202 protein-coding genes, 2 tRNA genes, 3 pseudogenes and 1 riboswitch (1 of these 208 running past the window's edge) are annotated in these 228,107 nt (G+C 70.2%); of the genes and pseudogenes, 123 read left to right on the forward strand and 84 right to left on the reverse strand.

Going from position 1 to position 228,107, the window contains the following annotated elements:
* The first annotated feature begins 327 nt into the window (after positions 1-327).
* The 8 genes from typA to EHO50_RS45345 all read left to right on the forward strand — a co-directional run bounded on the left by typA (position 328) and on the right by EHO50_RS45345 (position 9,201).
* Positions 328-2,235 carry a translational GTPase TypA gene (gene typA / locus EHO50_RS30390; protein WP_128434763.1) on the forward strand — a complete coding sequence of 636 codons (1,908 nt, stop codon included), beginning with the start codon at positions 328-330 and terminating at the stop codon, positions 2,233-2,235.
* A 184-nt stretch (positions 2,236-2,419) separates the two neighbouring features.
* Positions 2,420-3,454 carry an ABC transporter permease gene (locus EHO50_RS30395; RefSeq protein ID WP_128434443.1) on the forward strand — a complete coding sequence of 345 codons (1,035 nt, stop codon included), beginning with the start codon at positions 2,420-2,422 and terminating at the stop codon, positions 3,452-3,454.
* A 74-nt stretch (positions 3,455-3,528) separates the two neighbouring features.
* Positions 3,529-5,337, forward strand: coding sequence for an ABC transporter substrate-binding protein (locus EHO50_RS30400; RefSeq protein ID WP_128434444.1), 1,809 nt, complete (start codon positions 3,529-3,531; stop codon positions 5,335-5,337).
* A 78-nt stretch (positions 5,338-5,415) separates the two neighbouring features.
* Positions 5,416-6,396: an ABC transporter permease gene (locus tag EHO50_RS30405; RefSeq protein ID WP_128434445.1), complete on the forward strand. Its 981-nt coding sequence runs from the start codon at positions 5,416-5,418 to the stop codon at positions 6,394-6,396.
* Between the two features lie 47 nt (positions 6,397-6,443).
* Positions 6,444-7,505: an ABC transporter ATP-binding protein gene (locus EHO50_RS30410; protein WP_128434446.1), complete on the forward strand. Its 1,062-nt coding sequence runs from the start codon at positions 6,444-6,446 to the stop codon at positions 7,503-7,505.
* Positions 7,506-7,585: 80 nt separating this feature from the next.
* Complete coding sequence (locus tag EHO50_RS30415) at positions 7,586-8,731, forward strand: ABC transporter ATP-binding protein (RefSeq protein ID WP_128434447.1); 1,146 nt, start codon at positions 7,586-7,588, stop codon at positions 8,729-8,731.
* A gap of 63 nt (positions 8,732-8,794) precedes the next feature.
* Positions 8,795-8,950, forward strand: coding sequence for a hypothetical protein (locus tag EHO50_RS45340; protein WP_246101594.1), 156 nt, complete (start codon positions 8,795-8,797; stop codon positions 8,948-8,950).
* A 2-nt stretch (positions 8,951-8,952) separates the two neighbouring features.
* The gene (locus EHO50_RS45345; RefSeq protein WP_246101596.1) at positions 8,953-9,201 is read left to right on the forward strand and encodes a hypothetical protein; all 249 of its coding nucleotides are present in this window, start codon (positions 8,953-8,955) and stop codon (positions 9,199-9,201) included.
* Between the two features lie 6 nt (positions 9,202-9,207).
* On the opposite strand, the gene EHO50_RS30425 is transcribed toward EHO50_RS45345, so the two are convergent.
* Positions 9,208-9,858: a class I SAM-dependent DNA methyltransferase gene (locus EHO50_RS30425; protein ID WP_128434448.1), complete on the reverse strand. Its 651-nt coding sequence runs from the start codon at positions 9,856-9,858 to the stop codon at positions 9,208-9,210.
* Positions 9,859-10,082: 224 nt separating this feature from the next.
* Between EHO50_RS30425 and EHO50_RS30430 the strand changes: the two genes are divergently transcribed.
* On the forward strand, positions 10,083-11,711 hold the full coding sequence (locus EHO50_RS30430) for an IS200/IS605 family element transposase accessory protein TnpB (protein WP_128434449.1): 1,629 nt from the start codon (positions 10,083-10,085) through the stop codon (positions 11,709-11,711).
* 112 nt (positions 11,712-11,823) lie between these two features.
* On the opposite strand, the gene EHO50_RS30435 is transcribed toward EHO50_RS30430, so the two are convergent.
* Positions 11,824-12,867, reverse strand: coding sequence for an amidohydrolase family protein (locus EHO50_RS30435; protein WP_128434450.1), 1,044 nt, complete (start codon positions 12,865-12,867; stop codon positions 11,824-11,826).
* A 39-nt stretch (positions 12,868-12,906) separates the two neighbouring features.
* Between EHO50_RS30435 and EHO50_RS30440 the strand changes: the two are divergent.
* Positions 12,907-13,182 (forward strand): annotated as a pseudogene (locus EHO50_RS30440) (PIN domain-containing protein); the annotation flags it as partial.
* A 70-nt stretch (positions 13,183-13,252) separates the two neighbouring features.
* On the opposite strand, the gene EHO50_RS30445 reads toward EHO50_RS30440, so the two are convergent.
* The 5 genes from EHO50_RS30445 to EHO50_RS30465 all read right to left on the reverse strand — a co-directional run bounded on the left by EHO50_RS30445 (position 13,253) and on the right by EHO50_RS30465 (position 19,393).
* Positions 13,253-14,299 carry an ABC transporter ATP-binding protein gene (locus tag EHO50_RS30445; protein WP_128434451.1) on the reverse strand — a complete coding sequence of 349 codons (1,047 nt, stop codon included), beginning with the start codon at positions 14,297-14,299 and terminating at the stop codon, positions 13,253-13,255.
* Positions 14,300-14,325: 26 nt separating this feature from the next.
* Positions 14,326-15,363: an ABC transporter ATP-binding protein gene (locus EHO50_RS30450; protein WP_128434452.1), complete on the reverse strand. Its 1,038-nt coding sequence runs from the start codon at positions 15,361-15,363 to the stop codon at positions 14,326-14,328.
* Between the two features lie 49 nt (positions 15,364-15,412).
* Positions 15,413-16,393, reverse strand: coding sequence for an ABC transporter permease (locus tag EHO50_RS30455; protein WP_128434453.1), 981 nt, complete (start codon positions 16,391-16,393; stop codon positions 15,413-15,415).
* A gap of 123 nt (positions 16,394-16,516) precedes the next feature.
* The gene (locus EHO50_RS30460) at positions 16,517-18,283 is read right to left on the reverse strand and encodes an ABC transporter substrate-binding protein (RefSeq protein WP_128434454.1); all 1,767 of its coding nucleotides are present in this window, start codon (positions 18,281-18,283) and stop codon (positions 16,517-16,519) included.
* A gap of 81 nt (positions 18,284-18,364) precedes the next feature.
* On the reverse strand, positions 18,365-19,393 hold the full coding sequence (locus EHO50_RS30465; protein ID WP_181449725.1) for an ABC transporter permease: 1,029 nt from the start codon (positions 19,391-19,393) through the stop codon (positions 18,365-18,367).
* Positions 19,394-19,886: 493 nt separating this feature from the next.
* Here EHO50_RS30465 and EHO50_RS30470 point away from each other — a divergent pair, with 493 nt between their 5' ends.
* The 6 genes from EHO50_RS30470 to EHO50_RS30495 all read left to right on the forward strand — a co-directional run bounded on the left by EHO50_RS30470 (position 19,887) and on the right by EHO50_RS30495 (position 26,331).
* Positions 19,887-21,524 carry a peptide ABC transporter substrate-binding protein gene (locus tag EHO50_RS30470; RefSeq protein WP_128434455.1) on the forward strand — a complete coding sequence of 546 codons (1,638 nt, stop codon included), beginning with the start codon at positions 19,887-19,889 and terminating at the stop codon, positions 21,522-21,524.
* A gap of 6 nt (positions 21,525-21,530) precedes the next feature.
* Positions 21,531-22,454 carry an ABC transporter permease gene (locus EHO50_RS30475; RefSeq protein WP_128434456.1) on the forward strand — a complete coding sequence of 308 codons (924 nt, stop codon included), beginning with the start codon at positions 21,531-21,533 and terminating at the stop codon, positions 22,452-22,454.
* Positions 22,447-23,442: an ABC transporter permease gene (locus EHO50_RS30480; RefSeq protein WP_128434457.1), complete on the forward strand. Its 996-nt coding sequence runs from the start codon at positions 22,447-22,449 to the stop codon at positions 23,440-23,442. Before EHO50_RS30475 ends, EHO50_RS30480 begins: the two co-directional genes overlap by 8 nt.
* A 375-nt stretch (positions 23,443-23,817) precedes the next feature.
* A complete protein-coding gene (locus EHO50_RS30485) occupies positions 23,818-24,792 on the forward strand; it encodes an ABC transporter ATP-binding protein (protein ID WP_128434458.1) in 975 nt (324 codons plus the stop codon).
* On the forward strand, positions 24,785-25,798 hold the full coding sequence (locus EHO50_RS30490; RefSeq protein ID WP_128434459.1) for an ABC transporter ATP-binding protein: 1,014 nt from the start codon (positions 24,785-24,787) through the stop codon (positions 25,796-25,798). Before EHO50_RS30485 ends, EHO50_RS30490 begins: the two co-directional genes overlap by 8 nt.
* 224 nt (positions 25,799-26,022) lie before the next feature.
* Positions 26,023-26,331: a hypothetical protein gene (locus tag EHO50_RS30495; protein WP_128434460.1), complete on the forward strand. Its 309-nt coding sequence runs from the start codon at positions 26,023-26,025 to the stop codon at positions 26,329-26,331.
* Positions 26,332-26,358: 27 nt separating this feature from the next.
* Here the strand turns inward: EHO50_RS30495 and EHO50_RS30500 are convergent, their stop codons facing one another.
* A complete protein-coding gene (locus EHO50_RS30500; protein ID WP_128434461.1) occupies positions 26,359-28,479 on the reverse strand; it encodes a S9 family peptidase in 2,121 nt (706 codons plus the stop codon).
* Between the two features lie 176 nt (positions 28,480-28,655).
* On the opposite strand from EHO50_RS30500, the gene EHO50_RS30505 reads away from it, so the two are divergent.
* The 8 genes from EHO50_RS30505 (at position 28,656) to EHO50_RS30545 (ending at position 36,500) form a co-directional block, all read left to right on the forward strand.
* Complete coding sequence (locus EHO50_RS30505) at positions 28,656-28,850, forward strand: hypothetical protein (protein WP_019755516.1); 195 nt, start codon at positions 28,656-28,658, stop codon at positions 28,848-28,850.
* A gap of 63 nt (positions 28,851-28,913) precedes the next feature.
* The gene (gene mshB, locus EHO50_RS30510) at positions 28,914-29,777 is read left to right on the forward strand and encodes an N-acetyl-1-D-myo-inositol-2-amino-2-deoxy-alpha-D-glucopyranoside deacetylase (RefSeq protein WP_128434462.1); all 864 of its coding nucleotides are present in this window, start codon (positions 28,914-28,916) and stop codon (positions 29,775-29,777) included.
* On the forward strand, positions 29,774-30,175 hold the full coding sequence (locus tag EHO50_RS30515) for a DUF6113 family protein (protein ID WP_128434463.1): 402 nt from the start codon (positions 29,774-29,776) through the stop codon (positions 30,173-30,175). Before mshB ends, EHO50_RS30515 begins: the two co-directional genes overlap by 4 nt.
* 195 nt (positions 30,176-30,370) lie before the next feature.
* Positions 30,371-32,887, forward strand: a complete 2,517-nt coding sequence (locus tag EHO50_RS30525; RefSeq protein ID WP_181449726.1) for a hypothetical protein — start codon at positions 30,371-30,373, stop codon at positions 32,885-32,887.
* A gap of 127 nt (positions 32,888-33,014) precedes the next feature.
* Positions 33,015-33,950: an ABC transporter ATP-binding protein gene (locus EHO50_RS30530; protein ID WP_128434465.1), complete on the forward strand. Its 936-nt coding sequence runs from the start codon at positions 33,015-33,017 to the stop codon at positions 33,948-33,950.
* Positions 33,944-34,702: an ABC transporter permease gene (locus EHO50_RS30535; protein ID WP_128434466.1), complete on the forward strand. Its 759-nt coding sequence runs from the start codon at positions 33,944-33,946 to the stop codon at positions 34,700-34,702. The genes EHO50_RS30530 and EHO50_RS30535 overlap by 7 nt, the downstream gene beginning before the upstream one ends.
* A complete protein-coding gene (locus EHO50_RS30540; RefSeq protein WP_128434467.1) occupies positions 34,699-35,889 on the forward strand; it encodes a sensor histidine kinase in 1,191 nt (396 codons plus the stop codon). Before EHO50_RS30535 ends, EHO50_RS30540 begins: the two co-directional genes overlap by 4 nt.
* On the forward strand, positions 35,886-36,500 hold the full coding sequence (locus EHO50_RS30545) for a response regulator transcription factor (protein ID WP_128434468.1): 615 nt from the start codon (positions 35,886-35,888) through the stop codon (positions 36,498-36,500). The genes EHO50_RS30540 and EHO50_RS30545 overlap by 4 nt, the downstream gene beginning before the upstream one ends.
* Before the next feature lie 91 nt (positions 36,501-36,591).
* On the opposite strand, the gene EHO50_RS30550 is transcribed toward EHO50_RS30545, so the two are convergent.
* The gene (locus EHO50_RS30550; protein ID WP_128434469.1) at positions 36,592-37,443 is read right to left on the reverse strand and encodes a transglutaminase family protein; all 852 of its coding nucleotides are present in this window, start codon (positions 37,441-37,443) and stop codon (positions 36,592-36,594) included.
* A gap of 39 nt (positions 37,444-37,482) precedes the next feature.
* Entirely contained in the window at positions 37,483-38,484 is a 1,002-nt protein-coding gene (locus tag EHO50_RS30555; RefSeq protein WP_128434470.1) for a GNAT family N-acetyltransferase, read from the reverse strand.
* A 140-nt stretch (positions 38,485-38,624) separates the two neighbouring features.
* On the opposite strand from EHO50_RS30555, the gene fdxA reads away from it, so the two are divergent.
* Together fdxA and EHO50_RS30565 are read left to right on the forward strand one after the other, a co-directional pair.
* Positions 38,625-38,945, forward strand: a complete 321-nt coding sequence (gene fdxA, locus EHO50_RS30560; RefSeq protein ID WP_030929316.1) for a ferredoxin — start codon at positions 38,625-38,627, stop codon at positions 38,943-38,945.
* A gap of 155 nt (positions 38,946-39,100) precedes the next feature.
* Entirely contained in the window at positions 39,101-40,195 is a 1,095-nt protein-coding gene (locus EHO50_RS30565) for a bifunctional succinyldiaminopimelate transaminase/glutamate-prephenate aminotransferase (RefSeq protein ID WP_128434471.1), read from the forward strand.
* A gap of 135 nt (positions 40,196-40,330) precedes the next feature.
* Here EHO50_RS30565 and EHO50_RS30570 read toward each other — a convergent pair whose 3' ends face one another.
* Together EHO50_RS30570 and EHO50_RS30575 are read right to left on the reverse strand one after the other, a co-directional pair.
* Positions 40,331-40,807, reverse strand: coding sequence for an ATP-binding protein (locus EHO50_RS30570; RefSeq protein ID WP_128434472.1), 477 nt, complete (start codon positions 40,805-40,807; stop codon positions 40,331-40,333).
* 347 nt (positions 40,808-41,154) lie between these two features.
* Positions 41,155-42,159 (reverse strand): VldE C-terminal domain-containing protein, encoded by a 1,005-nt coding sequence (locus EHO50_RS30575; protein ID WP_128434473.1) that lies wholly within the window; start codon positions 42,157-42,159, stop codon positions 41,155-41,157.
* 86 nt (positions 42,160-42,245) lie between these two features.
* Here EHO50_RS30575 and dapE point away from each other — a divergent pair, with 86 nt between their 5' ends.
* Both dapE and EHO50_RS30585 read left to right on the forward strand, forming a co-directional pair.
* Positions 42,246-43,325 carry a succinyl-diaminopimelate desuccinylase gene (gene dapE, locus EHO50_RS30580; RefSeq protein ID WP_128434474.1) on the forward strand — a complete coding sequence of 360 codons (1,080 nt, stop codon included), beginning with the start codon at positions 42,246-42,248 and terminating at the stop codon, positions 43,323-43,325.
* 145 nt (positions 43,326-43,470) lie between these two features.
* On the forward strand, positions 43,471-44,229 hold the full coding sequence (locus EHO50_RS30585) for an LOG family protein (protein WP_128434475.1): 759 nt from the start codon (positions 43,471-43,473) through the stop codon (positions 44,227-44,229).
* Between the two features lie 218 nt (positions 44,230-44,447).
* On the opposite strand, the gene folP is transcribed toward EHO50_RS30585, so the two are convergent.
* A complete protein-coding gene (folP, locus tag EHO50_RS30590; RefSeq protein WP_128434476.1) occupies positions 44,448-45,308 on the reverse strand; it encodes a dihydropteroate synthase in 861 nt (286 codons plus the stop codon).
* 145 nt (positions 45,309-45,453) lie between these two features.
* On the opposite strand from folP, the gene EHO50_RS30595 reads away from it, so the two are divergent.
* Together EHO50_RS30595 and EHO50_RS30600 are read left to right on the forward strand one after the other, a co-directional pair.
* Positions 45,454-45,801 carry a DivIVA domain-containing protein gene (locus EHO50_RS30595; protein ID WP_128434765.1) on the forward strand — a complete coding sequence of 116 codons (348 nt, stop codon included), beginning with the start codon at positions 45,454-45,456 and terminating at the stop codon, positions 45,799-45,801.
* Positions 45,801-46,409, forward strand: coding sequence for a DNA-3-methyladenine glycosylase I (locus EHO50_RS30600; protein ID WP_128434477.1), 609 nt, complete (start codon positions 45,801-45,803; stop codon positions 46,407-46,409). Before EHO50_RS30595 ends, EHO50_RS30600 begins: the two co-directional genes overlap by 1 nt.
* Before the next feature lie 87 nt (positions 46,410-46,496).
* Here the strand turns inward: EHO50_RS30600 and chcB are convergent, their stop codons facing one another.
* A complete protein-coding gene (chcB, locus tag EHO50_RS30605) occupies positions 46,497-47,300 on the reverse strand; it encodes a 2-cyclohexenylcarbonyl CoA isomerase (protein WP_128434478.1) in 804 nt (267 codons plus the stop codon).
* 65 nt (positions 47,301-47,365) lie between these two features.
* Here chcB and EHO50_RS44205 point away from each other — a divergent pair, with 65 nt between their 5' ends.
* Positions 47,366-47,530, forward strand: coding sequence for a hypothetical protein (locus EHO50_RS44205; protein WP_164904983.1), 165 nt, complete (start codon positions 47,366-47,368; stop codon positions 47,528-47,530).
* Between the two features lie 146 nt (positions 47,531-47,676).
* Complete coding sequence (locus EHO50_RS30610) at positions 47,677-47,844, forward strand: DUF3117 domain-containing protein (protein ID WP_003966491.1); 168 nt, start codon at positions 47,677-47,679, stop codon at positions 47,842-47,844.
* A 99-nt stretch (positions 47,845-47,943) separates the two neighbouring features.
* Here EHO50_RS30610 and EHO50_RS30615 read toward each other — a convergent pair whose 3' ends face one another.
* Positions 47,944-48,642 (reverse strand): O-methyltransferase, encoded by a 699-nt coding sequence (locus EHO50_RS30615; RefSeq protein ID WP_342787013.1) that lies wholly within the window; start codon positions 48,640-48,642, stop codon positions 47,944-47,946.
* A gap of 235 nt (positions 48,643-48,877) precedes the next feature.
* Here EHO50_RS30615 and sigE point away from each other — a divergent pair, with 235 nt between their 5' ends.
* The 5 genes from sigE (at position 48,878) to EHO50_RS30640 (ending at position 54,651) form a co-directional block, all read left to right on the forward strand.
* A complete protein-coding gene (gene sigE / locus EHO50_RS30620; protein ID WP_128434766.1) occupies positions 48,878-49,576 on the forward strand; it encodes an RNA polymerase sigma factor SigE in 699 nt (232 codons plus the stop codon).
* Positions 49,573-50,544: an anti-sigma factor family protein gene (locus EHO50_RS30625; protein ID WP_128434480.1), complete on the forward strand. Its 972-nt coding sequence runs from the start codon at positions 49,573-49,575 to the stop codon at positions 50,542-50,544. The genes sigE and EHO50_RS30625 overlap by 4 nt, the downstream gene beginning before the upstream one ends.
* A 363-nt stretch (positions 50,545-50,907) precedes the next feature.
* On the forward strand, positions 50,908-53,079 hold the full coding sequence (locus EHO50_RS30630; protein WP_181449727.1) for a S1C family serine protease: 2,172 nt from the start codon (positions 50,908-50,910) through the stop codon (positions 53,077-53,079).
* A 216-nt stretch (positions 53,080-53,295) separates the two neighbouring features.
* Positions 53,296-53,754, forward strand: coding sequence for a sec-independent translocase (locus EHO50_RS30635; RefSeq protein WP_128434481.1), 459 nt, complete (start codon positions 53,296-53,298; stop codon positions 53,752-53,754).
* Between the two features lie 228 nt (positions 53,755-53,982).
* Complete coding sequence (locus tag EHO50_RS30640) at positions 53,983-54,651, forward strand: hypothetical protein (protein WP_246101599.1); 669 nt, start codon at positions 53,983-53,985, stop codon at positions 54,649-54,651.
* 64 nt (positions 54,652-54,715) lie between these two features.
* Here EHO50_RS30640 and EHO50_RS30645 read toward each other — a convergent pair whose 3' ends face one another.
* From EHO50_RS30645 to EHO50_RS30655, 3 genes are read right to left on the reverse strand one after another with little or no spacing between them, the layout of a single operon-like run.
* A complete protein-coding gene (locus tag EHO50_RS30645; protein WP_128434483.1) occupies positions 54,716-55,849 on the reverse strand; it encodes an Mrp/NBP35 family ATP-binding protein in 1,134 nt (377 codons plus the stop codon).
* A gap of 43 nt (positions 55,850-55,892) precedes the next feature.
* Positions 55,893-56,489 carry a DUF1003 domain-containing protein gene (locus EHO50_RS30650; RefSeq protein ID WP_128434484.1) on the reverse strand — a complete coding sequence of 199 codons (597 nt, stop codon included), beginning with the start codon at positions 56,487-56,489 and terminating at the stop codon, positions 55,893-55,895.
* A complete protein-coding gene (locus EHO50_RS30655) occupies positions 56,479-57,774 on the reverse strand; it encodes a magnesium transporter MgtE N-terminal domain-containing protein (protein ID WP_128434485.1) in 1,296 nt (431 codons plus the stop codon). The genes EHO50_RS30650 and EHO50_RS30655 overlap by 11 nt, the downstream gene beginning before the upstream one ends.
* Positions 57,775-58,017: 243 nt before the next feature.
* On the opposite strand from EHO50_RS30655, the gene EHO50_RS30660 reads away from it, so the two are divergent.
* Complete coding sequence (locus EHO50_RS30660) at positions 58,018-58,773, forward strand: hypothetical protein (protein ID WP_128434486.1); 756 nt, start codon at positions 58,018-58,020, stop codon at positions 58,771-58,773.
* Between the two features lie 19 nt (positions 58,774-58,792).
* Here the strand turns inward: EHO50_RS30660 and EHO50_RS30665 are convergent, their stop codons facing one another.
* Together EHO50_RS30665 and EHO50_RS30670 are read right to left on the reverse strand one after the other, a co-directional pair.
* Positions 58,793-59,317: a hypothetical protein gene (locus tag EHO50_RS30665; RefSeq protein WP_128434487.1), complete on the reverse strand. Its 525-nt coding sequence runs from the start codon at positions 59,315-59,317 to the stop codon at positions 58,793-58,795.
* A gap of 32 nt (positions 59,318-59,349) precedes the next feature.
* Entirely contained in the window at positions 59,350-60,465 is a 1,116-nt protein-coding gene (locus EHO50_RS30670) for a magnesium and cobalt transport protein CorA (protein ID WP_128434488.1), read from the reverse strand.
* A 507-nt stretch (positions 60,466-60,972) separates the two neighbouring features.
* Between EHO50_RS30670 and EHO50_RS30675 the strand changes: the two genes are divergently transcribed.
* The gene (locus EHO50_RS30675; protein WP_128434489.1) at positions 60,973-61,557 is read left to right on the forward strand and encodes a suppressor of fused domain protein; all 585 of its coding nucleotides are present in this window, start codon (positions 60,973-60,975) and stop codon (positions 61,555-61,557) included.
* 41 nt (positions 61,558-61,598) lie between these two features.
* Here the strand turns inward: EHO50_RS30675 and EHO50_RS30680 are convergent, their stop codons facing one another.
* Entirely contained in the window at positions 61,599-62,807 is a 1,209-nt protein-coding gene (locus EHO50_RS30680; protein ID WP_128434490.1) for an MFS transporter, read from the reverse strand.
* Positions 62,808-62,930: 123 nt separating this feature from the next.
* Between EHO50_RS30680 and EHO50_RS30685 the strand changes: the two genes are divergently transcribed.
* The 3 genes from EHO50_RS30685 (at position 62,931) to EHO50_RS30695 (ending at position 65,412) form a co-directional block, all read left to right on the forward strand.
* Positions 62,931-63,572, forward strand: coding sequence for a DUF6758 family protein (locus EHO50_RS30685; protein ID WP_128434491.1), 642 nt, complete (start codon positions 62,931-62,933; stop codon positions 63,570-63,572).
* Positions 63,573-63,835: 263 nt separating this feature from the next.
* Positions 63,836-64,693 (forward strand): PHP domain-containing protein, encoded by an 858-nt coding sequence (locus EHO50_RS30690; protein WP_128434492.1) that lies wholly within the window; start codon positions 63,836-63,838, stop codon positions 64,691-64,693.
* Positions 64,694-64,806: 113 nt separating this feature from the next.
* Positions 64,807-65,412: a MarC family protein gene (locus EHO50_RS30695; protein ID WP_128434493.1), complete on the forward strand. Its 606-nt coding sequence runs from the start codon at positions 64,807-64,809 to the stop codon at positions 65,410-65,412.
* Positions 65,413-65,493: 81 nt separating this feature from the next.
* Here the strand turns inward: EHO50_RS30695 and EHO50_RS30700 are convergent, their stop codons facing one another.
* A complete protein-coding gene (locus tag EHO50_RS30700) occupies positions 65,494-65,646 on the reverse strand; it encodes a hypothetical protein (protein ID WP_093906763.1) in 153 nt (50 codons plus the stop codon).
* Positions 65,647-65,867: 221 nt separating this feature from the next.
* On the opposite strand from EHO50_RS30700, the gene EHO50_RS30705 reads away from it, so the two are divergent.
* Complete coding sequence (locus EHO50_RS30705) at positions 65,868-66,761, forward strand: NYN domain-containing protein (RefSeq protein ID WP_128434494.1); 894 nt, start codon at positions 65,868-65,870, stop codon at positions 66,759-66,761.
* A 52-nt stretch (positions 66,762-66,813) separates the two neighbouring features.
* Here the strand turns inward: EHO50_RS30705 and EHO50_RS30710 are convergent, their stop codons facing one another.
* Together EHO50_RS30710 and EHO50_RS30715 are read right to left on the reverse strand one after the other, a co-directional pair.
* Entirely contained in the window at positions 66,814-67,704 is an 891-nt protein-coding gene (locus tag EHO50_RS30710) for an alpha/beta fold hydrolase (protein WP_128434495.1), read from the reverse strand.
* Between the two features lie 591 nt (positions 67,705-68,295).
* On the reverse strand, positions 68,296-71,067 hold the full coding sequence (locus EHO50_RS30715; RefSeq protein WP_164904984.1) for a DEAD/DEAH box helicase: 2,772 nt from the start codon (positions 71,065-71,067) through the stop codon (positions 68,296-68,298).
* Positions 71,068-71,375: 308 nt separating this feature from the next.
* On the opposite strand from EHO50_RS30715, the gene EHO50_RS30725 reads away from it, so the two are divergent.
* Positions 71,376-72,131 carry a ferritin-like fold-containing protein gene (locus EHO50_RS30725; RefSeq protein WP_373921934.1) on the forward strand — a complete coding sequence of 252 codons (756 nt, stop codon included), beginning with the start codon at positions 71,376-71,378 and terminating at the stop codon, positions 72,129-72,131.
* 389 nt (positions 72,132-72,520) lie between these two features.
* Here EHO50_RS30725 and EHO50_RS30730 read toward each other — a convergent pair whose 3' ends face one another.
* From EHO50_RS30730 to EHO50_RS30745, 4 genes are all read right to left on the reverse strand, one after another.
* The gene (locus EHO50_RS30730; RefSeq protein WP_128434499.1) at positions 72,521-72,790 is read right to left on the reverse strand and encodes a hypothetical protein; all 270 of its coding nucleotides are present in this window, start codon (positions 72,788-72,790) and stop codon (positions 72,521-72,523) included.
* A 186-nt stretch (positions 72,791-72,976) separates the two neighbouring features.
* Complete coding sequence (locus EHO50_RS30735) at positions 72,977-73,204, reverse strand: DUF3107 domain-containing protein (protein ID WP_003998121.1); 228 nt, start codon at positions 73,202-73,204, stop codon at positions 72,977-72,979.
* Positions 73,205-73,355: 151 nt separating this feature from the next.
* Positions 73,356-73,997, reverse strand: a complete 642-nt coding sequence (locus tag EHO50_RS30740) for a TetR/AcrR family transcriptional regulator (protein ID WP_128434500.1) — start codon at positions 73,995-73,997, stop codon at positions 73,356-73,358.
* A 272-nt stretch (positions 73,998-74,269) separates the two neighbouring features.
* Positions 74,270-74,494, reverse strand: coding sequence for a hypothetical protein (locus EHO50_RS30745; RefSeq protein ID WP_128434501.1), 225 nt, complete (start codon positions 74,492-74,494; stop codon positions 74,270-74,272).
* 270 nt (positions 74,495-74,764) lie between these two features.
* Here EHO50_RS30745 and EHO50_RS30750 point away from each other — a divergent pair, with 270 nt between their 5' ends.
* From EHO50_RS30750 to moeZ, 12 genes are all read left to right on the forward strand, one after another.
* Positions 74,765-75,877, forward strand: a complete 1,113-nt coding sequence (locus tag EHO50_RS30750) for an alpha/beta fold hydrolase (RefSeq protein ID WP_128434502.1) — start codon at positions 74,765-74,767, stop codon at positions 75,875-75,877.
* Positions 75,878-75,885: 8 nt separating this feature from the next.
* Positions 75,886-77,592 carry a DUF3152 domain-containing protein gene (locus EHO50_RS30755; protein WP_164904985.1) on the forward strand — a complete coding sequence of 569 codons (1,707 nt, stop codon included), beginning with the start codon at positions 75,886-75,888 and terminating at the stop codon, positions 77,590-77,592.
* 56 nt (positions 77,593-77,648) lie between these two features.
* Positions 77,649-77,741, forward strand: coding sequence for an Ms4533A family Cys-rich leader peptide (locus tag EHO50_RS45890; protein ID WP_323377644.1), 93 nt, complete (start codon positions 77,649-77,651; stop codon positions 77,739-77,741).
* A 239-nt stretch (positions 77,742-77,980) separates the two neighbouring features.
* A complete protein-coding gene (locus EHO50_RS30760) occupies positions 77,981-79,699 on the forward strand; it encodes an ABC transporter substrate-binding protein (RefSeq protein ID WP_128434503.1) in 1,719 nt (572 codons plus the stop codon).
* Between the two features lie 4 nt (positions 79,700-79,703).
* The gene (locus EHO50_RS30765) at positions 79,704-80,690 is read left to right on the forward strand and encodes an ABC transporter permease (protein WP_128434504.1); all 987 of its coding nucleotides are present in this window, start codon (positions 79,704-79,706) and stop codon (positions 80,688-80,690) included.
* Positions 80,691-80,715: 25 nt separating this feature from the next.
* Positions 80,716-81,714 (forward strand): ABC transporter permease, encoded by a 999-nt coding sequence (locus tag EHO50_RS30770; RefSeq protein ID WP_128434505.1) that lies wholly within the window; start codon positions 80,716-80,718, stop codon positions 81,712-81,714.
* Complete coding sequence (locus EHO50_RS30775) at positions 81,711-83,312, forward strand: dipeptide ABC transporter ATP-binding protein (RefSeq protein ID WP_128434506.1); 1,602 nt, start codon at positions 81,711-81,713, stop codon at positions 83,310-83,312. Before EHO50_RS30770 ends, EHO50_RS30775 begins: the two co-directional genes overlap by 4 nt.
* A 265-nt stretch (positions 83,313-83,577) precedes the next feature.
* A complete protein-coding gene (locus tag EHO50_RS30780) occupies positions 83,578-85,296 on the forward strand; it encodes a DUF3492 domain-containing protein (RefSeq protein ID WP_128434507.1) in 1,719 nt (572 codons plus the stop codon).
* Positions 85,293-86,615, forward strand: coding sequence for a hypothetical protein (locus EHO50_RS30785; RefSeq protein ID WP_128434508.1), 1,323 nt, complete (start codon positions 85,293-85,295; stop codon positions 86,613-86,615). Before EHO50_RS30780 ends, EHO50_RS30785 begins: the two co-directional genes overlap by 4 nt.
* 332 nt (positions 86,616-86,947) lie before the next feature.
* Positions 86,948-87,934, forward strand: coding sequence for an NAD-dependent epimerase/dehydratase family protein (locus tag EHO50_RS30790; protein ID WP_128434509.1), 987 nt, complete (start codon positions 86,948-86,950; stop codon positions 87,932-87,934).
* Positions 87,922-88,749 carry a spherulation-specific family 4 protein gene (locus EHO50_RS30795; protein ID WP_128434510.1) on the forward strand — a complete coding sequence of 276 codons (828 nt, stop codon included), beginning with the start codon at positions 87,922-87,924 and terminating at the stop codon, positions 88,747-88,749. The genes EHO50_RS30790 and EHO50_RS30795 overlap by 13 nt, the downstream gene beginning before the upstream one ends.
* Positions 88,750-88,812: 63 nt before the next feature.
* On the forward strand, positions 88,813-89,991 hold the full coding sequence (gene moeZ / locus EHO50_RS30800) for an adenylyltransferase/sulfurtransferase MoeZ (protein ID WP_128434511.1): 1,179 nt from the start codon (positions 88,813-88,815) through the stop codon (positions 89,989-89,991).
* An 83-nt stretch (positions 89,992-90,074) separates the two neighbouring features.
* Here moeZ and EHO50_RS30805 read toward each other — a convergent pair whose 3' ends face one another.
* The 3 genes from EHO50_RS30805 to EHO50_RS30815 all read right to left on the reverse strand — a co-directional run bounded on the left by EHO50_RS30805 (position 90,075) and on the right by EHO50_RS30815 (position 96,303).
* Positions 90,075-91,619 (reverse strand): alpha/beta hydrolase, encoded by a 1,545-nt coding sequence (locus EHO50_RS30805; protein WP_128434512.1) that lies wholly within the window; start codon positions 91,617-91,619, stop codon positions 90,075-90,077.
* 135 nt (positions 91,620-91,754) lie between these two features.
* Positions 91,755-93,302 (reverse strand): alpha/beta hydrolase, encoded by a 1,548-nt coding sequence (locus EHO50_RS30810; RefSeq protein ID WP_128434513.1) that lies wholly within the window; start codon positions 93,300-93,302, stop codon positions 91,755-91,757.
* A gap of 205 nt (positions 93,303-93,507) precedes the next feature.
* Positions 93,508-96,303, reverse strand: a complete 2,796-nt coding sequence (locus tag EHO50_RS30815) for a lysylphosphatidylglycerol synthase domain-containing protein (RefSeq protein ID WP_128434514.1) — start codon at positions 96,301-96,303, stop codon at positions 93,508-93,510.
* A gap of 186 nt (positions 96,304-96,489) precedes the next feature.
* On the opposite strand from EHO50_RS30815, the gene EHO50_RS30820 reads away from it, so the two are divergent.
* From EHO50_RS30820 to nudC, 5 genes are all read left to right on the forward strand, one after another.
* On the forward strand, positions 96,490-96,897 hold the full coding sequence (locus EHO50_RS30820; RefSeq protein ID WP_246101600.1) for an MGMT family protein: 408 nt from the start codon (positions 96,490-96,492) through the stop codon (positions 96,895-96,897).
* A 311-nt stretch (positions 96,898-97,208) separates the two neighbouring features.
* On the forward strand, positions 97,209-100,643 hold the full coding sequence (locus EHO50_RS30825; protein WP_128434516.1) for an ATP-dependent helicase: 3,435 nt from the start codon (positions 97,209-97,211) through the stop codon (positions 100,641-100,643).
* Positions 100,644-100,757: 114 nt separating this feature from the next.
* On the forward strand, positions 100,758-104,309 hold the full coding sequence (locus EHO50_RS30830; RefSeq protein ID WP_128434517.1) for an ATP-dependent helicase: 3,552 nt from the start codon (positions 100,758-100,760) through the stop codon (positions 104,307-104,309).
* Between the two features lie 10 nt (positions 104,310-104,319).
* On the forward strand, positions 104,320-105,732 hold the full coding sequence (locus EHO50_RS30835; protein WP_128434518.1) for a dipeptidase: 1,413 nt from the start codon (positions 104,320-104,322) through the stop codon (positions 105,730-105,732).
* A gap of 156 nt (positions 105,733-105,888) precedes the next feature.
* The gene (gene nudC, locus EHO50_RS30840; RefSeq protein ID WP_164904986.1) at positions 105,889-106,830 is read left to right on the forward strand and encodes an NAD(+) diphosphatase; all 942 of its coding nucleotides are present in this window, start codon (positions 105,889-105,891) and stop codon (positions 106,828-106,830) included.
* A gap of 98 nt (positions 106,831-106,928) precedes the next feature.
* Here the strand turns inward: nudC and EHO50_RS30845 are convergent, their stop codons facing one another.
* Complete coding sequence (locus EHO50_RS30845) at positions 106,929-107,171, reverse strand: mycoredoxin (RefSeq protein WP_128434519.1); 243 nt, start codon at positions 107,169-107,171, stop codon at positions 106,929-106,931.
* A gap of 86 nt (positions 107,172-107,257) precedes the next feature.
* Here EHO50_RS30845 and EHO50_RS30850 point away from each other — a divergent pair, with 86 nt between their 5' ends.
* The 5 genes from EHO50_RS30850 (at position 107,258) to EHO50_RS30870 (ending at position 111,256) form a co-directional block, all read left to right on the forward strand.
* The gene (locus tag EHO50_RS30850) at positions 107,258-109,555 is read left to right on the forward strand and encodes a UvrD-helicase domain-containing protein (RefSeq protein WP_128434520.1); all 2,298 of its coding nucleotides are present in this window, start codon (positions 107,258-107,260) and stop codon (positions 109,553-109,555) included.
* 165 nt (positions 109,556-109,720) lie between these two features.
* Positions 109,721-110,044 (forward strand): hypothetical protein, encoded by a 324-nt coding sequence (locus EHO50_RS30855; protein WP_164904987.1) that lies wholly within the window; start codon positions 109,721-109,723, stop codon positions 110,042-110,044.
* A 174-nt stretch (positions 110,045-110,218) separates the two neighbouring features.
* A complete protein-coding gene (locus EHO50_RS30860) occupies positions 110,219-110,587 on the forward strand; it encodes a WhiB family transcriptional regulator (RefSeq protein ID WP_031479359.1) in 369 nt (122 codons plus the stop codon).
* Positions 110,584-110,907 carry a hypothetical protein gene (locus EHO50_RS30865; RefSeq protein ID WP_128434522.1) on the forward strand — a complete coding sequence of 108 codons (324 nt, stop codon included), beginning with the start codon at positions 110,584-110,586 and terminating at the stop codon, positions 110,905-110,907. Before EHO50_RS30860 ends, EHO50_RS30865 begins: the two co-directional genes overlap by 4 nt.
* Before the next feature lie 139 nt (positions 110,908-111,046).
* The gene (locus EHO50_RS30870; protein WP_128434523.1) at positions 111,047-111,256 is read left to right on the forward strand and encodes a hypothetical protein; all 210 of its coding nucleotides are present in this window, start codon (positions 111,047-111,049) and stop codon (positions 111,254-111,256) included.
* Positions 111,257-111,277: 21 nt separating this feature from the next.
* Here the strand turns inward: EHO50_RS30870 and EHO50_RS30875 are convergent, their stop codons facing one another.
* Positions 111,278-112,648: an ABC1 kinase family protein gene (locus tag EHO50_RS30875; protein WP_128434524.1), complete on the reverse strand. Its 1,371-nt coding sequence runs from the start codon at positions 112,646-112,648 to the stop codon at positions 111,278-111,280.
* Complete coding sequence (locus EHO50_RS30880) at positions 112,641-113,849, reverse strand: TOMM precursor leader peptide-binding protein (protein ID WP_128434525.1); 1,209 nt, start codon at positions 113,847-113,849, stop codon at positions 112,641-112,643. The genes EHO50_RS30875 and EHO50_RS30880 overlap by 8 nt, the downstream gene beginning before the upstream one ends.
* 332 nt (positions 113,850-114,181) lie before the next feature.
* Here EHO50_RS30880 and EHO50_RS30885 point away from each other — a divergent pair, with 332 nt between their 5' ends.
* From EHO50_RS30885 to EHO50_RS30900, 4 genes are all read left to right on the forward strand, one after another.
* Complete coding sequence (locus tag EHO50_RS30885) at positions 114,182-114,778, forward strand: M48 metallopeptidase family protein (protein WP_128434526.1); 597 nt, start codon at positions 114,182-114,184, stop codon at positions 114,776-114,778.
* A 154-nt stretch (positions 114,779-114,932) separates the two neighbouring features.
* On the forward strand, positions 114,933-116,690 hold the full coding sequence (locus tag EHO50_RS30890; protein WP_128434527.1) for a TerD family protein: 1,758 nt from the start codon (positions 114,933-114,935) through the stop codon (positions 116,688-116,690).
* A gap of 13 nt (positions 116,691-116,703) precedes the next feature.
* Positions 116,704-117,384, forward strand: a complete 681-nt coding sequence (locus EHO50_RS30895; protein ID WP_048582125.1) for an AIM24 family protein — start codon at positions 116,704-116,706, stop codon at positions 117,382-117,384.
* Positions 117,385-117,401: 17 nt separating this feature from the next.
* Positions 117,402-118,157: an AIM24 family protein gene (locus tag EHO50_RS30900; RefSeq protein WP_128434528.1), complete on the forward strand. Its 756-nt coding sequence runs from the start codon at positions 117,402-117,404 to the stop codon at positions 118,155-118,157.
* A gap of 63 nt (positions 118,158-118,220) precedes the next feature.
* On the opposite strand, the gene EHO50_RS30905 is transcribed toward EHO50_RS30900, so the two are convergent.
* Both EHO50_RS30905 and EHO50_RS30910 read right to left on the reverse strand, forming a co-directional pair.
* Positions 118,221-118,742: an NUDIX hydrolase gene (locus tag EHO50_RS30905; RefSeq protein ID WP_128434529.1), complete on the reverse strand. Its 522-nt coding sequence runs from the start codon at positions 118,740-118,742 to the stop codon at positions 118,221-118,223.
* Positions 118,739-120,193: a zinc-dependent metalloprotease gene (locus EHO50_RS30910; RefSeq protein ID WP_128434530.1), complete on the reverse strand. Its 1,455-nt coding sequence runs from the start codon at positions 120,191-120,193 to the stop codon at positions 118,739-118,741. Before EHO50_RS30910 ends, EHO50_RS30905 begins: the two co-directional genes overlap by 4 nt.
* Before the next feature lie 192 nt (positions 120,194-120,385).
* Between EHO50_RS30910 and EHO50_RS30915 the strand changes: the two genes are divergently transcribed.
* The 3 genes from EHO50_RS30915 to EHO50_RS30925 all read left to right on the forward strand — a co-directional run bounded on the left by EHO50_RS30915 (position 120,386) and on the right by EHO50_RS30925 (position 124,027).
* Positions 120,386-121,504, forward strand: coding sequence for an SDR family oxidoreductase (locus tag EHO50_RS30915; RefSeq protein ID WP_128434531.1), 1,119 nt, complete (start codon positions 120,386-120,388; stop codon positions 121,502-121,504).
* Between the two features lie 546 nt (positions 121,505-122,050).
* The gene (locus tag EHO50_RS30920; protein ID WP_128434532.1) at positions 122,051-122,512 is read left to right on the forward strand and encodes a molybdenum cofactor biosynthesis protein MoaE; all 462 of its coding nucleotides are present in this window, start codon (positions 122,051-122,053) and stop codon (positions 122,510-122,512) included.
* 417 nt (positions 122,513-122,929) lie between these two features.
* Complete coding sequence (locus tag EHO50_RS30925) at positions 122,930-124,027, forward strand: YlbL family protein (RefSeq protein ID WP_128434533.1); 1,098 nt, start codon at positions 122,930-122,932, stop codon at positions 124,025-124,027.
* A 91-nt stretch (positions 124,028-124,118) separates the two neighbouring features.
* Here the strand turns inward: EHO50_RS30925 and EHO50_RS30930 are convergent, their stop codons facing one another.
* The gene (locus EHO50_RS30930) at positions 124,119-124,661 is read right to left on the reverse strand and encodes a PPA1309 family protein (protein WP_164904988.1); all 543 of its coding nucleotides are present in this window, start codon (positions 124,659-124,661) and stop codon (positions 124,119-124,121) included.
* Positions 124,662-124,825: 164 nt separating this feature from the next.
* Between EHO50_RS30930 and EHO50_RS30935 the strand changes: the two genes are divergently transcribed.
* The 4 genes from EHO50_RS30935 (at position 124,826) to EHO50_RS30950 (ending at position 130,227) form a co-directional block, all read left to right on the forward strand.
* Positions 124,826-127,798 (forward strand): UPF0182 family membrane protein, encoded by a 2,973-nt coding sequence (locus EHO50_RS30935; RefSeq protein ID WP_128434769.1) that lies wholly within the window; start codon positions 124,826-124,828, stop codon positions 127,796-127,798.
* A gap of 57 nt (positions 127,799-127,855) precedes the next feature.
* A tRNA-Met gene (locus tag EHO50_RS30940) sits at positions 127,856-127,929 on the forward strand.
* 228 nt (positions 127,930-128,157) lie between these two features.
* Complete coding sequence (locus EHO50_RS30945; RefSeq protein ID WP_128434535.1) at positions 128,158-130,077, forward strand: tetratricopeptide repeat protein; 1,920 nt, start codon at positions 128,158-128,160, stop codon at positions 130,075-130,077.
* Positions 130,078-130,153: 76 nt separating this feature from the next.
* Positions 130,154-130,227: transfer RNA gene (locus tag EHO50_RS30950), tRNA-Met, on the forward strand.
* Between the two features lie 72 nt (positions 130,228-130,299).
* Here the strand turns inward: EHO50_RS30950 and EHO50_RS30955 are convergent.
* The 6 genes from EHO50_RS30955 to hisN all read right to left on the reverse strand — a co-directional run bounded on the left by EHO50_RS30955 (position 130,300) and on the right by hisN (position 135,219).
* Positions 130,300-131,448, reverse strand: a complete 1,149-nt coding sequence (locus tag EHO50_RS30955) for an ABC transporter substrate-binding protein (RefSeq protein ID WP_128434536.1) — start codon at positions 131,446-131,448, stop codon at positions 130,300-130,302.
* On the reverse strand, positions 131,445-132,308 hold the full coding sequence (locus tag EHO50_RS30960) for an ABC transporter permease (RefSeq protein WP_128434537.1): 864 nt from the start codon (positions 132,306-132,308) through the stop codon (positions 131,445-131,447). The genes EHO50_RS30955 and EHO50_RS30960 overlap by 4 nt, the downstream gene beginning before the upstream one ends.
* On the reverse strand, positions 132,305-133,081 hold the full coding sequence (locus tag EHO50_RS30965) for an ABC transporter ATP-binding protein (protein ID WP_128434538.1): 777 nt from the start codon (positions 133,079-133,081) through the stop codon (positions 132,305-132,307). Before EHO50_RS30965 ends, EHO50_RS30960 begins: the two co-directional genes overlap by 4 nt.
* Positions 133,082-133,241: 160 nt before the next feature.
* On the reverse strand, positions 133,242-133,658 hold the full coding sequence (locus EHO50_RS30970) for a Fur family transcriptional regulator (RefSeq protein ID WP_062700520.1): 417 nt from the start codon (positions 133,656-133,658) through the stop codon (positions 133,242-133,244).
* Positions 133,659-133,871: 213 nt separating this feature from the next.
* A complete protein-coding gene (locus EHO50_RS30975) occupies positions 133,872-134,264 on the reverse strand; it encodes a CBS domain-containing protein (protein ID WP_128434539.1) in 393 nt (130 codons plus the stop codon).
* 154 nt (positions 134,265-134,418) lie between these two features.
* The gene (gene hisN / locus EHO50_RS30980; protein ID WP_128434540.1) at positions 134,419-135,219 is read right to left on the reverse strand and encodes a histidinol-phosphatase; all 801 of its coding nucleotides are present in this window, start codon (positions 135,217-135,219) and stop codon (positions 134,419-134,421) included.
* Positions 135,220-136,156: 937 nt separating this feature from the next.
* Between hisN and EHO50_RS30985 the strand changes: the two genes are divergently transcribed.
* Complete coding sequence (locus tag EHO50_RS30985) at positions 136,157-136,768, forward strand: TetR/AcrR family transcriptional regulator (protein ID WP_128434541.1); 612 nt, start codon at positions 136,157-136,159, stop codon at positions 136,766-136,768.
* A 23-nt stretch (positions 136,769-136,791) separates the two neighbouring features.
* Here the strand turns inward: EHO50_RS30985 and EHO50_RS30990 are convergent, their stop codons facing one another.
* The 4 genes from EHO50_RS30990 to EHO50_RS31005 all read right to left on the reverse strand — a co-directional run bounded on the left by EHO50_RS30990 (position 136,792) and on the right by EHO50_RS31005 (position 140,506).
* The gene (locus tag EHO50_RS30990; protein WP_128434542.1) at positions 136,792-137,115 is read right to left on the reverse strand and encodes a DMT family transporter; all 324 of its coding nucleotides are present in this window, start codon (positions 137,113-137,115) and stop codon (positions 136,792-136,794) included.
* Positions 137,116-137,301: 186 nt separating this feature from the next.
* Positions 137,302-138,318, reverse strand: a complete 1,017-nt coding sequence (gene rsgA / locus EHO50_RS30995; RefSeq protein WP_128434543.1) for a ribosome small subunit-dependent GTPase A — start codon at positions 138,316-138,318, stop codon at positions 137,302-137,304.
* Positions 138,319-138,330: 12 nt separating this feature from the next.
* The gene (aroA, locus tag EHO50_RS31000; protein WP_128434544.1) at positions 138,331-139,647 is read right to left on the reverse strand and encodes a 3-phosphoshikimate 1-carboxyvinyltransferase; all 1,317 of its coding nucleotides are present in this window, start codon (positions 139,645-139,647) and stop codon (positions 138,331-138,333) included.
* 136 nt (positions 139,648-139,783) lie between these two features.
* Positions 139,784-140,506, reverse strand: coding sequence for a M50 family metallopeptidase (locus EHO50_RS31005; RefSeq protein WP_128434545.1), 723 nt, complete (start codon positions 140,504-140,506; stop codon positions 139,784-139,786).
* A gap of 50 nt (positions 140,507-140,556) precedes the next feature.
* Here EHO50_RS31005 and EHO50_RS31010 point away from each other — a divergent pair, with 50 nt between their 5' ends.
* From EHO50_RS31010 to EHO50_RS31055, 10 genes are all read left to right on the forward strand, one after another.
* Entirely contained in the window at positions 140,557-141,372 is an 816-nt protein-coding gene (locus EHO50_RS31010; RefSeq protein ID WP_128434546.1) for an SOS response-associated peptidase, read from the forward strand.
* A gap of 19 nt (positions 141,373-141,391) precedes the next feature.
* On the forward strand, positions 141,392-142,021 hold the full coding sequence (locus EHO50_RS31015) for an alpha/beta hydrolase family protein (RefSeq protein ID WP_128434770.1): 630 nt from the start codon (positions 141,392-141,394) through the stop codon (positions 142,019-142,021).
* Positions 142,022-142,278: 257 nt separating this feature from the next.
* Positions 142,279-142,974: an RNA polymerase sigma factor SigR gene (gene sigR / locus EHO50_RS31020; RefSeq protein WP_128434547.1), complete on the forward strand. Its 696-nt coding sequence runs from the start codon at positions 142,279-142,281 to the stop codon at positions 142,972-142,974.
* Positions 142,971-143,273, forward strand: a complete 303-nt coding sequence (gene rsrA, locus EHO50_RS31025) for a mycothiol system anti-sigma-R factor (protein ID WP_128434548.1) — start codon at positions 142,971-142,973, stop codon at positions 143,271-143,273. Before sigR ends, rsrA begins: the two co-directional genes overlap by 4 nt.
* A gap of 135 nt (positions 143,274-143,408) precedes the next feature.
* Positions 143,409-144,722 carry an HD-GYP domain-containing protein gene (locus tag EHO50_RS31030; RefSeq protein WP_128434549.1) on the forward strand — a complete coding sequence of 438 codons (1,314 nt, stop codon included), beginning with the start codon at positions 143,409-143,411 and terminating at the stop codon, positions 144,720-144,722.
* Positions 144,719-145,975: an HD-GYP domain-containing protein gene (locus EHO50_RS31035; RefSeq protein WP_128434550.1), complete on the forward strand. Its 1,257-nt coding sequence runs from the start codon at positions 144,719-144,721 to the stop codon at positions 145,973-145,975. Before EHO50_RS31030 ends, EHO50_RS31035 begins: the two co-directional genes overlap by 4 nt.
* 109 nt (positions 145,976-146,084) lie before the next feature.
* On the forward strand, positions 146,085-147,065 hold the full coding sequence (locus EHO50_RS31040; protein WP_128434551.1) for a tetratricopeptide repeat protein: 981 nt from the start codon (positions 146,085-146,087) through the stop codon (positions 147,063-147,065).
* A gap of 73 nt (positions 147,066-147,138) precedes the next feature.
* Positions 147,139-147,789: a peptide deformylase gene (gene def / locus EHO50_RS31045; RefSeq protein ID WP_128434552.1), complete on the forward strand. Its 651-nt coding sequence runs from the start codon at positions 147,139-147,141 to the stop codon at positions 147,787-147,789.
* A 290-nt stretch (positions 147,790-148,079) separates the two neighbouring features.
* Positions 148,080-149,165, forward strand: a complete 1,086-nt coding sequence (gene cyc1 / locus EHO50_RS31050) for an epi-isozizaene synthase (RefSeq protein WP_128434553.1) — start codon at positions 148,080-148,082, stop codon at positions 149,163-149,165.
* On the forward strand, positions 149,162-150,541 hold the full coding sequence (locus tag EHO50_RS31055; protein WP_128434554.1) for a bifunctional albaflavenone monooxygenase/terpene synthase: 1,380 nt from the start codon (positions 149,162-149,164) through the stop codon (positions 150,539-150,541). Before cyc1 ends, EHO50_RS31055 begins: the two co-directional genes overlap by 4 nt.
* 91 nt (positions 150,542-150,632) lie before the next feature.
* Here EHO50_RS31055 and EHO50_RS31060 read toward each other — a convergent pair whose 3' ends face one another.
* From EHO50_RS31060 to EHO50_RS31105, 10 genes are all read right to left on the reverse strand, one after another.
* Positions 150,633-151,646 carry a ribonucleotide-diphosphate reductase subunit beta gene (locus tag EHO50_RS31060; protein ID WP_128434555.1) on the reverse strand — a complete coding sequence of 338 codons (1,014 nt, stop codon included), beginning with the start codon at positions 151,644-151,646 and terminating at the stop codon, positions 150,633-150,635.
* Positions 151,646-154,060 (reverse strand): ribonucleoside-diphosphate reductase subunit alpha, encoded by a 2,415-nt coding sequence (locus tag EHO50_RS31065; RefSeq protein WP_128434556.1) that lies wholly within the window; start codon positions 154,058-154,060, stop codon positions 151,646-151,648. The genes EHO50_RS31060 and EHO50_RS31065 overlap by 1 nt, the downstream gene beginning before the upstream one ends.
* Positions 154,061-154,186: 126 nt before the next feature.
* Positions 154,187-154,323: riboswitch (cobalamin riboswitch) on the reverse strand.
* 52 nt (positions 154,324-154,375) lie between these two features.
* Positions 154,376-154,882: a GNAT family N-acetyltransferase gene (locus EHO50_RS31070; RefSeq protein WP_128434557.1), complete on the reverse strand. Its 507-nt coding sequence runs from the start codon at positions 154,880-154,882 to the stop codon at positions 154,376-154,378.
* A gap of 96 nt (positions 154,883-154,978) precedes the next feature.
* Positions 154,979-155,380 carry a hypothetical protein gene (locus EHO50_RS31075; RefSeq protein WP_128434558.1) on the reverse strand — a complete coding sequence of 134 codons (402 nt, stop codon included), beginning with the start codon at positions 155,378-155,380 and terminating at the stop codon, positions 154,979-154,981.
* Between the two features lie 14 nt (positions 155,381-155,394).
* Positions 155,395-155,694, reverse strand: coding sequence for a hypothetical protein (locus EHO50_RS31080; RefSeq protein WP_128434559.1), 300 nt, complete (start codon positions 155,692-155,694; stop codon positions 155,395-155,397).
* A 112-nt stretch (positions 155,695-155,806) separates the two neighbouring features.
* Positions 155,807-157,417, reverse strand: coding sequence for a monocarboxylate uptake permease MctP (gene mctP, locus EHO50_RS31085; RefSeq protein WP_164904990.1), 1,611 nt, complete (start codon positions 157,415-157,417; stop codon positions 155,807-155,809).
* Complete coding sequence (locus EHO50_RS31090; protein ID WP_128434560.1) at positions 157,414-157,677, reverse strand: DUF3311 domain-containing protein; 264 nt, start codon at positions 157,675-157,677, stop codon at positions 157,414-157,416. Before EHO50_RS31090 ends, mctP begins: the two co-directional genes overlap by 4 nt.
* A gap of 128 nt (positions 157,678-157,805) precedes the next feature.
* Entirely contained in the window at positions 157,806-158,012 is a 207-nt protein-coding gene (locus EHO50_RS31095; protein WP_128434561.1) for a YbdD/YjiX family protein, read from the reverse strand.
* Positions 157,975-160,122, reverse strand: coding sequence for a carbon starvation CstA family protein (locus tag EHO50_RS31100; protein ID WP_128434562.1), 2,148 nt, complete (start codon positions 160,120-160,122; stop codon positions 157,975-157,977). The genes EHO50_RS31095 and EHO50_RS31100 overlap by 38 nt, the downstream gene beginning before the upstream one ends.
* A 107-nt stretch (positions 160,123-160,229) precedes the next feature.
* On the reverse strand, positions 160,230-160,994 hold the full coding sequence (locus EHO50_RS31105; RefSeq protein ID WP_031479454.1) for a GntR family transcriptional regulator: 765 nt from the start codon (positions 160,992-160,994) through the stop codon (positions 160,230-160,232).
* A 306-nt stretch (positions 160,995-161,300) separates the two neighbouring features.
* On the opposite strand from EHO50_RS31105, the gene EHO50_RS31110 reads away from it, so the two are divergent.
* The 4 genes from EHO50_RS31110 (at position 161,301) to EHO50_RS31125 (ending at position 166,025) form a co-directional block, all read left to right on the forward strand.
* Positions 161,301-162,578, forward strand: a complete 1,278-nt coding sequence (locus EHO50_RS31110; RefSeq protein WP_128434563.1) for an extracellular solute-binding protein — start codon at positions 161,301-161,303, stop codon at positions 162,576-162,578.
* Between the two features lie 133 nt (positions 162,579-162,711).
* Complete coding sequence (locus tag EHO50_RS31115) at positions 162,712-163,704, forward strand: carbohydrate ABC transporter permease (RefSeq protein WP_128434564.1); 993 nt, start codon at positions 162,712-162,714, stop codon at positions 163,702-163,704.
* Positions 163,701-164,531, forward strand: a complete 831-nt coding sequence (locus EHO50_RS31120) for a carbohydrate ABC transporter permease (protein ID WP_128434565.1) — start codon at positions 163,701-163,703, stop codon at positions 164,529-164,531. The genes EHO50_RS31115 and EHO50_RS31120 overlap by 4 nt, the downstream gene beginning before the upstream one ends.
* A gap of 9 nt (positions 164,532-164,540) precedes the next feature.
* Positions 164,541-166,025, forward strand: a complete 1,485-nt coding sequence (locus EHO50_RS31125; protein WP_128434566.1) for a glycoside hydrolase family 3 protein — start codon at positions 164,541-164,543, stop codon at positions 166,023-166,025.
* Between the two features lie 147 nt (positions 166,026-166,172).
* Here EHO50_RS31125 and nagB read toward each other — a convergent pair whose 3' ends face one another.
* Positions 166,173-166,958 carry a glucosamine-6-phosphate deaminase gene (gene nagB / locus EHO50_RS31130; RefSeq protein ID WP_128434567.1) on the reverse strand — a complete coding sequence of 262 codons (786 nt, stop codon included), beginning with the start codon at positions 166,956-166,958 and terminating at the stop codon, positions 166,173-166,175.
* A 253-nt stretch (positions 166,959-167,211) separates the two neighbouring features.
* Between nagB and EHO50_RS31135 the strand changes: the two genes are divergently transcribed.
* Positions 167,212-168,300: an SIS domain-containing protein gene (locus tag EHO50_RS31135; protein WP_128434568.1), complete on the forward strand. Its 1,089-nt coding sequence runs from the start codon at positions 167,212-167,214 to the stop codon at positions 168,298-168,300.
* 48 nt (positions 168,301-168,348) lie between these two features.
* Here the strand turns inward: EHO50_RS31135 and EHO50_RS31140 are convergent, their stop codons facing one another.
* Complete coding sequence (locus EHO50_RS31140) at positions 168,349-169,101, reverse strand: SDR family oxidoreductase (protein ID WP_128434569.1); 753 nt, start codon at positions 169,099-169,101, stop codon at positions 168,349-168,351.
* Positions 169,102-169,198: 97 nt separating this feature from the next.
* On the opposite strand from EHO50_RS31140, the gene EHO50_RS31145 reads away from it, so the two are divergent.
* Positions 169,199-169,852, forward strand: a complete 654-nt coding sequence (locus EHO50_RS31145; RefSeq protein ID WP_128434570.1) for a TetR/AcrR family transcriptional regulator — start codon at positions 169,199-169,201, stop codon at positions 169,850-169,852.
* 413 nt (positions 169,853-170,265) lie between these two features.
* Complete coding sequence (locus EHO50_RS31150) at positions 170,266-171,741, forward strand: sensor histidine kinase (protein ID WP_128434571.1); 1,476 nt, start codon at positions 170,266-170,268, stop codon at positions 171,739-171,741.
* Positions 171,742-171,940: 199 nt separating this feature from the next.
* On the opposite strand, the gene EHO50_RS31155 is transcribed toward EHO50_RS31150, so the two are convergent.
* Together EHO50_RS31155 and EHO50_RS31160 are read right to left on the reverse strand one after the other, a co-directional pair.
* Positions 171,941-172,198, reverse strand: coding sequence for a WhiB family transcriptional regulator (locus EHO50_RS31155; protein WP_006142322.1), 258 nt, complete (start codon positions 172,196-172,198; stop codon positions 171,941-171,943).
* A 319-nt stretch (positions 172,199-172,517) separates the two neighbouring features.
* Positions 172,518-173,486: a diacylglycerol/lipid kinase family protein gene (locus EHO50_RS31160; RefSeq protein WP_128434572.1), complete on the reverse strand. Its 969-nt coding sequence runs from the start codon at positions 173,484-173,486 to the stop codon at positions 172,518-172,520.
* Positions 173,487-173,878: 392 nt separating this feature from the next.
* Here EHO50_RS31160 and EHO50_RS31165 point away from each other — a divergent pair, with 392 nt between their 5' ends.
* Positions 173,879-174,325, forward strand: a complete 447-nt coding sequence (locus EHO50_RS31165; RefSeq protein ID WP_128434573.1) for a hypothetical protein — start codon at positions 173,879-173,881, stop codon at positions 174,323-174,325.
* Between the two features lie 31 nt (positions 174,326-174,356).
* Here the strand turns inward: EHO50_RS31165 and EHO50_RS31170 are convergent, their stop codons facing one another.
* The 3 genes from EHO50_RS31170 to EHO50_RS31180 form a co-directional block, all read right to left on the reverse strand.
* Entirely contained in the window at positions 174,357-175,487 is a 1,131-nt protein-coding gene (locus tag EHO50_RS31170) for an RNA polymerase sigma factor SigF (protein WP_128434772.1), read from the reverse strand.
* A 17-nt stretch (positions 175,488-175,504) separates the two neighbouring features.
* Positions 175,505-175,918, reverse strand: coding sequence for an ATP-binding protein (locus EHO50_RS31175; RefSeq protein WP_004925829.1), 414 nt, complete (start codon positions 175,916-175,918; stop codon positions 175,505-175,507).
* A gap of 249 nt (positions 175,919-176,167) precedes the next feature.
* Complete coding sequence (locus EHO50_RS31180; RefSeq protein ID WP_078916258.1) at positions 176,168-176,428, reverse strand: UBP-type zinc finger domain-containing protein; 261 nt, start codon at positions 176,426-176,428, stop codon at positions 176,168-176,170.
* A 247-nt stretch (positions 176,429-176,675) separates the two neighbouring features.
* Between EHO50_RS31180 and EHO50_RS31185 the strand changes: the two genes are divergently transcribed.
* Together EHO50_RS31185 and fxsT are read left to right on the forward strand one after the other, a co-directional pair.
* Complete coding sequence (locus EHO50_RS31185; RefSeq protein ID WP_128434574.1) at positions 176,676-178,271, forward strand: Na+/H+ antiporter; 1,596 nt, start codon at positions 176,676-176,678, stop codon at positions 178,269-178,271.
* 104 nt (positions 178,272-178,375) lie between these two features.
* The gene (gene fxsT / locus EHO50_RS31190; protein WP_128434575.1) at positions 178,376-181,276 is read left to right on the forward strand and encodes an FxSxx-COOH system tetratricopeptide repeat protein; all 2,901 of its coding nucleotides are present in this window, start codon (positions 178,376-178,378) and stop codon (positions 181,274-181,276) included.
* On the opposite strand, the gene EHO50_RS31195 is transcribed toward fxsT, so the two are convergent.
* Both EHO50_RS31195 and EHO50_RS31200 read right to left on the reverse strand, forming a co-directional pair.
* The gene (locus EHO50_RS31195; RefSeq protein WP_128434576.1) at positions 181,277-182,179 is read right to left on the reverse strand and encodes a 1-aminocyclopropane-1-carboxylate deaminase/D-cysteine desulfhydrase; all 903 of its coding nucleotides are present in this window, start codon (positions 182,177-182,179) and stop codon (positions 181,277-181,279) included.
* A gap of 106 nt (positions 182,180-182,285) precedes the next feature.
* Positions 182,286-182,876 (reverse strand): N-acetylmuramoyl-L-alanine amidase, encoded by a 591-nt coding sequence (locus tag EHO50_RS31200; RefSeq protein ID WP_128434577.1) that lies wholly within the window; start codon positions 182,874-182,876, stop codon positions 182,286-182,288.
* Positions 182,877-183,192: 316 nt separating this feature from the next.
* Here EHO50_RS31200 and EHO50_RS31205 point away from each other — a divergent pair, with 316 nt between their 5' ends.
* From EHO50_RS31205 to EHO50_RS31215, 3 genes are all read left to right on the forward strand, one after another.
* Entirely contained in the window at positions 183,193-184,599 is a 1,407-nt protein-coding gene (locus EHO50_RS31205) for a family 2B encapsulin nanocompartment shell protein (protein WP_128434578.1), read from the forward strand.
* A 126-nt stretch (positions 184,600-184,725) separates the two neighbouring features.
* Positions 184,726-185,871, forward strand: a complete 1,146-nt coding sequence (locus EHO50_RS31210) for a family 2 encapsulin nanocompartment cargo protein polyprenyl transferase (protein WP_128434579.1) — start codon at positions 184,726-184,728, stop codon at positions 185,869-185,871.
* 271 nt (positions 185,872-186,142) lie between these two features.
* Positions 186,143-186,736: a GNAT family N-acetyltransferase gene (locus EHO50_RS31215; protein ID WP_128434580.1), complete on the forward strand. Its 594-nt coding sequence runs from the start codon at positions 186,143-186,145 to the stop codon at positions 186,734-186,736.
* Positions 186,737-186,849: 113 nt separating this feature from the next.
* Here EHO50_RS31215 and EHO50_RS31220 read toward each other — a convergent pair whose 3' ends face one another.
* The gene (locus EHO50_RS31220; RefSeq protein WP_128434581.1) at positions 186,850-187,440 is read right to left on the reverse strand and encodes a TetR/AcrR family transcriptional regulator; all 591 of its coding nucleotides are present in this window, start codon (positions 187,438-187,440) and stop codon (positions 186,850-186,852) included.
* 122 nt (positions 187,441-187,562) lie between these two features.
* On the opposite strand from EHO50_RS31220, the gene EHO50_RS31225 reads away from it, so the two are divergent.
* From EHO50_RS31225 to EHO50_RS31245, 5 genes are all read left to right on the forward strand, one after another.
* On the forward strand, positions 187,563-188,147 hold the full coding sequence (locus EHO50_RS31225) for a dihydrofolate reductase family protein (protein WP_128434582.1): 585 nt from the start codon (positions 187,563-187,565) through the stop codon (positions 188,145-188,147).
* Positions 188,148-188,173: 26 nt separating this feature from the next.
* Positions 188,174-188,419 (forward strand): hypothetical protein, encoded by a 246-nt coding sequence (locus EHO50_RS31230; protein ID WP_128434583.1) that lies wholly within the window; start codon positions 188,174-188,176, stop codon positions 188,417-188,419.
* A 95-nt stretch (positions 188,420-188,514) separates the two neighbouring features.
* Positions 188,515-188,928 (forward strand): YciI family protein, encoded by a 414-nt coding sequence (locus EHO50_RS31235; protein ID WP_128434584.1) that lies wholly within the window; start codon positions 188,515-188,517, stop codon positions 188,926-188,928.
* A 7-nt stretch (positions 188,929-188,935) separates the two neighbouring features.
* Complete coding sequence (locus EHO50_RS31240) at positions 188,936-190,162, forward strand: RNA polymerase sigma factor (RefSeq protein ID WP_128434585.1); 1,227 nt, start codon at positions 188,936-188,938, stop codon at positions 190,160-190,162.
* Positions 190,163-190,171: 9 nt separating this feature from the next.
* Positions 190,172-190,504, forward strand: coding sequence for a DUF952 domain-containing protein (locus EHO50_RS31245; protein ID WP_128434586.1), 333 nt, complete (start codon positions 190,172-190,174; stop codon positions 190,502-190,504).
* 222 nt (positions 190,505-190,726) lie between these two features.
* Here EHO50_RS31245 and EHO50_RS31255 read toward each other — a convergent pair whose 3' ends face one another.
* Positions 190,727-191,491 carry a VOC family protein gene (locus tag EHO50_RS31255; RefSeq protein ID WP_128434588.1) on the reverse strand — a complete coding sequence of 255 codons (765 nt, stop codon included), beginning with the start codon at positions 191,489-191,491 and terminating at the stop codon, positions 190,727-190,729.
* 179 nt (positions 191,492-191,670) lie between these two features.
* Between EHO50_RS31255 and EHO50_RS31260 the strand changes: the two genes are divergently transcribed.
* Both EHO50_RS31260 and EHO50_RS31265 read left to right on the forward strand, forming a co-directional pair.
* Entirely contained in the window at positions 191,671-192,828 is a 1,158-nt protein-coding gene (locus tag EHO50_RS31260) for an inorganic phosphate transporter (protein ID WP_128434589.1), read from the forward strand.
* Between the two features lie 48 nt (positions 192,829-192,876).
* Positions 192,877-193,110, forward strand: a complete 234-nt coding sequence (locus tag EHO50_RS31265; protein ID WP_128434590.1) for a hypothetical protein — start codon at positions 192,877-192,879, stop codon at positions 193,108-193,110.
* Between the two features lie 50 nt (positions 193,111-193,160).
* Here EHO50_RS31265 and EHO50_RS31270 read toward each other — a convergent pair whose 3' ends face one another.
* Positions 193,161-194,627: a glycosyltransferase family 39 protein gene (locus tag EHO50_RS31270; protein WP_128434591.1), complete on the reverse strand. Its 1,467-nt coding sequence runs from the start codon at positions 194,625-194,627 to the stop codon at positions 193,161-193,163.
* Positions 194,628-195,071: 444 nt separating this feature from the next.
* Here EHO50_RS31270 and ggt point away from each other — a divergent pair, with 444 nt between their 5' ends.
* Complete coding sequence (gene ggt, locus EHO50_RS31275) at positions 195,072-196,925, forward strand: gamma-glutamyltransferase (RefSeq protein WP_128434592.1); 1,854 nt, start codon at positions 195,072-195,074, stop codon at positions 196,923-196,925.
* 108 nt (positions 196,926-197,033) lie between these two features.
* Here ggt and sodN read toward each other — a convergent pair whose 3' ends face one another.
* Positions 197,034-197,429, reverse strand: a complete 396-nt coding sequence (gene sodN, locus EHO50_RS31280; protein WP_020123534.1) for a superoxide dismutase, Ni — start codon at positions 197,427-197,429, stop codon at positions 197,034-197,036.
* Between the two features lie 145 nt (positions 197,430-197,574).
* On the opposite strand from sodN, the gene sodX reads away from it, so the two are divergent.
* Positions 197,575-198,009: a nickel-type superoxide dismutase maturation protease gene (gene sodX, locus EHO50_RS31285; RefSeq protein WP_128434773.1), complete on the forward strand. Its 435-nt coding sequence runs from the start codon at positions 197,575-197,577 to the stop codon at positions 198,007-198,009.
* On the opposite strand, the gene EHO50_RS31290 is transcribed toward sodX, so the two are convergent.
* Positions 197,913-198,542, reverse strand: coding sequence for a CGNR zinc finger domain-containing protein (locus tag EHO50_RS31290; protein ID WP_128434593.1), 630 nt, complete (start codon positions 198,540-198,542; stop codon positions 197,913-197,915). The two genes, sodX and EHO50_RS31290, sit on opposite strands and share 97 nt — an antisense overlap.
* A 99-nt stretch (positions 198,543-198,641) precedes the next feature.
* On the opposite strand from EHO50_RS31290, the gene EHO50_RS31295 reads away from it, so the two are divergent.
* From EHO50_RS31295 to EHO50_RS31305, 3 genes are all read left to right on the forward strand, one after another.
* Positions 198,642-199,415 carry a class I SAM-dependent methyltransferase gene (locus EHO50_RS31295; RefSeq protein ID WP_128434594.1) on the forward strand — a complete coding sequence of 258 codons (774 nt, stop codon included), beginning with the start codon at positions 198,642-198,644 and terminating at the stop codon, positions 199,413-199,415.
* A gap of 148 nt (positions 199,416-199,563) precedes the next feature.
* Entirely contained in the window at positions 199,564-200,052 is a 489-nt protein-coding gene (locus EHO50_RS31300) for a SigE family RNA polymerase sigma factor (protein WP_128434595.1), read from the forward strand.
* A 68-nt stretch (positions 200,053-200,120) separates the two neighbouring features.
* Complete coding sequence (locus EHO50_RS31305; protein ID WP_128434596.1) at positions 200,121-200,768, forward strand: hypothetical protein; 648 nt, start codon at positions 200,121-200,123, stop codon at positions 200,766-200,768.
* A gap of 70 nt (positions 200,769-200,838) precedes the next feature.
* Here the strand turns inward: EHO50_RS31305 and EHO50_RS31310 are convergent, their stop codons facing one another.
* The 3 genes from EHO50_RS31310 to EHO50_RS31320 are packed head-to-tail and all read right to left on the reverse strand — an operon-like array spanning position 200,839 to position 203,560.
* Positions 200,839-201,600 carry an amino acid ABC transporter ATP-binding protein gene (locus tag EHO50_RS31310; RefSeq protein ID WP_128434597.1) on the reverse strand — a complete coding sequence of 254 codons (762 nt, stop codon included), beginning with the start codon at positions 201,598-201,600 and terminating at the stop codon, positions 200,839-200,841.
* Positions 201,597-202,562 (reverse strand): amino acid ABC transporter permease, encoded by a 966-nt coding sequence (locus EHO50_RS31315; protein ID WP_128434598.1) that lies wholly within the window; start codon positions 202,560-202,562, stop codon positions 201,597-201,599. The genes EHO50_RS31310 and EHO50_RS31315 overlap by 4 nt, the downstream gene beginning before the upstream one ends.
* 32 nt (positions 202,563-202,594) lie before the next feature.
* Positions 202,595-203,560: an ABC transporter substrate-binding protein gene (locus EHO50_RS31320; protein WP_128434599.1), complete on the reverse strand. Its 966-nt coding sequence runs from the start codon at positions 203,558-203,560 to the stop codon at positions 202,595-202,597.
* A 647-nt stretch (positions 203,561-204,207) separates the two neighbouring features.
* On the opposite strand from EHO50_RS31320, the gene EHO50_RS31330 reads away from it, so the two are divergent.
* The 4 genes from EHO50_RS31330 (at position 204,208) to EHO50_RS31345 (ending at position 207,748) form a co-directional block, all read left to right on the forward strand.
* A complete protein-coding gene (locus tag EHO50_RS31330) occupies positions 204,208-205,428 on the forward strand; it encodes an NAD(P)-dependent malic enzyme (RefSeq protein ID WP_128434601.1) in 1,221 nt (406 codons plus the stop codon).
* A 474-nt stretch (positions 205,429-205,902) separates the two neighbouring features.
* Entirely contained in the window at positions 205,903-206,865 is a 963-nt protein-coding gene (locus EHO50_RS31335) for a zinc-binding dehydrogenase (RefSeq protein ID WP_128434602.1), read from the forward strand.
* 110 nt (positions 206,866-206,975) lie between these two features.
* Positions 206,976-207,185, forward strand: coding sequence for a helix-turn-helix domain-containing protein (locus tag EHO50_RS31340; RefSeq protein ID WP_003997975.1), 210 nt, complete (start codon positions 206,976-206,978; stop codon positions 207,183-207,185).
* Positions 207,185-207,748 (forward strand): Clp protease N-terminal domain-containing protein, encoded by a 564-nt coding sequence (locus EHO50_RS31345; protein ID WP_128434603.1) that lies wholly within the window; start codon positions 207,185-207,187, stop codon positions 207,746-207,748. The genes EHO50_RS31340 and EHO50_RS31345 overlap by 1 nt, the downstream gene beginning before the upstream one ends.
* A 241-nt stretch (positions 207,749-207,989) precedes the next feature.
* Here the strand turns inward: EHO50_RS31345 and EHO50_RS31350 are convergent, their stop codons facing one another.
* Positions 207,990-209,039, reverse strand: coding sequence for a PadR family transcriptional regulator (locus tag EHO50_RS31350; RefSeq protein WP_128434604.1), 1,050 nt, complete (start codon positions 209,037-209,039; stop codon positions 207,990-207,992).
* A 1-nt stretch (position 209,040) separates the two neighbouring features.
* Complete coding sequence (locus tag EHO50_RS31355) at positions 209,041-210,093, reverse strand: DUF4097 family beta strand repeat-containing protein (protein ID WP_128434605.1); 1,053 nt, start codon at positions 210,091-210,093, stop codon at positions 209,041-209,043.
* Between the two features lie 170 nt (positions 210,094-210,263).
* Between EHO50_RS31355 and EHO50_RS31360 the strand changes: the two genes are divergently transcribed.
* Positions 210,264-211,109 (forward strand): hypothetical protein, encoded by an 846-nt coding sequence (locus tag EHO50_RS31360; protein ID WP_128434606.1) that lies wholly within the window; start codon positions 210,264-210,266, stop codon positions 211,107-211,109.
* Positions 211,110-211,173: 64 nt separating this feature from the next.
* Positions 211,174-211,287: pseudogene (locus tag EHO50_RS46135) on the forward strand (hypothetical protein); the annotation flags it as partial.
* 157 nt (positions 211,288-211,444) lie between these two features.
* On the opposite strand, the gene EHO50_RS31370 reads toward EHO50_RS46135, so the two are convergent.
* The 6 genes from EHO50_RS31370 to EHO50_RS31395 all read right to left on the reverse strand — a co-directional run bounded on the left by EHO50_RS31370 (position 211,445) and on the right by EHO50_RS31395 (position 218,931).
* Complete coding sequence (locus tag EHO50_RS31370; protein ID WP_003997970.1) at positions 211,445-211,627, reverse strand: DUF6104 family protein; 183 nt, start codon at positions 211,625-211,627, stop codon at positions 211,445-211,447.
* 52 nt (positions 211,628-211,679) lie between these two features.
* Entirely contained in the window at positions 211,680-212,012 is a 333-nt protein-coding gene (locus tag EHO50_RS31375; protein ID WP_220096480.1) for a CU044_2847 family protein, read from the reverse strand.
* A gap of 192 nt (positions 212,013-212,204) precedes the next feature.
* Positions 212,205-215,999, reverse strand: a complete 3,795-nt coding sequence (locus EHO50_RS31380) for a multifunctional oxoglutarate decarboxylase/oxoglutarate dehydrogenase thiamine pyrophosphate-binding subunit/dihydrolipoyllysine-residue succinyltransferase subunit (protein ID WP_128434608.1) — start codon at positions 215,997-215,999, stop codon at positions 212,205-212,207.
* 281 nt (positions 216,000-216,280) lie between these two features.
* Positions 216,281-217,387 (reverse strand): sensor histidine kinase, encoded by a 1,107-nt coding sequence (locus EHO50_RS31385; protein ID WP_128434609.1) that lies wholly within the window; start codon positions 217,385-217,387, stop codon positions 216,281-216,283.
* On the reverse strand, positions 217,384-218,121 hold the full coding sequence (locus EHO50_RS31390) for a response regulator transcription factor (RefSeq protein ID WP_062706191.1): 738 nt from the start codon (positions 218,119-218,121) through the stop codon (positions 217,384-217,386). Before EHO50_RS31390 ends, EHO50_RS31385 begins: the two co-directional genes overlap by 4 nt.
* 132 nt (positions 218,122-218,253) lie before the next feature.
* Positions 218,254-218,931 carry a spermidine synthase family protein gene (locus EHO50_RS31395; protein ID WP_128434610.1) on the reverse strand — a complete coding sequence of 226 codons (678 nt, stop codon included), beginning with the start codon at positions 218,929-218,931 and terminating at the stop codon, positions 218,254-218,256.
* A 539-nt stretch (positions 218,932-219,470) separates the two neighbouring features.
* Here EHO50_RS31395 and EHO50_RS31400 point away from each other — a divergent pair.
* A pseudogene (locus EHO50_RS31400) lies at positions 219,471-220,271 on the forward strand (rhomboid-like protein); the annotation flags it as partial.
* Positions 220,272-220,274: 3 nt separating this feature from the next.
* Here EHO50_RS31400 and EHO50_RS31405 read toward each other — a convergent pair.
* Complete coding sequence (locus EHO50_RS31405; RefSeq protein WP_128434611.1) at positions 220,275-221,069, reverse strand: GNAT family N-acetyltransferase; 795 nt, start codon at positions 221,067-221,069, stop codon at positions 220,275-220,277.
* A gap of 170 nt (positions 221,070-221,239) precedes the next feature.
* On the opposite strand from EHO50_RS31405, the gene lon reads away from it, so the two are divergent.
* The gene (gene lon, locus EHO50_RS31410; RefSeq protein WP_128434612.1) at positions 221,240-223,654 is read left to right on the forward strand and encodes an endopeptidase La; all 2,415 of its coding nucleotides are present in this window, start codon (positions 221,240-221,242) and stop codon (positions 223,652-223,654) included.
* A gap of 113 nt (positions 223,655-223,767) precedes the next feature.
* On the opposite strand, the gene EHO50_RS31415 is transcribed toward lon, so the two are convergent.
* On the reverse strand, positions 223,768-224,598 hold the full coding sequence (locus EHO50_RS31415) for a lysozyme (protein WP_128434613.1): 831 nt from the start codon (positions 224,596-224,598) through the stop codon (positions 223,768-223,770).
* Positions 224,599-224,847: 249 nt separating this feature from the next.
* On the opposite strand from EHO50_RS31415, the gene EHO50_RS31420 reads away from it, so the two are divergent.
* Both EHO50_RS31420 and EHO50_RS31425 read left to right on the forward strand, forming a co-directional pair.
* On the forward strand, positions 224,848-225,360 hold the full coding sequence (locus tag EHO50_RS31420; RefSeq protein ID WP_128434614.1) for a MarR family winged helix-turn-helix transcriptional regulator: 513 nt from the start codon (positions 224,848-224,850) through the stop codon (positions 225,358-225,360).
* Between the two features lie 169 nt (positions 225,361-225,529).
* On the forward strand, positions 225,530-228,107 hold the 5' portion of the coding sequence (locus EHO50_RS31425; protein WP_164904991.1) for a tetratricopeptide repeat protein. It continues 1,607 nt past the right edge of the window; the window shows 2,578 of its 4,185 coding nt (coding positions 1-2,578); its start codon is at positions 225,530-225,532; its stop codon lies beyond the right edge, outside the window.

Below are 228,107 nucleotides of genomic sequence, written 5' to 3' on the forward strand. Positions count from 1 at the left end.
CCCCGCTCCACAACCGCCGGAGGGGCTGAGTTTTTCAGCCCGTCCGGCGTTTGAGGACGAGGCCCCTTCAGGGCCGAAGCGGGGGTCTGGGGGCCGCAGGCCCCCAGGGACGGGACGGGTAGGGGCGGCGGGGGCGAGGAAAATCCGGCGGCAACCACGGCGAATGCCCCCCAAACCCACCCCCACCTGCACCGACGTATCCCGGCGAGCCCCACTGGGAGCGGACACGTACCATGGGGTGAGGCCGTGGCGTGTCAAGCCCGGCAGGGCCCGCGTCACACAGACAGACGCGCAGGCCTTCCTCACACTCCGGGAGAACGCCGCAATATGGCCACGCGCCACGACATCCGCAACGTCGCTATCGTCGCCCACGTCGACCACGGCAAGACCACCATCGTCGACGGCATGCTGAAGCAGGCCGGTGCCTTCGCCGCCCACCAGCTCGAAGGCGTCGACGACCGCATGATGGACTCGAACGACCTGGAGCGTGAGAAGGGCATCACGATCCTGGCCAAGAACACGGCGGTGAAGTACCACCCGAAGGACGGGGGGGACGTCATCACCATCAACATCATCGACACCCCCGGCCACGCCGACTTCGGCGGCGAGGTCGAGCGTGGTCTGTCGATGGTCGACGGCGTCGTCCTGCTCGTCGACGCCTCCGAGGGCCCGCTTCCGCAGACCCGCTTCGTGCTGCGCAAGGCGCTGCAGGCCCGGCTGCCGATCATCCTCTGCATCAACAAGACGGACCGGCCCGACGCCCGTATCGACGAGGTCGTCAACGAGACCTACGACCTCTTCCTCGACCTGGACGCCGACGAGGAGCAGATCGAGTTCCCGATCGTCTACGCGTGTGGTCGTGACGGCATCGCGTCGCTGACCAAGCCGCAGGACGGGACCGTACCGAGCGACTCGACCAGCCTCGAGCCGTTCTTCTCGACGATCCTCGAGCACATCCCGGCTCCGACGTACGACGACGCCGCCCCGCTCCAGGCGCACGTCACCAACCTCGACGCCGACAACTTCCTCGGCCGTATCGCGCTGCTCCGCGTGCACCAGGGCGAGCTGAAGAAGGGGCAGACCGTCGCGTGGATGAAGCGCGACGGATCCGTCGCCAACGTGCGCATCTCCGAGCTGATGATGACCGAGGCGCTGACGCGCAAGCCGGCCGAGAAGGCCGGTCCCGGTGACATCTGTGCCGTCGCCGGTATCCCGGACATCATGATCGGTGAGACCCTCGCCGACCCCGAGAACGCGATCCCGCTGCCGCTCATCACGGTCGACGAGCCCGCGATCTCCATGGTCATCGGCACCAACACCTCCCCGCTGGTCGGCCGTGGCGGCACCGGCAAGGGCGCCGACGCCAAGGCGGCCGTGAAGGACCGCAAGGTCACCGCCCGCCAGGTCAAGGACCGCCTCGACCGCGAGCTGATCGGTAACGTCAGCCTCCGCGTCCTGGACACCGAGCGCCCCGACGCCTGGGAGGTGCAGGGCCGCGGTGAGCTGGCGCTGGCCATCCTGGTCGAGCAGATGCGCCGCGAGGGCTTCGAGCTGACCATCGGCAAGCCGCAGGTCGTCACGAAGGACGTGGACGGCAAGGTCTACGAGCCCGTCGAGCGCATGACCATCGACGTGCCCGAGGAGCACATGGGCGCCGTCACCCAGCTGATGGGTGTGCGCAAGGGCCGTATGGACAACATGTCCAACCACGGGTCCGGCTGGGTGCGCATGGAGTTCGTCGTTCCCTCCCGCGGTCTCATCGGGTTCCGGACCGAGTTCCTGACCCAGACCCGCGGCACGGGCATCGGCCACTCCATCCACGAGGGCCACGAGCCCTGGTTCGGCACGCTCCAGACCCGCAACAACGGCTCCCTGGTAGCCGACCGCTCCGGTGCCGTCACCGCGTTCGCGATGACGAACCTCCAGGAGCGCGGCGTGCTGTTCGTCGAGCCCGGCACCGAGGTGTACGAGGGCATGATCGTCGGCGAGAACTCGCGCGCCGACGACATGGACGTCAACATCACCAAGGAGAAGAAGCTCACCAACATGCGGTCGTCCACGGCCGATGTGGCCGAGTCGATCGTTCCGCCGCGCAAGCTGTCGCTGGAGCAGTCCCTGGAGTTCTGCCGCGACGACGAGTGCGTCGAGGTCACCCCGGAGGCGGTCCGTATCCGCAAGGTGAACCTGGACGCCCGCGAGCGCGCCCGCGCCGCGAGCCGCGCCAAGCACGGCTGATCATCGGGTAGTTGAGCCCGGGTTCCCCAACATGGGGGAACCCGGGCTTTTTCACGCTTTGCCGGTCGTCAGCTGTGACTGAATCGAAATTGAAAAGACGGTAGTGGGTGGTTGGCTCATGGCAGATAGTTAGCGGCAAGCTCGGGCCAGACGTCTGTACACCCACCAGTGAAACGGACGAACTGTGACAAGTCCTATCGGCGTTGAGGGCGGAGGGACCCCGGTCGTCGCGGACGGCGAACCACAGCCACCAGCGAAGACCGAGGCGGAGCACTTAGTCGGCCGGTCACCCGGCCAACTGATGTGGATCCGCTTCAAACGCGACCGCACCGGCGTGATCTCGGCCTATGTCGTCCTGTTCTTCTTCCTGATCGGGTTATTGGCCCCGGTCATCTCCAAGCTCTACGGCAAGGACCCGTACACGGTCTACGCCGACGAACGCCCCGAACTCTTCGACAGTGCGGGCGTCCCCGTGCAGCCCAACGGCGGCATCAGCGGCGAGTTCTGGTTCGGCCTCGAACCCGGCAACGGCTACGACGTCTTCACCAAACTCCTCTACGGCATCCGCACCTCGCTGATGATCTCCGTCGCCGTCACCCTCGCGACGGTCCTCACCGGGATCCTCCTCGGCGTCACGGCCGGCTACCTCGGCGGCAAGGCCGACTACTGGATCAGCCGGGTCATCGACTTCCTCCTCGCCTTCCCGGCCCAGCTGTTCTTCATCGCCAGCATGCCGGTGGTCGTCTCACTCTTCGTCAGCCCGCGCGACGAGACACCGGTCTACGTCCGGGTCGTCGCCCTCATCCTCGTGCAGTGGTTCCTCGGCTGGATGAGTCTCGGGCGGATCCTCAGAGGCACCACACTCGCCCTGAGAGAGCGGGAGTTCATCGAGGCGGCCAAGGTCAGCGGGGCGCCGCCGGGGCGGATCATCCGCAAGGAGATCCTGCCGAACGTGGTCACGCCGATCCTCGTGCAGGGCACCTACATGCTCCCCAACTTCGTGACCGCCGAGGCCGGTCTGTCCTTCCTCGGTGTGGGCATCGTCGAACCGACGCCGGACTGGGGGCAGATGTTCGCCAAGGCGTCCACCGAGCTCGTGATGCAGAACGACATCACCTACATGTTCTTCCCCGGCATCTCGATGATCGTCTTCATCGTGGCGTTCAACCTGCTCGGGGACTCCGTCAGGGACGCCTTCGACCCCAAGACGGCGCGCTGACCCAAGCTGACCAACTGACCTACGAGGTCTGGGTTCCTTCGCACTGGTGACGACAGATGGGTGGAAACCGAGTGATGAGCAGGAGCGGACGCCACGTACACGCCGTGGTCTCGGTGCTCGCGGCCACGGCACTCGTGCTGACCGGGTGCAGCTCGGGCGGCAGCAAGGGCGGTGGCAACGACAAGGAGCAGCAGGAGAACGCCGAACGGCAGAAGGCGCTGATCAAGTTCGGTGACGCCGCCGCCTCCAAGGGCCCCGCCGCCGAGGTCCCGGGCGCCAAGCCCGGCGGCACCATCTCGGTGCCCGCCCGCGACAGTTACGCCCACCTCGACCCGGCCCAGATCTACGTGTTCAACGAGCAGCAGGTCGCCCTGCTGCTGCACCGCGGGCTCACCGGCTACAAGGCGACCGGCAACGACGGCAGCAAGCACGAGGTCGTCGGCGACCTCGCCACCGACTCCGGCACCACCACGGACGGCGGCAAGACCTGGAAGTACACGCTCAAGGACGGCATCAAGTTCCAGGACGGCTCCGCGATCACCTCCGCGGACATCCGGCACTCCGTCGAGCGGCTCTTCGCTCCCTTCATCAACCAGGGCCCGCCGTACCTCCAGCAGTGGCTGGCCGACACCCCGGGCTCCGACTACCGCAAGCTGCTGCCGGACGGCCCGTTCAAGGGCAAGCACCTGCCGGACGGCATCCTTCAGACACCGGACGCGAAAACCGTCGTCTTCAAGTTCAAGAAGCCGCACCCCGACCTGCCGTACGCGCTGGCCATGGCGGGCTACGCGGTCGTCTCCCAGAAGGGCGACACCAAGGAGAAGTACGACAAGGCCCCGGTGGCGTCCGGGCCGTACAAGATCCAGTCCTTCAAGTCCGGCAAGTCGATGGTGCTGGTGAAGAACACCAACTGGGACCCGGCGACCGACCCGATCCGCAACCAGTACGTCGACAGGTTCGACATCACCTTCAACCAGCAGTACGAGGACTCCACCAAGGCCCTCATCGCCGACAGCGGAACCGACCGAACCGCCGTCAGCTGGCAGAACTCGGTCGACGCGGGCAACCTGTCGAAGGTCCTGAACGACCCGAAGATGAAGCCCCGTACGGTCATCGGCTACCAGCCGTTCGTCGGCCAGATCAACATCAACCTCAGTCACAAGCCGATGCAGGACAAGAAGGTCCGCGAGGCCATCGCCTACGCCCTGCCGGTCTCGCCGTTCGTGCGGGCCTTCGGCGGCAGCGCCGCGATGGAGGTCGCGGGCGGCATCATCAGCCCGACCGTCAGCGGCTACGACCCCTCGTTCGACCCGTGGGGCAAGAAGAAGAACCCCGCGGGTGACCCCGCAAAGGCCAAGAAGCTCCTGGAAGAGGCCGGCAAGGTCGGCACGAAGCTGACCTTCGGCTACATCAACACCCCGGAGGGGCAGGCGTACTCCACCGCCATGGCGGCGGGCCTGGAGAAGGCCGGCTTCGACGTCCAGCGCCAGGAGATCCCGGCCGAGACGTACTTCGACCAGGTCAGCAAGCTCAACAACAACTACGACATCTTCCACACCTCCTGGGCCGCCGACTGGCCGTCCGCCTCGACCGTGATCCCGCCGCTCTACGACGGCCGGGTGATCGCCGAGGGCGCGCAGAACTATTCGCAGGTCGACGACCCCAAGATCAACAGCGAGATCGACCGCATCAGCCGGATCGCCGACCCGGCCAAGGCCGCGGCCGAGTGGGAGAAGCTCGGCGAGTACATCGTGAAGGACGTCGTCAACATCGTCCCGACCGCCTACTACAAGCAGGTCCAGATCGCCGGATCCAAGATCGGCGGCGTCGCCTACGACGACGTCATCGGCGGCATCGACCCGCGCCGCCTGTACGTCAAGTAACCCCGCCCGCCCGGCATCCGGCGCGCCCCCGACGGTGCGCGCCGGATGCCCTCCGGCCCGCTGAGAGCTGCCTCTGCCATGCTGCGCTTCCTCGTCCGCCGGTCCCTCGGCGCCGTCGTCATCCTCTTCCTGCTGAGCATCGTCGCGTTCCTGCTGTTCTTCGGGATGCCGCGTGACCCGGCGCTCCTGATGTGCGGCAAGACATGCACCCCGGCCAACCTCGAGAACCTGCACCATGTGCTCGGCCTCGACAAGCCGATCCCCGAGCAGTACTGGATCTTCCTGCACAACCTCGTCATGGGCAGCGACGAATTCGCCCAAGGACCGTGCCCCGCCCCCTGTTTCGGGTACTCGTACCACTCCAACGAACAGGTCTGGGGCACCTTGATGGACCGCCTCCCCACCACCGTCTCGCTGACCCTCGGCGGGGCCGTCTGCTTCCTTGTCATCGGCCTGGGCACCGGACTGATCGCCGCCTGGAAGCGCGGCACGGTCGTCGACAAGACCTTCACGGCCGGCGCCATGGTGATCAGCTCGATGCAGATCTACTTCCTCGGCCCGCTGGCCCTGGCGATCCTCGTCTACCAGACCCATGTCCTCGACAAGCCCGCCTACAACGACTTCACCGCCGACCCGGTGGCCTGGTTCACCGGCCTGATCCTGCCCTGGGTGGTCCTGTCCACGATCTTCGCCTCGCAGTACACCCGTATGGCGCGCTCGTCGATGATCGAGCAACTCCAGGAGGAGCACGTCCGCACCGCCCGGGCGAAGGGCATGACCCGCCGGTACGTCTTCTTCCGCTACGCCTGGCGCGGCTCGCTGATCCCCATCGTCACCATTTTCGGCATCGACCTCGGATCGCTGCTCGGCGGTGCCATCATCACGGAGTACACCTTCGGGCTTCCGGGGCTCGGCCGGCTGGCGGTGGAGTCGGTGTTCTTCAGCGATCTGCCGCTGCTGCTGGGCGTGATGCTGTTCTCCGCCACCATGATCCTGCTCTGCAACATCGTCGTCGACGCCGCGTACGCCTTCATCGACCCGCGTGTGCGGCTGGCCTAGGCCGCGCCGGGGAACTCTTCCAGAGGAACTGCCTTAGGAGCACTGACGTGACCACTGTGACCAAGGAAGCCGGCGCCCCGGTCCCGGCCGGCGCGGACGCGTTCCTCTCGGTGCGGGACCTGCACGTCAGCTTCAAGACGGAGGACGGCGTCGTACGGGCCGTGGAGGGGCTCTCCTTCGACCTGGAGCGCGGCAGGACGCTGGGGATCGTGGGCGAGTCGGGCTCGGGGAAGTCGGTGACGAACCTGACGATCCTCGGGCTGCACAACCCGATGTTCACCACCGTCGAGGGCGAGATCCTCCTGGAGGGCCAGGAGCTGACCACCGCCCGCGAGTCCGAGCTGGAGAAGCTGCGCGGCAACAAGGTCGCCATGATCTTCCAGGACCCGCTCACCGCGCTGTCGCCGTACTACACGGTGGGTCGGCAGATCGCCGAGCCGTACATGAAGCACATGCGCGCCTCGAAGAAGGCCGCCTGGGAGCGGGCGGTGGAGATGCTGGGGAAGGTCGGCATCCCCAACCCGAGGCAGCGGGCGAAGGACTACCCCCACCAGTTCTCCGGCGGTATGCGCCAGCGCGCGATGATCGCGATGGCGCTGGTCTGCGACCCCGACCTGCTGATCGCCGACGAGCCGACCACGGCCCTGGACGTGACCGTCCAGGCCCAGATCCTGGACCTGCTGAAGGACCTGCAGCGGGAGTTCGGCTCGGCGATCATCTTCATCACGCACGACCTCGGGGTGATCGCCGACATGGCCGACGACATCATGGTGATGTACGCGGGCGGCGCGGTGGAGCGCGGCACGGTGCGCGAGGTGCTGAGGGCGCCACAACACCCGTACACCTGGGGCCTGTTGAACTCGATGCCGCGCCTGGACTCGGACCCGCACGCCCCGCTGGCCCCCATCCCCGGCTCCCCGCCGTCCCTGCTCCACCCACCCTCCGGCTGCCGCTTCCACCCCCGCTGCACCTTCCAGGACCGCGTCGGCGGCGCGCGCTGTGTCACCGAGGTCCCGTTGCTCGGCCCGGACCGCTCCTCGGCCTGCCATCTGACGGCGGAACAGAAGCGGACCATCTTCGACGAAGAGATCAAGCCCCGACTGCGCTAGCGCTCCCGATCAGCCCCCGATCAGCCCCCGATCAGCTCCCGATCGGCCCCGATCAGCCCCGTCTGAGGAGGACTACGGCTATGACAGAGGACCTCGTCCTCCCCGCACCCCGCGAAGCCGCCACCGACGCCACTGACGCCCCCGGCGAACCGCTGCTGGTGGTGGAGAAGCTCGTCAAGCACTTCCCGGTCAAGGGAGGCTTCCCGATCCGGCGGACCGTCGGCCAGGTGCAGGCGGTGGACGGCATCGACCTGACCGTGCACGTCGGCGAAAGCTTCGGCCTGGTGGGGGAGTCGGGCTGCGGCAAGTCGACGACCGGACGGCTGATCACCAAGCTCCTGGAGCCGACGGGCGGCAGCATCTCGTACCGGGGCAAGGACATCACGCATGCCACGCGCAGGCAGCTGGCACCGATCCGCTCCGAGATCCAGATGATCTTCCAGGACCCGTACTCCTCACTGAACCCGCGCCAGACGGTCGGCAAGATCATCTCGGGCCCGATGGAGATCAACGGGCTGGAGCCGGAGGGCGGCCACGAGAAGCGCGTCCGTGAACTACTGGAGATCGTCGGCCTGAACCCGGAGCACTACAACCGCTTCCCGCACGAGTTCTCCGGCGGCCAGCGCCAACGCATCGGCGTGGCAAGGGCGCTGGCCCTGGAGCCGAAGCTGATCGTGGCGGACGAGCCGGTCTCGGCCCTCGACGTCTCCATCCAGGCACAGGTCGTGAACCTGCTGCAGAAGGTGCAACAGGAACTGGGCATCGCCTTCTTGTTCATCGCCCACGACCTGGCGGTGGTCCGCCACTTCTCACAGCGCGTCGCGGTCATGTACCTCGGCAAGGTGATCGAGGTCGGCGACCGCGACTCGATCTACACCCGCCCCCGGCACCCCTACACCCACGCCCTGCTGTCGGCCGTACCCGAGGTGAACGTGGGAGGCGAGGACACAGAGGACGGCGAGGACGTGCCCCAGCGGGAGCGGATCCGCCTGGCCGGTGACGTGCCCTCGCCCATCTCCCCACCCTCCGGCTGCCGCTTCCGCACCCGCTGCTGGAAGGCACAGGACAAGTGCGCGGCCGAGGAGCCGCCACTGATCCAGATCTCCGGCAACCACGCGGGCCATCTGACGGCCTGCCACTTCCCGGAGGAGCCGACGATCGAGGCGCGGGACGAGGACATCGTGCTGGATCCGGCGCTGGTGGCGCTGGAGGAGTCGGACGACTAGGTCGTCGTCTTCACGGGAGCGCGGCTGAACGGCGATGTCAGTGGGCTCCTTTACGGTGCCCGCATGAAGGATCGGCATTGGATACGCGGCCCGCTCCCGCACCATGAGGAGACCAACGTCGTCTTCTTCCGGGGCATGTCTCTGGACGCGCTCACGCAAGGACTCCTCGCCGTACGGCGCCTGCCACTCGCGTACGGCAAGGGGCCGGGTGGGGGCTGATCATGCACTCCATGCTCAGCTGGGAGAACGGCGACTACGACCTCGCTGATTACGGGCAGTTGTGCCGCACCGGCGGCGAGCTCGTCGTGTTCGTGACGGAGCCATGCGTCGCCAAGGCGCACGGCCCCGCGTTCCAGTACTACCGCGAGGGACGCCTGATCACCGGCTTCAGCTTCGAGGATCCGTCCGAGGAACGGATCGCGCGGGCGATCGCGACCTTCTTCTCCCTGCCCGAACTCGACATGCCATGAACGCGCTCACCAGGAGGCTCGGCGGGCCACCGTGATGATCTCGGGGGCGGTGGGGGTGAGCGGACCCCGCCGCCAGTCCCCGTACTGTTCGACGACGGTGAGACCGGCTTCGTGGAGGAAGGCGGACAGGGCGTCGGGGCCGTGGAAGCGGAGCGTGGTGCGGCTGACGACGGGCTCCGGCCATGTGTCGCAGGCGAATGTCTCGGCGAAGGTCACCCGGTCTCCCACGACGGGCCCCTCGACCTCGTGCCACACGCGTACGACGCGCCCGTCCGCGTCGGTGACCCGGCGCACCCGGTCCGGCGTCCACGTCTCCCAGGCCCGTGCTGCCGGATTCCGTGTCTCGAACACGAACCGCCCGCCGACGCGCAGCGCGTCGTGCACCGCCCGCAACGCCGCACGCAACTCCTCGTCGCAGACGAGAACCTGAAACGCGTGCCCGGTCATCACCGCCAGGTCGAACCGCCCGCCCCAGTCCCGGGCGAGCAGATCCCCGAGCACCCACTCGACGCCGGTCCCGTGCCGCCGGGCCTGTACGAGCATGGCGGCGGCCGGATCGAGTCCCACGAGCCGCCCGCGGTGGCCGTGCGCGCTGGCCCGCCGCAGCAACCGCCCCGTACCGCAGCCGACATCGAGCACCGACTCGGCGGACCTCACGAGCCCGAGGTAGAAGTCGTCACCCGGCCCCCAGGGGTTGTGAACAGGTAGCGATCGACGGCACTTGAGCGTGTTCTGGCACGCATGAGTGAGTCTCCGGGTAGTGGCAGGCGCATTTCCAGGGTGGGGAACGAGAGTTCTTGCATCGAATGCGTGACCTTCGCCGGTGGTCGTCGTTGGATGTGGTGACGGGTTTCTTCGATGTCGGGATCGGGGGTGAAGGGGTGGGTGGACGGCGGGAGGTTGCGGCGCCGTTTGTGGTGCACGGCCCCTCAGGGGTCGCGATCCGTGGCCGGCTCAAGGGGCTGACTGCCGGGGACGAGAGGGTGCTGTGCCTGGTCAGTGGCCACCTCGGTTCGCTCGCCTCCCGTGATCTGAAGGCACGGTGTTTGGCCGGGCTGGACCACGACAGTGAGCAGTGGGCGCAGCGTAAGCGCGCTCTCACTCAGGAGTCTTCCTCTCGCTGGGCCGGGTCGATCACGAAGGCCACCCACGATCAATGGGCGCTCGCCCGGCGCGGCCAGATCGCGCACATCCAGAGCCTGGAGGCCGGGATCGGGACGATCACGCACCGGCTGTCCCTGCCCGTGGGCGAGAAAGGCACCAAGCAGGCGCCGGGCGGTTACCGCACCCGGCAGGAGTGGTTCGCCAAGTCCCGCCGCCTGCATCTTCTCGAAGACCGACTGCAGGCGGTGAGGGCGGACCGTGAGACCGGGCGGGTACGCGTGGTCCGGGGAGGGAAGCGGCTGCTGAATACCCGCCACCACCTGAAGTCTGCCCAACTCACCGAAGAGCAGTGGCGCTCGCGGTGGGAGGCCGAACGCCGATTCCTCCAAGCGGACGGCGAGTCCGGTAAGCGGTACGGCAACGAGACCATCCGCGTCACCGGCGACGGCGAGATCTCGATCAAGCTCCCCGCGCCGCTGGCACACCTGGCGAACGCCCCGCAGGGCCGGTACGTGCTGGCGGCGAAGGTATCGTTCGCGCACCGGGGCGAGCAGTGGGCCGACCGCGTGGCAGCGAACCGGGCAGTCGCCTACCGCATCCACGAAGACACAGGCCGCGGGCGCTGGTACCTGACCGCGTCCTGGACGATCCCCCCGGTCCAGACCGTCTCCCTGGCGGCGGCCCGCGCCGGTGGCCTGATCGGCTTCGACACCAACGCCGACCACCTGGCTGCCTGGCGCCTGGACGAACACGGCAACCCCACCGGCAATCCCCGACGCTTCTTCTACGACCTGTCCGGCACCGCCGGCCACCGCGACGCGCAGGTTCGCCAAGCCCTGATCCGTTTGCTGCGCTGGGCCAAACGCCACGGGCTGTCGATCGCGATCGAAGACCTCGACTTCACCGCCGAGAAGACCCGCGAGAAGCACGGCCGCCGCAAACGCTTCCGCAACCTCATCTCCGGCATGCCCACCTCCAGACTGCGGGCCCGGCTCGTGTCAATGGCGGCCGAACTCGGCATCACCATCGTCGCCGTCGACCCGGCCTACACCAGCAAGTGGGGCGCCCAGCACTGGCAGAAACCCCTTACCAGTAACAACCGCAAGACCACCCGCCATGACGCGGCCGCCGTGGCGATCGGCAGGCGCGCCCTGGGGCACCCGATCCGGCGACGGACGGCACCGCCCCCACACGACCGGAGCGATCGTGTGGGGCATCGGACCGTCCAGGCCGAATCAGTGGCCCTGGAGCGTGAGGGAAACCGCCCCCGCATTCCCGGACCACGGACACGATCCGTGCGCGCCGGATGCGGTGAGAACGCGGTGGACCAGAACGCCCAACACCGTTCGGGGCGTTCGGCTGAGCATGAGCCCTGGCAACAGGACTCACTCCCGCTCAGTCTTTAGGAACGGTTCAGGGCGTCGTACAACGCGGCGAGCGAGCGATCCGCGAACGACCGATCGACCATTCGGTGGAGTGTGCCACAACTGCCCGCTGCCGACGGCCATTGCGCACCTCTCAGCGCACGACCCGCCCCCGCAGCACGATGCGCCGCGGATGCCGCAGCACCCCCGGCTCCCGTCGCGGATCCGCGTCGTACACGGTGACGTCGGCGAGCCCGCCCTCGACCAGTCCCGGCAGCCCCAGGAAGTCCCGAGCCGCCCAACTCGCCGCGCCCACCGCGACGTCGGCGGGCAGGCCGGCGGCGATGAGGTGCCCGACCTCGGTGGCGATGTTGCCGAAGGGGGCGGAGTCGGTGCCGGCGAGGACGGTGACGCCGGCGTCGTGGGCCTCGCGGACCCGGCGGATCATGATGCGGTGGCCTTCGTGCCAGAGGCGGCTGCGGGGCGTGTCCTTGTCGCGAGAAGGCGCGCTGCGGGCGAAGGCGGTGAGGGTGGGCACGTAGACGGTCCCGTGGCCGGCCATCAGCTCCACGCACTCCTCCGGCATCCCCATCCCATGCTCGATCGAGTCGATCCCGGCACGAGCGGCATTGAGCACTCCCCCCGCCGACTGACAGTGCGCGGCGACCCGCCCCCCGGCCGCGTGCACCGCGTCGGTCACGGCGCGCAGGATGTCGTACGGCACGGGGTCCGCCTCGAAGTCCCAGTCGCCCATGAGCTTGCACCAGCCGTCGTGGGCCTTGGCCTCCGCGACGGCTGCGGCCACGAGGTCGTCGGTGACGGTGTGGAAGTCGGCACTCTTGGACAGCCCCGCCCAGGCCAGCCAGCGCCCGGCAGTGATCATGCGGGGCGCGTCGGGCGCCTCGCGCAGCCCGTCCGGGATCTCGCCGAGTAGCCCCGGGAACCGCAACGCGGTCGCCCCGGCGTCCCGGTGCGCGGCGATCTGCTCGGCGAACGCGCCGGGGTCGAAGACGGGTTCGCTCCCGGACGGGGACCCCGGATGCGTGTGTACGTCGACCAGTCCCGGAAGCAGATAGCCACCGTCGGCCACCGTGTCCGCCTCGACCGAGGGGCGGGTGAAGGTGATGCGGTCGCCGAGGATCCAGAGGTCGCGGGTGGTGCCGTGGGGGAGGAGGGTGCCGCGCAGGTGGTGGGCCATTTCACCCAACATACTGGGCTCCGCAGAGGCACCGGTCCAGGATGGTTCCTGTACGCGCCCACGTGCGCACTCGTCGAGGCCGACCGAACCCGGCACGGCACCGCCGAGCACATCGTTGCGTTGCCCAGTGTCATCGTCCTCGACCTCGACCTGCCTGCCGCTCTTGTCGTCGGCCGTGACACGGACTGGGCTCCAGCCCATGTCGAGCACGCGGCCAGACCGACGCCCGAGCGGCCGGACGGCGCCATTGTCGCCACTGTCGCCCCGGCGCGATGGAAGGGACGGCCGGTGCGCGTACTCGACCTCAACCCCTGAGCCGACCGGCCGGAAAGGCAAGGGCCCGCGCCGAAGAGGCGCGGGCCCTCCTTCCCCGTAAGGGGGTCTGTCAGACCGCCGGCTCCGGGTCCTTGGACAGACGCGGCGCGGGGACCGTGTCCGCCGTCTCCGGGTAGTGGCAGGCCGTCAGGTGGCCGGGCTTGTTGCCCTCGACCTGGACCAGCGGCGGGGCCTCGGTCGCGCACTTCTCCGTCGCCTTCCAGCAGCGGGTGCGGAAGCGGCAGCCGGAGGGCGGGTTGATCGGGGACGGTACGTCGCCCTGGAGGCGGATGCGCTCGCGGGCGGGCGTCTCGTCTACCGTCGCCTCGGGTACGGCGGACAGCAGTGCCCGGGTGTAGGGGTGGCGCGGGTTGCCGTACAGGTCGTCGCGGTCGGCGATCTCGACGATCTTGCCGAGGTACATGACCGCCACGCGCTGAGAGAAGTGGCGGACCACCGCCAGGTCGTGGGCGATGAAGACGAAGGCGATGCCCAGCTCCTGCTGGACCTTCTGCAGCAGGTTCACGACCTGTGCCTGGATGGAGACGTCGAGGGCCGAGACCGGCTCGTCCGCCACGATCAGCTTCGGCTCCAGGGCCAGAGCCCGGGCGACGCCGATGCGCTGGCGCTGGCCGCCGGAGAACTCGTGCGGGAAGCGGTTGTAGTGCTCGGGATTGAGGCCGACGATCTCCAGCAGCTCACGGACGCGCTTCTCGCGGCCGCCGGCCGGGTTGATGTCGTTGATCTCCATCGGGCCGGCGATGATCTTGCCGACCGTGTGCCGCGGGTTCAGCGAGGCGTACGGGTCCTGGAAGATCATCTGGATCTCGGAGCGGACCGGCGCCAACTGCTTGCGGTTGGCGTGCGTGATGTCCTTGCCCTGGTACGAGATCTTGCCGGCCGTCGGCTCCAGCAGGCGCGTGATCAGGCGGCCCGTCGTCGACTTGCCGCAGCCGGACTCGCCGACCAGGCCGAGACTCTCGCCCTCGCCGACCTGGAAGTCCAGGCCGTCGACGGCCTGGACGTGGCCGACCGTGCGGCGGATCGGGAACCCGCCCTTGATCGGGAAGTGTTTGGTCAGCCCGGAGACGTCCAGGAGGGGAGTGGTGCTGCTCATGGTGGTGAAATCCCGTCTCTTGTACGTCAGTTGGCGGCGCTGCCGGCCAGGTCGGAGAAGTACTCGCCGCGCTGTTCGGCGGTGAGGTGGCAGGCGGAGCCGCGTCCGTCGACGATCTCCAGCAGCGGCCGCTCCGACGAGCACAGGCCGCCCTCGACCTTCTCGGCGAAGGCGCACCGCGGGTGGAAACGGCAGCCCGACGGCGGGTTCAGCAGCGACGGCGGCGAGCCCGGGATCGGGTTCAGCGGCACATCCACCGGGTGGTCCAGGCTCGGCATCGAGCTCAGCAGGCCCCAGGTGTAGGGGTGCTGCGGGTCACGCAGCACCTCCTTCTTCGAACCGCGCTCCACGCACCGGCCGCCGTACATCACCAGCACGTCGTCCGCGATGTCGGCGATGACACCGAGGTCGTGCGTGATGAAGATGATCGCCGTGCCGAACTCCTTCTGGAGGTCCTTCAGAAGGTCCATGATCTGGGCCTGGACGGTCACGTCGAGGGCCGTGGTCGGCTCGTCCGCGATCAGCAGCTCCGGGTCGCAGACCAGCGCCATCGCGATCATCGCGCGCTGGCGCATACCGCCGGAGAACTGGTGCGGGTAGTCGTCGACGCGGACCTCGGGCTGCGGAATGCCGACCCGCCGCAGCATCTCGATCGCCCGGTCCCGGGCCGCCTTCTTGGAGCAACCCGTGTGCTTGCGGTACGTCTCACCGATCTGCTTGCCGATGGTGTGGTACGGCGACAGCGAGGTCAGCGCGTCCTGGAAGATCATCGACATCTTGTTGCCGCGAAGCTTCTCCAGCGTCTTCTCCGAGGCGCCGTTCAGCTCTTCGCCGTCCAGGGTGATCGAGCCCTCGACCTTGGTGCTGTCCGGGTTGTGCAGGCCCAGGATGGTCAGGTTGGTGACCGACTTGCCGGACCCGGACTCGCCCACGATGCCCAGCGTCTTGCCGCGTACGAGGTCGAAGGACAGACCGTCGACGGCCTTGACGGTGCCGTCCTCGGTCGAGAAGTGCACCTTCAAGTCCTTGATGGAGAGGAAGGGCTGCTGATCGGTGCTCGTCACGGGGACGCTCCAGTGAGGGGTGATGCGGGGTAGCTGGTGGGGGCGGGGGTCAGGCGAGCCTGATGCGCGGGTCGATCAGGGCGTAGCAGGCGTCGACGACGATGTTGGCGATGACGACGAAGCTGGCCGTGACCACCATGACGCCGAGCAGCATGGGCAGGTCGTTGTTGGTCGCGGACTTGACCGCGAGCAAGCCGATGCCCTGGATGCTGAAGGTCTTCTCGGTGATCATGCCGCCGCCGAGCAGGACGCCCATGTCGATGCCGAAGATGGTGACGATCGGGCCCATGGCGCCGCGCCAGGCGAACCGGAAGAACACGTTCGGGCCGGACAGGCCCTTGGCCCGGGCCGTGCGGACGTAGTCCTCGTTGAGCTGCTCGACCATCTGGGAGCGCGTCATACGGGTGTAGTTCGCGGTGAAGATCAGCGCCAGGACCAGCCACGGCAGCAGCAGTCCGGCGAACCATTCGCCCGGGTTGTCGGAGAAGGGCGTGTATCCGGGCTGGTCGAGGATCTGCCACTGGTACACGAGGAGGTACAGAGCCAGGGTGCCCACGAAGTAGATCTGCATGGACGAGGCGACCAGCGAGGCGCTGCTGGCAATCTTGTCGGTGGCCTTGCCCTGCTTGCGGGCGGCCAGCATGCCGGCGCCGACGCCGAAGACCAGGAACACCACGGACGAGCCGATGAAGAGCGAGAACGTCGTCGGGAACCGGTCCAGGATGGTGGCGAGGACGGGCTCACGGTTGACGAACGAGTAGCCCAGGCACGGTGCCTCACAGTTGCCGAAGCCCGGGTACTCCCGGCCGAGGAAGATGCCGCTGAGCCAGTGCCAGAACTGGACGGGCATCGGATCCGCGATCCCCATGTTGTGGCGGATCAGCTCCAGCGTCTCCGGGGTGCAGAGCTTGCCGCAGGCGATCCGGGCCGGGTCGCGCGGCACCGCGTAGAAGAGCATGAACGTGACCGCGCTGATGATCAGCAGCGTGATCACGGCGCCGAAGAACCGGCGGACGAGGAAGCGAAGCATTGGGGAGTGGCTTTCCTGGGAGGGCCGTCGTGCGGAGAGGCCGGACCGGGGTTTCCGGGGGCCACGGTGGACGAGCCGAGGGTGGGGCGGCACCGTGGCGCCGCCCCACCTCTCAGGTGTGGGTCAGGACTTGACGTACAGCTTGTAGAGCATGCAACCGTCGAAGTTCGGGTCCATCTTCACGTTGCCGAGCTTGGAGCCGTGCATGTAGATGCGGGCCATGTACACGTCGGGGATGAAGGCACCGGTCTCGGTGACCTGCTTGTCCAGGGCGGCCCACATCTTGTTGGCCTTGTCCTGGTCGGTCTCGGCGGTCGCGGCCTTGATGGCGGCGTCGACGGCCGGGTCCTTCAGGTGCGAGTAGTTCTGGCCCTGGTCGACGACGTTCTTGCTGTCGAACAGCGGCTGGAACACCGAGTAACCGGTCGGCCAGTCGGCGGACCAACCACCCCAGTAGACGTCGAACTGGTTGTCCAGCTTGCCGACCTGGTCGTACCAGGTGGTGGAGTCGATGCCCTTGGTGACGACCTCGAAGCCGGCGGCCTTCAGAGCGTTCTCGATGACGACCTTGATCTTCGCCTGCTGCGGGTCCTGCTGGTAGGCGTAGACGACCTTGTAACCGGACTTGCCGGCCTTCTTCAGGATCTCCTTCGCGGCCTTCGGGTCGCCCTCGGGCTTCGCCAGCTTGCCCCAGACGTCCTGCGACTCGTAACCGGCCACGGCCGGGCTCATGATGCCGGTCGCGTAGTCACCGCGCACCTTGCCACCGAGCAGCTGACGGATGCCGGCGGTGGGCCAGGCCTTGATGATGGCCTCGCGGACGGCCTTGTCCTTGACCCGGGAGGTGTTGATCCAGTAGACGCTGACGCCGTTGCCGAGCTGCTGGAAGACGCGGTCCTTGGCCTCGGTCTGCGCCTTCTGGATGCGCTCCTGCGGGATGGTGCGCCAGCTGACGGCGTACTGGTCCTTGCCGGCGTCGGCCAGCAGACGGTCGATCGCCGTCAGCTGCTCGATGCCGAAGGTGAAGTCGAACTGGTCCGGGTAGGCGTTGCGGATCGGGTCCGTCGCCGGGTCCCAGTGCTCGTTGCGGACCAGGGTCATCGACTTGTCGGTGACGTGGGTCTTGACCCGGTAGGGGCCGTTGGAGACCGGCTTCTTGTCGTAGTCCTGCTTGGTGTCCTTCTTCACCGGGGTCGGCGCGTAGGAGTGCATCGCCACGACGTAGTTGAAGTCGGGACGCGCCTCGGAGAGGTGGAAGGTGATGGTCTTCCCGCTGGTCTCGATCGACTTCAGGTGCTTGCCGCCGTACGGGCCGGGGTACGACTTGCGGTAGTCCGTCGAGCCGGTCAGCCAGCTCTGGACGTAGAAGGCGCCCTCGGTGACGAAGTTGGCGAAGCAGCGCTCGATGCCGTGGCGGACGTCGTCGACGGTGACGTCGGAGCCGTCCTCCCACTTGACGCCGTCCTTCAGGGTGAAGGACCAGGTCTTGCCGCCGTCCTTCATGGTGCCCGTGTCGGTGGCGAGGTCACCGACCAGGGTCTGGGAGCCGTCCTCACCGATCTTGTAGCCGGTCAGCGTGCGGGAGATGACGATCGCCGCGAGCGAGTTCCAGGCGTAGTAGATGCGCTGCGGGTCGAGGTGCGAGAAGTCGTCGTCGTTCAGCAGGTAGGCGGTGCCGCCCTTCTTCGCGCCGGCGACCTCGGGGGCCGGGCCCTTGGAGTCCTCGGCGGTGCCGATCTTGACGACGGTCGCGTTGGCCTTGGCCGCATCCTGCTTGCCACCGCCACCGCTGTTGTTGGTGGTGTCGCCGCTGCTGCACGCGGTGAGCACGGAGCTCGACGCCGCCACAACACTGGTGGCTATCAGGAAGTTTCTACGCGAGAAGGACATCGCATCCTGCCTTCGAAATATGAGTGATGAGAGGGATCCGGCACCACGGCACCTTCGCCGTGGTCCTGAAGTGGGCCGGAGTCAGCGCTTGGTCTTCGGGTCGAGTGCGTCGCGCACCGAGTCGCCGAGGAGGTTGAACGCCAGAACGAAGATCACCATGGACACGCCAGGGAAGAGCAGGAAGGTGATGTCGTCCTGGTAGACCTGGGCGGCCTGGCCGATCATGACGCCCCAGTCCGGCGTCGGATCCTGGATGCCCACGCCGAGGAAGGCAAGGCCCGCCTCCGTGGTGACCATCGCAGGGACGCTGAGAGTCGCCTGGATCAGGATCGGCGTCCAGAGATTGGGCAGCAGTTCCTTGAAGATGATGCGCGCCGGAGATGCTCCCGTGACCTTCGCGGCCTCGACGAACTCCCGCTCGCGCAGGGCGAGTACCTGGCCGCGCAGAAGTCGGGCGATGGAGGCCCAGCCGAAGACGGTGAGCAGGCCGACGAGGCAGACGACGGTGAGCCAGACGGGTGTGTTCTCGTCGGCGCCCACGAACAGGGCGAGCACCACGGGGGTGAAGGCCACGAAGAACAACTGCGACGGGAAGGCCAGCAGGATGTCGATGACCCGGCCGATCAACCAGTCGGTCTTGCCGCCCAGGTAGCCGGCGGTGACTCCGAGCGTCACGCCGATGATCACCACGAGGAGTGTGATGGCCGTGGCGATGAGCAGGGAGTTGCGGATCCCGTAGAGCAGGAAGGTGAACAGGTCCCGGCCGAGCCCTGGCTCGATGCCGAACCAGAACTCGCCGTCGATGCCACCGTTGGGCTTCACCGGGAGGCCGTTGTCACCCAGCAGTCCAGGCGTGCTCAGCCCGTACGTCGTGTACGGATCCTTCCCGTACAGCTTGGCTATCAGCGGCGCACACAACGCGATCACAAAGAAGAAGATCACGATGCATGCCGCAGCGACGCCCGTACGGTCCCGCTTGAAGCGTCGCCAAGCCAGCTGTCCCGGGGACTTGCTCTCGTTGGCCGAGGGGGCGGGAGAAGTGATCGACTTCTCGACGCTCTCGTCCGTCACCTCAAGCGGGGCAGCCGCTGATGGAGTTGGGGGGGTCATGGTGCTCCTGGCCCAAGGGAGGGTCTGATGACTCCGCAGGGCACGCTCCCCTACGGGCTACGCCGGACTTTTTCAACGCAATTCATTCAAGGTCAATAAATTCTCGGGCGACTTGGTTGTCTCTTTACGTTTTTTACCCTGCCTTTACCATTCCGTAGCTACGCGGGTAGCGCAACGTAATCGAGTCGTGCCTTGACTCGGACTAACTGGACTAATCGGGCAAGGAGTTCGTTATGCGGACGGTCCAGTGCCGAAATGCGTACATCGAGGGGTCGTAATCCAACGGTTCTGCATCGGTACGTGAAGATCCATTGCGTGATGAATGGAAGGTCCATCGGTCCGGGGCGGAGAAGTCCGTTTCGTCGCCCGCGCGGACGCCTCGCGGGCGCGTGCATCCGGATGGCGTGTTGCTCCATTGGCCGGATCCCGTGTGCGATACGTGCCTTTTGACTCGATATTGGCCCGTAACGGATCAGTACCAGAGGAGGCACCCATGCGTGGAGCCACGAACGCCGGATGGGCCGCGTGCGCGGTGGCGGTCGCGCTCGCGGCGACGGCCTGCGGAGGCGGAGGTGACAGCGGGGGCGAGGGCGGCAGTGGCGGCGGCGCGGTGCTCAGCTCCTCGTGGACCGATCCGCAGAACCCGCTGGAGCCGGCCAACACCAACGAGGTGCAGGGCGGCAAGGTGCTCTCCATGATCTTCCGCGGGCTGAAGCAGTACGACCCGAAGACCGGCGAGGCCGAGGACATGCTCGCCGAGAAGATCGAGACCTCCGACTCGCGGAACTACACCGTCACCGTCAAGGACGGCTGGACCTTCAGCAACGGCGAGAAGGTCACCGCCAAGTCCTTCGTGGACGCCTGGAACTACGGGGCGAGCCTGAAGAACAACCAGAAGAACGCCTACTTCTTCAGCTACATCGAGGGCTACGACAAGGTCCACCCGGCCAAGGGCGAGCAGCGCGCCGAGACGATGTCCGGGCTGAAGGTCACGGGCGAGCGGACCTTCACGGTCAGGCTCAGCCAGAAGTTCTCGAGCTTCCCCGACACCCTCGGCTACAACGCCTTCGTCCCGCTGCCCCGGGCGTTCTACGACGACCACGACGGCTGGCTGGCCAAGCCGGTCGGCAACGGCCCGTACGCCGTGGAGTCGTACACCAAGGGCTCCGAGATGCGCCTGACGAAGTGGGACGCCTACCCGGGCGAGGACGCGGCGCGCAACGGAGGCGTCACCCTCAAGGTCTACACGGACAACAACACGGCCTACACCGACCTGATGGCCGGCAACCTCGACCTCGTCGACGACGTACCGGCCCAGCAGCTGAAGAACGTCGAGAACGACCTCGGCGACCGCTACCTCAACACCCCGGCCGGCATCATCCAGACCCTGGCCTTCCCCTACTACGACAAGGACTGGAACAAGGCCGGCTCGGTCAAGGTCCGCAAGGGCCTGTCCCGCGCGATCAACCGCGAGCAGATCACCGACACCATCTTCCAGAAGACCCGCACCCCCGCCACCGACTGGACCTCACCCGTCCTCGGCGCGGACGGCGGCTACAAGGAGGGGCTGTGCGGTGAGTGGTGCCGGTACGACGCCGCCGCGGCGAAGAAGCTGATCGAGGAGGGCGGCGGGCTGCCCGGCGGCCAGGTGAAGATCACGTACAACGCGGACACCGGCTCCCACAAGCTGTGGGTGGACGCCGTCTGCAACTCCATCAACAACGCGCTCGACAACGACCGGGCCTGTGTCGGCAACCCCATCGGCACCTTCGCCGACTTCCGGAGCAAGAGCACCACCCAGAAGCTCTCCGGCCCCTTCCGGGCGGGCTGGCAGATGGACTACCCCCTCACCCAGAACTTCCTCCAGCCGCTCTACTACACCGACGCCTCCTCCAACGACGGCAAGTGGTCCAACGAGGAGTTCGACAAGCTCGTCGACGAGGCGAACGCCGAGACCGACCCCGCGAGGGCCGTGGAGATGTTCCAGAAGGCCGAGGCGGTCGTCCGGGACAACATGGCGGCCATCCCGCTCTGGTACCAGAACGGCAGCGCCGGCTGGTCCGAGCGGCTGTCGAACGTGGCCCTCAACCCCTTCAGCGTCCCGGTCTACGACCAGATCAAGGTCGGCTGAGCCGCCATGGGGCGGTACGTCGTCCGGCGCCTGGTGCAGATGGTCCCGGTGTTCATCGGATCGACCCTGCTGATCTTCCTCATGGTGAACGTGATGGGCGACCCCGTCGCGGGCCTGTGCGGCGACCGGCAGTGCGACGCGGCGACTGCTGCCCAGCTGAAGAAGGAGTTCGGCCTCGACCAGCCCGTGTGGCAGCAGTACCTGACCTACATGGGGAACCTCTTCACCGGAGACTTCGGTACGGCGTTCAATGGCCAGGAAGTCACCGAGCTGATGTCGACGGCCTTCCCGGTCACCTTCCGGCTCACCGTCGTGGCGATCCTCTTCGAGGTGCTGATCGGGATCACGCTGGGGGTGGTGACCGGCCTGCGCCGCGGCCGCCCCGTCGACACCGGCGTCCTGCTGCTCACCCTCGTCGTCATCTCGGTCCCCACCTTCGTCACGGGCCTGCTGCTCCAGCTCCTGCTGGGCGTGGAACGGGACTGGATCCGTCCCTCCGTCTCCCCGGCAGCCCCCTTCGGCGAGCTGATCGTCCCCGGCCTCGTCCTCGCCTCGGTCTCCCTGGCGTACGTCACCCGTCTGACCCGCACGTCCATCGCCGAGAACCGGCGCTCCGACTACGTCCGTACAGCCATCGCCAAGGGCCTGCCCAGACGCCGAGTCGTCACCCGGCACCTCCTGCGCAACTCCCTCATCCCCGTCGTCACCTTCATCGGCGCGGACATCGGGTTCCTCATGGGCGGCGCGATCGTCACCGAGCGGATCTTCAACATCCACGGCGTCGGCTATCAGCTCTACCAAGGCATCCTGCGCCAGAACACCCAGACGGTCGTCGGCTTCGTGACGGTCCTCGTCCTCGTCTTCCTCCTCTGCAACCTGGTCGTCGATCTCCTGTACGCCGTACTCGACCCGAGGATCCGCTATGCCTGAGCCGTCGTTCGAGTCCGAGGGGGTGATCGCGGGGACGGCGATGGGCGCGGCGACGGACCTCGCCACGACCGACGCGGAGACGCTTCACAAGCGGCCGTCCGCCGCCGCCGAGCCGGGCCCGGGCGGCACCGAACCGGCCGGCAAGCCCCGGTCCCTGTGGTCCGACGCCTGGCGGGACCTGCGCCGCAACCCCGTCTTCGTCGTCTCGGCCCTGATCATCCTCTTCCTGGTCGTCATCTCCCTGTGGCCCTCGGCGATCGCCTCCGGCAGCCCCCTCAAATGCGACCTCGCCAAGGCCCAGCAGGGTTCCGCGCCGGGCCATCCCTTCGGCTACGACGGCCAGGGCTGCGACGTCTACACGCGCACGGTCCACGGCGCCCGTACGTCCGTCACGGTCGGCGTCTGCGCCACGCTCGGGGTCGCGATCCTCGGCTCGGTGCTGGGCGCGCTGGCCGGCTTCTTCGGCGGCCTGTGGGACGCGGTCCTCTCCCGCATCACCGACGTCTTCTTCGCCATCCCGGTCATCCTCGGCGGCCTGGTCCTGCTGTCGGTGGTGACCAGCAACTCCGTCTGGCCGGTCATCGGCTTCATCGTGCTGCTCGGCTGGCCGCAGATCTCCCGCATCGCGCGCGGCGCGGTCATCACCGCCAAACAGAACGACTACGTGCAGGCCGCCCGCGCCCTGGGCGCCTCCAACTCCCGCCTCCTGCTGCGCCACATCGCGCCGAACGCCGTAGCCCCGGTGATCGTGGTCGCGACCATCGCGCTCGGCACGTACATCGCCCTGGAGGCAACCCTGTCCTACCTCGGCGTAGGCCTGAAACCCCCGAGCGTCTCCTGGGGCATCGACATCTCCGCGGCCTCCCCCTACATCCGCAACGCCCCCCACGCCCTCCTCTGGCCCTCGGGCGCCCTGGCGATCACGGTCCTGGCCTTCATCATGCTGGGCGACGCGGTGCGCGATGCCCTGGATCCGAAGCTGAGGTGAGGGCGTGGTGGGTCGGTGGTGCGGGATGTGGGTGGGGGCTGGGGCTGGGGCGGTTCGTCGTGTGCCCCGCGCCGGTCGGCGTCGGCGGTCCCGGTGCAGGCCTTCATCGTGTTCGGCGACGTGGTGCGCGCTGCAAGACGGTGGTGCGACGCCCCGTATGCCCTGTCGTGGCCGATCCGGCGCCCGGCCGCCGATCCGGCAGCCAGGCCCCGACCGGCCCGGGCCGCGCAGGCCGGCCCGACCGGCCACCCAGGGCGAGCGGCCGCACCCGTCGGCCACAGGCCATGTGGACAGGCCCCGTCCTGATGTCTGCACCACGCGGCGGCACGCCATCCGTGCGACGCCCTCGATCCGAAGCTGAGGTGAGCCGACGTCATGTTGCTCGAAGTTCGTGATCTGCAGGTGGAGTTCAGGACCCGGGACGGGGTCGCCAAAGCCGTCAACGGCGTCAACTACGGCGTGGAAGCGGGGGAGACGCTCGCCGTGCTCGGGGAGTCCGGGTCCGGGAAGTCGGTGACCGCGCAGGCGGTGATGGGGATCCTGGACATGCCGCCCGGGAGGATCACCGGGGGCGAGATCCTCTTCCAGGGGCGGGACCTGCTCAAGCTGAAGGAAGAGGAGCGGCGCAAGGTCCGCGGCGCCGAGATGGCGATGATCTTCCAGGACGCCCTGTCGTCGCTGAACCCCGTGCTGACCGTCGGCGACCAGCTCGGCGAGATGTTCGTCGTGCACCGCGGGATGTCGAGGAAGGACGCCCGGGCGAAGGCCGTCGAGCTGATGGACCGGGTACGGATCCCGGCCGCGAGAGAGCGCGTGCGGCAGTACCCGCACCAGTTCTCCGGCGGTATGCGCCAGCGCATCATGATCGCGATGGCGCTCGCCCTGGAACCCGCGCTGATCATCGCCGACGAGCCGACCACCGCGCTGGACGTCACCGTCCAGGCCCAGGTCATGGATCTGCTCGCGGAGTTGCAGCGCGAGTACCACATGGGGCTGATCCTCATCACCCATGACCTCGGTGTCGTCGCCGACGTCGCCGACCGCATCGCCGTCATGTACGCGGGGCGGATCGTCGAGCAGGCCCCGGTGCACGACATCTACAAGGCGCCGGCCCACCCCTACACGCGTGGACTCCTCGATTCCATCCCTCGTCTCGATCAGAAGGGGCAGGAGCTGTACGCGATCAAGGGCCTGCCGCCCAACCTGATGAACATCCCTCCTGGTTGCGCGTTCAACCCCCGGTGCCCGATGGCTCAGGACGTGTGCCGCACGGACGTACCGCCGCTGTACGAGGCCGGCGACCAGCGGGTCAGCGCCTGCCACTTCTCGAGGGAGTGCCTCAATGGTTGAGCCGATCCTCGAAGTGAGTGGACTGGTCAAGCACTACCCGTTGACGCAAGGCATCCTGCTCAGGAAACAGGTCGGCGCCGTCAGGGCTGTTGACGGTGTGGACTTCACGCTCAACAAAGGGGAGACCCTCGGCATCGTCGGGGAGTCCGGCTGCGGCAAGTCGACGGTCGCCAAGATGCTCGTCAATCTCGAGCGCCCGACGGCCGGTTCGATCAAGTACAAGGGCGAGGACATCACCAAACTGTCCGGCCGCGCCCTGAAGGCCGTACGCCGCAACATCCAGATGGTGTTCCAGGACCCGTACACCTCCCTCAACCCCCGGATGACGGTGGGCGACATCATCGGCGAGCCGTACGACATCCACCCCGAGGTGGCCCCGAAGGGCGACCGCCGCCGCAAGGTGCGGGACCTGCTGGACGTGGTCGGCCTCAACCCGGAGTACATCAACCGCTATCCGCACCAGTTCTCCGGCGGCCAGCGCCAACGCATCGGCATCGCCCGGGGACTGGCGCTGCGCCCGGAGGTCATCGTCGCCGACGAACCGGTCTCCGCGCTGGACGTCTCGGTCCAGGCCCAGGTCATCAACCTGATGGACCGCCTGCAGAACGAGTTCGACCTCTCCTACGTCTTCATCGCCCACGACCTGTCGATCGTCCGGCACATCTCGGACCGGGTCGGGGTGATGTACCTCGGCCGGATGGTGGAGATCGGCAGGGACACCGAGATCTACGACCACCCCACGCACCCCTACACCCAGGCGCTGCTCTCCGCGGTCCCCGTCCCCGACCCCGAGGCCCGTGAACACCGCGAGCGCATCATCCTCACGGGCGACGTCCCGTCCCCGACCAACGTCCCCTCCGGCTGCCGCTTCCGCACCCGCTGCTGGAAGGCGCAGGAACGGTGCGCCCTGGAGGCACCGCCGCTCGCGGTGCCGTCGCGCTTCGGGGAGGCGAGCGGGCCCGAGGCGCACGACTGCGCCTGTCACTTCGCGGAGGCCGTGTCATAGCCGTACAAACACACGCGAACTGCGTTAACACGCAGGCAACTCAGCCGACCCGATCCCGATATACGGACGCGTCAGGCTGAACAGCGTACGGCCGTGCGGGTGCCGTAAACGAGCCGGGGTGCGCCATGTCACCCCGGCTCGTTGCTGTGCGGCGCCAGGTCCTGAGCGAGCGGATGAGTACGGATACTCAGGACGCCCGCCCGCCCCTGCACGAGGCTTGATCCATGCAACGCCCAACACGCCGACCACGTGAACACGACGGACTGCTCGCCGTCCTCATCGGACTCTTCGACGTCGTGCTCGTGATCATCCTCGGCTACGGCATGGTCTTCTCCGGTATCGGTGCCGGCTTCGACGAGTACGCCGACCAGCGGGCGGACGCCGCGCAGCACGGCATCCAGGTCTTCGCCGCATGGCTGGCCGCCGGCGGCTTCGCCCTCGCCGCGGTGCTGCGCTACTGGAAGACCGGCGTCGTCCACCTCCTGATCGTCGGTCTTCCGCTCCTGGTCTTCCTCGCCGAGCAGAGCAACTGACCCGGCCGCGGGGTCAGTTCCACGGGGTCAGTTCAGCCCGAGCGACCTCTTCAGGAAGTCGAGCTGGAGCAGCAGCAGGTTCTCCGCGACCTCTTCCTGCGGAGTCATATGGGTCACGCCGGACAGCGGCAGCACCTCGTGCGGGCGGCCCGCGGCGAGCAGGGCGGACGACAGGCGCAGTGAGTGGGCGACCACCACGTTGTCGTCCGCGAGCCCGTGGACGATCATCATCGGGCGGGCCGGCTCGGCCGGGTCCACCAGGCCGGCGTCGTCGATCAGCGAGTTGCGCCGGTAGACCTCCGGCTGCTCCTCGGGGTGCCCGACATAACGCTCCTGGTAGTGGGTGTCGTACAGACGCAGATCGGTGACCGGGGCGCCGACCACCGCCGCGTGGAAGACGTCCGGGCGGCGCAGCACCGCGAGCCCCGCCAGATAGCCGCCGAAGGACCAGCCGCGGATGGCCACCCGGGTCAGGTCGAGCGGGAAGCGCTCGGCGAGCGCCTGGAGCGCGTCGACCTGGTCCTGCACCACGACCGCCGCGATCTCGTCCCTGACCGCCTTCTCCCACGCGGGCGAGCGCCCCGGCGTACCGCGCCCGTCCGCGACGACCACCGCGAACCCCTGGTCGGCGAACCACTGCGAGGTCAGGTGCGCATTGTGCGCGGCGACCACCCTGGAGGCGTGCGGTCCCCCGTAGGGATCCAGCAAAACCGGGAGCGGGGTGTCACCGGCGTAGTCCCGAGGCATAAGCACGGCGCACGGGATGCGACGTGCGCCCCCTTCGGTGAGGGTGATGCGCGGGGTCAAACCGGGATCTTCGGCATACGACCGGACCGTCGCCGTCTGCTTCCCCTTACGCAGGACCTGGACCCGGGACCCGGGCCGGTCGAGGGTGTGCGACGCCAGCACGGTCACACCCCCGGCGCGCACCGCCGAGTGCACGCCGGGCTCCTGGGACACGCGCTCCACTCCGAGCTCGTTCACTCGATACACATGCACTTCGCCGATCTCGGCATCGGCTGCGGCCTCACCCGCCGATGCCGAGACGAGCACGTCGTCGTCGGAGACGTCCAGCACCGCGCGGACGTGCAACTGCGGCCCCGTCAGCGGGCGTTCGCCCACCGTTAGCACCCGCGCGCCGCCCTCGTCGGCGATGCGCACGAGCTGCCCGGAAGGGCTCCAGCAGGGCACACCAGGGAAAAGATCCAGCCATTGTGGATCTTCGTCGGCGTGCACCATCCGCGTCGCCCCCGTCGCCGCGTTCACGGCCAGGAACAGCTGGCTGCGCTGGTCCCGCGCCTGGACGAGCAGCAGCGGCGCACCCGCCGCTGACCAGTGCACTCGTGCCAGATAGGGGTACCGCGCCCGGTCCCACGCCACCTCCGTGCGCACCCCGTCCAGACCGATCACGAACAGCCGTACGTCCGCGTTCGCGGTCCCCGCCGCCGGATACGCCACCCGCTGCGGCTCGCGCTCCGGACGCGCCGGATCGGAGATCCACCACCGGCTCACCGGCGTGTCGTCCACGCGCGCCACCAGCAACCGGTCCGACTCCGGGCTCCACCAAAAGCCCCGGTAGCGCCCCATCTCCTCGGCGGCGATGAACTCGGCGAGCCCATAGGTGACCCCCTCCGCCTCCGGCCCGGCGAGCGCACGGTCGCCCTCACCCTCGGCGCCCACCACCCGCAGGGCACCCTGCGCGACGTACGCGATGTGCCGGCCGTCGGGGGAGGGGCGCGGGTCGATCACCGGCCCGGGGACCCGGAGTTCGCGTGCCGTGCCGGCCCGCAGCTCCGCGGTGAAAAGCCGCCCTGACAAGGCAAAAGAGGCCAACTCCACAGCGTTGTCGGTGGCGTGGCCGACGATGCCGGCGCCGGCCTCACGGCTGCGCTCGCGCCGTGCCCGCTCCTCGGGCGAGAGGTCTTCCGAGGCGCCGCCCAGCAGGGCGCGCGGGTCGGCCGCCACGCGCTCCTTGCCGTCCACCGTGTCGAGCACCCACAGCGAACTCGCCGGATCGGCACCGGAGGTGGAGCGCAGGAACACGACACGGGAACCGTCGGGCGCCACCGCGAACGCGCGCGGCGCGCCGAACGTGAACCTCTGGGTGCGGGCGTGCCGGCGGGGGAAGGAGACAGGCTCGGTCGTCATGCCCCGACCATATTGGCCAGTGCGCCCCCTTGTGCGGCTGTGCGCCGATCGATGCGCACGTACGGATAGTTATGATCACTAGCGCATAGTGGGTATGAACCTGCTGGCTGCTGCATGGATTTATCTGCCCCCATAGTCCGACCCCCCGCGCCTGGGATTCTTGGAGGTGAGCCGCCGTGGCACTCTCGATTTCGGCGGTGGTGCTACTGGCGATCATCGTCTTCCTGCTGATCAAGAAATCAGGGCTGAAGGCCGGCCATGCGGTTGTCTGCATGCTGCTCGGGTTCTACCTGGCGTCCTCGACCGTCGCGCCCACCATCAGTGAGCTGACGACGAACATCGCGGGCATGATCGGCAGCATCAAGTTCTGAGTCGCATCACGTGCTGCGCCGTGGCGGGCGGCGCTGTCGGTGCCGCCTCGTAGGGTGGGGGCCATGACGGAACTGCCCGACCGGCGTCTGCTCCTGGTGCACGCGCACCCGGACGACGAGTCGATCAACAACGGCGCGACCATGGCCAAGTACGCGGCCGAGGGTGCGCACGTGACCCTGGTCACCTGCACCCTCGGCGAGCACGGCGAGGTCATTCCCCCCGAGCTTCAGCACCTGACGGGGGCCGACCTCGGCGAACACCGCCTGGGCGAGCTCACCGCCGCGATGCGCGAGCTCGGCGTCGAGGACTTCCGTCTCCTCGGTGCGAAGGGCCGCTACGAGGACTCCGGGATGATGGGCATCGCCGACAACGACGACCCGGCCAGCCTCTGGCAGGCGGACGTCGACGACGCGGCCCGGGCTCTCGTCGAGGTGATCCTGGAGGTACGCCCCCAGGTCCTCGTCACCTATGACCCCGACGGCGGCTACGGCCACCCCGACCACATCCAGGCCCACCGCATCGCCATGCGCGCGGCCGAGCTGGCCGTGGATGCCGGGTGGGAGATCCCCAAGATCTACTGGAACCGCGTCCCGCGCACCGTCGCCGAGGAGGCCTTCGCCCGGCTTCAGGCGGATCTGCCCGGGTTGCCGTTCGGCAAGGCCGCCACCGTGGACGACGTGCCGGGCGTCGTCGACGACGAGCGGATCACCACCGTGATCGACGGCACCGCGTACGCCGCCGCCAAGGCCGCCGCGATGAGGGCGCACGCCACGCAGATCGACGTGGCCGAGCTGTACTTCGCGCTCTCCAACGAACTCGCGCAACCCCTCTTCACCACCGAGTACTACGAGTTGGTGGGCGGGGTGCAGGCAGCGGACGAGGAGTCCGATCTGTTCGCCGGTGTGACCGTCGGGGAGGCGTCATGAGCTCGATGCTCGCCCAGCCGCTGAAGCGGCCATCCGGCCTGCGGGCCCTCGCCTACTTCGGGCTGTTCCTGCTCGGCGCGGTGGTCGGCGTGGCCGGGGCGCTGGTACAGCCCGCCTGGTTCCCGGGCGGCCTGCTGCTCGCGCTCGCCGGTGAGGCCGGGCTCTGCCTGGGCGGTGGCCGTGCGGCGGGCAGCCGCGCCGGGGCCGTCGCACCCGCCGGCGGCTGGATGATCGCCGTCATTCTGCTCACCGCCAGCCGCCCGGAAGGCGACTTCGTGTTCGGCACGGGCGCCACCTCCTACCTCTTCCTGCTCGGCGGTATGGCTGTGGCTGTGATCTGCGCCACCCTCGCTCCGATGCGGCAACCGGGCGACGACGGCGTCCGACTTGGCAAGTGACGTACCACTTCTCCACGGCGCACTCGTGCGAGTCCCGTGTGGGTTTCCCAGGCGGTCGTGGGATACGGGCCGGAAGTGGCCAGTATGGTGGTGCGCGCCGCCGAGCCTCCCCCAGCCTCGAACCACTCGGCCGGGAGGGACCCCCACTCGCAATGGAGGTCGAACAGGCGGTGGAGCCAACCGGGAGAACCTGCCTTGAGTCGTGAAACTGACACTCCGTCCTCCGGGCCCAACGGGCGCGGCGGAGCCGCATACCCCTCGGGCACGCCGCCGTACGGGACCCCCATGGCTTCCGACAGCGGTACGGACGCGAGCCGTTCGGCCGCGCGGCCGGAGGAACGCAAGACCGAGACCACGCTGACGACCCGGATCCGGATCAACATCCCCGGGTCGCGGCCCATTCCGCCGGTCGTCGTGCGCAAGCCCGTCGCGGATGCCGAGAGCTCGGGGTCGACCTCCGGCGACAGCGGCGCGGACGCCGCGCCGCCGACGCCGTCCGCGGCCACCACCATGTCCACGGGCACCGTCGAGCCCTCGGCCGACCCCGCCCCGCAGGCGGGGGAGAAGACGAGCGACTGGTTCGCGCCGCGCAAGTCCTCGGCGCCCAAGGGCGGTCAGGGCGGCCCGCCCTCCAACGGGGCCGGTCTGCCCGGCGGTTCGGGCCCCGGTGCGAGCGGGTCCGGTGGCCCGGCTGCAGGCTCCGGTGCGCCCGGCGGTGCGCGCCCGGGTGCCGGTGCCGGGCGGCCCGGCGGTGTCGTCGGCGCGATGAGCGTGCCCGGCGCCCGTCCCGGCGGTACGAACGGCGCCGGCCTCCCCGGTGCGACCGGCGGCCCGGTGGCTCCCGGGCACGGCGGAGGCACCGGTTCCTTCGACGTCACCGAGGCACTGGCGGCGGGCCCGCTGGGCAACGGCAACGGTTCCCGCCCCGGCGGCGAGGCGCGCCGCGACGACCTGCCCTACTTCTCGGAGAACGGGAACGGCGGCCCGAACGGCCAGAACGGCTACGGCGCCCAGGGCGGCCCCGGCGGCCCGAACGGCCAGGGCGGATACGGCGCCCAGGGCGGCCCGAACGGCTTCGACGGTTCCGCCGACTTCGGCGGCCTGAACGACTTCAACGGCTCCGGCGACTTCGGCGGCACGAATGACTTCGGCGGCACGAACGACTTCGGCAGCCCGAACGACCGCGGCGGCCAGGGCGGCCCGCAGGGTCCCGCGGGCCCGACGACCGGTCCGGTCACCGGCGACGGTCCGGCGGTGCCGCCGGTCGCGGGCGGCGGGAAGGGCGGCCGCCGTGGGCCCGGCGGTCCGGGTGGGCCGAGCGGACCTGGTGGACCGGCTGGTCCCGGTGTTCCCGGCATCTCCAACGGACCCGGTGGTTCCGGTCTGTCCGGCATTTCCAACGGCCCGAGTCGGCCCGGCGGACCCACCGGTCCCGGCGCCCCCGGCAGCGGCCCGGCGGGCCCCGGCGCCCCCGGGGGCCCGGGCGGCCCCGCCGGCGCCCTCCACACCCCGGGCCACGGCCCCGGCGGTGGCCTGAGCGACGACACCGCGATCCTCACCCCGCAGAAGCCGGCCCCCGAGCCGCACTACGGCGGCGTCGCCGACAACGTCTCCGGCCACACCGTCACCAGCGGCATCCCCGTCGTCCCCGCCGGCGCCCAGAGCGGACCCTTCGGGCCGGGCGGCACCGAGACGACCGGCCCGCACACGCCCCCGAAGCTGCCCGAGCCGGGCTCGACGAACGCGACGGCCTCCCGCGCGCCCAAGAAGAAGGGCCGCAGCAAGCTGCCGCTGCTCGTCGGCGGAGTGATCGTCCTCGCCGGTGGCCTCTACGGCGCCGGCCTGCTGATGAACCACTCCGACGTGCCCAAGGGCACCACCGTGCTCGGCGTCGAGATCGGCGGCGGCACCCGCGACGACGCGGTCAAGAAGCTCAACGACGCCTTCGACGACCGGGTCAACAAGCCGTTGAAGCTGTCGGTGGGTGGCAAGACCGTCACCCTCGAGCCGGACAAGGCCGGGCTGCAGTTCGACATGCAGCAGACGGTCAGCACGGCCGCGACCAGCGACTACAACCCGGTCTCGGTCATCGGCTCCCTCTTCGGCAACCACCGCACCGTGGACCCGGTCATGCCGATCGACGAGGAGAAGCTGCACGCGGCCCTGGAGGACGTCTCCGGCGGCTCCGGCTCGGTGACCGAGGGCACGATCAAGTTCGCGGCCGGCAAGGCCGTCGCCGTCTACGGCAAGGCGGGCAAGGGCATCGACGTCGCCCAGTCCACCGAGGCGGTCGAGGAGGCCTACCGCACCCAGGTCGAGACCGGCACCACCGACCCGGTGACCGTCCCGACCACCACGCAGCAGCCGACGGTCTCGAACGCCGAGGTCGACCGGATGATGAAGGAGTTCGCTCAGCCGGCGATGTCGGCCCCCGTGACACTCCAGGCGGACGGGGCGAGCCCCCTCCTGATGAGCCCGCAGAAGTCCCTGTGGAAGTTCCTCCGGGTCAAGGCGGTGGGCGGCAAGCTCGTCGAAGCCCCTGACCTGAACGCACTGAAGGAGCTCTACGGCGGCGCGTTCGACGGCGTGCTCATCACCCGGGGCAACGGCAAGAAGACGGCGGTCACGCCACAGGACGTCTACGTCGCCCTTGCCGAGGCACTGAAGAGCAAGACCAACCGCGTGGCCGTCATCGAGACGAACCCCAGCTAGCGCACGGCCGCTGACAGAGGGCACCCGGTGCACGCCGGGTGCCCTCTCGTCGTATGACATCTGTCATCCGGCACTCAGGACCGCCGACACTGCCGGGGCACCGGCCCGCGCGGCCACCCTGGAGCACATGACAACGACAGTGGTCGGATTCGACCAGGTGAGCAAGAGCTACGGGAGCGTACGGGCCGTCGACGGGCTGACGCTCACGCTGTACCCGGGACAGACCGTGGCCCTGCTGGGCCCGAACGGGGCCGGCAAGTCGACCACGCTCGACCTGCTGCTCGGCCTGAAGCAGCCCGACAGCGGCACGGTGCGGCTCTTCGGCACCGGTCCGCGCGAGGCCATCGTCGCCGGGCGGGTGGGCGCCATGCTGCAGAGCGGCGGACTGATGGACGAGGTCACGGTCGCCGAACTGGTGCGCCTCGCCTGTGACCTGCACCCGAGGCCGTACAAGGTCTCCGACGTACTGTCCCGCGCGGGCATCACACAGATCGCCGACCGCAAGGTCGACAAGCTCTCCGGCGGCCAGGCCCAGCGCGTCCGCTTCGCCCTCGCCACCGCCGGCGACAGCGACCTGATCGTCCTGGACGAGCCCACCACGGGCATGGATGTCACCACCCGCCAGGCCTTCTGGGCCACCATGCGCGAACAGGCCGACCAGGGCCGTACGGTCCTCTTCGCCACCCACTACCTGGAGGAGGCCGACGCCATCGCCGACCGGGTGCTGGTGCTGCACCGCGGCCGGCTGCTGGCCGACGGCACGGCGGCCGAGATCAAGGCGAAGGCGGGGGTGCGCAGGATCTCCTTCGACCTGTCCGACGGCCCGGTCGACGAGGCCTCCCTGCGGGCACTGCCCTTCCTGACCCGGCTCACTGTGTCCAACAGCGGCTCCGCCGCGGGATCCGGCCACACGGTCCGCATCCAGTCCTCCGACGCCGACGCCACCGTCCACGCCCTCTACGGCGGCGGCCTCTACCCCCGCAACCTCGAAGTCGCCGGGCTCGGCCTGGAGCAGGCGTTCGTGGCCATCACCGAGGCCGAGGAGGCCCGTACCGCATGCTGAATACATTTGCTTCGCGGGGTCTGATCAGGCTCGAACTGACCCGCGCCCTGCGCAACCGCAAGTTCCTGTTCTTCTCCGTGCTGTACCCGTCGCTGCTGTTCCTGCTCATCGCGGGCAGCGCCGACAGCACCTCGAAGGTCGACGGGACGGGTCTGACCCTGCCGGCCTACATGATGGTCTCCATGGCCTCCTTCGGCGCCCTGACCGCCGTCCTGATGGGCAACAGCGAGCGCATCGCCAAGGAGCGGGAGAGCGGCTGGGTACGGCAGCTGCGGCTGACGGCGCTGCCCGGGCACGGCTATGTCCTCGCGAAGACGGCCGGTGCGGCCGTGGTGAGCCTGCCGTCGATCGTGGTCGTCTTCGTCGTCGCCGCGGTCGTGAAGGACGTACGCCTGGACGCCTGGCAGTGGCTCGCCCTCACCGGCGCGATCTGGGCCGGCAGCCTCGTCTTCGCCGCGCTCGGCGTGGCCCTCGGCTACCTCGCGAGCGGGGACGCGGTCCGCCCGATCACGATGATCACCTACTTCGGGCTGTCCATCCTCGGCGGCCTGTGGATGCCGACCACGTCCTTCCCCACCTGGCTGCAGGACATCGCCGACTGGGTGCCCACGCACGCGTACGCTGCGCTGGGGCAGGCGATCGAACAGAGCCAGGCCCCTCATGCCAAGGACATCGCCGTCCTCGCCGTCTTCTTCGCCCTGTTCACCGGCGGCGCGGCCTGGCTGTACCGGAAGGACACGCTGAAGGCGTGAGCAGCGTCGGCATCGGGCAGCGCCCGCAGAACCGCAGGCAGAAGGTCGTCAAGTTCCTCTGGATCGGGATCTGGCTCGCCTACCTCAGCGCGCCGGTGGGCGACCTGCTGCACGGCGGACACAGCGACGGCGTCGTCGTCCTCGGCTGGATCGGCCTGGTCGCCTTCGTCGCCTGGTACCTCGCCCTGATCTTCCGCACCGGGCGCGGCGAGACCAACGGTGTGGTGCTCGGGTCACTGGCGGTCCTGGCCACCCAGTCGACCGTCCTGGCCCTCACCCTGGGCCGCGAGTGGCTCGTCCTGTTCGTGTACGTGGCGATCTGCTCCGGCGCCGCCCTGCCGTTCCGCCTGGCCCGCTGGAGCATCCCGGCCGTGTCCGTCCTGCTGACCGGGGTCGCCCTCGCGGTACCCGGCGGCACGTCGTTCCTGGCCGGGCTGCTCTTCCCGGCCCTCCTCGGCGGTTTCTCCATGACCGGCGTACGCGAGCTCATCCGCACGACCATAGAGCTGCGCGAGGCCCGTGCCACGGTCGCCCAACTGGCCGCGAACGAAGAGCGTTTGCGCCTCGCCCGCGACCTGCACGACCTCCTCGGTCACTCCCTCTCGCTGATCACGCTGAAGAGCGAGCTCGCGGGCCGTATGCTCCCGGCACACCCCGACAAGGCGGCCCAGCAGGTCGCCGACATCGAACAGGTCAGCCGCCAGGCCCTGGTGGACGTACGGGAGGCGGTGTCGGGCTACCGCCGCCCCCGACTGTCCGCCGAACTGGCAGGCGCCAAGGTCGCGTTGACGGCGGCCGGGATCACCGCGGACCTGCCCGCCGAACCGGACCTCACCGGCGTCCCCGAGCCCAGCGAGACAGCCCTCGCCTGGGCGCTGCGCGAGGCGATCACCAACGTCGTACGTCACAGCGGCGGCCGGCGCTGCACGGTGGAACTGCTGCGCCGCCAGACCCTCGACGGTCCCGTCCTGGAACTCGCCGTCGAGGACGACGGCTCGGGCGACCAGGGCGGCGGCCCCGGCAACGGCCTGGCGGGCCTGACGGAACGCCTGGCCAAGGCGGGCGGCACCCTGGAGGCGGGCGGGACCCGGCACGGCTTTCGCCTGACCGCCCGTGTCCCGGCCGCCCGGGCCGACTCGGACCACTCGGCCGACGCGGTCTCGGCGGACGTAGGATCCCCGTCATGAGCCAGACGATCAAGGTTCTCCTGGCCGAGGACCAGTCGATGGTCCGCGAGGCGCTGGCCGCCCTGCTCGGCCTGGAGGACGACATCGAGGTCGTCGCCCAGGTGGCCCGCGGCGACGAGGTCCTGGCGGCGGCCCGTGAGCACGCCGTGGACGTGGCGCTCCTGGACATCGAGATGCCCGGCGCGACCGGCATCGAGGCCGCAGCGCTCCTCCACACGGAGCTCCCGGCCGTGAAGCTGGTCATCCTCACCACCTTCGGCCGCCCCGGCTACCTGCGCAGCGCGATGGAGTCGGGCGCCGACGCCTTCCTGGTCAAGGACGCCCCGGCGGCCAAACTGGCCGAGGCGGTACGGAAGGTCCTGGCGGGGGAGCGGGTCATCGACCCCACCCTCGCGGCAGCGGCTCTGGCAGACGGCGCCAACCCGCTGACAGACCGCGAGCGAGAGGTCCTACGAGCAGCGGAGGGCGGCTCCACGAACGCCGAGTTGGCGGCCGCCCTGCACTTGTCGCAGGGGACGGTACGGAACTACCTGTCGACAGCGATCCAGAAACTGGCGGTACGCAACAGGGCAGAGGCGGCACGGCTCGCAAGGGAAAAGGGCTGGCTGTAGTGCCCTAAGGGGCGCGGGGAACTGCGCGACAAGCCACGACGAGCCCGCACTCGCGCAATCACCCAAGCTCCTACGGCGATGAGGCGAACCGTCAGTTCAACATCGCCCGAGCCGCCCGAGCCTGCCCCCGCACCCGCTCCGCCGCCCCCTCGTCCACCGCACTGATCATCTCCGCGTACGACTCCAACTCCACCGCGCCCTCGACGAAGTCACCCCGCTGCACCAGCAACTGCGCCCGCTCGAACCGCAACCGAGCCGGACGTGAGGGCAGCAACAGCGACAACTCCACCGCCCACAAAGCCACATCCGTCCGCTCGGGCCGGGTGGCGGCCCAGGCCCGGACGTTGTTCAGGATCCGCAGCACCACATCCAGCGGATCCGCCGGCGAAAGCATCGACGGCTGGAGCGGCGCCCCCGTGGCCCCCGCCACCAGCAACTCCGCATCGCTCCCCGTCAACACCCGCCCCCCGTCGAACGGATCGGCGAGCACCTGCTCCTCGGTCGGCCCGAACCCCACGACGAAGTGCCCGGGCAGCGCGACCCCGTACACAGGAGCCCCCGCCCGCCGCGCGACCTCCATCCACACCACCGACAGCAGAATCGGCAACCCACGCCGCCGCTGAAGCACCTCGTGCAACAGCGACGACTCCAGCCGCTGATAGTCCGCGGCGGAGCCACGAAACCCGTACCGCTCCCCGAGCAGCTCCCGCAGAGCGACGGCCCACGACCGCGGCCCCCCGGGCCGGAACGGCAGCTGCCCGGCCAGGGCGTCCAGCTCCACCTGCGCCGCATCCATGCCCGCCTCGTCCAGCGCCCCGTCCGCCTCGGCTCCCACCAGCAGACACAGCGTGGACAGATCGGGCCGCTCGGACCGCGCCTCTTCGGCGAACCGCCGCCGCAGCTCGGCGGAACGTTCGGGCGGCGGGGGACAGGGGGGTCGCATAGCTGGCTCGTGCCCTTTCACGGCGATCGGTACCGCTGCTCACGGTGATCGATAGTGGTGGTACGCGTGATGCGCGGCGAACCCCATCCCGGCGTACATCTCCCGCGCGCCCGCGTTCTCCTCCTCGACCTGCAGCCACGCCGCCGACGCCCCCTCATCGAGGGCCCGCCGGGCCAGCGCGGCCATCACCCGAGTGGCCAGCCCCCGCCGCCGCAGCGCCGGATCCACCTCCACGGCGGCGAACCCGGCCCACCGCCCGTCCACGACACACCGCCCGATGGCGGCAGGAGCACCGCCGCCCGCACCGGGAACCGTCGCGAACCACACCGACGGCCCGCTCCCGAGCACCTTCAGGGCCACCTCGCTCACCCCCTTGCGCTGATACCGCGCAAGCCAAGCCTCGTCCGCCTTCCGGGACAGCACCACCCCGGCCACCTCGTCCGGCTCGCCCAGGTCGGCGATCGGCGCCAACGCCCCGATCCACATCCCGGCGGACACCTCCCGCACCCACCCCAGCCGCTCCAGCTCCGCGCACAGCAGCTCCTGCGTGCCCTCGGCCCCGGTCGCGGTCTGTACGTACGCGGGCAGCCCACGGTCGCCGTACCAGCGCCGTACGACGTCGAGCGCGGCCGGCAGCGGCATGCCGGGGTCGCCGAGCGGCAGCACCGAGTTGGCCCGCCGGGTGAACCCGGACGCGGCCCGCAGCTCCCACTCGCCGAGCCGCTCGCTCTCCACCGGCGGCCACGCGCGCATGGCGACACGCGCGAGCTCCTCGTACGAGGCGGCGGGCCCCCGGCGGCGAGCCGGAGCGGCGGGCACCACCTTGCCCGCGACCAGCGAGGCTTCCGGGATGCGGACAGTCTCGCCACTCTTGCGTGTGATCCGCAGCACACCGTCGTCCCATGATGCGAGAACACCCACCGTGTCGGTGAACTTCTCACCCTCGGCCGCAGGATCGTGTCGGCGGCGCACAGAGACTCGTTTGCCCACGTCAGTAGCGGTGATGCGGACCTCAAGGCGCCCCGTCGCAGAGATTTCCACAGGTCAGTTCACCCCTCCTGTTCGGATCATGCCCAAGAACGGAGATACTAGAGGCGGGCATCGACGACGCCGCGCTCCCGCGCGCCAGGCGGCGGAGCCTGAGGAGGCCCGCCAGCGCCCTATCGAGGAGGAACGACAGCGTGACCTACGTCATCGCGCAGCCTTGTGTCGACGTCAAGGACAAGGCGTGCATCGAGGAGTGCCCGGTCGACTGCATCTACGAGGGCCAGCGGTCCTTGTACATCCACCCGGACGAATGCGTCGACTGTGGTGCCTGTGAGCCGGTATGCCCGGTCGAGGCGATCTTCTACGAGGACGACACTCCGGAGGAGTGGAAGGACTACTACAAGGCGAACGTCGAGTTCTTCGACGAGCTCGGCTCCCCCGGTGGCGCCAGCAAGCTGGGCCTGATCGAGCGGGATCACCCCTTCATCGCCGCGCTGCCGCCGCAGGCCGAGTAGTCCGCACCGGCGACCCGCACAGCGTGCCGCCTCGGTCCCGTACGGCCTGATCGCCTTGATCGTCGTACGGGACCGAGGCGTTGCCGTATCCGGCATGAACAGTGGCATCAGCAGTGGCAGTACCAGCGGCTGTACCAGAAAGTGAGCCAGATCCCGTGTCCGCAGTCTCCGACCGCCTTCCGACCTTCCCCTGGGACAAGCTGGAGCCGTACAAGAAGACGGCCACCGCGCACCCCGACGGCATCGTCGACCTCTCCGTCGGCACGCCGGTCGACCCGGTCCCCGAGCTGATCCAGAAGGCCCTGATCGACGCGGCGGACTCCCCGGGCTATCCGACGGTCTGGGGCACCCCGGCACTGCGTGACGCGATCACGGGCTGGGTGGAGCGCCGCCTGGGCGCCCGCCAGGTCACCCACCGCCACGTCCTGCCCATCGTCGGCTCCAAGGAACTGGTCGCCTGGCTCCCCACCCAGCTGGGCCTCGGGCCCGGCGACAAGGTGGCCTACCCGCGGCTGGCCTACCCGACGTACGAGGTGGGCGCCCGCCTGGCCCGTGCCGAGTACGAGGTGTACGACGACCCCACGGAGCTGGACCCGCGGAACCTGAAGCTGCTCTGGCTGAACTCCCCGTCCAACCCCACGGGCAAGGTCCTGTCGAAGCAGGAACTGACCCGGACGGTCGCCTGGGCCCGCGAACACGGCGTCCTGCTCTTCTCCGACGAGTGCTACCTGGAGCTGGGCTGGGAGGCCGACCCGGTCTCGGTCCTGCACCCGGACGTGAACGGCGGCTCGTACGAGGGCATCGTCGCGGTGCACTCCTTGTCCAAGCGCTCGAACCTCGCGGGCTACCGCGCCGCCTTCCTGGCCGGCGACCCGGCGGTCCTGGCCCCCCTCCTGGAGATCCGCAAGCACGGCGGCATGATGACGTCGGCGCCGACCCAGGCGGCGGTGATCGCGGCCCTGGGCGACGACGAGCACGTCCGCGTCCAACGCGACCGCTACGCGGCCCGCCGCGAGGCCCTCCGCGGGGCCCTGGAAGGACACGGCTTCCGCATCGAGCACAGCGAGGCCAGCCTCTACCTCTGGGCCACGCGAGACGAGTCCTGCTGGACCACGGTCTCCCACCTGGCCGACCTCGGCATCCTGGTGGCCCCGGGCGACTTCTACGGCGAGGCAGGCGCCCAGCACGTACGCGTGGCGTTCACGGCGACGGACGAACGGGTGAGGACGGCGGTGCAACGCCTGTCGTAACGGCGGCTGCGGATACCACGGCTACCACTTACCACTGTGGGCAAGACGTAGGACATACAAAACCGACGGGGCCCAGGGAACTCCCTGGGCCCCGTCGGCGGCTCGAGCCAGGCGCAGCCGAACGGCGGCGGACCGTCAGCCGAGGGGAAGCGCCTGCACCGGCAGCGAGCCGGTCGACGGAACACCGGTCGTCGTGGCCACGCCGGCCGTGTCGCCGAGGACGCTGCCGACCGACCCGGCCACGCCACCCGCGGTCTCCTTCGCCGCGGGCGTCGCCTTCTTCGCAACCTTGCCGCCGGCCTTGGCCGCGGTCGGCACCGCCTTCTTCGCGGCCTTGCCGCCGGTCTTGGTCACCTTGGCGCCGGCCTTCGTCGCGGTCGGCAGCGCGCCGTCGACCGCGGTGTCGACGGCGCCACCCGCGAGCCCGGTGGCGTTCGTGGCCGCGCCGTCGACGACGCTCGAGCCGTCCAGGGCGGTCAGCCCGCCGACCTTCGAGGCGTCGGGCAGTTCAGGGGCCGCGCTGGCGGAGCCGGCCGCACCGACCCCGGCAGCCGCTCCGGCAGCGACGAGCAGCGCGGCACGGGCGATCCGGCGGGTCAGGGGGAGGGACATGATGCTCCTTCGACGGGTATGTCGGATCAGGACGATGAAGTGTCCGACCACGCCCGGCAGTTGATCGACTGGCTGTTGATCTCCGGGCTCGGACGCAGTGACTACCGCTCGAAGCCCGCGAAGGTTGCGGCGCCCCAATGTAAAGAATTGGCAATGCGTCGCATTATCGCCTGCGGATAAAAACGGGCAAACGGAGCCGCGCCCGAAACCCTGCCGAATCCTTACAGCCCTTTGTTCTCAAGGCGTTTGGCCGATGAGAGGGTGACCGCGCGAAAACCTGCCCACACCGTCCCCGGCCGACACCTCGAGTAACTCCCGGGAGTGAGTCGCCGAACGCCTGCGCGTAACTAGTGAGTGGTCACGATCCGGACCGAGCCCTGACCACCGCTCTGCGCCCCCGAGGAGCCCTGGGACGTATCCGCGGCGACCGCACGCCACTGGCTGTCGGTGTTCCCGGCGGTCCAGACCCGTCCGGCATACGACACCCGCTTGATGTGCAGGTCGGAGGCGTTGGCCACGGCCCAGTGGGCCAGCTGCCACCCGCGCTCGCGGACACTGCGCCCGGTGCCGGAACCTCCGTCGGCGGTCACGGGCAGCACGACGGTCCGCCCGTCGCTCTCGATCACGGAAGGAACGGGCGTGGGCGTGGCCTTCTTACCGCCCACCTCCGCGGCGCCCACCTCGGCGGCGGCCGACTGGAGCGCGTCCTGCCCGAAGTCCCGTACGAGCGCGGACCGTACGGCGTCCGGACCCGCGGTCCGCGTGGCGCCGGGGCGGCCCTCGCAGGTCAGCGTCGCGGCCGAACGCCCGGTGAGTGCGGCGGCGAGCAGCGTCGCGTCCGGCTCGTGCTTGGCGTACGCCTCCGGAAAGCCGCTGCGCTGCACGCGCTGTGCGGCGACGGTGAGCGGCAACTCCGTGTAGTCGCGGACCTTGACCAGGTGCTCGTAGAAGATGCCCGACGAGTAGATCGGGTCCTGGATCTCCTGCTCGGTGCCCCAGCCCTGCGAGGGCCGCTGCTGGAACAGGCCCAGCGAGTCGCGGTCGCCGTGGCTGATGTTGCGCAGCCCCGACTCCTGCAGCGCGGTGGCGAGCGCGATCGTCACGGCCCGCTCGGGCAGCCCGCGGCCGGTGCCGACGGCGGCGATCGTCGCGGCGTTCACCGCCTGCTCCGGCGTGAACTCGTATCTGGCCCCGTCGCCCTTGCCCGAGACGACCTCGCAGCCCGGCTCGCCGGTGCCTCCGGTGACGTACTGCACCGCGAGATACCCCGCGACGGCTAGCAGGACCACGAAGGCCGCCCCGCGACGCAGGAGGCGGCCACGACGTTTGGGAGAAGGGGACGGCTCTGGCACGCCCTACAAGGTAGCCGAGGTTACTGGGGGGTATGGGTCGAGCGGGGAAAGTGGGCCGGCGGCCCCGGCGCGTTAGGGTCGGCACCATGGCCGACACCTCCCTTGACCTCACGCTGGATGCGGCGCAGCTCACCGCGCAGCTCGTCGACTTCCCCTCCGTCAGCGGCACGGAACAGCCCCTCGCGGACGCCATCGAGAGCGCTCTGCGCGCCCTGCCGCATCTGACGGTCGAGCGGTACGGCAACAACGTCGTGGCGCGTACGAACCTGGGGCGGCCCGAGCGTGTGATCCTCGCCGGTCACATCGACACGGTGCCGATCGCGGACAACGTCCCGTCGAGGCTGGACGAGGACGGCGTCCTGTGGGGCTGCGGCACCTGCGACATGAAGTCGGGCGTCGCGGTCCAGCTGCGCATCGCGGCGACGGTGCCGGCCCCCAACCGCGACCTCACCTTCGTCTTCTACGACAACGAAGAGGTGGCCGCGGAGCTCAACGGCCTCAAGCACGTGGCGCAGGCCCGTCCGCAGTGGCTGGAGGGCGACTTCGCGGTCCTGCTCGAGCCGTCGGACGGCGAGGTGGAGGGCGGCTGCCAGGGCACGCTCAGGGTCCTGCTCAAGACCAAGGGCGAGCGCGCCCACTCCGCGCGCAGCTGGATGGGCTCGAACGCGATCCATGCGGCGGCGCCGATCCTGGCGCGGCTGGCGTCGTACGAACCGCGCTACCCCGTGATCGACGGCCTGGAGTACCGCGAGGGCCTGAACGCGGTCGGCATCACCGGCGGCGTGGCGGGCAACGTCATTCCGGACGAATGCGTCGTAACCGTCAACTTCCGGTACGCACCGGACCGTACGGAGGCGGAAGCCATCGCGCATGTCCGTGAGGTCTTCGCCGACTGCGGAGTCGAGGAATTCGTCGTGGACGACCACAGCGGCGGCGCGCTGCCGGGGCTGTCCCACCCGGCAGCCGCGGCGTTCATGCAGGCGGTCGGCGGGACTCCCCGCCCCAAGTACGGCTGGACGGACGTCTCCCGCTTCTCGTCCCTCGGCATCCCCGCGGTCAACTACGGCCCCGGCAACCCGCACTTGGCACACAAGCGGGACGAACGGGTGGAGATCGGGAAGATCCTGGCGGGGGAGGAGCGGCTGAGGGCGTGGCTCACGGCGTAGCACCGCGGTGACGGGCGGCGTGGGGAGTGCGGGGAGGGCGCTTTATGGCGGTCATGCTCACGTCCCCCGTCCGTAACCCACGTGGATCTACGCTGAGGTGGAACGACCTGCAACACCAGCAGGCCCCGCAGCGGAGGGAGCGCACATGGCTACCGGCAACCCCGAGGGGAAGAAGCAGCCACCGTCGGAGCAGCGTCTGGGACCGGTTCTCCGGAGGCGGGACCAGGTGACGGCGAGTACGACCGACCAGCGACTGCTGGACGCGGGCGGCCCCTCGGACTGGGTCCACACGGACCCCTGGCGCGTCCTCCGTATCCAGTCGGAGTTCATCGAGGGCTTCGGCACGCTCGCCGAACTCCCGGCGGCGATCAGCGTGTTCGGCTCGGCGCGTACACCGGTCGACTCTCCCGAGTACGACGCGGGAGTCCGGCTCGGCCGAGGCCTGGTCGAGGCGGGCTTCGCGGTGATCACGGGCGGTGGCCCCGGCGCCATGGAGGCCGCGAACAAGGGCGCGTGCGAGGCGGGCGGCATCTCGGTCGGCCTCGGCATCGAGCTCCCCTTCGAGCAGGGCCTCAACCCCTACGTCGACATCGGCCTGAACTTCCGGTACTTCTTCGTCCGCAAGATGATGTTCGTCAAGTACGCCCAGGGCTTCGTGGTCCTCCCCGGCGGCCTCGGCACCCTCGACGAACTCTTCGAGGCCCTCACCCTCGTCCAGACCCAGAAGGTCACCCGCTTCCCGATCGTCCTCTTCGGCAGCGAGTACTGGGGCGGCCTCGTCGACTGGCTCAAGAACACACTGATCGCCCAGGGCAAGGCCTCGGAGAAGGACCTGCTCCTGTTCCACGTCACGGACGACGTGGAGGAGGCGGTGGCGCTGGTATCGAAGGAGGCGGGGCGCTAGCGCTGAGCTTTGGCCGGTGTGCGGGGCTGGGGGCTGTGGCTGGCGGTCACGTCCCGGCGCCGGCCCGGGTATTTCAGCCCGTCCGGCGTTTGAGGACGAGGCCCCTTCAGGGCCGAAGCGGGGGTCTGGGGGCCGCAGGCCCCCAGGACGGCGGGGTCGAAGGGGCGGCAGCCCCTGGAGGACGGGAAGGGTAGGGGCGGCGGGGGCGAGGAAAGCTGTCAGGCCAACCCACGACGCGCCACCGCCGGCGGCCGGTGCCCCGCGATCGACGCCACCATGTCCAGCACCTGCCGGGTCTCCGCCACCTCATGCACCCGATACACCTGCGCCCCCAACCACGCCGACACCGCAGTCGTCGCCAACGTCCCCACCACCCGCTCCTTCACAGGCTTGTCCAGCGTCTCCCCGACGAAGTCCTTGTTGGACAGGGACACCAACACCGGCCACCCCGTCTCCACCATCTCCCCCAACCGCCGAGTCGCCTCAAGACTGTGCCGCGTGTTCTTCCCGAAGTCGTGCCCGGGATCGATCAGGATCGACTCCCGAGGCACCCCCAGCGCCAACGCCCGCTCGGCCAACCCCACCGTCACCCGCAGAATGTCGGCCATGACGTCGTCGTACGTCACCCGATGCGGCCGAGTCCGAGGCTCAGCACCTCCGGCATGCGTACACACCAGCCCCACCCCGTACCGCGCAGCGACCTCCGCCAGCCCCGGATCAACCCCACCCCACGCGTCGTTCAGCAGATCCGCCCCCACCTCGCACACCGCCGCCCCGACCTCGGCCCGCCAGGTGTCCACACTGATCACGACATCCGGAAAACGCCGCCGCACCTCGGCCACGAACCCGACCGTCCGCCGCGCCTCCTCCTCGGCGGTCACCTCTTCCCCCGGCCCGGCCTTGACCCCACCGATGTCGATGATGGCCGCCCCCTCAGCCACCGCCTGCTCCACGCGCGCGAGGGCGGGCTCGTCGCGGAACGTCGCCCCTTGGTCGTAGAAGGAGTCCGGGGTCCGGTTCACGATCGCCATGATCACCGGCTCATGCGTGTCGAATTCACGCCTGCCCAGCCTGAGCATCCCCTGTGACCTCTCCTAGTACGTCCTGGCAAGTCGTCGGCCTTGGGCCGCCTGCGACCCTAACCGTCAGAGTCGCATGGCACGATCGGACACTGACACACTCGACCGCTCGCATTCACCGACCGTGGGGGCCACAGCGATGGTTATGTTCTTGTTCCTGGTCGTCGCGCTCGCCGTCGTGGTCGCCGCGGTGACGCTCGCCGTGGTGGGCGGCGGCGAGGGCGACGGCCCCCTGCCGGAGGCCGCGCCCGAGCGCCTGCAGGACCTGCTGCCGCTGGACCGCCCGGTCAACCGCGTGGACATCGAGGCCCTCCGCTTCCCGCTCGCCGCCCGTGGCTACCGCATGTCCGACGTCGACGACGCCTTGAGCCGCCTCGGCGCCGAGCTCGCGGAGCGCGACGCCCGTATCGCCGACCTGGAGTCCGCGCTGGAGTCCGCGCTGGCGTCGGCCGGCCATGTGTCGATGGAGAAGCGCGCTCAGGAGGACCAGTGATGAGCGACGGTACGGCCCTCGCCGGTCCGGACGGCGCCCTGCGCTGCCCCTGGGCGCTGTCCACCGCGGACTACGTGACGTACCACGACGAGGAGTGGGGCCGCCCGGTCCACGGCGACGACGCACTCTACGAACGCCTCAGCCTGGAGGCCTTCCAGTCGGGCCTTTCCTGGATCACGATCCTGCGCCGCCGCCCCGGCTTCCGTACCGCCTTCGCCGACTTCGAGATCGCCAAGGTCGCCGCCTTCACCGACGACGACCGCGACCGCCTCCTCGCCGACCCCGGCATCATCCGCAACCGCGCCAAGATCGACGCGACCCTCGCCAACGCACGCGTGCTCGCCGACTGGTCCCCGGGCGACCTGGACGACCTGATCTGGTCCCACGCCCCCGACCGGGCCACCCGCCCCGTCCCGAAGACCTTGGCGGACGTCCCCGCGGTCACCCCGGAATCGACGGCCCTGTCCAAGGCCCTGAAGAAGCGCGGCCTGCGCTTCGTGGGCCCGACGACGGCATACGCCCTGATGCAGGCGTGCGGCTTGGTGGACGACCACTTGGAAACTTGCGTGGCGCGTACGTCCAGCCCGTCCGGCCCGTCCGGCATGTGAGGACGAGGCCCTTCAGGCCGATGGGGGTCCGGGGGCGCAAGTCCTCAGGGACGTGCACCCCCACTGCCCTGCCCATAGCCGAACGACTCAGCGGCCCAGATACTTCGGCTTCTCCTTGTTGACGAAGGCCTGCACGGCGATCGCGTGATCCTCGGACGACCCCGCCCGCGTCTGCAGCTCGTCCTCCTTCTCCAAGGTCTCCTCCAGCGAGTGCGACAGCCCGAACGCCATCGCCTCCTTGATCGCCCCGTACGCCACCGTCGGCCCCTCGGCGAGCGCCCGCGCCACCTTCTCGGCCTCGGCCCGCAGCTCCGCGGCCGGCACCAGCCGGTTGGCGATACCGAGCTCGTACGCCTCCTGCGCCTTGATGTTCCGCGGGAAGAGCAGCAGGTCGGCGGCGCGGCCCGGGCCGACGACCCGCGGCAGCGTCCAGGAGATCCCGGAGTCGGCGGTCAGCGCGACCCCCGCGAACGACGTGTTGAACGCGGCCGTGTCGGCCACGACCCGATAGTCCGCGGCCAGCGCGAAACCGAAGCCCGCCCCGGCCGCGACCCCGTTCACCCCGGCCACCACGGGCTTCCGCATCGCGGTCAGCGCCCGCACGATCGGGTTGTAGTGCTCCCGCACCGTGCTCATCGTGTGCCCCGACCCGGTCTCCCGGTCGGAGATCAGCAGCCCGATGTGCTCCTTCAGGTCCTGCCCCACGCAGAACGCCCGCTCCCCGGCCGCGGTCAGCAGCACGGCCCGTACGGCGTCGTCACCCGCCGCAGCCTGGACCGCCTCCCGCAGGGCGACCTTGGCCGCGACGTTCAGCGCGTTCATCGCCTCGGGGCGGTTCAGCGTGATCGTCGCGAGCCCGTCGCTCACCTCGTAGAGCACGGTGTCGGCCATGGCGTATCCCCTCCGGTGTCGCTGCTGCGGCGTACTCGTCGGTACGCACGTGTCTGAAGGACAGCATGGCGGAGATCACCGGCAACGGCCCTGACCGGACGTGTGACCTGCGTCAAAGAATTCTCGCTGGGTTCCGTTCGGCCGAAGCGCGTGCGGGGGCGCAGTATCGCAGTCACATCGCCGAATTGAGTGGTTTTGCTCGCGCGCGTTGCCCAAGCGATGCCGACTGATGTTGGTCATCGGGTCCTGAGATGCGGGATAATGGCTTGGAAGCAATGTGTTCGATGCCGGTGTCGCGTGTCTCATGCCAGATACGCGTGCCCTCCATGGGGCCGTCGGCTTTGACTATGAGCTGGTTTCAGGAAGGGGAACGAGCATGGCGGCCATGAAGCCGCGAACGGGTGATGGCCCGCTCGAGGTGACCAAGGAGGGGCGGGGCATCGTCATGCGCGTTCCGCTCGAAGGCGGCGGTCGGCTCGTCGTCGAGTTGACCCCTGACGAGGCCGACGCACTCGGCGACGCCCTCAAGAAGGTCGTCGGCTGACGCGGCAGCGACCCTACCTTTTCAGCGGCCCCGGCATCGCACATGGTGCCGGGGTTGCTGCTTCTCCGGTACGTCCGTGACGTACGGTCCGCCGTACGGTCAGCGCTTGACCGCGCACAGCAGCCCGTCCCCGACCGGCAGCAGCGACGGCACCAGCTCCTGGCTCTCCCGCACCGCGCGCAGCAGCTCCCGGATACGTATGACTTCCGTGGGCTGAGGGCCCGAGTCCACCGTGCGGCCGTTGGTGAAGACGCCCTCGAAGACGACGAGGCCACCCGGACGCAGCAGGCGCAACGATTCAGCGAGATATTCGAGGAACTCCAGCCGGTCGCCGTCACAGAAGACGAGGTCGTAACCGGCGTCCGCGAGGCGGGGCAGGACGTCGAGGGCGCGGCCCGGGATGAAGCGGGCGCGGTTGCTGGCGAAGCCGGAGGCGCGGAAGGCCTGGCGGGCGAACTGCTGGTGTTCGGGTTCGGGGTCCACCGTGGTCAGGACGCCGTCGGCACGCATGCCGTGCAGGAGGTGGATGCCGGAGACACCGGTGCCGGTACCGATCTCCGCCACCGCCTTCGCGTCCACCGAAGCAGCCAGCAATCGCAGCGCGGCGCCCGTGCCGGGCGACACCGAGCGCAGTCCCGCCTCACGGGCCCGGTCCCGGGCCCAGCGCAGGACTTCGTCCTCGGCGACGTAGGCGTCGGCGAACGCCCAGCTCGTCTGCCGGTTGCCGGTAATGGCCCTCTCCTGTCCCCGTGGTTGCCTGGGCGTGACTGTATCCGTTGCCGACGGGAACCCGCAGATGGGACCGCGCGTTTAGAGGGGTGGGAAGACGAGCGGGGGGACACAGTTGGATCACGATGCCCAGCAGGGCCGCGAGCAAGTGCTGACGCAGCCGCACCAGCCGTGTCAGCCCAGATCAAATTCTCGTAAAACCGCTTATCCGGAGCTAACGGGCGAGGTGGCTATGGTAGGGGCTCCACTGGACACCACCAGAGCCGACAGGGGAGGTGCGGCTGCGCCTGTGGACCGGGGAGGAGTGCTGCGGCGCTTTCTCGGGTCGGCGGGCAGGCCGAAATCCGTGAACGACACCGCTGACCACAGCCACGCCGGCGACTACGCCCAGACCGCGACCTTCTCCACCGACGCGGACGGGCAGGCGTGGACTCCGCCCACGTGGGAGGAGATCGTCAGCACGCACAGCGGACGCGTCTACCGCCTGGCCTACCGCCTGACGGGCAACCAGCACGACGCCGAGGACCTCACCCAGGAGGTCTTCGTCCGCGTCTTCCGCTCCCTGTCGACGTACACGCCGGGCACCTTCGAGGGCTGGCTGCACCGCATCACCACCAACCTCTTCCTGGACATGGTCCGCCGCAAGCAGCGCATCCGCTTCGACGCGCTGGGCGAGGACGCGGCCGAGCGGCTGGCCAGCAAGGAGCCCACGCCCCAGCAGGTCTTCAACGACGCGCACTTCGACGCGGACGTCCAGCAGGCCCTCGACACCCTCGCGCCCGAGTTCCGCGCCGCGGTCGTCCTGTGCGACATCGAAGGACTGTCGTACGAGGAGATCGCCGCGACTCTCGGCGTCAAGCTCGGCACCGTCCGGTCCCGTATCCACCGTGGCCGCTCGCAGCTGCGCAAGGCCCTCGCCCACCGTTCGCCGGAGGCGCGCGCCGAGCGCCGCTCCTTCGTGCCGCGGGTGGCCGCACTGGGGGGAGGGGGCGCGACCGCGTGAGTGGCTCTCGACCCAACCCCGCAGAACGGCTCCTGGCCGAGCAGCACCTGGGAGACCGACTCTCCGCCCTCGTCGACGGAGAGCTCGGTCATGAGACGCGCGAGCGCGTCCTGGCCCACTTGGCGACCTGCGCCAAGTGCAAGGCCGAGGCCGACGCCCAGCGCCGGCTGAAGAACGTCTTCGCGGAGGCGGCCCCGCCGCCTCCCTCCGAGAGTTTCCTGGCCCGCCTTCAGGGCCTCCCCGGGGGAGGTGACCTGGACGGCGATGGCTCGCCGCTGGGCGGGGGAGGATTCGGCGGACTGACCGGCCCACCGGGCGCCACCGGGGTGTTCGGAGTGAAGCGGGGCGACCGCTTCGAGTTCGGATACGTCCCGTCGCGTCCGCATGCCCCGGCGCTCCCCGCCTCGGACCGAGGCTTCCGCACCCACCCCGTGGGCCGTCCTGACGCCGATCGCTCCGGGTCCTCCCGTATGCGGTTCGCGTTCGTCGCGGCAGGCGCGGTGTCGCTGGCCGCGATCGCGCTGGGCGGCGTCACATCGAGCGTGCCGACCGACGCGGAGGCGCGCGGTGGCTCGGGCGGCAGCAATGTGACACCGGCCCGGACGCAGGGCACCGGCGCCGCGACGGCACCCGAGAACCAGCGCCGCCGCGGAGCCGGCCCGCTGCTCGCCCAAGGCCAGGGCGAGCGGACACTCGACGCCCCGGCCGCCCCGACCGAGGCGTCGGCCCCCCTCCTGCCAGGGATGCCGGCCCAGCCCGCCGACCAGGACATGCACACCCTGACGGCTCCCGTGGTGGTCGGCGCGGCCGCCATGTCCCCGCTGATACGCCCGCTCAGCGCGACCCCGCCGCTCGCCCTGACCGCGTGGTCCACGACCCCCGAGATCACGGCGACCCCCGACCTGTTCGCCGCACCCGTCGCCGACGCGACCTCATCCCCCTCCACCTCCCCCGCCACCGGCCGCTGACCCGGCCTCTGCGCAGCGGCCCACGAACCTGGTTGAATCCAGGGTGGGCCGCGCGCCGTGCCTGTGGGCCGGGCGCGGATTCGATGAACTGCGGCCGCCGTTGACGCCGCGTGCCGGATGGGGGAGGTAGCACGAAGTCGCCGGATTCTGAGGGGACTTGAGCGCGACAGCGCAGAGTTGAGTAGGTATTCGGGCGCCGGGACGTTCCCGGTGCCGGCCTGCCGAGGAACCAGGGTTGGCAAGCCGGCAGACCTCAGTCGTCTCCGCGGGCTGCGGGATGACGGCCGACCGTTTCTCTTGGAACGCGGCGGAGAGCGAAGCGTCCTACTCGGGCAACGGTCAGCAGCGAGCAGGAAGCAGAGCATGAACGAGGGGAAGCCCGCGAAGGCGAAGTGGTGGAACCGACCCCGGCCGCAGGGTCCTTCGACCGGGGCGGAGAACGCCGAGCCGACGCCGGACGAGATGAGCGGGACGGTGCCCGCCCCATCGGACGCGACCGAGCGCACGGCGCCTGACAGCACCGGCGAGCGCGGCCTCGGCGCCGACACGAACGCCGACGGCGACTTCGAACTGGCGCTGCCCGCCGCGCGTGCGTCCGACGCCGGGGCTTCGGCGGAGGGTGACTTCGAACTTCCTCGCCCTGCCGCGAACGGCGGCGGTGACGGTGACGGTGACTTCGAGTTGGCACGGCCGGGCGGGGCGCCCGCGTCCGTCCCGTCTGCGGGTGATGGTGCCGCGGTCGCGGGGGGTGCCGTCGACGCCAGTACTGGGGGCGCGCAGTCCCCTGAGGGCGCGGTCACCGTCCCTGCGGTGCCCGCCGACGGTGCCGCCGCTGTCGTAGAGCCCGTCGACGATCGCCCCAAGCCCCTCCACGACCCCGACCCCTACAGCACCCCGCCCTACGGCGAGCCCGGTCCCTGGGCACCGGCTCCGCCGGTCCAGCACCCGGCGACCACGCCCGCGCAAGGGACGGCCGTACCGATGCCGACACAACCGGCGCACACCCCCCTGCCGGCACCCACACCCGGTCTGCCGGCCCCGACACAGGGCGCGCAGACCGCAGCGCACGGCACCCCCGTGCCGCCGGCAGCAGTGCCCTCGGCCCCCGGCACCCCCGCCCCGGCGCCGGCCCATGCCATGCCCGCCCAGGCGGCCCCCGCGGCCCCCGGCGTGCCCACGCCGCCATCCCCTGGCCCCGGCGCCCCCACGGCCGGTATCCCCGCTCAGGCACCGCCCGCCCCCGCCCACGCAACCCCCGACCCTGCCTACGCCGACGCCCCACCCCCTATCAACCCCTGGCAGAACTACGACCCCTGGGCCCACCCCGCCCACCCCAAGCACCCGACCCACCCCACACACGCCACTCACCCCTCCGCCCCCCTCCAGCAGACCGGTGCCGCCGTCGCCACCGAAGGGCAGCGGCGTAAGCGGGCGAAGAAGGTGCTGCTCGTCGGGGCCCTGTTGATCGCGCTCGTGGCCGGGGGCGTCGGCGGGGTGGTGGGGGCGTATCTCGAGCGCAACGGTGGTGTCGGGGAGGTGGAGCTGCCGCAGGCCGCAGCCGAGGCGCCCGAGCGGGCGCCGGACAGTGTCGCCGGGATCGCCGCGCGCGCTCTGCCCAGCGTCGTGACGCTGCATGTGAGCGGGAGCGAGGAGCAGGGCACCGGGACCGGGTTCGTGCTCGACGGCCGTGGTCACATCCTCACCAACAACCACGTCGTCGAACCCGCGGGCGACAGCGGCGAAATATCCGTGACCTTCCACAGCGGTGACACCGCCAAGGCCACCGTCGTCGGACGGGACAGCGGCTATGACCTCGCCGTCGTCAAGGTCACCGACGTCAGCGGCCTGAAGCCCCTGCCGCTCGGCAACTCCGACAACGTCCAGGTCGGCGACCCGGTCGTCGCCATCGGCGCCCCGTTCGACCTGGCCGGCACCGTCACCTCCGGCATCATCAGCGCCAAGGAGCGGCCCATCACGGCCGGCGGCGAGAGCGGCGACGGCAGTGATGTGTCATACGTCGACGCTCTTCAGACCGACGCGCCCATCAATCCCGGCAACTCCGGTGGTCCTCTCCTCGACGCCCGCGCCCGCGTCATCGGCATCAACTCCGCCATCCGCTCCGCCGACACCGGCTCCGAGCTGGACGGCGGCCAGTCCGGTTCCATCGGCCTCGGCTTCGCGATACCGGTCAACCAGGCCAAGCGCGTCGCCGAGGAGCTGATCAACACCGGCAGGGCGACCCATCCGGTCATCGGCGTCACCCTCGACATGGACTACAGCGGCGACGGCGCCCGCGTCGGCGCGAAGAGCGGCGACGGCGGCTCCGCGGTCTCCGAGGGCGGACCCGGTGCCAAGGCCGGCATCAAGTCGGGCGACGTCATCACCGAGGTCGACGGCCAGCGCGTCCACTCCGGCGAGGAACTCATCGTCAAGACCCGCGCCCACCGCCCCGGCGACCGGCTCGAACTGACCTTGGAGCGCGGCGGCAAGGAGATCAGCATCTCGCTGACACTCGGCTCGTCGAGCGGGGACTGAGACTCACAGATATCTCACAGCGCACATCGCCCGACCGCCCCACTCGGGCCCTGACAAGGCAAACAACCCGGAAAACCGCACGCCTATCGCATTCGGAGGCCTCGGGACAGTACCGGTCGTAGCGGATCGCCGGGTACCGTGGATCCGGCCCGGACCACGGAAGACCCGCCAAGACCGCCGAGGGCCGAGGACCGCGGACATCGCAAGGAGCTTCAGGTGTTCAATGACATAGGACCGCTCGAGCTTGTGACGCTCATCGTCCTCGCCGTGCTCGTCTTCGGTCCGGACAAGCTCCCGAAGCTCATCCAGGACGTCACGCGGACGATCCGTAAGATCCGCGAGTTCTCGGAGAGCGCCAAGCAGGACATCCGTCAGGAACTGGGCCCGGAGTTCAAGGACTTCGAGTTCGAGGACCTCAACCCCAAGACGTTCATCCGCAAGCAGCTGGACAACGACGAACTGGGGCTGAAGGAGATCCGCAACGGCTTCGACCTGAAGAAGGAGATGGCCGAGGTCACCGACGCGGTCCACGGCCGTGAGTCGGAGTCGTCCGGGTCCTCCTCGTCTTCCTCGTCGTCCTCCGCCTCGGGTTCCTCCGGCGGCAGCATCGACATGACGAAGAAGCCCGAGAACCCGCGTGACGAGCGCCCGCCCTACGACGCGGACGCCACCTGAGCCGTACGAACACGGGGCCGGACGACCCCTCGTACGTGATGCTTCTCATACTCCGCTAGGGTCGCGCGCGGCCTGAACCCGCTCCTTGTGCGCCTCGCGCGCCGGGCGCTTTCCATACTGCTCGAAGCGGTGTGGCTATGCTGCCGAGTTGTTGTGCGGACCGGACGAGTACGCCCGAAGGGGGGCGGGCCGGGCTGGTCCGGCGAGAGCGAGGAGGCGTCCGGGCACATGGACACGACGAGTCAGACGACGAGTCGGGCAGTCGCGCAGGCACCGGCCGCGGAGAACGGACAGCAGGTCCCCTCCGCCCGGCGCACGGTCGACGGCTACCTGTTGGCGCCTTTCCCGTGGTACGGCCTCGACGAGGCCTTCACGGGGCCGCGCTGGCTGATGCAGGTCGGTACGGCGGCCGACGGAGCCGTGGAACACGGATCGATCGGGCACGGTGACGAACCCTCCGTACGGAACGAGGCCACGGAGGACCGGGAGAAGTTCGCGGTGGTGGTGACCATCGCGGCGAATCCGTCCCGCAGGAGCGCCGACGGCACGGGGCTGCTGGAGGCCACGTCGGTGTCCTCGGCGGCGTGGCTCGCGGGGGTGGGGCTGCTGTCGTTCACCTGGCCCGGGCAGATGGACCACTCACTGCGCGACGACTGGCTGGAACAGCAGACGGAGACCGCGTGGGCCCTCGCGGACGACCTGGCCGGTCCGGACTGGTCGACGCTCTCCCTGCCGGTGGACGGCGTCCCGACGCCGTTCCACTACCGGGAGTCCGAGTTCGGCTGGGTACTGGCCGGCTCGACCCAGGAGGGGGTGCATGTGGGGGCGTACGGGAGAGGCCTGAGCGCGTACGGGCTGGGCTTCGCCATGATCAAGGACATTGCGGCGTACGCATGACAAAGGCGTACGCATGACAAAGGGGCGCCGCGGGTGATGCGGCGCCCCTTTGCCGTGGGGCGTCTTAGAACTTGTTCCTCGGAGTGATGCCCAGCGACATGCCCGACAGGCCCCGCTGCCGTCCCCCCAGCTTCCCGGCGATCGCGCGCAGCGCGGAGCCCGCCGGGGAGTCCGGGTCCGTCAGGACGACCGGCTTGCCCTCGTCGCCGCCCTCGCGGAGGCGGACGTCGATGGGGATGTTGCCGAGGACCGGAACGTTCGTGCCGGTCGTGCGCGTGAGGCCGTCTGCCACGACCTGGCCGCCGCCCGTGCCGAAGACGTCGACCATCTCGTCGCAGTGCGGGCAGGGCAGGCCGGACATGTTCTCGACCACGCCGACGATCTTCTGGTGGGTCTGTACGGCGATGGAGCCCGCCCGCTCGGCCACTTCCGCGGCCGCCTGCTGCGGGGTCGTCACGACCAGGATCTCGGCGTTCGGGACCAGCTGGGCCACGGAGATCGCGATGTCGCCGGTGCCGGGCGGGAGGTCGAGGAGCAGGACGTCCAGGTCGCCCCAGTACACGTCCGCCAGGAACTGCTGCAGCGCCCTGTGCAGCATCGGGCCGCGCCACACCACCGGGGCGTTGCCCGGCGTGAACATGCCGATGGAGATGACCTTCACGCCGTTCGCGGACGGCGGCATGATCATGTTCTCGACCTGGGTCGGACGCCCGTCCGCGCCCAGCATGCGCGGCACGCTGTGGCCGTAGATGTCGGCGTCGACGACGCCCACCTTCAGGCCGTCGGCCGCCATGGCCGCCGCCAGGTTCACGGTCACCGACGACTTGCCGACGCCGCCCTTGCCGGACGCGACCGCGTACACGCGCGTGAGCGAGCCCGGCTTGGCGAAGGGGACCTCGCGCTCGGCGGTGCCGCCGCGCAGGGCGCTCGCCAGCTCCTTGCGCTGCTCGTCGCTCATCACGTCGAGCGTGACGTCGACGCGGGTGACGCCCTCGACCCGGGAGACCGCGTCCGTCACCCGCTGCGTGATCGTCTCGCGCATCGGGCAGCCGGAGACCGTCAGGTACACGGTGACCGCGACCGCTCCGTCCGCGCCGATCTCCACCGACTTGACCATCCCGAGCTCCGTGATGGGTCGGTTGATCTCCGGGTCGTTCACCGTCGCCAGTACTTCGCGCACCGCGTCTTCCGTAGCCATAAGGACGATGGTACGGCGCGGTAGCCACCCCCCGGAAAGCCCGTCAGCGGTCGTCTACGTCACGTCCCGGCGACCGATCTGCCGGGAATACCCCGTGCCCGTGGTGACCGTTGCGCCGCTCCTCCAACTCTTTCGTCAGGTCCTGCAGCTCCGAGCGCATCCAGTCACGGGTGGCGACCTCCCCGAGCCCGATGCGCAGCGCCGCGATCTCACGGGTCAGGTACTCGGTGTCGGCGATGGACCGCTCGTTCTGCTTGCGGTCCTGTTCGAGATTGACCCGGTCGCGGTCGTCCTGCCGGTTCTGCGCGAGCAGGATCAGCGGGGCGGCGTACGAGGCCTGCAGGGACAGGACCAGGGTCAGGAAGATGAACGGGTACTCGTCCCAGCGCAGGTCGCTCGGTGCGGCGATGTTCCACAGCACCCAGACGATGATCACGACCGTCATCCAGACGAGGAACCGCCCGGTGCCGATGAAGCGGGCGATCCGCTCCGACAGCCGTCCGAAGGCCTCCGGGTCCCACTCGGGCAGGATGCGGCGGCGCGGCGGCCGGGGCTGGTCGAGGCGCGCGCGGGGCGCCCGGGTGGCCGCGGTGGCGCCCGACGCCACGCGCTCGCGCGTTCCCTCCCGCTCAGGAGCCATGAGCCGCCACCCCCTCGCCGGTGTCCTCGTCCAGGTGGAACTCCGTCTCCCGCCAGTCCTCGGGCAGCATGTGGTCCAGCACGTCGTCCACGGTCACCGCGCCCAGCAGCGACCCGGACTCGTCGACGACGGGCGCCGCGACCATGTCGTACGTCGCGAAGAACCCGGCGACGATCGGCAGCGAGGCCTCCGGCGCCAGGGCCTCCAGGGCCTCGTCGACCATCGAGCTGACCAGGGTGTACGGGGGGTCGCGCAGCAGGCGCTGGAAGTGGACCGTGCCGAGGTACTTGCCGGTGGGCGTCTCGTCGGGCGGGCGGCAGACGTAGACCTGGGCGGCGAGGGCGGGGGACAGGTCGGGGTTGCGGACCCGGGCGAGGGCGTCGGCGACGGTGGCGTCGGGGCGCAGGATGATCGGTTCCGTCGTCATCAGACCGCCGGCCGTGTGCTCCTCGTAGGCCATCAGGCGGCGCATGTCGGCCGCGTCGGCGGGCTGCATCAGGCTCAGCAGCCGCTCCTGGTCGTCCTCCGGGAGCTCACCGAGCAGGTCGGCCGCGTCGTCCGGGTCCATGGCCTCCAGGACGTCCGCGGCGCGCTCCTCCTTCAGCTTGCCGAGGATCTCGATCTGGTCGTCCTCCGGGAGCTCTTCGAGTACGTCGGCGAGGCGGTCGTCGTCGAGGGCGGCGGCGACCTCGGCGCGGCGCTTGGGGGAGAGGTGGTGCAGGACGTTGGCGAGGTCGGCGGGGCGCAGCTGCTCGAAGGTGGCGAGGAGGCTCTCGGCGCCCTGTCCCTTCTCCTCCAGGGTGAAGCCGGTGACGGCGGACCACTCGACGGTCAGCGACTCGCCCCTGGCCCGCCGGAAGGCTCCGCTCTTGCCGCCCTTGCGTACGAACACCTTGTCGATCTCCCAGTCCCGGCGCGCCGGCAGCTGTCCGACCGACAGATCGAGGACGGTGACCTCCTCGCCGGTCTCGACGAGGGTGACGCGCCGGTCGAGCAGCTCGCCGAAGACGAGGCGCTCGGTGGGGCGCTGCTCGAAGCGGCGGACGTTGAGCACGCCGGTGGTGAGGACCTGGCCGGACTCGATGCTGGTGACGCGGGTCATGGGCAGGAAGATGCGGCGCCGGGTGGAGAGTTCGACGACCAGGCCGAGCAGCCGCGGGGGGCGTCGGCCGACGCGCAGCATGACGACCAGATCGCGGACGCGGCCCACCTGGTCGCCGTTCGGGTCGAACGCGGCGACGCCGGCGAGGTGCGAGACGAAGATCCGGGGGGCGCCGGCTGCCATGGCTGCGGCTCCTTTGCGTGCGGGTGTGCCGTGTTGCTGTCGCTGTTTGGTCGCTCTTTGTTCGCTGTTTCGCTTGCTGTGCCGGTTTTCCGAATTGCCCGCTCGGGTGGGCTTCAGGCTAGCCCGTCCGGATCCGATACGCCCTGGTGAGCGGTCCGGACGGACTGGCTCCGCCAGGGCCCTGACCGCCCGGTACGCTGCCGTACGCCGCTCGGGCCCCACGACAGAAAGGCAGCCCCACCTGTGACCGCTATTCCCCAGGGTCGTACTCGCCGGGCCGCGCTGGTGAGCGCCGTGTGCGCCCTGGTCGTGTCGGGAACGGCACTGACGGGATGCAGCGAGGACCCCGACGAGGGCACCAACGGGGTCGGCAAGCTGCCCGCCGCCGAGATCCAGCGCAAGACCCGTGCGGCCGCCGACGCCACCGACGCGGTGCGCCTCTCCGGGAACGTGGTGACCAGCGGACGTACCTACAAACTCGACATGCGGCTGAAGTCCGACGGCGCCACCGGGTCGGTCACCGTGCGGGGGGCGATGCTCCAGCTGCTGCGGATCGGTGAGCAGCTGTATCTGAAGGCCGACGCCGGTTTCTGGAGCGACGCGGGCGCGGAGGGCGGCGCCGGCCAGGCGGATGCCGCGGCCGCGGACAAGCTGAACGGCAAGTTCGTGAAGGTGCCGCAGGGCGATCCCTCGTACAAGAAGTTCAGCGGCTTCACCGACAAGGACGTCCTCCTGGAGGGCCTGTTGACCCTCCACGGCGCGCTGGCGACGGACGGCCACCACGAGCAGGGCGGCACCCGCACCATCCGCATCACCGGCGACAAGGGCGCCGGCGGCACCCTCGACGTCTCCCTGGAGGGCACCCCGTATCCCCTCCGCCTGACCCGGGCCGGCGGCGCGGGCACCCTGACCTTCTCGTCCTGGGGCAAGGACTTCGCCCTGGAGAAGCCGGCGAAGGACGAGACCGTGGACTACGGCAGGCAGCTGCCGACGTCGTGACCGCCGGTCGGCGCCGCTGCTACCGGCGGCGCCGCTTCTTCTTCTTCTTCTTCAGCAGCAGCCGCGGCAGCCCCGCAGGGATCGGCTGACGTGTCGTCGCCGGGGACGGCAGCGGCGCCTCGGCCAGGGAGCCGTCCGGCAGCGGGGCGGTGGCTCCCGTCGGCTCCAGGCGCAGCACCCGGCACTCGCGGGCCCAGCGGGACGGCATGGCCTCGCCGTCGGGAGCGTTGAGCCGCTTGCCCTTCAGCTCGGCAACCGTCGCCTCCCACTGCTCGGAGCCCGAGGCGAGTTCGACGACCGTCGCGGTCCAGGAGACCAGCCGGCCGCCCTTGTCCTTGCTGCGCACGGTGACCTCGGCGGAGCCGCCGTCGGCCAGCCCCGGCAGCGGCTGCTCGCCCGGCCCGTCGCCCACGACACACGCCGCACCCTCGTGCCACACGTGCCACAGCGCCCGGGCGGGGACACCGGGCCCCTTGACCCAGATGAGGCCGGACTTCTTCGTGGCCTCCTCGACGAGGGCCTGGTCGAGCAGCTCGCTTGTCATGGCCCAAGACTATCCAGCGGTCGCCGGCCGGGTCAGAGCCATCCGTTCCGCTTCAGCGTGCGGTGGATGCCGAGGCAGATGGCCACCGTGATGCTCATGATCACCGGGTAGCCGTACTTCCAGTGCAGCTCGGGCATGTGCTTGAAGTTCATCCCGTACACACCGCACACCATCGTCGGTACGGCGATGATCGCGGCCCAGGACGTGATCTTCCGCATGTCCTCGTTCTGCGCCACGGACGCCTGCGCGAGGTTGGCCTGGAGGATCGAGTTGAGCAGCTCGTCGAAGCCGATGACCTGCTCCTGCACGCGGGCGAGGTGGTCGGCGACGTCCCGGAAGTACTTCTGGATGTCCGGGTCGATCAGCCGCATCGGCCGCTCGCTCAGCAGCTGCATGGGACGCAGCAGCGGCGACACGGCGCGCTTGAACTCCAGCACCTCACGCTTGAGTTGGTAGATCCGGCCCGCGTCCGTGCCGCGCGGCGACCCCTTGCGCCCCGGCGAGAACACCTCCGTCTCCACCTCGTCGATGTCGTCCTGCACCGCGTCGGCGACGGCGACATACCCGTCGACGACATGGTCGGCGATCGCGTGCAGCACGGCCGACGGGCCCTTGGCGAGCAGCTCGGGGTCGTCCTGCAGCCGGTGCCGCAGCGCCCGCAGCGAGCCCTGGCCGCCGTGCCGGACGGTGATGAAGAAGTCCCGCCCGGTGAAGCACATGACCTCGCCGGTCTCGACGATCTCGCTGTTGGCGGTGAGTTCGTCGTGCTCGACGTAGTGGATGGTCTTGAAGACGGTGAACAGGGAGTCGTCGTACCGCTCCAGCTTGGGCCGCTGGTGGGCCTGCACCGCGTCTTCCACGGCCAGCGGGTGCAGCCCGAACTCGCTGGCGATTCCGGAGAATTCGGCCTCAGTCGGCTCGTGCAGTCCGATCCACACGAAGCCGCCGTCACGCCGCACCTGACGCATCGCCTCGTGCGGGGTCAGGGGCTTCGCGCTCTCGACGCGAGCGCCGTTCCGGTAGACGGCGCAGTCGACGACGGCGGAGGGCGTCGCAGGGTCGCGGGTGGTGTCGTACGCGCCGGTGTCCTTGCGCAGTGAGATGCGGGACGGGCGGACCACGGCACGCAGGTCGCGGATCATCGACATGGGCAGGCTCCTTCGCAACGGGCAACGAAGCGTGGAGGGCCGCCGGACGGGTGGAACTGCCCGGAATGGGGACGTCCTGACCTCAGGATGTTTGGCACGTCCACAAAGCGGGGAGCACCGCACCGTCGCGGTGGCGGGCTTCGTTGCTGATTCAGATCAGACAGATCAGGCAAAGCGAAACGAAGTGCTCTTCCGTGTGAAGACGCGAGCGTGAAAGGCGGCGGTCAGCCAGAGCCGGAACAGCCGAATCAGCTACATCAGTGGCGGGAAGAGCGAGTGGTACTGCACGGTCGACTTCGATCCATGACAGCCCCACCTCCTCCGGCCGGTCCCTCGTGAGGGACGATCCACACCCCGTTCGGGGTTCCCCGTAGGGGAGTCTTTATCGGTGTCGGGACTCGATCGCGACGCCTCTGCATGCTGTCCCGAACACCGGGCAAGAGTATCAGCCGACTGAAGTGTCAAGGCGCTGCTTTGCCCGGTACTGACGAGTTCTATGCTCGCCGCATGGCTGATGTTCTTCCTCTGGTCGAGGCCCGGTTGCGCACCGCGCTGGGCGAACCGGACGCGCGCGCGGCGGTCACCTTCCTCGGTACGGACCGCATCGAGGTGCTCCGTTTCCAGGAGGGCGACATCGTCCGCTACGCCACGCTCGGCATGTCCGCGCAGCCCATGAGCGACCCCACCGCGGTGCTCGCCGACCCGGTCAAGGGGCCGCGCGCCGAGCTGGTCCTCTCCATCCGTTCCGGCGTCGCGGACACCGACAAGGTGCTCCGCCCGCTCGCCGTACTCGCCGCGTCCCCGCAGGTGGAAGGCGTGATCGTGGCCCCGGGTGCCTCACTGGACGTGGGCGAACCGCTGTGGCCCGGCGCCCCGTTCACCTCGGTCCTGGTCGCCGAGCCGGGCGGCCTGGTCGAGGACCTGGAACTCGACGAGCCGGCCGGCCCCGTGCACTTCCTGCCCTTGCTCCCCATGACCCCGAACGAGGCCGCCTGGAAGCGCGTGCACGGCGCCCAGGCCCTTCAGGAGCGCTGGCTGACGAACGGGACGGACCTCCGGGATCCAGCTCGCACGTCCGTTCCGCTTGACTGACGATCGCGTGAGCAACCTCACCAACCGGTGGCCGAAAACCATCAGTTGGCGAACACCGCGACGCTGTCCTCGGTCGCGTGCCGCGTCTCCGACTCCTGCGCGTCACGGGTGAGCGCCTTCCGCCGTACGACGACCACGAGCGCGCCGGCCACGGCGGTGACCGCCGCCACCACGAACGGGATGTGGGTGCTGCCGGTCCACTCCTCGATCCTCGGCGCGAAGAACGGCGCGGCCGCCGCCGCGAACCACCGCACGAAGTTGTAGCCCGCGCTCGCCACGGGGCGAGGTGCGTCGGAGACACCGAGGGCCAGCTCCGTGTAGACGGTGTTGTTCACGCCGATGAACGCGCCGGACAGGATCGTGCAGACGACGGCGGTGGTGTGGTCGCCGTAGCCGAGGACCAGCACGTCCACGGCGAGCAGCACCAGCGAGCCGCCGAGCACCTTCAGCGAACCGAACCGCTCCTGCATGCGCGGCGCCACGACCACCGAGAACACGGCGAGCAGCACACCCCAGGCGAAGAACACCGCACCCGACCGGTACGGGCTCATGTCCAGCACGAACGGCGTGAAGGCCAGCACCGTGAAGAACGTGTAGTTGTAGAAGAACGCCGAGACTGCCGTGGATGCCAGGCCGCCGTGTCCGAGTGCCTTGAGCGGGTCCAGGAGTGAGGTCTTGCGGGCCGGCGTCGGCTGTTCCTTCAGGAACACCGAGATGCACAGGAAGCCGACCGCCATCAGGAAGGCCGTACCGAAGAACGGGTAGCGCCAGCTGGCGTCGCCGAGCAGCGCGCCCAGCAGCGGCCCGCACGCCATGCCGAGGCCGAGGGCGGACTCGTACAGCAGGATCGCCGCGGCGCTGCCGCAGGCTGCCGCGCCGACGATGACGGCGAGGGCCGTGGAGACGAAGAGCGCGTTGCCGAGCCCCCAGCCCGCCCGGAACCCGACCAGTTCACCGACCGATCCGGAGGTGCCCGCGAGCCCGGCGAAGACGACCACGAACGCGAGGCCGAGCAGCAGGGTCTTGCGGCCGCCGATCCGGCTGGAGACGAAGCCGGTGACCAGCATCGCCACGGCGGTGATGAGGAAGTACGAGGTGAAGAGCAGGGAGACCTGTCCGGCCGTGGCGTTCAGGCCGCTCGCGATGGACGGCAGGATCGGGTCGACGAGTCCGATGCCCATGAAGGCGACGACGGACGCGCCGGCCGTCGCCCACACGGCCTTCGGCTGCCGCAGAGAAGTAGATGGCATATACACATATTAACTTAGGCACGCTAAGGAACGCAAAGGAATCAGCTCCCTCGGTGAGCGGGTTCCGCCCGGACGGGTGATCGTCCTTGACGTGACGCAGAAGGGGTAGGACCGTGGGGCCCTATGAGGGGCGAACCCAGTTGCCCGAAGTGTGGTGGCCGGGTCAGGGCTCCCGGCCTCTTCGCCGACACCTGGCAGTGCGATGTGCACGGCACCGTGCATCCGGTGCAGCCCGTGATCCCGCCGAGCGTCGAGGCCCTCGGCGTTGTCATGCATCGCACGCAGGTGCCCGTCTGGATGCCGTGGCCGCTGCCGATCGGCTGGCTGTTCACGGGCGTCGCCAGCGCGGGCGACGACCGCAGCGGCGGCCGTGCGAGCGCCGTGGCCTGCTCCGGCCCGGGGCCGCTCGGCGGCATGGGCGAGCTGATCCTGGTCGCCGAGGAGCTCGGTGTCGGCCTCGGCGCGCGCTATGCGGGCATCGACGGCCCGGACCCGGGGCCGTACATGAACGTCGAGAAGCCACCCCAGGCCAAGGTCCTCGCCGCCGGCCGCCCGACCCCGCTGTGGCACGTCTACCGCACCCCCGACGACCGTGCCGTCTTCGCGGGCGAGGCGCTCGGTATGTGGCTGTGGGCGGTCATGTGGCCCGAGCAGTCGGGGTTGTTGATGTACGACGAGCTGGTGCTGACGGACCTGCGGGATGCGGGGGCGGAGCTGGAGTTGGTGCCCTGTGGGGCCTTGTCGCCACGCTTGCTCGAGCCGTAGCGCTCCGCTGGGTTGAGCCGTAGCGCTCCGCTGGGTCGAGCCGTGGGGCGCCTTCGGGCTCGGGTAGTCGAGCGTGATGTGCGGCCGCGGGTGGTGTGTGGCTGGTCGCGCCCACGCGGCGGAGCCGCATATCGACACAGCCCCGTGCCCCTGGGGGCGTGTGTGTAGGGGGCGCTAGAGGCGTACGGGTGTGACAGGGTCGTTGAATATGCGGTTATCCTTGAGCGTCCCCTTCCGTTCCGCCGGTGTCTGGAGTTTGTGTCGTGCGCATCGATCTGCACACCCACTCCACCGCCTCCGACGGTACGGACAGCCCGGCCGAGCTCGTGCGCAACGCCGCCGCGGCCGGACTGGACGTCGTGGCGCTCACCGATCACGACACCACCCGCGGACACGCCGAGGCGATCGCCGCGCTGCCGCGTGGGCTCAGCCTCGTCACCGGCGCCGAGCTGTCCTGTCGTATCGACGGCATCAGCATGCACATGCTGGCCTACCTCTTCGACCCCGAGGAGCCGGCGCTGCTCGCCGAGCGGGAGCTGGTGCGCGACGACCGGGTGCCCCGGGCCCAGGGCATGGTCGCCAAGCTCAACGCGCTGGGCGTGCCCGTCACCTGGGAGCAGGTGCTGCGGATCGCCGGTGACGGCTCGGTCGGCCGGCCGCACGTCGCCTCCGCGCTGGTCGAGCTCGGTGTCGTACCGACCGTGAGTGACGCCTTCACCGAGGACTGGCTGGCCGACGGCGGGCGGGCCTTCGTGGAGAAGCACGAGACCGACCCGTTCGAGGCGATCCGGCTGATCAAGGCAGCGGGCGGGGTCACCGTCTTCGCGCATCCGGCCGCGAGCAAGCGGGGCCGTACGGTGCCGGAGTCCGCGATCGCCGACCTGGCCGCGGCCGGGCTCGACGGCATCGAGGTCGACCACATGGACCACGACCTCGACACGCGTGCGCGGCTGCGCGGGCTCGCCAAGGAGCTCGGGCTGCTGACGACCGGGTCCAGCGACTACCACGGCAGCCGCAAGACGTGCGTCCTCGGCGAGTACACGACGGATCCCGAGGTGTACGGCGAGATCACGCGGCGGGCGACCGGAGCGTTTCCCGTCCCGGGGACCGGCGGGGTCTGAGGTCTCTCACCCACAGGTCCGTTTCATCTCACCCGGCGCTGCAGGCTGTGTCCACCCGTTCCGCCCTGCGGAACGACTGCCCACAGCGGTAGCCCCCTTCGCAAGGCTCACCCATGTTCGATCTCGCCGTCTTCGGCTCCCTCTTCCTGACCCTCTTCGTCATCATGGATCCCCCCGGGATCACCCCGATCTTCCTCGCGCTCACCGCCGGTCGTCCGGCCAAGGTGCAGAAGCGGATGGCCTTCCAGGCCGTCTGTGTGGCGGGCGGTGTGATCACGGTGTTCGGGCTCCTCGGCCACCAGATCCTCGACTACCTGCACGTCTCGGTCCCCGCGCTGATGATCGCGGGTGGGCTGCTGCTCCTGCTGATCGCGCTCGACCTGCTCACCGGCAAGACCGACGAGCCGAAGCAGACCAAGGACGTCAACGTCGCCCTCGTACCGCTGGGCATGCCGCTGCTGGCCGGGCCGGGAGCGATCGTGTCGGTCATCCTCGCCGTGCAGAAGGCCGACAGCATGGCCATGCAGGTGTCGGTGTGGACGGCGATCCTCGCCATCCATGTCGTGCTGTGGCTCGTGATGCGGTACTCGCTGCTGATCATCCGGGTCATCAAGGACGGCGGAGTGGTCCTGGTGACGCGGCTCGCGGGCATGATGCTGTCGGCGATCGCGGTGCAGCAGATCATCAACGGGGTCACGCAGGTGATCCAGGGGAGCTGAGGCCCCTCGCGTGCACAAAAGGGCCCCGTACGGCGTCGTAGCCGTACGGGGCCCTGAAGCTTCTGCGGTGATCCGCGTCTGTTACGAGGCCGTGGTCTCGGCCGGTCGGATCCACAGCCGCTGTCCGATCGCGGCGGCCTGCTGAACGATCCGGTTGACGGAGGCGGCGTCCACGACGGTGCTGTCCACGGGCGTGCCGTCGACCTCGTCGAGTCGCATGATTTCGAAGCGCATGGCTTCTCCCTTCGTCTGGTCATCCTCCTGAGGAGAACTACTGAGGTACGTCTTGCTTGGTTACACACGTATGCAACGGCCTGCGTGTTACAAACATTCCCTACGCTAAAGAAATTTTTCGAACGGCTAACTACTGACCGGTAAGTGGTTGCAGAGGGATCAAGGTGGGACCGACCGGGACCGGTTGTGTTCGCAGCGTGACCGCCGGGACAATGGAGGCGATGAACGACGACCTCGCGGCACTCGCCGCCCGCATCGACCACACCAACGAGCTGCTGCAACGCATGCTCGCCGAGGTGGCGAAGACGCCCTCGACCCACGCGATCTTCGTCGACGCGGGCTATCTGTACGCCGCCGCGGGACGGCTGGTCGCCGGGACGGAGGACCGCCGGGCCTTCGACCTGGACGCCGAGGGACTGATCGAGGCACTCATCGACCGGGCACGCACGATCTTCGCCGACAGCAGGCTGCTGCGGGTCTACTGGTACGACGGCGCCCGGCGCCGTATCCACACGGCGGAACAGCAGTCGATCGCCGAACTTCCTGACGTGAAGGTGCGGCTGGGCAACCTCAACGCCAACAACCAGCAGAAAGGCGTCGACTCCCTCATCAGGACCGACCTGGAGTCACTCGCCAGGCACCGCGCCATCAGCGACGCGGCCCTGCTCGGCGGGGACGAGGACCTGGTGTCGGCGGTCGAGGCGGCGCAGGGGTACGGGGCGCGGGTGCACCTGTGGGGCATCGAGGCGCCGGAGGGCCGCAACCAGGCCGAGCCCCTGCTCTGGGAGGTCGACAGCCAGCGCACCTTCGACCTCGACTTCTTCAAGCCGTACGTCTCCCGGCGCACGGCCGCCGCGTACGAGGCGGCGGGGGCCCGGCCGACGCGGGACGACGTCCGGTTCGTCGGCGCGCAGATCGCGGCGAAGTGGCTCGCGGCGAGGGGGCGGGAGTCGCTCGTGGAGTTGCTGCCCGGGCATCCCTATCTGCCCGGTTCGGTGGACCAGGACCTGCTGGTGGAGGCGGAGGGCCTGCTGCAGTACTCGCTGCGCGGGCAGGCCGATCTGCGGCGGGCGTTGCGGGACGGATTCTGGGAGCACTTGCAGGCGCAGTACTAGCCGCACTGGCTGCAGCGGCCGCGCTGCCGGCAGCTACTGCCGGATCCGCAGGTCACTTGGCGTCAGTCACGTCGACGGTGTCCCAGAAGTCGGCGACGGCCTGGGCCGTGCGCAGGGGCTGGTCGGCGTTGGGGGAGTGCTCGGCGCCGGGGATGATCGTCCGGTGGGCGTTCAGGCGTGCGGCCATGTCGTCCAGGACCGGGACCGGCCAGGTGTCGTCGCTGGCGCCCGACAGGACGTGGAACGGGAGCGGTACGGCGGCCAGTTCGTCGACGCGGTCCGGTTCCGTGCACAACTGACGTCCCGTCGCGAAAAGTTGCGCGGGCTTCGTGCCGAGCCAACGGCGACGCAGCAGCTCCTGGCCACCGATGCCGCGCGCCGGCCCGCCGACCTCCTCGGGCGGCCCCATCGCGCGGATCGCCTCCCAGGTCTCGGCCATGGTCATCACCGCGAGCGCGTCCCGCAGCAACTTCACGCGCTGCTGCTGAGAGTCGGAGATCTGGGCGGGCCCCGACGCCATGAGGGTGAGCGAGCGGAACGGCGAATGGTCGAGGAGGACGGCCGCACGGGCGATCTGGCCGCCGAGGGAGTGGCCGAAGAGGTGGAGCGGCGTGTCGAGGGTGCCCAGGGCTGCCGCCTGAGCGAGAACGTCCCGGGCCAACTCGCCCTGCGCGTAAGCGGATTCGTCGTCCTCGGGGCCGTCCGACTCATGCTGCCCGCGACCGTCGACGGCGACCGTACGGTAGCCGCGCGCCGCGAGCGGCTCGTGCATGAGCGTGAAGTCCTCCTTGCTGCCGGTGAACCCGGGGAGCAGCAGGGCGACACCTCGGGGCTCGACACCGGGGGCGGCCGGGGAGTCGACGACGGCGAACGCGCCGCGGGAGGTGTGGAGGGCGTAGGCGCGGGCGTTCGGGGGCGGCGTGAAGGCGGGTTCGGTGGTCACGGGGGGAGGGTAGCGGGCGGCGACTGGACGGTGTCGAGGCCGGGGTCTGCTGTATGGCGCCGGTCCGCATCACTCAGCCGGTTTGGGGGGGCGCTGGGGGTTGTGCCTGGCGGCGCTGACGGTCACTTCCCGGCGCTGGCCGACATCTTCCAGCCGGTCCGGCGTCTGAGGGCGAGTCCCGCCATCCCTAGCCCCTACCTGCCCGCTGGGGGCTGTGCCTCGGGGCGCTGATGGCCCTTCCCGGCGCTGGTCGGCGTCTTCCAGCCGGTCCGGCGTCTGAGGGCGAGCTCCGCCTTCCCGATCCCCCACCCACCCGTAGGGGGCTCCACCTCTCGACGCCGCCCCAGGCAATCCAGCCCGTCCGGGGCTGCGCTTCTGGACGCAGGCCCAGGCAATCCAGCCCGTCCGGCGCTTGAGGACGAGGCCCGTTCAGGGCCGAAGCGGGGGTCTGGGGGCCGCAGGCCCCCAGGGGCGGGGTCGAAGGGGCGGCAGCCCCTTCAAGGACGGGAAGGGTAGGGGCGGCGGGGGCGAATCCAGGAACGCCGACGGCCCGGCTCCGCGCGAGGCGGGACCGGGCCGTCGTACGGGAGATCAGCTCTCCACGGGCTCCGTGGCGGCCGTGGCCTTACGCGTACGGCGCACCTTGGGCTTCACCTCGGCGACCTCCGCCGTGCCGTCGACGGCCTCCACGGTCGCCACGGCCTTACGGGTGCGGCGGCGCGGGGCGGCAGCCTCCGTGACCGTCGGCTCCTGCGTGGCCTGCGCCGGGATGTCGGCGGCCGGCGCGGCGGACGCCGCGGTCTTGCGGGTGCGGCGCACCTTGGGCTTGGCCTCGGTGGCCTCGGCCGTGTCGACGGCAGCCTCGGCGGCGACCGTTGCCTTACGGGTACGCCGCGGCTTGGCCTCGGCGGCCTCCGGCTCAGCGACGGTCGTGGCGCTCGCAGCGGTCGCAGCGGCCTTGCGAGTACGGCGCGGCTTCGCCTCCGTACCCTCGGCGACGTCCACAGCGGCTTCGGCCGCGACCGTCGCCTTGCGCGTACGGCGCGTCTTGGGCTTGGCCTCGGTGGCCTCGACCGTGTCGACGGCAGCCTCGGCGGCGGCGGACGCCGCAGTCTTGCGGGTGCGCCGTGCCTTGGGCTTGGCCTCGGCGGCCTCCGCCTCCTGGACCGTCTGGGCCGGGATGTCGGCGGCGGGGGCGGGGGCTTCGACGGTCGCCGCGGTCTTGCGGGTGCGGCGCGTCTTGGGCTTGGCCTCGGTGGCCTCTGCCGTGTCGACGGCGGTCTCGGCAGCGGCCGTTGCCTTACGGGTCCGGCGGCGCGGCTTGGCCTCCGTCGCCTCCGGCGTCTCCTGTGCGGCCTCGGTGGTGCCCTCGGCCGTGTCGACCACGGCTTCGGCGGCGGCCGTTGCCTTGCGGGTGCGGCGGCGCGGCTTCGCGGCGGGGGCCTCCTCGGGCGCCGCGACCTGGGGAGCCGCAGGGGCCGCAGGAGCCGTAACAGCCGTAGCGGGCTCGGACGTCTGCACCGCCTCCGCGATCTTCGCGGCCTCCGCCTCGGGCGCCGGCACGGCTTCCGCCGAAGTCGCCTTCGGCTCCGCCGACTTGCGCGTCCGGCGGCGGCGCGGCTTCGCCGTGGCCTCCTCGGCGGTGTCCACGGACGGACCCTCAGCCGTGGCGACGGCAGCCTCTGCGGCCTCCGCGGGCTCGGGCGCCGAGGACGTGGCCGTCACGGCAGGGGTCGGCTCCGCCGATGCTCCGCCGCGCGTACGGCGACGGCGGCGCGGGGTGCGGGGCGCGGTCACGGACTCCGCCGTGGTGGCCTCGACGGTCTCGTCCGTCGCCGCAGGACCGGCGACCGGCGCCGACGTCTCGTCCAGCGAGGCTCCGCCGCGCGTACGACGGCGACGACGCGGCGTACGTGCCGGGCGCTCGCGGTCCGGCGAGGACGAGCGGGACTCGTCCCGGCCGCCTCGGCCACCGCGACCGCGCGCACCGCGTCCGCCGGTCTCGCCGAGGTCCTCCAGCTCCTCCGCTCCGAGCCCGGCGCGCGTGCGCTCCGAGCGCGGCAGGACACCCTTGGTGCCGGCCGGGATGTTCAGTTCCTCGAAGAGGTGCGGGGACGTGGAGTACGTCTCCGGCGGGTCGTTGAAGTCGAGCTCCAGCGCCTTGTTGATCAGCTGCCAGCGCGGGATGTCGTCCCAGTCGACGAGCGTGATCGCGATGCCCTTCGCACCCGCGCGGCCGGTACGGCCGATGCGGTGCAGGTACGTCTTCTCCTCTTCGGGAGACTGGTAGTTGATGACGTGGGTCACGCCCTCGACGTCGATGCCGCGCGCGGCGACGTCGGTGCAGACGAGGACGTCCACCTTGCCGTTGCGGAAGGCGCGCAGCGCCTGCTCGCGCGCGCCCTGGCCGAGGTCGCCGTGGACCGCGCCGGCGGCGAAGCCGCGCTGCTGGAGCTGGTCGGCGAGGTCGGCCGCGGTGCGCTTGGTACGGCAGAAGACCATGGCCAGTCCCCGGCCGTCGGCCTGCAGTATGCGCGCGACCATCTCCGGCTTGTCCATGTTGTGCGCGCGGTAGACGAACTGCGCGGTGTTCGCGACCGTCGCGCCCTCGTCGTCCGGCGCGGTGGCGCGGATGTGGGTGGGCTGCGACATGTAGCGGCGCGCGAGGCCGATGACCGCGCCCGGCATGGTCGCCGAGAACAGCATGGTCTGGCGGCGGGCCGGCAGCATGTTGATGATCTTCTCGACGTCGGGCAGGAAGCCCAGGTCGAGCATCTCGTCGGCCTCGTCGAGGACGAGCGCCTTGATGTGCTTGAGGTCGAGCTTCTTCTGGCCCGCGAGGTCCAGCAGTCGGCCCGGGGTGCCGACGATGACGTCGACACCCTTCTTGAGGGCCTCGACCTGGGGCTCGTAGGCCCGGCCGCCGTAGATGGCGAGGACGCGGACGTTGCGCACCTTGCCCGCGGTCAGCAGGTCGTTGGTGACCTGCGTGCACAGCTCGCGCGTGGGGACGACGACGAGGGCCTGCGGGGCGTCGGTGAGGGCCTCGGGCTTGGCGCGACCGGCCTCCACGTCGGCGGGGACGGTGACGCGCTCCAGGAGCGGGAGACCGAAGCCCAGCGTCTTGCCGGTGCCGGTCTTGGCCTGGCCGATGACGTCCGTGCCGGAGAGGGCGACGGGGAGGGTCATCTCCTGGATGGGGAAGGGGTTGACGATGCCGACGGCCTCAAGGGCCTCGGCGGTCTCGGGAAGGATTCCGAGCTCTCGGAAAGTCGTAGTCAGGGTGCTGCCTCTTCTGTGTACGCGGTGCGAGGCGAGCGCGGGGGTCTTTGACGGACCGTGCCGGGGGACGTCGGCTGCCATACGGTCGGGCCGTAAGGCACGGGACCACTGCCGACGCTCTAGCGCTCGTACCGCTGAGGGTGTCCCTCCGGTCGTCGTACGCACAGTGCCGTACGGCCGGGGAGGGCTGTCGGGTCGGAGCCGATCGGGCCACCGACCGGGCATCCTCATAACGTGCGGCCCGTCGAATACGTCAGAGTATTCAGCAGGCGCATTACCACCATACCCCGGAAACGCGCACATGCGATGGCCGAATTGGTCACGTAGTCGGCGTCACACTCATTGACCAGGGCCTTCCCTGTCACGGTGAGCGGGCTATTGTGCGCTTCATGACGACGCCTGACAACACCCCTGACGCCTCTGACACCGCTGACTCCACTGTCGAACACACCGGGGTCGCCGCCCAGGACTGGGCGCAGGCCTCCGCCGATCCGCAGTACCGGGCCGCTGTCGTGGACCTGCTCGGCGCGCTGGCCTACGGGGAGCTGGCGGCGTTCGAGCGGCTGGCGGAGGACGCCAAGCTGGCGCCGACGCTGGCGGACAAGGCGGAGCTGGCGAAGATGGCGTCGGCGGAGTTCCACCACTACGAGAAGCTGCGGGACCGGCTCACCGAGATCGGGGCCGAGCCGACGGAGGCGATGGAGCCGTTCGTCGCCGCGCTGGACGGGTTCCACAAGCAGACGGCGCCTTCGGACTGGCTGGAGGGGCTCGTCAAGGCGTACGTCGGTGACTCGATCGCCAGTGACTTCTACCGGGAGGTCGCGGCTCGGCTCGACTCGGACTCGCGCGGTCTTGTGCTGGCCGTGCTGGACGACACCGGGCATGCGTCGTTCGCCGTCGAGAAGGTGCGGGCCGCGATCGATGCCGATCCGCGTGTGGGCGGGCGGTTGGCGTTGTGGGCGCGGCGGTTGATGGGGGAGGCGCTGTCGCAGTCGCAGCGGGTGGTTGCGGATCGGGATGCGCTGTCGACGATGCTCGTGGGTGGGGTCGCGGACGGGTTCGATCTCGCGGAGGTCGGGCGGATGTTTTCGCGGATTACTGAGGCGCACACCAAGCGGATGGCTGCGCTGGGGTTGGCCGCGTAGGGTTTTCGCCCCCGCCGCCCCTACCCGTCCCGTCCTCCAGGGGCTGCCGCCCCTTCGACCCCGCGTTCTGGGGGCCTGCGGCCCCCAGACCCCCGCTTCGGCCCTGAACGGGCCTCGTCCTCAAACGCCGGACGGGCTGAAATGCCTGGGCCGGCGTCGAGAGGTGAAGCCCCCTGCGGGTGGGTGGGGGATCGGGATGGCCGTGCTCGTCCTCGGACGCCGGACGGGTTGGATGATGCCGCCGCCGCGAGGCAGCGCGCCCTGCGGGTGGATGGGGGATCGGGATGGCGTGGGCTCGTTCTCGAGCGCCGGGCGGCTGGAAGGGCGGACCGGCGTTCAGGGAAGCTGCCCGGGGTGACGTCAGGGCTTTTGCGGCCGCTCCCCGGGGTCTATGCGGTCGCCGAGTGGCGGTGGAGTCTTCCCGCGGGGCGTACCAGCAGGGAGAGGGAGGCGGCGGAGAGTGCTGCCGCGCCGATGAGGATCAGGAAGAGGTTGCCGAAGCCCAGCGCGGTGTGCGTGATGAAGGCGCCGAAGAGGGCGCCGGCGACACCCGTCGGCAGGACCAGGGAGCGGGCGGGCAGGCGGTGCGGCAGGCGGTGGGCGGCAGCCCATGCCAGGGCCAGGCCGAGGATCGCGGAGCTGAGCGCTTCCAAGAGCATGTTGGGGTCCCTCCCACATGGCCGGCCTGCTCGAAACGGTCGTAGCCCGTCATACCCCTGACCTGCGGAATGCAATCCTCCTCTGTGATCGACCTGTGCTCCATCCGTGGAGAGAAAAAGGGAGGGGCCCGGCGACCGATGGTTGTCGCCGGGCCCCTCCCGTCACGCCTGTCCGGCGGCGCCTGCCTACAGCGCGCCGAAGCCCACCTTGCGCGGGGCCGGCTCACCGAGCTCCACGTACGCCAGGCGCTCGGCCGGGACCAGGACCTTACGGCCGTGCTCATCCACGAGGGTCAGCAGCTGTGACTTCCCGGCCAGCGCCTCGGACACGGCCCGCTCGACCTCCTCGGCACTCTGACCGCTCTCCAGAACGATCTCGCGGGGCGCGTGCTGCACGCCGATCTTGACCTCCACGGCTATGTCCCTCCGACGGTCAGTGAAGTGCGCGACCTTCCGCGCCGTACCCAGCACACATTAGCCCGGTGAGGGGACGTACACGCTCCGCCCGAGAACGCCAGGAGCGAACAGCGGACGGGAACAAACGCCCCGCACACGCGCGTGCGTGTCAGTGGTGCTCCGTGCCGTGCATCGGGAAGCCCGCGATGCCGCGCCACGCCAGGGACGTCAGCAGCTGCACCGCCTCGTCGCGCGGAACGCTGCGGTCGCTGTGCAGCCAGGAGCGGGCCACGACCTGGGCGAGGCCGCCGAGGCCGGAGGCGAGGAGCATCGACTCCGCGCGCGAGAGGCCGGTGTCCTCGGCGATGACGTCGCGGATCGCCTCGGCGCACTCGATCGTGACCTTGTCGACGCGCTCGCGCACGGCCGGTTCGTTCGTCAGGTCCGACTCGAAGACCAGGCGGAAGGCGCCGCCGTCGTCCTCGACGTACGCGAAGTAGGCGTCCATCGTCGCCCGTACGCGCTGCTTGTTGTCGGTCGTCGAAGCAAGCGCGTTCCGTACGGCCTGGATCAGGGACTCGCAGTGCTGGTCCAGCAGTGCGAGGTAGAGGTCGAGCTTGCCCGGGAAGTGCTGGTAGAGCACCGGCTTGCTGACGCCGGCGCGCTCGGCGATGTCGTCCATCGCGGCAGCGTGATAACCCTGCGCGACGAAGACCTCCTGGGCAGCGCCCAGAAGCTGGTTCCGTCGGGCACGGCGCGGCAGGCGAGTGCCCCGCGGGCGTGCCGCCTCTGTCTGCTCGATGGCTGTCACGCCGCCTCCCAATGTCGTCCACATGCGGTGTGCGCCGCGCCGCCATCGTACTTTTCGGTAACCCTGCTGTGCGCGGTGCGAGCGCAGAATTTCACGGACCGGACGGTGACGAAAGTCGTGCAGAAGGTTTGAAAACGGGCCGGAACGGGCAACAAATAGCCTCATTCCTGCTCAGTGGCGCTCTCTTCCGCGCTCCCTTCGGCGCTTTCTTCCGCTCTCTTTCGCGTCCGGCTGCGCCTTCGCCGACTGCTGCCACCAGTGGTGACCGGTGGTCACCGATAGTCGTCCTCGTCGATGGAGACGACGCGTGCCTGTTCGGCCAGGTCGGCCTCGTTGGCCCGGTCCTTGTTCGCGCCGGTCATCGGGTCGTCGCGGTCCGGACGGACATCGGCGTGCTGCTCGGCCGCGTCGGCCGCGGGGGCCTCGACGTCGAACTCCTGGGCTTCCTCGGTGTCGTCGTTCACGAATGTCTCGGGGTCGGTGGGATCGACGGCCATTGCGGGCTCCCTTCCTAGAACGTCCCCGTGGGGCACAACGTCCCTGGGTGAAGCAGGGGTCCATATGCGGGTGCCCTGCGTATGAGCCTAGGAGACACAGGTTCCGGACGCTATGCGATCTGCGGGGGATCTGTGGGCAATTCGGGCGGGCTTCGCGGGCGTCGGGCCTGGCCGGGTGGGGCCAGGGGGGACCGTATGGTTGCCATGTACGTGTCGACTTGTGACGGCGAACACATGAACCACGGCGTGATCGTCTCGTAACATTGCCGCATGTCTTCGACCGAACTCCCGTCCGCGCCGGCGACTGCCAATGTGCTGCCCAAGGTGGCGACCGTCAGGGTCGCGGAGGGGGAGCGGCTTCGATCGGTCGGGCTGCCGGGGATCACGCTGACGGTGCGTTCGAGGCCGCCCGCACGCGAGGGGCTGCCGCCCGCGCTGTACGTCCATGGACTCGGCGGTTCCTCGCAGAACTGGTCGACGCTGATGGAGCGGCTCGAGGGGCACGTCGACTGCGAGGCCGTCGACCTGCCGGGCTTCGGCGACTCGCCGCCGCCGGACGACGGCGACTACTCGATCACCGCGCACGCACGCGCGGTGATTCGTTATCTCGACGCCTCCGGTCGCGGCCCCGTACACCTCTTCGGCAACTCGCTCGGCGGCGCGGTCACCACGCGCGTCGCGGCGGTCCGTCCCGATTTGGTCCGTACGCTCACTCTTGTGTCGCCCGCGCTGCCTGAGATCCGCGTCCAGCGCACGGCTGTGCCCACGGCCCTGCTCGCCGTGCCCGGAGTGACCGGGCTCTTCGCCCGGCTCAGCAGGGGGTGGACGGCGGAGCAGCGAGTCCGTGGCGTGATGCATCTCTGTTACGGCGACCCCGAGCGCGTGACGCCGGAAGGATTCCGTAACGCCGTCGAGGAGATGGAACGGCGGCTGCAACTGCCGTACTTCTGGGACGCGATGACGCGTTCCGCGCGCGGGCTGGTCAACGCCTACACGCTGGGCGGCCAGCACGCGCTGTGGCGCCAGGCCGAGCGGGTGCTGGCCCCTACGCTGCTCATCTACGGCGGCCGGGACCAGCTCGTGGGCTACCGCATGTGCCGGAGGGCCGCGCGCACCTTCCGCGACTCCCGCCTGCTGAGCCTGCCGGAGGCCGGGCACGTGGCGATGATGGAGTACCCGGAGGTGGTCGGTCGGGCGTTCCTTGAACTTCTCGCGGAGGCAGGGGAGTCGGCGGCCGTCGCGAGCGGCGGGCGCGTCGCGGCCGGCGAGGCTGCGACCGGGGGCGGCGAGGCTGCGACCGCGGCTGTCGGCCGGGGCGCGGACGGCGCCGGGGGCAGGGCTGCCGCCGCCGGCGAGGCCGTGACCGAGAACGCGGGGAGCTGAGGCGCGACGTGGGACGCCACAGCCGTCGCGGATCTGCCGCCAAACGCGACACCGCGGACACAACTGCACGACAGGGCTCTCGGGGAGCGCAACCGGAGACGGGGGCGGGCCAGCGGGGGCCATCCGTGCCGGGTACGGGATCCGGCAGGATCCCCGCCGCACGGCCGGGTGCGGTTCCGGGCGCGGGGCGGGGTGGTTGGTCGCAGGCCGGTGGGGCTGGTGGCCCCGGTTCTGGCGGTAGACCCGGTGGTCCCGGCCCTCTCGGTGGTCCTGGTGGTCCTGGTGGGCCCGGCGGTCGCCGGGTGCCCGGTCCGCCGCCCGCTCGGCAGGGGATGCCGGCGGGTGGGGCTCCGGTGTATGGCGGGCGGGGGTTCCCGGACGGCACGCCCGCGCAGGGGGTCCCGAGGCTGCCTGATGGCACGCCTGCCCATGGTTTTCCGAGACTGCCCGATGGCACGCCCGCGCATGGTTTTCCGAGGCTCCCCGACGGCACCCCCGCCCACGGTGTTCCTCGTCTGCCGGACGGCACCCCCGCCCACGGCACCCCCCAAGCCCGCGGCGGTCACCCCGAGCAGCGTGAACCGGGTGGTGGCTGGGGTGAGTTGAGGGGGCGTGGCGGGGTTGCGTACGGCGCTCCCGCGGCGGCCGGGCCTCCACCGGTGACCGATGTTCCCCTGCCCCGGCCCCGGCGGGCATCGCCGTTCGAGGGGCCCAGGCAGGACTATCTCGACGCCTTCGAGGCGGACGTCGACGTCTTCGCGCCCCGTACGTCCGGCGCCGCGAACGACACCGACCCGTACGCCTCCGTCACCGACTGGGACACCGAGGCCGGGGCTCGTATCGGCGTCGCGAACGACACCGACGCCGACGCCGAGTTCGACGACGACGCCCCGCCGACCGGTGAGCCCGTGCCGGCGAAGGGTGCCAAGGGCCGGGCCTTCACCGGCATCGCGGCCGCCGCCGTCGTCACCGTGCTGGCCGTGGTCGTCGCCGGGCAGGTCACGAAGGGGCGGGAGGACAGCGACGTACAGTCGCAGTCCGCCACGGATCAGGCGCGGGACGACCGTGATTCGGCCTCGCGTGGGGACGGGCGGCCGGCGCCGAGCGTGGCGCCGCTGACGTACGAGCAGAAGATCAACCAGAGGTACGCGCTCAGCGCCGAGCTCAAGGGCTCGGGGAAGTTCGACGCGGTCCCGGGGATCGACAAGGCGCCCGGCGTGGGGCAGAAGTTCACCTATCGCGTGGATGTGGAGCAGGGGCTCGGGCTCGACGGGGAACTCTTCGCACAGGCCGTGCAGAAGACGCTCAACGACGACCGCAGCTGGGCACACAACGGTGCCCGCACGTTCGAGCGCATCTACTCCGGCAAGCCCGACTTCGTGATCACGCTGGCCAGTCCCGGTACGACGGCCGACTGGTGCGCCAAGTCCGGTCTGGACACCACCGTCGACAACGTGTCGTGCGACTCCCTCGCCACCGAGCGCGTGATGATCAATGCGTACAGATGGGCGCAGGGGTCGGAGACGTACGGTGATCGGATCCACGCGTACCGGCAGATGCTGATCAATCACGAGGTCGGCCACCGGCTCCGCTACAACCACGTCACCTGCGACAAGGACGGCGACCTCGCCCCGGTCATGCAGCAGCAGACCAAGTTCCTCGACCATGGCGGGATTCACTGCCGGGCCAACCCCTGGCCGTATCCCGGGAGTTGACGCGTGACTCATACGTCACATTGACATGTGCAGCGAGTTCATACATATTTCTGCACATGTCGACCCGTCACACCTCCTCTCGCGCCGCCATCGAGCTGGCGCTCATCGGTGTGACCGCCCTGTGTGTGGCCGACATTCACTGTCGCTGACGCCCGCCCTTCGGCGTTCGTGTCGCGATCTTTTTCCACTCCTGTGAGCCGCTGACGGGTTTTCCGTCCCGCGTCTCGTTCATGGACTTCTGACGACCCGGCGCCGGGGCGGACGTCTGCCCATCTCCGTCTCATTCCTCGTCGAATCGTCTCGCCATTCGAGAACGGGTCGGATCGCCCGACCCGTAGATGCGAGATCGATCAAGTGCGAGAGCAATCAATCCGAGAGGTCGTCTCCGATGCGTCAACCGTCCGTCATAGCGCGCCGCGTGGCCGCGGCATCCGTCAGCCTGGTCGTGGCAGCGGGCGCCGCCGCCTGCGGGCCTGAGGACAACGATGCCAAGGCTGCCGGCGGCGACTCCACGCCCCACAAGGGCGGCACGCTCACGGTCCTGAACTCCAACCCGCAGGAGGACTTCGACCCCGCCCGCCTGTACACCTCCGGCGGCGGAAACGTCCCTTCCCTGGTCTTCCGTACGCTCACCACCCGCAACCGCGAGAACGGCGAGGCCGGCGCCGAGGTCGTCCCCGACCTGGCCACCGACACCGGGCGCCCCAACAAGGACGCGACCGTGTGGACGTACACCCTCAAGGAGGGGCTCAAGTACGAGGACGGCACCAAGATCACCTCAGCCGATATCAAGTACGGCATCGAGCGCTCCTTCGCGCCCGAACTGTCCGGCGGCGCCCCCTACTTGCGGGACTGGCTGGTCGGCGCCGCCGACTACCAGGGGCCGTACAAGGACAAGAAGGGCCTCTCGGCGATCGAGACGCCGGACGAGCGGACCATCGTCTTCCATCTGAACAAGCCCGAGGGCGAGTTCCCGTACCTGGCCACGCAGACGCAGTTCACGCCCGTGCCGAAGAGCAAGGACACGGGCACGAAATACGAGGAGCACCCGGTCTCCTCCGGCCCGTACAAGGTCGTCAGCAACGAGAACGACGGTGAGCGGCTCGTCCTGGAGCGCAACACCTACTGGTCCGCCTCGACGGACGCCGAGCGCAAGGCCTACCCCGACAAGGTCGACGTACGGTCCGGGCTCGACTCGTCCGTGATCAATCAGCGGCTGTCCTCGTCCCAGGGCGCGGACGCGGCCGCGGTCACCACGGACACCAACCTCGGCCCGGCCGAGCTGGCCAAGGTGACCGGCGACAAGGACCTTGCTGCTCGCGTCGGTACCGGACACTTCGGCTACACCAACTACATCGCGTTCAATCCGACGATCAAGCCGTTCGACAACGCCAAGGTGCGGCAGGCGATCTCGTACGCCATCGACCGGTCGTCCGTGATCAACGCCGCGGGCGGTTCCGCGCTCGCCGAGCCCGCCACCACCTTCCTGCCGAACCAGAAGTCCTTCGGCTACGAGCCGTACGACCTGTTCCCGGCCGGCAAGGCGGGCAACGCCGCGAAGGCCAAGGAGCTGCTGGCTCAGGCCGGTTACAAGAACGGGCTCACCGTCACCCTGACCCACTCCAACGCCAAGGACTTCGAGACCAGCCCCGAGATCGCCACCGCGATCCAGGACGCGCTGAAGAAGGCCGGCATCACGGTCAAGCTGCAGGGGCTGGAGGAGAACGACTACTCCGACAAGATCCACAACGTGAAGACCGAGCCCGGCTTCTTCCTTGCCCACTGGGGTGCCGACTGGCCCTCCGGAGGTCCCTTCCTCGCCCCGATCTTCGACGGCCGGCAGATCGTCAAGGACGGCGCGAACTTCAACACGGGCCTGCTCGATGACAAGTCGGTCAATGCCGAGATCGACGCGATCAACAAGTTGACCGATCTTGACGCCGCCGCCGAGCGGTGGGGTGCACTGGACAAGAAGATCGGTGAGCAGGCGCTGACCGTGCCGCTGTTCCACCCGGTCTACAAGCGGCTGTACGGCAAGGACATCAAGAACGTCGTGATCAGTGACTGGACCGGTGTTCTGGACATCTCCCAGGTCGCGGTGAAGTAGCGCCGTGAGTGAGGCAGTTCTCGCCGTCGAGGCTCCCGGGGTGTCTGCTCCGGGAGCCTCGGGGGCCCGTCAGTTCTGGCGGCGGCTGCGAACGCAGCGCGCCGCCCTGGTCGCGGCGGTCGTCGTCGCACTGCTCGTCCTGGTCGCGCTCGCCGCACCGCTGCTCACCGCGATCGAGGGCCAGGACCCGACCACCTACCACCCGTCCCTGGTGGACTCCGCGCGCGGAGGCGTGCCCATCGGATCGTTCGGGGGAGTGAGCGCCGATCACTGGCTCGGTGTCGAACCGCAGACCGGCCGGGACCTCTTCGCGCGGCTGGTGTACGGGGCCAGGGTCTCCCTCGGCGTCGCGCTGGCCGCGACCGTCGTCCAGGTCGCCATCGGCGTCGTGGTGGGCGTCGCGGCCGCGCTGGGCAGCCGCTGGGTCGATCAGCTGCTGAGCCGCTTCACCGACGTCATCGTGGCGATGCCGTTGATGATCATGGCGTTGGCGCTGCTCGCGATCGTGCCGTCGAGTTTCCCGCGGCCCGTGCTGGTCGCCCTCGTGATCGGGCTGATCGCATGGGGCAGCATCGCGAAGATCGTGCGTGCCCAGACGCTCACCCTCAAGGGGCTCGACTACGTCGCCGCCGCCCGGCTCAGCGGCTGGCGCACCTGGCGGATCGCCGTCCGCGAGCTGCTCCCGGGACTCGCGGCGCCGGTCATCACGTACGCCGCGCTCCTGATCCCGCAGAACATCACCGTCGAGGCAGCCCTGTCCTTCCTGGGCGTCGGCGTGAAGCCGCCGACGCCGTCCTGGGGACAGATGCTCACCGCCGCCGACGTCTGGTACCAGGCCGCTCCGCAGTACCTGCTGCTGCCCGCCGGCGCGCTCTTCGTCACCGTCCTCGCGCTGACCGTCCTCGGCGACGGTGTGCGCACGGCGCTCGACCCGCGCGCGGCGTCCCGGCTGCGCGTCGGCACCGGCCGCAAGAGGGAGGCCAAGGCATGAGGGCCATGGGAGAGGGGGCCAAGGCATGAGCGGCTTCGGTGGATTCGCGCTGCGCCGGACCGTCGGTGCCGTCGTCACCCTGTTCGCCATCTCGGTGATCGTCTACGTCGTCTTCTACGTCACCCCCGGCAACGTCGCCCAGATCACCTGCGGCCCGCGCTGCTCACCCGCCCAGGTGCAGCAGGTCGCCGAGCAACTGCACCTGAACGACCCGCTGTACACGCAGTACTGGCACTTCCTGCAGGGCCTCGTCGTCGGCCAGGACTACTCGACGGGCACGTCCGTGGAGCACTGCTCGGCGCCCTGCCTCGGGCTGTCGTACCAGAGTGACCAGCAGGTCACCGCGCTGATCCTGGCGAAGCTGCCGGTGAGCCTGTCGCTGGTGTTCGGCGCCATGGTGCTGTGGCTGATCCTCGGCGTCGGCACCGGTGTCCTGTCCGCCTGGCGGCGCGGCCGGCTCACCGAGCGGCTGCTGACCGGCGTCACGCTCGCCGGCGTGGCCACGCCGGTCTTCGTCATCGGGCTCGTCCTGATGATCGTCGTCTGCGGGCAGTTTCAACTGCTGCCGTTCCCGCAGTACGTCGCCTTCACCGACGATCCCGAACAGTGGGCGTGGAACCTGCTGCTGCCCTGGCTCTCGCTCGCCCTGATCGAGGCCGCCGCCTTCGCCCGGCTGACCCGGGCGGCGATGCTGGAGACGCTGGCCGAGGACCACATCCGCACCTTCCGGGCCTACGGCGTCGGCGAGCGGTCGGTCATCGGACGGCACGCGCTGCGCGGGGCACTCGCGCCGGTCATCGCGCTCAACGCCAACAACTTCGGCAGCGCGGTCGGCGGCGCGGTGCTCACCGAGACGCTCTTCGGACTGCCCGGCATCGGGCAGGAACTGGTCCACGCCGTGAACGTGGTCGACCTTCCGGTCGTCGTCGGCATGGTCCTGGTCATCGGATTCTTCGTGGTCGTCGCCAACGTAGTCGCGGACGTGCTGTATGCGGTGGCCGATCGACGGGTGGTGCTGGCATGAGCCTGGTGAACGTCACGGACCTGACGGTCGAGTTCGGGTCCCTGCACGCGGTCGACGGCCTCACCTTCCGCCTGGAGCAGGGCGCCGCGCTCGCCCTCGTCGGCGAGTCCGGCTCCGGCAAGTCCACGGTCGCCTCGGCCCTGCTCGGGCTGCACCGCGGCACGGGCGCGCGGGTCGGCGGCTCGATCGAGGTCGCGGGCGTCGACGTACAGGCGGCGTCCGACGACGAACTGCGGCGGCTGCGCGGCGGGAAGGCCGCCATGGTCTTCCAGGACCCACTGTCGTCCCTGGACCCCTACTACGCGATCGGCGACCAGATCGCCGAGGTGTACCGCGTGCACACGCGTGCCTCGCGACGGGCGGCACGCGCGCGTGCCGTGGAGGTGCTGGACCGGGTCGGCATTCCGGACGCGGTACGGCGATCCCGCTCGCGCCCGCACGAGTTCAGCGGCGGCATGCGCCAGCGCGCCCTCATCGCCATGGCGCTGGCCTGCGCACCCGGCCTGCTGATCGCCGACGAGCCGACGACCGCGCTCGACGTGACCGTCCAGGCCCAGATCCTCGACCTCCTGCACACGCTCCGCGAGGAGACCGGCATGGGGCTCCTCCTCGTCACGCATGACGTCGGAGTCGCCGCCGAGAGCGTCGACGAGGTGCTGGTGATGAGGCACGGCCGGGCGGTGGAACACGGGCCGGTCTCCGCCGTACTGGGATCGCCCGCGCAGCCGTACACGCGCGAACTGCTCGGCGCGGTCCCGCGTGTGGACGCGCCCCGCGGCCATGCCGAGGTTCCTGAGAAGCCGGCCGAGGCCGTCCTGGAGGCGACCGGTCTGAGGCGTGAATTCGGGCGCGGGAAGCGGGCGTTCACGGCGGTGGATGACGTGTCGCTGACGATCCGTCGCGGCGAGACCCTCGGGATCGTGGGGGAGAGCGGCAGCGGCAAGACGACCCTCGGACGCATGCTGGTCGGCCTCCTGGAACCGACGGCGGGCGAGGTCCGTTACGACGGCCACGCGCGCGTGGGCGTGAATCCCGCAGTACAGATGGTCTTCCAGGACCCGGTCTCCTCCCTCAACCCCCGCCGCAGCGTGGGCGAGTCGATAGCCGACCCGCTACGCGCGCGTGGCGAGGCCGATGAGGGGCGCATTCGGGGGCGTGTACGGGAACTGCTGGAGCGCGTGGGGCTCGAAGCGGCGCACTACGACCGCTACCCGCACGAGTTCAGCGGAGGCCAGCGCCAGCGCGTGGGCATCGCTCGGGCGCTCGCGGCCGACCCGCGCGTCATCGTCTGCGACGAGCCCGTCTCCGCGCTTGACGTGACCACGCAGGCCCAGGTGGTCGCCCTGCTCGGCGAGTTGCAGCGCGAACTCGGACTCGCGCTCGTCTTCGTCGCACACGACCTCGCCGTCGTGCGCCAGGTCAGCGACCGGGTCGCGGTGATGCGGCGCGGGCGGATCGTCGAGGAAGGCCCCGCCGACGAGGTGTACGACAACCCGCAAAACCCGTACACCAAGCAGCTCCTGGCCGCCGTACCGGCACTCGACCCGCGGATCGCGGCCCAGCGGCGGGCGGCGCGACGGGAGTTGGCTGTGGTGTGACCGCCCGAGCCGTCGGGGCTCAAGGTATGACTGCCCGAGCCGTTTCAGGTCTGAGCGTCCAAGCCGTTCAGGTGTGACGATGCGTGCGCGTTTGATCTCTTAGCGCGACGGAACGCGACCTGCACGGGAAAGTTACGACCGTTCACCCCTTTTGGTGGCGCGATGGACAACCGTCCGTCGCGCCACCGCCTTGTCCACATACGTTCGTCCCGCTGTGAGCCGCCGGGGGAACGGCGGCTCCCCTAGGGAGATCGGGGGTGTGCTCGTGCGCATCGGACTGATTGCGGAGGGTGGCTATCCGTATGTGAACGGTGACGCCAGGCTCTGGTGCGACCGGCTCGTGCGCGGGCTCGGACAGCACGAGTTCGACATTTATGCGCTCAGCCGCAGCGAGCGCCAGGAGGACGAGGGCTGGGTCCCGCTGCCACCGCAGGTCAGCCGCGTGCGCACGGCACCACTGTGGACGGCCGAGGAGGACAGCGTGGTGTACGGGCGCCGTGCGCGCCGGCGGTTCGCCGAGTGCTACGGCGAGTTGGTGGCCGTGCTCTGCGCCGGGGGTGCCGGAGGGGCGGGGGGCGCTTCTGGGGCCTCCGAGGACACGTCGGCCATTGAGGCGGACCGTTTCGGCAACGCGCTGTACGGCCTCGCCGAACTCGCCCGCGACGAGGGCGGGCTGGTGGGAGCGCTCCGCTCCGAGGCCGCCGTACGCGCCCTCGAGCGCGCCTGCCGGGCGCGGGGCGCCCTGCGCACGGCGCGCGAGGCGCGGGTACCCGATCTGCTGGCCTTCGCCGCGCATCTGGAACGCGCCCTGCGCCCCCTCTCGCTCGACTGGTACGAGGACGACAACCTGGGCTCGGTCGACCTGTGCCACGCCGCTTCCGGCGGCTCGGCGGCCCTGCCCGGCCTGCTCGCCCACCACTTCTGCGGCGTACCGCTGCTGCTGACCGAGTACGGGGTCCGGCTCCGCACGCACTACCTGGCCGCCACCGACTCCTCGCCCGCCGTACGGTCCCTGCTCGCCGCCTTCCACGGCAGGCTCGCCGCCGAGACCTACGCCCGGGCCGCCCTCGTCACACCCGGCAACGCCCACGCCCGCCGCTGGCAGGAGCGCTGCGGCGCCGACCGCGCGAAGCTGCGCACGGTCTACCCCGGCATGGACGCTTCCCGCTTCGCGGAGGTCGGCGAGGCGCCGGAGTGCGCGGACCCGGACACGCTGGTCTGGGTCGGCCGTGTCGAGCCGACCAAGGACCTGGTGTCGTTGCTGCACGCTGTCGCCGAGGTCCGCAAGGAGGAACCGAAGACGCGGCTGCGGATCATCGGCACCCCCTCGGGCCCCGAGGGCGCCGCCTACCTCGGCCACTGCAGGGCGCTCGCCGCGCAGCTCTTCCCCGACGAGGCCGAGGGCCCGCACACGGTCGGCGACAACCCGGTCTCCTTCGAGGAGATCGGCAGCCCCGAGATCCCCACGCTCGCCGATGCATACGCCGCGGGTGGCGTGGCCGTCCTGTCCAGCGTCGTCGAGGGCTTCCCGATCAGCCTGGTCGAGGCCATGTTCTGTGGCCGCGTGACGGTGTCCACGGACGTCGGCGCGGTGGTGGAGGTCATCGGCGGCACCGGTCTCGTCGTTCCACCGCGCAACCCACGGGCGCTCGCCGAGGCCTGCGTGGCGCTGTTGCGCGACCCCGAGCGCCGTGAGCGCCTGGGTGCGGCGGCACGTGCGCGTGCGCTCGAACTGTTCACCGTCGAGCAGAACGTCGCAGCATTTCACGGCATTTACCTGGAGATCGTCTCGCGCACGCCGGTCCGCCGCGTCGTCCTCAACGGGGCCGGAGCCCCCCTGCCCTTCGCCGTCCCCGCCGAAGCCCACGTCCCCGGCCGCTGGACCGAGCGCTCCGCACGCCTGGTGGCCCGCGGCGGCCCGGCCCGCCCGACGGACGCCCCCGTACGCGCCGGCGCGCTGCCCAGGACGGAGGCGGCCCGATGAGCGGCCTGGGAGGCCTGGACCGTCCCGGGGCACCAGCCAGCCCCGGGGCCTGGGACGAGCGCTCGGAGGAGTGGCTCGCGACAGAGACGCTCGTGCCCGAGACGGACGCGGCAGAGACGGGCGTGGCAGGGACGCCCGTGGCCGAGACGGGCGTACGCGAGAGCAGGGTCGACGCACCACCCACCAGCCAGGAACCAACCGGCTCCCGCACCACCGCCCCCCGGCCGACCCCCACCCGTCGCACCGGTGCCGACCCCGTGAAGGCGCTGATGCACCGTCACCGCGACCTGTGCGAACGCGCGGTGGACCCCCTGGAGATCGCCGCCGGCCTGGAGGCCCACGGCGTCACCGATCGCACTGCGGCGCGCTTCCTGCACCGGGACGTCTTCTCCCTCGCGGAGGAGATGTACGCCCGAGTGGCCCGCGACGGCGAAACGCCCCCCAGCCCCCCGCGCCTCCCCACCCCCCGCGCACGAGCCGACTGGATTCTCCTCACCCTCCTCCCCGGAGCCCTCTGCGCGGCGGCCGTGACCGCCCTGCACCTCACCCACGGCCAGTCCCGCCTGATCGCGGCCGCCGCGGGAGCCCTCGCCGTGACCCTCGCCCTGCGCTCGGCCCTGGCCCGAGGCCCCCTCGCCACCACCCACGCCACACGCCCGACGGCCACCCGCACCTGCTGGCTCCTCGCCTACGCCCTCCTCGGCGACGGACTCCTCCAGGCAGCCGCCACCGGAGGCCCCGACACCCTCCCCACCGGCACCGCCGACGGCCCCTGGCCCCTCACCACGGCTCCCGTCCTGGCCCTAGCCCTCTCCTGCGCCCCCGCGGCATGGTGCGCCCACGTCCTCGCCGTACGGGCCCGCCGCAAACTGTCGGCCAGCCGAGCCCTGGAGGACTTCGCCACCGCGGTAAAGCCCCTGCTCCTGGGCACGTTCGCCCTCTACCTCGGCGCCCTGACGGCCCTGTTGACCCTGACCACCACAGCCCTGGACGAGCCCGCCGCCTTCCCTCAGACCCTCACCCTGGGCGCCCTCCTGCTCCTTGCCCGCCTCCTCACCACCCACGGCTTCACCCACGCCCCCGCACTGGTCCTCACCGCCACAGTCACAGCCGAGGCCACAGCCCTGACCGCCCTCTTCACAGCCCGCCTCCCCGGCTGTGCCTGGCTGGCAACCCCCGTCCAGTCCCTGATCGACGCATGGGGCCCGGCCGCCATCCCCACAATCGCCTGCGGCGTGGGCGCGTCGACCCTCCTGCTCCATGCGGCGCGCACGTTGACGAGGGCGTCGGCACATACGACGGCGGACCAGTCATGGTGACGCGGCGGCAACTCCCGCGGCGCCGCACTCGCGTACGGCTGGAAAGGGACGTGCCGGGTCGCGGCCCCACCCCACAACGAAACCGTGGGCGCTACACGAACCCCCACCCAGCCACCCAGGCTGCCGCAGCAGTCCCGGCCCGACGCAAGCCGCCCGAGGCACCCGTAGGCATCCCGGCCCAACCGCCGAAGGCACCCGTCGGCATACACGCCCACATACCCGCTGCCCCCCTTCTGCCCGAAAGCCCCTCTGTCTGAAGTCCGTGTCCTTGAAGGAGACCCCCAAATGATCACCTCCCGACCCGATCACCCCTCGGCCACGGGAGCCGCCCGATGAGAGTCCTGCTGATCGGAGCCAACGGCTACCTCGGCCGCTTCGTAGCCGACCGCCTCCTCGCCGACCCCGCCGTCCAGCTCACCGCGCTGGGCCGAGGCGACGACGCCGACGTCCGCTTCGACCTCGCGTCCGGCAGCCCCGGCGCCCTCACTCGCTTCCTCGACGCGGTCCACCCCGGCGTCGTCATCAACTGCGCCGGCGCCACCAGAGGCGGCGCCCGCGAACTCACCCGCCACAACACCGTCGCCGTCGCCACGGTCTGTGAGGCCCTGCGCCGCAGCGGCTGCGGCGCCCGCCTCGTCCAGATCGGCTGCGGCGCCGAGTACGGCCCGAGCCAGCCCGGCTCCTCCACGGCCGAGGACGCCGTCCCCCGCCCCGGCGGCCCGTACGGCGTAAGCAAACTCGCCGCCACCGAACTCGTCCTTGGCTCCGGCCTGGACGCCGTGGTCCTGAGGGTCTTCTCACCCGCGGGCCCCGGCACCCCCGCCGGCTCTCCCCTCGGCCGCTTGGCCGAGGCCATGCGCCGCGCCATGCAGTCCGGCGACGGCGAGCTCAAACTCACCGGGCTTGCCGCCCAGCGCGACTTCGTCGACGTCCGCGATGTGGCCCGCGCCGTCCACGCCGCCTCGCTGTCCGCCGCGCAGGGCGTCATCAACATCGGCTCGGGCCGCGCCGTCCGCCTCCGGGACGCCGCCGCCGTCCTCGCCCGCGTGGCCGGATACGGCGGCGCCCTCCACGAACTCGACGGCCCGCCCGTCCCATTGCGGCCGTCCATCGGACATCCCCGCGCCGACTCGGACCACACGGCCCACGCGGCGCTCGCGGGCCACGGCGCCCCGGTCGCGTACCCGTACCCGGACGGCTGCGGCAGCTGGCAGCAGGCCGACGTGCGCACCGCACGCGACCGACTCGGCTGGCGCCCCCGCATCAACCTCGAAGAGTCCCTGGGTGACATCTGGATGGAGGCGGCATGCCGTATCTGACCGGCACACCACCGACTGCAACGAGCACAGGCCTGCGCACCGGCCTCGGCATCCCCGGCTACGCACACCCCCTCCTCGCCCCGACCGAGTGGGGCGAACTCACCCGCCCCGGGACCCCCGTGCACTGGGTGGTCCTGAACGTCGCGGACGGCCCCGGCACCCGCCCCGACCCGCACTGCCTCGAGACGGCCGGAAGGCTCCGCAAGGCGGGAGTCCGCGTCCTGGGCCACCTGGACACGGCCCACCTCGACACGGCTCACCTGGACACGAGCCATTCGGACACGGCGCACGTCGACGCGGCCCAAGGCACCCGCGCCACCCGTGCCTTCGGCGAGGTGATCTCCGAGGCGCACCGCTACCTCGATTGGTACCGGGTCGACGGCTTCTACCTGGACCGCTGCCCGACCGAACGCGCCGCCCTGCCCGAGATCCGCCGCACGATCAGCACGCTTCGCGCGCTGCGTGACAAGGCCCACACCGTCCTGGGCCACGGCACCCACCCCCACCCGGGCTACGCCGAGTGCGCCGACCAACTGGTCACGTTCCGGGGTTCGTGGAGCGACTACCGCTGGTCGCAGGTGGCGGAGTGGACCGCCGACTACCCGCCCGACCGCTTCTGCCACTTCGTCCACGGAGTGCCCCGCCCCCACCTGGACGAGGCGCTGCGCATCGCTCGCTGGCAGGGCGCGGCGACCATCTACTTCACCGACCGCACGGACCGCACCGACCGTGGCGGCCGCGTCGACGCGTGGGGGGCCATGCCCGGCTACTGGGACGAAATCGTCTCGCGGATCGGAACAGGTGTCTCGGAATGAAAAAGGCCATGGCACTGTTACGGAGAGAACAACCGTAGTGATCGACCGACCAACGGAGTCCCCGTGTCGCTGCCACCCCTGGTCGAGCCCGCCCCCGAGCTCACCGTAGACGAGGTTCGCAGGTACTCCCGCCACCTGATCATCCCCGACGTGGGGATGGACGGGCAGAAGCGGCTGAAGAACGCCAAGGTGCTGGCTGTGGGCGCCGGCGGCCTGGGCTCGCCGGCGCTGATGTACCTGGCCGCCGCGGGCGTCGGCACGCTCGGCATCGTGGAGTTCGACGAGGTCGACGAGTCGAACCTGCAGCGCCAGATCATCCACAGTCAGGCCGACATCGGCCGCTCCAAGGCCGAGTCCGCGCGCGACTCCGTCCTCGGCATCAACCCGTACGTGAACGTGATCCTTCACGAGGAGCGGCTCGAGGCCGACAACGTGATGGACATCTTCAGCCAGTACGACCTGATCGTCGACGGCACGGACAACTTCGCGACCCGCTACCTGGTCAACGACGCCTGCGTGCTGCTGAACAAGCCGTACGTGTGGGGCTCGATCTACCGCTTCGACGGCCAGGCCTCGGTCTTCTGGTCCGAGCACGGCCCCTGCTACCGCTGCCTCTACCCGGAGCCCCCGCCGCCGGGCATGGTTCCCTCCTGCGCCGAGGGCGGTGTGCTGGGCGTGCTGTGTGCGTCCATCGGCTCCATCCAGGTCAACGAGGCCATCAAGCTCCTCGCGGGCATCGGCGAGCCCCTGGTCGGCCGCCTGATGATCTACGACGCCCTGGAGATGCAGTACCGCCAGGTCAAGGTCCGCAAGGACCCGAACTGCGCGGTCTGCGGCGAGAACCCGACGGTCACCGAGCTCATCGACTACGAGGCCTTCTGCGGCGTCGTCTCCGAGGAGGCCCAGGAGGCGGCCGCCGGCTCGACGATCACTCCGAAGCAGCTCAAGGAGTGGATCGACGACGGCGAGAACATCGAGATCATCGACGTCCGCGAGATCAACGAGTACGAGATCGTCTCGATCCCCGGCGCCCGGCTGGTCCCGAAGAACGAGTTCCTCATGGGCACCGCCCTGGAGACCCTCCCGCAGGACAAGAAGATCGTCTTGCACTGCAAGACGGGTGTCCGCAGTGCGGAAGTCCTCGCGGTCCTGAAGTCCGCGGGCTTCGCCGACGCCGTGCACGTCGGTGGCGGCGTGATCGGCTGGGTCAACCAGATCGAGCCGCACAAGCCGGTCTACTGAGCGGACTTCCTCGCCCGCAGGGCGAGCCTCGTTCGGACGGCGGGGGCTTCGGGCACTACGGGTGCTCGAAGCCCCCGCCGCCGTCATGAGCAGACCTTGCCGTCCTTCGGCACGGTCCCCTGCAGCAGATACGCGTTCACCGTGGAGTCGACGCAGTCGCTCTTCCCGTACGCGGCGTGGCCCTCGCCCTTCCAGGTGAGCGTCACGCCGACGCCCTTGCCCAGTTCGTCCGCCATCTTCCGGGTGCCCTCGTAGGGCGTCGCCGGGTCGCCGGTGTTGCCGACCAGCAGGATCGGCGCCGCACCCGCCGCACTCACCTCCGGGGTGTCGTACTGCCCGGCCACCGGCCAGTCGTGGCACCAGCCGGCCGTGTCCCAGCCCAGCATGGGGCCGAACACGGGCGAGACCTTCTCGAACCGTGGCAGCAGCCTCTTCGCCTCCTCGATCGTCGGCCGCTGCTTGGTGTCCAGGCACGATATGGCCCGTTGCGAGTGGGTCCCCGTGCCGTAGCCCCCCGAGGCGTCGCGGTCGTTGTAGTCGTCGGCGAGCGCCAGGAGTTCCGAGCCGTCCCCCTCCTCGGCCGCCTCCAGGGCGCTGGTCAGGGTCGGCCAGCTCGCTTTGCTGTACAGCGGCCTGATGATGCCGGTGAGCGCGAGAGCCTCGGTGAGTTTCCGCTCGGACGACGTCGGCAGCGGGCTCGCGTCGATCCGCTTCAGCAGGCCCACGATCTTCTGCGAGCCCTCTTCGGCGCCCTGACCGGTCGACTCGAGGTAGTTGTTCAGCGCGCGCTGGAAGCCCCTGGCCTGGTTCTCGGCGTGCCCCTCCCCGTCCGCGCTCGGGTCGACGACCGCGTCCAGGATCAGCCGGCCCACGTTCTTCGGGAACAAGTGGGCGTAGACGCCGCCGAGTTCGGTGCCGTAGGAGATGCCGAAGTAGTGCATCTTCGTGTCGCCGAGGACCTGGCGCATCAGGTCCATGTCGCGGGCGGTGTCGGTGGTCGACACATGCGCGATCAGCGTCCCCTCGGACTTCTGGCAGCCCCTGCCGAAGTCGGCGGCGTCCCGGAGGTAGGCCGTCTCCTCGGCCGGGGTGTCCGGCGTGATGTCCACGGACTCGGAGGCCTGGATCTCCTTGTCGCTACGGCAGCGCACGGCTTCACTGGCGCCCACCCCGCGCGGGTCCCAGCTCACCAGGTCGTACCGCTTGGCGAGCTCGGAGGCGGAGGAGGCGTACCACGGCAGCGTGGACACTCCCGAGCTGCCGGGGCCGCCGAAGTTGAACAGGAGCGAGCCGATGCGGTCGTCGCCACTGGCCTTGGTGCGGATCAGCGCGAGGTCGATCGTCCTGCCGTCCGGCTTCGCCCAGTCCAGCGGCGCCTCGAGCGTGGCGCACTGCCACTCGTCGCCCGGCGCGGGTGAGCCCCCGGTGGCCTTGCAACGCCCCCAGTCGAGCTTCTGCGAGGTCAGCGAGGACGGCAGTGGTGCCGCCGAGTCGGCGGACGCGCCCGGCGAACTCGGCCCGCTCGCCTTCGCACCGGCCTTGCCGCCGTCGGACGAGCCGCTGCTGCAGCCCGTCACCAGCAGCGCGGCGGTGGCCGTCAGGACCGTCCACCGTACAAAACGCGCCATGTCACTTCCCCCCTCGCAGGCCGTCCGCACCGTGCCGCGGATGGCGGTCAGGCCATAGTAGGCGGATCACGAAACGGCCGTAGCGGCCTGTGGATAACTCTCTGACCTGCTGATTTGCCGCTTCCCGACTCGGCTTCAGGAGCAGACGGTGCCCGCCGCCGGCACCTTCCCGTCCAGCAGATAACCGTTCACCGCGTCCTGCACGCACTTGTTCTTGCTGTTGTACGCGCCGTGTCCCTGCCCCTTGTACGTCAGCTCGACGCCCACCCCCTTGCCCAGCGCCTGGACCATCCTCCGGGCGCCCTCGTACGGTGTGGCCGGGTCGCCCGTGTTGCCCACGACGAGGATCGGCGCCGAGCCCGGTGCGCTGACGTCGGGACGGTCGGCGGCGCCCGCCACGGGCCAGTCGGTGCAGCTGAGCATGGTCCAGGCCAGGGCGTCGCCGAACAGGTTCGAGGCGGCCCGGAACTCGGGCAGTCTCTGCTCCACGTACTCGGCTGTGTAGCGGGGCTTTTCGTCTGCGCAGTTGATCGACACGTTGGCCGGGATGATGTTGCTGTACTCGCCGTTCTCGCGGCGTCCGTTCGCCGAGTCGGCCAGCATCGACAGAATCGTGCCGTCACCGTCGTACGCCTGCACCAGGCCCTGAGTGAGGTACTCCCAGAAGTCCTTCGAGTACAGCGCCTCCAGGATGCCGGAGGTCGCGGCGGTCTCGGTCAGCTCGCGCGGGAAGACGCCTGGGATCGGCTTGCTGTCGAGATCCTTCAGCAGCTTGGCGATGCGTTCCTTGACGTCCGCGGCGGTGGCCCCGATCGGGCAGCCCTCGGCCTTGGAGGCGCAGTCCTCGGCGAAGTTGTCGAGCGCGAGCTGGAACCCCGCGGCCTGCCCGAGCGCGTTCTGCTCGGGGGTGTGCGTCGGGTCGACCACCGCGTCGAAGACGGCGCGTCCCACGTTCTTGGGGAACAAGTGGGCGTAGACGCCGCCGAGTTCGGTGCCGTAGGAGATGCCGAAGTAGTGCAGCTTGTCGTCGCCGAGGACCTGACGCATCAGGTCGAGGTCGCGGGCCGCGTCGGTGGTGCGCACATGCGGCAGCATCCGCTCGGAGTTCTCCTCGCACGCCGCGTTGAACTCCTTGGTGGTGTTCAGCAGTTCGGTCCGCTCGGCGGCGTCGTCCGGGGTCGCGTCCTGCTGGAAGTGGGCGTCGAGCTGTTGGTCGTTCTCGCACAGGACGGGCGCGCTGCGGCCGACGCCTCGCGGGTCGAAGCTCACCAGGTCGTAGCGAGTGCGCAACTTCTCATAGGTCGGGCCGAAGGAGGGCAGAGTGGTGACGCCCGAGCTCCCCGGGCCGCCGAAGTTGAAGATCAGGGAGCCGATGCGGCTGCTGTCGTCCCCGCTCGGCCTGGCGCGGATCAGAGCGAGTTCGATGGTGTCGCCCTTGGGCTCGTTCCAGTCGCGCGGTGCCTTCATCTTGGCGCACTGCCATCCGCCGCCGCCCGGCAGAGGTGACGGGCTGCCTCCGCCGCCCTGCGCCTGGGAGGGGCTCGGGCAGTCCTTCCAGCTCAGCTCCTGGGCCGTCAGATCCTCGTCCCCGGAGTCGTCGTCGCTGCAGCCCGCCAGCAGGGCGGACACCAGCAGGGCCGTGGCGGTCAGGGCAGCTGCACGCAGCCGGGGAGGGTTCGGCATGGTCCCATCCTGCGGTCGTACGCGGTGGGGCGCTCGGGGCGCGAGCCGTACGAGGGATCGCGCCGTACAAGGGATCGCGGCGCCTCACCTGTCCGTTGCCTCTTGCAACGTACGGCGCCCTGCTCCTCACACGACAAGGCCTCCCGCACGACAAGGCCTCCCGCACGACGGGGCATCCCGGCCCTCCGTACGCCGCCGCCTCGCGCTACAGCGCGCCCTTGCGTGTCAGGTGATTGAAGGCCAGCCAGCCCGGCAGCACCGGCAGCCACAGCGTCAGCATCCGGAAGAGCAGCACCGAGGGAGCGGCGACCTCGCTGGGCAGGCCCACGGCGATCAGGCCGACGGTCAGGGTCACATCCACGGCGCCCACGCCGCCCGGGGTGGGCGCCGCCGAGCCGAGCGCGTTGCCGGCGAGGAAGACGACGGCCACGCTGGCGATGCTGAGGGAGGTTCCCTGGCTGCCGAACGCCCGGATCGACGCGTCCAGGCACATCACGAAGCAGGCGGTCAGCAGCAGCATGCCGCCGATACCGGTGACCAGCTTCTGCGGCCGCTGCAGCACATCGAGCATGCGCGGCACGACACCCGCGAACAGCGACCTCACGCGCGTGACGACGAATTTCCGCAGGAACGGCACCGAGGTCACCACGAGCACCAGCACCGCCACCGTCAGCAGGCCCGCGATGACGGTCCGGGACGGCGACAGCGACGGCGTCTTCTCGGTTCCGGTCAGATAGCCGAAGGACAGCAGCATCAGGATGTGGCAGCCGAGCCCGAACAGCTGCGACGCGCCGACGCTCGCCACCGCGAGCCCCGGCCGCACTCCCGCGCGCTGCAGGAAGCGCGTGTTGAGGGCGACCCCGCCGACCGCGGCCGGCGCGACGATCTTCACGAACGACCCGGCGACCTGCGCCGCCACGGTCCGCCGGAACGGCACCCGCTCGGGCACGAACCCGAGCAGGGCCATCGCCGCCGCGAAGTAGCTGGCCGCCGAGAACAGCACTGCCGCGGCCACCCAGCCCCACTTGGCATTGGCGATGAGCGGCCCGAACTCGATGTGGGTGAGCTGCGTCAGAAGGAAGTACGCGGCGATGGCACCGGCGATGAAACTGATCAGCGTGCGCGGCCGCACCCGCTCCAGGCGGGCCGGCTCGACCGGCGCCTGCGGCCTGATCCGCAGCACCTCATGGCGGATCTGCGTGAGCAGATCCTCCTCACGTGCCTCGTCCAAGGCCTCGTCGATGGCCCGCTTCTCGGCCCGCGCCTGCGCCCGTACGGTCTTCTTGTCCGGCTTGTCCAGTACGGCCTCGGTGTCGCCCGTGGCCTCCTCGCTGCGGGCGTGCTTGGCGTGCCGGGACGCCTCCAGCACCGCCTCCCGCTCGCGCTGGGCCCGTTCCCGGGCGAGTCTGCGCAGCGTCGCGCGCGTGGAGCGGCTCAGCGCGATGGGCTGCAGCATCGGCAGACAGTCGGCCACGGCGTCGGGGCCGAGCACACTTACCGCCGTTGCCACCGCGCGCTCGGCGCCCACCCGGAGGCCGAGCGTCACCAGCAGCTGGGAGATGTCCATGCGCAGCAGCAGATTGTTGGCCGCGATCTCACCGATGCGCAGGTCGGTGATGATCACCTTGCCGGAACGATCCACCAGAATCGCGTCACCCACCAGCCTGCGGTGCGCGATACGCCGGGACTGCAGCGCCTTGACCTGGAGCCAGGTGCCGCGCAGCAGCTCGTCGGTGATCTCCTTGTCCGAGAGCGAGTCCAGGGTGTGCCCGCCGGTGTGCTCGTAGACGAGCATCACGGCGTCCGGGCCGAGCTCGGAGGTGGCGATCAGCTTGGGCGCGTTGGCACCGGCCGCGATGGCCGCGTAGGCGAGCAGCGCCTCCTGCTCCAGGGCCTGGCGCAGCGACTGGAGGCTGCTTCGGGTGGCGAAGCCGCGCAACGTCAGATTGCGCCACGCGCGATAGAAGAAGCCCTGCGCCTGCTGCTCACGGTCGACCACCGTCACATCCAGCGGCGGACCTTCTTCGAGCGTGACGAAGTAGCGCCGGCCTCGGTCGCCGGTCTCCTGTGCGTCGGAGGCCTCCTCGCGGGCCGCGCTCACCGGGCGGAAGCCGACGTGCCTGAGGCCCGCCATCAGGGTCCGTCCGGTGGGGCGGACGTTGGGCGAGCCGACCGCGTACAGCGTGCCGTAGGCGACGGTCCAGCCGATCAGCAGCGTCAGGAGGATCGAGAACGGCGTGGTGTAGCCGGTGACCAGCATGGAGAAGGCGTACAGGACCAGGACCGCCCAGAGGACCGCACGCCAGCGCGGTCTGCGGGACATGCCCACGGCGGTCATGTACGCGATGACCGGCGCGAGATAGCCGTGCACCGGGTCGGTGAGGGAGCCGACGTCTCCGGGCGACGGCTGGGTGAGGGCGTCCCGGATGGACTCGGGGGCGGCCCGCGCGACCCACAGGTCGGTGGCGAGTGTCACACCGTGCGCGAGGACGGCCGCGAGGACGCCGTCGGCGATACGCAGCCCGTCCCGCTTGATCAGCCGCTCGATCGCGAAGGCGACGGGCACCAGCAGGATCGCGATGCTGGACACCAGCCCGGCCATCTTGCTGAACACGTCGGGCGCCTGCCCGGTGCCCTTGTTGATGTCCTGCTCAAGTCCTGATGTGGTGCCGTGTGCGAACGCGGCGATCGCGAGCAGCAGGGCGATCCCCAGCACGCCCACGAGCAGTCGCATGAGGTCGGACGGACGGTGCACGCGCGCGGGGAGCAGCGGTTCGTCGCCCTCGACCTCGTCGACGTGCACCTCGTCCAGGTCGTACGGCACCTTCCCCTCGATGGCCTTGCGTCCGGCGTCGTTCGCGTCCGCGCCCTTCTTGACCTCGTCCTTCTTGCCGCTGTCGCTCTCGCCGGGGTCCTTCTTGCCGGCGTTCGCGGTGTCCGGGCGCGACGAAGCGTCAGAGGTGCTCGCCGCGTCCTCCGGGTGCACACCCTGTTGCTTCATCGTCTCTTCTTGGTCTCGTATCACCAGTCACCGCCCGCACGATGGTGGCATGCCCCACCGACACACGGGGGCATCAGGGTGCAAATGCGGGGGCGCACAGTCTGCCCGAAGCGCCGCTCCGGGGCGAGGCATACGCACAGTGGCGAGCACGTCACATTGTCGGTGGGGTGGGGCAGGATGGGCCGGATGAGCGAGGAGAGCCTTCCGCACGACGCCCGCCTGGAGTACGACGACGCCCACCCGGAGTCCGCCGACGCGCTGCCGGAGTACGCCGAGCGGGTCCTCGAGGTCGCCGAGCTGATTCCGCCGGGCCGCGTCATGACGTACGGGGACGTCGCGGAGTGGCTGGAGGAGGGCGGGCCCCGGCAGGTCGGTCGGGTGATGGCCCTCTACGGGGGAGCCGTCCCGTGGTGGCGGGTGGTCCGCGCGGACGGGGTCCTGCTGCCGGGCCACGAGCTGAGAGCGCTGGAGCACTACCGCGCCGAGGGCACGCCCTTGAAGGAGGCGAGCAGGGCCGCCGAGGGCCACGTGCCGCGCCTCGACATGAGGCGGGCGCGCTGGGACGGCGGCGAACGCGCACAGGGTCACACCTGACAGCTTCCGCCATCGGACGGGCCGCTGTGTGACCTGTGATCCGTACGGGGGACAGGGGGCACGTTCGTGGCATGACGTACGTTCGTGAGTCGAGGGACGCATGTGCCACAAGTGAACTGAGGGATGAATCGGAAGCCCTGCTTCCGCACCACCCCTCGGCGTAGCGTCGGCTGCGCGTGTCTCCCTCACCCCGCGGCCACCGCCCTCCACACGCGAGGGGCGGCCCGCCCGCCACCCGACCACGACCCCTCGACGACGGCGCTCCGCGCCGGCAATGACCACTTGCACACCCACCAGGACCGGCGAACCACGTGAGCTCCTCTTTCTCCACCAGGCGCCTGCCGCACCCCCAGGTGCGACAGGGGACCCGTGGCGCTTACCGGCTGGTGCGTACCCCTGTCGTTCAGGCGGCTCCCCCTCTTCTGGACGCCGCACAGCGCGCCGTGGTTGACCACGCGACCGGCCCATTGCTCGTTCTCGCAGGTCCGGGCACCGGCAAGACCACCACGCTCGTCGAGTCGGTGGCGTCCCGCATCGCCCGCGGCGGGGACCCCGAGCGCATTCTGGTGCTGACGTTCAGCCGCAAGGCCGCCGTCGAACTGCGCGACCGTATGGCGCTGCGCATAGGAGCGGCACGCGCGCCTCAGGCGACCACGTTCCACTCGTTCTGCTACGCCCTGGTCCGTGCCCACCAGGACAGCGACCTGTTCGTGGAGCCGCTGCGGCTGCTGTCCGGCCCCGAGCAGGACGTGACCGTACGGGAGCTGCTCGCGGGCCAGCCGGACCTTGAGCGGCTCGGACTCGCGCATGTGCGCTGGCCGGACGAACTGCGCGCCTGCCTGACCACCCGCGGCTTCGCCGACGAGGTCCGCGCCGTCCTCGCCCGCAGCCGCGAACTGGGCCTCGGCCCCGACGCCCTGGACGCCTTCGCCCGCCGCATCGGCCGCCCCGACTGGCGCGCCGCGGCCTCCTTCCTCGCCGAGTACCTCGACGTGCTCGACATGCAGGGCGTGCTCGACTACGCCGAACTGGTCCACCGCGCGGTGCTCCTCGCCCGCCGTCCCGAGGCCGCCCAACGGCTCGCCGCGCAGTACGACGCCGTGTACGTCGACGAGTACCAGGACACCGATCCGGCCCAGGTACGGCTGCTGCACGCCCTCGCCGGCGGCGGCCGCACCCTCGTCGCCTTCGGCGACCCCGACCAGTCGATCTACGCCTTCCGGGGCGCCGACGTGAACGGCATCCTGGAGTTCCCGCACGCCTTCCCGCGCGCGGACGGCCGCCCCGCCCCCGTCGAGGTCCTGCGCACCTCCCGCCGCTCCGGCGCCGCCCTGCTGACCGCGACCCGCCTGCTCACCCAGCGCATGCCGCTCACCCGGCTACCGGCGGAGAAGGTACGCGCCCACCGCGAGCTCGCTCCTGTCCGCGAGGGCGGCCGCGTCGAGGTCTTCACGTACCCGACGCCCGGCACCGAGCTGGACAACATCGCCGACATCCTGCGCAGGGCGCACCTGGAGGACGGCGTGCCCTGGGGCGAGATGGCCGTCCTGGTGCGTGCGGGGTCGCGAACGATCCCGACGGTGCGCCGGGCGCTCACTGCCGCCGGAGTGCCCTTGGACATCGACGGCGACGACCTGCCACTGCGGCACGAGCCGGCGGTGGCACCGCTGCTGACAGCGCTGCGGGCAGTGGCCACGGCGGAGGCGCAGCCTGCGCGGGGCGGCGGTGACGTACGTGCCGGGGACGCGGCCGAAGCTGACGTACGTGCCGAGGGAGGGGCCGAAGCCGAGTACGACGCCTTGGCCGACCGGCCCGAACCGGAGGGCGATGCCTCGGCCGGCCGGCCCGACGCCGGTGCCTCCTGGCTCGACACCGAGACCGCCCTCACCCTGCTCGCCTCCCCCCTCGCCGGCATGGACGCCGCCGACCTGCGCCGTCTCGGGCGGGCCCTGCGCGACGAGGAGCGGGCCGCGGGCAACCCCTTGCCGCCGCCCTCGGACGAGTTGCTCGCCCGGGCGCTGGCCGAGCCGGAGCGGCTGGCGGTGCACGACCCCACGTACGCGCGTGGCGCCCAGCGGCTCGGCGCGCTGCTCGGCAAGGCCCGTGCGCGCCTCGCGGGCGGCGGTACGGCCGAGGAGGCGCTGTGGGACCTGTGGGAGGGCACGCCGTGGCCCACGCGTCTGGAGCGGACCGCCCGCCGCGGCGGCGCGGCCGGACGCAACGCCGACCGTGACCTCGACGCCGTATGCGCACTGTTCGCGACCGCGGCCCGCGCGGAGGAGCGCACCGGCGGCCGGGGCACCCTGAACTTCCTGGCGGAGATCGAGGCCGAGGACATCGCCGCCGACACCCTCACGCGGCGTGCCGTACGCCCCGATGCCGTGCGCCTGATGACCGCGCACCGCTCCAAGGGGCTGGAATGGCGCCTGGTCGTCGTCGCGGGCGTCCAGGAGGGCCTGTGGCCGGACCTGCGCCGCCGCGGCTCCCTCCTGGAAGCCGACCGCATCGGCCGCGACGGGCTCGCCGAACCGCTCACCCCAGGGGCGCTGCTGGCGGAGGAACGCCGCCTGTTCTACGTCGCCGCCACACGCGCGCGTGAACGCCTCGTCGTCACGGCGGTGAAGGCCCCGGCCGACGACGGCGACCAGCCCTCCCGCTTCCTGACCGAACTCGGCGTCGAGCCGAGGGACGTGACGGGCCGCCCGCGCCGCCCACTGGCCGTCGCCGCGCTCGTCGCCGAACTCCGGGCGACGACGGTCGACCCGCACGCGTCGGACACCCTCAGGGAGGCCGCCGCCCGCCGACTGGCCCGGCTCGCCGCGCTCGCCGACGAGGAGGGCCGCCCGCTGGTGCCGTCCGCGCACCCCTACCGCTGGTGGGGCATGTTCGAGCCGACCGAGTCCAAGGTGCCGCTGCGCAACCGCGACCAGCCCGTCGTGCTGTCCGGAAGCGCCCTCGACCAGCTCGCCAACACCTGCGCCCTGCAGTGGTTCCTGGGCCGCGAGGTGAAGGCCGACGCACCCGCGACCGCCGCCCAGGGCTTCGGCAACGTGGTGCACGTCCTCGCCGACGAGGTCGCCTCCGGACACACCCCGGCCGACCTCGCCGTCCTCATGGAGCGCCTCGACTCCGTGTGGAACGCGCTGGCCTTCGACGCGCCGTGGAAGTCGGCGCAGGAGAAGGACAACGCGCGCGTGGCGCTCGAACGCTTCCTGAAGTGGCATGTGATGGACCGCGCGGGGCGTACGCCAGTGGCGAGCGAGCACGACTTCGACGTCACCCTCGAAGCGGGCGACGTCGAGGTCCGCATCCGCGGCCAGATGGACCGCGTCGAGGCCGACGGCGAAGGACGGGCCTACGTCGTCGACTTCAAGACAGGCAAACAGGCACCCAGCGCCGCCGAGGTGGCCCGCCACCCACAGCTCGCCGTCTACCAGCTCGCCGTCCGCGAGGGCGCCGTCGACGAGGCCTTCGACGGAGTACGCCCCGAGCCGGGCGGCGCCGAACTCGTCCAGCTGCGTCAGGGCGCCGCCAAGCGGGACGGCGGCGAGACGCTGCCCAAGGTGCAGGGGCAGGAGGCCCTGGACGGCGGCCCCGAGGGGGAGTGGGTCGGCGATCTGTTGGCCACGGCGGCGGGCAAGGTCCTCGACGAGCGATTCACACCCACATCCGGACAACACTGCACGCACTGCGCGTTCCGGGCATCGTGCAGTGCGCGGCCCGAAGGGCGGCACGTGGTCGAGTAACGCATCGTCAGTAAGTGGAGTGATCGATCGCACCTCCCGTGCTGACCTGCGGTTCTCCCGACCCGAGGGCAGATCCGGCATCCACTGTCAGTGCCCGCGGCTAGCCTCTCTGAGGTGTCCGCCCGTATCACCGATCCCGATCAGCTCAAGGAGCTCCTCGGTATCCCGTTCACCCCGGAGCAGACGGCCTGCATCATCGCGCCGCCGGCCCCGCAGGTGATCGTTGCCGGAGCCGGATCGGGCAAGACCACGGTGATGGCGGCGCGCGTGGTGTGGCTGGTCGGCACCGGTCAGGTCGCCCCCGAGCAGGTCCTCGGCCTGACCTTCACCAACAAGGCGGCCGGCGAGCTCGCCGAGCGCGTCCGCAAGGCGCTCGTCAAGGCCGGCGTCACCGACCCCGACGTCATCGACCCGGACAACCCGCCGGGCGAGCCGCTGATCTCGACGTACCACGCCTTCGCGGGCCGCCTGCTGACCGACCACGGCCTGCGCATCGGCCTGGAACCGACGTCCCGTCTGCTCGCCGACGCCACCCGCTACCAGCTCGCCGCACGCGTGCTGCGCGAGTCCCCGGGCCCGTACCCGGCCCTCACCCGCTCCTTCGCCGACCTGGTCAGCGACTTGCTCACCCTGGACGCCGAGCTCGCCGAGCACCTCGTCCGGCCCGAGGCCCTGCGCGCGTACGACGCCGAGCTGCTGCTCACCCTCCAAGGCGCCAAGCTCACCAACGCCGATCTGCGCAAGGTCCCCGAGACGGCCGCCGCGCGCCGCGAACTCGCCGAGCTGGTGGTCCGCTACCGCGCCGCCAAGAGGGAGCGCGATCTGCTCGACTTCGGCGATCAGATCGCCATGTCGGCGCAGCTCGCCCGGATCCCCGAGGTGGGTCGCATCCTGCGCGACGAGTTCCGCGTGGTCCTCCTCGACGAGTACCAGGACACGTCCGTCGCCCAACGCGTCCTTCTGGCGGGCCTGTTCGGGGGCGGTACCGGCCATCCGGTGACCGCCGTCGGCGACCCCTGCCAGGCGATCTACGGCTGGCGCGGTGCCTCCGTCGCCAACCTCGACGACTTCCCCGAGCACTTCGCCCACACCGACGGCCGCCCCGCCGCCCGCCAGGCGCTCAGCGAGAACCGCCGCAGCGGCGGCCGCCTCCTCGACCTCGCCAACGGCCTCGCGGAACCCCTGCGCGCCATGCACGCGGGCGTGGAGGCCCTGCGCCCCGCCCCCGGAGCCGAGCGCGACGGCACCGTCCGCTGTGCGCTGCTGCCCACCCACGCCGAGGAGCTGGACTGGCTCGCCGACTCCATCGCCCATCTCGTGAACACAGGGACGGCGCCCGGCGAGATCGCCGTTCTGTGCCGTACGGCGACCGACTTCGCCGAGATCCAGGGCGCGCTCGTCGCCCGGGACGTCCCCGTCGAGGTCGTCGGCCTGTCCGGGCTGCTCCACCTGCCCGAGGTCGCCGACCTGGTCGCCGTCTGCGAAGTCCTCCAGGACCCCGGCGCCAACGCCTCCCTGGTCCGCCTCCTCACCGGCCCGCGCTGGCGCATCGGCCCGCGCGACCTCGCCCTGCTGGGGCGCCGCGCACGGCTGCTGGTGTCCCACGCGCGCGTGAACGGCGACGAGGACCCAGACCGACGGCTCGCCGAGGCCGTCGAGGGGGTCGACCCCGCCGAGGTGATCTCGCTCGCGGACGCCCTCGACACGTTCCTGGAGACGCCGCTCGACGGCGACGGGGACGACGACGGCCTGCCCTTCTCACCGGACGCGCGCGTGCGCTTCGCCCGCCTGGCCACCGAACTGCGCGACCTGCGCCGCTCCCTGTCCGACCCGCTGATGGACGTCCTGCACCGCGTCCTCGCCGTCACCGGCCTGGAGGTCGAACTCTCGGCCTCCCCGCACGCCCTGGCCGCCCGCCGCCGCGAGACCCTGTCCAACTTCCTCGACATCGCCGCCTCGTTCGCGGCCGGCGACAATCAGGCGACCCTGCTCGCCTTCCTCGCCTTCCTGCGCACCGCCGCCCAGTACGAGAAGGGCCTCGACAACGCCCTCCCCGGCGGCGAGAACACCGTCAAGGTGCTCACCGCACACAAGTCCAAGGGGCTGGAGTGGGACGTCGTCGCCGTCCCCGGCCTGGTCACCGGCACCTTCCCCAGCACCCAGGGCCGCGAGAAGTGGACCGCCCAGGGCAAGGTGCTCCCGCACGAACTGCGCGGCGACGCCGACACGCTCCCCGACGTCGCCTCCTGGGACTCCCGCGGCCTGAAGGCCTTCCACGAGGCCATGAAGGACCACCAGCACACCGAGGAACTCCGCCTCGGCTACGTCACCTTCACCCGCCCCCGCTCCCTGCTCCTCGGCTCCGGCCACTGGTGGGGCCCCAGCCAGAAGAAGCCCCGCGGCCCCTCCGACTTCCTGCAGGCCCTCTACGACCACTGCGTGGCCGGTTACGGCGAGATCGAGGAGTGGGCCGACGAGCCGGCCGAGGACGAGGAGAACCCGGCCCTGCACCGGGAGACCGCCGACCAGGTCTGGCCCCTGCCCCTCGACGAGACGGCCCTGGCGCGACGCCGAGCGGCCGCCGAGACGGTCCTGGCCCACCTGGAGAGCCTGACCTCCCACGAGGTCGGCCACCCCGCCGCGACGCACGACGCGGACACTTACGACGATCCGGACTGGCCTGCACCACCGGACGAGGCACTGCCCTCGGAGGACTTCCCCGAGGACCCCTTCATCGAAGAGGACCCTTTCCTGCAGGAGGACCCCGAGGACCCCGAAGACTGGGAATCCTGGACCACGGACCGCCCGACCGTCCCGCACCAGGCGCAACCGCCGGAGCCCTCCACCGAACCACCCGCACGCCCCCACCCCACGGAACCGGACCCTCCCACTCCGGAGAACCCCTTCACCCCTGAGGGCCCCGTCACCCCGGAGGAGGCCCGCACCATCGCCTCCTGGGACCGCGACCTCGACGCGCTCACCGGGGAGCTCCTGCGTGCCCGCGCGAGCGTCACCGACGTACCCCTGCCCGCGTCACTGACCGCGTCCCAGCTGCTGCGGCTGGCCGCCGACCCGGGCGGGTTCGCGCAGGAACTCGCGCGCCCCATGCCGCGCCCTCCACAACCCGCCGCACGCCGAGGCACCCGATTCCATGCCTGGGTCGAAGCCCGCTTCGAAGAGCTGACGTTGCCCATGCTGGAGCCGGAGGACCTGCCGGGCAGTGAGGCGGAGATCGCCGACGAGCGCGACCTGGAGGCCCTCAAGGACGCCTTCGAGCGCACCGAGTACGCGCACCGCACGCCGTACCGGGTCGAGGCCCCATTCCAGCTCGCGATCGCCGGCCGCGTCGTACGGGGCCGTATCGACGCCGTCTACAAGGACGGCGACGGTGACGGGGCGACGTACGAGATCGTCGACTGGAAGACCAACCGCACCCGCACCGCCGATCCGCTCCAGCTCGCTCTGTACCGGCTCGCGTGGGCCGAGCAGCAGGGCGTGCCCCTGGAGTCGGTCAACGCCGCGTTCCTGTACGTCCGCAGCGGAGAGGTCGTACGCCCGGAGGATCTGCCGGACCGGACCGCGCTGGAGCGGCTGCTGACTCAGGAGCCGGTCGCGGAGGCGGAGTGTGAGGAACCGCCCACCGAGGATGTCGGTGCGGGCCGATAGGCTCGTGACCATGAGCCATCCCGTTGACAGTGACGTCAGCGCCGTCCGTACGTACATCGAGCAGCACCGCGCCGCCTTCCTCGACGATCTCGCCGAGTGGCTGCGCATCCCGTCCGTGTCGGCCCAGCCCGACCGTGCTCCCGATGTACGCCGCAGCGCCGACTGGCTCGCCGCCAAGCTGAGGGAGACCGGCTTTCCGACCGCCGAGGTCTGGCCGACGTCGGGTGCGCCCGCCGTGTTCGCCGAGTGGCCCTCCGACGACCCCGAGGCACCGACGGTCCTCGTCTACGGCCACCACGACGTGCAGCCCGCCGCCCGTGAGGACGGCTGGGACAGCGAGCCGTTCGAGCCCGTCGTGCGCGAAGGACGCCTCTACGCGCGCGGGGCGGCCGACGACAAGGGCCAGGTGTTCTTCCACACACTCGGCGTCCGCGCCCACCTCGCCACCACCGGCCGCACCAGCCCGGCCGTGAACCTGAAGCTGCTGATCGAGGGCGAGGAGGAGTCCGGCTCCCCACACTTCCGCGCCCTTGTCGAGGAGCAGGCCGAGCGGCTCGCGGCCGACGCCGTGATCGTGTCCGACACCGGCATGTGGTCCGAGGACACCCCCACCGTGTGCACCGGCATGCGCGGCCTGGCCGAGTGCGAGATCCGGCTGCACGGCCCGGACCAGGACATCCACTCCGGTTCCTTCGGCGGCGCCGTCCCCAACCCGGCGACCGCGGCCGCCCGCCTGGTCGCCGCCCTGCACGACCAGCACGCGCGTGTGGCGATCCCCGGCTTCTACGACGGCATCGTCGAACTGACCGACCGCGAGCGCGAGCTCTTCGCGGAGCTGCCCTTCGACGAGCAGCAGTGGCTGCGCACCGCCAAGTCGTACGCCACCAACGGCGAGGCCGGCCACACCACCCTGGAGCGCATCTGGGCCCGCCCCACCGCCGAGGTCAACGGCATCGGCGGCGGCTACCAGGGCCCCGGCAGCAAGACGATCATCCCGTCCTCCGCCATGGTGAAGCTCTCCTTCCGGCTGGTCGCGGGACAGGACCCCGACCACATCGAGAAGGCCGTCCGCGCCTGGGCCGACGCTCAGGTGCCGGCCGGGATCCGCTGCGAGATCACGTTCAGCGGGGCCACGCGCCCGTGCCTGACACCGTTGGACCACCCGGCCCTGCAGTCCGTCGTACGCGCCATGGGCCGCGCCTTCGAGGGGCCTGTTCGCTTCACGCGCGAAGGCGGCTCGGGACCGGCGGCCGACCTCCAGGACGTCCTCGGCGCACCCGTGCTCTTCCTGGGCATCTCCGTCCCCTCCGACGGCTGGCACGCCCCGAACGAGAAGGTCGAGCTCGACCTGCTTCTCAAGGGCGTCGAGACCACCGCCCATCTGTGGAGCGACCTGGCCGCGAACTGGCGCCATGTGCCCTGAGCCACCGGGGCCGTCCGGAGGGGCGTCGCGCGCGGGGCACACTGGAGGCGCCGCCCCGCACCGCCGAGCCCAGCCGCACCAGGTCGCCTCCTGTCCTACGTCCCGCCGATCCGCCCGCCGAAGTACACCGTTTCACTGGGGGAGTTGGAAGCACCCGTGACCACTTGGACCGACCACACCGCCGACCGACCCATCTCGCTCACCGCCCCGAGCGGCATCGACCGCGCCGCCCACCACCGGCTCGACGAGGCCTGGCTCGCGGCAGCGTGGAGCCACCCCACGACGCGCTGCTTCGTGGTCTCCGGCGGCCAGGTCCTCATCGACGAGACGGCGGACGGGCGCACCGAACTCGTCATGACCCCCTCGTTCGAGGCACCCCTCACCGAGGCGCACCGCTACTTCCTCGGCATCGACGAGGACGGCGTCAGCTACTTCGCCCTCCAGAAGGACGCGCTGCCCGGCCGTATCGACCAGTCCGCGCGCCCGGCCGGCCTGCGCGAGGCGGGCCTGCTGCTGTCGCCGCGTGAGGCGGGCCTGATGGTGCACGCCGTCGGCCTGGAGAACTGGCAGCGCACCCACCGCTTCTGCTCCCGCTGCGGCGAGCGCACCGTGATCGCCGCGGCCGGCCACATCCGCCGCTGCCCCGCCTGCGGCGCCGAGCACTACCCGCGCACCGACCCCGCCGTGATCATGGCCGTCACCGACGAGGACGACCGCATCCTCCTCGGCCGCCAGGTCCACTGGCCCGAGGGCCGCTTCTCGACACTCGCCGGCTTCGTCGAGCCCGGCGAATCCATCGAGCAGGCGGTGCGCCGCGAGGTCTTCGAGGAGGCCGGTGTCACCGTCGGCCAGGTCGAGTACGTCGCCAGCCAGCCGTGGCCCTTCCCATCCAGCCTCATGCTGGGCTTCATGGCCCGCGCCACCACCACCGAGGTCAATGTCGACGGCGACGAGATCCACGAGGCCCGCTGGTTCTCCCGCGAGGAACTGCGCGCCGCCTTCGACTCGGGCGAGGTCATGCCGCCGTACGGCATCTCGATCGCGGCCCGCCTGATCGAGCTCTGGTACGGCAAGCCGCTACCGACGCGCAGCGTCTGAGCACAAAGGAAGAGGGTGGCCGCCCGCCTCGGGTGGCCACCCTCTCCCTTTTGCGTCGATCACATCCTTTTGCGTCGATCACACGCCGATCTTCCGCTTCAGACGCCGATCTTCTGCTTCACCTGAGCCAGCGACGGGTTCGTCAGCGTCGACCCGTCCGCGAAGAGGACGGTCGGGACCGTCTGATTTCCGCCATTCGCCTTCTCGACGAACGCCGCGGACTCGGGGTCCTGCTCGATGTTGATCTCGGTGTACGCGATGCCCTCGCGCTCCAGCTGCTTCTTCAGCCGCTGGCAGTAGCCGCACCATGTGGTGCTGTACATCGTCACAGTGCCCTGCATGTCTCGCGCGCTCCTTGGGTGGCTCGGGGGAACAGGTCGTCCGATGAGGGAACGTACGCGACCGGGGCGCCATTCCCGCCCGGGGTATGCCCGACCACGTGACGCCTGCCGCATTAGTACGACTATCAGGGCCTGCCTGTGGACAACCGGCACAGCCGTCTCCGGCGACCTGGCAGCATGGCCGTGTGACAGCAGCAACGCACTCCACCCTCTTCCCGCAGGTACCGGACTCGGCCGACGCGGTGCTCGAAGGGCTCGACCCCGAGCAGCGCGAGGTGGCCACCGCCCTGCACGGTCCGGTGTGCGTGCTCGCGGGCGCCGGCACGGGCAAGACCCGAGCCATCACTCACCGCATCGCCTACGGGGTGCGCTCCGGCATCCTCCAGCCGTCCAGCGTGCTCGCCGTCACCTTCACCAACCGCGCCGCGGGAGAGATGCGCGGCCGGCTGCGCCAGCTCGGCGCCGCCGGAGTTCAGGCCCGTACATTCCACTCGGCCGCCCTGCGGCAGCTCCAGTACTTCTGGCCGAAAGCGGTCGGTGGCTCCCTGCCCAGGCTCGTCGACCGCAAGATCCAGCTCGTCGCCGACGCGGCCGCCGCCTGTCGCATCCGCCTCGACCGGAACGAGCTGCGGGACGTCACCGCCGAGATCGAGTGGTCCAAGGTCACCCAGACCGTCCCCACCGACTATCCGCCCGCCGCCGCGAAGGCGGGCCGCGAAGCCCCCCGCGACCCGGCCGAGATCGCCCAGATCTACAACGTCTACGAGGACCTCAAGCGAGACCGCTCGGTCATCGACTTCGAGGACGTCCTGCTGCTCACCGTCGGCATCCTCCAGGACCGGCACGACATCGCCGACCAGGTCCGCTCCCAGTACCAGCATTTCGTGGTCGACGAATATCAGGACGTCAGCCCGCTCCAGCAGCGCCTGCTGGAGCTGTGGCTCGGCGAGCGGGACAACCTGTGCGTGGTCGGCGACGCCAGCCAGACGATCTACTCGTTCACAGGAGCAACTCCCGACCATCTGCTCGACTTCCGCACCCGCCACCCCGGTGCCACCGTCGTCAAGCTGGTCCGCGACTACCGCTCCACCCCCCAGGTGGTCCATCTCGCCAACGGCCTGCTCGCCCAGGCCCGCGGCCGCGCCGCCGACCACCGGCTGGAGCTGATCTCCCAGCGCAGCCCCGGCCCCGAGCCCGTCTACGCCGAGTACACGGACGAACCCGCCGAGGCAGAGGGCGCCGCCCGACGCATCCGGGAACTCATGGACTCCGGCATCCCGGCCGGCGAGATCGCCATCCTGTTCCGTACGAACGCGCAGTCCGAGACGTACGAGCAGGCCCTCGCCGACGCGGGCGTTCCCTACCAGCTGCGGGGCGCCGAGCGATTCTTCGACCGCCCCGAGGTGCGCAAGGCGGGCATCGCCCTGCGAGGCGCGGCCCGCTTCGGGGGCAACGACTCGCTCCTCGACGACGCCGTCGACCTGCCCTCGCAGGTGCGTGCCGTGCTGTCGGGGGAGGGCTGGACGACCGAGCCCCCGGCCGGCTCCGGCGCCGTCAGAGAGCGCTGGGAGTCCCTGGCCGCCCTGGTGAACCTCGCCCAGGACTTCGCCGCGGCCAAACCCGGAGCCACCCTCGCCGACCTGGTCGCCGAGCTCGACGAACGGGCGAACGCCCAGCACCCCCCGACCGTCCAGGGCGTGACCCTCGCCTCCCTGCACTCGGCCAAGGGCCTGGAGTGGGACGTCGTCTTCCTGGTCGGTGTCGCCGAGGGCATGATGCCGATCACCTACGCAAAGACCGACGAGCAGATCGAGGAGGAACGCCGCCTCCTCTACGTCGGCGTCACCCGCGCCCGGCAGCACCTCCATGTCTCCTGGGCGCTCAGCCGGGCCCCCGGCAGCCGGCCCAACCGTCGCCCCAGCCGCTTCCTGGACGGACTGCGCCCCGGTTCGACCGCCACCACCGGACGCACAGGCGTCGGCGGCGGCCCTGGAGGCGTCGAGCGCGGGTTCACCAGCAGACCGGATGTCACCCCGAGGCGGACCCAGCGCACTCCGGCCCGCTGCCGCGTCTGCGGGCGCACGCTCACCGACGCCGGTGAGATGAAGCTGATGCGCTGCGAGGACTGCCCCTCCGACATGGACGAGGGCCTCTATGAACGTCTGCGCGAGTGGCGCGCGGTCCAGGCCAAGCTCAGCGGGCAGCCGGACTTCTGCGTCTTCACGGACAGGACCCTGATGGCCATCGCCGAAGCGGAGCCAACCAGTCCGGTTGAACTGTCCCGCATCTCCGGTGTCCTCAAGCGCAAGCTCGAGCGCTACGGAGCCGATGTTCTGGCCATCTGTGCAGGTCAAGAGGTTGGGGAGGGCGTCGGCGGGGAATGACACGAACTCGTCGAAAAAATAGTTTGCGCATGCCCCAGCAATCCCCATAGGTTCTTAGCCACGGGAACGGAGGCCTTCTCGGAGGCCCCAATTCCGTGTTCTACTTGCATACCCGTCGGACTGGTTCACCCCAGTCCCCTTAGACGCCGAGAGGAGGCGAGTCCAGTGATCAGCATCAACACCAGCTCCATCAGCATCGTGAAAATGACCGATCGCTCGGTCGCCTCCCTGTGCATGCTCGGCGCCTCCAACCAGGGCACCGGTCTGTCCGGCATTCGTGCCGCGCGTCCGGCGTCCGCCCTGTCTCTCGCGGGTCTCCCTGTCCGCGAGGGCAATGAGCGACCGACCAAGGCACTGGAAGCGGCAGTAGTGGCACAGGCCAAGGCCTATGCCTTTACGGCGACCGGTGCCGGATTCCGGAAGCAGACGACGCAGCACCACCAGATGTGGGCCTTCCGTGGGCCAGAACCCTGGAGTGATCCAGCCTGATTGTCGATCAGGCCGGCGCCTTCAGGGCCGCGGAACCCCATCCGGGATCCGCGGCCCTTCTGTTTGTCCTCCAACGGGGATGACGGAGCGAAGGGGCCTCGGGACAAGAAAGACCCGGTACCAGCCGCCACCCGGTCCAACAGGGCCGGAACGACCAGACGAGGAAGACGAACCGTGCAACTCGAAGCGCACGCCCCGTCCGTACCGCCTTCAGACGTGATCCCCAAGCCCGGCCTCACGGAGGACTCCACCTTGACCCCGCTCACTGCGCTCACCGCGCTCGACGACGCCATCGAGAACCTCGGCGTACCCGTCCCCTGCCGCTCCTACGACCCGGAGGTCTTCTTCGCCGAGTCGCCGGCGGACGTCGAGTACGCCAAGTCCCTCTGCCGCACCTGCCCGCTGATGGAGGCCTGCCTCGCCGGCGCCAAGGAGCGGCGTGAGCCCTGGGGCGTCTGGGGTGGCGAGCTGTTCGTCCAGGGTGTCGTTGTCGCCCGGAAGCGGCCGCGTGGTCGCCCGCGCAAGAACCCGGTCACGGCATGAACACCGCAGGAACGATCGACCGTCCCTTCACGCACGACCCCCAGAAGCAGGCCCCGATGAAGCCGTCCACCCACGAGCACGCAGGCTCCGCGCCTGAAGACTTCACCACGAGTGGCGCGAACGACTCGCGTCAGAACAGGAACCGAGAGATGCAACTCATCCAAGAAGCCCTGGCACGTGCGCATATGCACGAGCGACACCATGCGGCCGAGCAGGAACGCCGGGCCGTGCGCCTGGCGACCGCTCGCCGCATGCAGCGCCGGGCCGAGCGCGCCTCGAAGCGCGCCCGCCGTGCGCTCGCCATGGCAGTCATGCAGTAACCGACCAAGCCGCCAAGCGGTGGTGGCCTCCCGACTCGGGAGGCGGTAGCTCCCTGCGGGGGCCGGTCCGTGCGAACGGAACGGCCCCCGCGGTGCGTTGTGCCCGCCGATCTGCCGGTGGCGGCGTTATCGTCGGCGAGTGACGAGTCTTCCCGGAGGCAGTGACAACGGCGGCTCCGCCGCGGAGCCCCAGCCCCTGGTGTGCGCCCGCTGCGGCACCCGGGCCAAGGCCCCGCAGCCCACCTGGACCTGCTCCGTGGAGAACGGCATCCGCCACTACATCTGCGACACCTGCTCCCGGGAGAACCTCAGGGCGATCGAGGGGCGGCTGGACTCGGCCTGGTGGTAGGCCACCCGGCGGTAGAGCCGCTCAGGCCTGGGCCGCCGACTCCTCCTCGTCCGTCAGATCCTCCGGCACGAACCCCGGCAGCCACTCCTCCAGTTCCTGGCGCAGTCGTACCGTCGCGCCCAGTTGGCACAGCACCCCGATTGTGCTCAACGTCACCCGGTGGATCAGGAGATACGCCGGGGGCAGATTGAGCCGCTTGCCCAGTTGGTAGGCGGGGGAGCGAGGATCGGCCACACGGGCTGCCTGGCTGCGCATCCAGCCGCGGGTGAAGGTGAACTCGTCGACCTGCGCCGGTTCGATGATCGGCAGGAGGTAGTCGAGGACGGCGTCGGGCTCCAGGTCTATTGACTCCTTGACGAAGCCCTCGACGCAGAGGAGTTCGTAGACGGCGTCCGCCTCGCCGTCCAGGGTCATGCGCAGGGAGTCGCCGATGGGGGTCGGCAGCCCGCCGGGGAGACGGTCGACCGTGCCGAAGTCCAGGACGCCGAGCCGCCAGTCGTCCTCACCTTCCGGGCCGCCCGGCAGGAGGCGGAAGTTGCCCGGGTGCGGGTCGGCGTGCAGAAGGCCGGTGCGGGCCGGGCCGGAGAAGAGGAAGCGGGCCAGAAGCTGGCCGGCGCGGTCGCGCTGTTCCTGGGTGCCGTTGGAGATCACCTCCGAGAGCGGGACGCCGTCGATCCACTCCGTGATCAGGACCTGGTCGCTCTGATGGACCACCGCCGGCACGACGACGTCCGGATCGTCGGCGAACTCCTCCGCGTGCGCCTGCTGGGCCTGGGCCTCCAGGCCGTAGTCCAGCTCCTCGGAGACGCGGTCCTTGAGCTCCGCGATCAGCGGCTTGATGTCCATGCCGGGAATCAGCGGACCCAACAGCCGGGCAAACCGGCTCAGTTGGTTGAGATCGGACAGCAGGGCCTCGCCGGCTCCCGGGTACTGCACCTTGACCGCCACCTCACGGCCGTCGTGCCACACGCCCCGGTGCACCTGACCGATCGAGGCAGCCGCGGCGGGCCTGTCCTCGAACTCCAGGAACAGATCGTGCCAGTCCTCGCCGAGCCGCTCCGCCAGCACCGTGTGCACGGTGCGCGTCGGCATCGGAGGCGCCGCCTCCTGCAGTTTCGTGAGCGCCGCACGGTAGGGGCCGGCGACCTCCTCCGGCAGGGCCGACTCGAAGACGGACAGGGCCTGCCCGAACTTCATCGCGCCACCCTTGAGCTCGCCGAGCACCTTGAACATCTGCTCGGCGGTGCGCTGCTGCAGCTCGCGCCCGACGATCTCCGCGGACTCGCCGACGATCCGCTTGCCGAGTCCCCAGGTCGCTCGCCCGGCGAAGCCGAGCGGCAGCGCGGCGAGCTTGGCGGTACGGGTGACCGCCTTGCGGGGAAGATCAGACATGCGCCCTCCAGGTCCCAGCCAGCCGCTCTGTGTCTGCCTTACGGCGTAACTCCTTCGACGGCCCTTGCTCCGCCATTGTCTCGTGTGACCCCTCGTACTCGGAGGGGTGTTCTCGCTCACCTTTCTCCGTGGCGCCGCACGGGCATGCAGGATGTGCCCACACCGGCCGGGCGTGCCAGCTCAGACCGGGTAGGGACACTTCCCAGCGTGCACCAGCGCTCGACGGAATCCGGCCGTCCAGGAAGGCCAGGGCGTGCGCGGCCGCCAGTCCGGCGACCGTGGTGGCCAGCGCCAGATCGCAGGGCCGCACCTCACGAGTCCTTCCTGAGCCCGAGCGCCACTGCGCGACCAGGCGGGGCCAGGCCGGGTCCCGGTCGGCGCGTCCCTCGTTCAGACAGCCCGCGCAGCCGGTCTCGCCGGGCAGGACGAGCGGGCCGACGACACCGGTTCCCTCCACGACGCCGACGTACAGATGGGGCGTACCGGAAGCGATGAGGGGTTCGGCGGCGGACGGGGAGGGTGCGTGCACGGCGACGTCGTCCCGTGGGGCGATGATCACCAGGGAGTGGCCCGCGCCGCCCTCCCCGGGAGCTGCCTTGGGGCCGCGGCGCGGTGGGCGGTCCGGTGCTGAGCGGCGTGCGGCCCGTCGCGCGGCTTCGTCCCTGCGGTCGCCGACCGCCTCCGCGGACAGCCCGCCCGGCGCCACGTCCCACGGCTCGACACGGCCGACGTCGCGCACGTCGACCTCGCCGACGCCCGCGCCCGACAGGAGTGAGGCCACCACCGCACCCACCCGGCCGGCCCCCCTCACCTGCACGCGCAGTGAGCGGCGGGCGGCCAGGCGGTCGATCGCCTCGCCCGGCTCGGACGTGGTCAGGGACAGGGAGGCCAGATCGGGGCGCAGCCGGTCCAGGACCTCCTTCTTGCGGCGCAGGGTGTCCGCGGCCGGGCCGCCTCCCTTCGTGTCGTCGAGCAGCCCGGCCCGCGCCAGACGCCGTACCAACCCCTCGACATGACCGTCCGGCAGATCCATGCGGCGGCCCTCTTCGCGTAACAGCTCCAGCCCGCGGGTGCCGTTGAGCAGGTCGAGGAAGCTGCCCGTCGCCGTGTCCATCGGGCCCAGCGTCAGCGCGTGTGCCGGAGTCATCCCGAACTGCACCGTATTGAGATCCCGCCAGCCGCGCCTGAGCGCGGGCTTCATGACTGGAGCGAGCGGAGCCGGCGGAGCCGGCGAAACCGTCGTAGCTGCCGAACCCGCCGAACTTGCCGAACCCGCTGAACCTGCCGAAACTGTCGAATCCGTCGCTTGCATGAACAGGCCCCCGTAGCCGTCGTGGAACGTCCCCGTGTGCCGGTGGAGCTCGGTCGTAGCTCCGTCGGCGACTGCCAGCATGCCCTGACCCAGCGCCCCGTGCCGAAAGTTGTCCACAGGCGGTGGATATTCGTCGTACAAATCAAACGCATGGTGGGGGATCGGCATCGAACCGTCCCGGAGTCGGGACTTCCCCCATGTGCAGCGGGTAACGTCGGGGCGTGTCCGCCGACCCACTGCACCGCGCCGGAACGCCACAGCGCAGTACGACGAGCCCGCCGACGAGCGGCTCGGGGGCGAGCGCGATCGAGGTCCGCAGGAGCGCCCGGCGCCGCCGGACGGTCTCGGCGTACCGCGAGGGCGATCGCACTGTCGTGCTCATCCCCGCCCGGATGTCCGAGGCCGAGGAGCAACGCTGGGTGAACGTCATGCTCGACAAGCTGGCCGCCCAGGAGAGCAAGCAGGTCCTCGGCGACGCCGAACTGGCCGAGCGTGCCGAGCAGCTGTCGGCGCAGTACTTCGACGGCCGTGCCCGGCCCAGCTCGGTCCGCTGGGTCACCAATCAGAACACACGCTGGGGCTCGTGCACCCCGGCCGAGGGCAGCATCCGTCTTTCGCACCGTCTGCAGGGCATGCCCGAGTACGTCGTCGACTACGTCCTCCTGCACGAGCTCGCGCATCTTCTGGTGCCCGGGCACGGGCCCCGCTTCTGGCGGCTGCTGGAGGGGTATCCCCGCACCGAGCGGGCGAAGGGTTACCTGGAAGGGGTGGTTGCCGCCGAGCGACTGCCCCATGTGCCCGGCGCGCGCGGCGAGTGACCGCTCTCTGAGGCGGACACCCCTGGAGGCAGCGCTTCCGGTCCGGCTGGGCGGTGGTTGTGTACCGGGTCTGTACCGGCTTCGTCCGATGTCGGAGTTTGCCGTTAGCCTGGCGCGACGCACTCACATTCGGGATGGGGGACGGTCGTTACGCATGGCCAGGGAATTCCAACGCGGCCACAAGGCCAGGATCAGTGACCTCACCGCGGGCACAGATCTGTACGTAGGTGTGCAGATCGCCGCTCCGGGACTGACGTTCGACATCAGCTGCTTCGGTCTTGACGCCGACGAACGGCTCTCGGACGACCGCTACTTCATCTTCTTCAACCAGCCGAAGTCCCCCGAGGAGTCCATCCAGCTCCTCGGTGCCCAGGCCGGCGACACGGAGTCCTTCCGGGTCACGCTCGACAACATCCCCCCGCAGATCCAGAAGCTGTCCTTCACGGCGACGATCGACGGCGCCGGACAGATGTCGCAGATCAGCCCCGGCTATCTCCGCATCGTCGCCGGCGGCGAGGAGGTGGCCCGGTACGCCTTCAGCGGCTCGGAGTTCTCCACCGAACGCGCCGTGATGCTGGGCGACTTCTACCTCAAGGACGTCTGGCGGTTCGCGGCCGTCGGGCAGGGCTTCGACGGCGGCCTCGATGCGCTGCTGAGGAACTTCGGCGGCGAGGTCGCCGAGGAGGAGGCGCCTGCCGCCCCGCAGCAGCCCCAGCAGCCCCAGGGAGGTGCGGCTCCTGGCTTCGCGCCGCCCGCCCAGGCCACCGCGCCGCCCGCGTTCGGCGCCCCGGCCGCCGCGGCACCGGCTCCCGCTCCTGCACCCGCGCCCGCCGCGCAGGGCTTCGCGCCCCCGCAGGGCGCCACCCCGCCGCCTCCGGCCCCGGCTCCCGCGCCGTCGGTGCACGCCCAGCCCACCATCGTCGCGCCCATGACGCCGCCCGGCGGCGCCCCGGCGCCTCCGGCCCCGGCGCCCGCGCCCTACGGCCAGCCCGGGCAGCAGGCGCCGTACGGCCAGGCGCCCGCCCCGACGGCCCCGCCACCGCCCGGCTACGGCCAGCCCCAGGCGCCGCAGGCCCCCGCCCCGCCGCCCGGCTACGGCGGCCAGCCGACTCCGCCTCCCGGTTACGGCCAGCCGACACCGCCTCCGGGCTATGGCCAGCAGCCCCCCTACGGGCAGGTCCCGGGCCAGCAGGCGCCCTACGGAGCCCCGCAGGGCGCACCGCAAGGTGCTCCTCAAGGCGCCCCTCAGGGCCCCGGCGTGGCCGCCGCGCTCCAGCAGTTCAAGGAGACGCCCACCGGCCAGCGCTGGACGCAGCAGAACAAGAAGCTGGTCCGGGTCGACCTCGGCATCGGCGGGCATCCCGTGCTGGCCCGGCAGGGCAGCATGGTGCTCTACCAGGGCAAGGTCGACTTCAGTTACAAGGGCGCCGGGTTCGCCGGCCGGATCGTGGGCAACGCGACCGGCCAGGAGATGCAGCTGATGCGCTGTACCGGCCAGGGCCAGGTGTTTCTCGCCGAGAACTCCACGATGCTGCACCCCATCGAGCTCCAGGGCGACGGCATCTGTGTCTCCGCGGAGAACGTCCTCGCCTTCGACGAGAGCCTCCAGTACGAGGTCCGTCGCATCGAGGGCCACGGCATCCCCGGCGGCGCGCTGTTCACGATGCAGTTCACCGGCACCGGCACCATCGTCGTGAAGACGCACGGCACGCCCGTGGTGCTGCCGGTCACGCCCACGACGTTCGCCGACTGCAACGCCGTCGTCGCCTGGTCGGCCGCCTCCCAGGTGGTCGTGTCCAGCCAGGTACGCATGCGCCGCAACGCCTACCCCGGCGACACCGGAGAGAGCGTCAACCTCCAGTTCCGCGGCGCGCCCGGCAACTTCATCGTCGTCCAGCCGTACGAGATCTGAGGGAGAGCCCGTCATGAACCAGCCGCTCGCGGGCTACGCCCCCGCACCCGTCACCGCCCGCATGGAGAACCACGGCAACCACATGCTGAAGGTCGCCATGCAGACCGGGAACGACCTCTTCGCGCGCGTGGGCTCGATGGTCGCCTACGAGGGCTTCGTCCAGTACGAGCCCAACCCGCCGGCCGTGCGCCAGATCGCCAAGGACTGGATGACCGGCGAGGGCGCGCCCCTGATGAAGTGCACCGGCGACGGACTGCTCTACCTCGCGGACTACGGCGCCAATGTCGTCGTCATCAACCTCAACGGCGACGGGATCTCCGTCAACGCCACCAACCTGCTCGCCTTCGACGCGCATCTGACGTGGGGCGTCGAGCGCGTGAAGGGCCTGGCGAAGTTCGCCGGACAGGGCCTGTGGAACACCAAGATCTCCGGCCAGGGCTGGGTCGCGCTGACCTCCCGGGGCAAGCCGATCGTCGTCGACTGCGGCGGCGGCGAGGACGAGACGTACGTCGACCCGGACGCGCTCGTCGCCTGGTCGCCGAACCTCAAGGTGAAGGGCAAGCGCAGCTTCAAGGCGCAGTCGCTCATCGGCCGGGGCAGTGGTGAGGCCTACCAGATGGCCTTCTCCGGCCAGGGCATCGTCGTCGTCCAGCCCAGCGAGGACAGCACCGACCGTCTCCGGGTCCGGGGCTGAGGGGGAGCCAGAAAGCCATGCAGAGTCCGCTTTTCGCCTACAACGACCAGCAGACCCAGGACCGCTGGAGCCTGCAGAACAAGCAGATGCTCCGCGTCGTCCTGGAGGGCCACGACGACATCCTCGCCCGCAAGGGCACGATGGTCGCCTACCAGGGCCTGATGGAGTTCGACGCCGAGTACCAGAACAACCAGCAGGGACGCGCGCGTGCGCACACCGGCGAGGGCCTCGACCTCATGCGCTGCCACGGGCAGGGCACGGTCTACCTCGCCAACCTCAAGCAGCACGTCCATGTGGTGGAGGTGGAGCAGGACGGGCTGACCGTCGACAGCAGCTATGTGCTGGCGATGGACTCCTCCCTGCACCACGAGGTCATCGCCGTCGACAGCCTCTACGGCATCTCCGGCTCCGGGAAGTACCAGCTCAACATCACCGGGCGCGGCAAGGTCGCCCTGATGACCTCCGGTATGCCGCTGATGCTGCAGGTGACGCCCGACAAGTACGTCAACTGCGACGCCGACGCGATCGTCGCCTGGTCGACGAGCCTGCGCGTCCAGATGCAGGCCCAGACGCACTCCTCCGGGGTGTGGCGGCGCCGGGGCAACACCGGTGAGGGCTGGGAGCTCAGCTTCATGGGCAGCGGTTACGCGATCGTCCAGCCCAGCGAGCTGCTGCCGCCGCAGAACGCCCAGATCGGGTCCGGCCTCGCAGCCCAGTACGGCATGGGGCAGCAGGGGGCCCGGGCGCAGAACCAGGGCAACGTCTGGAGCTGACCGTCCGGAAAACAGACGTAAGGGGCGACCGCCATTGCAGTCGCCCCTTACGCATGCCCGAGGTCACAGCCTCGCCCGAGTCGCCTCCAACAGGCGTACGACCGACTCGTCGGCCACCTCCGGCACCTCGTCGTAGGCGAACCAGCGCACGTCCAGCGACTCCTCGCTGATCGCATGCTCGGCGTCCTGCGGCGCCAGGACCGCGTACTGGACGTCGAAGTGCCAGTGGCACGGCGCCGGGATCGGATGCCGGTCGAGGCGCACCGGGCCGCCCGGCAGCAGCGTCAGCCCCGCGACGCCCGACTCCTCCGTGGCCTCGCGCAGAGCCGCCGCCTCGAGGGAGGCATCCATCGGCTCGCAGTGGCCGCCCATCTGCAGCCACATGCGCAGCTTCTTGTGCAGAGTGAGCAGCACGCGCCCACGCGCCGGGTCGATCACCAGCGCGCTCGCCGTGATGTGTCCGTCCCCGCAGGCCTTCCACATGCCGTCCGGGTGGGCCTCCAGATGCTCCAGGTAGGCCTGGCGCAGCTGCTGCTGGTCCTCGTAGCTCTTCAGTACGAGGACCGCGTCGTCGTACAGGCTCACTCGGTGCCGTCGCCCTCGTCTTCGTCCTTGGCGTCCTTGTCGCCCTTCTTCAGGTCCGGCTTCCCGGTGGAGCCGCCCGCCGCCTCACCGAGCATCTTGTCCAGCTCGGAGAAGTCGATCTGCTCGCGGTGCACGAAGCCGTCCGGGTCGTCCAGGTCGGTGGCCGTCGGCAGCATGTCCGGGTGGGCCCACAGGGCGTCCCGGCCGTCCACCCCGCGCGCGTCCGTGAGCGAGGCCCACAGACGGGAGGCGTCCCGCAGGCGGCGCGGGCGCAGCTCCAGGCCGATCAGCGTGGCGAACGTCTGCTCGGCCGGCCCGCCCGAGGCGCGGCGGCGGCGCAGCGTCTCGCGCAGGGCGTCCGCGGAGGACAGGCGCGGCTTCGCGGCGGCGTGCACCACCGCGTCCACCCAGCCCTCGACGAGCGCCAGAGCCGTCTCCAGACGGGCCAGGGCCGCCTTCTGCTCCGGCGTGTCCTCCGGCTGGAACATGCCCTGCTGCAGAGCGTCCTGCAGCTGCTCGGGGTTCTGCGGGTCGAACTGGCCGACCACGTCCTCCAGCTTGGCCGTGTCGACCTTGATCCCGCGCGCGTAGCCGTCGACCGCGCCGAACAGGTGCGAGCGCAGCCACGGCACATGCGCGAACAGGCGCTGGTGGGCCGCCTCGCGCAGGGCGAGATACAGCCGCACCTCCTCCTTCGGTACGCCCAGGTCCTTGCCGAACGTCTCGATGTTCACCGGCAGCAGCGCGGCCTTGCCGGCCGGGCCGAGGGGCAGGCCGATGTCGGTGGAGCCGACGACCTCGCCCGCGAGCACACCGACGGCCTGCCCGATCTGCGTGCCGAACATGGCGCCGCCCATCGAGCGCATCATGCCGATCAGAGGGCCGGCCATGGCCTGCATCTCCTCCGGCAGGACGTCGCCCATGGCGGTGCCGACACGCTCGGCAACCGGGTCGACGAGCTCCTTCCAGGCCGGCAGGGTCGCCTCGACCCACTCCGCGCGGGACCACGCCACCGCGGAGCCCGCGCCGGACGGCAGGGACGTCGCGTCGTCGAGCCACAGGTCGGCCAGGCGGACTGCCTCCTCGACGGCGGTGCGCTCGGCGGGGCCGACGCTCGCGTCCTTGGTGCCGTCCGGGGTGCCCTGGGAGACCGTCTGGCGGGCGATCTGCTTGGCCATGTCCCAGTTCACCGGGCCGCCCTCGTACGAGAGCATCTGGCCGAGCTGCTGGAAGGCGGCGCCCAGGTCGGTGGGGTTCAGCGAACCGAACATGGCAGCGAACGGATTGTCCGCGCCGGGGCCGCCAAAGCCCCCGGCACCGGGCAGGCCGCCGAAACCGAACGGGTTGGCAGGTCCCTGACCACCGCCGCTCTGCTGGTCCTTCTTCTTGCCCTCGTCGCCGTCGTCCGGCTCCTCCGGCGGAAGGCCGAATCCGAATGGGGTGTCACTCACGGGATTCCTCGGCTGGTAAGGCCACCGGCTGGCACCGGCGGCGCGACTGCCCGATAACACCACCCAGCGTAGACACCGCGAGCCGTTCGGGCCTCGGTGCTTCGCCGACTCTTGGCCTGCGGCAGGATGGATGCCACCTGGTACGTACGCGTCACTCGCGCTCGTACTGAAGACAACCGCTGGAGACGCCCGGTGAGTTCCCCTGATCCGCAGGTTCGCGCAGCGCGAAACCAGTCAACCCCTCCTGCGCGCGGCGTGCGCGGGCCCGTCGTCGCGGTGACCGGCGCCGCGTCCGGTATCGGCGCGCTGCTCACCGAGCGGCTGGTCGCGTCCGACGAGGTCAAACAAGTCATCGCCATCGACGAGCGGCGCGGTGAGTGCGCGGCGGCACAGTGGCACATCCTGGACGTGCGGGACCCGGCCATCGCGGAGAAGCTTCGGGGCGCCGACGTGGTCGTTCACCTGGCGCTCGACCTGGATCTGGAGACGGATCCCGCCGCCCGGACGGCGTACAACGTTCGGGGGACGCAGACCGTGCTGACGGCCGCGGCGGCGGCCGGGATCCACCGGGTCGTGCTGTGTACCTCGGCGATGGTCTACGGGGCGCTGCCGGACAACGAGCTGCCGTTGTCCGAGGACGCGGAGCTGAAGGCGACGGCGGAGGCCACCGGAGTCGGGGATCTGCTGGAGATCGAGCGCCTCGCGCGCAGGGCCCCTCGGGCCCACCCCGGACTTAATGTCACCGTTGTCCGGCCCGCGGTGCTCGTGGGCGGCACGGACACCGCGCTGACCAGGTACTTCGAGTCGCCTCGGCTGCTCGTCGTCGCCGGGTCGCGGCCCGCCTGGCAGTTCTGTCATGTCGAGGATCTGTGCAGCGCCCTGGAGTACGCCGTCCTGGAGAAGGTCGAGGGGGAACTCGCCGTCGGATGTGACGGCTGGCTGGAGCAGGAGGAGGTCGAGGAACTCAGCGGGATCCGTCGGATGGAGCTGCCGTCCGCGGTCGCGCTGGGCGCGGCGGCCCGGCTGCACCGGATCGGTCTGACGCCCTCTCCGGCCGGGGACCTGGCGTACACGATGTATCCCTGGGTGGTGAGCGGGAGCCGGCTCCACGACGCGGGGTGGCGGCCGCAGTGGACCAACGAGGAAGTGCTCGCGGAACTGCTGGAGGAGGTCTCCGGCCGACACACGGTCGCCGGGCGGCGGCTCGGGCGCAAGGACGCGACGGCGGCCGGTGCTGCGGGAGCGACGGTGGCCCTGCTGGGCGCGGCGGCGGTGGTGCGGCGGGCGCGGAAGGCTCGACGGCGGATCTGAGCGGACGGCCCCCCGGCGGGTGCGGGTGACGGGCTCACTCCCCGGCGGGTGGGGGCGGGGGCTCGTCCTGGTGTCCGTGGTGGTGGGCTTGCTGCCCGACGTGTGCTGGCGTGAGCTCGCCGCAGTGGGTGGGGGCCGGGGGCTCGTCCCGGTGTCCGCGGTGGCGGGCTCGCTCTCCGACTTGTGCAGTGTGCGTTCCCCCTGGTGGGTGGGGGCGGGGGGCTCGTCCTGGTGTCCGTGGTGGTGGGCTTGCTGCCCGACGTGTGCTGGCGTGAGCTCGCCGCAGTGGGTGGGGGGCGGGGGCCCGTCCCGGTGTCCGCGGTGGCAGGCTCGCTCTCCGACTTGTGCAGGTGTGCGCTCCCCCTGGTGGGTGGGCGCGAGGGCTCACCCCGTTGTCCGCGGCCGTCGGATCACTCCTCGGCCCGCAGGGGCTGCTCGGCGGTACGCACGAGGCTCCGGCATGTAGGAGGCTCCAAACCCGCACGCGCGTGTGCCGGGCGATAACGCTATTTCCCGCCCGCGCGGGCGTGGGGCACGATGGGGGGCATGGCACCTACCAACGATCACCCCGGTGAGCAGGGCGCTCAGGACCCCGTCAAGCTCATCGCCATTCGCGAGACCGCCCTCTCCCTGGACGAGGTCTTCCGGGCCGTCGGGGACGACGCCGCCGGCGGGACCGCGTTGTTCGTGGGAACCGTGCGGAACCACGACGGGGGTGCCGATGTCGACGAGCTCGGGTACTCGTGCCATCCCAGCGCCGAGGTCGAGATGCGGCGGATCGCCGAGAAGGTCGTCGCCGAGTATCCGGTGCGGGCTCTCGCGGCCGTACATCGCGTCGGGGACCTCAACGTCGGGGATCTGGCGGTCGTCGTCGCCGTCTCCTGCCCCCACCGCGGCGAGGCCTTCGAGGCCTGCCGGAAGCTGATCGACGATCTCAAGCACGAGGTGCCCATCTGGAAGCACCAGAAGTTCTCGGACGGGACCGAGGAGTGGGTCGGCGCCTGCTGAAGGGTCCCGTCGAACCCGTCCACACCACCTCCCGCCGAACCCGTCCGTCCCACTCCGGTTGCGTAACCGCACCCCTGACGTGAGCGTTGTCAGTGCCAGTGGTTAATCTGCTGATCAGTCAGTTGCGGTCGCTCATTGGGGATGGGAGGACGGCATGGCGGCGCTCGCCTGGTTGCTGATTCCGCTTGTGGCTGCGATCTTTGCTGGTCTGTGGGGCAGTTGGGCCAACCGGACCCGGAAGGCACGAAGCGACGGGCCGGAGCTCGACGGATACGCCCGGTTCCGTGCGGCCATGGAGAAGCCCCCCTCCCGTACATGATCGGTGGGGGCGGGTTCGAGGCTCTGACGCGGCTCTGACGGGGCTCTGTCAGACGGCCCTGACGGGGCGCTGACAGGTGTGTCACGTACTGTCTTGGCATGCCACGCCGCACCGCGACGATGCTCGCCTCCACCCTGATGCTGATCGCGCTTCTGTGCGCGGGAGTCTTCATCCCCGTGCCGTACTCGGAGATGTCCCCGGGGCCGACGGTGAACACCCTCGGGGAGCACGACGGCGAGCCGGTGCTGCAGATCTCCGGGCGCAGGACGTACGCCACGACCGGGCATCTCAACATGACCACCGTCCGGGTCACCAGCGCGGACTACAAGATGAACCTCGTGGAGGCCGTCTACGGGTGGCTCGCGCACGACAACAAGGTCGTGCCGCACGACACCCTCTACCCGGACGGCAAGACCGAGGAGCAGTCCACCCAGGAGAACGCCGAGGAGTTCAGCCAGTCCCAGGAGAGCGCCAAGGTCGCCGCCCTGAAGGAGCTGGACATCCCGGTGCAGAGCTGGGTGATCGTCTCGACCGTCGTCAAGGGAACCCCGGCCGAGGGCAAGCTGCACGCCGGTGACGTGATCAAGGCCGTGGACGGTACGACCGTGAAGGAACCGGCCGACGTCGCCAAGCTGGTGACCAAGCACAAGCCGGGTCAGGACGTCGTCTTCACCATCGTGCCGGCCAAGGAGCAGGCCGCCGCGGAGAAGGAGCGCAGGACGCCGACGAAGTCCGAGAAGGTCACCATCAGGACCGCCGAGTCCGATGACAGCGCCGGCAAGCGCGCGATCGTCGGGATCTCCGCCGGGACCGACCACACCTTCCCGTTCACCATCGACATCAAGCTCGCCGACGTCGGCGGCCCCAGCGCGGGCCTGATGTTCTCGCTCGGGCTCTACGACAAGCTCACCCCGGGCAGCCTCACCGGCGGCAAGTTCGTCGCCGGCACCGGCACCATCGACGACGACGGCAAGGTCGGCCCCATCGGCGGCATCGAGATGAAGACCATCGCCGCGCGCGACAAGGGCGCCGAGTACTTCCTCACGCCCGCCGACAACTGCGCGACCGCCGCCCGGGACGTCCCCGGGGGGCTCACTCTCGTCAAGGTCGGCACCATCGGCGACGCCCTCGACGCTCTGCAGGACATCCGCTCCGGCGACGCCGCCGACCTGCCGAAGTGCACGACGAAGGACTGAGCAGCAGGCTCCGGTACGGCCGTGGGGGCGCCCCTCACCTCAAGGGGCGCCCCCACGGCCGTTCAAGTCCTCGTCGCCGTACCGGAAGACCTCAGTCCGCGAACGTCGCCGCCAGCGCCTCCGCCAGACCCGGGATCAGGTCCGGGCCGGTGAGGACCTCCGTCGGGGTGTCCTTCTCGCGCAGGCGCAGTGCCGACTCGCGGGCGCCGTCGCGCAGGACCGCGACCGTCATGCGGACCTCCTGACGGTCGGGGTGGTCGGCCACCCACTTCGTGAGCTTGGCCTCGCTCAGGCCCTGCGGAACCTGGGCCTCGGCGGACGGGGGCAGCATCAGGCGCTCGACGGTGAGCGCACAGCCGACCACCGCGTCGGGCCAGGCGATCGTGCCGAGGAACTCGTCGAGCGCCTTGCCCGTTGGAAGTTCGTCCTGCTCGATCGGGGTCAGGCCGGAGGACTCCTGCTCGTCCCCCAGGCCGAGCTGGGCGGCGAGGCCGGGTTCCTGGGCCCGCAGCCGTGCGGTGTCTACGAGGGCGAAGAGGCGGGCGGGCTGGTCCCAGCCGAGGCCGGAGGCGTACTCGTCGATCTCGAGAACGGCCCGGGTGAGCGGGCTCGCCGCCATGGGAGTGTTGGACATGGTCACAATCCTGCCTCGTTCCTGGGCTGAATCGGGAACTGAGTAAACGGTGAGTAAGTTGCATAGGTGTGGGCCCACGATCACGGGGGGCCACGTAGGGCTCACGAAGACGCGGGCCTGACGGACCAACAGCGAACCTCGGGGTGCGAACCTTGGCTTTCCAGATGCCGGACCGCGGCGGAGGCCCGACCGGGCCACGGATCAGAGTGGGCCGCCCGTCCCGGCGTGTCCGGACGCTGCTCATGACACTGGGCGTCCTCGCCGTCCTCGGCATGGCGTTCACCATGTTCGCGGGCTTCTGGACGGACTGGCTCTGGTACCGGTCGGTGCACTACTCCTCGGTGTTCACCACCACGCTGTGGACCAAGATCGGACTCTTCTTCGTCTTCGGTCTGCTGATGGCCCTCGCGGTCGGCTTCAACATCTGGCTGGCGCACCGGCTGCGCCCGCCGCTGAGCGCCATGTCGATGGAGCAGCAGAGCCTCGACCGCTACCGCATGGGCATCGCGCCGTACAAGAAGTGGCTGCTGCTGGCGATCACCGCCCTGGTCGGCCTGATCGCCGGCGCCTCCGCCTCCAGCCAGTGGCGCACCTGGCTGATGTGGGTCAACGGCGTGCCCTTCGGCCAGAAGGACCCGCAGTTCCACCTCGACGTCGGCTTCTACGCCTTCGACCTGCCCTGGTACCGGTTCCTGCTCGGCTTCGGCTTCGCCGCCGCGATCCTCTCCGTGATCGCCGCCGCGCTCACCCACTACCTGTACGGCGGGCTGCGCATCACCAGCCCGGGCGCGCGCGCCACGGCCGCGGCCACCGGCCATCTGTCGGTCCTCATCGGCATCTTCGTCGCCCTCAAGGCGGTCGCGTACTGGCTCGACCGGTACGGACTCGCGGTGAAGTCCAGCGACTTCAAGGCCACCGACAACTGGACCGGCCTGAGGTACGTCGACGCCAACGCCTATCTGCCGGCCAAGACGATCCTGTTCTGCATCGCCGTCATCTGCGCGCTGCTGTTCTTCGCCACCCTGTGGCGGCGCACCTGGCAGCTGCCCGTCATCGGCTTCGGCCTGATGGTCCTCTCGGCGATCCTCATCGGCGGCCTGTACCCGGCGATCGTCCAGAAGTTCCAGGTCCAGCCCAACGAGCAGGCCAAGGAAGCGCCGTACGTCGACAAGAACCTCAAGGCGACGCGCGAGGCGTACGGCATCGACGGCGCGCAGGTCACCGAGTACCCGGGCACGAGCACGACCGAGGACAAGACCAAGCTGCGCGACGACGTGGACGACGCGGCGAGCATCCGGATCTTGGACCCGAACATCGTCTCGCCGACGTTCCAGCAGCTCCAGCAGATCAGGAACTACTACGCGTTCCCGACCAACCTGGACGTCGACCGGTACACCAAGGACGGCAAGGACCAGGACACGGTCATCGGTCTGCGTGAGATCAACCTCAACGGCATTCCGAAGCGCAACTGGATCAACGACCACTTCCGCTACACCCACGGCTACGGTGTGGTCGCCGCCGAGGGCACCAACGCCGACTCCCAGGGCCGACCGGACTTCACCGAGTCCGACCTGCCGTCCAAGGGCGACCTCGGGACGTACGAGCAGCGGGTCTACTACGGCGAGAAGACCAGCATGTACTCCATCGTCGGCGGTCCCCAGAAGGAGATCGACTACTCCGACGACAGTGGTGAGAAGACCTACAGCTACAAGGCCGACAGCGGGGTCAGTCTCTCCAACCCGGTCAATCGTGCCGCGTACGCGGTGGCGTTCGGCGAGCCGCAGATCCTGTACTCCGGTGCGATCGGCGACGGTTCGCGCATCCTGTACAACCGCACGCCCAAGGAGCGCGTCGAGGCGGTGGCCCCGTGGCTGACCATCGACGGTGACGCCTACCCGGCGGTGGTGAACCACCGCATCCAGTGGATCGTCGACGCGTACACGACGACCAACGGATACCCGTACTCCTCGCGTACGACCCTGGGTGACACGACGGCCGACTCGCTGACCGCGAGCAACAACCAGCGGGCCGTCGTGGCCCAGCAGAACCAGGTCAACTACATCCGCAACTCGGTGAAGGCGACCGTCGACGCCTACACCGGCGAGGTCAAGCTCTACCAGTGGGACACCCAGGACCCGGTCCTGAAGACCTGGATGAAGGCCTTCCCGGACACGGTGGAGCCCAAGAGCAAGATCTCCAAGGATCTGATGGCCCATCTGCGGTACCCGCAGGACCTGTTCAAGGTCCAGCGCGAGCTGCTCACCCGTTACCACGTGAAGGACGCCACGACGTTCCTCAGCGGCAGCGAGGTCTGGCAGGTGCCGGACGACCCGACCAACAAGTCGGGCAGCGCGGTGCCGCCGTACTACCTGAGCATGAAGATGCCCGACCAGCAGGCGCAGGCGTTCTCACTGACGACGACGCTCACACCGAACGGCCGGGACAACCTCAGCGCGTTCATGGCCGTCGACGCCGAGGCGGGCACCAGCGACTACGGCAAGATCAGAATCCTGAAACTGCCGACCAACACCACGGTCAACGGCCCCAGTCAGGTCCAGAGCCAGTTCAACTCCGAACAGAACATCGCCGAGACCATCAGGCTGCTGAGAGGCGGCGACTCGGAGGTCGAGTACGGCAACCTGCTGGCGGTCCCGCTCGACGGCGGACTGCTCTATGTGGAGCCGGTCTATGTACGCGGTGGCGGACTCAAGTACCCGCTGCTGCGGAAGGTGTTGGTGTCCTACGGCGGCACCACCGCCTTCGAGGACACGCTCGGCGAGGCCCTGAACAGGGTCTTCGGAGCGGAGGGCCCGACCACCGAGCCACCGGACGAGGGCGATGAGGACGGCGGCGGTACGACACCTCCGCCGACATCCACCAACCCGACGGTCCAAGACGCGCTCAACGACGCCCAGAAGGCCTTCGAGGCCGGCCAGGAAGCTCTGAAGAAGGGCGACTGGGAGGCGTACGGCAAGGCGCAGGAGGACCTCGAGGAGGCGCTGCAGCGGGCCGAGGACGCGCAGGCTCAGGCCGACAAGACCGGCGGCGGTGCCGGCGGCGGCAGCAGCGCGAGCCCGAGTTCGAGCCCGAGTCCGAGGTCGAGTCCGAGCCCGTCCAGCAGTCCGACCAGCTCGTAGGCTCGACGGCTGATCGAATAGCCCACCCCGCGCCGTGGTACGGTTGCATCACAACGGCGCGGGGTGGAGCAGCTCGGTAGCTCGCTGGGCTCATAACCCAGAGGTCGCAGGTTCAAATCCTGTCCCCGCTACTGAAGTCGGCGAACATTTCGTACGACAGCGAAGGCCCGGATCCTCCAAGGGATCCGGGCCTTCGTGGTGTGCGAACGCATGTGCCGGGGTGTGGGGCGGTCGCGCCGCCGTGGGGAGTTGGGAGAACTGTGTTTGACTTGTCTCTCTGTGGGCATGTCGACAAAACGCTGAAGTGACCTCAATGGCTGCGGTATACCAGGTGTACCCAGGTTGCAGGTGGTGCGACGATGGACGTTATGGGGGACAAGGCAACTCTGTTGGAGACAGGGCGGTTTGTGCAGCCTGCCGACTTTGTGCAGCCGACGGGCGATTTCGCGCAGCCGACGGACAGCGCCTCGCTTCCGGTGGGTGACCTTGACCAGCCGGAGGGCGACTTCGCCTTCGACCGGCCGACCGACCGGGACGAGGCAGGGGACGCCGTCGAGGAGGCGCGGCAGCGGCTCGCAGCCGACGCCGGCGACGCCGAGGCGATGAGCGTGCTCGGCGCCATGCTGCTGCGCCGCGGCGATCTCGACGGGGCCGAGCCTCATCTGCGGGCCGCCACCGCCGCCGGGGACCGGGCCGCCGCCAACAACCTGGGAGTCCTCCTTCACCAGCGCGGATACGCCGACGAGGCCGCCGGATGGTGGCGGATCGCCGCCGTCGCGGGGTCGGCCGCGGCCGCGCACGCGCTGGGACGCCATCACCGTGAGCGGGGCGACGAGCCCGCCGCCGAGTACTGGCTGCGGCAGTCCGCCGAGCAGGGACACGCGCTGGGCGCGTACGCGCTCGCCGATCTGCTGGAGCACCGCAGCGACGGCGCGGCCGAGCAGTGGATGCGGGCCGCGGCCGAGCGCGGGCACCGGGAGGCGGCGTACCGGCTGGCCCGTGCGCTCGACCGACAGGCGGGGCGTACGGGCGAGGACGGAGCCGACAACGGTGTCGCGCCGCGCGAGCCGCTGCTGGACGAGGCCGAGCAGTGGTACCGGCAGGCCGCCGCGCGCGGGCACCGCAGGGCCGCGCTGCACCTCGGGGCGATCCTCGAGAAGCGCGGGGATCTGAAGGAGGCCGGGCGCTGGTACCTGACCTCGGCCAAGGACGGCGAGGCGCGTGCCGCCTGTGCGCTCGGGTTCCTGCTGCGGGACGCCGGCGACACCGAGAGCGCGGCGGTGTGGTGGCTGCGGGCCGCGCAGGACGGCGACGGCAACGCGGCCAACGCGCTGGGCGCGCTGCACGCCGAGCGCGGGGAGACGCAGACCGCCGAGCGGTGGTACCGGGCCGCGATGGACGCCGGCGATGTGAACGGGGCGTACAACCTCGGGCTGCTCTGCGCCGAGCAGGGGCGTATCGCGCAGGCCGAGCAGTGGTACCGGCGGGCGGCATACGCCGGGCACCGTGAGGCGGCGAACGCACTGGCGATCCTGCTGCTGCAGGGCGGCGATGCGACGGGTGCCGAGCCGTGGTTCTCCAAGGCCGCGGAGGCGGGGAGCGTGGACGCCGCGTTCAACCTGGGCATCCTGCACGCGGGGCGGGGCGAGGAGCGCGCCGCGCTGCGCTGGTACGAGCGTGCCGCTGCCGCCGGGCACACGGAGGCGGCGCTGCAGGTCGGCATCGCACGGCTGCGGGACGGGGACGAGCTCGCGGCGGAGCGGCATCTGCGGTGCGCGGCCGGGGCCGGCAGTGCGGAGGCCGCGTACCGGCTGGCGACCGTGCTGGACGCTCGGCGGCCGCCGGAGCCCGCGCATGAGCTCGGGGAGCCGGCGCACGAGAAGACCGAGTGCGAGGAGTGGTACGAGCGGGCGGCTTCCCAGGGGCATCGGCGGGCGCAGGTGCGGGTGGGGATGCTCGCCGCTGCCCGGGGGGACGTGGTCGAGGCGGCCCGGTGGTACCGGGAGGCTGCCGAGGCAGGCTCGCGGAACGGGGCGTTCAATTTGGGACTCCTGCTCGCCCGGGAGGGGAGTGAGCCGGAGGCCGCCATGTGGTGGACTCGGGCGGCTGACGCCGGGCACGGGCGGTCGGCGTTGCGGCTGGCTCTGGTCTACGCGCGTCGCGGAGAACTGGCGGAGGGGCAGCGGTGGGCTGACCGGGCGGTGAGCCTGGGACCGACCGAGGTTGCGAAGCGGGCGGCTCGGTTGCGGGACGCTCTGCGGGAGGAGCTTTCGGCGTGACACCGCGCTGGGGCCTGGGCGGCGAATAAGCGATTTGCCTCTGCCTGTGTCGTTGACGTAATGTTCAGTTCACCGACGCGGGGTGGAGCAGCTCGGTAGCTCGCTGGGCTCATAACCCAGAGGTCGCAGGTTCAAATCCTGTCCCCGCTACTGAAAACCTAGGGCCGGAATCCGTAAGGATTCCGGCCCTAGGTGTATTTACGGGTGTATTTACCGGAGGCATCAGGGCGCGTGGCCCACCGCCTCCCCGTACAGCGAGCGGTTCACCGTCCGCGACTCCGGTAGGGGGCTTCCCTCCGCCACGCCCTGGGACTCGTAAGCCGACTGCAGGCGGTTCGTCGTGCCGGAGCGGATTTCCCAGTCCATGCGCAAGGGCGGGGTGGATTTGAGGATGGACTCCTCCGAATTCAGGAGTTTGGCCAGGTATGTGACGAAGCTCGCATCCTGCTTGTAGTCCGATGCGAAGTACGTATTCACCGTGCGGATATAGGCCCTGAGGAGTGCCACGCCCGCGTCCACGTCGTCCTGGAGCAGCGTGCGGCCGTAGAGCATGCCGCCCAGCGGTTCGCCCTGCGGCTGGCCGCCCAGGAAGGCGTACCCCTGCTGGCCGGCCACCTTGCGCCACACCGGATCCAGGAGCCACGCCGAGTCGACGCCGCCGTTCTGCAGGGCGGTGAGGACGTCGGCCGAGCCGAGTTGCTGGTACCGGATCTCGGCCAGGCCGCCGCCGTGCTGCTCCAGTGCCTTCTCCATGGGGTACGCGATGACCGAGCCCTTGCCGATCATCGTGCCCAGCTTGCGGCCCGCCATGGCGACCCGGCTCGCGCTCTCGCCCTCCTTCAGGCGCACCCACAGGCCGCTCTTCGACTTCGGGTCGGGTGAGAAGTTCCCCGCGACCCACTTGATGTCGAAGCCGCCCTTGACGCCGTTCATGACCGCCGCCTCCGGGGCCGCCCACAGGGCGTCGATGTCCCCCTTGGCCAGCAGGGGCAGCGCGTCCGGGGTCGGGAGGACCTTCAGCTCGACGTCCAGGCCCTCCTTCTTGAACTCACCCTTGTCGAGGGCGACTTGCAGCGGCGCCACGTACTCGGCGCTCAGCGTTCCCGTCGCGATCGTCAGCTCGCGGGGCTCGGACAAGGGCTGTGGGGGAGGGGCTCCAGGGAGGCAGCGGGCCGGAGTCCGGTTCGGGGAGAGGTCCTTCGGGTCCGTCCAGGCCTTGGCGCCGCAGCCCTCGACCGGGCGAACGGTGCGTTGTCCTGCGGCTGTCTTCGACGAGGAGTCCGACTCGGGCGGCGATGAGCAGGCCGCCGACGCCAGCAGTGTTGCTCCTGCGGCGAGGACTACGGCGTATGCGCGGGCCCTCCTGCTCATGCCTGGCCCCTTCCTCGGTCCCTCGGTGCCCATGGGGTGAGCAGGCGGCCGGCGAAGCGGATCAGTTCGGAGAAGAGCACCCCAAGGACCGCGACGCAGACGATGCCGACGAACATCACGTCGTTCTGGAACAGCGCGCGCGAGTCGAAGATCAGATGGCCCAGGCCGTTCGTCGCGGCGATCTGCTCCGACGCGACGATGACCAGGACCGCCACGCCCGCCGCGATGCGCGCGCCCACCAGGACCGACGGCAACGACGCCGGGAGCAGGACGTGGCGGAACATCTGCCACCGTGAGGCGCCGAAGACCTGGCCCGCGTCACGGTGGCCGGAGGGGATGGACATGACCGCGGACATGGTGGAGATCCAGACGAAGAAGAACACCGTCGCCGCCACCAGCGCCACCTGCGGGCCTTCGCCCAGGCCGAACATGTTCAGGAAGATCGGCAGCAGGGCCAGTTTCGGTACGACGTACAGCGCGTCCAGGAGCGGTTCCAGGGCCGCTCGGACCAGGGAGAGGGAACCCATCAGGAGGCCCAGGGCGTACCCCGCCGCCGTGCCCGCCGCGTAGCCCGCCAGGACGCGCTTCAGCGTCGCCCACACGTCCGGCCACAGGTCGCCGGCCGCGGCCCGGTCCCAGCCGTCGGCGAGGATCGTGGACGGGGCCGGGTAGACGCGGGCGTCGATCCAGGCCTGGGACGCGGCCAGTTGCCACAGGAGGGTCAGGAAGAGGGGTACGGCCAGCGCCAGCGACAGCTCCAGGGCGCGCCTGCGGCGGTGGGTGCGGGCGGGGTGGAGCTCCTGCGGGCCGGGGCGGCGGACCAGCACCGACTCGGCGGGGGGCTCGGTGACTGTCGTCATGCCGGTACCGCCTCCTTCCGCAGCAGGTCCCACAGCTCGCTCTTCAGTGCCGTGAACTCGGGTGTGGCGCGGATGTCGCCGGTGCGCGGGCGCGGGAAGGGCGGACGGTGCTCGGCGATGATCCGGCCCGGGCGGGCGGACATCACCAGCACGCGGTCGCCGAGGACGATCGCCTCCTCCAGGCTGTGCGTGATGAAGAGCGTGGTCGTCCTCAGCGACTGGGTGATGTCCAGGAGTTCGTCCTGGAGGATCGTGCGGAGCTGGGCGTCGAGCGCCGCGAACGGCTCGTCCATCAGCAGGAGTTCGGGCTGCACGGCCAGCGCCCGGGCGATCGCCACACGCTGGCGCATGCCGCCGGAGAGGGCGGCCGGGTAGGCGTCCGCGAAGTCCGACAGGCCCATCCGGACCAGCCAGTCGTCGGCGCGGGCGTTCGCCTCGCGGCGGGGGACGCGTTGGATGTCCAGGCCGAAGCGGACGTTGGCGCGGACGGTCTTCCAGTCGTAGATGCCGTAGTCCTGGAAGATCATGGCCGCGGGGCGTGTGCTGGATGTGCGGATCTCCAGCGTGCCCGTGCTCGGGCGGAGCAGGCCCGCGGCGATGCGCAAGAGGGTGGACTTGCCGCAGCCGGAGGGGCCGACGACACAGACGAACTCGCCTGGCGCGACGGTCAGATCGAGGGGGCCGAGGGCGTCGAGCCTGTGGGGGGTTCGGCCGAAGGTGCGGGTGAGGTCATGGGCCTTGAGTTTGGGATACGGCGAATGCGGCTCTCCCACTTCGGTCTCCTTGCGGAGTGCGGAACGGACGTGTGGGTGCCGTTGACCATATGACGGTCCGTCAGATTCGGGAACCCCGTCCGCACGCAGGCAGCACAAAGCCCCGGCACTCACCGGTGCCGGGGCTCAGGGGTGTGGCGAGTTCAGGGCGTGGAGGGCCTCAGGCCTTCGCGCAGTTCGGGCAGATGCCGCGGTACGTCACCTCGACGTCCGAGACCGTGAAGCCGAAGCGCTCGGAGTCGGGGAGGTCGGCCATCGGGTTGCCCGTCGGGTGGACGTCCCGGATCGAGCCGCACTGGGCGCAGACCAGGTGGTGGTGGGGCCGGTGGGCGTTCGGGTCGTACCGCTTCGCGCGCTTGTCGGTGGAGACCTCGAGCACCTCGCCGAGGGTGACCAGCTCGCCCAGCGTGTTGTAGACGGTCGCCCGGGAGATCTCGGGCAGCTTGGCGACAGCCCGCGCGTGCACCTCGTCGGCCGTCAGGTGGACGTGATCACCGGCGAGGACCTCGGCCACGACGCGCCGCTGCGCGGTCATCCGCCATCCGCGTCCGCGCAGCCGTTCCAGAAGGTCACTCATGGAGACACCTTAACAGCAGGGAGACCAGGTTCCGAATGGGTGTGACTTTGGAGCTTCACTTGACTTAGACAAAGTCCAGTGTACGTTCCGGCGTGCGGTCCAGGCGGGCAACCTCTGCCGCTGATGTCGGACGACGAGAAAAATCGGACGGGCCGGGCTCCTGAGGGGGCCCGGCCCTTTTGCGTGCGTGTCGTTTCCCTGGCGGGTTCCTAGCTAGGCGGGTACGTGCTGTCGTACGGGTGCCCAGCAGCGGATGATGTCGCGGACCGAGACGATGCCGACCGGCTCGCCGTGGTCCAGGACGATCAGATGGCGGAAGCCGCCGTGCGCCATGGCGCGGGCCGCCTCCTCCAGGGTCCACGACGGGGCGGCGAACACGACGTCGTTGGTGGTGTGGTCGTGGGTGCGTTCGCTGTCCGGGTTCTGTCCGAGGCCGACGGAGTTGAGGATGTCGCGTTCGGTGAGGATGCCGATACCGCCCGCGTCGGGGTCGTGGACCACGGCCGCGCCGACCCGACGAGCGGACATCAGTGCGGCGGCCTGGCGAAGGGTGTGGGTGGGGCCGATGGTGAGGACCACGGTGCTCATGGCGTCACGTACGAGCATGGATGGAGCCACCTCCTGGTGTGCCCCCCGCCGCTGCGGTTGCGGCTTTGTTCGTGTTTTCACAAATTCACAAGTGGGGGGACTCTCAGGGTTGCAGGTAAAGCGCGGGTCAACAAGGGGGCGCGTGCGGCTGGTACGGGGCGCGACGGGCGCGTCAGTAGCGCTGGTTGAGATACCCGAGGAACTCGTCGTGCAGGAGGCCGTTCGAGGCGGCTGCGTTGCCGCTGTGCGGGCCCGGGCGGCCGTCGAGGCCGGTGAAGGTGCCGCCGGCCTCGGTGACGACGATCGCGGTGGCGGCCATGTCCCACAGTGACAGCTCGGGCTCGGCGCAGAGGTCCACCGACCCCTCGGCGACCATCATGTAGGGCCAGAAGTCGCCGTACGCGCGCGTGCGCCACACCTCGCGGGTCAGGTCGAGGAAGCCGCCCAGCCGACCCTGGTCCTCCCAGCCGCTGAGCGAGGAGTACGCGAACGAGGCGTCCGTCAGCTTCGAGACGCGGGAAACCTGCAGACGGGTCGCGGAGGAGAGGCTGCGGCCGCTGAAGGCGCCGTGCCCCTTGGCGGCCCACCAGCGGCGGCCGAGCGCGGGGGCGGAGACGACGCCCACGACCGGCTGGAATCCGGTCTCGCCCGCTTCCATCAGGGCGATGAGGGTGGCCCAGACCGGGACGCCGCGTACGTAGTTCTTGGTGCCGTCGATCGGGTCGATCACCCAGCGGCGGGGGCCGGTGCCCTCGATGCCGTACTCCTCGCCGAGGATCGCGTCTCTGGGCCGGGCCCGCTGCAGCTGCCCGCGGATCAGCTCCTCGGCGGCCTTGTCGGCCTCGCTCACCGGCGTCATGTCCGGCTTTGTCTCGACCTTGAGGTCGAGCGCCTTGAAGCGGTCCATGGTGGCGGCGTCGGCGGCGTCCGCGAGGACGTGGGCGAGGCGGAGATCGTCGAGGTAGTCCGGCATGGGACGAACCGTATCTGTCGTGGTCGGGCTGGGGCTACCGGGTGACTGCGTCGGCTGGGCGGCTGGGCCGAGTTGGAGGTGCGGTTGGCTTTGTGGGGTGCCGGGCGTGGGGGAGGGCTGGGCGGGGGTGGGGCGCGCGGGGTGACTGCGTCGGCTGGGGTGAGTCAGAGGTGCGGTCGCTTGGTGGGTTGCCCGGCGTTGTGGCTGGGCGGGGGTGGGTCGCGTGGCCCGGCGCTGGCGGGGTGCCGCCCGCGCCCACCCGTGCCGCCCCAGCGGCACGACTGCCCGCGGCTGGGGGCGGCATGGGTTGCGCGCCGTGGCTGGGGCGGACGGGCTGTGCGCTGGGGCTGGGGTGGACGGGGTTGCGTGCTGCGGTTGGGGGTGGCACGGGCTGCGCGCCGTGGATGGGGTGGACGGGTTGCGCGCCGTGGCTGGGGTGGACGGGTTGCGTGCTGTGGCTGGGGCGGGCGGGGGTGTGTGCTGTGGCTGGGGTGGACGGGGGTGTGCGCTGTGGCTGGGGCGGACGGGGTTGCGCGCTGCGGTTGAGGGCGGCACGGGTTGCGCGCCGTGGCTGGGGCGGATGGGTTGCGCGCTGCGGCTGGGGTGCACCGGGATGGGCGCCGCCGTCCGGCTCACTGCTGCGGCTGGGGTGGAGGGGGTTGCGCGCCGCGGCTGGGGCGGGCCCGGCTGCACGGCGCGGCTGGGGCGGGCCCGGTTGCGCGGGGCGGCTGGGCGGGCCCGGTTGCGCGCTGCGGCTGGCGGGTCGGGTTGTCCGAACCCCCGTCCCACCCGCACAGGCCGCCGCAGGCATCCCCGGCTCGACCGCCGGAGGCCCGCGCGCCGCGGACGAATGGCGCCCCCGCGTGCCCTCGCGAACCCTTGACAGTGCCTCTGTGCGCGTCAAATCTGGGCGCAGAGCCGCTCGCCCAGGGAGGCGATGATGCCTGCAGCGCGGGAATCCCTGCTGGACGCCGCTTACACGGCGCTGGCGCGCCGGTCGTGGTCTGCCGTGCGGATGGTGGACGTGGCCGCGGCGGCCGGAGTGTCCCGGCAGACGCTGTACAACGAGTTCGGCAGCAAGGAAGGGCTTGCGCGTGCGCTGGTGCGGAGGGAAGCGGACGGGTACCTCGCCGGCGTCGACCGCGCCCTCGCCACCCACAGCGACGCCCGCGAGCGCCTCACCGCCACCGCGGAGTGGACCGCCACACTCGCCCGCGACAACGCCCTCGTCCGCGCCATGCTCACCGGCTGCTGGAGCGAGCGACTGCCCTCACCGACCCTGTCGGCCGTCCCGTCCTCCTCCGCCGTACCGGCACAGCGGCGCGCCGACGGCCCCCTGCCCTCCCCCGGCGACTTCGTGGCCATCGTCCGCGACCGGGCCGTCTCGGTCCTGTCCGGGCCCGGCATCAACAAGTCCGACACCCCCGACCTCGCCCGTTCCTGCGAACTCGTCGTCAGGCTGGCCCTGTCCTGCGTCGCCGCGCCACCCGGCGAAGGCGGCGTGGCCGACCTCGTACGCAGCGCGCTCTACCGCCAGTTGACCGGCTGACCTCCGGAGGAGGCCCGCGTCGATCAGTGCGCCGAGCCCGACAACTGCAAGCCGATGACGCCCACGATCACCAGACTGATCGACACCAGCTTCAACGTCGACACGACGTCCCCGAGGAAGATCATCCCGTAGATCGCCGTGCCCGCAGCCCCGATCCCCGTCCACACCGCATACGCGGGCCCCACGTCCAGCTTCTTCAGCGAAAGCGTCAGCAGTCCGAAACTGCCGAGGGCGAAGATGCAGAAGGCGACGGTCGGCCAGAGTCGGGAGAAGCCGTGCGACAGCTTCAGGCAGACGGCGAAGCCGGTCTCGAGCATCCCCGCCACGATCACCAGCAGCCACGCCATGTGCTGTCCTCCCGTATCCCCACGTTGGGTGACCGCTTCGTCAGATTCGTCAGACTTTGGTCAGGCTTGGATCCGGCTCGGTGCGATTATGCCCTTACCAGCCCTACAGGGAGACAAACAACGCGGAGGTCAGCCGCCTTCCCCGGTGGCCTCAGTCGCCTTCCTCGGCGGCCCCGGTCACCCTTCTCAGTCGCCCTCCGTGCGTTCCCGCGAAGCCAGCAGCCGCCGCAGCGAGTACAGCCGCGCCTGATCGGCGTGACCCTCCGCCACCCAGTCGTCCAGTGCGCAGTCCGGTTCGTCATGACTGCACGCACGCGGGCAGCCTTCGGTTCCCTGCGCCAGGTCGGGAAACGCATGGATCACCCGGGAAGGGTCGACATGCGCCAGGCCGAAGGAGCGGACCCCGGGGGTGTCGATCACCCAGCCGTCCGCCACGCGCCCTGACAGCGGCAGCGCCAGCGCCGACGTCGTCGTGTGCCGCCCCCGACCCGTCACCGCGTTCACATGACCGGTCGAACGCCGCTGTTCCTCCGGCACCAGCGCGTTCACCAGCGTCGTCTTGCCCACACCCGAGTGTCCGACGAACGCCGTGACCCTGCCGTCCAGTTGCTCCAGCACCCGGTCCGCGGCGCCCCCGTTCTCCAGCTCCTCACGGCTGGTGACGACATACGGGATGTCCAACGCCCCGTAGAGCTCCAGGAGTTTGTCCGGCGGCGCCAGGTCCGACTTCGTCATCACCAGCAGCGGTTCCAGCCCCCCGTCGAACGCCGCCACCAGACAGCGGTCGATCAGCCGGGGCCGCGGCTCGGGGTCGGCGAGGGCGGTGACGATGGCGAGCTGGTCGGCGTTGGCCACCACCACGCGCTCGTACGGATCGTCGTCGTCGGCCGTCCGCCGGAGCACCGACGTCCGCTCCTCGATCCGCACGATCCGCGCGAGGGTGTCCTTCTTGCCGGACATGTCGCCGACCAGCGCCACCCGGTCACCGACCACCGCCGCCTTGCGGCCGAGCTCGCGGGCCTTCATCGCCATCACGACCCGGCCCTCGACGAGGCAGGTCAGACGACCACGGTCGACGGTGAGGACCATGCCCTCGGCGGCGTCCTCGTGCTTGGGTCGGATGTTCGTACGGGGTCGGGTGTTCCGACGGCCCGGGCGGGAGCGGATGTCGTCCTCGTCGGTGTGCTTGCCGTAGCGGCGCATGGCGTTAAGTCCCTACGCCCCGAGCATCCCGGTCCACAGCTCGGGGAAGTCCGGCAGGGTCTTCGCCGTCGTCGCCACGTTCTCGATCCGTACGCCCTCGACCGCGAGGCCGATGATCGCGCCGGCCGTCGCCATGCGGTGGTCGTCGTAGGTGTGGAAGACGCCGCCGTGCAGTCGGCGCGGGCTGATGTGCAGGCCGTCGGCGGTCTCGATGACATCACCGCCGAGTTCGTTGATCTCCTTGGTCAGCGCGGCAAGGCGGTCGGTCTCGTGCAGCCGCAGATGTGCGACCCCGCGCAGGGTGGAGGGAGAGTCGGCGAGGGCCGCGACCGCCGCGATGCCGGGGGTCAGCTCGCCGACCTCGCTCAGGTCCACGTCGATACCGTGGATCGCACCCGAACCGGTGAACACGAGCCCGTACTCGGTGAGTTCGCAGGAACCGCCCATCTCGGTGAAGATCTCGCGCAGCCGGTCACCGGGCTGGGTGGTCCGGGCCGGCCAGTCCGGGATGAGTACCTTGCCGCCGGTGACCAGCGCCGCCGCCAGGAACGGCTGGGCGTTGGACAGGTCCGGCTCGATGGTGAGGTCGCGGCCGAGCAGGGCGCCCGGCGTGACCCGCCAGACGTTCGGCTCGCCGCCCGACTCCGGGGTGTCCACCTGCGCACCGACCGAGCGCAGCATGTCGACGGTCATGCGGATGTGCGGCATGGAGGGGAGGGAGGAGCCGATGTGGCGGACCTCGACGCCCTGGTTGAAGCGCGGTCCGGAGAGCAGCAGCGCCGACACGAACTGGGACGACGACGAAGCGTCGATCTCCACCGGGCCGCCCTCCAGCGCACCCCCGCCGTGCACCGTCAGGGGCAGCGCGCCCCGGCCGTCGTCGTCGATCCGGGCGCCGAGCACGCGCAGGGCGTCGATCACGCCGTGCAGCGGGCGCTCGTACGACCTCGGGTCGCCGTCGAAGCGGATGGGGCCGTCGGCCAGCGCCGCGACCGGCGGCAGGAAGCGCATCACCGTGCCGGCGTTGCCGACGTCGACCGTGGCCGGGCCGCGCAGGCCCGCCGGGAGCACGCGCCACGCCTCGCCGGTGCCCTCGGGGCCCACGCCCTCCTCGATACCGACGCCCATCGCCCGCAGCGCGCCGGCCATCAGCAGGGTGTCGCGGGAGCGCAGGGGGCGGCGCAGCCAGCCGGGCTCGCTCGCCAGGGCGGCGAGGACGAGAGCACGGTTGGTGACCGACTTGGACCCGGGCACGTGGACCGTCGCGTCGACGGCTGCGCTCGCGTGCGGGGCGGGCCAGAGGGCGGTGTGTGCGTCGTTCGGGGCCATGGGCCCCACTCTATAAGGAGGGCGTTGGGCCGGCCGTCTGTCGTCTACGGGTCCGTTGTGGCTGGTCGCGCCCACGTGGCGGAGCCGCATATCAATACAGCCCCGCGCCCCTGTGATGCGCCCCTTCGGGGCTCCATCACACCTCCAGAAGCCACCTGCCCCCGCCTATCAAGGAACACAGACTCACCGCGTGGAACAGGAACAACCACAGCCCCGCCGGCACATGCGTAAGCCGCGACAGCTGGTCCGCGTCCGAGTCCCCCGCACCTCCCCGCGCCCTCTTCGCCTGCAGCTCGAACGCCGGTCGTACGCCGCCCAGCAGCAGGAACCACACCACCGCATATGCGAACGCCGCCTGCACCTGCGGGCCCGTCAACCAGCTCACCAGCACGAACGTGCCGCCTGCCACGAACACCGTCAGCGCGCCGTACGCGTTGCGGATCATCACCAGCATCGCCACCAGCAGGGCCGTCGCCAGCCACAGCAGGAGCGTGATCCGGCCGGAGGCCAGCAGCGCGGCGCCGCCCAGGCCCAGCAGTGGGGGAGCCGTGTAGCCCGCGGCCGCGGTGAGGATCATGCCGAGGCCGTGCGGCTTGCCGCGGCTGACGGTGAGGCCACTGGTGTCGGAGTGCAGGCGTATGCCGGTCAGGGTCCGGCCGGTCAGCAGCGCGACCAGACCGTGGCCGCCTTCGTGGGCGATGGTGATGGCGTTGCGCGAGATGCGCCACAGGACGTGCGGGACGACGAAGCCGAGCGCGACGACCAGAGTGGCGATCACCACCCACAGATCGGGGTCCGACTGAGTACCGGAGACCTCGCCCCACAGGGAGGCGAGCGAGGCGGATGCGGTGCTGTCCATGTAAGGCGATGGCTCCCTGTGGTCGGATGGAATCTGGCAGTGTGGCACGTATGTGCGGACGGTATGCAGCGAGTCGTAGGCCCGAGGATCTCGCAGGAATCTTTGAGATCGAGAAGTGGGAGCCCGAGGAGACCCTGGAGCCGGACTACAACGTGGCACCCACCAAGGAGGTCCACGTCGTCCTCGACCGTCCCTTGAAAGACGCCCCGGATCCCCGGCCGGTTCGACAGCTGCGGAAGCTGAAGTGGGGGCTGGTGCCCAGCTGGTCCAAGACCCCCGAGACCGCCTTCAAAATGATCAACGCGCGCGCGGAGACCGTGCACGAGAAGCCGTCGTACCGGCGGGCCTTCACCTCCCGGCGCTGCATCATCCCCGCCGACGGCTACTACGAGTGGGTCACCGGCGCGCAGGAGCGGGACCTGGAGGTCGAGGGGAAGCGGAAACGGCCGCGCAAGCAGCCGTACTTCGTGCTGCCCGCCGACGGGTCCGTGTTCGCGATGGCGGGGCTGTACGAGTTCTGGCGGGACCGGACGCTGCCCGACGAGCATCCCCAGGCCTGGTGGGTGACCTGTTCCGTCATCACGACGGAGGCGGAGACGACCCCGCTGGCGGTGGCGCCCGCCGAGGGCCCGAACGCGCTGGCCGACATCCACCCCCGCATGCCGCTGATGCTGACGCCGGAGCGGTGGGACGCCTGGCTCGACCCGTCCCGCACCGACCCCGAGGAGCTGCGGACCCTGCTCGAGGCGCCGCCCACCGGACTGATGCGCGCCTACCCCGTCTCCACGCTGGTCAGCAACGTCCGCAACAACGGCCCGGAGCTGCTGAAGGAGCTGGAAGGCCCCGAAGAGGGCACACTCTTCTGACGTGACGACCGAGTCTGATGTGACGACCGAGATCATTGCCACGGACGCGGGGGACGCCCGCATCACCTGGCACCCGGCGAGGAAGGCGCGGCTGGTCCTGGCCGTGAGCCACGGCGCCGGAGGCGGCATCGAGGCGCGGGACCTGAGGGCGCTCGCCCAGGTGCTGCCGGCCCACGGGGTGAGCGTCGCCCGCGTGGAGCAGCCCTGGAGGGTGGCCGGCAAGAAGGTGGCGCCCGCCCCGAAGACCCTCGACGTCGGCTGGCGAGGCATCTGGCCCGCGCTCGCCGCGCCCGGGCTGCCCGTGATCTCCGGCGGGCGCAGCGCCGGGGCCCGGGTCGCCTGCCGTACGGCCGTCGAACTCGGCGCCCACGCCGTGCTCGCCCTGAGCTTCCCCCTCCACCCGCCGGGCAAGCCCGAGAAGTCCCGCGCCGACGAGCTGCTCGGGGCGGGGGTGCCCACCCTCGTCGTACAGGGCGGCAACGATCCGTTCGGGAAGCCGGAGGAGTTCCCGGACGGCGACTTCGAGCTGGTCGAGGTGGCGTACGGCGATCACGGGTTCGCCGTACCCAAGAGGGCGCCCCTCGATCAGGACGAGGCCGTGGCGATCGTCACGGACGCGGTGGTGAAGTGGGTCGGGTCACTCGGGTAAAGCTTCGGGAATGTCGTGAGCCCGGCCTCTGTTGTGGCGGACAGCGGTGCTGAACGAGCAGCGCAGACGTCGTAGGAGAGGAAGTCCGCCGCATGGGTTCGACCTTCTGCCCGACCGCCGGCAGCCGTGCTGACCTGGACTGGACGGTGCTGCACGCGGCCAAGACCGCTCCTATTCGAGCGGCGGCAGGTACGGCAGGTCGTCTATCCTCCGATTCAGGCGGGACCGGCTTCGGCCCTGCCCGCAATCTTGAGGAGGTGGGTCCGGTTCCCGGTACCGACGCAGGGACCGACAACGGCCAGGCGGAGCAGCCCGAGGGCCTGGGCACGAGCGTGGGCACGTCCACGGAGTCGACCGCCGAGCGCAGCGCGCGCTTCGAGCGGGACGCGCTCGAATTCCTCGACCAGATGTACTCGGCCGCCCTGCGCATGACGCGCAACCCGGCCGACGCCGAGGACCTGGTGCAGGAGACGTACGCCAAGGCGTACGCGTCCTTCCACCAGTTCCGCGAGGGCACCAACCTCAAGGCGTGGCTGTACCGGATCCTCACCAACACCTTCATCAACTCCTACCGCAAGAAGCAGCGTGAGCCGCAGCGTTCGGCGGCGGAGGAGATCGAGGACTGGCAGCTCGCCCGCGCCGAGTCGCACATGTCGACGGGCTTGCGCTCCGCGGAGTCGCAGGCGCTCGACCACCTGCCCGACTCGGACGTGAAGGAAGCGCTCCAGGCGATCCCCGAGGAATTCCGCATCGCCGTGTACCTCGCCGACGTCGAAGGCTTTGCGTACAAGGAGATCGCGGACATCATGGGGACACCCATCGGTACGGTGATGTCCCGGCTGCACCGGGGCCGCCGTCAACTGCGCGGCATGCTCGAGGACTACGCGCGCGAGCGCGGGCTGGTCCCGGCCGGCGCCGGAGAGTCGAACGAAGTGAAAGGTTCGGGCTCATGAGCTGCGGAGAGCCGCACGAGACGGACTGCAGTGAGGTACTCGATCATCTCTACGAGTTCCTCGACAGTGAGATGCCGGACGTCGACCGCGACAAGTTCAAGCAGCATTTCACGGAGTGCTCGCCGTGCCTGGAGAAGTACGGCCTGGAAGAGGCCGTGAAGAAGCTGGTCAAGCGCTGCTGCGGCCATGACGACGTGCCGACCGACCTGCGTGCCAAGGTCCTGGGGCGGCTCGATCTGATCCGCTCCGGGCAGGCGGTGCCCGAGCACGACGTGACCGCGACGCCGCAGGAGTCCTGAACCTCCTGTCCCGGGAACGGGCTGCCGTCACCCGAATGTGCTAATCGGCGCGTGACAACCCCGCAGCCGCCCCTCTCACCGACCTAGGCTCTCCCGTTGAGCTGAGCAGGTCATGGTTGGGGAGGGGCGTCGAAGATGGAGGCGACACCGGCACGGGCGCGCGTGTACGTCGCCTGTGTGGCGCTGTGCGCCCTCGCCTGCCTGCTTCCGTTGCTCGCGACGGCGACGCCTACGTCCTGGTGGGCGGTCGCCCTGCTCGCCGCGCTGTATGCCGCAGGTGAGCAGATCGCCGCCCGTCGGCGGTTCGTGGGCACCTTCTATCCCGTGCTGCTCGCCGGGGCCTTTCTGCTGTCGCCGCCCGCCGCCGCGCTGGTGGCGGTGCCGGGGGCGCTGATCGCCCCGGTCGGCGGGCGGCCGCGCCTGCTGCGGCGGGTGTGGCGGGCGTCCCAGCTCGTGGTCGCGGTGTGGGCGGCCGCCCGGGTGCACGGGGCGCTCGGCGGGCGGGACACCGTCGTGGCGTCCGACTTCCCCTACGCGCTCGCGCCCGCCGGTGCCGCTGTGCTGACGTTCTGTCTGGTCCTGACCGCGCTGGACGGCGGCATCCTGAAACTCTCCGAGCGCGTGCCGGGCCGTCGCGCCTGGCGGGGACTGTTCCTGCGGTCGCTCGCGCCCATCGCCGTACACGGTCTGGCCGGGCTGATGATGGCCGTGCTGTGGCGCAGTCCGTACGGCTCCGTCGCCGCGCTGCTCGTGCTGCTGCCGATGTGCGTGTCGTGGTGGGTGTTCGCCCAGTACCACCGCGAGCGCGCGGCTCATCAGGCGACCATTCGGGCGCTGGTCCAGGCCGTCGACATCAAGGACGGCTACACCCGCGGCCACAGCGAGCGGGTCGGGCAGGCCTCGATGATGATCGCGCGTGAGCTGGGACTGGCCGACGAGCGTGTGGAGGTGCTGCGGTTCGCCGGGATCCTGCACGACGTGGGAAAGCTTGGGGTGCCGACCCGGCTGCTGCGCAAGAACGGGCCGCTCACACCCGAGGAGCGGCAGGTGATCGAGCTGCATCCCGAGTACGGGCACGAGATGGTCCGCGGGATCTCCTTCCTCGGCGAGGCCCGGGCGGCCGTGCTGCATCACCATGAGCGGCTGGACGGAACCGGGTACCCGTACGGGCTGATGGGGGGCCAGATCCCGGAGTCGGCGCGGGTGGTGGCGGTCGCGGACGCGTTCGACGCGATGACGTCGACCCGGTCCTACTCGCGGGCCCGGCCCGTGTCCGTCGCCCTGCGGGAGCTGGAGAAGTGCGCGGGCTCGCAGTTCGACCCCCGGATGGTGACCGCCCTCGCCCGAGCCGTGGACCGGTACGGGTGGCATCCCGCCGTGACCGCCGACGAAGCGTGTACGGCCCCTGCCCGTCCGCCGGCCGCGGGCGTCCCCGGAGCGCACCGATGAGCGCCGCCCCCTGTACCACCGGGACACCGCCCCTCCTCCTCACCGTCGTCCACACCTCGGCGGCCCTCCTCGCCGCAGGCTCCCTCCTCGGCACCCTTTGGCACGGGCTCGACGAACGCGGCATCGCCCTCGCCTTCGGCGTCCTCGTCACCGTCGGCGAGCTCACCCGGTGGACCGGCGCGGAGGGCAGGGAGGCCGCCCCGCTCGGCGCCGCCGCGGCACTGTCGTACGCCCTGCTGGGCGAGGACGGCGGGCACCCCACCCACCACGGGGTGCTGCAGGTCGGCGCCGTCGTCCTCGCCGCATCGCTTCTCGGCAGCGTGCCGCACATCGCGCGCGGGCGCCCCGTGCTCGACCACCTCGCCCGGCGCGTGCTCACCGTCGGCTTCGCCGCCGTCTGCTTCCAACCGCTGTACAACCAGGGCACCTTCCAGGGCTGGGGCCCCGGCTACGCCCTGCTCCTGCTCGCCGTCCTCGTCCTCACCGCCCTGTGCGACGCCCTGCTCGCCGCCGCGCTGGCCCACTCCCGCACCCGGTGGCCGTTCGGGCCGCTGCTGCGGGACGAGTTGCGGGCGACGCTCGGGATCGGGTCGGCCGTCTGCGCGACGGGCGCGGTGATGGCGCTCGCCGTCGCCGTGGTCGGGCTGTGGGCGCTGCCCCTCTTCTCGCTCCCCCTCCTGCTCACCCAGATGTCCCTGCGCCGCTACGCCGCCGTGCGGACCACCTACCGGCAGACCATCGCCTCCCTCGCCCGGGCCACCGAGATCGCCGGGTACACGCCGGCCGGCCACGCCCGGCGGGTGGCCGCGCTCAGCCGGGAGGTCGGGCGGGACCTGGGCCTGTCCGAGGCGGAGCTCACCGTGCTGGAGTACGCGGCGCTCATGCACGACATCGGGCAGCTGAGCCTGGTCGACCCGGTGCCGGCCGGGGCCACCGCCGAGCTGCCCGTCGAGGAACAGCGCCGGATCGCGCTGCTCGGCGGGGCCGTCGTACGGCAGACCGGGGTGCCTCCGCAGGTGGCGATGGTCGTGGAGCGGCTGGCCGACCCCTGCCCGGAGCAGCCGGTCGCCGCGCGGATCGTGCGGGCCGTGAACGCCTACGAGGAGAAGGCGCGGGACGCAGGTCCCGGCGGGCCGCTGAAGGCCCTGGAGGAGCTGCGGCTGGGCACCGCCGGGGACTACGCGCCCGAGGTGGTGGGTTCGCTCGCACGGGTGCTGTCCAGAGACTGTCTGACATGGCCTGTGGCGGGGTAACCCATGGGTAATGAGCGCCCTTCCAGCCGTACGTGGTTGGATGCGAATGAGAGGGTGTCCGGGGGCGAGCACTAGCCAGCCCACTCCACGGAACTGGCAGGCGGGAATCGTGAGGATCTTCGGCAAGGGACGGCACCGGCCCTCCGCCTCCTGGCGGCAGGCCACCGACCGTGCGTTCACGTTGATCGGCGACGGTCGGTACGACGACGCGGGCGCGTTGCTGACACGTGCCGCCGATCTGGAGCCCTGGCTTTCGGAGTCCTGGTTCAACCTCGCCCTGCTGCACAAGTTCCGGCACGACTGGGAGCAGGCCCGGGCCGCCGGGCTGCGTGCCGTGGCGCTGCTCGACCGGGAGACCGGCGCGCCGGACTGGTGGAACGTCGGCATCGCGGCCACCGCCCTGCAGGACTGGCCGCTGGCCCGGCGGGCCTGGCAGGCGTACGGACTGCGGGTGCCCGGCGGGGCGACCGACTCCGGTGAGCCGGTCGGGATGGAGCTGGGCAGCGCGGCCGTACGGCTGTCCCCCGAAGGGGAGGCCGAGGTCGTGTGGGGGCGGCGGCTCGACCCCGCGCGTATCGAGGTGCTGTCGATCCCGCTGCCGTCCTCCGGGCGGCGCTGGGGCGAGGTCGTGCTGCACGACGGGGTGCCGCACGGCGAGCGGACCACGTCCGCCGGGCACGCCTACCCCGTCTTCGACGAGATCGAGCTGTGGGCGCCCTCGCCGGTCCCCACCTGGGTGGTCCTCCTGGAGGCCGCCACCGAGGCCGACCGGGACGCCCTGGAGCAGCTCGCGGCCGACGCCGGATTCGCCGCGGAGGACTGGTCGTCGTCGGTGCGGCTGCTGTGCCGGATGTGCTCCGAGTCGCGGATGCCGTCGGACGAGGGTGACGGGGAGCACCTCGACCCGCACGACCACAGCGAACCGGGTCATCCCGGGCCGCTCGGCCATCGCACGGACGGGCAGCTGTGGGTGCCGGAGCGGGAGTGCGGGGTGGCTGCGCCGGCTGCGCTGGTTCGGGGGTTGCTGGACGGGTGGGTTGCCGACAGTCCGGATTCCAGGGACTGGCGGGATCTCGAAGAGGTCTGCTGAGCATTCGCCGTACCCTGTATCAGCATCACCACCCCCTTTTTCTTTTGTTTGTGCAGGAAGGCGTACGTCTGTCATGGCCCAGCAGGACACCGATCAGCAGCACGCGGGCGTGCTCCCCGTCGACGACGAGGGCTTCGTCATCGACACGGAGGACTGCGAGGAGCGCGAGCAGGCGTTCCGCGAGCGTGGCACCTCGCGGCCCATCACGGTTGTCGGGAACCCGGTGCTCCACAAGGAGTGCAAGGACGTCACCGAGTTCGGCGCGGAGCTGGACCAGCTGGTGGCGGACATGTTCGCCTCGCAGCGCACCGCCGAGGGCGTGGGCCTGGCCGCCAACCAGATCGGCGTCGACCTGAAGGTCTTCGTCTACGACTGCCAGGACGACCAGGGCGTGCGGCACGTCGGCGTGGTCTGCAACCCCAAGCTCGTCGAGCTGCCCGCCGACCGGCGCAGCCTGGACGACAGCAACGAGGGCTGCCTGTCCGTGCCGACGGCATACGCCGCGCTGGCCCGCCCCGACTACGCCGAGGTGACCGGGCAGGACGAGAAGGGCAACCCGATCAAGGTGCGCGGCACCGGGTACTTCGCTCGGTGTTTGCAGCACGAGACCGACCACCTGTACGGGTACCTCTACATCGACCGTCTCTCCAAGCGGGAGCGCAAGGACGCGCTCAGGCAGATGGCCGAGAACGAGCCCCGCTATCCCGTCGTCGCCAACGACTGAGGTCTGCTCAAGAGCCCCACAAGTCCCTTGCGTACGGCGCCTGTTCAGGATCCCCTTCCCGGCCGGGCGCCGTTCGCATGTCCGTCGCACGTTCGATCCCATACACGCAGGTTGTGATCCATAACCAGTCACATAGGGGGAGATTCTCGGCACTGTGGGGTAGTGAATGAAGCAAATCCGTTCCCAGATCGGTCAGTTGTGGTGCTGAATGGAAGTGCGGGATATGCAACGGCGCACGCCCGGCACAGCGGGAGGGGCGTGTTCAACTGGCGGCTGAGAGGGGTTTGTTCGTGCATGCTTTCTCACACAGCACCACATCGACACCGACGGCGGTCCCGGTCCCACCATCGCTCTCTCTCCCGGTGATCGAAGCAGCGTTTCCCAGGCAACTCCATCCGTATTGGCCCCAACTCCAGGAGAAGACCCGCACCTGGCTGCTGGAAAAGCGGCTGATGCCGGCCGACAAGGTCGAGGAATATGCCGACGGCCTTTGCTACACCGACCTCATGGCCGGCTACTACATGGGCGCCCCCGACGAGGTGCTCCAGGCGATCGCGGACTACAGCGCGTGGTTCTTCGTCTGGGACGACCGGCACGACCGCGACATCGTCCACCACCGTCCGGCCGCCTGGCGTCGGCTGAGGTTCCGCCTGCACGCGGCGCTCGACTCACCCGAGGACCATCTGCACCACGAGGACCCGCTGGTCGCGGGGTTCGCGGACAGCATGGTGCGGCTGTACTCGTTCCTGCCCCACACCTGGAACACCCGGTTCGCCCGCCACTTCCACGCGGTGATCGAGGCGTACGACCGGGAATTCCACAACCGTACGGAGGGGCACATCCCCACGGTCGAGGACTACCTCGAACTGCGTCGGCTCACCTTTGCGCACTGGATCTGGACCGACCTGCTCGAGCCGAGCGCCGGACTGGAACTGCCGGACCGTGTGCGAAAACACCCGGCATATCGAAGGGCGGCGTTGCTCAGCCAGGAATTCGCCGCCTGGTACAACGACCTCTGCTCATTCCCCAAGGAAATCGCGGGCGACGAGGTGCACAATCTTGGAATCAGTCTCATCACCCACAAGGGGCTGACTCTGGAAGAGACCGTGACGGAAGTCAGGCAACGCGTCGAGGACTGCATATCCGATTTCCTCGTGGCCGAGCGGGAAGCTCTGGAATTTGCCGACTCCCTGTCCGACGGCACGGTGTGGGGAAAAGAACTCGGCGCCGCCGTCCGCGCGTGCGTCGGCAATATGCGCAACTGGTTCAGCTCGGTCTACTGGTTCCACCACGAGTCCGGCCGGTACAGGGTCGACAGCTGGGACGACCGGTCCACGCCCCCGTACGTCAACAACGAAGCGGCAGGTGAGAAATGACCGTCGAGTCCGTCCGCCCCGAAGCCCATCCCCGTGTGGCTTCGGAGCTGCGTGAGCCGCCCCTCGCGGGCGGAGGAATTCCGCTTCTGGGCCACGGCTGGAAGCTGGCCCGAGATCCGCTGGCCTTCATGGCCGGGCTCAGGGCCCACGGCGACGTCGTACGGCTCAAGCTGGGACCGAAGACGGTGTACGCCGTCACCACGCCGGACCTCACCGGGGCCCTGGCGCTGAGCCCCGACTTCAAAATCGACGGGCCGCTGTGGGAGTCGCTGGAAGGCCTGCTCGGCAAGGAGGGCGTGGCCACGGCCAACGGCCCCCGGCACCGGCGTCAGCGGCGCACCATCCAGCCCGCCTTCCGGCTCGACGCGATCCCCGCGTACGGGCCGATCATGGAGGAGGAGGCGCATGCCCTGACCGAGCGCTGGCAGCCCGGCGAGACCGTCGACTGCACCTCCGAGTCCTTCCGGATCGCCGTGCGCATCGCCGCCCGCTGTCTGCTGCGCGGCGACTACATGGACGAGCGGGCCGAGCGGCTGTGCAATGCGCTCGCCACCGTCTTCCGGGGCATGTACCGGCGGATGGTCATCCCGCTCGGGCCGCTGTACAAGCTGCCTCTCCCGGCCAACCGCGAATTCAACCGAGCGCTGGCCGATTTGCATCTCCTGGTCGACGAGATCGTCGCCGAACGCCGGGCAACTGGTCAAAGGCCGGACGATTTGCTCACGGCATTGCTGGAGGCCAAGGACGAGAATGGCGACCCCATCGGGGAACAGGAGATCCACGACCAGGTCGTCGCGATAGTCACCCCGGGCAGCGAAACCGTGGCCTCCACCATCATGTGGCTGCTGCATGTGCTCGCGGAACATCCGGAACACGCCGACAGGGTGTGCGCGGAGGTCGAATCCGTCACCGGCGGCCGGCCCGTGGCATTCCAGGACGTCCGAAGCCTCAGGCACACGAACAATGTCGTTGTGGAGGCGATGCGTTTGCGCCCAGCGGTCTGGATTCTGACGCGGCGGGCGGTGACCGATACGTCACTCGGTGGCTATCGCATTCCGGCCGGGGCCGACATCATCTACAGCCCCTACGCCATCCAGCGGGACGCGAAGTCGTACGCGGACAACCTCGAGTTCGACCCTGACCGCTGGCTTCCGGAACGCGTGGGGGACGTGCCGAAGTACGCCATGAGCCCGTTCAGCGTGGGCAACCGCAAGTGCCCGAGCGACCACTTCTCGATGGCGCAGCTGACGCTGATCACGGCGGCGCTGTCCACCAAGTACCGCTTCGAGCAGGTGCCCGGTTCGAACGACGCGACCCGGGTGGGGATCACACTCCGCCCGCAGAAGCTGCTGCTCAGGCCGGTACCGAGGAACTGACACCAAGGGGGTGGCCCCGTCTGATGGCGCAGTGCGGCCGCCGGCCGAACCCTGTTCGGCCGGCGGCCGCGTTTACCGTCTCGTCCGTCGGTCAGAAGTCCTCGTCCAGATCGACGGTGCCCTCCACCGCCACCTGGTACGCCGACGGACGCCGCTCGAAGAAGTTGGTGAGCTCCTGAACGCCCTGCAGCTCCATGAAGGAGAAGGGGTTCTCGGAGCCGTACACCGGGGCGAAGCCGAGCCGCGTCAGACGCTGGTCGGCGACACACTCCAGGTACTGCCGCATCGACTCGGTGTTCATGCCCGGGAGGCCGTCACCGCACAGGTCGCGCGCGAACTGCAGCTCGGCCTCGACGGCCTCCCTCAGCATGTCGGTGACCTGCTGCTGAAGCTGGTCGTCGAAGAGCTCCGGCTCCTCCTTGCGGACGGTGTCGACGACGTCGAAGGCGAAGCTCATGTGCATCGTCTCGTCGCGGAACACCCAGTTGGTGCCGGTGGCCAGGCCGTGCAGCAGGCCCCGGCTGCGGAACCAGTAGACGTAGGCGAAGGCGCCGTAGAAGAACAGGCCCTCGATGCACGCGGCGAAGCAGATCAGGTTGAGCAGGAAGCGACGCCGGTCGGACTTGGTCTCCAGGCGCTCCAGCTTCTCGACCTCGTTGATCCACTTGAAGCAGAACTCGGCCTTCTCGCGGATGGAGGGGATGTTCTCGACGGCGTCGAAGGCCGCCGCCCTGTCCTCCGGGTCGGGGAGATAGGTGTCGAGCAGCGTCAAGTAGAACTGGACGTGCACGGCCTCCTCGAACAGCTGACGGCTCAGGTACAGCCGCGCCTCGGGGGAGTTGATGTGCTTGTACAGCGTCAGCACCAGGTTGTTCGCGACGATCGAGTCGCCCGTCGCGAAGAAGGCCACCAGGCGGCCGATGAGGTGCTGCTCGGAAGGTGACAGTTTCGCGAGATCCGTCACGTCCGAGTGGAGGTCCACCTCCTCCACGGTCCAGGTGTTCTTGATGGCGTCCCGGTAGCGCTCGTAGAAGTCCGGGTAGCGCATGGGACGCAGGGTCAGCTCGAAGCCCGGGTCGAGAAGGTTCTTTTCGGTGGAGCTCATTACTGGCAGGCCTCGCAGGACTCGGGGTTTTCCAGGGAGCAGGCGACGGCGTCTTCGGGAGCCGGCTGCTGAACGGGGATGGTCGTTCCAGGCTGAGCCTGGGCCTGTGCGGCGCGGGCGATGCGGGTGGCCGGGCGCGAGCGCAGGTAGTACGTCGTCTTCAGGCCCGACTTCCAGGCGTACGCGTACATCGAGGAGAGCTTGCCGATGGTCGGCGTCTCCAGGAAGAGGTTCAGGGACTGCGACTGGTCGAGGAACGGGGTCCGCGCCGCCGCCATGTCGATCAGGCCGCGCTGCGGGATCTCCCACGCCGTGCGGTACAGGGCCCGTACCTCGGCCGGGATCCAGGCGAAGTCCTGCACCGAGCCGTTCGAGTCGCGCAGCGCCTCGCGGGTGCGGGCGTCCCAGACTCCCAGCTCCTTCAGGTCGTTGACCAGGTAGGAGTTGACCTGGAGGAACTCACCGGACAGCGTCTCGCGCTTGAACAGGTTGGAGACCTGCGGCTCGATGCACTCGTAGACGCCGGCGATGGACGCGATGGTGGCGGTCGGCGCGATGGCGAGGAGCAGGGAGTTGCGCAGGCCGGTGGTGGCCATACGCTCCCGCAGGGCGGCCCAGCGCTCCGGCCAGGTCAGCTCGGCGTTCGGGTAGTGGTCGGGGTGCAGGACACCCTTGGCCGTACGGGTCTTCTCCCAGGCCGGCAGCGGGCCGTTGCGCTCGGCGAGGTCGGCGGAGGCCTCGTACGCGGCGAGCATGATGCGCTCGGCGATACGGGTGGAGAGCGCCTTGGCCTCCGGCGAGTCGAAGGGCAGCCGCAGCTTGAAGAACACGTCCTGCAGACCCATCGCGCCCAGCCCGACCGGGCGCCACTTGGCGTTCGACCGGCCCGCCTGCTCGGTCGGGTAGAAGTTGATGTCGACGACGCGGTCGAGGAAGGTGACGGCGGTACGGACGGTGGCGTCGAGCCGCTCCCAGTCGATGCCGTCCCCGTCCACGGTCGTCGTGTCGACGAAGGCACCGAGATTGACGGACCCCAGGTTGCAGACCGCCGTCTCCCCGTCGTCCGTGACCTCCAGGATCTCCGTGCAGAGGTTGGAGGAGTGGACGACATGGCCCGGCAGGGCCGTCTGGTTGGCGGTGCGGTTGGCGGCGTCCTTGAAGGTCATCCAGCCGTTGCCGGTCTGCGCGAGGGTGCGCATCATGCGGCCGTACAGGTCACGGGCGGGGATGGTCTTGCGCGCCAGGCCCTGCTCCTCCGCCTTGCGGTACGCCGCGTCGAACTCCTCGCCCCACAGGTCGACCAGCTCGGGCACGTCGGCGGGGGAGAACAGGGACCACAGGCCGTCGGCGTTCACGCGGCGCATGAACTCGTCGGGGATCCAGTGCGCGAGGTTCAGGTTGTGCGTACGCCGGGCGTCCTCACCGGTGTTGTCGCGCAGCTCCAGGAACTCCTCGATGTCGGAGTGCCAGGTCTCCAGGTAGACCGCGGCGGCACCCTTGCGCCGGCCGCCCTGGTTCACGGCGGCGACGGAGGCGTCGAGCGTCTTCAGGAACGGGACGATGCCGTTGGAGTGGCCGTTCGTGCCGCGGATCAGCGAACCCCGGGAGCGGATACGGGAGTAGGACAGCCCGATGCCGCCGGCGTGCTTCGAGAGGCGGGCGACCTGGTGGTAGCGGTCGTAGATGGAGTCCAGCTCGTCCTTGGGGGAGTCGAGGAGGTAGCAGGACGACATCTGGGGGTGCCGGGTGCCGGAGTTGAAGAGGGTGGGGGAGGAGGGGAGGTAGTCGAGGCGGCTCATGAGCCCGTAGAGCGCGGCGACTTCGTCCACCGACCGGATGGTGTCGTCCTCGGCGAGACCCGCGGCGACGCGCAGCATGAAGTGCTGGGGCGTCTCGATGACCTTGCGGGTGATGGGGTGGCGCAGCAGGTACCGGCTGTGCAGGGTGCGCAGGCCGAAGTAGCCGAAGCGGTCGTCGGCGCCGGTGTCGATCAGGGCGTCGAGGCGGGCGGCGTGCAGACGCACGAACTCGGCCGTCCGGTCGGCGATGAGCCCCTCGCGATGCCCGACCGCGACCGACTCGGTGAAGGACGTGACGCCCTGCGAGGCGGCCTCGGCGGCGATGGAGATGGTCAGCAGCCGGGCGGCCAGCCTGCTGTAGGCGGGGTCCTCGGAGATCAGACCGGCCGCCGCCTCGGTGGCCAGCTCGCGCAGCTCCTGCTCGTCCGCGGAGGCGGACCGGCCGCGCAGCGCGGCGGCGGCGACCCGGCCGGGGTCGGCGTCGGGGAGGTCGGCGGTCAGCTCGGTCAGGGTCCGCAGCAACGCGGTTCCCGGAGCGTCCTCGTCGGTCAAGACGGTCGGGACGGTCGGGACGCTGGGGACGGCTGAGGCCGGGTCTGCTGGCGCGATGGTCACGTGGGGGCTCTCCCTCGCTCGGCACGGGGGCCTTGCGGGAGGGCAGGGGGCAGTACACGAGCGCACGCGGCGTCGCATCCACCGGCCCATTCCACGAGGCCCGGACGTCAGGGCGCACCGGCCGGGTGGCCGGGCGCGCTGTCGGCAGGTCCTCGGACTGACTCTCGTACGACGGCATGCGGGCATACGTGTACGAGTACACCGTTGCGGGACAGTTCCGGATTCGCACCGGATTCCCCTGCGGCGACAGCGAGCACGAGCATACATCTTGTGCCGGGCTGTCGTGTCACCCCCACATGTTGTGTCGCGCTGGTTTCAAAGCGTCAACTCGTAGGTGAGGAGAGTGATGTCGGTGAGGGCCGGGATCGGATTCCAGTCCCGCTCGGGTGTGCGAACGAAGCCCAGACGTTCGTAGATGCGGTGGGCGCTGTGCATGGTGCGCTGCGTCGACAGGACGATGCGTACGCAGCCCTCCGTGGCCCGTGCGCGGTCGATGCAGGCGCGTACGAGGGCTTCTCCGGCGCCTCGGCCCCGGGCGTCCCGCGCGACCGCCAGCATGCGGATCTCGGCCTCGCCGGGCCCGGCTATGTCGGCCATGGGACCGCCGGACGGCACGAAGGTCACGCCGCCGAGCAGCCGGTCCTTCTCGGCAGCCACCAGTACCTCGGCGGCGGCCGCCCGCTTGGCGACGTCCTTCAGCTCACCCAGGTACTCGTCGCTCTCGCCGAAGTCGAGGAGGCCGTCCTGGAGATAGGCCTGCGCGGTGATCTCGGCGAGGGCGTCGTACTCGGCGGGCGTGACGGGGCGAATGAGGAGGTCCATGGGGCCGAGTGTGCCGGACGGGCGTGGCGAGGGGGCTGGGATTTCCACAGGGCCGGTATGACAAGAGGTTCGGTCCGGCAAGAGGAAAAGGGCCGGTCACACGGTGAAGACCCGCACCGCGACGTCCGCCCCGGAAGAGATAAGCGCGTACTCGCACGAGCCGGTCGGCGTCACCTGGTCCGCCTGCGGCGGGAAGTCGGTGAACTGGATCCACAACTCGCCCGTCTCGCCCTCGTCCCAGTGCAGCGTGCCTTCGCCGAAGAACGCGTTGCTGCCCGACTGGTCGCTGACCGTGGCCGTCACGGAGTTGGCCTCGCCCCGGGGGTTCTCCACCTTGATGTCCAAGGTGAGGAGTTCGCCGGGACTCGACAGGGCCGTGCCGGTCACGGGCGCCAGGCTGCCCACGTTGAAGGCGCTGCCCAGACCGCTGGAGTTGGTGCCGGACACCTGCTTGACCGTCACGTTGAAGGTGTTCGGACCGACGGAAACCGAGGCCATGGGGTCCTCCTGGGTCAGTCGGAAGAGGGCGGGCAGAACCCGCCTTGCGCGGTCATGAGGGGCTGATGCCCGAAGTTCGCCGCCTGCTGGTTGAATCGGTCCGCCATCTGCCGCGCGGTGAGCAGCGCGAGCTCCGGGCTGGGAGCGTTCAGCACGATCGAGAACGCCGGACGACCGGCGTACAGGAAGCAGACCGGACAGGGCAGGATCTGCACGGAGGGGTCCTGGGACAGGACCGTGAGCTGACTGCCGTCGAACGAGATGTCAGGGTCCGCGGCGACGAGGTCGTCGACGGTGGGGAGGGTGTCACCCACGGTTCCGCTCCTCAAAGCTGGGAGAACAGGTGGGCCTTCCCTTTCAGCGTTTCCCATGCGGCGGCGGCCCGCAACTCGCGGACCGCCGCCGGATGCCGAGGTCAGGGCGTGTTCAGTGGGACGATCCCGCCGTCGCCGGCGGCAGCTCCACCTGGACGCCCGGGTCGCCCGCGTCCGCCGTGTAGTCCTCCGGCTTGGTCTCGTCGATGCCCTCGGGAGCCTTCGCCGCCTTCAGGACGAAGGTGAGGACGACCGTCACGACCACGTTCAGCACGAACGCCGTCAGACCGATGTAGCCGATCTCCCCGATGCCGGGGATTTCCTTGGCCGAGCCGCCGAAGTGCTTCTGGGTCGGGGAGGCGACGCCGTACGCGGCGATCGTGCCGTAGAGCATGCCCACGGCCCAGCCGGCGAGCAGCGCCCAGCGGTGGAACCAGCGGGTGAACAGGCCGCCGACCAGCGCCGGGAAGGTCTGCAGGATCCAGATGCCGCCCAGGAGCTGGAAGTTGATCGCGACCGTCTTGTCCATGGTGAGGACGAAGATCAGGGCGCCCACCTTCACCAGCAGCGAGACCAGCTTGGAGATCTTGGTCTCCTGCGCGGGCGTCGCGTCCGGCTTGATGAAGTCCTTGTAGATGTTGCGGGTGAAGAGGTTCGCGGCCGCGATGGACATGATGGCCGCGGGAACGAGGGCGCCGATGCCGATCGCCGCGAAGGCGACACCCGCGAACCAGGCCGGGAACATGTCCTCGAAGAGCTGCGGGATCGCCAACTGGGGGTTGGTGACCTGGACTCCGGCCGCGATCGCCATGAAGCCCAGGAGGGCGAGCAGGCCCAGCATCAGCGAGTACAGCGGCAGGATCGTGGTGTTGCGGCGGATCACCTCACGGCTGCGCGAGGAGAGCGTCGCCGTGATCGAGTGCGGGTACATGAACAGCGCGAGCGCGGAGCCCAACGCCAGCGTGGCGTACGTCCACTGGCCGGCCTCCGGCGGGATCAGGCCGCCCACGCCGGCCTTCGTGTACTTCTCGCCCGCCGAGGCGAAGATCTCGTCGAACCCGCCCAGCTTGATCGGGATGTAGATGATCGCCACCGCGATGACGATGTAGATCAGCGTGTCCTTGACGAACGCGATCAGCGCGGGGGCGCGCAGACCCGAGGAGTAGGTGTACGCCGCCAGCACACCGAAGGCGATGAGGAGCGGGAGGTCCTTCACGAACCAGTTGGTGTTCTCGCCGCCGCCCACGCCCATCACGTCCAGCACCGCCTGGATGCCGACCAGCTGGAGCGCGATGTACGGCATGGTGGCCAGCAGGCCGGTGACGGCCACGGCCAGCGACAGGCCCTTGGAGCCGAAGCGGCCGCGCACGAAGTCCGAGGTCGTCACATAGCCGTGCTTGTGCGAGACCGACCACAGGCGGGGCAGGAACGTGAAGATCAGGGGGTAGACGAGGATCGTGTACGGCACCGCGAAGAAGCCCGCCGCGCCGGCCGCGTAGATCGCCGCCGGGACCGCCACGAAGGTGTACGCCGTGTACAGGTCGCCGCCGAGCAGGAACCAGGTGATCCAGGTGCCGAACGACCGGCCGCCCAGGCCCCATTCGTCGAGGCTGTGCTCGTTCTCGGCCCTGCGCCAGCGCGCCGCCAGGAAGCCCATGACCGTGACGGCCACGAAGAAGAAGATGAAGACGGCGAGTGCCACGCCGTTCACGTCGTTCTTCACTCCGACGCACCGCCCTTCTCCGAAGCGCGGTCGCGCTGGTCACGCTGCCACAGCTTGTACGCGATCATCGTCAGCACCGTGGAGAGCAGAACCCACAGCATCTGGTACCAGTAGAAGAACGGGATGCCGGCGAACTCCGGGTCGGTCTTGGCGTACGACCCCACCCACAACATCGCCACGAAGGGCGCGACGAGGCAGAGGGCGATGACGACCCGGACGGGTGTCACCACCCCTCTGTTCACTTCTGGCGCATCTGACATCTGACGGCTCCGTCCCCTCGCTGATCACCTGAGAAACGCGCAGGCAATGTAGGTGACGGTGCCACGACAGCGGAAGACCCCGTCCGCATATCGGATGTGGAGGCTTGGTGTGTAGGGCGGCGGAGCGCTCAGCAGCAGCGGAACCCCTGCCGCGGGTCCGCCTCCTGACGGTCGCTCCGCATCCGCTCGAAGTCACGCCGGGACGGCACGGGCGCGTCCGGGTGCTCGTGCCGTACGTGCGCGACATAACGGTCATAAGCCGACTCGTCGGTCAGCTCGCGCACGTACCAGCGCACGCTACTGAGTACCCGCCGAAGTCGCCGAAGTGACCGCACGCTGCTCCTCCTCCTTCTCCTCCTTCGTCGGGAACAGCCCGGCCGGAGCGGTGATCTTCGACTCGACGTACGGCGCCTCGCTGAGCGTGGAGAGCGCAGGACGGCGCACGTGCCGGACGCAGACGCGGGCCGCGTCGACGATGACGACGACGATCAGGAGCGCGAGGACCGCCGAGAGGACGCCGTCCACCGTGGAGTTGGTGACCACGGTGTGCATGTCGTCCATGCTCTTGGCGGGCGGCAGGACCTCGCCGCGGTCGATGGCGTCCTGGAAGACCTGACGCTGCTTGAAGAAGCCGACCTTGGGGTCGCTGGAGAAGACCTTCTGCCAGCTGGCGGTGAGCGTCACCGTGGCGTCCCAGGCGAGCGGGATTCCGGTGATCCAGGCCCACTTGAGGCGTCCGGACTTCACCAGCAGGGTCGTACAGACGGCGAGGGCGACCGCGGCGAGCAGCTGGTTCGAGATGCCGAAGATCGGGAAGAGCTGGTTGATGCCGCCGAGGGGCTCGTGGACGCCGACCCACAGGAAGTACCCCCACAGGCCGCACACCACGGCGCTGGTGATGACCAGGCCGGGCTTCCAGCTGACGTTCTTGAAGGGCCGGTAGACGTTGCCCAGCGTGTCCTGGAGCATGAACCGGCCCACGCGGGTGCCGGCGTCCAGCGCGGTCAGGATGAACAGCGCCTCGAACATGATCGCGAAGTGGTACCAGAAGGCGCGCAGGCCGTCGCCGGTGACCTGGGAGAAGATCTCCGAGACGCCGATGGCGAGGGTGGGCGCGCCGCCGGTGCGGGAGAGCAGGGACGCCTCCTCGACGTTCTCCGCAGCCCGCGCCAGCGCCTCGGGGGAGATCTGGTAGCCCCAACTCCCCACGACCTGCGAGGCGTTCTGCACGGTGTCCCCGATGACCCCGGCGGGCGCGTTCATCGCGAAGTACAGGCCCGGGTCGATGATGCTCGCCGCCACCAGTGCCATCACCGCGACCGACGACTCCATCAGCATGGAGCCGTAGCCGATCATCCGGACCTGCGTCTCCTTCTGGATCATCTTCGGCGTCGTACCGGACGAGATGAGCGAGTGGAAGCCGGACAGGGCGCCGCAGGCGATGGTGATGAAGACGAACGGGAACAGGGACCCCGCGAAGACCGGGCCGTTACCGCGCGAGGCGAAGTCCGTCACCGCGTCCATCTTCAGCGTCGGCAGCGCGATGACCACGCCCAGGGCGAGCAGGGCGATCGTGCCGACCTTCATGAAGGTGGAGAGGTAGTCGCGCGGCGCCAGCAGCATCCACACCGGCAGGATCGAGGCGATGAAGCCGTACGCCACCAGCCAGATCACCAGCGTCGAGGGCGCGAGGGTGAAGGTGTCGGCCCACGACGACTCGGCGACCCAGCGGCCCGCGACCAGGGCGAACAGCAGCAGCGCGACGCCGATCACCGAGACCTCGGTGACCCGGCCGGGGCGCAGTACTCGCAGGTAGAAGCCCATCAGCAGGGCGATCGGGATCGTCATCGCGATGGAGAAGGTGCCCCACGGGGACTGTGCGAGGGCGTTGACGATCACCAGCGCCAGCACGCCGAGCAGGATGATCATGATGGCGAAGGCGGCGAGCAGCGCGGCCGCGCCGCCGAACGGACCGATCTCCTCGCGCGCCATCTGCCCCAGCGAGCGTCCGTCCCGGCGGGTGGAGAAGAACAGCACCACCATGTCCTGGACCGCACCCGCGAAGATGACGCCGGCGATGATCCAGATCGTGCCCGGGAGGTAGCCCATCTGCGCGGCCAGCACCGGGCCGACCAGGGGGCCGGCACCGGCGATCGCCGCGAAGTGGTGGCCGAGCAGGACGCGGCGGTCGGTCGGGTGGAAGTCGATGCCGTTGTTGAGGCGTTCGGCGGGGGTGGCCCTGGTCCTGTCGACCTTCAGGACCTTGTACGCGATGAACTTGGCGTAGAAGCGGTAGGCGATCGCGTACGAGCCGAGGGCGGCCGCGACCATCCAGGCGGCGGAGACGTCCTCGCCGCGGGAGAGCGCGAGCACGGTCCAGCCGGCGGCACCGACCAGCGCGACCAGGGTCCAGATGACGATGGTTCGGGGATTCGCGGTACGCACCGGGTGTTCCTCCCGTCCATGCGGCGACGGGAGGAACGTAGAGCAGGTTGGGGACAGGCGCTACACCGCGTGCGGGAGTCGTTGTCCCTTCACCTTCCCTAACTGGCTTAATCCTGAGGCCTCTTCAACCTCGCCACGAACTTGTACCGGTCCCCCCGGTACACCGACCGCACCCACTCCACCGGCTGCCCCTCCCGGTCCAGCGAGTGCCGGGACAGCATCAGCATCGGCAGGCCCACGTCGGTGCCGAGCAGGCCGGCCTCGCGCGGGGTGGCCAGGGAGGTCTCGATGGTCTCCTCGGCCTCGGCGAGATGGACGTCGTAGACCTCGGCGAGCGCGGTGTAGAGGGACGTGTACTTGACCAGGGACCGGCGCAGGGCGGGGAAGCGCTTCGCGCTCAGGTGGGTCGTCTCGATGGCCATCGGCTCGCCGTTCGCCATGCGCAGTCGCTCGATGCGCAGCACCCGGCCGCCGGCCGTGATGTCGAGCAGGTCGGCGAGGCGGTCGTCGGCGGTGATGTAGCCGATGTCCAGCAGCTGGGAGGTCGGCTCCAGGCCCTGGGCGCGCATGTCCTCGGTGTACGAGGTGAGTTGCAGGGCCTGCGAGACCTTCGGTTTGGCGACGAAGGTGCCCTTGCCCTGGATGCGCTCCAGGCGCCCCTCGACGACCAGTTCCTGCAGGGCCTGGCGCACGGTCGTGCGGGAGGTGTCGAACTCGGCGGCCAGGGTGCGCTCGGGCGGGACCGGGGTGCCGGGCGCCTGGGTCTCCGTCATGTCGAGGAGGTGCTTCTTCAGGCGGTAGTACTTGGGCACGCGGGCGGTACGGACCGTGGCGCCGTTCTCGTTCTCCGCACTGCTGACGTCGGTGCTCATGGTCTGCCTTCCCGGCTCCGGATGCGGGTCACATCGTGATCCCTTCTGTATACCGTCGCCGCCTCTTTTGGTCTAGTCCACAGTCCCAAGTGGTCTAGCGGACGAGAGTACTCCGGCGCCGCTGTTTTCGCTGCCTTCTTACTTAAAGGTTCCTGCATATGTAGGTCCCATAACGGCTGGTCAGAGGGCATTCGGCCACCCTTGACACGCTTCCTGGTCTGGTCCAAGCTCCCCGTACTGGTCTACACCATTGGTCCAGGTCCCGGCCCATGGGCGGGAGGTGTGGGCATCCCTGAGGAGGGTGGCGTGAAGCGCAAGCTGATATCCGCGATCGGTGTCGCGGGCATGATGATCTCGCTGGCGGCGTGCGGGGGCGACAACGGCGACGGTGGGAACAAGGCCGGGGCGGACGGCTACGCGGGCCAGACGCTCACGGTGTGGGTGATGGACGGCTCCTCGCCGGACCAGTGGCAGAAGGACGTCCAGGCCGCCTTCGAGAAGCAGACCAAGGCCAAGGTCAAGTTCGAGGTCCAGCAGTGGAACGGCATCCAGCAGAAGCTGACCACCGCCCTGTCCGAGGAGAACCCGCCGGACGTCTTCGAGATCGGTAACACGCAGACCCCGGCCTACGCCAAGACCGGCGGCCTCGCCGACCTCGCCGACCTGAAGTCCGAGATCGGCGCCGACTGGACCGAGTCCCTGAACGAGTCGTCCATCTACGACGGCAAGCAGTACGCCGCCCCGTGGTACTTCGCCAACCGCGTCGTCCTCTACAACAAGAAGATCTGGGCCGAGGCGGGCATCAAGGACACCCCCAAGACCCGCGACGAGTTCTACGCCGACCTCAAGCAGATCGGCGAGAAGACCGACGCCGAGCCCATCTACCTGCCGGGCCAGAACTGGTACCACTTCGTCGGCCTGACCATCGGTGAGGGCGCCGAGCTGGTCAAGAAGGACGGCGACAAGTACGTCTCCAACCTCGCCGACCCGAAGGTCGCCGCCGCGATGGAGACGTACAAGAAGTTCCAGGCGCTGTCCAAGGCGCCCAAGGACAAGGACGAGGCCACCCCGCAGCAGGGCGAGGTCTTCGGCAAGGGCAACGTCGGCGCCTTCATCGGGATGGGCTGGGAAGCCGGCATCGCGATCGAGGCCAACAAGAAGATCGAGAAGGAGATCGGCTACTTCACCATCCCGGGTGCCACGGCCGACAAGCCCGAGGGCGTCTTCCTCGGCGGCTCCAACCTCGCGGTCGCCGCGGGCAGCGAGAAGCAGGAGCTCGCCAAGGAGTTCCTGAAGATCGCCCTGTCCGACAAGTACGAGGGCGAGCTGGCCAAGCTCAACGGCGTCATCCCGAACAAGGAGTCGCTGCAGACCAACCTCAAGGGCAACGTCGTCGCCGAGGCAGCCGCGCCGGCCGCCGCGGGCGGTGGCACCACGCCGCTGATCCCGGAGTGGGCCGCCGTGGAGAACGCGCCCAACCCGATCAAGACGTACATGACCGCCGTGCTGAACGGTAAGTCCCCGGCCGAGGCCGCCAAGCAGGTCGAGGACGAGTTCAACAAGCGCCTGTCGCAGCAGCAGTAAGCAGCCGCAGTAAGGCGCCGGTGTTCGCGCCGGGGTGGGGGATGCGCATGCCGCCCCCCCGCCCCGGCGACCGCACGCGGGTCTACGTACGTAGGTCGAGAGGCCGAGAAGGCCGAGAAGAGAGATCGCGAGCATGACCGTGCAGACCGAACGGCCGCCCTCCGGCCCGGTGGACGTGACCAAAAGGGATGAGAGCGGGCCCGCCGGACCGCGGCGCCGAGCCGCGTCCCGCGCCGGCGCGCTCACCCCGTACCTCCTGCTGCTGCCGGCCTGCGTGGCCACCGTGCTGCTGCTCGGCTGGCCGCTGCTGAAGGACGTCCTGCTGTCGTTCCAGAACCTCAACATGGCGCAGCTGATCCAGCACGTCACCGAGTGGAACGGCGTCGACAACTACAAGGAGGTCCTCACCGGCGAGGACTTCTGGCGCGTCACCCTGCGCTCGATCCTGTTCACGGCGGTCAACGTCGCCCTGATCATGGTCGCGGGCGCGCTGGTCGGCCTGCTGCTCGCCCGCCTCGGCCGGCGGATGCGGGTCATGCTGATGGTCGGGCTTGTGCTGGCCTGGGCGATGCCCGTGGTCGCCGCGACCACCGTCTACCAGTGGCTGTTCGCGCAGCGCTTCGGCGTCGTCAACTGGGTCCTGGACAAGCTGGGTTGGCACTCCATGGCCGACTACAGCTGGACCAGCAGCCAGATGTCGACCTTCTTCGTGGTCACGGTCCTGATCGTCTGGCAGTCGATCCCGTTCGTCGCGATCAACCTCTACGCGGCCACGACCACCATCCCGAGCGAGCTCTACGAGGCGGCGGCGCTCGACGGGGCGGGCGGCTGGAAGAGCTTCACCACGGTGACGCTCCCGTTCCTGCGGCCCTTCCTCTACGCCACGACCTTCCTGGAGATCATCTGGGTCTTCAAGGCGTTCGTGCAGGTCTTCACCATCAACGGAGGCGGCCCCGACCGGCTCACCGAGATCCTGCCCGTCTACGCCTACATCGAGGGCGTCGGCAACCAGCACTACGGCATGGGCGCCGCGATCGCCGTCCTGACCATCCTGATCCTGCTCGGCCTGACCGCCTACTACCTCAGGATCGTGCTCAAGCGAGAGGAAGAGGAGGCCGGGCTGTGAAGCGCTCGCTCTTCGGCCGCCTGTGGCCCAATGTCACGGCCGTCGTCCTGTTCATCGGCTTCGTCTTCCCCGTGTACTGGATGTTCGCCACGGCCTTCAAGCCGACCGGCGACATCATCTCGGAGGACCCGGTCTGGTTCCCGACCGACATCACCTTCGAGCACTTCAAGCGGGCGACCGGCGTGGACCACTTCTGGACCTACGTCTCCAACTCGCTGATCGTCACGTTCTGCGCGGTCGCCTTCGCCCTGGTCATCGCGCTGGCCGGCTCCTTCGCCCTCGCCCGGATGCGGTTCAAGGGGCGGCGCGGCTTCGTCATCGGCTTCATGCTGGCCCAGATGGCGCCCTGGGAGGTCATGATCATCGCGATGTACATGATCGTGCGCGATGCGTCGATGCTGAACAGCCTCGTGCCGCTGACGGTCTTCTACATGATGATGATCCTCCCCTTCACCATCCTGACGCTGCGCGGCTTCGTCGCCGCGGTGCCCCGGGAGCTGGAGGAGGCCGCGATGGTCGACGGCTGCAGCCGCGCCCAGGCGTTCCGCAAGGTCATCCTGCCGCTGCTGGCCCCGGGCCTGATGTCCACCTCGCTCTTCGGCTTCATCACCGCATGGAATGAATTCCCCCTGGTCCTGGTGCTGAACAAGGAGACCGAGGCACAGACCCTGCCACTGTGGCTGTCCAGCTTCCAGACCGCCTTCGGCAACGACTGGGGCGCGACGATGGCGGCGTCCTCCCTCTTCGCCATCCCGATCCTGATCCTCTTCGTCTTCCTGCAGCGCAGGGCTGTCAGCGGCCTGACGGCCGGCGCCGTGAAGGGATAACGCCACCCGATGACGACAATCGCCAGCGCCACCGATACTTTGACGCGCGATGCCCTGACCGTTCTGCAGCCCGGCTTCACCGGCACCACCGCCCCCGACTGGCTGCTGCGCCGCCTCGGCGAGGGCCTCGCCTCCGTCGGCCTGTTCGGCCGCAACATCGCCTCGCCGGAGCAACTGGCCGCGCTGACGGCCCAGTTGCGTGCCGAGCGCGACGACGTGCTGGTCGCGATCGACGAGGAGGGGGGTGATGTGACGAGGCTGGAGGTGCGCAGCGGCTCCTCCTTCCCCGGCAACCATGCCCTGGGCGCGGTGGACGACGTGGACCTGACGAGGCAGGTGGCGTCCGAACTGGGCCGCCGCCTGGCCGCCTGCGGAGTGAACCTCAACTGGGCCCCGTCGGCGGACGTGAACTCCAACCCCGCCAACCCGGTCATCGGCGTCCGCTCCTTCGGCGCCGACACCGCCCTGGTCGCCCGCCACACCGCGGCCTACGTCACCGGCCTGCAGTCGGCAGGCGTCGCGGCCTGCACGAAACACTTCCCGGGCCACGGCGACACGGCGGTCGACTCCCACCACGCCCTCCCGCGCATCGACGCAGCCCTGGACGTGCTGTCGGACCGCGAACTCTCCCCGTTCCGCGCGGCGATCGCCGCCGGCACGCGGGCGGTGATGAGCGCGCACATCCTCGTCCCCGCCCTGGACCCCGACCACCCGGCGACCCTGTCCCGCCCGGTCCTGACCGACCTGCTGCGCGGCGACCTCGGCTACAGCGGCCTGATCGTCACCGACGGCATGGAGATGCAGGCCATCGCCGCCACCTACGGCATCGAACGCGGCAGTGTCCTCGCCATCGCGGCCGGCGCCGACGCGATCTGCGTGGGCGGCGGCCTGGCGGACGACGAGACGGTACGCCGCCTGCGCGACGCCCTGATCGCGGCGGTCCGCTCCGGCGAACTCCCCGAGGACCGCCTGGCCGAGGCCGCGGAACGGGTACGCGAACTGGCCCGCTGGACAGCGACCACGGCCCAGGCGATCGAGGGCGAGGGACGAACGGACGTGGGCCTCGTCGCAGCCCGCCGCGCCCTGAAACTGACCGGCTCCGCGGACTTCACCCCGCTGACCGACCCGCCGTACGTCGCCGCCTTCACCCCGGTCGCGAACATCGCGGTCGGCGACGAGACCCCGTGGGGCGTGGCGGCGGAACTGAACCGCCTGCTCCCCGGCACCGAGACAGGCACGTACACGGGCGAGGCCGCGGGCCGAGCGGCCCTGGAAGCCTCCGGCGGCCGACGAGTGGTGGCCGTGGTCCGCGACGAACACCGCCACGCCTGGATGGGGGCTGCCCTGGACTACCTCCTGGAATCGCGCCCGGACACGATCGTGGTCGAGATGGGCGTCCCCCAGGCAGTTCCCCGAGGCGCCCTCCACATCGCCACCCACGGCGCGGCCCGCGTGTGCGGCCGGGCGGCGGCGGAGGTCATCGCGGGGGAGTAGCGGTTACGACGCCAAAGGCGCCGGGTTCCATGGAAGGACCCGGCGCCTTTGGCGTCCCTGGGGGCGCGCTGGGCACTGCGCGATCAACCCACCACAACCCGCAGCCCGCAGCCCGCAACAGACCGAACCCGGCAGACGAGACCGCTCCTAAATCCCCTGCCACTCCGGCTTGTTGGCATACGTGTGCCGGAAGTACTCCGCCAGCTTCAACTTGGACGCAGCCCCCTCGTCGACAACAACCGTGGCATGCGGGTGAAGCTGCAGCGCAGAGGCGGGGCACACCGCAGCCACCGGTCCCTCCACAGTCGCGGCAACAGCATCTGCCTTGCCCTCCCCGGTGGCCAGCAACACCAGATGCCGCGCCTCAAGAATCGTGCCGATCCCCTGAGTGATGACGTGATGCGGCACCTGCTCGATGTCCCCGTCGAAGAACCGCGCGTTGTCGACCCGAGTCTGCTCGGTCAGCGTCTTGATCCGCGTCCGCGACGCCAGCGACGAACACGGCTCGTTGAACCCGATGTGTCCGTCCGTCCCGATCCCCAGCAACTGCAGATCGACGCCCCCAGCATCGGCCAGCGCCGCGTCATACGCCTCGCACGCCCCCTGCACGTCCTCGGCCGTACCGTCGGGCCCCATGAACGCGTCCATCCCGATCCCGAGCGGCTCCAGCACCTCGCGCCGCAGCACCGACCGATACGACTCCGGATGCTCGGCGGGCAGCCCCACATACTCGTCCAGCTGCGCGATCCGCGCCCGTGAGACGTCCACGGCACCGGAGCGCATCTTTGCCGCGAGCGCCGCGTAGATGGGCAGCGGCGTCGACCCGGTGGCCACCCCGAGCATGGCGTCGGGCTTGCGCCGGAGCAGCTGCGCCATGGCCTCGGCTATCAGCTCGCCACCCGCCTTGGCGTCCGGAACGATGACAACTTCCACGCTGGGCCTGCCGATCTGAAGAGGGACTCGAAGGGCACCCTGAAGGGGCATGTGGTTTAGACCAATCTAACAGAGCGGGGCTTCGAGTCCCAGGTGAACGGAGGCTCCTTGGGCATTTCGGGAACCCGTCGGGCAAGCGTCATTCCCCGTGGGGGAGTGGAATGGAGACTGTCCGTCCGAAGCGTCAGGCGCCGTGCGCCAGCGACAGGCGCCGTGCGTCGCACGATGAGCGCGAGAGCAGGAAGGGCCCCGCATGACCGCCACGACCCCGTACCCGCCCGACCCCCACGCCCCGCACAGCGAACTCCCTGGCCGGATCATGGCCCGTGAGATGGCCGAACAGCCCGCCGTGCTGCGCCGGATCCTGTCCCAGGGCGCCCCCGCCATCCGCAAGGTCGCCCAGGAGATCGCCGCCCGCGCACCCCGCTTCGTCCTGCTCACCGCCCGCGGCACCTCCGACAACGCCGCGCTCTACGCCAAGTACCTCCTGGAGATCCGCCTCGGCCTGCCCTGCGGCCTGACCTCGATGTCGACGACCACGGCCTACGGTGCCCGCCCCGACCTCACCGACGTCCTCGTCGTCACCGTCAGTCAGTCCGGCGGCTCCCCGGACCTCGTCGCCTCGACCCGGGCCGCCCGCGAGGCCGGCGCGATCACCCTCGCGGTGACCAACAACCCCGACTCACCCCTGGCCGGCGTCTCCGAGTACCACCTCGACATCATGGCCGGACCGGAGAGGGCCCTGCCCGCGACCAAGACCTATACGGCCTCCCTTCTCGCCTTGTACCTCTTCGTCGAAGGCCTGCGCGGCGGCGACGGCGCCCCCGCCAAGGTGTTGCCGGACCTCGCCGGGCAACTGCTCGCCCGGCAGGACGAGGTCCGCGCCCTCGCCGCCCGCTACCGCTTCGCCGAACGCATGGTGATCACCTCCCGCGGCTACGGCTATCCCACGGCCAAGGAGGCCGCCCTCAAGCTGATGGAGACCAGCTACATCCCGGCCCTCGCCTACTCCGGCGCCGACCTCCTGCACGGCCCGCTCGCCATGGTCGACAACGTCTCCCCGGTCATCGCGGTCGTCACCGACGGCAAGGGGGGCGAGGCCCTCCAACCCGTACTCGACCGGCTGCGCGGCCGCGGCGCCGACCTGGTCGTCATCGGCGCCCGGCACCAGGTCGAGCAGGCCTCGGCCGGCTTTGTCCTGCCCACCGAGGACGTGGCCGAGGAGGTCCAGCCGATCCTGGAGATCCTCCCGCTCCAGCTCCTGGCTTACGAGGTCACCATCGCCCGCGGCCAGGATCCGGACGCGCCCCGCGCTCTGGCGAAGGTGACGGAGACGCGCTGAGCCCGGGCCTCCCGAGGACCTGAACCCGGGGCGCTCCAAGAGATGTCGCTACGTCAGCGAGCCCCCCGTCGCGTCCACCCAGCTCCCCGTCACCCACCGCCCCGCATCCGAAGCCAGGAAGGCCACCACGTCGGCGACGTCGGCCGTCTCGCCCACCCGGCCGAGCGCCGAATATGCGGCGGCCTGTGCCCACCCGTCCTCGGTGCCGTGCAGGAGCTCGGCGGTGTTGTCCGTGTCGATGATCCCCGGCGCCACCGAGTTCACCGTGATTCCGCGCGTGCCCAGCACCTTGGACAGGTCACGCGTGAAGACGTCGAGCGCCCCCTTGGTCATGGCGTACGCCATCAGGTCCGGCATCGCCGCGGTGCGCGCCAGCCCCGAGGAGATGTTGATGACCCGGCCACCGTCCCGCAGTCGGCCGAGGCCGTGCTTGACGATGAAGTGGGGCGCCTTCACGTTCACCGCGAAGACCCTGTCGTACTCCTCCTCGTCTATCTGCCCGAGCGCCGACGACGTGCCGATCCCCGCGTTGTTGACCAGGACGTCCACCCCGTCCGCGTTTTGGTCGAACTCCTCCCACAGCGCCTGCGCATCGCCCGGCTGCCCCAGCTCGACGCCGATCGTGAACGCCGAGCCGCCCGCCGCCTCGATCGCGGCGACCGTCTCCTTCGCCGCCGCCTCGTTCCTGCCGTAGTGCACGCCGACCCGTGCGCCGTCGCGCCCCAGCCGTTCGGCGATCCCTCGCCCGATCCCCCTGCTCGCCCCCGTGACCAGAGCCGTCCTGCCCGCAAGCGCACCCATGCCGGCGCCCCCTTCACATTTCTCTAGTGGTCGCTACAAAAATGACCGTAGATCACCCGGCCGACATTTGTCTAGCGCCCGCTATAAAATGCACCCCATGGTGAGCAACAAGGTGAGCAACAAGGAGGGCGAGGAGGCCGGGGCGAAGGCCCGTCCGGCGACCAAACCCCGCGGCCGCCCACGCTCCTTCGACCGCGAGACCGCGCTGGAGAAGGCGATCCTCGCGTTCTGGGAGCACGGCTACGAGGCGACCTCCGTCTCCGATCTCACGCGCGTCATGGACATCGGTGCCCCCAGCCTGTACTCCGCCTTCGGTGACAAGCAGTCGCTCTTCGAGGAGGTCGTCCGCGAGTACGGCGTGCGGTACGGCTCCTTCGCGGATCGTGCTCTCGCCGAGGAGCCCACCGCTCGCGCCGCCGTGGCACGGATGCTGCGCGAGGCCGCCACGGAGTACACCGATCCGGCCCATCCGCACGGCTGTCTCGTCGTCCATGCGGCGACCAACTGCTCGACGCCCGAGGTTGAGGAGTCGCTGCGGGGGCGGCGCAACGCCAACATCGCAGCCATCCGCAGCCGTATAGAAGCGGACGTCGCCACAGGCGCCCTCCCGCCCGACACCGACGCCGCCGCCCTCGCCCGGCACACCGGCGCGATGATCCAGGGCATGTCACAACAGGCGCGCGACGGGGCGAGCCGGGAGGAACTGGAGGCGCTCGCGGAAATTGCCATGGCCAACTGGCCCCGCACATGAACCCACACGGGTTAGGCTGCGTGGTGGATGCCAGGGCGTCCTACTAGTTCTCCAGCTGGTTCGGAGCCCGCGAAGAAGCGTCAACAACAAACAGGCTCCAACGCATGGACACACCGGAGTGGTCTAGTCCACAATGCGAAGGAGTGCGTAGGAGAAGAACGCACCGACTTCCGTCTTCCCCGCACAGGAAGGCGGACCGAGGAACCGGAGCTCTCTGCCCTGACTGCACCGGATCCTCATCCTTCGGCCGACCGGGACCGCACACCCCACGGCCGATGTTGCTCCGGGCTGCGGTGCCGGGAGGGTTGAGGGTCCCTCCCAGGCGCCGCGGCCCGCGGGTGTTTTCGACCCTCGCAGGCCCTTGAAGTGGCTGGTTTCGAGTCATGTCCGTACCGCCAGGTACGCTCGGCCACGTGCCCTCCATGAACGAACTCGTACGCCAGCACACGGCCCTCGACGACTCCGACCTCGAGTGGCTCCACCTGCTGGTCTCGGAGTGGCAGCTGCTCTCCGACCTCTCCTTCGCCGACCTCGTCCTGTGGGTCCCCACCAGCGACGGCACCCGCTATGTCTCCGTCGCGCAGATGCGGCCCAACACCGGCCCCACCTCGTACCAGGACGACATGGTCGGCCACCTCGTCCCGCGCGGCCGCCGCCCCATGCTGGACGCCGCCCTCGACGAGGGCCGGATCGTGCGGGAGGGCGACCCCGAGTGGCGCGAGGAGGTGCCGGTCCGCGTCGAGTCGATTCCCGTACGACGGGAAGGGCGCGTCCTGGGTGTCATCGCGCGCAACACCAACCTCCTGACCGTGCGCACCCCCAGCCGCCTGGAGCTGACGTATCTCCAAAGCGCCTCGGATCTCGCGCAGATGATCGCAGCCGGCGCGTTCCCGTTCGCCAACCAGCAGGTCGACATGGACGCCTCGCCGCGTGTCGGCGACGGCCTGATCCGCGTCGACGCCGACGGCATCGTCCAGTACGCCTCGCCGAACGCGCTGTCCGCCTACCACCGCCTCGGCCTCGCCTCCGACCTCGTCGGCCACCACCTGGGCAAGACCACCGCCGAACTCGCCCCGACGCACGGCCCCGTGGACGAGGCGCTGGCCAAGGTCGCCAGCGGATGGGCGCCCCGCGAGTTCGAGATCGAGTCGGGCGACGGCGTCATCCAGTTCCGGGCGATCCCCCTCAAGCCCAAGGGAACCCGCATCGGTTCACTCGTCCTGCTCCGGGACGTCACCGAACTGCGCCGCCGCGAACGCGAGTTGATCACCAAGGACGCGACCATCCGGGAGATCCACCACCGGGTGAAGAACAACCTCCAGACGGTGGCCGCCCTGCTCCGCCTCCAGGCCCGGCGCATCGAGTCCGACCGCGGCCGCGAAGCCCTCGAAGAGGCGGTACGACGGGTCGGCTCGATCGCGATCGTGCACGAGACGCTCTCCCAGAACCTCGACGAGCGCGTGGAGTTCGACGAGATCGCCGACCGGGTGCTGGCGATGGTCGCCGAGATCTCGCCCGGCAAGGTCGCCGGCCGACGCACCGGCCGCTTCGGCATCCTGGACGCCGAGGTCGCCACCCCGCTGTCGATGGTCCTGACCGAGATCCTGCAGAACGCCCTGGAGCACGGCTTCCGCGAGGGCGACACCGGCACCGTCGAGGTCTCGGCCGTGCGCGGGGGTACGACGAAGCAGGCCCGCCTCCTGGTCACCGTTCAGGACGACGGGGTGGGTCTGCCCGAGGGCTTCGACCCGCACACCGCGGGCAACCTCGGCCTGCAGATCGTACGGACGCTGGTGGAGGGCGAGTTGGGCGGCACGTTCGACATGGTCCCGGCGCCGGAGCGGGGGACTCGGGTGATCCTCGACATCCCGGTCCGGGCACCCAAGTAGTTCACGCGCCCGCCGCACTCCCGCACAGGGGCGCCGCACACAGCAAAGAGCCCCGGACCATGTGGTCCAGGGCTAGTGCTCGTTGCTGCTCTGCAATCGCTAAGCGCATCGGGGGTACTGCGCGCTGCGGCTCGGGGGCGGGAGATGCGTACTCGCTGTACGCGCCGCCAAGCTCAGGCTGTTTGCGGGGCGGGTGTTGTCAGGCGGAGGCCTGACGGGCCCGGTTGCGGGCGGCACGGCGCTTCATGGCGCGACGCTCGTCCTCGCTGAGACCACCCCAGACGCCGGAGTCCTGGCCGGACTCGAGCGCCCACTGCAGACACTGATCCATAACGGGGCAGCGACGGCAGACGGCCTTGGCTTCCTCGATCTGCAGCAGCGCAGGACCGGTGTTGCCGATGGGGAAGAAGAGCTCGGGGTCTTCCTCGCGGCAAACGGCGTTGTGACGCCAGTCCATGGCTGCTACCTCTCCTTGTGTATTACGTGCAAGTTGCTTGTGAATGTGAACGCTTTCACGAATCCCTCAACAAGTGAAGGGCCGACCGCCAGGTTCCCTGGCGAGGTCCTGTGATTTGAAGAGGGGTTCCGGTGATCTGTGGAGCCGGTGTTGCGGGCTGTCCCGATCGCCACGTAGAGACTCGCAAACCTCAGCGGCGGATACAACCCCTTCCGGAAAGTTTTTTTTGATTCCTCGGTGTCGACTAGGTCACAGCCGTACTTCCATGGGGTGGATCCTGGCCTAAACGTTCGAGTGAAAGGACTTTAGCCCGTTCCGCTCACACAATCACACGCAGTGCACGGCGTACGCCTGTGAACGTCACGCTCGTACGCAGCCCGAGATGGTCGCCGTCCATCTGAAGGGGCAAGGGGACCTTCGAATGCAAGGTGAACTGGTCCAGGTCGTGGAGTGTGACGGCATGCCTGCCATGGGCTCCGCGCTCGGGGGACGAAGTGAGCAACTGCGTGGCATACCGGGCAACCGCGACCGTGGACATGCGGCTGAGACCGAGTACATCGAGCCCCGTATCGAACGAGGCCTTAGGTGCCGCGTACACCGGACGATTGCCCAGATACGTCCACGGAGCGGTGTTGCAGATTATGGACAGCACCAAATCGGTCACCGGGTCCTCGCCCGGGCGGTCCAAAGTGATCGTGCCGTGCCGGCGGTGGGGTTCGCCCAGGAACTGGCGCATGGCCTGGCGGAGGTAAAGCGCGTGTGTGGATTTCCTGCCGCGTTCACGCTGCTGCTCCACGCGGCCCACCACACCCGCGTCGAAGCCGAGCCCCGCGTTGAAGAGGAACCAGCGGGACGGGACGCCTTCGTCCTCCGTGCCCGGGGTGCCGGAGGTCAGGCCGAGCCCGACCGTACGTTCGCTGCCGTCGCGCAGGGCGTCCAGGAGGGCGCCGGTTGCTTCCACGGGGTCGTTCGGCAGGCCCAGTGCGCGGGCGAAGACATTGGTGGAGCCGCCGGGGACCACGGCCAGGCCGGGGAGATGCCCAGGGTTCGGGCCGGCGTGCAGGAGGCCGTTGACGACCTCGTTCACGGTGCCGTCGCCGCCGAGGGCCACGACCAGGTCGACGTCGTCGCTCTCCGCCGCCTGCCGGCCCAGGTCGCGTGCGTGTCCGCGGTACTCGGTGGTGACCGCCTCGATCTTCATCTCGCTGGCGAGCGCATGGATCAGGACATCGCGCGTACGTGCGCTTGTGGTGGTTGCTGCCGGATTGACCACGAGAAGTGCACGCATGAGTTGCAGCGTACCTACTGGGGGGTACCGGGCACAGGGCGAGGTAGGGATCAAGTAAGACATCGGGCGTGAGTCTCGACACGGGGGACTCCGTCGGTTTGGGCCGGGTGTACGGATGCCGCCCGCTGCGAGGTCGGCCGGCGTCGGCGCGGGCCCTGGGGGCTGCCGCCCCCAGACCCCCGCTTCGGCCCTGAACGGGCCTCGTCCTCAAGCGCCGGACGGGCTGAAATGCCTGGGTCGGCGTCCAGAAGGGCAGCCGCGGACGAGCTGAAGTGCCTGGGTCGGCGTCCAGAAGCGCAGCCCCGGATGGGCTGAAGTGCCTGGACCGGCGTTGAGATGCGAAGCCCCCTGCGGCTGCCGAGGGCGATGTCGCAGAGGGCTACCCTTCAGGGGTGACCAAGGAGCAGACCCCCACCACCCCGGAAACCGCCGGTCCGCGCCCGCGGCGGCTGACGTATGCGGCGGTGCTCACCGCGCTGGAAGGGCTGGGGCTCGCCGTCGGGGGTGTCTGGGTGCTCGTGCTGGGGCTCGCCGGGGATCCGGACGACCGGCAGCAGGCCGTCACCCTCGGCGTGACGCTGATCGTGCTCGCTCTGCTGCCGCTGCTCGCCGCGCGGGGCCTGTTCGCTCAGCGCAGCTGGAGCCGTGGGCCGTCCGTCATCACGCAGATTCTGGCCCTGCCGGTGGCGTACAGCCTGCTCCAGGCCGACAGCATCGCGATTCCGGCGGGCATCGCGATCGCCGCGGCCGCGATCGCCACGCTCGTGCTCCTGATCAACCAGGAGACGACGCAGGCCCTCGGAATCCGGGGGCCCGGCAACGCACCGGATCAGAAGTAGCGCTCAGGCCTGACGTACTCAGGCCTGACCGTCACTCCTCCACCAGCAGCTTCTCCCGCAGCTGCGCCAGCGTGCGCGCCAGCAGCCGGGACACGTGCATCTGGGAGATCCCGACCTCCTGCGCGATCTGCGACTGGGTCATGTTGCCGAAGAAGCGCAGCAGCAGGATCCGCTTCTCCCGGGGCGGGAGGTCCTCCAGCAGCGGCTTGAGCGACTCGCGGTACTCGACGCCCTCCAGGGCCTCGTCCTCCGCGCCCAGCGTGTCCGCGACCGCAGGGGACTCGTCGTCCGTGTCGGGGACGTCCAGGGACAGCGTGGAGTACGCGTTGGCGGACTCCAGGCCCTCCAGGACCTCCTCCTCCGAGATCGCCAGTTTCTCGGCGAGCTCGTGGACCGTGGGGGAGCGGCCGTGCTGCTGCGAGAGCTCCGCGGTCGCCGTGGTGAGCGCGAGGCGCAGCTCCTGCAGGCGCCGAGGCACCCGCACCGCCCAGCCCTTGTCGCGGAAGTGCCGCTTGATCTCGCCGACCACCGTCGGGGTCGCGTAGGTCGAGAACTCGACGCCGCGCTCCGGGTCGAAGCGGTCGACCGACTTGATCAGGCCGATGGTGGCGACCTGGGTGAGGTCGTCCAGCGGCTCGCCGCGGTTGCGGAAGCGGCGCGCGAGGTGCTCGACCAGCGGCAGGTGCATACGGACCAGCCTGTTGCGCAGCTCCGCGTACTCGGGGCTGCCGTCCTTCAGCTTGCGCAGCTCGACGAACATGGCGCGCGCCCCGCTGCGGTCCTGAGGGTCGTGCTGGGTGGCCTGCGCAGTGTGCGCGCCCATCGCCACGTCCTCGGCGTTTCGCTCGTGCTCGCTCATCGTCCCGCCCGTTGCCCTCTCCCGAGGCCTCGCCTCCACACGGACTGGGGAGACCCCGATCCGTCCGCCCGGAGGCGCGCTCTGCACGGCACCCTCGTCATCCCGTCCGTCGTCCAGGGAGCCGGCCTCCACGGAGTCGTCCTCCGGGTGTGGCCGGGCCTGCTCGGGGATGCCGTCGATGCCGCCCACCACGCGTCGGGAACCGCTCGGACCGCTCGGGCCCACCCCCAGGCTCTCGGCTCCGTCCGAGCAGGGGGGAGTGCCGTCCGGCAGCTCCCGTGTGCCGCGCTCTTCGTCCCGCACCGGCCCGTCCCCGTTCCTCACGCCGGCCCGGGTCCCGCGCCGCGCTGTTTGTAGAGGCTGATCGAAACGGTTTTGTCCTCGTCCACGGCGGAGGAGACCTTGCCCGCGAGGGCGGACAGCACGGTCCAGGCGAAGGTGTCCCTGGAGGGGGCGTGGCCGTCCGTGGTCGGGGCCGAGACGGTGACCTCGAGTGAGTCGTCGACGAGCCGGAACACGCAGCTGAGCACCGAGCCGGGCACGGCCTGCTGGAGCAGGATCGCGCACGCCTCGTCCACCGCGATGCGGAGATCCTCGATCTCGTCGAGGGTGAAGTCCAAACGGGCCGCGAGGCCGGCAGTCGCCGTACGCAGCACCGACAGGTAGGCACCCGCGGCCGGCAGCCGGACTTCCACGAAGTCCTGGGTCGCGGGCTCGCCTGCGATCTGGGACACCCTCACCTCCAAGGTGGTACAAGCTTCTCGGGGCCGAGGGTTGCCCCCCGGGGTAACGCGATGTGTGGTTCAGCGGTGACGCTATCGCGCTCTGAACTTTCCTGTCCCCAGGACCCCAACCCCTTGCCGTCACTCACAGTAAACCTGTGGATACGCTCCGTGTCTAGGGGTCTGCGGCTCCAATTGGGAAGAGCGCGCGCCGGGTTGACGTACCCAGACGTCAGACGGTCGAACCGTCCGGATCCAGGGTCACACGAGTACGTGGTCCACGAAGCACCAACGCCATTCCTCGCCCGGCTCGAAGGTCCGCATCACCGGGTGACCGGACTCCTTGTGGTGTTCTGTCGCATGCCTCCCCGGCGAGGAATCGCAGCAGCCGACATGCCCGCAGCTGAGACAGAGCCGCAGTTGTACGGGGTGCATGCCTTCCGCCAGACACTCCGGACACGTCTCGTTCAGCGCCACGGGTTCCGGGTGCGGCAGCGCGTCGGCGTGCGTGCACTGTTTCATGATTGCCAGGTTACGACGGCCGCGAGGATGGCCGCGCGGAAAAACGAGGGCGGGCGTACGGCGATGATCAAGTGCGGTCCACGACGAGGGATCGAGGGCGGGCGCAGACCATGAGCGAGCGCGGGCGAAGGACGACGGCGCCCGGGTGCGGGCGGACGGCGAGGGGCCTGGGCCACCGTGGCACGGTGCACCGTGCCATGCTGCACGCGCGCGTGGGCGCCGGGACGGACGAGGGCGGGCGAGACGCATGGACGTGATGCCGCTGCTGTTGCTGGTGGCGGGCAGTGCCGCGGTGGCCGCGGGCGCCCGGCGGTCCCCCGTGCCGGCGCCGCTGCTGCTCGTCGCCGCCGGGCTCGCGGTGTCGTACGTGCCGGGCGTGCCCGAGTACACCCTCGACCCGCACATCGTCCTGCCGCTGGTGCTGCCCCCGCTGCTGCACACCGCGGCGACGGACAGCTCGTATCTCGATCTGCGGGCGCAGATGCGGCCCGTGATGCTGCTGTCGGTGGGATACGTGCTCTTCGCGACCTTCACGGTCGGCTGGGCCGCGTATCTCGTCGTGCCGGACCTGCCGCTGACCGCGGCGCTGGTGCTGGGCGCGGTGGTGGCGCCGCCGGACGCGGTCGCGGCGACGGCGGTCGCGCGCCGGGTTGGGCTGCCGTCCCGGATCACCACGATCCTGCAGGGCGAGTCCCTGGTGAACGACGCCACCGCGATCACCGCCTACCGCGTCGCGCTCGCGGCCGCCGTCGGAGAGGGCGCCACCTGGGCCGGCGGCATCGGCGAGTTCCTGCTCGCGGCGCTCGGCGGCATCGGCATGGGGCTGGTGCTGATGGTGCCGATCCACTGGCTGCGCACGCACCTGAAGGAAGCGCTGCTGCAGAACACGCTCTCGCTGCTGATCCCGTTCGTCGCGTACGCGGCCGCCGAACAGGTGCACGCCTCCGGGGTGCTGGCGGTCGTGGTGGTCGCGCTCTTCCTGGGGCACCGCGCGTGGGAGGTCGACTTCGCCACCCGGCTCCAGGAGGAGGCGGTGTGGAAGATGGTCGCGTTCGTGCTGGAGTCGGCGGTGTTCGCGCTCATCGGACTGCAGCTTCCGGTGGTCCTCAAGGGCCTCGGGGAGTACGAGGGCGGACGTGCCGCCTGGTACGCGGTCGCCGTCTTCGTCGTGGTCGTCGTCTCGCGGTTCGTGTGGGTGTATCCGGCGACCTTCCTGCCCCGCATGCTGTCGGCGCGGATCCGGGAGCGTGAGGACAACCCGACCTGGAAGGGGCCGTTCATCATCTCGTGGGCCGGGATGCGGGGCGTGGTCTCGCTGGCCATCGCCTTCTCGATCCCGCTCACGGTGCACGGCGGCGAGGACTTCCCCGAGCGCAACCTCATCCTCTTCCTGACCTTCACGACGGTCATCGGCACGCTGGTCGTCCAGGGCGTCACGCTGCCGCCACTGATCCGCCTGCTGAAACTCCCCGGCCGCGACGCACAGGCCGAGACCCTCGCCGAGGCGAACGCCCAGGCGCAGGCCTCCCGCGCCGCCGAGCAACGCCTGGAGGAACTCCTCTCCGACGAACGCAACGCCCTCCCGGACCCACTGGCCGATCGCCTGCGAGCCGTCCTGGAACGGCGCCGCAACTCCGTCTGGGAACGCCTGGGCCAGGCCAACCCGGTCACCGGCGAGTCCGTCGACGACACCTACCGACGCCTGTCCCGCGAGGTGATCGGCATCGAGCGCACGGTGTTCGTGAAGCTGCGGGACGGTCGCTATATCGACGACGAGATGCTGCGGACGCTGCTGCGCAGACTGGACCTGGAGGAGGCGGCGGCCTACCGGGAGGCGGGGTGAGCGACCGACCCGGGGTACGTCGTGCGCAGTTCCCTACCCGCGTGCGCCTCTGACGGTGGATCATAGAAGGGACGCGATCGGTACTGGGTGACTCGGGGGGCTCGATGGCCGGCACCTCACAGCGGTTCTTCATCAGTTACGCGGGGGCCGACCGGCTGTGGGCCGAGTGGGTGGGGTGGCACCTCGAGCGGGATGGTCACCTTGTCGAGCTCGACGTGTGGGACTGGCGGACCGGGGACGACTTCGTCCAGCGGATGGACGACGGGCTGGAGAAGGCGGATGCCGTCGTGGCTCTGTTCTCCAAGTCGTACTTCGAGGACGGGCGTTGGACCCAGGAGGAGCGGTCCGCGGTCGTCGCCCGCCGGGACCGGGTCCTTCCGCTCGCGGTGGAACCCCTGAGCAACCACGAGGTCGATCCCATGTTCGCCGCGAAGGTGCGGATGAACCTGCACGGCCTGGACGAGGCCGCAGCCATCGAGGCACTGCGGGCCGCGGTGAGCGGGGCCGGGCGGCCGACCGAGCGTCCGGCATTTCCGGGGAGCCCTGCCGAGGCGCCGGACGGATCTGCCGGGCCCGCGGTGCCCGAGGGGCCCAGACCGGCGCTGCCGGGCGATACCGGCGAGCCCGAGGTGTGGAACGTACGCCGCCGCAACCGCGACTTCTCCGGGCGCGAGGCCCAGATGGTCCAGCTCCGAGACGGTCTGCTCAGCGGGCGGCAGTCCGTCGTGTACGCGCTGCACGGGATGGGCGGGATCGGCAAGACGCAGATCGCCGTGGAGTACGCCCATCGGTTCGCCAGCCAGTACGACCTGGTGTGGTGGATCGACGCGGAGCAGAGCGACCAGATCCCGATCCACTACACGGAGCTGGCTGACCGGATCGGCGTGGCTCTCGCCGAAGCCGGTGCCGAACACAATGCCCGGATGCTGCTGCAGCACCTGCGCACCCGGCCCCGGTGGCTGATCATCCTCGACAACGCGGAGGACCCCGACCAGATCGAGCCGTGGCTGCCCGAGGGCCCCGGACACGTCCTGATCACCTCACGCAACCCCAACTGGCGCCGCCTGGCCCACCCGACGGCACTCGACGTGTTCTCGCGGGCCGACTCGCTCGCGTACCTCAGGACCCGGATCCCGGGCATCCCCGAGGCACAGGCGGACACGCTCGCGCAGGACCTCGGTGACCTACCGCTGGCGCTCGCCCAGGCCGCGGGCATGATCGAGACCGGCACGCCCGTCGACCACTATCGACGGCTCCTGAACGACAGCACGAGCCGCATCCTGCGCGAGGGCGACGTCCCCGACTATCCGGTGCCGCTTGCCGCTGCGGTGGGCATCGCCGTCGAGGGCCTCGACGCCAGGCACCCCGACGCGACGGCGCTGCTCCGGATCGCGGCGTTCCTCGGGCCTGAGCCGATTCCCACCGAGTGGTTGGTGAACGCGCGGCCGCGGTTGTCCACGATCCCGGGAGATCCCCACGACCCGCTGTGGACGAGGGCCGCGCTCGAACCGCTGCGCCGTTATGGCCTCGCCCGGATCGACGGAGAGGCCCTGCAGCTGCATCGCCTGACCCAGGCCGTCCTGCGTGACCAGGTCGACCCGGCGCAGGCCGAGGCGATCCACGACGACGCGGCGGCCGTTCTGGCAGCCGTCGAGCCGGGGGATCCCGAACCGCCGGCCAACTGGCCGATCTGGGCGAACCTGACTTCGCACCTCTGGTCGCAGCACCTCGACGTCACCCGCCGGCCCGAGCTGCGCCCGGTGCTCCGCAACGCGGTGAACTTCCTGATCCGCAGCGCCCAGCCGCGGACCGCCGCCGAGCTCGCCGCCACCCTGCGAGAGGCGTGGACCGCGGAGTCGGGCCCTGACCATCCCGACGTGCTGACCTGCACGCAGTACCTCGGCCACGCGACATCGGACCTCGGCGACATCCGGGCTGCCCGACCGATCATCGAGGACGCCTTCGTACGTCGCCGCCGGATGCTGGGGGACGACGACCCCGACACGCTGCAGTCCGCCAACGACTTCGCCGCGATTCTCTCCGCCCTGGGTGAGTTTCAGGAGGCACTGCGCATCGACGAGGACACCTTGACCCGTCGACGCCGCGTCCTCGGCGAGGAGCACCCCAAGACCCTTCAGTCCGCAGGTAACTTGGGCGCAGCGCTCACCGCACTGGGTGAGTACGTCGCGGCACGCGGCACGCATGAGGGCACCCTCGCCCGCCGCCGACGGGTACTGGGCGACGGCCATCCGGACACGCTCCGGTCCACCTTGGGTCTCGCCGAATCCCTGCGCCTGCTCGGCGACGTGACCGAGGCTCGACGGCTGCAGGAGGAGACTCAGGCCCGATGCCGGAGCACGCTCGGCGACGACCACCCGCTGACCCTCAACGCTGTTCAGGGCCTTGCCGCCACCCTGAACGACATGGGCGAATACGGCAAGGTTCGGAGCATGCTCGAGGACGTCATCGCCCGGCGTCGCCGTGTCTCCGGCGCTGATCACCCCCAAGCCGTCAAGGCCGCGTATGGCCTCGCCCATGCCCTGAACGCGCTGTGTGAACACGAAGAGGCCCGCCGCCTGCTCGCGGACGTCCTTGCCTGGGAGCGTCGCGTTCTGGGGCCGGATCACCCCGACACCCTGAAGTCCGCGCACGCTCTCTCCGCCGCCCTGGACGGGCTGGGTGACCACGCAGAAAGCCGTCGCCTGCTCGAGGACACGATCGCCCGGCGCCGCCGCGTCCTCGGTGAGGACCACCAGGAGACCCTCATATCGACTCACAACCTCGGCGTGACGATGTGCAATCTGCGCTCCCTCGCGGCGGGCGCGAAGTTGCTGGAAGACGTACGCGCCCGTCAGCGCCGAACTCTCGGCGACGGCCATGAGGACACCCAGGCCACCACCCGATCCCTCGCAGCGGCCTACCGGCAGATGGGGCTGCACCGCAAGGCGCAGAAACTGACGCCGAAGAAATCCACGAAGCGTGGCTTCGGCAGAAAGTCCCGCTGATCACCCGCCGAACGGCGCCCCGGTCACCACGGCAACCACCACGGCCCCCGCCCCGAACGCCCCTTCCTCCGCCAACGTCACGAGCCCATACAGCAATTTGGCGACATAGAGACGTTCCACCGGTACCCCATGCCGTTCCTCGAAGTCCTCGGCGAAGGCGTCGAGCGCGGGTGTCGTGCGGGCGTATCCGCCGAAGTGGAACCGCTCGTCCAGCCGCCAGTCACCGCGCGGCCCGCCGAACGCCTCGGTCTGCAGCCCTCGTACGTCATCGGCAAGGAAGGCCCCCTTGAGGACGGGGATGCCGAGGGCCTGCTGGCCGGGGTCGAGCCCGGCGGCGAGGCCGGCCAGTGTTCCGCCCGTGCCGCACGCGATCGCGACGACGTCGGCCTGCCCGCGCAGCTCCTCGCCGAGGGCCCGACACCCCCGTACGGCAAGGGCGTTGCTGCCGCCTTCCGGGACGACGTACGCCTCCTCCGCTCCCGCCGCGCGCAGGATGGCCGCCTGCGTTTCCGGGTCGGTCTTGCGGCGGTACGTCGATCTGTCGACGAAATGCAGCCGCATACCGTCGGCCACGCATCGCGCGAGCGACGGATTCAGTGGCCGTTCGGCCAGTTCCTGACCGCGCACCACGCCGACCGTGGGCAGGCCGAGGAGCCGGCCGGCGGCGGCGGTGGCGCGCAGGTGGTTGGAGTAGGCGCCGCCGAAGGTGACGATCGGGCGACCGGCCGCGGCCGTCAGGTTCGGCGCGAGCTTGCGCCATTTGTTGCCGATCAGCTCAGGGTGGATCAGGTCGTCGCGCTTGAGGAGCAGACGGATGCCACGACGCGTGAACCGCTCGTCGGCCGCCTCCTGCAAGGGGGAGGGGAGCCGAGGGTGGAGGGCGGTGGGGTCGGGGCTGGTCACCTGGCCATTGTCGCCCGGGCCCCACGGGTTGGGCACGGCAGCCCTGTCTGCGATGCTCCCGCACCCGCACTGCCCCGGTTGCTTCCGCACCCGTCCGTAACTCGTCCTACTTCAGCCGCTCCCGGATCCGCTCCCGCATCCAGGCCATCGTGAACCCCCGCGGATCCACCTTCCCCGGCTGCCACTCCAGATGCCCGATCACCGACCGCTCCGTCCAGCCGTGATGGCGGCAGATGGCCGCCGAGACCCGCTCGATCGCGTCCAGTTGGGGCTCCGGCCACGGGTCCTGTCCGTCACCCAGGTTCTCGCACTCGAAGCCGTAGAAGTGGCGGTTGCCATCGGTGTTGGCCTCGTTGTCGGGAGGCAGGGCCTTCTCCGCGATGACCGCGCGCAGTACGTCGTCGTCGCCGAGGCCGGCGTGGTTGGCGCGGCCGTAGCCGACGAGGTGGACCCTGCCGTCCTTGGTGATGACGCCGTGGCACAGCGGGCCCGGCAGCCCTTCGTAGCCGTTGCGGCAGAGTTCCACCGTGTGTGCGCTGCCCTCGGTGACCGTGTGGTGGATCATCACGCCGTGGACGGGGCCCCACGGACCGACGTGGTTGCGGTTGTGGTGCTCCCAGTCGCCGACCTCGACGACCGTGGCGCCCTCCGCCCGAAGTCTCTCCAGGAATCTGCTCGCGGACATGGGTGAGGCCATGACCGCCTCCTTCGTGCCGTGCGTCGGCCGCCGTGCGCGGCCGCCTCGTATCGGTGACTTACCGAAAACGGGCAGACGGGACTCCTCGAGTCGTACGGTGTGCGAGTCATTTCGGACAATCGCCGTGGCACGGATGGGACGGGCACCGTGCTTCCACGGGTGGACAAGAGCCCTCTATTTGCCCAGTCAGCCGTGATCCATTCCCGCTCTTTCGTGTAATAGCACCAGCACACTCCGCGATGGAAGGCTCGGTCGTGCAGATCGCGATGCGTGGCGCCAGATCGGCGTCGGGGCATGACCGGGAGGGCAGTTCCTTATGTCGGTAGGCGAAGAGGTCCGCACTGAGCAGGACAAGCCGCAGCAGAGTCTCGGCACGGCGGCGGCGCGGAACCTGGCCACCACGACCAAGTCCGCACCCCAGATGCAGGAGATCAGCTCCCGCTGGCTGCTGCGCACGCTGCCATGGGTGAATGTGCAGGGCGGCACGTACCGGGTGAACCGGCGCCTGACGTACGCCGTGGGGGACGGCCGGATCACGTTCGTGAAGACCGGCGACCGGGTCGAGGTCATCCCCGCCGAGCTGCGCGAACTGCCCGCCCTGCGCTCGTACGAGGACGAGGACGTGCTGTCGGAGCTCGCCCAGCGCTGCCAACAGCGGGAATTCGCGGCGGGGAACCTGATCACCTCGTTCGGCAGTCGTACCGACGAGGTGTATCTGCTGGCGCACGGCAGGGTGGAGAAGCTCGGCAGCGGACCGTACGGGGAGGACGAGTCCCTGGGCGTCCTCGCCGACGGGGCCTACCTCGGCGAGCAGGCGCTGATCGACCCCGACACGATCTGGGAGTACACGGTCCGCGCGGTCACCGCGTGCACGGTGCTCGCTCTGCGCCGCCAGGACTTCGAGCAGGTCGCGGAGCGCTCCGACTCCCTGCGCGAGCACCTCGAACAGCTACGGGCGGCCCCCGAGCAGCGCACCAACAAATACGGCGAGAAGGAGATCGACCTCGCCGCCGGCCACAGCGGCGAGCCCGACATCCCGCACACCTTCGTCGACTACGAGGCCAGGCCCCGTGAGTACGAACTGAGCGTCGCCCAGACCGTGCTGCGCATCCACACGCGCGTGGCCGACCTCTACAACCAGCCGATGAACCAGACCGAACAGCAGCTCCGGCTGACCGTGGAGGCCCTGAAGGAGCGCCAGGAGCACGAGCTCATCAACAACCGCGAGTTCGGGCTGCTCAACAACTGCGAATACGACCAGCGGCTCCAGCCGCACGACGGCGTGCCCAGCCCCGACGACATGGACGAGCTGCTCTGCCGGCGGCGCGGCACCAAGCTCTTCCTCGCCCACCCGCGCGCGATCTCCGCGTTCGGGCGTGAGCTGAACAAGCGCGGGCTGGTCCCCGAGACCATCGAGATCGCCGGCAACCGCATCCCCACCTGGCGCGGTGTACCCATCTACCCCTGCAACAAGATCCCGGTCACCGAGGCCCGTACGACCTCGATCATCGCCATGCGTACCGGCGAGGCGGAGCAGGGCGTCATCGGACTCCAGCAGGCCGGCATCCCGGACGAGATCGAGCCGAGCCTGTCCTGCCGCTTCATGGGCATCAACGAACAGGCCATCATCAAGTACCTGGTGACGGCCTACTACTCGGCCGCGGTCCTGGTACCGGACGCCCTCGGTGTGCTGGAGAACGTCGAGATCGGTCGCTGGCGGTGACGCTCCCCGTCCGAACGCTCGTCGCTCGTACGTCGTGTCCCGCGCCGCCCGCGTGGGTACATCCTCGGGGTAGGCGCCCAGCCGTAGCGGAAGGGTCACCGTCCGCCGACTCTCCGAGGCGATGCCATGGGTGAGTTCATGACGGAGACGGAGCAGCGTCCTGCCGGGGCGCGGCCGTCCACCGAGACGCTCGAAAGGCGGAGGCCGATCGCGATCGACATGGACGGCGGGAGCGGGGCGAGTCCGCCGGACGGGCCGGAGGCGGCGCTGATCCTGGAGCGTGTCCGGGCGTCGGTCGACCCCGAACTGCGCGCCGCCGTCGAGTCGTTGCCGCCCTCCATGCGCCGGATCGCGCGCTACCACTTCGGCTGGGAGCACCCGGACGGCACCCCGGCGGCGGGCAACGCGGGCAAGGCGATCCGTCCCGCCCTCGTCCTCACCGCGGCCGCCGCACTCGGCGGACCGGCGGCACGGGCGGCGGCGGTACAGGCCGCGGTGGCGGTGGAGCTGGTGCACAACTTCACTCTGTTGCACGACGACGTGATGGACCGGGACACCACCCGTCGGCACCGGCCCACCGTATGGGCGGTGTTCGGCGACGCCGACGCGATCCTCGCCGGGGACGCCCTCCAGGCGCTGGCTCTGCGGCTGCTCGCCGAGGACCCGCACCCGGCGTCGGCGCCCGCCGCCGCCCGCCTCGCGGCCTGCGTCGTGGAGCTGTGCGCCGGTCAGCACGCGGACACGTCGATGGAGAAGCGGGGCCCCGGTGACGTCGGCCTCGACGAGGTGCTCGGCATGGCCGAGGCCAAGACCGGCGCGCTGCTCGGGTGCGCCTGTGCCCTCGGTGCGCTGTACGCGGGCGCGGCGGACGAGCACGTGGCGGCGCTGGACGCGTTCGGCCGTGAGTCCGGGCTCGCCTTCCAGCTGATCGATGACGTGATCGGCATATGGGGCGACCCCAGCCGCACCGGCAAGCCGGCCGGCGCGGACCTCGCCGCCCGTAAGAAGTCCCTGCCGGTCGTCGCCGCGCTGACCTCCGGCGGTCCGGCGGCGGCGGAACTGGCCGCGCTGTACGAAATGCCGTACGACAAGGAGGACTTGCAGGCGACCGCGCTCGCCGTCGAGCGAGCGGGTGGCCGCGACTGGGCGCAGGCCCAGGCCGCCGACCGGATGGCCCGCGCCATGCAGGAACTGGCTCGCGCGGTCCCGGATCCGGAGCAGGCGGGCGGACTGCTGGCCCTGGCGGAGTACGTGACGCGGCGCAGCAACTGAGGGCCGTGGCAGCCGATGGCCGAGTCGCTCGGTCGCGGCAGCCGATGGTCGTCGAGACTCCGGAGCCATCGGGGCCGTACGGTTCCTGACCCCGTACGGCCGCCGGGCGGCTCCGGACCGGCGGGTCCCGCACATCCCCACGGTGTGCGGGGCCCGTCCCCGTGTATCGGACTGTGTACCGGACAGATCTCGACAAAGTCGCCCCGCGGACGGCACGCCCGCTTCGATCGCCCTACGATCAAGGCCGGTTGACGTGAAGGGGCGGGTACACATGGGCGTGCGGATCCGGACGGCGGGCGAGGGGGACCGGGAGCTGGTGGTCCGGTTGCTGGACGCGGCCTTCCAGGACGATCCGGTCAGCGGCTGGGTGTTCCCGGGCGAGGAGCACCGCCGTACCACCCACCCCAAGCTCATGGCCGCGTTCACCGACATCGTGAGCGCCGTCGGCCGTATCGACGTCACCGAGGACGGCACGGCGTGTGCGTTGTGGATATCCGTGCCTGCCGTCGAGCAGGACCTGGACGACGAAGGGCCCGCTCGGCTGCGCGCGCAGGTCGACCCGGAGAACGAGCGTGTCGAGCTGATCGGCCGCCTGACAGCCGGTATCCATCCTTCCGGCCGCGCCCACGAATACCTGTGGATGATCGCCGCGGCACCCGGGCACCAGGGCGAGGGTCTCGGCACCGCGCTCATGAACTCGGTCCTCGACCGCTGCGACCGGGACGGACTGCCCGCCTACCTGGAGGCGAGCAGCGACCGTAGCCGGAAGCTGTACGAGCGCCTCGGCTTCGAACTCCAGGGCCGTCCCCTCGACCTCCCGGACGGCCCCCGGATGTGGCCGATGTGGCGCGAGCCGCGCGGCTGAGCCACCGCCCCCGCCCTCCTTACCGTTCCGGCCGCCGCGCCCCGTGCCGCTCCGGGCCCTGCTGGGCATACCGCTCAGACCGCCGGGCCCCACCGCTCCGGCCCCCGCTGCCACTACCCCTCCGGTACGACCGTCTCCACGATCCGCTCGACCAGGCCGTCCGGCACGCTGACCCCGGGCAGGGTGCCCTCCAGCACGTCCGGCAGTGTCAGGTGTTCCAGGAGCAGCCCGAGCATCGCGAGATAGAGCACGGTGACGACCTCGTCGCCGCCAGGCAGCCCGGCGTTCCGGTGGAACTCCATGCCCTCCTCCAGGTCGCCGCGCACCGACTTGGTGAAGGAGGAGCGCAGTTCGGGGCGCCGGCCGGCCTCCAGGCGCATCTCCAGCAGGGCCAGATAGCCCGTGCGGTCGCGGGTCGCGCGGGCCATCAGGTCGTGCATGAAGGCGGTGACCAGGGAGCGGTCCTTCGGCCGGGTCAGCAGCCCGGCGATCACCTCGGGGTCGGGCGCCAGCCGCAAGTGCAGCCGGGCGTCGATCTGGCGGAGCAGGTCGTCGCGCCCGGTGAAGTAGTTGGAGGCGGTGCCGACCGGCACCCCAGCCTCGGCGTCCACCGCGCGGAACGTCAGCCCGCGCGCACCCTCCCGGGCGAGCACCTCGACGCCCGCGTCGACGAGCGCGGCCCGCCGCTCCGGATTGCCCGCCATTCGGAGTCCTCTCTCTCACTTCCATCCGGTCCCCAAAATACCCTTGCGACCACTACAAGCGAAGTACTACAACTGAAGCACTACAACCGGAGTGGTTGACCAGCCTACGAAAAGAGACCGGCTTGCGAAAGCTCACCTACTTCATCGCCTGCTCGCTCGACGGCTTCATCGGGGACCCGAGCGGTGACGCGTCGGCGATGCTCGCCTTCGTCGACGAGGAGTACCTCGCGTTCCTCAAGAGCGAATACCCGGAGACCCTGCCGACCCATGGCCGTCGGGCGCTCGGCCTCGACGGCCTGGAGAACAAGAGGTTCGACACGATCATCCAGGGCCGCGGCAGCTACGACCTGGCGCTGAAGGAGGGCGTCACCAGCCCGTACGCCCATCTGCGCGAATACGTCGCCTCGCGCACCCTGACGGAGTCGCCCGACCCGAACGTCGAGATCATCGGCGGCGATCTGGTCGCCAAGGTGCGCGAACTCAAGGCGGAGGACGGCGAGTTCGGCATCTACCTCTGCGGAGGCTCGCAGATCGCGGGCGAACTGCTCGACGAGGTCGACGAGCTCGTCATCAAGTCCTACCCCATCGTGTACGGCGCGGGCATGCCGATGTTCGGCTCGGACCTCGCCGTCACGGAGTTCACCCTCGACGCGGTGCGCAGCTTCGGCAACGGCGCCGTGGTCCGTACGTACAGCAGGAAGCGCTGAGCGGTTTCCCGCCCTACCCTGAGGACATGGGCAGCGAAGAGCACGTCTGTCCCGACTGCGGACAGCCCGTCGACACGGTCGTCAGGCGCCACAAGACGCTGGGCGCCTGGGTCCCCACATGGGTGGCCGGCCCGTGCCGGAACCCCGAGTGCAGCGCGTACAGCGAGGGTGACGCCGAGCACGAGGAAAGGCACGCGCGCGAGCGCAAGCCCGAGCCCGAGTCCGAGCGCAAGCCCGAGCAACCTGAGGCACCCACCGCGAAAAACCCCTGACCCCGTGTCGAGAATCCCGGCCCGGCTCCGACGTCCCCTGTGAGAGCCGCCCGACAAGGGTGGCCCGAGCCGACGGAAGCAGAAGGAGCGGACCGATGAAGTACCTGGTCATGGTGCAGGGCACGCAGGCGGACTACGAGGCGATGCAGGGCAAGGCGTCCGAGCACTCGGTGGCCTGGAGCCAGGAGGAGATCCAGGCGATGTACGCCTACATGCAGGCCATCAACGACGACCTCGCCGAGACCGGCGAGATGATCGACGGGCAGGGCCTGGCCGAGCCCGCGAAGGTCCGGCACGTCACCCTGGGCGACGACGGCAAGGCGGTGATCACCGACGGGCCGTACAGCGAGACCAAGGAGCTGCTGGCCGGCTACTGGGTGCTGGACTGCGCGAGCCTGGAGCGGGTCACCGAGATCGCCGAGCGCGTCGCCCGCTGCCCCCAGCCCGCCGGGGCCCCCGTGTACCCGGTGGTGATCCGTCCCATCCTGGACGGCGCCGGAGACTGCTGAGCCGCCGATGGCCGGCCCGACCGAGACCGAGGACCTGCTGCGCCGCCACGCGCCGCAGGTCCTCGGCGCGCTGGTGCGGCGGTACGGCCACTTCGACACCGCCGAGGAGGCCGTACAGGAGGCCCTGCTCGCGGCGGCCGAGCAGTGGCCGCGGGACGGTGCCCCGGACAATCCGCGGGGCTGGCTGATCAAGGTCGCCGCACGCCGGCTGACCGACGCCCTGCGCGCGGAGGAGTCGCGCCGGGCCCGGGAGGAGAAGGTCGCGGCGCTGACACCCCGGGACGCCTTCACGGCACCGGCGCCGGGGGCGGACCGCGCGCCCCGCGAGGACGACACCCTCACCCTGCTCTTCCTGTGCTGCCACCCGGACCTGCCCCCGCCCGCCCAGATTGCCCTCACCCTGCGTGCCGTAGGCGGGCTGACCACGGCGGAGATCGCCCGCGCGTACTTGGTCCCCGAGGCGACCATGGCCCAGCGCATCAGCCGGGCCAAGCAGAAGGTCCGCGGTGTGCGGTTCGGGCGTCCCGACAACTGGGAGGACCGTCTGCCCGCGGTCCTGCAGACCCTGTACCTGATCTTCAACGAGGGCTATACGGCGACCTCGGGCGCGAGCCTGACGCGGCGGGAACTCGCCGGCGAGGCGATCCGGCTGACCCGCGAGGTGCACCGGCTCCTCCCCGAGCACGGTGAGGCGGCCGGCCTGCTGGCCCTGATGCTGCTCACCGACGCCCGCCGCGACGCGCGCACCGGCCCGCACGGCGAGCTCGTCCCCCTCGACGAACAGGACCGCGACCGCTGGGACAAGGCCGCCATCGAGGAGGGCGTCGCCCTGGTCACCCGCGCTCTGTCGCAGGGCCGCGCCGGCCCGTACCAGCTGCGTGCCGCCATCGCCGCCGTGCACGACGAGGCGCCCTCTGCAGAGGAGACCGACTGGCGGGAGATCCTCGGGCTCTACGACGTCCTCGTCCGCCTCGTTCCCGGACCCGTCGAGCGGCTCAACCGGGCAGTGGCCGTCGCCATGGTCCAGGGGCCGCGGGCGGGACTGGCCGAACTGGACGCGCTGGAGGACGAGTTGGGTGCCGGGCACCGGCTGGACGCGGTCCGCGGTCACCTCCTGGAGCGGGCGGGCGCTCACGACGAGGCCCGCGCCGCCTACGAGGCCGCCGCCGCCAAGACCCTGAGCCTGCCGGAGCAGCGCTATTTGCACGCGCGGGCGGCACGACTGAGGCCATAGCGTGGGCCCATGCCCGAACAGACGTACATCCTCCACATCACCGAGCGCTCCCTGTGGGACGCGGCGCGCGAGCACGGCACGTACGAGATCTCGACACGTGGCCGCACGCTCCGGGAAGAGGGCTTCATCCACTGCTCGACCCGCGCTCAACTCCCGTCCGTGGCAGCCTTTCTGTACGGCTCCTACGACGGCCCCGAGGAGCTCGTGGTGCTGGTCGTGGACCCTGCGCGGCTCGGCGTGCCGCTGAAGTACGAGGCGCCGGAGCCCGGGGGCGAGGAGTTCCCGCATGTGTACGGGCCCATTCCGGTGGACGCTGTGGTGGACGTGGAGCCGTGGGGGTGACGTCGGGCCGTCGCGGGTTATGGCGATGGGTCGTGGCGGTGTGGGTGATCGTCGTGGCCGTCGCGGGCGGGGCGACGCTGTGGTTGCAGGCCTCGGCGGAGCCGCCGGGGCCGTACCGCTGGGAGGAAGCCAGTCCTACGCCGTCGCTTCCGCAAGGGTGGCCGTCGGCGTGCCCGAGCCCCTCGCGCGACGAGAACGGCGCGGCACAACTCCTCTGCTTCGTCAGGACGCGCTAGCGCCGGTCAGCCCGCCCGTCTCCGGGTCCCGCGCCGTCAGGCAGTACACGCCGCCCGCCGGATCGCGCATCACCGTCCAGTGGGCACCCTGGGCGACGAACGCCGCGCCCAGTTCCTCGTGCCGGGCGCGGGCCGCCGCGATGTCCGCGCAGGCGAGGTCCAGGTGGGCGGAGCCCGAACGCCCCTCTCCGGGCCGCTCCTCTCCGAGCCGCTGGAGCAGGATGCGTACGGGCAGCCCGGCCGGAGGCCTGAGCACATGGAACTCGGGTCGGGAGCCGGGCGCCGACGCCCAGCCGGCCAACAGGTCGCTCCAGAAGGCGACTTCGGTGTCGTACAGCGACGGCGGTACGTCCAGGCAGACCTGATCGAGCCGGCTGCCGCGCACCACGGGCGGCCGCACCGACTCCCCTTGCCAGGGCACGGCACAGAACAACTGCCCGGCGGGCGACCGCAGTACAGCCCACCCGTCGTGCTCGGCGGCGAGGCCCGCACCCCGCTGAAGGGCCGACTTCACGAATTCCGGTACGTCGTCCACGGCGAAGTCGAGATGCGCGCCACCGGCGCCCGAGCCGACCCCCTGGACCTTCACGCAGGCGTCGGCCTCGCCGCCCGGCAGCAGGGTCACGAACTCCCCCTGCTCACCCCGGAATTCGGACAGCCGTGTGTCCGTCACCGCAGCCCAGAAGGCATGGGCCCGGGCGAAGGACTCGGCGGGGCGGTCGACGAAGGCGTAGGTCCAGCGGATGCTCATGGGGCGATCGTAGATCCGCCGGCGCGGTGGCGGGTCTGCAGCAGCCGTAGGGGGCTCCTCGGTGCCTCAACGTTCACCACGGCGGCTTTGCAGGACCCTTACCAATCGCGCGTCGGCCCCTGGGACACGCTTTGCCGTGGGTTCTCCGCGAATTGGCCCGAGCTTGTTTGCATTGGGGAATGGACCACATCACGTTCCTGGTGGCGGTCGTCATCGTGACGGCCCTCGCCTTCGACTTCACCAACGGATTCCACGACACGGCGAATGCGATGGCCACCTCCATCGCCACGGGGGCGCTCAAACCGAAGACGGCGGTACTCATCAGCGGCGTCCTGAACGTCGTCGGTGCCTTCCTGTCCACCGAGGTCGCCAAGACGATCTCCGGCGGCATCGTGGACGACACACTCGTCACCCCGGGCATGATCTTCGCGGGCCTGGTCGGGGCGATCCTGTGGAATCTGCTCACCTGGCTGGTCGGGCTGCCGTCCAGCTCGTCGCATGCGCTGTTCGGCGGGCTGATCGGGGCCGTCTGGGTGGGGGCGGGGTCTCATGGCGTGCACTTCGACAAGGTTGTCGAGAAGGTGCTGATCCCGGCGGTGGCCTCGCCGCTCGTGGCGGGCGTCGCGGCGCTGCTGGCGACCTACCTGGCGTACAAGCTCACCTCTCGCGCCCGTAAGCAGTCCGTCACCAAGGGCTTCCGCCTCGGCCAGATCGCCTCGGCCTCGCTGGTCTCCCTCGCCCACGGCACGAACGACGCGCAGAAGACGATGGGCGTCATCACACTGACCCTGATCTCGGCGGGCGCACTCGGCCACGACGCGGGCCCGCCGGTGTGGGTGATCGCCTCGGCCGGTCTGGCCATCGGTCTCGGCACCTACCTGGGCGGCTGGCGCATCATCCGCACGATGGGCAAGGGCCTGACGGAGATTCAGTCCCCGCAGGGCTTCGCCGCCGAGACGGCGTCCACGACGGTGATCCTGACCTCGGCCCACCTCGGCTTCGCGCTGTCCACCACGCAGGTCGCCTCCGGCAGCATCCTCGGCGCCGGGCTGGGCCGCCGCCTGGCGGAGGTCCGCTGGGGTGTGGCCGGGCGCATGGTCGTGGCCTGGCTCGTCACCCTGCCCGCCGCCGCGCTGGTCGGTGGCGTCTCGGCGGGCGTGGTCAAGCACGGCGGCAACCTCGGTACGGCCGTGGTCGCGCTGGTCGGTGCGGCGGTGGCCGCCGGCATCGTGCTCGTCTCCCGCCGCAACCCGGTGTCCGCGCACAACGTCAACGACGCCCACGAGGTCACGATCCGCAGCACGGAGGAGCCGACGACGGTCGGCACGGCCGCCTGAGACATGGCCGCCTAGACACGGCAGCCTGAAACAAGGGGAGTTCACACCATGAACCTCGACTGGACCGCACTCGGCCAGGTCGCCGCGGTGAGCCTCGCCGTCACGGTGGCCGTGGTCACCGTCTTCGCCCTCGGCGTGCTGGGCCTGGCCCGCTACGAAAGGGCCCGCGAGGAGGGCGCGGGCACGTCCACCGTCGGCGGCGCCCAGGCCGGGCTGTGCTTCGTCGCCTGCGCGGCGGTGGTGGCGTACGGGATCTATCTGATCGTGCCGCAGTTCCACTGACGTTCGTCCGACGTTCGTCGAAGGGGCCCGGCCGGAGGACCGGCCGGGCCCTATGCGCTGTTGTCCGCCGCTCCCAGCCGCTCGTACGCCGTCACACGCCGCCCGCGGACCTGTACGTCCGCCACCACCCTGAAGTGCTCCTTCAGCACGGCGGTCTTCATCTTGTCCCGCTCCGCCGACACCGGCCGTGCCACCGCGGGCACATCAGTGACCAGCAGTATTCGGCGCTGTGCCAGCATCGCGCCACGTATCCGTGCCGGAGCCGCCTCCTCGCCCTTCAGCGTCCCCGACGCCACAGGGCTTTGTGCCAGCGCTATGTCCCGCAGCCCGGCGAAGTCGTCGGGGCAGACCAGGGCGGTGTCGCGCCGGGCCGCCGGTATGAACACCACCGCGTCCCCGGACTGCTTCAGCCGCCGCACGTCCGCCGCCACCGCCATCACGTCGTCCACCCGGCTGGCCGGAGAGCGCTTGGCCATCGACTGCGGCAACAGCGCCACGACCGCGACGACCACCACCACCGGGACGAGCCACGCCGACGACCTCGGAAACCGCGGCCGGACCGCCCGTACGGCCGTGCCCAGCGCCGTGCCGATCAGCAGTGCCAGACCCAGCATGCTGAACAGGACATAGCGGTCCAGGAACAGCGGCCGGACCAGGGAGAGGCCGACGAGGCCGAGCTGCGGCACCGCCAGCAGCGGCAGCCCGACGGCCGCCACGGACAGCCGACCCGCTCGCGGCCGGTCCAGCAGGGCACCGAGACCGCCGATCGCCAGCAGGACCGCCGGGCCGATCAGCATGTGCCAGGTCAGCGGCGGGATCCAGGAGACCTGGTCGGACTGGCGCCGACTGAAGAGGATCAACGGCAGCACAGCCACCACGGCGGTCACCGCGGCCACCGCCCAGCGCGTCCATGTCCCTCGCCGTGCCCGCGTCCAGAGCAGGGTCGCCAGGTGCGCGGGCAGGATCAGCAGCGACAGCCAGTTCAGCAGCCCGCACACCGCCACCGTCCCGCCGTACGCCGCCCAGTGCACCGCTCGGCCACGCCCGTCGAGGACGGTCACCAGCAACAGGGTGGAGATGCCGGCCCCGGCCGCGATCAACGCGTACGGGCGGCCCTCCTGGAGATAGAACTGCACGGCCGGAAGCAGCCCGAACGCCAGCCCTCCCGCCAGGCCCGCCCAGGCCCCGGCCAGCCGCCCGCCGATGACCGTCACGCAGGCCGCCGCCACCGCCATGGCCAGTACGGAGGGCAGCCGCAGGGTCGTGGTGCCGGGCCCGAAGCACTCGAAGAGCGCGTGCATCAGCAGGTAGTAGAGGCCGTGCACGGCATCGACCTGCCCCAGCATGTGCCAGATCTCGCCGACGGACCGCCGGGCCACCTGCCAGGTCGCGGCCTCGTCCCGCCACACGCTGTGCTGCCGGGACAGCCCCCACAGACCGAGGCCAAGGGTCCACAGCAGGGGTATCGGCCAGAGGGGCGGGCGGCGGCGCAGGGGTGGCTCCAGGGGGATCGGCATTCCGGGGATCGAAATTCCGTACGGCGGGGGACAGGCAGCCGCCGGGTGATGGTCCCCACTCGCCCGCTCGTCGCAGAGCACGCCGAACCCCCGCCTCGGCCGCGCTGGTCGAGACGGGATCAGATTTGAGCGTTGCTCGCTTCCCCCGTGAACGCAGCAAAACCTACGGGACGGGGCGGATCCGCGGCCACCGTCCAGGGCGTGAACACAATCACCGCGAATGAAGGCAACCTTGAGCCCCCTGAACCCTCTCCGAGGCAGTCACCAGAGCTCGGTCTCCTGCTGATGTTCCACGCGACGTTACCCGTGGGGAACCTCAGATCTACCGCAAACCTTGGCCTGCGTCGTTGCCAGGCGAACCGGTCCGTTGCGAGTGTCGGAGCCGCCCCCCGCAAGATCCTCATCGGTGATCCCCCTCTCCCCGAGGGGCGAATCGGAGGTTTGATGACCGCCCGCCGTGCCCTGGTGGCCGCCGCGTCCGCGACGGCGCTGGCCCTGCCGCTCCTGCTCCCCCACATGGCCACCGCATCCTCCCCGGCGGCGGCCCGAGAAGCGTCGTCCGGGCTGGAGCCGCCCGCGAAGGAGGCAGTCGCCACCGGCAGCGGCGGCGCCGTCTCCAGCGTGAACCCGTACGCCTCGCAGGCCGGTATCGAGGTGTTGCGGCACGGGGGCAACGCCGTGGACGCGGCCGTCGCCACCGCCGCCGCCCTCGGTGTGGTCGAGCCGTACTCGGCGGGCATCGGAGGCGGCGGCTACTTCGTGTACTACAACGCCCGCACGAAGACGGTGCGGACGATCGACGGACGGGAGACGGGGCCGGCCCGGATGCGGTCGGACTCGTTCGTCGACCCGTCGACGGGCAAGGCGATCCCGTTCGACGAGGCCGTCAACTCCGGCCTGTCGGTGGGTGTTCCGGGCACCCCGGCGACCTGGCAGCAGGCCCTGGACGAGTGGGGCACCGTGTCGCTGGGCCAGGCCCTGCGCCGGGCGACGCGCATCGCCGACGAGGGGTTCGTCGTCAACGACGAGTTCCGCGCCCAGACCAAGCTGAACGAGGCGCGGTTCCGCGACTTCAGCTCGACGGCCGAGCTGTTCCTGCCGAACGGCGAACTGCCCGTGGTGGGCACCCGCTTCCGCAATCCCGGCCTGGCGCGCACCTACCGGGAGCTCTCCCGTGAGGGCGTGGCCGCCCTGTACCGCGGCGACGTCGGCCGTGACATCGTGCGGACCGTCCAGAACCCGCCGGTGGCCGAGGGGTCCACGCGCAAGGTGCGCCCCGGGCTCATGGAGCGGTCGGACCTCGCGGGCTACGAGGTGGTACGGCGGTCCCCGACGCACACGACGTACCACGGCCTGGACGTGTACTCCATGGCGCCGTCGTCCTCCGGCGGCACCACGGTCGGCGAGGCGCTGAACGTCCTGGAGAACTTCCACCTGTCGTCCGCCGACAAGGCCCAGGCCCTGCACCACTACCTGGAGGCCAGCCGGATCGCCTTCGCGGACCGCAACCGATGGGTGGGCGACCCGGCGTTCTCCGATGTGCCGACCGAGGAGCTGCTGTCCAAGGAGTTCGCCAAGGACCGCGCCTGTCTGATCCAGCCCGACTCGACGCTCACCAGCCCGCTCGCCCCGGGTGACCCGCTGAGCCCCGGCCAGGGCTGTACGCAGGGCACGGGCACCCAGGAACCCTACGAGGGACCGTCGACCACGCACCTGGTGGCCTCGGACCGCTGGGGCAACGTCGTCTCGTACACGCTGACCATCGAGCAGACCGGCGGCTCGGCGATCACCGTGCCCGGGCGTGGATTCCTGCTCAACAACGAGCTCACGGACTTCAACTTCACGCCGCTGACGGCGGGTGTGCCCGATCCGAACCTGCCGGGGCCGGGCAAGCGGCCGCGCAGCAGCATGTCGCCGACGATCGTGACGCACGCCGGCAAGCCGTTGATCGCGGTGGGCTCGCCGGGCGGGGCCACCATCATCACCACGGTGCTGCAGACCCTCGTCAACCGTCTCGACCTCGGGATGTCCTTGCCGGAGGCGGTCGCCGCGCCACGCATCTCACAGCGCAACCGCACCACGACCGACGCCGAACCGGCCTTCCTCGACTCACCGGAGCGCACTGCGCTCGAAGCCCTCGGCCAGCGCTTCGTCCTGGCTCCGCAGACCTTCACCCCGTCGCCCGAGATCGGCGCGGTCGCGGCGCTGGAGTTCGGGCCCGGTGGGAAGGTCACGGCGGTGGCCGAGCCCAAGCGGCGCGGCGGCGGCTCGGCGATGGTGGTCCACGAAACCCCCTGACACCGGAACGGTGACGAGTCGAGACGCCGGTGAGGAGTCGAGACGCCGAAGGGGCCCGCCCGGTGAACCGGTCGGACCCCTTCAGGAGACCGTGGAGAATGTCCAGGGTCAGGCCTTCTTGGTCTCCCAGAAGATCTTGTCGATCTGGGCGATGTAGTCCAGCGCCTTCTGGCCGGTCGCCGGGTCGGTCGAGGCCTTGGCGGCCGAGAGGGCCTTCAGGGCGTCGTTGACCAGCTGGTGCAGCTCCGGGTACTTCTCGAAGTGCGGGGGCTTGAAGTAGTCGCTCCAGAGCACCGAGACGTGGTGCTTCGCGAGCTCGGCGCGCTGCTCCTTGATGACGGTGGCACGCGCCTGGAAGTGCGGGTCGTCGTTGGCGGCCATCTTTTCCTGCACGGCCTTCACCGACTCCGCCTCGATGCGGGCCTGGGCCGGGTCGTACACACCGCAGGGCAGGTCGCAGTGTGCGCTGACCTTGACCTTGGGGGCAAACAGGCGGGAAAGCATGGAGCATTCCTTCCTCGTGATCGTCTTCTCAGGTGGGACATTACTCCCTGCAAGACGGGTTTTCGCGAGTGCCCCCATGGGCTTAGGACAAAAGTCCAGGGTCAGACTGAGACTGGTGGAGGACAGTACCGGGGAGGTGCCGGGGATGCCGGAGTTGTCGCAGGACGCCGAGCGCGGGCGGGCCGCTCAGCCCTTCGGGTGGGCCGAGGTGACGGGGCCGTCGATGGTGCCCACGCTGTATCACGGCGACCTGCTCGTGGTGTGGCACCGGGGGCGCATCAGGCCGGGGGACGTGGTGGTGCTGCGGCATCCGTTCCAGCAGGACCTGCTCGTCGTCAAGCGCGCCGCGCAGCGGCGAGAAGGTGGCTGGTGGGTGCTCGGGGACAACGCCTACGCCGGAGGGGACAGCACCGACTACGGGGTTGTGCCGGATGAGCTGATTCTGGGCAAGGTCCGCTTCCGGTACCGGCCGCGCAAGCCGGATCAGCGCTCGCCGTTCGCGCTGGCGCGCTGGGCGGTGTCGGCCGTGCGCCCGGTTTTCGCCGACCGGTCGGCCTCCAAGCGCTTGCGGGCCCGGTAGGCGGCCACATTGGCGCGGGTCGCGCAGCGGTCCGAGCAGTAGCGCCGGGAGCGATTGGTGGAGGTGTCGAGGTAGGCGTTGCGGCACGGGGCCGCCTCGCACAGGCCCAGGCGGTCCACGCCGTACTCGGTGAGGTGGAAGGCCAGGCCCATCGCGGCGATGGCCGCGTAGCCCGCGGTCGCGTTGGACGGATGGTCCGCGAGGTGCATGTGCCACAGGGGGCGGCCGTCGTCGTCCCGGAAGTCGTGGCCGGAGATCTGCGGGCTCACCGGGAACTCCAGCAGGAGGGAGTTCAGCAGGTTCACCGCCAGCCCCTCGTCGCCCTGGTCCGCCGCCTCGAAGACCGCCCTCAGCCGCGCACGGACCGAACGGAAGCGGGTGACGTCGGCGTCGGTGGCACGGCGGCCCGCATCCTGGCTGACGCCGAACAGATCCCGGACGGCCTCGACCGAGGTCAGCGAGTCCTTGCCCCGGGCCGGGTCCTCGCTGTTGACGAGTCGTACGGCGTAGTCCGAGTAATAGGCCAGTTCCACTTGTAGTCCTTACGGAGGCGTTCTATCGTCGTGGTGCGGTCGGGTAACAGCTGATCGTGCTTCCAGGGTATTACGTGACGCGCGCGATGGAGGGGCTCGATGACGGACACGGACATCACCACCACGGCCGGAGCCGACTGGGCCGCCTGGCAGAAGAGCTGGGACCGGCAGCAGGAGTGGTACATGCCCGACCGCGAGGAACGTTTCCGGATCATGCTCGACATGGTCGAGGCCCTGGTCGGCCCCGCCCCGCGGGTGCTCGATCTCGCGTGCGGCACGGGAAGTATCACGGCCCGGCTGCTCGCCCGGTTCCCGGAGGCCACCAGCACGGGCGTCGACCTCGACCCGGCGCTGCTCGCCATCGCCGAGGGCTCCTTCGCGGGCGACGAGCGGGTTTCGTTCGTCACGGCCGACCTCAAGGACCCCGACTGGCCGACGAAGCTGCTGTACGACTCCTACGACGCCGTCCTGACCGCCACGGCCCTGCACTGGCTGCACCGTGAACCCCTCGCGGCCCTCTACGGTCAGGTCGCGGAGCTCGTCCGCGACGGCGGTGTCTTCCTGAACGCGGACCACATGATCGACGACTCGACGCCCCGGATCAACGCGGCCGAGCGCGCCCAGCGCCACGCCCGTATGGATCAGGCCAAGGCGGACGGCGCCCTCGACTGGTCCGAGTGGTGGCAGCTGGCCGCCAAGGATCCGGTGCTGGCCGGGCCGACGGCCCGCCGCTTCGAGATCTACGGCGAGCACGCCGACGGCGACGCACCGTCCGCGCAGTGGCACGCGCGCGTGCTGCGCGAGAAGGGCTTTGGAGAGGCGCGGCCGGTGTGGTGCTCGCCTTCGGACACGCTGTTGCTGGCGCTGAAGTAGGCCGGCGAGGCTCAACTCCGGGGCCGTACGAGCGCATGGCGGAGGCGGTACGAGAAATTCGTGCCGCCTCCGCCGCGTCCTGCGGGGTCTCCCACCGCACTGGAAGGGATGAGACGGTCCCTACGGCAGGCTCGGGAGAGGGGGAGGGATGACGGGGGGCGCGGAAGCGTCACTGCATGCCTTCGTCGAGGGCAGACGCACGGCGTTGTTCCGCAGCGCCTATCTGCTGTGCGGCAACCGGGACGAGGCCGAGGACCTCGTGCAGACGGCCCTGGTCAAGGTCGTCCTCGGCGCACGCAGGCACGCGCGGCTGGACAACCTCGATGCCTATGCGCGCAAGACGCTGGTCAACACCTTCATCGCCTCGCGCCGACGGTTCTGGCGACGCGAGCAGGCGTACGGCGAGCTGCCGGACGTGCCGGGGCGGTCGGTGGACAGCGACACCGGGGTCATGGTGCGGGCCGCTCTCGCACAGCTCGCGCCCAAGCAGCGCGCGGTGCTGGTGCTGCGCTACTGGGAGGACCTCAGCGTCGCCGACACCGCCGAACTGCTCGGCATGCGGGAGAGCACGGTCAAGAGCCACACGGCGAGGGGGCTCGCGGCGCTGCGGGCCGCGGTGCGGGAGGAACACGTATGAGTCAGGGCGACGTGTACAGGGTGCCGGAAGCGACGGAGCTGCTGGGGCGGGCCCTGCGAGGTGTTCCGATGCCCTCGGGGCCCGTCGCGGACGAGGTGTTCGCGCGTGCGGCACGCGTGCGGTGGCGTAGGCGGGGGGTCGTCACCGGGGCCGCGGCGGCCGTGGTCGTGGTGGGTCTGACCGGGACCGGGGTGCTGCCGGTGAACGGCTCGGAGCAGACGGGCGTCATCGGTACACAGACCACGCCCAGGGCGGACCGGCTGGCGAAGCTGCTGCCGCCCGGGACCGGCGAGATCCGCGAGGTCGGGGACGTGGCGGGCGAAGGACCGTACGACGGGCTCTACGCCGTCTACAAGGACGGCGGCGTCGGGTATCTCAACATCCAGGTCATGCCGGGCCGGCGGGCGGACTGGCCGGTGCCGGTCGGTGAGCGGTGCTCGTCGTACATTCCCGGGATGACGGCGACCTGCGTTCCCGAGACGCTGCCGAACGGCGATGAGCGCGAGTCCACCGAGCTGCTGCGGGAGAGCCGCAGGGACGGCAACACATGGGGGCCCAAGCGCTCCGTGCGGCTGTTCACGAAAGGCTACGTGGTCATGATCACGGCCGGCAGTGGTTTCGTGGGCAAGTACGCGCTGGGGCCACGGCTCGACGCCCCGCCGCTGACGGCGGACCAGTTGCGTGACGTGGTGATGGCGCCCGAGCTGTTGCCGTAGGGGCCGTAGGGGCGGTACATGGTGAAGGGGCGGTACGAGGATCTCGTACCGCCCCTTCACCGTCGTACCGTCAGAGCACCTTGGACAGGAACGCCTGTGTCCGCTCGTGCTGCGGGTTGGTCAGGACCTCGCGCGGGTCGCCCGACTCGACGACCACGCCGCCGTCCATGAAGACCAGGCTGTCGCCGACCTCGCGGGCGAAGCCCATCTCGTGGGTGACGACGACCATCGTCATGCCGGACTCGGCCAGGTCGCGCATGACGTCGAGGACGTCACCGACCAGCTCCGGGTCGAGGGCCGAGGTCGGCTCGTCGAAGAGCATCAGCTTCGGGTCCATCGCCAGCGCCCGGGCGATGGCCACGCGCTGCTGCTGGCCGCCGGAGAGCTGGGAGGGGTAGTTCCCGGCCTTGTCCGCGAGACCGACACGGTCGAGCAGCTCCCTCGCGCGCTCCCTGGCCTGGGCCTTGCTGGTGCCCTTGACCTGGATCGGCGCCTCCATGACGTTCTCCGCGGCCGTCATGTGCGGGAACAGGTTGAACCGCTGGAACACCATGCCGATGTCCCGTCGCTGCTGTGCGACCTCGCTGTCCTTGAGCTCGTACAGCTTGTCGCCCTTCTGCCGGTAGCCGACCAGCTCGCCGTCGACGTACAGCCGCCCGGCGTTGATCTTCTCCAGGTGGTTGATGCACCGCAGGAACGTCGACTTGCCGGAGCCGGAGGGGCCGATGAGGCAGAACACCTCGCCGGTCTGCACCTCCAGGTCGATGCCCTGGAGGACCTGGACGGCGCCGAAGGACTTGTGGACGCCCTCGGCCTTCACCATGGCCGTCATGCCGACGCACCCCTTTCGCGGCCGAGCCCGAGCATGTTCGCCTTGATCTTCTGCCACGGCGTCGCCGGCAGGCTCCGGGTCGAGCCGCGGGCGTAGTGGCGCTCCAGGTAGTACTGGAAGACGCTGAACACGCTGGTCATGACCAGGTACCAGATGCACGCCACGAACAGCATCTCCATCACGGCGTACGACGTGGAGCCGATCGTGGAGGTCGCGCGCAGCAGTTCGTTGTACGTCACCGCGTACACCAGCGACGAGGTCTTCAGCATGTTGATGAACTCGTTGCCGGTCGGCGGCACGATCACCCGCATCGCCTGCGGGATCACGATGCGGCGCAGCGTCTTCGCGTGGCTCATTCCGAGCGCGTGCGAGGCCTCGGTCTGGCCCTCGTCGACGGCCATCAGACCGGCGCGGCAGATCTCCGCCATGTACGCCGCCTCGTTCAGGCCCAGGCCCAGCAGGGCGGCCATGAACGGGGTCATGACGTCGACCATCTCGTCCTTGTAGATCGGACCGAGATTCAGCACCGGGAAGATCAGCGCCAGGTTGAACCAGAGGAGGAGCTGGACGTAGACCGGCGTACCGCGGAAGAACCAGATGTAGACCCAGGCCACCCAGCTCGTCACCGGGTTCTTGGAGAGCCGCATCACGGCCAGGATCACGCCCAGGACCACGCCCATGATCATCGCCAGGACGCTGATCAGCAGAGTGCGGCCGGCGCCCGCGAGGACCGTGGAGTCGAAGACGTAATTGCCGACCGTGTCCCACTGGATCTTCTCGGCCGTGGCGAAGGCGTTGACCAGCAGGGCCACCAGCGCCAGCACGATGACACCGCTGACCCAGCGGCCGTAGTGCCGGACCGGAATTGCCTTGATCGCCTCGGGCGGGATGGACCCGCCCTCTTTGGAGACGGCGGCCGACGGATTCGCGTCGGCCGGCTCCTTGTCGAACTTGTCAGTCACTGTGACTGCCCTTCAGTGCTTGCCCGGGACGGTCACTTGCCGCCGTTGATCGCGGCCTTGTCGATCGCGCCGGACTCGGCGCCCCACTTCTCGAGGATCTTCTTGTACGTGCCGTCTTCGATGATGGCGTTGACGGCCTCTTCGAGGGCCGCGGTGAGCTCCTTGTTGTCCTTGTTCACCGCGATGCCGAACGGACCGGCGTCGACCTGCTCGCCGACGACCTCGAAGGCGTTGCCGCCGTCGGCCTTGCGGGACATGTCGAGGGCGACCGGGTAGTCGTTGACGCCGGCCACCGCGCCGCCCGACTTCACGCGGGTCTGGGCCTCGGTGTCGTTCTCGAACGACTCGATGTTGATCTTCTTCTTGCCGTCGTCCGTGCAGGCCTTGGACTGGGTCTGCAGCGCCTTCTCGTACGTCGTACCGCGCTGCACGGCGGCCGTCTGACCGCAGAGGTCCTCGATCGAGTTGATCTTCTTCGGGTTGCCCTTCTGCACGTACACGGCGGTGCCGGCCGTGAAGTAGTCGACGAAGTCGACACCCGGGCCGAGCTTCTTGCCCTTGTCGTCCAGGCCCTCCTGGCGCTCCGGGGTGTCCGTGATGGAGGACATCGCGACGTCGTAGCGGCCGGAGTTCAGGGCGGTGATCAGGCCGTCGAAGGAGCCGGAGGTGAACTGGAACTCCACGCCCAGCTTCTCGCCCAGCGCGGCGGCGATGTCGGGGTCGACGCCGACGATCTTGCCGCCCTCCTGGTACTCCATCGGGGCGTACTCGGCGTTCGTGCCGGCCTTGATGACGCCCGCGTCCTGGATCTTCTTGGGCAGCTTGTCGAACAGCGGGGCCGCGCTGGACTTCCCCGTCTCCTTCGTGCCCCCGTTGCCCCCGCCCTCGGTCTGGTCACCGCAACCGGTGAGAATCAGGGCGCCTGCGACCGCGATCGCACCTACCGCGGCTGCCCTGGAGCGCGCGGCGGACGTACGGCGGGTGGAGCTTGCGGTCATGGTGGGTTCCTCCGGCGGATGGGATGGAGTTGCCGATGGGCAGGCATCTGGCGATGGGCTCGGCAGATGCCTTGGTTTCGTAGGTCGACGGGAACACACGTCTTCGAGTGTCGCGACCTCGTGTGATTACGGCATCTTGCCATTCGGACTGAGCCATTCAGGGCGCCCGCCATGTCAAAATCGGATAACGGGTTACCCCCGAATCGCCTCAGGTCGGTACATCACGACCGGACCTTCTACGGGAATCCTCGCTTCCGGCCGGAAGATCTTCGGTTTATCTCGGGATGTGAACCGGTCGCGTGCCAGGCCTATGGTCCTTGGTTAGTTTTCGCGGCTTCTGGTGTCGATTGTCCGCTTATTCAGCCATGCATCACAGCGGTGTCGTCGGCGCGTCGTGTCCGATTCGTGTCGTCGGTGTGCGTGTTTCCCTTCCCGTCGTGTGATCTTGCAGATATTGGACTCGTCGTCGATGCCGTCCGTCCGGTAAGAAGGTTCTTTACACCCCTCATCCGGGGCCCAGGGCGCGTGTGCGGCGCGCTCATCGCGTATGACCCGTACGCATCAACAGATCGGGTATGCGCGGTCCCGCCCACCCCTCACCAGGAGTGGCCACCCTCAACCAATGAAGATTTAAGGGGTAAAACAAAGTGGCAGCGGAGATCGTCAATCCTCGCAGCGACAGCAATGCCGATCAGGACGGGGCGGAGCCCCTCGATTCCTTCGATCCGGCTTTCGCGCTGCACCGTGGCGGCAAGATGGCCGTGCAGGCCACCGTGCCGGTCCGGGACAAGGACGACCTGTCCCTGGCGTACACGCCCGGCGTCGCGAAGGTGTGCAGCGCGATCGCCGAGCAGCCGGAGCTCGTGCACGACTACACGTGGAAGTCGTCCGTCGTGGCCGTGGTCACCGACGGTACGGCGGTGCTCGGGCTCGGGGACATCGGCCCGGAGGCCTCCCTTCCAGTGATGGAAGGCAAGGCGATTCTGTTCAAGCAGTTCGGCGGCGTGGACGCGGTCCCGATCGCGCTCGACTGCACGGACGTCGACGAGATCGTCGAGACGGTGGTGCGACTCGCCCCGTCCTTCGGCGGTGTCAACCTGGAGGACATCTCGGCGCCGCGGTGCTTCGAGATCGAGCGGAAGCTCCAGGAGCGGCTCGACATTCCGATCTTCCATGACGACCAGCACGGTACGGCGGTCGTGACGCTGGCCGCCCTGCGGAACGCCGCGCGGCTGAGCGGGCGGTCCATCGGGGATCTGCGTGCCGTCATCTCGGGTGCCGGTGCGGCCGGTGTCGCCATCGCCAAGATGCTGGTCGAGGCCGGCATCGGTGACGTGGCCGTCGCGGACCGCAAGGGCGTCGTCTCGGCCGACCGGGACGACCTGACGTCCGTCAAGCGGGAGCTCGCCGGGTTCACCAACAAGGCCGGCATCTCCGGGTCGCTGGAGGCGGCTCTGGAGGGTGCGGACGTCTTCATCGGCGTCTCCGGCGGTACGGTGCCGGAGGAGGCGGTCGCCTCCATGGCCGAGGGCGCGTTCGTGTTCGCCATGGCCAACCCGAACCCTGAGGTGCACCCCGACGTCGCGCACAAGTACGCGGCGGTCGTCGCCACCGGGCGCTCCGACTTCCCGAACCAGATCAACAACGTGCTTGCCTTCCCGGGGATCTTCGCGGGCGCGCTGCAGGTGCGGGCGTCCCGGATCACCGAGGGCATGAAGATCGCGGCCGCCGAGGCGCTGGCCGCTGTGGTGGGCGATGACCTCGCCGCGGACTACGTCATTCCGTCGCCGTTCGACGAGCGGGTGGCGCCGGCGGTCACGGCCGCGGTTGCTGCTGCGGCTCGGGCGGAGGGGGTTGCTCGGCGGTGACGCTGCGCTGCTGGTGACGCTGGTGACGTGAGGTGAGTGGCCCCGCCCGGGTTGGGCGGGGCCATTTCCTTGCCTGGTGTGGCCGCTTGGGTGGGTGGGGTGCGGGTTGCGATGCCTGCGGCGGCCCGTTGCTGTTCGGTGGGGGTTCGCGTAGCGCCTGCGGGTCGGTGGGTGGGTCGGGGCCGCGCCGGGGGGTGTCCGTCCTCGGACCGGCGGTCGCCTTAGGCCAAGACGTGCTGCGTGTTGACGCCGGCCACTGCGGGCGGACACCCCCCGGCACGTCCCCTTCCCGCCGTGGGCGGGTGCGGGGCCGTGGGGGTGCGCGCGGACGATGCGGGGGTCTGGGGGTGGCAGCCCTCCAGCAGGGCCGGGGGATCCAATCTGCCCAGCTGTTGCCGGGCGCCCTGGCAAGAGGGTGTGTGTCACAGGGGTTTGTGGTTCCGTCGGCTGTTGGTGGAGCCTATCGTCAAGGTCATGTTCGCTGTCTACGCCGCCCGAATCGACCGCGATGAGCCGCTCTCCGGACTTGAGTTGGGGGAGCGTCCGGCCCCCGAGGCTCGCCCCGGCTGGAGCACCGTCAACGTCAAGGCCGCCTCCCTCAACCATCACGACCTCTGGTCACTGCGGGGCGTGGGCCTCGCGGAGGACAAGTTGCCGATGATCCTCGGCTGTGATGCTGCCGGTGTCGACGAGGACGGCAATGAGGTCGTCCTGCACTCTGTGATCGGACAGAGTGGCCATGGAGTGGGTCCCAAGGAGCCTCGTTCCATCCTCACCGAGCGGTATCAGGGGACGTTCGCGGAGCAGGTCGCCGTGCCGACGTGGAATGTCCTTCCCAAGCCCAAGGAACTCTCATTCGAGGAGGCCGCCTGTCTGCCGACCGCCTGGCTGACCGCCTATCGGATGCTGTTCACCAACGCGGGGGTGCGGCCCGGGGACTCCGTGCTTGTGCAGGGGGCCGGGGGTGGAGTCGCCACCGCTGCCATCGTGCTCGGGAAGGCCGCGGGGCTGCGTGTCTTCGCGACCAGTCGGGACGAGGCCAAGCGCAAGCGTGCCCTGGAGCTGGGGGCCGTGGAGGCCGTGGAGTCGGGGGCTCGGCTGCCGCAGCGGGTCGATGCCGTGATCGAGACGGTCGGCGCCGCCACCTGGTCGCACTCCGTGAAGTCGCTGAAGCCGGGCGGCACGCTGGTCATTTCCGGCGCCACCAGTGGTGACCGGCCCTCGCATGCCGAGCTCACGCGGATCTTCTTCCTGGAGCTGAAGGTCGTCGGGTCCACGATGGGGACCAAGGACGAGCTCGAGGATCTGTTGTCCTTCTGTGCTGCTACCGGTGTACGGCCCGTGATCGATGAGGTGCTTCCCATGGACCGGGCCCGGGAGGGCTTTGAGCGGATGGAGTCGGGGGAGCAGTTCGGGAAGATCGTGCTGACCAACTGACGGTTCCGAGCGCGGCAACTTGCGGCGGGTTCGAGGTGCTACCTCGGGCCCGCCGTTTTGTTTGTCAACTTGGATTGACGGGAGGTCGTCTGTCAACTTATGTTGACGTCATGACGGAAGCAACAGATCTCGCCGAGCGTGCCGGTGACCGTGATCCGCGGGTCGGGCTGCGGGCCGTTGCCGCGCTGCGCCGGTTGCTGGAGCAGTTGGAAGCCGTGCAGGTGCGCAGTGCGCGCAATCAGGGGTGGTCGTGGCAGGAGATCGCCGCGGAACTCGGGGTCAGCAGGCAGGCCGTGCACAAGAAGTACGGGAGGCGTTGATGTTCGAGCGGTTCACGAAGGATGCCCGTGCGGTGGTGACGGGGGCGGTCGAGCATGCGGAGCGGGGTGGGGCGCAGACCGTTGATGCCGAGCACATGCTGCTCGCCCTGCTCGACCGGGAGGGGAGCCGGGCCTCGTTCGCGCTCGCCGCGCTCGGGGGCGGGCAGTGGCTGGAGTCCGTGCGGCGGGCGTTGGGGGAGGCTCGGCGGCGGGGTGGACTGTCGCAGGCCGAGGCCGAAGCGCTGGCAGGGCTGGGCATCGATGTGGGGGAGATCGTCGCCCGGGTGGAGGAAGTGCACGGGGTGGGGGCGATGGCCGGGGACCGGAAGGACAAGGGGTGGTGGTCGGGGCGCCGTTCGTTCAGTCGAGGGGCCAAGGATGTGCTGGAGCGGGCGCTGCGTATCGCCGTCGCCCGGAGGGATCGGCACATCGGTGATGAGCACATCCTGCTGGCCCTGGCGAGCCGACCAGGCGTACCCGCCGAGGTTCTCGCCGATCACGGCGTGACCTACGAGTCCGTCACCCGGGTGCTGTACGGCGGAGGCGAGGCCAAGGCCGGTTGAGGGGCAAGCCCGGTTGGAGGGGGCCCTGCCTCTGCCGGGTGCCTTCCGGTCCGGTGCCCCTGCCCGCCTGCCCGCCTGCCCGCCTGCCCGCCTGCCGGTCGGGCGCGTCGCCCTCCGGGGGAGTTGCCCTCCGGCCCGGATGTCTCTGGACGTCGGCGTGGGGTTCGTGGTTGCCCGGCCTGGGGTCAGGGCGGTGCGGCAGTCCTGGTGGCCGTACTGCCCTCGCCCCAGACCGGTGGCGTCAGGGCTTCGGTGTGCGCAGTAGCGCCCCGATGTGTGCCGCCGCCGTCGACAAGTGGCGGCGGGCGTCGCGGAGTTGGTCCGGTGTGACGCCGTGGTCCCTTGCCGCGTCGCGGATGTCGTCGCGGAAGCGGTCGAGCAGGCGGTCCAGGTCGCGGGCCGGGTCGCCGGTGGGGGGCTCGTGGGCCCAGGTGGGTTCGTAGTCGGCGGGGAAGTCCTCGGGGGTGTCGGAGTAGTCGGGGTGCTGCTGGGGCGACTTGGGGGAGTCCTGGCGGCCGAAGCCGAAGTCCTTGCCGAACTCCTTTCCGTAGCCCTTGCTGAAGTCGCCGAACTCCTTGGCCAGTTCCGTGAGGCCCTCGCGTACGCCCGTCGGCCAGTCGCCGCGTGCGAAGTGGTCCTGTACGTGTTCCTGGACCCGGCGGGCGATGCGCTGGACCTCCTCCTGGGCCTGGGCCCGGGCGCGGTCCTGGGCCTCCTTGGCCTGGCGTCGGGCGCGCTGTGCCTCGTCGCGGGCGCGGCGGCTCTCGTCCTTGGCGCGTCGGGCCTGTTCCTTCCACTCCTGCTTGGCGCGGCGCATCTCTTCCTTGGCGGCGCGCCACGCCTCCTTGTCGGTGTAGTCCGAGAAGTCGCCGAAGGGTGCTTCCGCCTTGGTGCCGTTCCCCTGGCGGGCCTCGGACGCCGCCGCCCGCATCTCGCGCCGCAGGTCGCCCGCCGCGCCGCGCACGTCGGCCTGGATCTCGGCGGCGAGTTCGGCGACCGACTCCCTGATCTCCAGCTCCAGGTCGGCCAACTCGCCGCTGCGGTCGGCCAGTTCGGCGCGGCCGGCGTCCGTGATGGCGTACACCTTGCGGCCGCCCTCGGTGGTGTGGGTGACCAGGCCCTCGGCCTCCAGCTTGGCCAGGCGGGGGTAGACGGTGCCGGCCGACGGTGCGTACAGCCCCTGGAAGCGCTCCTCGAGGAGGCGGATCACCTCGTAGCCGTGGCGCGGGGCCTCGTCCAGCAGCTTCAGCAGATAGAGGCGGAGGCGGCCGTGGGCGAAGACGGGAGGCATGTCAGAGCACCTTCTTGTCGGTCGTGCCGTCGGCCGAGGCGGAGTTGGGGCCATCGCCCTGGCCGGAGACGGAATTGTCCCCCGAGTCGTCCTGTGCGCTGTTCACCGGGTCTGTCGTCGGGTCCGTGGGTGCGGTGTTCGTGGGTGAGGGGGCCGTGGGTGAGGTGTCTGTAGGTGAGGTGTCCGTGGGTGAGGTGTCCGTGGTGGGCTCGGGTTCCTCCCATGCCTCTGCCTCCCACGGCTCGTCCTCCTTGGGCGGGCGGCGCAGCAGGGCGATCGAACCGGAGACCGTCGTCGCCCGGAGCCTGCCCGTGCCGGCGCCCAGGCGGCCGGTGATCTTGTGGGCGCCCCACTGGCCGTGGACCTTCAGCCCCTCGAAGGCATTGGAGATCGTGCCGCTCGCGGTATTGGCCTCGACGTCCGCGTCCGCCGGGGCCGGCAGGCGGATGGCGATCTCGCCGGAGACGCTGGTCAGCCGGACGTCGGTCGGGCCGTCCGGGTCGAGGTCGACGATCATGGAGCCGCTGACGGAGTCGGCCTTCACCGAGGAGCCGGAGCCCTCGACGACCGTGAGGTCACCGGAGACGGAGTTGAAGCGGAGGTCGCCGGTGACGGCCTGGGCCTCCAGGTTCCCGGAGACCGTGTCGGCGCGGACCGGGCCGGACAGGGCGACGAGCGTGGTGTCGCCGGTGACGCCCTTGACGACCGACGGGCCGTGTATCCCGGAGACCACCGCGCCGGCGCCGACCACGCCCACCTCCACGCGCGTGTCGGCGGGCACCGCCAGGGAGACCACCGCGCTGCGGCGCCAGCCCTTGCGGTCGAGCCACTTGAGGAAGCCCTTCCAGGGCAGGTCGTCGTACGCCACCGTCAGTGTGCCGCCCTGCTGGGTCACCGCCAGGGGTGGACCCTCCAGCTCGGAGACCTCCAGGCGGGCGGAACCTTCGTCCGTCCCCACGACGTTCACCGTTCCGTTGACGATGCGCACGTGGAGCTCGCTCACCGGCTCGTCGAAGGTGAGCTTCCTGGGCTCTGCAACGGACCACTCGGACATGCTGCGGACCTCCTGGGCGACCGGACGCGGCCGCACGGGCCGGACCTGAACACGACACGCCATATCGCGTCTTCCGCTAAACACGATATATCGTGGCCGTCGTAAGTCAAGGCACTCGTTCTGGTGATCACAAATCACGCGAGGTGGACAAATTGGCCTAGCGTGTTGTCATGCCGACGGAAGAGTCCCGGGTCGCTCGCCAGGCCCGTCCCGCCCCGGGCGCCCTGCTGCTCTGCCGCGCGCAGCCCGAGTCCGTCGCCCCCGCCGCTCAGCTGCTGCGCGAGCACATGCTGCTCGCGTCGGCCGGCGGGGATTGGAGTGTGCTCGTCCCCGAGGGCAGGCCCTGGCTGGAGGGCGCCGAACCGGTCGACCGCGTCCTCACCGGCTGGGCCACCGCCCTCGCCGTCGGCGCCCCCTGGCCCGTCCTCGCCCTCTGGTGGGACGCCGACCGTGCCGGATACACCCTCGCCTCCGGCTTCCGCCGCCCCGTCGCTTACGTCTGGCTCGCCAATGGCACCCCGGCCGGCGAGAACGAGGCCATGCACACCTTCGCCGGCCGGCTCGGCCTCGATCCGGTGCTGGACGTGCAGTCCCTCGACGAACTGACGGAACCCGACCCCGCGGCCGACGCACGGGCACGCATGCGTGGCCTGCTGGCCGTCCTCACGCGCGCGGGCGTCGCCCTGCCCGCCGGCCTGGCCCCCGGCGACAGCGCCGACCGCCTGCACGAGGCCGCCCGCGACCACCCGCATGTCCGCGTCGAGTGGTCGGGGGGCTGGCGCAACGCCTTCCGCGCGGAACTCGACGCCGTCGAGAGCAGCCGCCTGGGCCCCTTGCTGCCCTGGGCCGGCGGCCCCCAGTCCCACCGGCTCGCCCTGGCCCAGGTCGCGGCCGGCCTGCCCGTCACGGCCTGGGGCCTGCGGCGGCGCAGCGCGGGCTGGATCGCCGCGGGCGCGGTGCTGCTGGCACAGGGCGTGCTGGGGCTGGCGTACGCCCTCGCGCACCCACGCGACTGAGGCCGCGCCGGGCGGCTCGCACGAGTGAGACCGCGAGGGTCACCCGGACGGCGCCGCCCCTTGGATGGTCCTGGCCGACCCGATCGCCGCCCTGGTCATTGACACCATCAGCCTGCGGGCCGGGCTGGTGCTGGGCCTGGCCGAGCTGGGAGAACACGCGGAGGCCGAGAGGCTGCAGCAGGACGCGGTCGCCCGGCTCACCTCACTCCTCGGCGCCGACCACCCGCACACCCGCACACCCGCAACATCCTCGAACGACACCGCCCCTACTGGGACTTCGAGCCCCAGCCCATCTGAGCGGCGTCCGGTCGGCCGGCTCCCGGCCCGCCGAACTCCTAAACGTCGTCGTCCTCGTCGTCCAGCCGGGCCAGCCATGTCGCCAGCCGCTCCACCGGTACCTCGAAGTCCGGGTTCAGGTCGACGAAGGTGCGCAGCTGCTCGGCCAGCCACTCGAAGGTGATCTCCTCCTCGCCGCGCCGCTTCTCCAGTTCTTCGATGCCTCGGTCGGTGAAGTACATGCAGTGAGGATAAATCCTGCTCGCCACGCGTGCGTGCCGGGTCTCCGGCAGCTCAGGCGCCGGGGTCCTTCTTCTCCCAGCCGAGCTTGACGACGATATGGCCCTCGACGCCCGCCTTGGTCAGCACGGCCCCTGCGCTCGCGTTGAGCTTCACACCGAACTCCAGCGCCACCGTGTCGGGCTGGGCCGCCTGGAAGGTGCGCAGGGTCGCCTCCGCGGCCCGTCGGACGGGGGCCAGGGCCTCTTCCAGGGAGACGGAGGCCTCGCGCATCCGGTCGCCGACGCGGGAAGCGCGGACCATGCCGGGCTCGTCGTCGTCGACCTCGACGACCAACTGTCCCTCGCCGTCCTCGTCGCCCATGGCGATCCGCAGCAACTCGGCCATTCGCGCCCCCGTCTGTCACAACCGGCCTGACGGCCGGGCCGCCTCAGCGTGTCGGTTCAGTGAGTCGGTTCCGTGTGTCGGTCCTCTCAATCTACTGGTGCGGCGGGCGAGTTGGCCGTGAATGCGACAAGGCCCGGGTCCCCGTCACACGGACGGGGACCCGGGCCTTGTCGATCAGACCCGTGCAGAGGCTCAGGCCTCGAACACCTCACGCACCAGCTGCTCCTGCTCGGCCTGGTGCCGCTTGGCGGAACCGACGGCCGGGGACGAGCCGTGCGGACGCGAGATGCGGCGCAGGCGCTCACCGTGCGGGACGTCGGCGCCGACCGCCAGGTCCAGGTGGTCGATCAGGTTGAGCGCGATGAACGGCCACGCACCCTGGTTCGCCGGCTCCTCCTGGGCCCACAGGTACTTCTCGGCGTTCGGGTACTTGGCGATCTCGGCCTGGAGCTCGGCACCCGGCAGCGGGTACAGGCGCTCGATGCGGATGATCGCCGTGTCCGTGACGCCGCGCTTCTTCCGCTCGGCCTCGAGGTCGTAGTAGACCTTGCCGGCGCAGAAGACGACCTTCTTGACGGCGGCCGGGTCGACCGAGGAGTCACCGATGACCGGCTGGAACTGCCCGGTCGTGAACTCGTCCGCCTTCGACGCCGCGGCCTTCAGGCGCAGCATCGACTTCGGGGTGAAGACGACCAGCGGCTTGTGGTGCGGGTTGTGCGACTGCCACCGCAGGAGGTGGAAGTAGTTCGACGGGGACGTCGGCATCGCGACCGTCATGTTGTTCTGCGCGCAGAGCTGCAGGAACCGCTCCGGGCGGGCCGAGGAGTGGTCCGGGCCCTGGCCCTCGTAGCCGTGCGGCAGCAGCAGGACGACGCCGGACGTCTGGGCCCACTTCTGCTCGGCCGACGAGATGAACTCGTCCACGACCGTCTGGGCGCCGTTGACGAAGTCGCCGAACTGGGCCTCCCACATCACGAGCGCGTCGGGGCGGGCCAGCGAGTAGCCGTACTCGAAGCCCATGGCCGCGTACTCGGACAGCAGGGAGTTGTAGACGTTCAGCCGCGCCTGGTCCTCGGAGAGGTACTGCAGCGGCGTGTACTCCTCGCCCGTCTCACGGTCGATGATCACCGCGTGACGCTGGCCGAACGTACCGCGCTGCGAGTCCTGGCCGGCCAGGCGGACCGGGACGCCCTCCAGCAGGAGGGAGCCGACCGCGAGGGTCTCGCCCATGCCCCAGTCGATGGTGCCGTCCTCGACCATCGACGCCCGGCGCTGCAGCTGCGGCAGCAGACGCGGGTGGACGGTGATGTGGTCGGGGATGTTGACCTGGGACTCGGCGATCCGCTTGACGACCTCCGAGGTCACCGCGGTGCTGACGGCGACCGGGAACTCGGCCTGCGGGTCCGAGGGCTCCACGGCGGAGGGCTGCGAGGTGGCCTCGCGGACCTCCGTGAAGACCTTCTCCAGCTGGCCCTGGTAGTCCTGCAGCGCCTGCTCGGCCTCTTCCAGGGTGATGTCGCCGCGACCGATCAGGGACTCGGTGTAGAGCTTGCGCACCGAGCGCTTCTTGTCGATCAGGTCGTACATCAGCGGCTGGGTGAAGGCCGGGTTGTCCGACTCGTTGTGACCGCGGCGGCGGTAGCAGATGAGGTCGATCACGACGTCCTTGTTGAACGCCTGGCGGAACTCGAAGGCCAGACGGGCAACGCGGACGACGGCCTCGGGGTCGTCGCCGTTCACGTGGAAGATCGGGGCCTCGATCATGCGGGCCACGTCCGTGGCGTACATCGACGAGCGCGAGGACTCCGGGGCGGCCGTGAAGCCGACCTGGTTGTTGATGACCACGTGGACCGTGCCGCCGGTGCGGTAGCCGCGCAGCTGCGACATGTTCAGGGTCTCGGCCACCACGCCCTGGCCCGCGAAGGCCGCGTCGCCGTGCAGGGCCACCGGCAGGACGGTGAAGTCCGTGCCGCCCTTGTTGATGATGTCCTGCTTGGCGCGGGCGACGCCCTCCAGGACCGGGTCGACCGCCTCCAGGTGCGAGGGGTTGGCGGTGAGCGAGACCTTGATCTGCTCGCCGTCGAGGCCCGTGAAGGTGCCCTCGGCGCCCAGGTGGTACTTCACGTCGCCGGAGCCGTGCATCGACTTCGGGTCGAGGTTGCCCTCGAACTCGCGGAAGATCTGCGCGTACGACTTGCCGACGATGTTGGCGAGGACGTTCAGGCGGCCGCGGTGGGCCATGCCGATGACGACCTCGTCCAGGCGGGACTCGGCGGCCGAGTCCAGCACCGCGTCCAGCAGCGGGATGACGGACTCGCCGCCCTCCAGGCTGAAGCGCTTCTGGCCGACGTACTTCGTCTGCAGGAAGGTCTCGAAGGCCTCCGCCGCGTTCAGTCGGCGCAGGATGCGCAGCTGCTCCTCGCGCTCCGGCTTGGTGTGCGGGCGCTCGATGCGGTCCTGGATCCACTTGCGCTGCTTGGGGTCCTGGATGTGCATGAACTCGATGCCGGTGGTGCGGCAGTACGAGTCGCGCAGCACGCCGAGGATGTCGCGCAGCTTCATCAGGGACTTGCCGGAGAAGCCGCCGACCGCGAACTCGCGCTCCAGGTCCCACAGGGTGAGGCCGTGCTCGGTGATGTCCAGGTCGGGGTGCTTGCGCTGGCGGTACTCCAGCGGGTCGGTGTCGGCCATGACGTGGCCGCGGACCCGGTAGGAGTGGATCAGCTCGAAGACGCGCGCGGCCTTCGTCACGTCGTCGTCGTGCGAGGCGTCGATGTCCTTGAGCCAGCGGACCGGCTCGTAGGGGATGCGCAGCGCCTCGAAGATCTCGTCGTAGAAGTTGCCCTCGCCGAGGAGGAAGTTCGCGACGATCCGCAGGAACTCGCCGGAGGCGGCGCCCTGGATGACCCGGTGGTCGTAGGTCGACGTGAGCGTCATGACCTTCGAGATGCCGAGCTTGTTCAGCGTGTCCTGGGACGTGCCCTGGAACTCCGCCGGGTAGTCCATGGAGCCGACGCCCATGATCACCGACTGGCCGGGCATGAGGCGCGGCACGGAGTGCACGGTGCCGAGGCCGCCGGGGTTGGTCAGGGAGACCGTGACGCCGGTGAAGTCGTCCATGCCCAGCTTGCCGTCGCGGGCACGGCGGACGATGTCCTCGTAGGCCTGCCAGAACTCGAAGAAGTTCAGGGTCTCGGCCTTCTTGATGCCCGCGACCACGAGCTGGCGGTCGCCGTTGGGCTTGACCAGGTCGATGGCGAGGCCGAAGTTGATGTGCTCCGGCTTGACCAGGGTCGGCTTGCCGTCCTTCTCCGCGAAGGAGTAGTTCATCGACGGCATGGCCTTGATGGCCTGCACCATCGCGTAGCCGATGAGGTGGGTGAAGGAGATCTTCCCGCCCCGGGCGCGCTTCAGGTGGTTGTTGATGACGATGCGGTTGTCGAAGAGCAGCTTCACCGGGACCGCGCGCACGGACGTGGCCGTGGGCACCTCCAGCGAGGCGTTCATGTTCTTCGCGACCGCGGCGGCCGGGCCGCGCAGCGTCACGAGCTCGGGACCGTCGGCGGCCGCGGCGGGCTCGGCCTTCTTCGGCTGAGCGGGCTTCGCGGCCGGAGCGGGCTTCGCCGCAGCCGGGGCCGGAGCCGGGGCGGCGGGCGCGGCGGCCGCGGGCTTCGGGGCCGCGGGAGCCGGCGCGGGGACCGACGGAGCGGCAGGCGCGGCCGGAGCGGCCGGGGCCGCCGGAGCCGTGCTGGTGGTTCCCGCGGCCCCCGCGGCCGCGGTACCCGCCGGAGCCGAGGCGGGAGCGCCCGGCTTGTAGTCGGCGAAGAAGTCCCACCAGGCTCGGTCTACCGAATTGGGGTCCTGGAGGTACTGCTGATAGATCTCGTCGACGAGCCACTCGTTCGGACCGAACGCGGCCGCGGGGTTCTTGCCCGCTTGGTCGGTGTCGGTCGAGATGCTCGAGTTACTGGGGGACTGTGGCGACACGGCGGCAACCGCCCTCTTCCGCTTCACAAGGTGATGGACAGCGGAAATAAAGGCTACGCCCCTATGGCCGCGAAGGTCAGGCTGAGCAAGGTCATCGTCGCGTAAGTCACATCGGAAAGCGTGTTTCGTGCCGGGAAATGGCGGGAAACAAGCGTGGTTCCGCTTCAGCTGGGATGGCGCGACCGCGGCCCGGCCCGCCACAGGCGAGGGGCTCTGCCTGATCACACGTGTCCGTCAGTCAGGACGCACGTGGATCTTGTCGCTCCGCTTCGAACTTTACGTCAACTTGGTACAGATGGCTGCCCGGGAAGTGTGACAAGAATCCGGCAACCCCGATCGGATTCGGCCACACCGATCCGGCCGCCGTGCAGATCGACGGCCCAGCGTGCGATCGCCAGCCCCAACCCCGTACCGCCGTCGCTGCCCGGCCCGTGCGGCCGGATCACGGCGCCCCGGTTGAACCGCTCGAAGACCCGGTGCCAGTCCGACCGCGGAATGCCCGGACCCTCGTCCAGGACCTCCAGCTCCAGCGACTCCGGGTACGCCCCGCGCCGCGCCTTGACCGTCACGCGGCCGTGCGGCGGGCTGTGCTTGATCGCGTTGTCGATGAGGTTGGCGACGACCTGGTGGATGCGCTCGGGGTCGGCGTGCGCGGTCAGCTCCGGCGGGGAGACGTCGAGGTGCAGATGGACGTCCGTACGGGTGTGGCTGCCGGAGCCGGACGCCATGCCCCCGCGCGCGGAGGCGACCATGTTGGCCTCCTTCAGCACGCCGGACAGGTACGGCCAGACCTCGAAGCGCCGCATGCGCAGCGGTACGACGCCGTTGTCCAGGCGGGACAGGTCCAGCAGCGTCTCCACGAGCCGGCCCAGCCGCTCGGTCTGCTTCAGCGCCGTGCGCATCGTCTCGGGGTCGGCCTCGGCGATGCCGTCGACCACGTTCTCCAGGACGGCCCGCAGGCCCGCGATCGGGGTGCGCAGCTCGTGCGAGACGTTCGCCACCAGCTCCTTGCGCTGCTGGTCCTGGGCTTCCAGCTCGTCGGCCATCAGGTTGATCGTCTCGGCCAGGTCGCCCAGCTCGTCCCGGCGGTTCTCCCGCACCCGGCGGGTGTAGTCGCCGTGCGAGATGGACCGGGCCACCGCGTTCATCTCGTCCAGCGGCGCGGTGAGCGAATGCGCCACGAACTGCGTAATGAGCAGTGTGGCGATCATCGAGAAGACCATGATGAAGCGCAGCTCGGTCTGGGTGCGCACGGCGAGCATCGACAGACCCGTCGTGATCAGCACCGCGATGACGACCAGAGCGCCCAGCTTGGTCTTGATCGAGAACGGACGTACGCCGCCCCAGGGTTCCCCGGGGCCTCTCCGCGCGGCCGGCCCGTCGCTCATGGCGTCGGGGTCTCCAGGGCGTAGCCCACACCGTGCACGGTGCGGATCCGCTCGGCGCCGATCTTCCGGCGCAGCGCCTTGATGTGGCTGTCGACCGTGCGGGTGCCGGAGGCGTCCGCCCAGTCCCACACCTCGGCGAGCAGCTGCTCACGCGAGAGCACCGCGCGCGGGGTGTTCGCCAGGCACACCAGCAGGTCGAACTCGGTGGGCGTGAGGTGAACATCCTCACTGCGCACCCGAACCCGCCGCTGCGCGTGGTCGATCTCCAGCTCGCCGAGGCGCAGGATGCCCGACCGCGGGGTCGTGGCGGCCAGCGCGGCCCGCTCGACGCGGCGCAGCAGCACGTGCACGCGTGCCGCCAGCTCCCGCATCGAGAACGGCTTGGTCATGTAGTCGTCCGCGCCGACGCCGAGGCCGACCAGCATGTCGGTCTCGTCGTCGCGCGCGGTCAGCATCAGCACCGGCACCGGCCGCTGGGCCTGCACCCGGCGGCATACCTCCAGGCCGTCGAAGCCCGGCAGCATGATGTCGAGGATCAGCAGGTCGGGCTGCCAGGCCTCGGCCGTGTCGACGGCCGCCGGACCGTCGCCCGCGGTCTGCACGAGGAAACCCTCGGCGCGCAGGCGGGCCGCGATGGCGTCCACGATGGTCGGATCGTCCTCGACCACGAGGACCCGGCGCTGTGCGCCCGGGGTCGCCGTCGTGCCGTTGTGGGAGGTGTGTGTCTGCTCCATCGCCCGCCCCAAAGTTGCTTTCCGGAATCCGTGGGGTGATCCCGCTAACTGGCTATGCCTGCGCATGCTTGCGATTGACGCTTGAATGATCCGCGTCAGAGAAGCAGAGTACGGGGAGTCACCGTGCCACGGCTATCCAGGTCGGACGGCGAGGTGCACGACGTCCGGAACGCCCCGGGCAACGGGGATCTCTTCGGTACGCACCTGTTGGAATCCGGCATTACACAAGGTTTCTTCGAATTCCGGAGAGGGCTGGGCGGACCATACGGCCAGCACCCCACCCGGCCTCAACGCGCCTGCGCAGGCCGCCAGTCCAGCCGGTGAGTACAGGCTGTCGTTGCCCTCGGTGACGGTCCAGCCGGGGCCGTTGTCGATGTCGAGACACAGTGCGTCATACGTGTCGTAAGTCTCATGTACGTGCGCCACCAGATCCGTTTCCAGAATCTCGGTGCGCGGGTCGGCGAGGGCACAGGCGGAGAAGTCGGACAACGGGCCGTCGAGATGCCAGCCGATAATCGCGGGCTCGCGCTCGACCACGGTGATCCGTTTCGGGCGCGGATCGGCGGCGGCGTGTGCGAGCGAGAACCCGACGCCGAGCCCGCCGATCAGCACCTGCGGGTCCGGCCGCCCGTCCAGCGCGCCGAGCGCCGCGTCGACGAGCAGCCGCTCCGAGCGCCCGTCGGAGGTGTCCATCAAGAAGCAGCCGTTCGCGATGATCTGGAGCAGCTCGCCGTGCCGCCGCAGCACGACCTCGCCGTACGGGCCCTCGCGACGGTCCAGGACTTCGGGGATGTCGTACGAAGTGGGCATCCGGCCATCCTGGCAGGTGAGAGCGGGACGGCCGAGGGAATTACGTCAGCGTCACGTCAGCGGGTGAGCCCGCGCCGGCCGGGGAGCGCCGGAACCTCCCTGCCGTGGACCGGGTCCGCCTGGGGGCGGCGTCGTGGGGAGTAGGGCGTGCCGTTCCAGGTTGACGGGAGCGTTGACGGGAGCGGGGAGCAGGGGGGCAGGGCGCGAGGAGTAGGGAGCAGGGGGCGGTAAGCCCAGGCGTTCGCGCAACAGGCCGTTCGGCACGCCCTTGTTGAAGCCGAAGCCGACCTTCTCGCGGTCGGTGCCGACCGGTTGGCCGCAGCGCGATGTGATCTGCGAGCGGCCGGTGGGCTTGTTGAGAGGTTGCTGAGAATCCGCTCCCGTGTGGCGCCGATCACAGACAGGGGTGGGCTGCGGGCCAAGGGTGGGGGAAACGGAAGGAGCGCCTCACCTTGAAACGGACTGCAGTTGGGGGTGTGAAGGGCTCGAGTGCGGAGCCTGTGCCTTCGGGGCCGGCGCCTTCGGAGCCCGCGTCCCCGATGGCGGCCGGTCCTTCCGGTTGTCCCGGTCCTTTCCCTGACGCGTGCTTCCCCGATGTGGCCCAGCTGCTGGACGGCATGCCGCGCCAGCGCGGACCACTGAGCGCCCCTCCTGCGCCGAGCATTACCGCCCCGGCACCGGTCACCCCCGAGGCCGCCCAGGTCACCGAGGCCGCCGAGCCCAACACCCGTGCCTTCCACCCTTGGCGTCTGCTCCCCACCCCCACCGGAACGCCCTTCACCTGCGCCTACGCCGCCGTACTTGCCGTCACCTCACTGATCGCCACCTACGCCGGCCCCGCCCTCGTCCACGCCCTGCACCAGGGCTCCAGCACCGATGTGGCGCACCTGGTGCGGACGCCCGTGCTGGTGCTGATCGCCAGCGCGCTGTGGGTCGCGGGCGGGATCACGGGGCCTTACACGCTCTGCTTCCTGCTCGTGCTCACCGCGCTGGAGCGGCGAATCGGCGGCGCTCGCACGGCCACCGTCTTCCTGCTCGGGCACGTCCTGGCCACCCTCGCGACCGAGGTACCGGTCGGGCTCGCGGTGCTGGTCGGCCACCTCCCGGACAGCTCGCTGCACCGCCTCGACTACGGCATCAGCTTCGGCGTCGCCACGAGCGTCGGCGCGCTGGCCGGGCTGCTCCGGCCGTGGCTGCGGTGGCCGGTGCTGGTGCTGTTCGGCGGGATGCTGATCCAGGACCTGCTGAACCTCACGGACCCGCTGACCAACTGGGGGCATCTGATCTCCCTGGTCATCGGGGTCGGGCTGTGGCCGGTGGTGCGTCGCTGGTGTGTCCCGGGTTCAGCTGGCCGTGGGCGACCAGACGTACGGGGTGGTCGTCGTCACCGCTTGGAAGCCCAGGCGTCGCAGGATGGGTGCGCTGTCGTCGGAGGCGTCGACGTGCAGGTAGTCGACGCCGCGGGTGGCGGCGAGGGCGGCGCGGGTGGCTACCAGGGCGCGGTAGATGCCGCGGCCGCGCCACTCGGCCGGCGTTGAGCCGCCCCACAGGCTTGCGAACTCGGTCCCCTCGCGGAAGACCAGCCACGCCGCGGAGACGACCTCGCCGTCCGCCTCGGCGACGTACACGGCGATCTCGTCCGGCGCGGACGCGACACGGCCGATGAGATCGTCGGCGAGCCAGCTCCAGTCCTGGCCCCACACGCCCGACTCCATCGCGGCGATGCGGCGCATGTCCGCGTCCGCCGTGACTCGCCGCAGCGTCACGCCCTCCGGCAGAACGGGCTGTCGTACGGCCATGTCGGCGGCCCGACCCACCAGGACCGTCTCCTGCTCCTCGGGCACGAAGCCGGCCCCGCGCAGGCGGTCGGTGAGGTCCGCCGGGTCGTCGTGGGACCGGGTCTTCCACTCCACCGCCTCGCCGCGCGCCGCGAAGTAGTCGCGCTGCCGGGCGATGAGCCGGTCGAGTTCGGCGCCGCGTACACCGAGCGAGCGCGGGCCGCTGACCAGGCCGCGGAATCCGCCGACGATCCGCAGCAGGGGGCCGTCCTGTTCGTACGTCACACCGGCGGGCGGGGTCGGGGGCGCGCCGCGCATCTGGTCGTCGTAGGCCGCGAGAAGGATCTCTGTCTCTGTCACGGGGAGACGGTGCGGGAAGCAACCGGCCCCCGACAAGCGTTTATTCGCAAAGACCGAGGTCACAGTGGGTGGCGCAGTTGATCGCTCACAGCGAACGAAGGCCTGGGAACATTCGAGCTCCTCCGTGCATTGAGTCGGCATAACTCAACTTGACTGCCGAAGGGGAGATCATGGCTTCGACGTCCACATCGCTCACCCTGCCCGTGCTGCCGCTCGACGACGAGGTCGTGCTGCCCGGAATGGTGGTCCCGCTGGACCTGAACGACGCCGATGTACGCGCCGCGGTGGAGGCCGCGCAGGCGGCCGCCCGGTCCCAGCCGGGAAAGCCACGGGTGCTGCTGGTGCCACGCATCGACGGCACGTACGCGAGCACCGGTGTGCTCGGCACCGTCGAGCAGGTCGGCCGGCTGGCCGACGGTGACCCGGGCGCCCTCATCCGCGGTCGCGGCCGCGTGAAGATCGGCGCCGGGACGACCGGACCGGGTGCGGCGCTGTGGGTCGAGGGGACGCGGGTCGACGAGAGCGCGCCCGAGCCGCTGCCCGGACAGGTCGCCGAACTCGTCAAGGAATACAAGGCACTCGCCACTGCCTGGCTGCGCAAGCGCGGCGCCTGGCAGGTCGTCGACCGCGTCCAGGCCATCGACGACGTCTCGGCCCTCGCGGACAACTCCGGTTACTCGCCCTTCCTGTCCACCGAACAGAAGGTGGAGCTGCTGGAGACCGCCGACCCGGTCGCCCGCCTCAAGCTCGCCACCCAGCAACTGCGCGACCACCTCGCCGAGCAGGACGTCGCCGAGACCATCGCCAAGGACGTCCAGGAGGGCGTCGACAAGCAGCAGCGCGAGTTCCTGCTGCGGCGTCAGCTGGAGGCGGTCCGCAAGGAACTGCGCGAGCTGAATGGCGAGCAGGACGGCGAGGAGTCCGACGACTACCGGGCCCGCGTGGAGGCCGCCGACCTGCCCGAGAACGTCCGGGAGGCCGCGCTCAAGGAGGTCGACAAGCTGGAGCGGTCCAGCGACCAGTCACCCGAGGGCTCCTGGATCCGCACCTGGCTGGACACCGTCCTCGAACTCCCGTGGAACGAGCGGACCGAGGACGCCTACGACATCCAGGGCGCGAAGGGTGTGCTGGATGCCGAGCACGCCGGTCTGGAGGACGTGAAGGAGCGGATCACCGAGTACCTCGCGGTGCGCAAGCGCCGTACCGACCGCGGCCTCGGTGTCGTCGGCGGCCGGCGCGGCGGTGCCGTACTGGCCCTGGTCGGCCCGCCCGGCGTCGGCAAGACCTCGCTCGGCGAGTCCGTCGCCCACGCCATGGGCCGCAAGTTCGTCCGGGTCGCCCTCGGCGGCGTCCGCGACGAGGCCGAGATCCGCGGCCACCGCCGTACGTACGTCGGCGCGCTGCCCGGCCGGATCGTGCGGGCCATCAAGGAGGCCGGCTCGATGAACCCGGTCGTGCTCCTCGACGAGATCGACAAGGTGGGGTCCGATTTCCGGGGCGACCCGGCGGCGGCCCTGCTGGAAGTCCTGGACCCGGCCCAGAACCACACCTTCCGGGACCATTACCTGGAGGTGGAGCTGGACCTGTCGGACGTGGTCTTCCTCGCCACCGCCAACGTCCTGGAGGCCATCCCCGAGGCCCTGCTCGACCGTATGGAGCTGGTCCGCCTCGACGGCTACACCGAGGACGAGAAGATCGTCATCGCCCGCGACCACCTGCTCCCGCGCCAACTGGAGCGGGCTGGGCTGAAGGCGGACGAGGTCGCCCTCGACGAAGGCGCACTGCGCAAGCTCGCCGGCGAGTACACGCGCGAGGCGGGCGTCCGCAACCTGGAGCGCTCGATCGCACGACTGCTCCGCAAGGTCGCGGCCCAGCACGAACTGGGCGAACGGAAGCTGCCGTTCACGGTGGGCGAGGCCGACCTGCGCGGTCTGATCGGCCGGCCGCACCACGTGCCCGAGTCCGCCCAGGACCCGGCGGAGCGCCGTACGGCAGTGCCGGGCGTGGCGACGGGCCTGGCGGTGACGGGCGCGGGCGGTGACGTGCTGTTCGTCGAGGCGTCGCTGGCCGACCCGGAGACGGGCGCGGCGGGTCTGACGCTGACGGGCCAACTGGGTGACGTCATGAAGGAGTCGGCGCAGATCGCCCTGTCCTTCCTGCGCAGCCACGGCGCCGAACTGGAGCTCCCGGTCGCGGACCTGAAGGACCGGGGCGTGCACATCCACTTCCCGGCGGGCGCGGTGCCCAAGGACGGCCCGAGCGCGGGCATCACGATGACGACGGCCCTGGCGTCGCTCCTGTCCGGCCGCCCGCTGCGCACGGACGTGGCGATGACGGGCGAGGTCTCACTCACGGGCCGCGTCCTGCCCATCGGCGGCGTGAAGCAGAAGCTGCTCGCGGCCCAGCGGGCGGGCGTCACGACCGTGATCATCCCCAAGCGCAACGAGCCCGACCTGGACGACGTCCCCGCCGAGGTGCTGGACAAGCTCGACGTCCACGCCGTCACGGACGTCCGCCAGGTCCTGGAGCTGGCGCTGTCGCCGGCCATCAGCGGCGTGGCGCCGGAGGTTCCGGTCGCGGCGTGACGGACGTGACCGGATGAGGGAAGGCCCGGGTTCTCGTGAGGGAGGCCCGGGCCTTCGCCGCGGGGGCGGTGGCCGGTACGCCGGGGGCGCGGCCCGGGCCGTGCGGCCGCGGGTCAGCCGTTCGCCAAAGCCTGGACCCGATCCAAGGCGCCATTGAACCTGTTGTGGTCGCCGACGGTCGGCCCGGAGGACGTGTACTGCCACATCGTGTAGTAGCTCCAGCCCGCCGGCAGTTCGCCCACCGTCGTCGCGTACCGAGCGATCCACAGCGGGGTGGCGGAGGCGAAGCCGCTGTGGTTGCCGGTGCACTGCTTCCACCAACTGGTGGCCGTGTAGATGACGGGGTCGCGGCCGGTGCGGGTCTTGTACTGGTTCAGGAAGTCACGGATCCAGGTGACCATCCCGCTCGGTGTCTTGCCGTAGCAGGCGTCGCCGTACGGATTCCACTCGATGTCGAGGACGCCGGGCAGGGTCTTGCCGTCGCGGGACCAGCCGCCGCCGTGGTCGACGAAGTAGTTGGCCTGGGTTGCTCCATTGGTGGTGTCCGGGGTGGCGAAGTGGTAGGCGCCGCGGATCATGCCGATGTTGTAGGAGCCGCCGTACTGCTGGGCGAAGTAGGGGTTGGTGTAGTACGTCCCCTCGCTTGCCTTGGCGTAGGCCCACTTGACCCCGCTGTTCCACAGGGTCGCCCAGTCGACGTTGCCCTGGTGGCTGGAGACGTCCACCCCTTCCGTCTGCGTGGCCAGCGTGTTCGCGGGGCTGCCGTGCACGCCGTCGTGGGCTGCGACGCCCATGCCCATGCGGGCGGAGCCGCGCGCTGGGGTGTCGTCGGCGGATGCGGGAGAGGGCTGGACGGCGAGGAGGAGGGAGAGGGCGGCGGCGAGCAGGAGCCCGGTGAGATGCGGGCGTCGGGGGCGGAGCGGTTCGGGTCTGTGCACGGGCATAGCGTGCCTCCGAAGGCTCGGTGACGCTCGGTGGGGAAACGCGCTGCGGTGGTGCCTGCGGCCATGGTGAGCTATGGCGTGTGCATGCCAGTCAAGTGCCTGGTGGAGAAGCTATGCACGGAGAAGGGCAGGTGGAAGGGGGTCCGGAGGCTGCCGTTGGTCTAAGCCTGCGAAATACTGGCGGAGCTGCGGCAATGACGGCGGGTGGCGGAAATTTTCAGGACCGGGAAAATCGAGGCAGGGGCTGACGTGCAGCAAGACGGAAACGGCGACGGGCGGAGAGTCGAGTCCGGGAGTGCCCCCTCCGGGGGAGTGTCCGGTGGCGGTATGGGACAGCCTGAATTCCTCGACCTGGAACGCGAGTTGACGGTTCTGTTCCGGCGTGCCAGGGCCAAGCAGGGGGAGATGGCCCGCGAGGTCCATCCCGACCTGGAGTCCGCGGCGTACGGGCTGCTGGTCCGACTGGACGAGTCCGGCCGGCTGCGGGCCACGGAACTCGCCGCCTACATCGGCGTCGGCAAGGCCACGATGTCCCGCCAGCTGCGCGCCCTGGAGGATCTGGGCCTGGTGGCCCGCGAGCCCGACCCCGCCGACGGGCGGGCGTGGCTGGTGCACCTCACGGAGGAGGGGCGCGGGCGGGTCGCGAAGGTACGGGAGGCTCGGCGCGCCCGGTATGTCGCGCAGCTGTCCCACTGGGATCGGGGTGAGGTGGCGGAGCTGGCTCGGTTGCTGAATCAGTTGAACCGGGGGATGGAGAAGTAGGGCCACGACGCGTCACAAGGCGTCCGGCTTTCGAGTTGTCCGGCCCGGTGCGGGGAAATGGGCCGTTGTGGCTGCCGCGGGCTGCGAGTCCTGGCATCCTTTTCATTCCTCAGCCTCGGGGGCGGCTGTCAGGGGATCCGTCCCGGGGTGCTGCGTACGGGGGTGCGGTGTGGCCGGAGCCGGGGCCGAGCGATTCGATGTGTTCTTCTCCTACGCCTTCAGGGACGGGGAGTGGCCCGTCGCGCTGGCGGGGAATCTCGAGCGGCTCGGGCTGAGGGTGTGGTTCGACCGGTGGGAACTGGCCGCCGGGCAGCGGGTGGCTACGCGGTTGCAGGACGGACTGGCGAAGGCCGACGCGCTGGTGGCCGTCGTGACTCCGCTGTGGATCGCCTCCGAGTGGTGCAACGAGGAGTTCGCTGCGGCCATGACGGCTTCGACGGCCGGGCGGCAGCGGTTGATCCCGGTGCTGTGGGGCGATGTGGCGACGGTTCCGCCCTTCATCGCGTCCCGGCTGTTCGTCGACTTTCGTACGGTGGCGGCGCCGGATCAGTACGAGGCGAAGGTACGGCAACTCGTGCGGGCCGTACGCGGGTTGGCTGACTCGGAGCGGCCGGCGGCCACGGGTGTGGTGGTCCCGCCGCGGGGGCTGGAGTACCGGCCGGACGGGCCCATCCACGCGGAGTTACGGGTCGGTGCGGGGTCGGTGGTGTTCTCCACCGAGGGAGCCGAGGTGTCCGGTGCTCCGCTCGGCGCGGATGACGCGCTCGTGGCGGCCGAGCTGGACCGCCAGCTGGATGAACGGGTTCGGGCGTTGCAGCGTGCGCGGGAGCGAGTGCGCGGGGATCACGTGACCCGGACCCCGCCCACGACGGACACGCCGGTGATCTCCGGTGGCGTCAACGGCGCCTTGGCCGCCGTCGGTCGGACTCTGGGCGAGCGGTTCGTGAACGGGGAGGTGGGGGCCGCGTTGCGGCGCGAGGCGGTGTTGGCTCGTGACTGCAACGCTCCGCTGCGGATCGGGCTGCGGGTCGACGCGGCCGAGTGGCGGGATCTGCCCTGGGAGAGCTTGGTGGTGCCCGGCGCGCAGGAGCCGCTGGTGCTGTCCGAGCGGGTCGACCTGTACCGCAAGGTACGGCGGGAGACCCCGCCGGTGGCGATGTCGATCCCTGGGCCGCTGCGGATTCTGGCCGTGGTGGCCAGCCCTGAGGCCGGCGGCGGTGAACTGCTCGACTACGAGCGGGAGCTGGCGCGGATTCTGGACGCGGTGGGCTCCGCGCGGACCAAGCAGGGGGCGTATGTCCGGGTACTGAACTGGGGGAGCGTCGCCGAGATTCGCGCGGCTTTGGAGGAGGAGCGCTTCCACGTGCTGCATCTGTCGTGTCATGCCGCTCCGGGTGTGCTGTTCCTGGAGAAGGACGACGGCGGGCTGGACAAGGTGGACGCGCGGCGGTTCATGGATGACGTGCTGCCGCCGGGACGTGGGGTGCCGTTGGTGGTCCTGTCGGGTTGTTCCACGGCACAGGCACCGCAGGCGGATGCCGATGAGGCCGCCGCCGAGGCTCGTGCAGGACTGGCGCGGGAGCTTCTGGGCCGAGGGGTTCCGAGCGTGCTGGCGATGACTGAGACGGTCACCGATCGGTACGCCACCGAGCTGGCTGCTCTCGTGTACGAGGACCTGGGCCGGGTGGAGCATCCCGTCCCGCTGGCCGCGCTTTCGCGGGCGCGGCGACGGCTGGAGGCCGCACGGCAGCAGCTCCCGGTGGGCGATCCGAGGGTCGCCTGGCCGGAGTGGTCCACTCCGTCCCTCTTCCTCGCTGGGGCGCCCCTGCCGCTGTTCGACGCCGGGCAAGGCGTCGAGCGGGTGGCACCGGTGCCGGACAGGGTGCTGGAAGAGGGAATGGTGGTGCGCAAGGTCGGCGAGTTCGTGGGGCGCCGTGCGGAGTTGCGGCAACTGCTGGCCGTGTTGCGCGACTCCAACCGGGCAGGCGTGCTGATCCACGGGATCGGCGGCGTCGGCAAGTCGACGCTCACCGCCGAGCTGCTGCATCACCTGGGCCCCGAAGCGGGGTTGGTGGTGCCCGTCCCGGCCGCTACGGTTCCGACCGTCGACTCGGTTCTGGAGACCCTGCGGAAGCGTCTCGTTGTTCGCTGCGTGTCCGCCGGGCTTCCCGAGGAGGACATGCTGCGCCGGGTGGCGGCCATGCTCGCCGATGCCACGCCGTCGTGGCGGGAACGGTGGGAACTGATCCAGCAGGTCGTCCTGCCACGGGTGCCGGTCCTGCTCGTGCTGGACAACGCCGAGGACCTCCTCGTCCATTCCGACGGGGCTTGGCAGCCGACCGATCCCGACCTGGCGGAATTCCTGGCCGCCTGGACGGCTGCCGCGCCTCGCGCTCGACTGCTGGTCACCAGCCGGTATCCGTTCAGCCTGCCGAACCGGATGCACCGGCGCCTGACGGTGCATCACCTGGGCCCGCTGTCGCTCGCCGAAACCCGCAAGCTGATCTGGCGGCTGCCCGGCCTGGACGCCCTCGGCAAGGATGACCTCCAACGTGCCTACGCCGATGTCGGCGGTCATCCGCGGGCACTGGAGTACCTGGACGCGCTGCTGCGCGGTGGCGAGGCACGGTTCCCCGACATCGCCGAGCGCATGGAGGAGGCGCTGGCGCGACGCGGCATCCGTACACCGGAGCGATGGCTGGCCGGGATCGCCGGTGACCTCGACAAGGCGCTGGCCGAGACGGTCA

The sequence above is a fragment of the Streptomyces cyaneus genome (genome assembly GCF_004028635.1).
Classification (GTDB): domain Bacteria; phylum Actinomycetota; class Actinomycetes; order Streptomycetales; family Streptomycetaceae; genus Streptomyces; species Streptomyces cyaneus.

What these genes read in the sequence shown, in the direction of transcription:
- EHO50_RS30775 (WP_128434506.1), top strand. Translation starts at nt 81,711, where the DNA reads ATGAGCCTGGTGAACGTCACGGACCTGACGGTCGAGTTCGGGTCCCTG.
- EHO50_RS30640 (WP_246101599.1), top strand. Translation starts at nt 53,983, where the DNA reads ATGGACACGACGAGTCAGACGACGAGTCGGGCAGTCGCGCAGGCACCG.
- EHO50_RS31335 (WP_128434602.1), top strand. Translation starts at nt 205,903, where the DNA reads ATGTTCGCTGTCTACGCCGCCCGAATCGACCGCGATGAGCCGCTCTCC.
- EHO50_RS31340 (WP_003997975.1), top strand. Translation starts at nt 206,976, where the DNA reads ATGACGGAAGCAACAGATCTCGCCGAGCGTGCCGGTGACCGTGATCCG.
- EHO50_RS30600 (WP_128434477.1), top strand. Translation starts at nt 45,801, where the DNA reads ATGAGCGACGGTACGGCCCTCGCCGGTCCGGACGGCGCCCTGCGCTGC.
- EHO50_RS30485 (WP_128434458.1), top strand. Translation starts at nt 23,818, where the DNA reads ATGTTGCTCGAAGTTCGTGATCTGCAGGTGGAGTTCAGGACCCGGGAC.
- chcB (WP_128434478.1), bottom strand. Translation starts at nt 47,300, where the DNA reads ATGGCCGACACCGTGCTCTACGAGGTGAGCGACGGGCTCGCGACGATC.
- EHO50_RS31215 (WP_128434580.1), top strand. Translation starts at nt 186,143, where the DNA reads ATGGGCGTGCGGATCCGGACGGCGGGCGAGGGGGACCGGGAGCTGGTG.
- EHO50_RS31360 (WP_128434606.1), top strand. Translation starts at nt 210,264, where the DNA reads ATGCCGACGGAAGAGTCCCGGGTCGCTCGCCAGGCCCGTCCCGCCCCG.
- EHO50_RS30960 (WP_128434537.1), bottom strand. Translation starts at nt 132,308, where the DNA reads ATGACGACAGTCACCGAGCCCCCCGCCGAGTCGGTGCTGGTCCGCCGC.
- EHO50_RS31135 (WP_128434568.1), top strand. Translation starts at nt 167,212, where the DNA reads ATGACCGCCACGACCCCGTACCCGCCCGACCCCCACGCCCCGCACAGC.
- mshB (WP_128434462.1), top strand. Translation starts at nt 28,914, where the DNA reads ATGACGGAACTGCCCGACCGGCGTCTGCTCCTGGTGCACGCGCACCCG.
- EHO50_RS31200 (WP_128434577.1), bottom strand. Translation starts at nt 182,876, where the DNA reads ATGGCCTCACCCATGTCCGCGAGCAGATTCCTGGAGAGACTTCGGGCG.
- EHO50_RS30970 (WP_062700520.1), bottom strand. Translation starts at nt 133,658, where the DNA reads ATGAGTGACCTTCTGGAACGGCTGCGCGGACGCGGATGGCGGATGACC.
- EHO50_RS44205 (WP_164904983.1), top strand. Translation starts at nt 47,366, where the DNA reads ATGGCGGAGATCACCGGCAACGGCCCTGACCGGACGTGTGACCTGCGT.
- EHO50_RS30820 (WP_246101600.1), top strand. Translation starts at nt 96,490, where the DNA reads ATGAGCGAGGAGAGCCTTCCGCACGACGCCCGCCTGGAGTACGACGAC.
- EHO50_RS31270 (WP_128434591.1), bottom strand. Translation starts at nt 194,627, where the DNA reads ATGCCGATCCCCCTGGAGCCACCCCTGCGCCGCCGCCCGCCCCTCTGG.
- EHO50_RS30400 (WP_128434444.1), top strand. Translation starts at nt 3,529, where the DNA reads ATGAGCAGGAGCGGACGCCACGTACACGCCGTGGTCTCGGTGCTCGCG.
- EHO50_RS30700 (WP_093906763.1), bottom strand. Translation starts at nt 65,646, where the DNA reads ATGCGCTTCGAAATCATGCGACTCGACGAGGTCGACGGCACGCCCGTG.
- EHO50_RS31075 (WP_128434558.1), bottom strand. Translation starts at nt 155,380, where the DNA reads ATGGCCTCGGTTTCCGTCGGTCCGAACACCTTCAACGTGACGGTCAAG.
- EHO50_RS45890 (WP_323377644.1), top strand. Translation starts at nt 77,649, where the DNA reads ATGTCGACCCGTCACACCTCCTCTCGCGCCGCCATCGAGCTGGCGCTC.
- EHO50_RS31355 (WP_128434605.1), bottom strand. Translation starts at nt 210,093, where the DNA reads ATGTCCGAGTGGTCCGTTGCAGAGCCCAGGAAGCTCACCTTCGACGAG.
- EHO50_RS30790 (WP_128434509.1), top strand. Translation starts at nt 86,948, where the DNA reads ATGAGAGTCCTGCTGATCGGAGCCAACGGCTACCTCGGCCGCTTCGTA.
- EHO50_RS31155 (WP_006142322.1), bottom strand. Translation starts at nt 172,198, where the DNA reads ATGGACTGGCGTCACAACGCCGTTTGCCGCGAGGAAGACCCCGAGCTC.
- EHO50_RS30770 (WP_128434505.1), top strand. Translation starts at nt 80,716, where the DNA reads ATGAGCGGCTTCGGTGGATTCGCGCTGCGCCGGACCGTCGGTGCCGTC.
- EHO50_RS30530 (WP_128434465.1), top strand. Translation starts at nt 33,015, where the DNA reads ATGACAACGACAGTGGTCGGATTCGACCAGGTGAGCAAGAGCTACGGG.
- EHO50_RS31255 (WP_128434588.1), bottom strand. Translation starts at nt 191,491, where the DNA reads ATGAGCATCCGCTGGACCTACGCCTTCGTCGACCGCCCCGCCGAGTCC.
- EHO50_RS31235 (WP_128434584.1), top strand. Translation starts at nt 188,515, where the DNA reads ATGAAGTACCTGGTCATGGTGCAGGGCACGCAGGCGGACTACGAGGCG.
- EHO50_RS31260 (WP_128434589.1), top strand. Translation starts at nt 191,671, where the DNA reads ATGGACCACATCACGTTCCTGGTGGCGGTCGTCATCGTGACGGCCCTC.
- EHO50_RS31180 (WP_078916258.1), bottom strand. Translation starts at nt 176,428, where the DNA reads ATGAAACAGTGCACGCACGCCGACGCGCTGCCGCACCCGGAACCCGTG.
- EHO50_RS30685 (WP_128434491.1), top strand. Translation starts at nt 62,931, where the DNA reads ATGAGGGGCGAACCCAGTTGCCCGAAGTGTGGTGGCCGGGTCAGGGCT.
- EHO50_RS30900 (WP_128434528.1), top strand. Translation starts at nt 117,402, where the DNA reads ATGCAGAGTCCGCTTTTCGCCTACAACGACCAGCAGACCCAGGACCGC.
- EHO50_RS30890 (WP_128434527.1), top strand. Translation starts at nt 114,933, where the DNA reads ATGGCCAGGGAATTCCAACGCGGCCACAAGGCCAGGATCAGTGACCTC.
- EHO50_RS30455 (WP_128434453.1), bottom strand. Translation starts at nt 16,393, where the DNA reads ATGCTTCGCTTCCTCGTCCGCCGGTTCTTCGGCGCCGTGATCACGCTG.
- EHO50_RS31350 (WP_128434604.1), bottom strand. Translation starts at nt 209,039, where the DNA reads ATGCCTCCCGTCTTCGCCCACGGCCGCCTCCGCCTCTATCTGCTGAAG.
- EHO50_RS31375 (WP_220096480.1), bottom strand. Translation starts at nt 212,012, where the DNA reads ATGGCCGAGTTGCTGCGGATCGCCATGGGCGACGAGGACGGCGAGGGA.
- EHO50_RS31230 (WP_128434583.1), top strand. Translation starts at nt 188,174, where the DNA reads ATGGGCAGCGAAGAGCACGTCTGTCCCGACTGCGGACAGCCCGTCGAC.
- EHO50_RS31370 (WP_003997970.1), bottom strand. Translation starts at nt 211,627, where the DNA reads ATGTACTTCACCGACCGAGGCATCGAAGAACTGGAGAAGCGGCGCGGC.
- EHO50_RS31005 (WP_128434545.1), bottom strand. Translation starts at nt 140,506, where the DNA reads ATGGACAGCACCGCATCCGCCTCGCTCGCCTCCCTGTGGGGCGAGGTC.
- EHO50_RS30435 (WP_128434450.1), bottom strand. Translation starts at nt 12,867, where the DNA reads ATGGCCCACCACCTGCGCGGCACCCTCCTCCCCCACGGCACCACCCGC.
- dapE (WP_128434474.1), top strand. Translation starts at nt 42,246, where the DNA reads ATGGCCGACACCTCCCTTGACCTCACGCTGGATGCGGCGCAGCTCACC.
- EHO50_RS31300 (WP_128434595.1), top strand. Translation starts at nt 199,564, where the DNA reads ATGACGGGGGGCGCGGAAGCGTCACTGCATGCCTTCGTCGAGGGCAGA.
- EHO50_RS30500 (WP_128434461.1), bottom strand. Translation starts at nt 28,479, where the DNA reads ATGACGACCGAGCCTGTCTCCTTCCCCCGCCGGCACGCCCGCACCCAG.
- EHO50_RS30835 (WP_128434518.1), top strand. Translation starts at nt 104,320, where the DNA reads ATGAGCCATCCCGTTGACAGTGACGTCAGCGCCGTCCGTACGTACATC.
- EHO50_RS30920 (WP_128434532.1), top strand. Translation starts at nt 122,051, where the DNA reads ATGGCACCTACCAACGATCACCCCGGTGAGCAGGGCGCTCAGGACCCC.
- EHO50_RS31105 (WP_031479454.1), bottom strand. Translation starts at nt 160,994, where the DNA reads ATGAGCACCGACGTCAGCAGTGCGGAGAACGAGAACGGCGCCACGGTC.
- EHO50_RS30480 (WP_128434457.1), top strand. Translation starts at nt 22,447, where the DNA reads ATGCCTGAGCCGTCGTTCGAGTCCGAGGGGGTGATCGCGGGGACGGCG.
- EHO50_RS31145 (WP_128434570.1), top strand. Translation starts at nt 169,199, where the DNA reads ATGGTGAGCAACAAGGTGAGCAACAAGGAGGGCGAGGAGGCCGGGGCG.
- EHO50_RS30465 (WP_181449725.1), bottom strand. Translation starts at nt 19,393, where the DNA reads ATGACCCCCCCAACTCCATCAGCGGCTGCCCCGCTTGAGGTGACGGAC.
- EHO50_RS30665 (WP_128434487.1), bottom strand. Translation starts at nt 59,317, where the DNA reads ATGACAAGCGAGCTGCTCGACCAGGCCCTCGTCGAGGAGGCCACGAAG.
- EHO50_RS30760 (WP_128434503.1), top strand. Translation starts at nt 77,981, where the DNA reads ATGCGTCAACCGTCCGTCATAGCGCGCCGCGTGGCCGCGGCATCCGTC.
- EHO50_RS31070 (WP_128434557.1), bottom strand. Translation starts at nt 154,882, where the DNA reads ATGGACCTCCTCATTCGCCCCGTCACGCCCGCCGAGTACGACGCCCTC.
- EHO50_RS30935 (WP_128434769.1), top strand. Translation starts at nt 124,826, where the DNA reads ATGCCGGACCGCGGCGGAGGCCCGACCGGGCCACGGATCAGAGTGGGC.
- def (WP_128434552.1), top strand. Translation starts at nt 147,139, where the DNA reads ATGGCCCAGCAGGACACCGATCAGCAGCACGCGGGCGTGCTCCCCGTC.
- EHO50_RS30815 (WP_128434514.1), bottom strand. Translation starts at nt 96,303, where the DNA reads ATGAAGCAACAGGGTGTGCACCCGGAGGACGCGGCGAGCACCTCTGAC.
- folP (WP_128434476.1), bottom strand. Translation starts at nt 45,308, where the DNA reads ATGCTCAGGCTGGGCAGGCGTGAATTCGACACGCATGAGCCGGTGATC.
- EHO50_RS30850 (WP_128434520.1), top strand. Translation starts at nt 107,258, where the DNA reads ATGCCCGACCACGTGACGCCTGCCGCATTAGTACGACTATCAGGGCCT.
- EHO50_RS31115 (WP_128434564.1), top strand. Translation starts at nt 162,712, where the DNA reads ATGACCGTGCAGACCGAACGGCCGCCCTCCGGCCCGGTGGACGTGACC.
- EHO50_RS31210 (WP_128434579.1), top strand. Translation starts at nt 184,726, where the DNA reads ATGGGTGAGTTCATGACGGAGACGGAGCAGCGTCCTGCCGGGGCGCGG.
- hisN (WP_128434540.1), bottom strand. Translation starts at nt 135,219, where the DNA reads ATGCCGGACTACCTCGACGATCTCCGCCTCGCCCACGTCCTCGCGGAC.
- rsgA (WP_128434543.1), bottom strand. Translation starts at nt 138,318, where the DNA reads ATGCGCCGCTACGGCAAGCACACCGACGAGGACGACATCCGCTCCCGC.
- EHO50_RS30865 (WP_128434522.1), top strand. Translation starts at nt 110,584, where the DNA reads ATGAACACCGCAGGAACGATCGACCGTCCCTTCACGCACGACCCCCAG.
- EHO50_RS31140 (WP_128434569.1), bottom strand. Translation starts at nt 169,101, where the DNA reads ATGGGTGCGCTTGCGGGCAGGACGGCTCTGGTCACGGGGGCGAGCAGG.
- EHO50_RS30585 (WP_128434475.1), top strand. Translation starts at nt 43,471, where the DNA reads ATGGCTACCGGCAACCCCGAGGGGAAGAAGCAGCCACCGTCGGAGCAG.
- EHO50_RS31240 (WP_128434585.1), top strand. Translation starts at nt 188,936, where the DNA reads ATGGCCGGCCCGACCGAGACCGAGGACCTGCTGCGCCGCCACGCGCCG.
- EHO50_RS31295 (WP_128434594.1), top strand. Translation starts at nt 198,642, where the DNA reads ATGACGGACACGGACATCACCACCACGGCCGGAGCCGACTGGGCCGCC.
- EHO50_RS30880 (WP_128434525.1), bottom strand. Translation starts at nt 113,849, where the DNA reads ATGAAGCCCGCGCTCAGGCGCGGCTGGCGGGATCTCAATACGGTGCAG.
- EHO50_RS31160 (WP_128434572.1), bottom strand. Translation starts at nt 173,486, where the DNA reads ATGCGTGCACTTCTCGTGGTCAATCCGGCAGCAACCACCACAAGCGCA.
- EHO50_RS31060 (WP_128434555.1), bottom strand. Translation starts at nt 151,646, where the DNA reads ATGAGCTCCACCGAAAAGAACCTTCTCGACCCGGGCTTCGAGCTGACC.
- EHO50_RS30645 (WP_128434483.1), bottom strand. Translation starts at nt 55,849, where the DNA reads ATGGCTACGGAAGACGCGGTGCGCGAAGTACTGGCGACGGTGAACGAC.
- EHO50_RS30490 (WP_128434459.1), top strand. Translation starts at nt 24,785, where the DNA reads ATGGTTGAGCCGATCCTCGAAGTGAGTGGACTGGTCAAGCACTACCCG.
- EHO50_RS30795 (WP_128434510.1), top strand. Translation starts at nt 87,922, where the DNA reads ATGCCGTATCTGACCGGCACACCACCGACTGCAACGAGCACAGGCCTG.
- EHO50_RS45345 (WP_246101596.1), top strand. Translation starts at nt 8,953, where the DNA reads ATGCACTCCATGCTCAGCTGGGAGAACGGCGACTACGACCTCGCTGAT.
- EHO50_RS30550 (WP_128434469.1), bottom strand. Translation starts at nt 37,443, where the DNA reads ATGCGACCCCCCTGTCCCCCGCCGCCCGAACGTTCCGCCGAGCTGCGG.
- EHO50_RS31035 (WP_128434550.1), top strand. Translation starts at nt 144,719, where the DNA reads ATGAGCGCCGCCCCCTGTACCACCGGGACACCGCCCCTCCTCCTCACC.
- EHO50_RS30705 (WP_128434494.1), top strand. Translation starts at nt 65,868, where the DNA reads ATGAACGACGACCTCGCGGCACTCGCCGCCCGCATCGACCACACCAAC.
- EHO50_RS31090 (WP_128434560.1), bottom strand. Translation starts at nt 157,677, where the DNA reads ATGTCAGATGCGCCAGAAGTGAACAGAGGGGTGGTGACACCCGTCCGG.
- EHO50_RS30515 (WP_128434463.1), top strand. Translation starts at nt 29,774, where the DNA reads ATGAGCTCGATGCTCGCCCAGCCGCTGAAGCGGCCATCCGGCCTGCGG.
- EHO50_RS30610 (WP_003966491.1), top strand. Translation starts at nt 47,677, where the DNA reads ATGGCGGCCATGAAGCCGCGAACGGGTGATGGCCCGCTCGAGGTGACC.
- EHO50_RS30975 (WP_128434539.1), bottom strand. Translation starts at nt 134,264, where the DNA reads ATGCTCGTACGTGACGCCATGAGCACCGTGGTCCTCACCATCGGCCCC.
- EHO50_RS31185 (WP_128434574.1), top strand. Translation starts at nt 176,676, where the DNA reads ATGGACGTGATGCCGCTGCTGTTGCTGGTGGCGGGCAGTGCCGCGGTG.
- EHO50_RS30470 (WP_128434455.1), top strand. Translation starts at nt 19,887, where the DNA reads ATGCGTGGAGCCACGAACGCCGGATGGGCCGCGTGCGCGGTGGCGGTC.
- EHO50_RS30695 (WP_128434493.1), top strand. Translation starts at nt 64,807, where the DNA reads ATGTTCGATCTCGCCGTCTTCGGCTCCCTCTTCCTGACCCTCTTCGTC.
- EHO50_RS31265 (WP_128434590.1), top strand. Translation starts at nt 192,877, where the DNA reads ATGAACCTCGACTGGACCGCACTCGGCCAGGTCGCCGCGGTGAGCCTC.
- sodN (WP_020123534.1), bottom strand. Translation starts at nt 197,429, where the DNA reads ATGCTTTCCCGCCTGTTTGCCCCCAAGGTCAAGGTCAGCGCACACTGC.
- EHO50_RS31385 (WP_128434609.1), bottom strand. Translation starts at nt 217,387, where the DNA reads ATGAGCGACGGGCCGGCCGCGCGGAGAGGCCCCGGGGAACCCTGGGGC.
- EHO50_RS30715 (WP_164904984.1), bottom strand. Translation starts at nt 71,067, where the DNA reads ATGGCAGCCGACGTCCCCCGGCACGGTCCGTCAAAGACCCCCGCGCTC.
- EHO50_RS31415 (WP_128434613.1), bottom strand. Translation starts at nt 224,598, where the DNA reads ATGCCCGTGCACAGACCCGAACCGCTCCGCCCCCGACGCCCGCATCTC.
- EHO50_RS30785 (WP_128434508.1), top strand. Translation starts at nt 85,293, where the DNA reads ATGAGCGGCCTGGGAGGCCTGGACCGTCCCGGGGCACCAGCCAGCCCC.
- EHO50_RS31205 (WP_128434578.1), top strand. Translation starts at nt 183,193, where the DNA reads ATGTCGGTAGGCGAAGAGGTCCGCACTGAGCAGGACAAGCCGCAGCAG.
- EHO50_RS30595 (WP_128434765.1), top strand. Translation starts at nt 45,454, where the DNA reads ATGTTCTTGTTCCTGGTCGTCGCGCTCGCCGTCGTGGTCGCCGCGGTG.
- EHO50_RS30650 (WP_128434484.1), bottom strand. Translation starts at nt 56,489, where the DNA reads ATGGCTCCTGAGCGGGAGGGAACGCGCGAGCGCGTGGCGTCGGGCGCC.
- EHO50_RS30990 (WP_128434542.1), bottom strand. Translation starts at nt 137,115, where the DNA reads ATGGCGTGGCTGCTGGTGATCGTGGCGGGGATGCTCGAGACCGGCTTC.
- EHO50_RS31320 (WP_128434599.1), bottom strand. Translation starts at nt 203,560, where the DNA reads ATGACCGCAAGCTCCACCCGCCGTACGTCCGCCGCGCGCTCCAGGGCA.
- EHO50_RS30730 (WP_128434499.1), bottom strand. Translation starts at nt 72,790, where the DNA reads ATGCTCTTGGAAGCGCTCAGCTCCGCGATCCTCGGCCTGGCCCTGGCA.
- EHO50_RS31395 (WP_128434610.1), bottom strand. Translation starts at nt 218,931, where the DNA reads ATGCCCACTTCGTACGACATCCCCGAAGTCCTGGACCGTCGCGAGGGC.
- EHO50_RS30845 (WP_128434519.1), bottom strand. Translation starts at nt 107,171, where the DNA reads ATGCAGGGCACTGTGACGATGTACAGCACCACATGGTGCGGCTACTGC.
- EHO50_RS30930 (WP_164904988.1), bottom strand. Translation starts at nt 124,661, where the DNA reads ATGTCCAACACTCCCATGGCGGCGAGCCCGCTCACCCGGGCCGTTCTC.
- EHO50_RS30570 (WP_128434472.1), bottom strand. Translation starts at nt 40,807, where the DNA reads ATGTCCCTCCCCCTGACCCGCCGGATCGCCCGTGCCGCGCTGCTCGTC.
- EHO50_RS30630 (WP_181449727.1), top strand. Translation starts at nt 50,908, where the DNA reads ATGAACGAGGGGAAGCCCGCGAAGGCGAAGTGGTGGAACCGACCCCGG.
- typA (WP_128434763.1), top strand. Translation starts at nt 328, where the DNA reads ATGGCCACGCGCCACGACATCCGCAACGTCGCTATCGTCGCCCACGTC.
- EHO50_RS31010 (WP_128434546.1), top strand. Translation starts at nt 140,557, where the DNA reads ATGTGCGGACGGTATGCAGCGAGTCGTAGGCCCGAGGATCTCGCAGGA.
- EHO50_RS45340 (WP_246101594.1), top strand. Translation starts at nt 8,795, where the DNA reads ATGAAGGATCGGCATTGGATACGCGGCCCGCTCCCGCACCATGAGGAG.
- EHO50_RS30895 (WP_048582125.1), top strand. Translation starts at nt 116,704, where the DNA reads ATGAACCAGCCGCTCGCGGGCTACGCCCCCGCACCCGTCACCGCCCGC.
- EHO50_RS30925 (WP_128434533.1), top strand. Translation starts at nt 122,930, where the DNA reads ATGCCACGCCGCACCGCGACGATGCTCGCCTCCACCCTGATGCTGATC.
- EHO50_RS30945 (WP_128434535.1), top strand. Translation starts at nt 128,158, where the DNA reads ATGGACGTTATGGGGGACAAGGCAACTCTGTTGGAGACAGGGCGGTTT.
- EHO50_RS31030 (WP_128434549.1), top strand. Translation starts at nt 143,409, where the DNA reads ATGGAGGCGACACCGGCACGGGCGCGCGTGTACGTCGCCTGTGTGGCG.
- EHO50_RS30460 (WP_128434454.1), bottom strand. Translation starts at nt 18,283, where the DNA reads ATGTCCTTCTCGCGTAGAAACTTCCTGATAGCCACCAGTGTTGTGGCG.
- EHO50_RS30985 (WP_128434541.1), top strand. Translation starts at nt 136,157, where the DNA reads ATGATGCCTGCAGCGCGGGAATCCCTGCTGGACGCCGCTTACACGGCG.
- EHO50_RS30810 (WP_128434513.1), bottom strand. Translation starts at nt 93,302, where the DNA reads ATGCCGAACCCTCCCCGGCTGCGTGCAGCTGCCCTGACCGCCACGGCC.
- sodX (WP_128434773.1), top strand. Translation starts at nt 197,575, where the DNA reads ATGCCGGAGTTGTCGCAGGACGCCGAGCGCGGGCGGGCCGCTCAGCCC.
- EHO50_RS30495 (WP_128434460.1), top strand. Translation starts at nt 26,023, where the DNA reads ATGCAACGCCCAACACGCCGACCACGTGAACACGACGGACTGCTCGCC.
- EHO50_RS30655 (WP_128434485.1), bottom strand. Translation starts at nt 57,774, where the DNA reads ATGGCAGCCGGCGCCCCCCGGATCTTCGTCTCGCACCTCGCCGGCGTC.
- lon (WP_128434612.1), top strand. Translation starts at nt 221,240, where the DNA reads ATGGCTTCGACGTCCACATCGCTCACCCTGCCCGTGCTGCCGCTCGAC.
- EHO50_RS30955 (WP_128434536.1), bottom strand. Translation starts at nt 131,448, where the DNA reads ATGAGCAGGAGGGCCCGCGCATACGCCGTAGTCCTCGCCGCAGGAGCA.
- ggt (WP_128434592.1), top strand. Translation starts at nt 195,072, where the DNA reads ATGACCGCCCGCCGTGCCCTGGTGGCCGCCGCGTCCGCGACGGCGCTG.
- EHO50_RS30750 (WP_128434502.1), top strand. Translation starts at nt 74,765, where the DNA reads ATGTCTTCGACCGAACTCCCGTCCGCGCCGGCGACTGCCAATGTGCTG.
- EHO50_RS31245 (WP_128434586.1), top strand. Translation starts at nt 190,172, where the DNA reads ATGCCCGAACAGACGTACATCCTCCACATCACCGAGCGCTCCCTGTGG.
- EHO50_RS30535 (WP_128434466.1), top strand. Translation starts at nt 33,944, where the DNA reads ATGCTGAATACATTTGCTTCGCGGGGTCTGATCAGGCTCGAACTGACC.
- EHO50_RS30670 (WP_128434488.1), bottom strand. Translation starts at nt 60,465, where the DNA reads ATGTCGATGATCCGCGACCTGCGTGCCGTGGTCCGCCCGTCCCGCATC.
- EHO50_RS31055 (WP_128434554.1), top strand. Translation starts at nt 149,162, where the DNA reads ATGACCGTCGAGTCCGTCCGCCCCGAAGCCCATCCCCGTGTGGCTTCG.
- EHO50_RS30545 (WP_128434468.1), top strand. Translation starts at nt 35,886, where the DNA reads ATGAGCCAGACGATCAAGGTTCTCCTGGCCGAGGACCAGTCGATGGTC.
- EHO50_RS30875 (WP_128434524.1), bottom strand. Translation starts at nt 112,648, where the DNA reads ATGTCTGATCTTCCCCGCAAGGCGGTCACCCGTACCGCCAAGCTCGCC.
- aroA (WP_128434544.1), bottom strand. Translation starts at nt 139,647, where the DNA reads ATGGCCCCGAACGACGCACACACCGCCCTCTGGCCCGCCCCGCACGCG.
- EHO50_RS30725 (WP_373921934.1), top strand. Translation starts at nt 71,376, where the DNA reads ATGACGACGCCTGACAACACCCCTGACGCCTCTGACACCGCTGACTCC.
- fxsT (WP_128434575.1), top strand. Translation starts at nt 178,376, where the DNA reads ATGGCCGGCACCTCACAGCGGTTCTTCATCAGTTACGCGGGGGCCGAC.
- EHO50_RS30445 (WP_128434451.1), bottom strand. Translation starts at nt 14,299, where the DNA reads ATGAGCAGCACCACTCCCCTCCTGGACGTCTCCGGGCTGACCAAACAC.
- EHO50_RS30415 (WP_128434447.1), top strand. Translation starts at nt 7,586, where the DNA reads ATGACAGAGGACCTCGTCCTCCCCGCACCCCGCGAAGCCGCCACCGAC.
- EHO50_RS31125 (WP_128434566.1), top strand. Translation starts at nt 164,541, where the DNA reads ATGACGACAATCGCCAGCGCCACCGATACTTTGACGCGCGATGCCCTG.
- EHO50_RS31310 (WP_128434597.1), bottom strand. Translation starts at nt 201,600, where the DNA reads ATGACGGCCATGGTGAAGGCCGAGGGCGTCCACAAGTCCTTCGGCGCC.
- EHO50_RS30805 (WP_128434512.1), bottom strand. Translation starts at nt 91,619, where the DNA reads ATGGCGCGTTTTGTACGGTGGACGGTCCTGACGGCCACCGCCGCGCTG.
- EHO50_RS30745 (WP_128434501.1), bottom strand. Translation starts at nt 74,494, where the DNA reads ATGGCCGTCGATCCCACCGACCCCGAGACATTCGTGAACGACGACACC.
- EHO50_RS31390 (WP_062706191.1), bottom strand. Translation starts at nt 218,121, where the DNA reads ATGGAGCAGACACACACCTCCCACAACGGCACGACGGCGACCCCGGGC.
- EHO50_RS31220 (WP_128434581.1), bottom strand. Translation starts at nt 187,440, where the DNA reads ATGGCGGGCAATCCGGAGCGGCGGGCCGCGCTCGTCGACGCGGGCGTC.
- EHO50_RS30680 (WP_128434490.1), bottom strand. Translation starts at nt 62,807, where the DNA reads ATGCCATCTACTTCTCTGCGGCAGCCGAAGGCCGTGTGGGCGACGGCC.
- rsrA (WP_128434548.1), top strand. Translation starts at nt 142,971, where the DNA reads ATGAGCTGCGGAGAGCCGCACGAGACGGACTGCAGTGAGGTACTCGAT.
- EHO50_RS30475 (WP_128434456.1), top strand. Translation starts at nt 21,531, where the DNA reads ATGGGGCGGTACGTCGTCCGGCGCCTGGTGCAGATGGTCCCGGTGTTC.
- EHO50_RS31345 (WP_128434603.1), top strand. Translation starts at nt 207,185, where the DNA reads ATGTTCGAGCGGTTCACGAAGGATGCCCGTGCGGTGGTGACGGGGGCG.
- EHO50_RS30405 (WP_128434445.1), top strand. Translation starts at nt 5,416, where the DNA reads ATGCTGCGCTTCCTCGTCCGCCGGTCCCTCGGCGCCGTCGTCATCCTC.
- EHO50_RS31305 (WP_128434596.1), top strand. Translation starts at nt 200,121, where the DNA reads ATGCCCTCGGGGCCCGTCGCGGACGAGGTGTTCGCGCGTGCGGCACGC.
- EHO50_RS30675 (WP_128434489.1), top strand. Translation starts at nt 60,973, where the DNA reads ATGGCTGATGTTCTTCCTCTGGTCGAGGCCCGGTTGCGCACCGCGCTG.